The organism is Crossiella sp. CA198 (assembly GCF_052078295.1).
In the GTDB taxonomy this organism is placed as follows: Bacteria; Actinomycetota; Actinomycetes; order Mycobacteriales; family Pseudonocardiaceae; genus Crossiella.
Genome location: NZ_JBQJIM010000016.1, coordinates 1 through 229,541 on the forward strand (window position 1 = coordinate 1; position 229,541 = coordinate 229,541).

Below are 229,541 nucleotides of genomic sequence, written 5' to 3' on the forward strand. Positions count from 1 at the left end.
CGAGCGATCTCCAAACACCGCGCGAAAGGCGACATCGACCGCACCAACCATCGAGCAGAGATCACCGTGATCGTGCTGACAGCAGCAGGCTTGACAACAGACCCCAAACCCTAACTACGCGGCATTGCCGCTAACGCTGCGGAATGGTGCGGCCCGGCTTGTTCCCTGGGCCAGCCGCACCGTCACAGCTCCCCGGCGTACGGCAGTTCGTACACCGCGGGCGAGTCCATCCAGCGGCGCAGCGTCCAGGTCGCGCGGACATCGTCCTCGTTGTACTCCAGCAGCCGTTCCCGCTGGTCGGGCAGTGGTTCGCCACCGTCCATGCCGACCGCGTCCCGGTACCAGCGCATCGAGTTCTCGCCACCGGCCTCCGGGTCCCGCCAGCTGAATCCGGCCGCCGGGGCGATCATCTTCAGCCCCTTGCCCTTGGCGCACAGGAACTGGTCGCGCACGATGCCGAACAGGTCCACCCACTGCGGCGAGCCGATGAAGTCCTGCACGGTCTGCAGGGTCGGGATGTCCGGCTTCCCGGCGAAGCGCTCGGCCGAACCGAGCATCCACCGGTTCTCCGCGAGTTCGTTGTAGCAGTAGGCGCGGAAGCTCAGCCCGCGCGCGCTCGCCCGCAGCCGCACGTGCGTCAGGTAGGACCAGAACTCGCCGAAGGAGCGCGCCTCGTCCGCGCAGGGCAACGGATCCCAGGTGACGAAGGCCCGGTAACCCTGGGGTTCGCCGATGTCCGCGCCGGAGAGGTGACAGCCCCACATGTAGGCCCCGGCGTCGCCGAAGCTCTCCATGTCCACGTCCAGTTCCACATCGGCCCTCGGCACCAGCACCCGTTCCTCGCGGCGCACCAGCGAGGCCCCGCGCAGCCAGGCCCTGGCCAGCAGCACCGCGTCGCCGAAGGGCATGCCCACCATCTGCGCAGGCGCCTCGACCGTGGTCTCCCAGGCCGCCAGCTGGTCCACAGTGGACACTCCGATGCCGCGCAGGGACACCGCGTCCTCGCCACGCACCACCAGGCTGACGTCCCGGCGCTCGATCAGCGCGGCCTCGCAGGTCGGCCACCACGGGCAGCTGCGGCACTCCAGGATCCGGGACGGCCGGGCCAGCGCGTCCCGCTCACCGGCCGCCGCGGCCGCCACCGCGAGCCGGTCGGCGAAGCGGGCGTCGTACTCCTTGAGCGCGGTCCGGCCGTTCGGCCAGGTCGGCGCGTCCAGGTCGTGCCAGAGCACCACATCGGCGTCCAGGCCGATCACCCCGCCCATCGCCCGGCCGCGCGCGGCCAGCCCGGCGGCCTGCAGCAGCCGGTGCGCGTGCGCCAACCGGAGCTGGTCCCTGGGCTGCGGCCGGACCTTGCGGATCGGGTCGACCCGAGCGCTGCCCGGGTAGAGCTGGCCGAACGGCGTGGTGCGCGCCCCGGTGCCGGGGTCGGTGATCTTGTGCCGGACCACCAGCACCGGGATGTACCCACCGTTGCCGTCCCGGACCAGCAGGTCGATGCCGCCGCGCCGCCCGCCGGAGCGGTCTGAGGGCAGCAGGCCACCCCACACGAACCGGGCGCCGGCGCCCAGCACCGCGGTGGTGATCCGCTCCCGGTCGGCCGGGCCCTCACCAGCGGGCACCTCGGTCCACTCCGCGCCCACCTGCCGGGACAACCGGTCGGCCACCGCACGCCGGTGCGCGGCCGCGTCGCTCATCCGCTGCTCGGCCGCCGGATCCGGCGGCGCCTTGGGCGAGTTGACCATGGTCGGGTCGTGTTCGAGGTGCACGCGGCGCCGGCACCGGGTCACCACCCCGGCATCAAGTAGCACCGCAGACGTCACTCATGCAGGGTAAGTGGCCGGAGAGCGCTCCGTGTCGGCAACCCGGTTGATCTCGGCTGCTCGCGCGCCGGAACCGCCAAGAAACCCCCGAGCGGCCTAGGCTGAGCGGTATGGCCCGCATCCGGCGAGGACTGCCCAAGCTGACTCCCGCCCGTGCCAGGCACCTGATCGGCATCGGCAAGGTGGTGCTGCCACTGCTCGCGCCGGTCGCGCTCAAGGCCGCCGCGGCGGCCAGGGACGGCTACGACCGGATGCGCGCCCGCAAGCTGGGCATCCCGGTGGAGCACCTGTCCACCTACAGCGGCCGCGGTGGTGCGCTGCACGCCCGGATCGCCGGCATCGCCAACGCGCTGACCGAACTGCGGGTCAACGCCAGCGAGGAGATCGTGGCCTTCGCCAGGGACGGCGAGTCCCGGCTGGTCGAACTGGCCGCGGTGGTGCGGGCCGCCGAGCGGATGCCGACCCCTCGGCGCAAGGCCGCGCACCGCGCGGTGTCCACCGAACTCGACCGGATCGAGTCACACCTGCTGCACCACCTGGGCGTCTGATCAGGCGGTGGTCTGCCGGTACCGCAACGGCAGCTGGAACGGCCGCAGCAGCAGGGTGAAGGCGACCGCCGCGAGCACCGCCCCGGCCAGCGCGGACACCGAGAGCGCGGACAGCGCCAGGTTCAGCGGGATGAGGATCGCGGTGAACCAGAGCCCGCTGGTGCGCAGCTGCTGGGAGTAACCGGGCAGCAGCAGGGCCAGCACCAGCCCGACCGCGCCGGTCATCACCGTGGCCATGGCGAACGGGAACTCGAACGCGCTCCCCGCCCACAGCACCCCGGCCGTCAGCCAGGCCACCAGGGTGTGACCGAGCAGCACGTACCGAACCGAATCCAGTCCCCGCATGACATCCCCTCCCGGAAAGATCGTCAGTGACCATCCTGGCCTGGGATACCGACAGTCACCATGGGGCAAACCCCCGAGTCGACCCTGATGTCAGCTTCCGTAGTTCTACTCAGGGCAGCCGCACGAAGCCCTCGCGCACCAGCCAGTCCCTGGCCACCTCGGCCGGGTCCTTGCCGTCCACGTCGACCTCGGCGTTGAGCTTGAGCACCACCTCGTTGGTCAGCTTGGCCGCCACCGGCCGCAGCACCTCGGCGATCTGCGGGTGCGCGCCCGCGGTCTCCTTGCGCAGGGTGACCGAGGCGTTGTAGCGCGGGAAGAAGTTCCGGTCATCGGCCAGCACCACCAGGTCGAGGGCCAGCACCCGCCCGTCGGTGGTGAAGACCTCGCCGAAGTTGCAGGTCCCACTGTTGGCCACGGCCTGGTAGATCGGCCCGATGCCGAGCAGTTTGATGTTGCCCGGCGCAGGCTCGAACCCGTAGGTCTTCTGCACCCCCGGCATGCCGTCGTTGCGGCTGGCGAACTCGCTCTCCAGGCAGAAGGTGCCCTCCTGCGGCTTCTCCTTGATGAGTGTGGCCAGCTCGGACATGGTCCGGATGCCCAGCCGCTCGGCGTTCTTGCGACTCATCGCGAACGCGTAGGTGTTGTTCAGCGGCGCCATCAGGCTCCACACGATCCCGTTGCGCGCCAGGTCCTCCTTGCGCACCGCCTCGAACTGCGCGGCGTCGTCCGGGATCGGGTCCTCCTTGCCGAGGTAGCTGATCCACCCGGTGCCGGTGTACTCCCACATCAGGTCGACCTGCCCGGTCAGCAGCGCGTCCCGGCCGCTGTTGGACCCGGCGATGTTGGACAGGTCCCGCACCTTGGCCCCGGCCGCGCTCAGCGCGAACTCGGCCAGATAGGCCAGCACCAGCTGCTCACTGAAGTCCTTGGACCCCACGGTCAGCTCGACCCCGGCCAGCTCGGGCACCGGCTGAATCGATCCCGGTTTCACGTGAAGCGGCGGCGCCCCACCCGCCGAAAGCCCGCAACCCGCGAGCAGACTGCCGGTCATCAGCAGCGCGACTGTCCACAGTGGACGGTTCCTCATCGAAGTCCCTTCGGGCCGAGTCGCCGTTCGGCCAGGCCGCCCAGCCAGTCCACCAGCAGGGCCAATGCCGCCGCCAGCACCGCGCCGACCACCAGGATCGAGGTGCGGCGCAGCTTGTAGCCGGTGTCGATCATCGAGCCGAGGCCGCCGCCGTTGACGAACATGGCCAGCGTGGCCACGCCCACCGCGAGCACCAGCGCGGTGCGCATGCCGGCCAGCACGTGCGGGATGGCCAGCGGGAACTCGATCCGGCGGAGCACGGTGAAGGCGGACATGCCGATGCCACGGCCTGCCTCCACCAGGGTGCGGTCCACCTGTTGCAGGCCGACCAGGGTGTTGCGCAGCACCGGGAGCAGCGCGTAGAGCGCCATCGGCAGCACCGCGATCCAGAACCCGGTCTGGCCGGTGAGCAGGAAGAACAGCACCAGCACGCCGACCGCGGGGGCGGCCTGGCCGATGGTGGCCAGGCCCAGCACCAGCGGGGCGATGTGCCGGGCCCAGCGGCGGCTGACCAGCACGCCCAGTGGCACCCCTGCCAGCAGCACGATCACCGAGATGGCCGCGGTGAGCTGGAGGTGCTCCCAGGTCAGGGTGAGGATGTTGGCGAAGGTGATGTTGCGCTGCTCGATCGAGTCCAGTTCACCGGTGAAGGCCCACACCAGCACCGCGGCCACGATCAGCAGCACCGCGATCGGTTCGGCGAACAGCTGCAGGCGCTTGGCCTGGCGGACTGGCGAACTCACGCCGTCTCCAGCTCATCGCGCATCGCCCGCACCGCGGCCATCAGCGTGTCCATGGTGACCACGCCGATGTACTCACCGCGGGAGCCGGTCACCACGGCCAGCCCGTCGTCGTCGGTGAGCACCGCCTCCAGCGCGTCGTGCAGGGTGGAGGCCATCGCCACGGTGTCCTCCACCGCGCGCCCGGCCCGGTCAAGGGCGAAACCGGTGGTCAGGTCCGGTGGGGTCACCCAGCGCAGCGGACGGCGCCGGTTGTCCAGCACCAGGCCGACCGCGCCGCGTCGCCTGCCGAGCCGTTCGGCCAGCTCAGCCGCTGAATCACTGGCCCCGGCAGTGGGCACCTCGGACAGCTCCACCTCGCGCACCCGGCGCAGGGTGAGCTGTTTGAGCGAGGCGCCGGCGCCGACAAAACCGGCCACCGTGTCATCGGCCGGGTTGGCCAGGATGGCCTCCGGGGTGTCGTACTGCAGGATCCGGGACCGCTCGCCGAGCACCGCGATCCGGTCGCCGAGCTTGACCGCCTCGTCGAAGTCGTGCGTGACGAACACGATCGTCTTGCCCAGCTCCGCCTGCAGCCGGAGCAGCTCGTCCTGCAGGTTTCCCCTGGTGATCGGGTCCACCGCGCCGAAGGGCTCGTCCATCAGCAGCACCGGCGGGTCCGCGGCCAGCGCCCTGGCCACCCCGACCCGCTGCTGCTGCCCGCCGGAGAGCTGTCGCGGGTACCGGTCGGCGAACTCACCCGGGTCCAGCCCGACCAGGTCGAGCATTTCCTCGACCCGGTCCGCGACCCGTTTCTTCTCCCATTTCAGCAGGCCAGGCACCATGCCAACGTTCTGCGCCACGGTCAGGTGCGGGAACAGCCCGGCCTGCTGGATGGCGTAACCGATCCGCCGCCGCAGCTCGTCCGGGTCCAGCCCCAGCGCGTCCTGCCCGCCGATGGTGATCCGCCCGCTGGTCGGCTCGATCAGCCGGTTGATCATCTTCATGGTGGTGGTCTTGCCGCACCCGGAGGGCCCGACGAAGACCACCGTCTCCCCGGCCGGGATGGTCATCGACACCGACTCCACCGCCGCGGCCTTCTGCCCGGAATAACGCTTGGTGACCTCGGTCAGCTCGATCTCGACGCCGCTGACCTTGCTGTGTTCAGACACGGATCCCCCTGGAGGTGGTCAGCCGGCCGATGATCAGGAACACGCCGTCGAGCAGCAGCGCCAGCACGATGACGCCCAGTGTCCCGGCCACCGCCGAGTTGATCGCGTTCGCGCTGCCCACCCTGGTCAGCCCGCTGAAGATGAGGTTGCCCAGGCCGGGGCCCTTGGCGTAGGCGGCGATCGCGGCGATGCCCATCAGCAGCTGGGCGCTGACCCGCATGCCGGTGAGGATGGTCGGCCAGGCCAGCCGCAGCTCGACCAGGGTGAGCACCCGCCAGCGGGCCATCCCGATGCCGCGGGCCGCGTCCACCACCGCCGGGTCCACCCCGGACATGCCGACGATGGTGTTGCGCACGATCGGCAGCAGCGCGTACAGCACCAGCGCGGTCACCGTCGGCGCCACGCCAAGGCCCAGCACCGGGATCAGCAACCCGAGCAGCGCGAAGGACGGGATGGTGAGGATCGCGCTGGTCAGCGCGGTGGCGATGGCCGAGCCCAGCCGGCTGCGGTACACCGCCACCCCGAGCAGCACGCCGAGCGCGGTCGCGATCAGCGTGCACTGCACCACCACGCTCGCGTGCAGCGAGGAGTCCAGCAGCAGCGACTCCCAGCGCGAGGTGACGAACTCCCAGAAGCTCACGGCTTGCCGCTGACCGGGGTGTCGTCGTGGCCGTTGCCGTTGCCAGGGCTGACCTCCAGCTGGAAGTCATGGCCGTACTGCTCGGTGCCGCTGATCACCGCGGCCTCGACCACCTCGACGCCCTTGTTTTCCCGCCGGATCATCGGGTCCTGCCGCAGGTCCTTGGCCAGCGAGACGCACATCAGCACCATGACCACGGTAAAGGGCACCGCGGCGATGATGGTGAGTTGTTGCAGCCCGCTGAGCGCGTTCTGCCCGCCCACGGTGAGCATCACCGCGGCCACCGCGCCGGTCAGCGCGCCCCAGAAGATCACCACGGATTTCTTCGGCGCGATCGACCCGCGCTGGGACAGCGTGCCCATCACGATCGAGGCCGCGTCCGCGCCGGAGACGAAGAAGATCGCCACCAGCAGCATCACGATCACACTGGCCACCCCGGCCAGCGGGAACTGTTTGAGCACGCCGAAGAGCTGGGCTTCCTGCCCGGACGCGCCCGCCAGGTCGACCCCGTTGCGCTGCAGGTTGAGCGCGGTGCCGCCGAGCACGGAGAACCACACCAGGCTGACCAGGCTGGGCACCAGGATCACCCCGGTGATGAACTGCCGGATGGTGCGGCCGCGGCTGATCCGGGCCACGAACATGCCCACGAACGGCGTCCAGGAGATCCACCAGGCCCAGTAGAAGACCGTCCACCCGGTCAGCCAGGTGTTCATCGCGTCGCCGCCGGTGGCCGCGGTGCGCGCGGACATCTCGGCCAGGTCGGCGAAGTAGTGGCCGATCGAGGTGGGCACCAGGTTGAGGATCAGCACGGTCGGGCCGACCACGAACAGGAACAACGCCAGCACGCCTGCCAGCACCATGTTGATGTTGGACAGCCACTGGATGCCCTTGGCTACGCCGGAGACGGCCGAGGCGATGAACGCGATGGTCAGCACCACGATGATCACCACCAGCAGGGTGGTGCCCGCCTGGTCCAGCCAGCCCACCTCGCGCAGGCCGCGCCCGATCTGCAGCGCGCCAAGGCCGAGCGAGGTGGCCGAGCCGAACAGGGTGGCGAAGATGGCCAGGATGTCGATGGTCTTGCCCAGCGGCCCCTCGGCCTGGCGACGACCGAACAGCGGGGCGAACACCGCGCTGATCAGCTGACGCCTGCCGCGGCGGAAGCTGCCGTAGGCGATGGCCAGGCCGACCACCGCGTAGATCGCCCACGGGTGCACGGTCCAGTGGAACAGCGTGGTGGACATCGCGGTCTCGAGGGCTTCGTCGGTGGCCGGGCCAACCGTGCCCGGCGGCGGTTTGACGAAGTGCGCCAGCGGCTCGCTGACCCCGTAGAACATCAGGCCGATGCCCATGCCCGCGCTGAACATCATGGCCACCCAGGAGGAAGTCCGGAACTCCGGTTCCTCGCCGTCCTGGCCGAGCGGGATCTTGCCGTAGCGACTGGCCGCCAGCCACAGCGCGAACACCACAAAACCGGAGGCGGCCAGCACGAAGGCCCAGCCCGCGTTGGTGATGAGCCAGTTCAGCGCCGCCTTGGCCGCGTTGCCCAGGCCCTGGCTGTCGGCTACGCCCCAGGCGATGAAGGCCAGCGCGATGACCGCGGCGACCCCGAAGACCACCGGGTCGAGCCGGGCCGGACGTTCGGCGAGTGGTTCACCGGGAAGTTGGGTGGGTTGATCGGGGTTGGCTGGGGTACCACCAGTAGCAGCGGGACCCGAGGTGAGGTGGTCGTCAGTCGTCACGGTGTTCGGCGCCCGAGAGCGCCTCCTCCTTCACGAACGGGAACGGCTACCGATTCCTGCGTTTCACCGTTACCCGTTCGGAGTAACGCGGTAAACCTGTGCCGCATTCTGTAGCGAAGTAGTGACATTGCGCTGCGCCGTACGCTCTCCTGGTGCGCACAACCCTGGACCCGGTACGCGGAGCAGTCCGCGTACTCAGGGGTAGTGTGCTCGCGATCTGCAGTTCCGCGCTCAGCGGAGCCGCGCACGGCCTGGCAGGCGGTCAGGTCGACGACGGTGTGCTGACCGTGTTGCTCACCCTGATTGTGGCCGCCGCGGGCACCGCGCTGGCCGGTCGCCGCCGTGGCCTGCCCGGTATCCTGCTCGTCCTCGGCCTGGCCCAGTGCGTGCAGCATGTGCTCTTCGACCTCGCCGAACACGGCCACGCCGGACCCGGCCTCGCCGATCCGGCGCTGATGACCCTCGCACACGTCCTGGCCGCACTCGGCACGGCATTCCTGCTGGTCAACGCCGAATCCGCGTTGTTCGCGCTGTTCGCCGCCCTCGGGGTGGTGGCGCGCCGCCGACCGGTCCCGCTGCCCGTGTCCACCTCCCCCCGGCTCGCCATCCTCGGCGGTCCGGCTCCGCTCCTGCTCGAACTGCTGTTGAGCCGCCTCCGAACCCGGCGCGGACCGCCCGCGTTCTCCAGTTAAGGCAGCCCATCCTCCCCACAGCAGTGAAGAAATCAGGAGATATGTCGACTTCCCGACACCGCGCCCTGCTGCGCGCAGGCGCGATCGTGACCCTGACCTCGGCCGCGGCCCTGGTCACCGCGGGCCTGGCCTCGGCCCATGTCAGCGTCCAGCCCGGCGAGGCAGCCAAGGGCAGCTACACCAAGGTCGCCTTCCGGGTGCCCAACGAGTCCGCGACCGCGGGCACGGTGAAGCTTGAGGTCAACCTGCCCAAGGACTTCCCGCTCACCTCGGTGCGCACCAAGGCCGTGCCCGGCTGGAAAGCCTCGGTGACCAAGGTGAAGAACGGCGAGAAGGACGTGGTCAGCACCATCACCTGGCAGGCGGATCAGGGCGTGCGGATCAACCCGGACGAGTTCGCCGAGTTCGAGGTCTCCCTCGGCAAGCTGCCCACCAACACCGACCAGCTGCTGCTGCCCGCCACCCAGACCTACGACGACGGCAAGGTCGTGAAGTGGGACGCCCCGCCCGCGGCCAACGGCCAGGAGCCGGACCACCCGGCGCCCGTGCTCAAGCTGACCGCCGCCGCCGGTGACGCGCACGGCCACGGCGCAGGCGCCACGGCCAGCGCCGCGGCCAAGACCGACGGGCACAAGGACGCGGCCGCCGCGGGCACCGACACCGCGGCCCGCTGGCTCGGCGGCGCCGGCCTGGCCGTGGGCGCGCTCGGCCTCGGCTTCGGCGTGGGCGCGATCCTGCGGGGCAGGCGGTCGGCCGCATGAGGCGCCTGCTCGCCACCCTGGTGATCGCCGGGGCCGCCCTGCTCGGTTCGGCGGCCCCCGCCTTCGCGCACAACGTGCTCTCCGACAGCAACCCCAAGGCCAAGTCCCAGGTGGAGGCCGGTCCGGCGGAGGTGATGCTGAAGTTCGACCAGGAGGTGCAGGACGGCTTCAACACGATCACCGTGACCGGGCCGAACGGCACCCGCTGGGAGGGCGGCACGCCCAAGGTGTCCGGTTCGGTGGTCACCGCGGCGCTGCTGCCGCTGGGACCGGCCGGGGACTACACCATCGGGTACCGGATCCTGTCCGCGGACGGGCACCCGGTGACCGGCGCGGTCCCGTTCACCCTGACCAAGGCCGGTAACGGCACCCCGACCACGGCAACGCTGAGCCCGCAGGCCGAGGGCAGCGCCAACGCCCAGGCCGAGGGCTCGACCGGCACGCCGGTGTGGCTGTGGATCGTCGGCGCGGCCGTGCTGCTCATCGCCGGGGTGGCGGTAGCCCTGGTGCTGGCCAAACCTTCCAAGAAGGCATGACCACAAGCCGGACCACCATCCCGCTGCTCCTGGGCCTGGTGGCGACCGCGGCAGTCGGAACCACGATCGGTTCCCTGCTCACCGCGGCCGCCCCGGCGCCCGGGGTGCCAGCGCCGGGAGCGGTGGTCCGGCTGGGTCTGCCCGCGTTGCGGCTGGCCGTGGACGTGGGCGCGGTGGCCGCGGTCGGCCTGGCCATGCTGCCGTTGCTGCTGCGTGCCGGGCGGACCACCCGGACCCGGCCGGTGCTGGTCCGGGCCCACCGGATCGGCCTGGTGCTCGGCGCGGCCTGGGCGATGGCCGCGGTGCTGCTGCTCTGGGTGCAGGCCGCCGAACTCGCCCCGGCCGGACTCGGCCTGGACGGCGCCGCGCTGCTGGACTACGCGGCCACCGTCGGCGCCGGCCGGGCATTGCTGGTCGCCGCGGCCTGCGCACTGGGCTACACCGTGCTGCACGGCCTCGGCCTGCGCGCCGGCCCTCGGCCGCCTGCCGAGCTGCCGGTACTGGTGGCCATGCTCGGCCAGATCCCGCTCGCCCTCACCGGGCACTCCTCGGCCGCGGCCAACCACGAGCTGGCGCTGCTGTCGATGAGCGTGCACGTGATGGCCGCGGCGGGCTGGGTCGGCGGCCTGGGCGCGATGTTCTTCCTGGTCGTGCCGCATCGCGGCCTGCTGGCCGAGGCGCTGCCGCGGTTCGCCGCCATCGGCTCGGTCTGCCTGGGCGCGGTCGCGGTCAGCGGCGTGGTCAACGCCGTGGTCCAGCTCACCGGCCGCCCGGGGATCAGCTGGGCGGCCGCCCTGTTCGGCACCGGTTACGGCTGGGTGGTGCTGACCAAGACGGCCGCGCTGCTGGTGCTCGCCGGACTCGGCGGCTGGCTGCGGTTCCGGCTGATGCCCGCGATCATTCGCCACCGGGCGGCCCCGGTGACCCTGTGGATCTCGCTGGAACTGCTGGTGATGGCGCTGGCGATCGGCCTGGCCGCGGCCTTGGCCAGGGCCTCGCTCAGCTAGGTCATGTCCCGTGAATCCCGTGCGTGAGCGCCGGAGTCCAGGTCGTTCCTGGTGGTGCCGTCGGGGCGGCCGCGTACCGGTGTTGTACGTGGTCGTCCCGACGGTGCCGTCAGGGGCGGGCTGGGCCCGGCGATCGCGTGCGCGATCCACGGGACACGACCTAGGGCCGTTCAGTTCCAGCGCGGCGTCATTCCTGTTCGGTGAGCGCGGCGGCCCTGCGCTCCTGGCTGAGCTGTTCCAGCCTGGCCACCGCGGCGTTGCCCCGGCGCTGGAGTTCCTCATGGTCGATCCAGCCTGCCGCGTAGTGGCGGTAGTCCTGCGCGAGCATCACCAGCTCGGACAGGTAGTCGGCCGAACGCCGACGACTGGTCTCGGACAGCTCGGTCACCAACGGAAGCTGGCTGTCGACGACCTCATCCAACATCTCCGCGGCTCGCAGGGCCTTCCGGCCGCGCAGACGCGCCTTGCTTTTTGTGGAGAAGCTCAACACGTTTCTCCGCCCTTCGCGATCGCACCCAGCAAGAGTTCGCAGAACGAACATCGCTGCCACCCAGAGTGACCACACTGAGAGTCTTGACGTTCCGTTGACGTCCTTATGTCGTCCTAGAGAAGGATTGCGTTACCGATCGACTCATTCTGAAGGAGGATCGCGGCGAGCTGTATACCCCAGCAGGTGCCAGGTGACGCGGCCGTTCGGGTCAACGATGCGGGGTCCAGCGGGCCCGGGTGTCACCCGAACGGAAGGACTGCAGCCGTTTGGCCAGCTCCGTTCGGACATCCGGGTTACTGCGCAGGATCGAAAGGACGCCGGTGGTCAGCTTCAGCTCGCGCACTTGGCGTAGCACCGGGAAGCCTGGCCACTTCGTGACATCGAAGCCATAAGCCCTGGAGAGTTGCCGATACCGGTCACCCGTGTGCCGGAAGCGCAGCTTGCCAACGGCCAGCGGGGTCAGGTCCCACTCGCGCGGGCCGAAGCAGACCGAGTCCAGGTCGCACAGCAGCGGGCCGATCGGCGTGCTGATCACGTTGCCCACGTGCGCGTCGCCGTGGATGACGCCCTGCGGCAGGTGGTACTCCAGCGCCGCCAGCTCGGCTTCCAGCTCGGTGCACCGGTTGGCCAGGAACTCGCGGTCCTCCGGGTCCAGCTCCTCGGCATCGGCCAGCCGTCGCCGCACATCGCCCAGCGGTTCCCACCTGGCGAGATGGTCGGGTGGTGCGGGCAGGGCGTGCAATCGTTTGAGCAGCTGGGCCAGCTCCAGCCCGGTGGCCTGCCCGACCTCGGGCACCGCCTGCCAGAGCGTGGCCACGTGCCCGTTGACGTGTAGCGGCTGCGGCACGCCCGGCAGCAGGCGGACCGCGGGCACCTCGTGCTCGGCCAGCCAGCTCGCCGCGCGCACCACGTTGTCCGCCCGGTAGCGCAGCGAGGGCGACAGCACGATGCGCACCACCACCGGGTGCGCCAGCAGGTGGAACACCGCGTTGTTGACAAAACGGATCAGCCGCGCGCCGCCCGGGTCCAGCCCGGCGGCGTCGCAGATCTCCCCGAGGGCGGTCCGGAGCTTGGCACGGCTGTACCGTCCGTCCGCGTCGGGGCGAACCCGAACGTTCACGTCATGGTCGTTTCTGCGGGGATCCGGTACGAATCCGAAACTGACGGACCTCCTCGGCCAGGTCCTTGGCCTCGGCGATGTGCTTGTACCGCTCCGACTCCTGCTGGATGTCGATCATGCGGTCGGCCACCCGGACCGAGTTCACGCCCTCGCCCATGGAGTAGGCGACCCGGCCGACCCGCAGGCCCTCGCCGACATCGCCGGAGCGGATGTGGTTGGCCGCCAGCATGCTCAGCCCGAACACGTGCGTGCGCTTCATATCCGACTCGTAGCCCTGGGTGCACTTGACCAGCTCGGCCACTGCCAGCGGCGCGTGCTTGGCCCGGAAGTCGTCGTTGCCCGCCAGCGAGTGGTGCACCGAGCCGATCATCCCGTGCAGGTCGTTGACGGTGAAGAAGCGCACCCACTCCGGCGCGTGGTCGAAGTCGGCGCGGGCGAACTCGTCCTTGGTCCGGCCGACCATCTTCATCGCCTGCTCGCGCATGCCCATCATCGCGTAGGCCCAGGCTTCGTTGGCGCACAACACGGCCACCGTCAGCGCGGAGCCGGAATCCTGCGCGGCGAGCTGGCCCAGCTGGAACAGCTTGAGCGCGTCGTTGGGCTCGTCGTAGTGCAGGTAGACCCGGCCCATCCGGTACAGGATGTTGGCCACCAGGTCGTTTTTCTCGCACTGCTTGGCGTATTCCAGCGCCTTGCCGAAGTGGTTGCGCGCCGGGTCCAGCATGCCGGTGTCGAACGAGGTCCAGCCGGCCAGGCTGTGCAGATCGGCCAGGGCCAGCCGCAACCGGCGGCGCACCGGGTCGATCGCGTCCGCGCGCAACAGCTGTTCGGCCCAGGACAGCTGGGCGATCACCGCGTCCCGGCAGGTGCCGCCGCCGTACTGGTAGTCCAGTGCGCGCAATGCCTTGGTCGCGGCCTCGACCTGCATCACATCGGTCTTGCCGATCTTCTCCCTGGCCGGGGTCTGTGCCACGGAAGTGATCCACTGCCCGGGATCCCCGGGCATGCTCACCACCCCCATGGTCACCGAAGCGGCGTGCTGAAGGAACCTCCTCCGCTTCACCGACTCATCCTCCTCGGACAAGGGGTCGTCGGCGACGCCGACCACCCGGACTGCGGTGGCTCCGTCGTAGGCGAGGCCCATGTAGCCGCGCGGAACCTGGAGCCCGTCAGCGATCCGGGCAAGCACGTCATATGCCATGACCTGGCGGCCCTTGAGGATCTCCGACACCTCTGACTGTGACTGCCCGGTGCTGGCCGCGATCTGGCGCTGTGACACCCCCACTCGGCGAAGAAGCCGGTACACCGTGCTGATGTCCCGGGCTGCCAAGGCGTCCCGCATCTCCCGTTGCTCCCACGTGTCTGGAGTAACGAGCGGTGGCTGGGATCCGATGGTGTCCATTGCGCCCCCTTACGGTCCGCTGGGCGTCAACCGCAGAGTAAGGGCAGTTCCCGGCGGTGGTGAAGTCCCCATCGGTGAGGCTGATCGGCCCGACTGAACTTGGCCTACCGCTCACCGTGTCACTTACACCGATCGGCGCTGAAACTCCCCGTTCTGGTTCGACTCGGCCCAATCTTAGTTTCGGTAAGGGATCGAGCACGGAGGGAAGTCGGAACCGTGGCGTTGACCGAGTCACCCAGCGTTGCCGAAGGCGACGGAGCAGCCCCCATCGGGCAGCTCCCGGCGCCGTGGCAGAGCACGGGTGACCGGCGGTGGTGGCGAGTCAGCTGCCGCGACTCGGTGAACCGGCGTCAGTTCCTGACCGTGCTCGTTGACCGAGACAGGGTTCTCCTCGTCGGGCCTCCCGGCGAGACCGCAGTGCTGTCGGCTGGACAGGTTGGCCAGCTCAAGACAGCTCTGCGCGAGGCCGCCGACCAGGCGGGAAGGTGACGGTGACGTCAGGTGGACGAGATTCTGGGTCAGGTGCTGCGCAACGCGGTCTGGGAACGGCTCGACATGCTTACCGAGCTGGCCAACCGCGCTGACGCCCCGTCCCTGCTGTCCGTCGCGCGTTCCGAGCTGCCCAGGCTCACTGAGGGCTGGCGCGCGATGCTCGCTGCTCACGAACCCGATGACCGCGGCAACTGCCCCGAGTGTTCGACCCGCTGGCGCCAGCAGAAGGCACCGTGTTCGGTGTGGCGCGCGGCGTATGAACACCTCGTGGCCGGTGGCCTCGCTCCACGTCCGGCCAGGCATCTTCGTTCCGCGAAGGTGTCCTGACCCGGGACTGACGTCTCTCGCGGCCCTCGGGCTCTTCCCCGAACCGGGTCAGCCGCGGCAGCCGTCATGTGGCCGGTGGTCCGGGCCGGGCGAACCCCCGACCGCTCCGGGCCGGACCGCCGTGCCAGCTCCAAATTGAAAACTAAACAAAGACTTCCGCGGGCCGGTGCTGTAGCACTCCCCTCCCCCCGACCGGCACCGGTCCGCGGATTCCCAAGCCACCCCTCGGGTGGTCTGCCCCTCCCGCGCAGACCATCCGAGGGGTTTCGAATTTCCGGACTTTCGCTCTTTTGAGTGAAAGTTGTCAGGCCACCGCGCGAATTTTGAAGATCAGGAATGAACCGATCAACGTCAGCGCGGCGGAAACCACGAACAACGCGGGGTAGCCGCCGAACCCGGTGATGATCGGCGTGGCCAGCAGCGGGGCCAGCACCTGCGGCAGGCCGTGGGTGAGGTTGACGATGCCGAGGTCCTTGGCCCGGTCCTGCGCGGCCGGCAGCACCTCGGTGACCAGGGCGGTGGACACCGCGAGGTAGGCGCCGAAGGACGCGGCCAGGATCACCGAGCTGACCAGCATCATCGGCCAGTTCAGCAGCGGGACCAGGACGATCGAGGACACCGCGACCGCCAGCCCGGCCCAGAAGATGAACCTGCGCCGCCCGCCCCTGCGGTCGGACAGACCGCCGAAGTACACCGCGGCCGGCACCATGATCACCGCGTTCAGCACGTTGAGCAGCAACAGGTCCGCGTGCGAGTCCGGCCTGCGGATCGCGTCCTGCAGGATGTAGAGCGTGTAGAGGGTGGCCAGCACGAAGCCGAGGTTCATCAGCAGCCGGTTGAGCATCGCCCAGGCGAAGTCCGGGTGCCGCCGCGGCGAGACGTAGAACCCGCGCAGCATCTGCCCGAGCCCGCCGGCCGGCCGCTGCTCAGGGCGGAGCACCGCCTCGGTGGTGCGCAGCGCGAACGGGATCGCGCAGACCAGCAGCAGACCGGCCAGCGCGAAGTAGCCTGGCGTGGCCGGTTTGACCACGTTCACCAGCAGCACGCCGACCAGGGCGCCGACGGTCTGACCGAAGCCGACCCAGCCGCCGACCAGTCCGCGCTGAGACACCGGCACCCGGTCGGAGATCGAGGCCAGCAGCGCGGCGAGCATGCCGCCGAAGGCGATCTGCACCCCGCACCAGGCCACGATCATCAGTCCGGGGCCCTCGGCCAGGCCGAGCAGCGCCAGGCTGAGCGCGCCGAGCCCGGCCCCGGCCACCACCCACGGCCGCCGCCTGCCGAACCGGGAACCGGTCCGGTCGGAGGCGAAGCCGACCAGGATGGTGGTGACCATGCTGACCACCCCGCCGACCGCCGCGGTCAGCCCGAACAACGCCTGCTTGTCCGCGGGCGCGAACTCCTGGGCCTGCACCAGCAGCAGCACCTGCACCGGCCCGAAGTGAACCGCCCACACCCCGAGCACGGCCAGGGTGAGCGCGGCGATCCAGCCGCCGCGCACCCGCTCGACCGGTTCGGCCAACGCGTCCGGCACCGTCATCGTCATGCCGGCGACGCTAACGAGCCCGCCTCGGCACGGACAGCCATCTTCCGCTACCTGACAGTTCGAATCTTGAGAGTGAGCAGGCCGCCGAGCAGCGCGCACACCGCGGCCATCAGGAAGATCATCGAGTAGCCGGAGCCGTCCACGCCGGTGAGCAGCGGCGCGGCCATCACCGGCGCGATGAACTGGGGCAACGACTTGCTGATGTTGTTCACGCCCAGGTCCTTGGCCCGGTCGTCCGCGCTGGGCAGCACCTCGCTGGCGATGGCCAGGTCCACCGAGTTGGCCATGCCGAGGCCCGCGCCCAGCAGCACCGAGCTGAGCAGGAACAGCTCCCAGGTCGGGTTGACCACCAGCATCGCCGAGGACACCGCCATGATCACTCCGGCCAGCACCGCGAAGATCTTGCGCTTGCCGAGCCGGTCGGAGAGGTGGCCGAAGAACGCGGCCGAGCACAGGGTGCCGATCGTGGTGATGACCGAGACCGTCGCGGTGCCTGCCACCGGGTCCTCGTACTTGATCACGTCGGCGAGGTAGTACAGCGTGTAGAGGCTGGCCAGCACGAAGCTGATGGTGATCAGGAACTGGCTGGCGATGGCCCACATGAAATCCTGGTGCCTGCGCGGGGAGATCCACAGCGACCGCAGCACCGGACGGCGTCCCGGCGGCAGCACCGGATCCCGGTTGAGCAGCAGGAACGGCAGCACGGCCAGGATCTGCAGCACCGCGCAGAGCCCGTAGCCGGTGAGCGGGTCGGTGGTGATCGAGATGACCAGGCTGCCGACCAGCGAACCGCCGGCCTGGGCCAGCCCGACCAGTCCGCTGATCAGGCCGCGCTGGCTGCTGGGCACGTGGTCGGGCATGGCGGCGAGCAGTCCGCAGAAGATCGCGGCCGAGCCGAGCTGCACCAGGCACCAGCCCACCAGCAGGCCGGTGACCGTGTCCTGCTGGCTGAGCAACAGCATGCTGACCGTGGACACGGCAACGCCGCCGATGATCCACGGCTTGCGCGGGCCGAACCTGGAGGTGGTGCGGTCGGAGGCTAAGCCGAAGAGGATGTGCGCGACCATCAGCACCAGCGCGCCCACCCCGGTGATCAGCCCGAGGGTGTTCTCCTTGTCCTCCGGCGCGGCGTGCGCGGCCTGGATCGGCAGCAACAGCACGGTCGGTCCGAAGTAGACGATCCACATGCCGAGCGTGGCCGCGGTGAGCGAGCCGATCCAGGCCGGACCGACCCGGCGATCGGGTTCCAGCAATCGTTCCGGTGCGGTGATCGTCATGGGTGGCCCCCCGGTACTAGCTGCGCTGACCGGGGCACAGTAAGAGCCCACCAGGCTCGTGAACAGGCAGAACAACGAATCTGTAGTGCGATGGGCAGAATGGTTACCTGGTTGTCACGCCACGCCGCGGATCCGGCTCACCAGTAGTCCGCCGACCAGGGTCACCAGGGCCGCCAGCCCGTACAGGGCGGGGTAGCCACCCAGGTAGGCCAGCACGGGCGCGGCCACCGCCGGGGCCAGCACCTGCGGCAGCGCCGAGGCGATGTTGATCATGCCGAGGTCCTTGGCCCGGTCCTCCGCGGCCGGCAGCACCTCGGTGAGCAGGGCGAAGTCCACCGAGGTGTAGACACCGAAGCCCAGGCCAAGCACCACGGTGCCGACCAGCACCGCGGGCCACACCGGCCAGAGCACCAGCACCGCCAGCGCGGCGGCCATCACCACCGAGGCCGCGGTGACGAAGACCTTTCGTCGCCCCACCCGGTCCGACCACCGGCCTGCCAGCACCGTGGTGGCCACCATGCTCACCCCGTAGATCGAGGTCAGGATCAGCACGCCGGTGCTCGGATCGGGGTGCCGGACCGCGTCGGTGAGGAAGAACAGCAGGTAGAGGGTGCCGAAGGCGTTGCCGAGGTTGAGCAGGAACCGGGTCAGCCAGGCCCAGGCGAAGTCCGGGTGCGCCCGCGGCGAGACCCAGAACCCGGCCAGGGTTCGGCCCGGCCGAACTCTGCGTTCCGGCGCCACGCCGGGATCCCGGCTGCGCACGACGAACGGCAGCACCGCGGCGACGAGCAACGTCGCACATCCGAGGTAACCCCACTGGATCCCGCCGATCGCGGTGGCCAGCGCGGTGCCGCCGAGCACGCCCAGCATCTGGGCCAGGCCGACCCAGCCGCCGACCACGCCGCGCTGGTCCACCGGCACGTGGTCGGGCACCTCGGCGGTCAGCGCGGCCAGCGCCACGTTCACCGCGGCCTGCACCAGGCACCAGCCGATCGCCATGGTCAGCACGCTGTTCGCGCCGGCGAGCAGGACGAGCGCGGCGGCGCCTGCCAGCGCGCCGCCCACGGTCCACGGGTGCCGTCGCCCGAACCGCCCCCTGGTGCGGTCGGACAGTGCCCCGGCCAGTGGGTTGGCCACCACCGACACCGCCGCGCCCAGGCCGGTGACCAGCGCGAGCACGGTTTCCTTGTGGTCAGGCGAAAACAGCGCGGCCTGCTGGCCGAGCAGTAGGTTGAGCGGGCCGAAGAAGGCCGCCCACACCCCGACGTTGGCCAGGGTGAGCAGGCCGATCCAGCCGCCGCCGACCCGCCGCCGGGGCGCGAGCGTGGTCATCCCCGCTTCCCGAGCTGCTCCCGCAGCCAGTGGAAGGAGTCCTTGCGGGTGCGCTGCTGGGTGGCGAAGTCCACGTGCACCAGCCCGAACGGCTGGCCGTAGCCCTCGGCCCACTCGAAGTTGTCCAGCAGGCTCCACACGTAATAACCGCGCACGTCCACCCCGGCCTCGATGGCCTGGGACAGCGCGGCCAGGTGCCCGGTCAGGAAGTCGATCCGCGGCTGGTCGTGCACCTGCCCGTCGACCAGGTCCTCGGCGAAGCTCGCGCCGTTCTCGGTGATGTAGACCGGCGGCAAGGCCGCGCCGAACCGAGTCCGCAGTTGGACAAGCAGCTCGCGCAGCCCGTCCGGCACGATCGGCGAGCCCATCAGGGTGGCCGGGTGCTCGGGGATGTCGCCCAGGTCGAAGGGCAGCGGGTTGCCCTCGGAGGGGGTGCCGATCCGGGTGGGGTTGTAGTAGTTGACCCCGTAGAAGTCGAGCGGCTCACTGATGATCCGCAGGTCCTCGGCCGGGATCTCCAGGCCGGGCAGGTGTTCCGGCATGGTGCCGAGCAGGATCGGGTCGGCGAACAGGCCGTTGTGCAGGGCGTCGTAGGCGGCGGCCGCGGCCAGCGTCTCCGGGCGGTCGTCCGCGGCCCAGACCGGGGTGTGGTTGTTCGCGGTGCCGATCGAGTTGGCCCCGCCCGCCCGCAGCGCCCGCACCGCGAGCCCGTGCGCGAGCAGCTGGTGGTGCGCGGTGGGCAGCGCGTCGAAGAGCAGGGTCTGGCCGGGCGCGTGCTGGCCCATGCCGTAGCCCAGCAGAGTGATCATCGCGGGCTCGTTGAGCGGCACCCACATCGCGACCCGGTCGGCGAAGGCCTCGGCCAGCACCGCGGCGTAGTCGGCGAAGCGGGCGGCGATGTCCCGGTTGAGCCAGCCGCCCTCGTCCTCGAGCACCTGCGGGGTGTCCCAGTGGTAGAGCGTGGCCATCGGCGCGAGGCCGTGATCGCACAGGGTGTCGATCAGCCGGTCGTAGAAGCCGAGGCCCTCCCGGCTGAGCGTGCGCCCGTCCGGCTGGATCCGCGGCCAGGCGAAGGAGAACCGGTAGCTGTCCAGGCCCAGCTCGCGCATGAGCGCGATGTCCTCCGGGTAGCGGTGGTAGTGGTCGCAGGCCACCTCCCCGGTCTCACCCGACCGGGTCTTCCCTGCCGTCGCACTGAAGGTGTCCCAGGTGGAGGGCCCACGGCCGCCCGCGGTTACGGCACCCTCGATCTGGTACGCGGAGGTGGCAACCCCCCACACGAAGCCATCGGGAAAGGTCACCGAACCTCCTCAGGCTAATGTGAATCCGATTCGCATCTTAGGCGTGTCGCGGTTCACACGAAAGAGCAGCACAGTCGATCACGCCAGAATGGACGCCTGTCCGCCGCCGAATGCCCCAGGGAGCCGCCCGTGTCAGCAGATCTCACCCCGCTCCGGCGCCGCCCGGTCCAGCAGCGCAGCGCGCAGCGGGTCGAACGGATGCTGGACGCCTGCGCCGAACTGGTCGCCGAACTGGGCTACGACGGGGTCACCACCACCCTGATCGCCGAACGCGCGGGTGTCGCGGTCGGCTCGCTCTACCAGTTCTTCCCGGACAAGCGGGCCGTGGTGCAGGCGCTGACCATGCGCAACCTGGACCGCTTCCTCAGCAAGGTGCTCGAACGCCTGGCCGAGGTCGAGCTGGCGCACTGGTGGGATGTGGTCGACCGGGCCTTCGACGTCTACATCGCCATGCACCGCGAGGTGCCCGGCTTCCGCAAGGTGCACTTCGGCGACGCGGTGGACGTGCGGCTGCTCGATGACGGCAAGGACAACAACACGGTGATCGCCGACCGGCTGGCACAGCTGATCACCGAGCGGTTCGGGCTGCCGCTCAGTGAGGTCCAGCTGCCCATGGCGGTGGCCATCGAAGCCGCGGACGCGGTGCTGCACCTGGCTTTCCGGCACGACCCCGACGGCGACCCGAGGGTGGTCGCCGAGGCCAAGGCCCTGGTCCGGGACTACCTGGGCAGCCGGATCCGCTAACCGAAAGCCCGGCCCTCGCCGCGGTAGGTGGGCGCGCTCAGGCTGACCTGGTCGCCGTCGATCAGGTGGAACTCGGTGAAGCGCTCGGCCAGCTCGCCGGCCTTGGCGTGCCGGAACCAGACCCGGTCGCCGATGGCCAGCCCGTCGGCGGCCTTGCCGACCAACGGGGTCTGCACCTCGCCCGCACCCTCCATCGCGTTGAGCTTGAGGCCCCTGGGCAGATAGGGCACCGGCACCCGGTCCGGCCCCACCGGTCCGGAGGCGAGGTAGCCCCCGGCGAAGACGGTGGCGGTGTCCCTGGTCGGCCTGCGCACCACCGGCAGCGCGAACAACGCGGCCGGCCGCAGGTGCAGGTGCTCGTAGTTGTCGAACAGGGTGGGCGCGAGCAGACCGGAACCCGCGGTCAGCTCGGTGACCGCGTCCTCGGCCGCGGTCCGCTCCAGGCTGCCGGTGCCACCGCCGTTGACGAACTCCAGCTCGGCCACCGAACGCACCGCGGCCACCGCCAGCGCGCGCCGCTCGGCCAGCTCGGTCAGCGACCGCTTCTGCATCCAGCGCACCGCGAGCCCGCGCACCGGCCTGCCGATCGGCTTGTTCCCGAGTCCGGCCACCTGGGCCTCGTAGGACATGATCCCGACCAGCGCGAACCCCGGCCTGCGCACGACCTCCACCGCCAGTGAGCGGGCCTGCGCCGGGGTGTGCACCGGCGAGCGCCGGACCCCGACGTGCACCGCGCCGGCGAGCGGTCGCCAGGAGGCGTCCAGTTCCAGGCAGACCCGGATCTCCGGATGGCCGGGCCCGAGCACCTCGGTGATCAGGTCCAGGTGCGCGGGATCGTCGATCATCAGCGTGATCGCGGCCCGTGCCCCGTCGTCGGCGGCCAGCTTCTGCAGCGCGGCGCGGTCGACGGTCGGGTAACCGATGAGCAGATCGTCACTCACCCCAGCGCCGTGCAGCCACAGCGCCTCGTTGAGGGAGTAACACATGAGACCGGCGAAGCCCGGAGCGGCGAGCGCGAGCCTGAGCAGCTCACGCACCCGCACCGACTTGCTGGCCAGCCGGATCGGCCTGCCGTGCGCACGGCGGACCAGCTCGGCGGCATTGCTGTGGAACGCCGCGAGGTCGACCGCGGCCAGTGGCGGGTCGAGATGCGCGGTCGCGGCGTCGAAGCGGGACCTGGTCTGCGTGGCGAGCACACTGCAACGGTAAGCCGAAAACCTTGAAAGGTGAAACCTCTTCACGTACGTTCACCAACATCCGCCCCGAGGATTGCGGAGGGTAGCCTTGCCGCGACAGAGTGACACTGGCTCGTGGACCAACTGGGCCCGGACCGCCACCGCGCGGCCGGCCCGCACCGCCCGCCCCCGGGATGTGGAGGAAATCGCCGCCGCGGTGAAGGCCGCGGCCCGGGACGACCTCACGGTGCGCCCCCTGGGCAGCGGCCACTCGTTCAGTGCGGTCGGTTCACCCGAAGGTGGCCTGGCCCTGGACCTGTCCGACTGGCGCGGCGTGATCGCGGCCGATCACCAGACCGGCCTGGTCACCGTGCGCGCCGGCACCCCGCTGCACCAGCTCAACCACGAGCTGGACCAGCTCGGCCTGGCCATGACCAACCTGGGCGACATCGACCGGCAGACCGTGGCAGGCGCCATCTCCACCGGCACCCACGGCACCGGCGCGACCTTCGGCGGACTGGCCACCCAGGTCACGGCACTGGAACTGGTGCTGGCCGACGGTTCGCTGCTGCGTTGCTCGGCGGCGGAGAACCCGGCCGAGTTCAACGCGGCCAAGGTCGGCCTCGGCGCGCTGGGCGTGCTAACCACGGTGACCCTGCAGTGCGAACCGGCGTTCGCGCTGCAGGCCGCGGAGTACCCGGCTGGCCTGGACGAGACGATCGAGTGCTTCGACGAGCTGACCGCGGCCAACGACCACGCCGAGTTCCACTGGTTCGTGCACACCGACCGGGTCATGGTGAAGCGGAACAACCGCCTGCCGGTGGACGCGCCACGGGAACCGCTGCACCCAGTGCGCCGGTTCTTCGAGTACGAGGTGCTGGAGAACGCCGCGCTGGCCGCGGTCTGCCACACCGGCCGGGCGATCCCGAGCCTGGTCCGCCCGCTGAACCGGCTGTGCGCCAAGGTGCTGGGCGAGCGCAGCTACAGCGACGCCTCGCACCGGGTGTTCACCACGCCGCGCCGGGTCCGCTTCACCGAGACCGAGTACGCGATCCCCCGGGAGCACCTGCGCGAGGTGCTCACCGAACTCCGCGCCGCCTCCGAGCGCCTGGAGCACCCGGTGAACATCCCGGTCGAGGTCCGGGTGGCCGCCGCCGATGACATCTGGTTGTCCACCGCGACCGGCAGGCCGACCGCGTACCTGGCCATCCACCAGTTCCTCGGCATGCCCTACCGGCACTGGTTCGACACGTTCGAGCAGATCGCCTATGCGGCGGGTGGCCGTCCGCACTGGGGAAAGATGCACAGCCAGACGGAGGCCTCACTCCGCGGCCGTTATCCGCGTTTCGCCGACTTCCAGGCCGTGCGCGCTGCCCTTGACCCGCACGGCCGCTTCCGCAACCGGTACCTGGACCGGGTGCTCGGCACTACTAACTGACCGTGGTGGCCAGGATCCGGTCGTAGACCACCTCACGCAGCCACCGCACGGTGACCTCCTGCTCGATCGGGAAGTCCTGCGGCGGACGGCCGCGCAGGGTCAGCTCGACCGATCCCTGCTCCTGGGCTGTGGCCACCGACACACCGTAGTGACCGGCACGCATCAGGCAGTTCGCCAGGAAGTCATCGCCCTCGGCCACCGCCGACGGCACCACGACCGCCGTGTTGGTGAACCGGGAAAAGGGAACGACCGAGGTCAGCGCGGTGCGCCAGTGCCGGGACAACGCGATCGCGCCGACCAGGCGGACCGCGGGCGCAGGCACCATGCCCGCCAGTTCGGGCCAGACCCAGGTGGAGACGGTGGTCCGGTCGGTGACCGGCGGACACCCCAGCGCGAGCCGTTCGGCGTGCGCGTCGGTGATCAGCTCGGCGACCATGACCACCCGGCGGCCGAGCAGGGTCATCGGCGGCAGCATGACCCCGCCCCAGCCCAGCAGTTCGGCGGCCCGGGCGGCCAGGTGTTCCGGCGGAGCGGGTAACTCGACCGGGGCGATTGATCGGGCCGGAATGACAGGCAGTCCACCCTGGACTGTCGGCTGGCCCGTGGTGCGGCTCACGATCTTCGCCTCCCTGCGGCTTCGCCACCGTGGTTGCCCGCAGTGGCGTTCTTGGCGTTCCGGAGCTGGTTCGTTCGCTGACGCCTTAACTGATTTACCAGGTCAGGGCCCTACCGCAGGGAATGCCCATACCCAGTTGCGACCGGCGGCCGAAGTCAGTCGGTAACCGGTCGGTGCACGGTCAAGCACTTCAGCCCGGCAGTGCGGCCGTTCGTGTGAGACCGACACGCTCACCTCTCACCGCGCCCCAAAGCCCGCCAACCGCCCCCAAAGAAGGACCAGAGCCAACCCTGAAGAAATTTCGCCAAGAGTCACCGACAAATAGGCCACCACATGGCTGGCCACATAGGGCGACGGCAAAGGCGCACGGCAAGGGTGGTCGCAACGGGTGGTCCACAAGAGTGGTCCGAATGGCGACCCCGCTGGTTCAGCACCAGCCGCACCGTGGGGGTCCGGGGGCTCGGGCCCCCGGTGTAGATGTAAAAGAAGACCCCGGCGCAGCGCGCCGGGGTCTTCTTTTACGTGGGCGAGGAGGGAGTTGAACCCTCACGTCCTTTCGGACACACGGACCTGAACCGTGCGCGTCTGCCATTCCGCCACTCGCCCCTTTCAGGGGCTCCCTTTTGGGGTGCGGCGGAAGCCTAGCACGGTCAGGCGACTGGCTTACAACTCGGCCCCTCCCTTGCCCCCAGACCCGGATACGATCGGGGTGAGCGACCGGACACGGAGCCGAACCAGCTGCACCGCACGACCACGTTCGGTGCCCGGCGCTCACTGGACTGGACCGGAAGCGGAAGGGTGGGACATGAGCCTCGTGCAGCGCTTCGAGCGCAAGCTCGAAGGCCTTGTCGGCAATACTTTCGCGCGCGTGTTCGGTGGCAACGTAGTCCCCCAGGAGGTGGCGCAGGCCCTGCAACGAGAGGCCGAACGCAAGGTCAAGGAGCTTGCCGGCGGCCGCCTCCTCGCACCCAACCACTACACCGTGACACTCGGCCCAGCCGACCACGACCGGCTAGCCGGCGACGAGCAGCGGATCACCGATCTGCTCGCCGACTGTGTCGGAGAGCATCTGACCGAGCACGGGTGGGACACATACGGTGACGTCGTAGTCTCCTTGGAGCGCTCTGAGACGCTGCACACCGGACAGTTCCACACGAGCTCGTCAGTCGACCCAGACGCATCGCCGCGCCGACGGCCGGCACCACCTCGCACCGCAGGAGACCGACCCATGAGCCAGCCACCCGGCCAGTACCCCGAGGGAGACCGCTACGCCCAGCAGCAGCAGGGGCAGTACGGCTACGACCAGCAGCAGCAGCCTGGCTACGGTCAGCAGGGTTATGACCCGAACTACGCCCAGCAGCAGCAGCCTGGGTACGGGCAGCAGGGCTACGACCAGGGTTACGCCCAGCAGCCGCAGCAGCCTGGCTATGACCAGCAGGGCTACGCCCAGCAGCCGCAGCAGCCTGGCTACGGTCAGCAGGGTTACGACCAGGGCTACGCCCAGCAGCCCGGTTACGACCAGCAGGGCTATGGCCAGCAGCAGCCTGGCTACGGTCAGCAGGGTTACGACCAGGGCTACGCCCAGCAGCCCGGCTATGACCAGCAGGGTTACGGCCAGCAGCAGGGTTACGCCCAGCAGGGTTACGACCAGGGTTATGGCCAGCAGGGCTACGCCCAGCAGGGCGGCTACGCCGACCCGAACCAGCAGGGATACGCTCCGCCCGCCGTGCAGACGGGGCCGCGCACACTGACGGCGACCCTCCAGCTCGACGACGGCTCCAACCGGACCTATAGCCTCAAGCAGGGCAGCAACGTGATAGGCCGTGGCCAGGACGCCGATTTCCGCCTGCCGGACACCGGGGTCTCCCGCCGGCACCTGGAAATCACCTGGGACGGTCAGAACGCGATGCTGGCCGACCTGGGCTCGACCAACGGCACTACGGTCAACTCCAACCCGGCCCAGGCCTGGCAGCTCGCCGACGGCGACGCGATCAGGATCGGGCACTCGACGTTGGTGTTCCGGTCCCAGGGCTGACCAGGACGACATCGCAAGGCGGGAGCGGTCACAGCAGGTGCCAGAACTTGTGATGCAGCTGACCAGAGCAGGGTTTCTCGCCCTGCTCTGGTTGTTCGTGCTGGCTGCGCTCCGTGTCGTTCGCTCTGATCTCTACGCGGCCTCCGGGCTGCGGGTCGCCCTACCCGGTTCCCGACGGACCAGTGGGCGGCAGTTGCGGGGCAACAAGGCCGCCCGGCAACTCGTGGTGACCCATGGCGCGCTGGCGGGTACTCGCATCGCGCTGGACGGCCGCCCTATTCTCATCGGCCGTGCCGACGACTCCACTCTCGTACTCGACGACGACTACGCGTCGACGAGGCACGCCAGACTCTCTCTTCGAGGAACGGACTGGTACGTGGAGGATCTAGGCTCCACCAACGGCAGTTATCTAGACCGGGCGAAGGTCACGGCACCCACCCGGGTCCCGCTCGGCGTTCCGATCCGCATCGGTAAGACGGTGATCGAGCTGCGCTCATGACCCTCGTCCTTCGTTACGCGGCCCGCAGCGACCGGGGCCTGGTACGTGCCAACAACCAGGACTCCGTGTACGCCGGCCCACGACTGCTCGCGCTAGCCGACGGCATGGGCGGCCATGCCGCCGGTGAAGTCGCCAGCAAGGTGGTCATCGCCGCACTAGCCCCCCTCGACGACGACGAACCCGGGGAGGACCTGCTCAGTGATCTGCGCGGGTCGATGCTCGGCGGGAACTCGGCGATCGCCGAACTCGTCGCGAGCGACCCTGACCTGGAGGGGATGGGCACCACGCTGACCGCGGTGCTCTTCGCCGGCAACAGACTGGGTCTGGTGCACATCGGTGACTCGCGCGCCTATCTGGTCCGGGACGGCAACCTGTCCCAGATCACCCACGACGACACGTTCGTGCAGTCCCTGATCGACGAAGGCCGGATCACTCCGGACGAGGCGCTCACCCACCCGCAACGGTCGCTGCTGCTCAAGGCGCTGACCGGGCACGAGGTGGAACCGAGCCTGGCGATCAGGGAAGCCCGCAACGGCGATCGGTACATGCTGTGCTCGGACGGGCTCTCCGGGGTGGTGTCGGCGGAGACGCTGGCCGAGGCCCTGGCCATCCCCGACCCGAGGACCTGCGCCGACCGGCTGATCGAACTGGCGCTCAAGGGCGGCGGCCCGGACAACGTCACGGTGATCGTCGCCGATGTGGTGGACGTCGACTTCGGGGAGAACGCCCCGATCGTGGGCGGCGCCGCGGGTGACGGCAGTGCCGATCCGCCACCGCCGGACTCGCCTGCCTCCCGCGCGGGCGCGCTCAACCCAGGCTGGCAGCAACAACAGCAGCAACGGCCGGACCCGACCACCCCGCCGCCGGACCCGCCCAAGGGCAGGCGCTGGCTGCGGACCCTGGCGGTCGTGCTGCTGGTGCTGGTGTTCTTCGGCGCGGCCGGGTTCTTCACCCGGTACTGGGTGCTGCAGCAGTACTACGTCGGCGCGTCCGAGGACGGCCGGGTGGCGATCTTCCAGGGTGTGCAGGGCAATGTGCTGGGCATCAGGCTGCAGCGTGAGGTCGAGGGTTCCTGCGCGCCGAACTCGGTGAGCTGTGACCCGGAGCCGATCCTGGTCTCCGACCTGACCGCCTCCGGCAAGGAGATCATCGCCAACGGGATCACCGGGCTGGACGGGCTGGAGGGCGCGCGCAACGCGATCCGCAGGCTGCGCACCGCCCAGCTGATGCCGCCATGCCCGCCGACCACTGGCACGCCGGGCGGCACCGGTCAGCCGACGACCAGCACCAGCGCGCCGCCGACCACGGACCCGAACGCCCCCACGAGTTCGGACGTCATGCCGTTGCCCCCGCCGACGCCCAAGCCCGGGGTGGACTGCCGGACGGTGCGTTGATGGCTGAGTCGGCCGCGACGACCACCGGGCCACTGCCCGGCGGGCCGCCAGCTCAGCCGCCACCTCCTGCGACCAGGCGCGGCACCGAATTGATGCTGCTCGCCTTTGCCGCGGTGCTGGTCACCGGTGCGCTGATGCTGGTGGAGATCAACCAGGAGCAGGAGCTGACCAACGCCCTGCTCTACTACGGCGCGGCCTACCTCGGCCTGTTCGCGGTGGCGCACATCGCGGTGCGGATCTGGGCGCCCTACGCCGATCCGCTGATCCTGCCGTGCGTGGCGCTGCTCAACGGGCTTGGCCTGGTCATGATCCACCGGATCGACCTGGCCGAGGCCGAACGAGCCGAGCTGACCGGCCGGGTGTTCAGCGCGGACGTGCCCCGCCAGATCATGTGGACCACGATCGCGCTGGTGCTCTTCGTCGCGGTGCTGGTGCTGGTCAAGGACCACCGCACGCTGTCCAAGTACGGCTACACCGCGGGCCTGGCCGGACTGGTCGCGCTGGCGCTGCCGGGCATCCTGCCGAATGTCATCGCCCCGGAAATCAACGGTGCGAAGATCTGGCTACGTATACCTGGTGTGTTCTCCATCCAGCCCGGTGAGTTCGCCAAGATCCTGTTGATGGTGTTCTTCGCCGCCTTCCTGGTCTCCAAGCGGGACCTGTTCATGGCGGCTGGCCGCAAGGTGCTCGGGATGGAGCTGCCGCGCGCCCGCGACCTGATGCCGATGCTGTTCGCCTGGTTCGCCTCGCTCGGCGTGCTGGTGCTGGAGAAGGACCTCGGCACCTCGCTGCTGTTCTTCGGCATCGTGCTGGTGATGCTCTACGTGGCCACCGAGCGGGTCGCCTGGCTGGTGCTGGGCATGACCTTCTTCATTGGCGGCTGCCTGGTCGCCTACCAGATCTTCGACCACGTCCAGGTCCGGGTGACCACCTGGCTGGACCCGTTCGCGGACTTCTTCAACAAGGGCCGTCAGCTCGGCCAGGCGCTGTTCGGGCTGGGCACCGGCGGGATCGGCGGCACCGGCCTTGGCGCCGGACGGCCCGAGCTGGTGCCGCTGGCCAAGAGCGACTTCATCATCGCCGCGATCGGTGAGGAGCTGGGCTTCGTCGGCCTGGCCGCACTGCTGATGCTCTACACACTGCTGGTGATGCGCGGTATGCGCAGTGCGCTGGCGGTGCGCGACACCTTCGGCAAGCTGCTGGCCGGTGGCCTGTCCTTCGCGGTCGGCCTGCAGGTCTTCATCGTGGTCGGCGGCGTCACCAAGCTGATCCCGCTGACCGGCCTGACCGCCCCCTTCCTGTCCCTCGGCGGATCGTCGCTGGTGGCCAACTACGCCTTGGTCGCGCTGTTGCTGCGGATATCCGACGGCGCGCGCAGACCGGCCGTGGCGGCCAAACCAGTGGTGCCGCAGGCGCCGATCGCGGAGGCGCACACCGTGCTCGTGGAGCGGCCCTCATGAACGCACCACTGCGCCGGGTGGCGCTCGCCGTCATGGTCATGGTCCTGATGCTGCTGGCCAACGGCACCTACATCCAGGTGATCAAGGCCGACACCTACCGCAACGACCCGCGCAACAGCCGGGTGCTGCTGGAGGAGTATTCCCGGCAGCGCGGGCAGATCAGCGCGGCAGGCGGTCAGCTGATGGCCACCGTGGAGAACACCACCGGGCGGCTGAAGTACCTGCGCAAGTACACCGAGGGACCGGTGTACGCGCCGATCACCGGCTACTACTCCTCCAACTACGGCGCGACCGGGCTGGAGAAGGCGCAGGACTCGGTGCTCAACGGCTCCGACCCGCTGCTGTTCGGCCGCAGGCTCTCCGACCTGATCACCGGGCGGGACCCGCGTGGCGGCAGCGTGCAGACCACGATCGTGCCCAAGGTCCAGCAGTTCGCCTACAAGGCGATGTCGGACAAGAAGTTCAGCGGCGCCGTGGTGGCGATGGACCCGAAGACCGGCCGGATCCTGGCCATGGTCTCCACCCCGTCCTTCGACCCGAACGTGCTCTCCGCGCACGACACCGAGGCGCAGCAGAAGGCCTGGGGCGAGCTGACCAAGGACCCGAAGAAGCCGTCGATGAACCGGGCCGTTGGGGAGACCTACCCGCCCGGCTCGACCTTCAAAATGGTCACCGCCGCGGCCGCGCTGGAGAACGGGTTCACCAAGGACAGCCCGCTGACCGCGGCGCCCACGATCACCCTGCCTGGCACCAACAACCAGCTGGAGAACTTCAACGGCAACCGCTGCGGCGGCGGCGAGACCGCGCCGCTGATCGAGGCGCTGGCCCGCTCCTGCAACACCGCGTTCGTGGACCTGGCCATCCAGCTCGGCGAGACCAAGCTGCGCCAGCAGGCGGAGAAGTTCGGCATCGGCGAGCAGGGGCAGAAGATCCCGATCGGCGTGGCCGGCTCCTCCCTCGGCGACATCCCGGACAAGGCCGCGCTCGGCCAGAGCGGCATCGGCCAGCGCGATGTGCGGCTGACCCCGTTGCAGGACGCGGTGGTGGCGGCCACCATCGCCAACGGCGGGGTGCGGATGGAACCGCAGCTGGTCAGCCAGATCCTGCGCGATGTCACCGTGCTGCAGGAGAACGACCCGGTCCGCTCGGGCACCGCGATCTCCTCGGCGACCGCGGCCACGCTCAAGGAGATGATGATCCAGTCGGAGTCGCGGACCGCCGGTGGCGGCAAGATCTCCGGCGTCACCATCGCCTCCAAGACCGGCACCGCCGAGCACGGCGCCAACCCGAAGGCGAACAACCCGCACGCCTGGTACGCCGCCTTCGCCCCGGCCGAGGACCCGAAGATCGCGGTCGCGGTGATCGTGGAGAACGGTGGCGACCGCGGGCAGGACGCCACCGGCGGCACGGTGGCCGCGCCGATCGGCCGCGGCGTCATCGGCGCCTTCCTCGGAGGTGGCTGAGCATGCTCACCTCCGGCCAGTTGCTCGCCGACCGCTATCGCCTCGCCAGGCGGATCGCGGTCGGTGGCATGGGCGAGGTGTGGGAGGCCGCCGACACCAGGCTGGACCGGCGGGTCGCGATCAAGGTGCTCAAGCCGGAGCTGACCGGGGACGCGGAGTTCCTGCACCGCTTCCGCACCGAGGCCAGGATGACCGCCTCGCTGAACCACCCGAACATCGCCGCGGTGCACGACTACGGCGAGACGGCCGCCGTGCCCGACGGCCCGCAGGACACCGCTTACCTGGTGATGGAACTGGTCGAGGGCGATCCGCTGGCCGCGATCATCGCCGGGCAGGGCAGGCTCAACGCCGAGCGCACCATGGACGTGCTGGAGCAGGCCGGGCACGCGTTGCAGGCCGCGCACGAGCGCGGGCTGGTGCACCGCGACGTCAAACCCGGCAACATCCTGGTCACCCCGCACGGCAAGGTGAAGCTGACCGACTTCGGCATCGCCAAGGCCGCACACGCCGCGCCGGTCACCCGCTCCGGCATGGTGATGGGCACCGCGCACTACATCGCGCCGGAACAGGCACTGGGTTCGGAGGCGGAGCCGGCCAGCGATGTGTACTCGCTGGCCGTGGTCGGCTACGAGTGCCTGGCCGGGCATCGCCCGTTCCTGTCCGACAACTCGGTCACCGTGGCCATGATGCACATCAGGGATCTCGCCCCGCCGCTGCCGCCGGACGTGCCACCGGGTCCGCGGGCGCTGATCGAGGCGACCCTGATCAAGGACCCGCGACAGCGGTATCGCAGCGGCGGCGAGTTCGCGGTCGCGGTGGCCGCGGTGCGGGCCGGGCGCCCGTTGCCGGTGCCCTCCGGACTGACCATGCCGCAGGCGCCGGTCGGGGTTCCCCTCGGCCAGCCCCAGCTGGGTCCGGGCGGACCCATCACCCCCATGTCCGCGCCGGGGATCCCGGTGCTCGGCCACGGGACGGGGCAGTTCACCCCGGTCGGCATGGCCCGCCACCCGGGCCCGGCGCGCACCCGCCGGACCGGCCTGTGGCTGGTGATAGCGGTATTCGCGGTGGCGGCACTGGTTTTGGCAGCATGGGTCATCAGTGAGTTCATGCGCACTGCCAGCCAGGGGTCCGTGCAGGTGAATCCGGCTGAGTACGTGGGACGGGCGGCTTCGGAGGCGGCCGACCGGCTCACGAAATCCGGTCTGCACAGCGAGGTGTGGACCAAGGACGGCCAACGGCCAGCCGATCCGGCACGGTGCGTGGTCACCGAGGTGACTCCGGTTGGCCAGCTGTCCGCGGGGTCGGACGTGACCCTGCGCTGCACCCCGCACGAGGACGGTTGACGTGCGGCCGCAGCAGCTACATGACATGAATAGACCACCGTCGACGAGGAGCGGGACAAGGCACCGATGAGCACTCCGCGACTGCTCTCCAACCGCTATGAGCTGGGCGAAACGCTCGGCTATGGCGGTATGTCCGAGGTCCACAAGGGCCGGGACGTTCGTCTGGGTCGCGACGTGGCGGTCAAGGTGCTGCGCGCCGATCTCGCCCGCGACCCGCAGTTCCAGCTGCGCTTCCGCCGGGAAGCGCAGAACGCCGCCTCCTTGAACCATCCCGCGATCGTCGCCGTGTACGACACCGGCGAGACGCAGACCGAGTACGGCCCGCTGCCGTACATCGTGATGGAGTTCGTCGACGGCAAGACCCTGCGCGACATCGTCAAGACCGAGGGCCCGCTGCCCGCGCGCCGGGCCATGGAGGTCATGGCCGACGTCTGCGCGGCACTGGACTTCAGCCACCGGCACGGCATCGTGCACCGGGACGTGAAGCCGGCCAACGTGATGATCACCAAGTCCGGCGCCGTGAAGGTGATGGACTTCGGCATCGCCAGGGCCGTGCACGACGGCCAGGCCGCGGTCACCCAGACCGCGGCGGTGATAGGAACCGCGCAGTACCTCTCCCCTGAGCAGGCCCGCGGCGAGGCGGTGGACGCGCGCAGCGACGTCTACGCCACCGGCTGCGTGCTCTTCGAGTTGATGACCGGCGAGCCGCCGTTCACCGGTGACTCCCCGGTGGCCGTGGCCTACCAGCACGTGCGTGAGGACCCCAGGTCGCCCTCGCAGGTCAATCCGCAGGTGCCCGCGGTGCTGGACGCCATCGTGCTCAAGGCGATGAGCAAGAACCCGGCCAACCGCTACCAGTCCGCGGGCGAGATGCGCGGCGACCTGGTGCGGGTGCTCTCCGGGCAGCGGCCGCTGGCGCCGATGGTGATGTCGGAGGACGAGCGCACCTCGATCGTCGGCGGTGGCGGCGCCACCCAGGTGATCCAGGGCAAGCACCGGCCCGAGGCGCTGGCCGACGGTGACGACGATGAGGAGGAGCGCCGGGAGAAGCGGCGCAAGACCATCTTCGTCGCGGTGGCGGTCGCGCTCGGTGTGGCGCTGCTGATCCTGCTCGCCTTCCTGCTGGGCCCGCTGCTCAGCGGGAACTCCAACGGCGGCGGTGACACCGCGACGGTCCCGAAGGTCTTCGGCAAGACCGAGGTGCAGGCGCGGCAGGACATCGCCGCCGCCGGGTTCACCAAGACCCCGAATCTGCAGAAGGTCGTCTCCAAGCCGGAAGAGCTGAACCGGGTGGTCTCGGTCAACCCGGCCGAGGGCTCCGCGGTCAAGAAGGACGCGGAGATCACGCTGAACATCGGCAGCGGTCCGGAGGAGGTGACCGTTCCCGACCTCAAGGGCAAGACCCCGTCCGAGGCCGAGACGCTGCTCACCGCCGCCGGGCTCAAGCTCAGCGCGAACCCCACCGAGACCGCGGTCGATGACTCCAAGCAGGTCGGCAAGGTGCAGTCGCAGACGCCGTCGGCCAACAGCAAGGCGCCGAAGGACTCGCTGGTCAGCATCACCGTCGGCAAGGCGCAGGACCGGGTCACCGTGCAGAACGTGATCGGCCAGTCCAGCGCCGCCGCGCGCAACAACCTGGAGAGCCTCGGTCTGCGGGTGGAGACCAAGGAGGTCAGCTCCAACAAGCCGCAGGGCGAGGTGGTCGCGCAGACCCCGGCAGGCGGCACCTCGCTGCGGCCGGGCGGCACGGTGACGCTGAGCCTGTCCAAGAACGACCAGTTCACCATGCCCAACATCGAGGGCATGACCGAGAGCGAGGCCCGGTCGAAGCTGCAGGAGTTCGGCTGGACCGGCAGCTTCAGCAAGGTCGAGGTGAGCGGCAGCATCAGCGAGTTCGGCCGGATCATGGACTCCAAGCCGGTCGCCGGTGACCCGGTGTCGAAGACGCAGACCATCCAGATCCAGGTCGGCAAACTCGGCGGCGGCTCGCCGACCAGCACCACGCCCAGGGGCGGCGGCTGACCAGTAGCGACGACAACGGCCCGGCACCCCTTCGTGGGGGCCGGGCCGTTGTGTGTTCCGGCGGGGTGTCAGCGAGCGGCGGCGGCCACCTCGCGCATGCCCTGCTCCAGGGCGGCGACGGTGGGTTCGGGCACCGGGTGCCCGGCGATGGCCAGCCAGTTGGCCAGCATCCGGTGGCCGCTGTCGGTGAGCACCGACTCGGGGTGGAACTGCACGCCGTGGATGGGCAGCTCGCGGTGCCGCATGGCCATGACCACGCCGGACTCGGTCCGCCCCGTCACCTCGAACTCGGCGGGGATGGTCTCTTCCAGCACGGTCAGCGAGTGGTAGCGGGTGGCGGTGAACGGGTCGGGCAGCCCGGCGAGCACACCGGTGCCGGTGTGGTGCACCTGGCTGGTCTTGCCGTGCAGCAGCTCCGGCGCCCGGTCCACGGTCGCACCCCAGGCGACGCCCATGGCCTGGTGGCCGAGGCAAACGCCGAGCGCGGGCTTGGCCAGCTCGGCGCAGCGCCGGATGATCTCGATGGTCCGGCCTGCCCGCTCCGGGGTGCCCGGTCCAGGACTGAGCAGCACGCCGTCGGCCTGGTCGACCTCGGCCGGCTCCACCGAGTCGTTGCGCCGCACGACGCATTCGGCTCCGAGCTGGGCCAGGTACTGGACCAGGTTGTAGACGAAGCTGTCGTAGTTGTCGACCACCAGTACCCGCACCGGGCCAGCTTACGGCGCGCGTCGAACGGGATTCACTGCCCGGTGGTGACCTGGTTGAACGGCAGCATCGGTTCGATCCACGGGAACACCACGAACAACAGCAGTGCGACCACGCCGACGATCAGGACCGCTGCCAGCAGCAGTCGCAGCGGCAACGGCCCAGGCAGGTGCCGCCAGATCCAGCTGTACACGAGGCCAACCGTACCTTTCAGCCGGTCTGGAACTCGGCTGGCACGGCCTTGGGATCCTTCGGATCTTTCGGCTGGGTGCGGACCAGGACGCCGTGCACGATGAGTCGCTGCCGGGCGGAGAACCGCGGGTGGCAGGTGGTCAGGGTGATCAGCTTGGCCTGCTGGCCCTGCGGCACGGCGTTGCCTGCCCGCCACGGCACCGGCGCGATGACCTCGCCCTGCTCCGGCCGCACGATCTCCTGGCCGACGGTCTTGGCGTAGGGATCGTCCTTGCCGCCCTTGCCCTGCGGCGCGACTCCCTTGCACTTGGCGTCCGCGCCCTTGCCCTTGGCCCAGTCCTTGACCTCATCGGCCTTGGGCAGCATCCGGTAGACGAACCACTCGTTCTGGGTCTCCACCACGATCGCGTCGCAGGACTCCAGCAGGTCGATGTCGTTGAACGGCGCGCCCTTGCCCACCCGGTGCCCGGCAACGGCGAAGTTGCCCGGCTGACCGGGGTAGGCGGTGCCCTTGTAGTGACCGGGCCCGACCTCGAGGATCTTGTCCGAGGTCCCCTCCAGCACGGTGTAGGTCCAGTCCGGCCCGAACGCGGGCACGAAGACCTTGGCGAAGCCCTCCCCCTCGCCGACCTGGAACTGGTTGGTCCGCTGCGGTTCGTTGTTGTTGACCACGCTGGGGTTCTTCCACCGGTCGTCCATGGCGGCGGTCGCGTTGGCCTGCTTGCCCGCGGAGAGCCAGTCGGTCACGTAGACCTCGTAGACCACGAACAGCAGCACCACGAGTCCGGCCGTGATCAGCAGTTCGCCGAAGGTCCGCACCACGACCCGCCCCGGCTCACGCCGCTGCGCGGGCACCGCGGCCGCCTCGGGTTCCGGCTCCGGATCCGGGTCGGCGAGATCCGAGTAGTCCTCGTAGTCCTCGACCCGCGGGATGAGTTCGGTCTCCGGCTCGTCCAGCCGCGGCCGCGCGGGGATGCGCGGGATCGGCATGGTCAGCTCTTCCGGCGTGGGCGGCGGCGCCACGGCTCGCGGGAGTGCGGGCGGCGGGGCGTCCGGCCGGATCGGCGGGATGAGCTGGGTCTGTTCGGCGTCCGCAGGCGGCGGAGCAGGCGGACGGGCGCCACGCGGCGGCTCGGCCCGCGGCGGCTCGGCCCGGGGACGCATCGGCGGCCGGGGCGGCTCGTTCAGCCCCTCACCCGGCATCCGCGCCTCGTGCGGCGGGTACGGCGGCTCGCCCTGACCGCGGACGTCCGGCAGCGGCTCGAAGCGCGGCGGCTCACCTTGCGCGCGTGGGTCCCTGGGCGGCTGGAACTGGTGCGGCTCGTCCTGTCCGCGCGGGTCGTGCGGCGGCTCGAACCGTGCGGGCTCACCGTGCCCGCGCGGATCCTGCGGCGGCTCGAAGCGTGGCGGCTCGAACTGGCCCGGTGCGCCGGGCGCCTGCGGGGCCTCGAACCGCTCGCCAGCCAGCCGCGGGTCCGGGCGCGGCGGCTCGGCCGGGGGGCGGGGGTGGTCGGGCCGGGGCGGCTCGCCCTGGAAACGGGGTGCCATCGGGCGTCCTTCGGCTGGCGGGATCTCGCCGGGCTCCACCCACACCTGGGGCGGCTCAGGGCGGCGCGGCGCCGGGCGGGCTTCGGTACCCGGCTCCGACCACCACTGCTCCGGTCGCTGTTCCCGGGGCTGGCGGTGGTGGATTTCCTGGGTCGCCTCGGTGCCGTCCTCCGGCTGTGGCGTGCGGGGGCCGGTCATCGGGGCACCTCCTGTGCCTTGTCCAGTCGTAACGCCCCGCCATAGCCCGGCACTCGCACCACATCGGGTCGCTGGACCCGGTAGCCGAGGCCGTAGCTCTGGGCGTACTGCCGGAAGATTCGCACGCCTTCGGCGGCGTCCAAAGCGGAGTTCAGCTTGTCTGGGTCGCCGATGGCGCTGATCACATACGGCGGGGAGTAGGTGCGGCCGTGCAGCAGCAGCGTGTTGCCGATGCAGCGCACGGCCGAGGTGCTGACCAGGCGCTGGTCGGCCACGGCGAGCGCTTCCGCGCCCCCGGCCCACAGCGCGTTCAGTAGGCTTTGCAGATCCTTCTGGTGCACCACCAGCGCGTCCACCGGGACATCGGCCGGGTAGCGGCCGTCGGGGCCGCGGGGCGCGTCGCTGATGGTCACCACCAGGCCGGTGCCGCGCAGTGGGTTCAGGCCTGCCGGGTTGGCCAGGTTGGCCGCGGTGCCGCGGGCCTTGCCGACCCGCTCGTCCGAGCTGGCGGCGCCGCGTTCGAGGGCCTCCAGATCGGTGCGCAGCCTGCCGAGGGCGGCTTCGGCCTCATGCACCCGGCCTTCGGCGTCGCGGACCAGGCCGTGCAGCTCGGTGTTGCGGCCGCCGCGCAGGTCATGGCCGTCGGCCACGTTGTGGCTGACCGCGAAGATCAGGCCCGCGACCAGGCACATCACCGGCGCGGCCACCCGCCAGCCGTCGAGCCTCCGCACGCCTCGTGTCCTCTCCTACGCCGTCCGAGGGGTAAGCAAGGGTAAGTTGCCTCTCCTCCACACTCTTCGGCTACGTTAACGTGTTCGTCGGGCCGGAGTTTCGTTTTCGCTGTGCCGAACGCGCTCCGCGAACAGACACAGCCATCGGATCCAACGTCAGGCGAGGACAGAATGCCGAAGTCCAAGGTCCGCAAGAAGGACGTCTACACGCCGCCGGCGGACCGGCGCACGCCGGTCAAGCTGAAGGCCAAGGGGCCCTCACACCCGATCTACATCACGGTGATGCTGCTGGTGATGCTGCTCGGGCTGGCCTGGCTGGTCGTGTACTACCTCGCGGGTCAGGACATCCAGTTCATGGCCGACCTCGGCTCGTGGAACTTCGCGGTCGGCTTCGCGCTGATGATCACTGGTCTGCTGATGACCATGCGCTGGCGCTGACCTGCGCAAACACTGTGCGTATCGCGGCCCGGACGGGATCACACGTCCGGGCCGCACCCTGTTCACCACCCGTTTGGCGGAGGGTCACTGAACCACACGGATGTAAGTCATCCCCAGTGGGGACAACTCCTGTGGATAACTTTTTCCACAGGCACCCCATAGCCGGTCTGCGGCCACCGGGGCACACAACATGATGTGGTTGCGCCGCTGGGCGCAGCGGGGCTGACGGAACGCGCTCGAACGGGCAAGCTGGACTGGTGGAAGAGCAGATGCCCTGGTCAACGGGTCAGAGTCGACAACTTGCCTGGTCAGCGGACCCCGCGCTGGTGAGCGTCGGCTGGGTGCTGGCGGCCGGTGCGGCGGCGTGGCTGGTCTTCACCGCGGATCCGGCCGGACGGGTGATCGCGGCGATCACCGCGCTGGTCCTGGGCTTCGCCGCGTTGTTCGGCACCATCGCCCGGCCGAGGCTGGCCGCGGGCCCGATGGGGTTGTCCGTCCGTGGCCTGTTCCGGACCGAGGAATGGACCTGGGCCGAGGTCGGCACCAGGGTCCTGCACACCCAGCGGCTGGGCCGCCGGGTCGCGGTGCTGGAGATCGAGGTCAGCAAGGACGAGCTGGAGCGCCTGTTCGTGCTCGGCAGGCTGGACCTGGGCGCCGACCCCGAGGACGTGGCCGCGCAACTCGGCGAGCTGCGCGGCCCCGCCTAGTTCGGGTCGACCGGTCCGCACAGGATGCGCGCGCCCGGCGGATCGCACTCCTGCCGCGGCATCTCGTAGTACTGGAAGATCGCCAGCCCGATGACGGCCGCGGTGATCGCCACCAGGTTGATCGTCTGCCACAGCTTCCGGCTGGCCACCGGCACATAGATCAGCCCCGCCGCCACCAGCGCGCCGGTAACCAGGCCACCGGCGTGGCCGACCCAGGACACGTTGCCGATCACCAGGCCGAACACCACGTTGAGGCCGAAGACCATGAGCAGTGGTTGCAGGCTCTGCCGCTTCCGGATGAACACCACCACGACCGCGCCGAGCAGGCCGAAGATCGCGCCGGAGGCGCCGACCGCGCCCTCGGAGAAGAGGAACACGGCCACCGCGGAACCCACCGCGGAGAGCAGGTAGAGCAGCAGGAACCGGATCCGCCCGAACAGCGGCTCCAGCTCCTGGCCGAGCATCCACAGCGACAGCATGTTGACCGCGAGGTGCCACAGCGCCACGTGCAGGAACGCGCTGGTGATCAACCGCCACCACTGGTCACCGGCGACGGCGAGGTTCCACATCGCGCCGTTGTCATAGACCCAGGAGGCGGCGAGATTGTTGACGCTGCCCGCCTGGACCACGGTGATCGCGAACACGACGATGTTCAGCGCGATCAGCACCGGCATCACGATCGGGCGAACGTGCTCGTCCTCATTGCCGACCAGGTTCACCCCTCGGCGCTGGCTCTTCTTGCCCTCGGCCAGGCAGTCCGGGCACTGCTTGCCGACCGAGCCATCCGTCAGGCACCGGTAGCAGTACGGCTTCTCACAGCGGATGCAGCTCAGCCCGGTCGGCGTCTCCGGGTGCCGGGTGCAGCCGGGCAGCGTGTGCGGCTGGGTCATCGGCGCCGGCTCAGCGCTCGACCGAGACCGAGACGCGCTCGATGGTGATCTCCTTGATCGGCCGGTCCTGCCGGTCGGTCTCGGCCTGCGCGATGGTGTCGATCACCGAGCGGGAGGCCTGGTCGGCGACCTCGCCGAAGATGGTGTGCTTCATGTTCAGGTGCGGGGTCTTGCCCACGGTGACGAAGAACTGCGAGCCGTTCGTGCCGGGACCCGCGTTGGCCATGGCCAGCAGGTACGGGCGGTCGAAGCGCAGCTCGGAGTTGAACTCGTCGGCGAAGGTGTAGCCGGGGCCGCCGCGGCCGGTGCCGGTCGGGTCGCCGCCCTGGATCATGAATCCGGCGATGACCCGGTGGAACACCGAACCGTTGTAGAAGGGCCCGGACCGCTCTCCGGCGGCGTTCTCGGTGGTGTAAGGCTTGGAGCCGTCCGCCAGTCCGACGAAGTTCTTCACCGTCTTGGGTGCGTAGTCCGGGAACAGCTTGATCCGGACCTCGCCTTCGGAGGTGTGCAGGGTCGCGATCACGGTCGCCCCAACGAGCGATTCAGTGCTGTCAGCCACCGAACCATCGTGCCATCCACGGCGGGATCGTGTGAGAAGGGGCAGGATGGGGTAACGCGTTGACGAGGCTTTCGTCACGCTCGGGAGGCAGGCATGGACGAGGTACGGACCCTAGCCAGAGCCGGTGAGCAGGTCGGGCGCGCACTGGGCACCGGTATCCACGTGGTGCGCAAACGCGCTGAACGGGCAGGCGCCGACGGGCTCAAGGCCACCAAGCGGGCGAGCAGGCGAGCGGAGAAGAAGCTGGCCAAGCGTGGGCTCACTCCGCACCAGCTGGCCCAGAGCGTCGCGGGCACGGCCGAGGAATTCAGCCAGGAGATCGGCAAACGCGGTCGCCGGGCACGCAAGGAACTGGCCAAGGCCACCAAGCAGGCGCAGAAGGATCTGGGCCGTCGTGGCCGCAAGGCCAAGAAGCGCCTGGCCGACCGGCTGGACCCGAAACCGAAGCGCCGGAAGTGGCCCTTCGCCGTGCTGCTGCTCGGCGCCGCGGGCGCGGTGGCCGCGGTGCTGCTGGCCAGGCGGCCGCAGGAGGTCAAGCCGGTGGTCGAGGAGAACGAGGACAAGGGTGAGGAGCGCCCCGCGGGCAGCCCCTCCGACAACGGGCACCGGCCGGCGGCCGCGCGCCAGAAGTGAACCGAAGCGGTGGGGCCGGGCGAGACTCGCCCGGCCCCACCGTTGGTCACAGCTTCAGGTTGCCCGCCGTGACGGTGGCGATCCGCTTGGCCGCGATGGTGCGGTCCTGGTTCGTGGTGACCACGATCGCGTACTCGCCCTTGGCCACCGCGAACACCGCGCCGGTGTCGGTCTTCTTCGACCCGCCCTTCCACCCGCCGGGCAGATCGGCCGGTGACGAGCCTGCCACCGGCACCTGGGCGTCGACGAGCAGCTTGGCCACGTCGGCGGATCCGCTGTAGATCCACACCATGGCCTGCACCGACTTGTTGTCGGCCCGGTAGAAGAAGCAGGCCGGGTTCGGCTTGCCCTCGGAGATCCGGACCTTGCCGACCCCCTGGCCGTTGGCCGCCCGCACCTCCTCCTTGTCCAGGTACGGGCACGGGCCGTCGGCGGACGGCTCCGGCACCGGCGGTGGTTTCGCCGGCGCCGCCGAAGTGGGCTCCTGGACCGGGGCCCCGGAACTGGTCGGCGGAGTTGAGTCCGCCGGGGCGCCCCCACAGGCGGAGAGCACCGCGAGCGCGGGCAGCACGAGCAGCAGTGGTCGTCTCATAACGCGGCCCACCCTAGAGCCACTCGTGCCGCCACGTCAGCGCTTGAAGTCGATGATCACCAGGTGTCCCTGGTGCTTGACCGTGTAGCCGGCGTCCCGCTCCAGGCCGATCGAGACCTCCATGCTGCCGCCGTGCCCGGCCTCGTTCACCACCGCACCGCGCACCAGCGGCAGCGGGTAGTTGACCACCCGCTTGCCGATCACCTCGACATACGGTTCGGCCCCTGCCGGCGAGGGCAGGGCGAGCTTGAGGAACCGGTTGCCCCACAGCTCGGTGACCCGCAGGTCGCTCTGCCCCCAGTACGGCCGCTCCCCGTCCAGCTGCTGGAAAAGCACCGACCCCGGCGCCTTGGCGCCCACGAACTCGAAGACCACCCGGTCGAACCCGTCGTGCGAGCCCGCCCGGAACTTGACCCCAGGCGGCGCCGCCACGGCAGCCACCGCGACAGCCGGTGTGACCACCGCCACCACCGCGAACAACGACGTGACAACAACCGCCAACCGGCGGAGAACAGACATCGCTAAACACCCCTGTGAAGATCGTCAATCCCTGACGACTCCCAGACGCGAGATTCACCCACCAGGTTGCACACCGAAACCTCGAGAAACAAAGAAGGCGGCACCACGTTCGGTGCCGCCTAACAATGCGAGCGGGGGTCCGGGGGCAGAGCCCCCCGGGTGGGGTCTGGGGGCTTCGCCCCCAGTGTGATCACAAGACGATCCAGGCGAGCGTCCTCCGCGAGCAGGGATGACCCAATCGTCGGTGGAGACGAGGGGAATCGAACCCCTAACCCCTGCCTTGCAAAGGCAGTGCTCTGCCAATTGAGCTACGTCCCCGTGGGACAGTTGGCGAGGCCGCCGGTACCTGGACGGCCACGCCTAGTCCCTCGGTTCGTTCGACTCAGCCCTCGGTCGGAGCAGTGGCTTCACGCCACAGGTCCGCCTCAGCCTTCGCAGAACGGTTGCGCTTGACAAAGAAGAGCACGACGCCGGCAACAGCGGCAAGTGCCAGAAGCTTCTTCACGTACGTTCGCCTCCCAAAGCGGCACGCGGTTGGTGCCCGATACGGGTGCCCCTGAGGAGCAGCGGGCAGTGGGCCTAGGAGGATTTGAACCTCCGACCTCTTCATTATCAGTGAAGCGCTCTAACCAACTGAGCTATAGGCCCCCGTTGCGAGATGAACACTACCGGAAGGGGTGCCGCCCACCCAAATCGGGGGGCACCCCTCCCGGCAGTTCTACTCGCGTTCGGAGAGGGTGACCTCCACGCCGCCTGCCAGGTCGGCCGAGACGTTGTAGACGAACGCGCTGACCGTGGCCAGCGCGGTGAACAGCACGATGTTGACCACGCCCACAACCGCGGCGACGCCGAACACCCTGCCCGCGCTGATCAACGGCTCAGCGCCGCCGTCCGCGTTGGTCACCAGATCCTTGTAGGTGTTGTTCAGCGAGTCCCAGACGCCCATGCCCTGGAGCACGCCGTACAGCACACCGACCGCGACCAGCCACACGAAGAACAGCGCGACCGAGAGCACCAGCGCGAGCTTGAGCACCGACCACGGATCAACCCGCTTCACCTGCAGGGCGGCCCGGCGCGGGCCCCTGCCGGTGCGGCGGGCGCTGGGTGCGGCCACCGCGGGTCGCGGCGTGGTCGCCGCTGCGGAGAAGTTGACCGTTTCCCGGCCCAGCGCGCCCAGCCCGTTGTCGGGCTGGTGCACGCCCGCCGCGGTCCCGAACACCGTGGGTGCGTCGAGATCGGGCTGCGGCGGCGCGGAGTGCTCGACCGGAGCGGCTGGCCGGAACGCGGCCGTCGGCTGGTCGATCGAGTTCTCCTTGACGGGCTCGGGAGCGGGCGGTGCGCTCTGCTGGTTGGTCACGGTCACCCGTTGCCACGGCGGCGGAGCGGCCGATGCCTGCGCGAACTCCTCGGCCGGCGGTGCCGCGGGCGCGGGCTCGCCGGTGTTCCCCGACGCGCCCGCGGCACCGTCCGGTTGCTTCGGATCGGTGATCACGGTTGCCTCGTCAGCAGGCTTGTCAGCCTGCTGCCCGGGGGTGTCCGGTTGGTTCGGTGAAGTCATCAGCAGTCCTAACCGACGGTGGTGTCCGTCGAAGAGACGCGTTCAGGCGACTATTCGTTGCTCTGCTCGGTGTCGTTCTCGTTGGCGGAGCCGTTTTCCACCTCGGCGCCATCCTCCGGCGCCGAGCCGTCCTCCGGCTCAAGACCATTCTCCGGCTCGGCCTCCTGCTCGGCACTCCGGGCCACCGCCAGCAGCGTTGTGCCCTCACCGAGGTTCATCAACCGCACGCCCTTGGTCTGCCTGCCTGCCTTGCGGATCTCGGCTGCCGTGGTCCGGATCACACCACCCGTTGAGGTGATGGCGAAGATCTCGTCCTCCAGCTCTACCACGAGTGCGCCGACCAGGCGCCCGCGCCGGGAGTCGTGCTGGATGGTCAGCACGCCCTTGCCGCCGCGACCCTGCACCGGGTAGTCCTCGATCGGCGTCCGCTTGGCGTAGCCGCCGTCGGTGGCGACCAGCACGAACCGGTCCTCCTCCACCACGGCCATGGCCAGCAGCTCGTCCCCGGAGTTGAACCGCATGCCCAGCACACCGGAGGTGGCCCGGCCCATCGGCCGCAGCGCCTCGTCGGTGGCGTGGAAGCGGATGGACTGACCGCCCGCGGAGACCAGCAGCAGGTCCTGCTCTGCCGAGCAGAGCACCGCGCCGACCAGCTCGTCGTCCTCGCGCAGGTTGATGCCGATCAGGCCACCGCTGCGGTTGGAGTCGAAGTCGGCCAGCTTGCTCTTCTTGACCAGACCGTTCTTGGTGGCCAGCACCAGGTACGGCGCGACCTGGTAGTCCTTGATCTGGATCGCCTGGGCGATGTGCTCGTCCGGCTGGAAGGCCAGCAGGTTGGCCACGTGCTGCCCGCGCGCGTTGCGGTTGGCCTCGGGCAACTCGAAGGCCTTGGCCCGGTAGACCCGGCCCTGGTTGGTGAAGAACAGGATCCAGTCGTGGGTGGAGCAGACGAAGAAGTGCGCCACGATGTCGTCCTGCTTGAGCGCCGCGCCCTGCACGCCCTTGCCGCCGCGCTTCTGCGCCCGGTACAGGTCGGTCTTGGTGCGCTTGGCGTAGCCGGTACGGGTGATCGTGACCACCACGTCCTCGACCGCGATCAGGTCCTCAAGGGACATGTCGCCGTCGAAGGGGATGATCCGGGTGCGCCGGTCGTCGCCGTACTTCTCCACGATGGCCATCAGCTCATCGCGGATGATCCGCCGCTGCCGCTCCGGGTTGGCCAGAATGTCCTCGAGGTCGGCGATGGTCAGCTCGATCTCGCCGAGTTCGTCGACGATCTTCTGCCGTTCCAGCGCGGCCAGGCGGCGGAGCTGCATCTCCAGGATCGCGTTGGCCTGGATCTCGTCCACGTCGAGCAGCTCGATCAGCCCGGTGCGGGCGATGTCCACCGTCGCCGAGGAGCGGATCAGCGCGATCACCTGGTCGAGCATGTCCAGCGCCTTGACCAGTCCGCGCAGGATGTGCGCGCGTTCCTCGGCCTTGCGCAGCCGGTACTTGGTCCGGCGGACGATGACCTCGATCTGGTGTTTGACGTAGTACCGGATCATCTGGTCCAGCCGCAGCGTGCGCGGCACGCCGTCGACCAGGGCCAGCATGTTGACGCCGAAGGAGGTCTGCAGCTGGGTGTGCTTGTAGAGGTTGTTCAGCACCACCTTGGCCACGGCGTCCCGCTTGAGCGCGATCACGATCCGCATGCCGCTGCGGCTGTTGGACTCATCGGCGATGTCGGCGATCCCGGTGAGCTTGCCGTCCCGGACCAGGGTGGCGATGTTCTCCACCAGGTTGTCCGGGTTGACCTGGTACGGCAGCTCGGTCACCACGAGGATGGTGCGCCCCTTGGCGTCCTCCTCGACCTCGACCACCGAGCGCATCCGGACCGAGCCGCGGCCGGTGCGGTAGGCGTCCTCGATGCCCTGGGTGCCCAGGATCAGGCCCTTGGTCGGGAAGTCCGGCCCCTTGATCCGCATCATCATCGCGGCCAGCGTTTCCTCGTCGCCGGCCTCGAAGTTCTCCAGCGCCCAGACCACGCCCTCGGCCACCTCACGCAGGTTGTGCGTGGGGATGTTGGTGGCCATGCCCACCGCGATCCCCTGGCTGCCGTTGACCAGCAGGTTGGGGATGCGGGCCGGCAGAACCCGGGGTTCCTTGGTCTTGCCGTCGTAGTTGTCGGCGAAGTCGACGGTGTCTTCTTCGATGTCGGCCAGCATCTGCATGGCCAGGTTGGTCAGCCGGGCCTCGGTGTACCGCATGGCCGCGGCCGGGTCGTTGCCCGCCGAGCCGAAGTTGCCCTGGCCGTCCACCAGCGGGTTGCGCATCGACCACGGCTGGGCCAGGCGGACCAGCGCGTCGTAGATCGAGCTGTCGCCGTGCGGGTGGTAGTTGCCCATGACGTCGCCGACCACGCGTGAGCACTTGACGTAGCTGCGGTCGGGGCGCAGGCCGGTGTCGAACATCGAGTAGAGCACCCGGCGGTGCACCGGCTTGAGGCCGTCGCGCACGTCGGGCAGCGCCCGGCCGACGATCACGCTCATCGCGTAGTCGACGTAGGAACGCTGCATCTCCTGCTGGAGATCGACCGGTTCGACGCGGTCGCCCGTCGGCGGCAGGGTGTCGGTCACGACCAGAAATCCCTTCTAAACGGCGGGCAGGTGTTGTTGTGCTCGCCGAGATCAGACATCGAGGAAGCGAACGTCCTTGGCGTTGCGGGTGATGAATGCGCGCCGGGACTCGACGTCCTCGCCCATCAGCACGCTGAAGAGTTCGTCGGCGGTGGCCGCGTCGTCCAGGGTGACCTGGCGCAGCACCCGGTGGGCCGGGTCCATGGTGGTGTCCCACAGCTCGTCGGCGTTCATCTCGCCGAGACCCTTGTACCGCTGGATCGCGTCGTCCTTGGGCAGCTTGCGGCCGTTGGCGACACCGGCCTGGATCAGGCCGTCACGCTCGCGGTCGGAGTAGGCGAACTCAGGCTCGATCCGCGGCCACTTGATCTTGTAGAGCGGCGGCTGCGCGAGGTAGACGTGCCCGTGCTCGATCAGCGGCCGCATGAAGCGGAACAGCAGCGTGAGCAGCAGCGTGGTGATGTGCTGGCCGTCCACGTCGGCGTCGGCCATCAGCACGACCTTGTGGTAGCGCAGCCGGGCCAGGTCGAACTCGTCGTGGATGCCGGTGCCCAGCGCGGTGATCAGGCTCTGCACCTCGGTGTTCTTCAACACCTTGTCGATGCGTGCCTTCTCCACGTTGATGATCTTGCCCCGGATCGGCAGGATCGCCTGGAAGCGCGACTCCCTGCCTTCCTTGGCCGAGCCACCCGCCGAGTCGCCCTCGACGATGTAAAGCTCGCACTCCTCCGGGTTGTTGGAGCGGCAGTCCTTGAGCTTGCCCGGCAGGCCGCCGATCTCCAGCGCGCTCTTGCGCCGGACCAGCTCGCGCGCCTTGCGCGCGGCCGCGCGCGCCTGCGAGGAGGAGATGGCCTTGCTGATGATGATCTTGGCGTCGGCCGGGTTGGCGTCGAACCAGTCGGGCAGGTGTTCGTTGCAGGTCTTCTGCACGAACGACTTGGCCTCGGTGTTGCCGAGCTTGGTCTTGGTCTGCCCCTCGAACTGGGGCTCCTTGAGCTTGATCGAGACGATCGCGGCCAGGCCCTCGCGCACGTCCTCGCCGGAGAGGTTCGCGTCCTTCTCCTTGAGCAGCTTCTTCTCCCGCGCGTACTCGTTGATCACGCGGGTCAGCGCGGCGCGGAAGCCCTCCTCGTGGGTGCCGCCCTCGTGCGTGTTGATCGTGTTGGCGAAGGTGAAGACCGACTCGGAGTAGCCGGTGTTCCACTGCATCGCGACCTCGACCTCAAGGCCCTCCGCCTTGGCGCCGAAGGAGATGATCTTCTTGTGCACTGACTCGCGGGTGGCGTTGATGTGGGTGACGAAGTCCTCGAGGCCACCCGGGTAGCAGAAGGTCCGCTCCTTGATCGCGGCCTTGACCCCGTCGGCGTCGGCGACCTCGTCGGCCTCGCTGACCCGCTCGTCCCGCAGCGTGATGATCAGGCCCTTGTTGAGGAAGGCCATTTCCTGGAGCCGCCGGGAGACCGTCTCGGCGCTGTAGGTGGTGGTCTCGAAGATGTCCGGGTCGGCCCAGTAGGTGATGATCGTGCCGGTCTCGTCGGTGGGCTCGCCCTTGACCAGCGGGTGTGCAGGCGCGGACTTCTCATACCGCTGGTTCCAGACGAAACCGTCCCGGCGGATCTCCACGTCCAGCCGGGTGGCCAGCGCGTTCACCACGGACACGCCCACGCCGTGCAGACCGCCGGAGACCGCGTAGGAGTCGCCGCCGAACTTGCCACCGGCGTGCAGGGTGGTCAGCACGACCTCGACCGCGGGGCGCTTCTCCACCGGGTGCTCATCGACCGGGATGCCACGGCCGTCGTCGACCACCCGCACGCCGCCGTCGGCGAGCAGCACGACCTCCACCTTGGTGGCGTGCCCGGCCATCGCCTCGTCCACCGCGTTGTCCACGACCTCCCACACCAGATGGTGCAGGCCACGCTCACCGGTGGAGCCGATGTACATGCCGGGACGCTTGCGGACGGCCTCGAGGCCTTCGAGCACGGTGATGGACGACGCGCTGTACTCGTTGTTCGTATTGGCAGCCACAGGCCACTATCTCCTCAGCTTGACGGCGTGCGCTTGGGTGCGGAGCACAACCTCGTCAATCCTACCGGGCCACCCGGACAGGAATGACCCTAGGACACCCCTGAGACGGTCGCAGAGGACCGAAGAACAACTTGTTCGGGTCCGGAGCGCGGAGAATCACTGTCAAGGGTTCTGCGCGAAAACCAGCCGCGCCATGTCACCCATAGGTGTCGCGCGGGCCGCGACCGGACACGTGCCGGGGCCCGTAGCGCCAGCTCGGCGCGGCCGGACCCTGTACCCGCAGGCGTTTGACCACGTCTTTGCCCACCCCGGCGCGGATCTGGCTGAGCAGCTGACGCTGCAGCAGTTTGAGCTGGGTGGCCCAGGCGGTGGAGCTGGCCTGCACGGTCAGCTCGCCGTCCTTGAGCGCGATCGGGGTGGCGTGCTCGGCGACCTCGGCGCCGACCAGCTTGGCCCAGCTGCCGAAGACGGTGCCGCCGGAGAGCTTGTCGCTCCAGCCGCGGTCGCTGGCGATGCGGGCGGCCAGCGCACCCAGCGGCTGTGGGTCCCGGTTGTCCACACCCGGCCCGGACCAGCGGCGGCGGCGTTGCGCGTTGGCGCCGCCTGCCCGAGGGGCCTGGGCGGCCTTGGCCGCGTCCCGTTTGACCTTGTTGGCGGCGCGGGCCTCGGCCAGGGCCATCTTGGCCAGGTCGACCCCTCGCAGACCGTGTTCACCCTCCGCGTTGAATCCACCTGGAGAGGTGACGGAGGGTCGATCAGTACCCGGGTCAGGTGGTGGCAGATCCCCACGCGTGACGGAGTTATCCACATTATCCACAGGGTTGTCCCCAGGAGTGCGACGCGTCACACCCGGTTGACCTCTTGTCACCGGACACGCTGGACCTTCCCTTCACCCACCTCGTAGCGGGCGCCAGCCAGCTCGGTGGGCACGTCCTCGGCCACCGCGGCGGTGACCAGTACCTGCTCCGCGGCGGCGGCGACCTCGGCCAGCCGCTGCCGTCGCCGCCGGTCCAGCTCGGCGAACACGTCGTCGAGGATCAGCACCGGTTCGACGTCCTCCGCACGCAGCAGCTCGAAGGCCGCCAGGCGCAAGGCGAGCGCGAAGGACCAGGACTCGCCGTGGCTGGCATATCCCTTGGCGGGCGTGCTGCCCAGGATCAGCTCCAGCTCGTCCCGGTGCGGTCCGATGAGACTGACCCCTCGGTCGATCTCCTGGGTCCGCACCTTGGCGACCTCCTCCAGCAGCACCGCTTCCAAGGTCGCGATGTCCGCGGCTGGGCCGCCTGCCACACCGTATCCCGCCGGCAGGGTCGCACCCAGGCAACTGCGGTACTTCACCTCGGCGGGTCGCGATTCCGGGGCCACCCCGGCGTAGGCCGCGGACACCAGCGGCTGCAGGGCGGCGACCAGGTCCAGCCGCGCGGCCAGCAGCACCGCGCCGTGCCGGGCCAGGTGCCCGTCCCACACGTCCAGGGTGCGAATATCCCCACCCTTGCCCGCCCGGCGCGCCGCACCTGCGGTTTTCAGCAGGGCGCCGCGCTGCTTGAGCACTCGTTCATAATCCGCGCGCACTCCGGCGAACCGCGGCGCGCGCAGCACCAGCAGGTCGTCCAGGAACCGCCGCCGCTCGCCAGGGTCACCCCGGACCAGCGCCAGGTCCTCCGGCGCGAACAGCACGGTGCGCAGGATGCCGAGCACCTCCCTCGGCCTTGGCGCGGGCGCCCGGTTGATCCGGGCCCGGTTCGCCTTGCCGGGGGTGATCTCCAGCTCGACCAGCAGTTCCCGCCCGTGGTGCACCACCGCGGTGCGCACCACCGCCCGCGACGCGCCCTGGCGGACCAGTGGCACGTCGGTGGCCACCCGGTGCGAGGACAGGGTGGCCACGTAGCCGACCGCCTCGACCAGGTTGGTCTTGCCCTGGCCGTTCGGTCCGACCAGCACACTCGGACCGGGTTCGAAGACCAGGTCGGCGGACTCCCAGGAGCGGAAGTCGGCGACCTGGAGCGCTCGGACGTACAACGGTCAGTTTGTCGATCCGGCACCAGAGCTGGGACCGGCCTGGTGCACCGCGTGCCCGCCGAACTGGTTCCGCAGCGCGGCCACCGCGCGCATGGCGGGCGAGTCCTCCTGCCGAGAGGCGAACCTGGCGAACAACGCGGCGGAGATCACCGGCGCGGGCACCGCGTGGTTGATCGCCTCCTCGACGGTCCACCGGCCCTCGCCGGAGTCCTCGACATAACCCCGCAGGTCGTCCAGCTCCGGGTCCGAGTCCAGCGCCCGGACCAGCAGGTCCAGCAGCCAGGAGCGGACCACGGTGCCGCGCTGCCAGGCCTTGATCACCGCGGGCGCGTCGTCGACCACGGTGGAGGCGTCCAGCAGCTCGAAGCCCTCGGCGTAAGCCTGCATCAGGCCGTACTCGATGCCGTTGTGCACCATCTTGGCGAAGTGCCCGGCGCCGACCTTGCCCGCGTGCGCGAAGCCCTCCTCGCGCGGACCTTCCGGCCGCAGCGAGTCGAAGACCGGCATCGCCCGCTCGACGAAGGCCGACTCGCCGCCGACCATCAGGCCGTAGCCATTGTCCAGCCCCCACACCCCGCCGGAGACTCCGCAGTCCAGGTAGCCGATGCCGTTCTTCTCCAGCAGCGCGGCGTGCTTCTGGTCGTCGGTGAACCGGGAGTTGCCGCCCTCGATGATCAGGTCGCCCTCGGCCAGCAGATCGTTCAGCTCCTCCACGGTGGCCTGGGTGGGCGCACCGGCGGGAACCATGATCCACACGATCCGGGGAGCGGCCAGCCGCGACACCAGGTCGGCCAGCGACTCGCTGTCGCTGACCTCCTGGTTGCGGTCGTACCCGATCACCTCGTGGCCGGCGCGGCGCAGTCGCTCGCGCATGTTGAAGCCCATCTTGCCCAGGCCGACGAGTCCGAGCTGCACCACAGTTACGACCTTTCCTGACTACGAAGCGTTCGGGATGGAGCGGACTCAGCCGGGGAGCCGGACGGGCATCAGCAGGTAGATGTAGCCGGGCTCGACCTCGCCCTCGGCGTCCACCGGCTTGATCAGCGCGGGGCGGCTGGGCGTGGTGAAGGTCAGCTGCGCCCGGCTGGTGTGCATCGCACCGAGGCCGTCGAGCAGGTAGCCGGGGTTGAACGCGATGGTCAGCCCGTCACCGGTCAGCTCGACCGGCAGCTCCTCCTCCGCGCTGCCCTCGTCGTCGCCACCGGCGGACAGGCGCAGCGAGGACTCGGAGAACTCCAGCCGGACCTGGGTGCCGCGCTCGGCGACCAGGGACACCCGCTTGATCGCCTCGACCAGCGGGGCCACGTCGATGATCGCGGCCGCGGCGTGCTCGCTGGGCAGCAGCTGGCGGTACTTGGGGAACTCGGCGTCGAGCAGCCGGGTGGTGGTGCGCCGCCCGGAACCTGACAGACCGAGCAGGCCGTCGCTGTCGCCGAGGGAGAGTTCGATCTTGGAGCCGGAGCCGCCGAGGGTCTTGGCCGCGTCCGCCAGGGTCTTGGCCGGGACGAGCAGCGCGGTCGAGCCGACCTCGCCGCTGGGCTCCCAGGTGAACTCGCGCAGGGCGAGCCGGAAGCGGTCGGTGGCCACCAGGGTGACCTTCTCGTCCTCGATCTCCATCCGCACACCGGTGAGCATCGGCAGCGTGTCGTCCTTGCCAGCCGCGATGGCGACCTGGGCGACGGCCGGGCCGAAGCTGTCCGAGGGCAGGTGCCCGGCGAGCTGCGGCATGGCAGGCAGCTGCGGGTAGTCCTCCACCGGCATGGTGGGCAGGCTGAACTTGGCGCTGCCACAGGTGATCGTCACCCGGGCGCCGTCCACCGCGATCTCCACCGGGTGGTTGGGCAGCGCCCTGGTTATGTCGGCCAGCAGCTTGCCGGAGACCAGGGTGCGACCGGCCGCGGAGATGGTGGCCGGCACGCCGATCTGGGCCGAGACCTCGTAGTCGAAGCCGGAGACGGTCAACGTCTCCCCGTTGTCGCCGTCGGCTCCGCCCGCGTCCAGCAGCACTCCACCGAGCACCGGCACCGGAGGCCGGGAGGGCAGGCTGCGGGCGACCCAGGCGACGGCGTCGGCAAGGCCGTCCCGCTCGACGCGGATCTTCATGGCAGGTCCTTTCGGAAATTCGACGCGACCGTCATGGGCTCGGGCTGGGCTGGTCGTTCGCCGTCGGTCGTGGGCCACGGCGGCCCGGGGTTGGCGCAGCGACGCATCGAGGTCCGAGCGAGGCGGGCTCCACCGTAGAGGCTTCCGGGCCTGCTCGTCATCTCGGCCCGCCCTCGACCGCGAGCCGTCCATCCCCAACTTCGCGGCGCTTGTTCATCTTTTGATTTTTACTTCTTCGAAAGATCAAGACAGCAGTAGTAGTAAGGGCTGTGAGTTGTGTGGACAGAGTGAGTTTGCGCAGCTCAGGTGGTTTCTGAGGGTGTGGACTACGGCTGTGGGCAACTGGTGAGAAACCGGGGGTACCCGTGGACAACTCAGCTGTTGGCAAAGAGCATCCACATGATCTGCGAGCTGTCCACAAGGTTGTCCCCAGCTGTGGGTGCGTTCATACCCAACCTCTACACAGGCTGAGCGTGGTCCGGGTCTCCCTGGATGGGGGACAACTCGCCGAAACTTTCTCCAGAGTTGGTCCGATCGGGCGCTCCACACCGTCAGAAAAGTTCCGGACCCCAGCGCGGGGCCGACCGGTGTCCCGCCCTGGGTCGCCCGACTTTTCTCAGCTTGTGGGGCGCGCGGTGGGGCAACGCCGAGTTAGAAACATCGGCGTGCGGCGGCCATGCCAGGGCATCCCCGGAGTCATCGGCAGCGCGGGCGGGGCACACAAGAGAAGACGCCCGCCGGAGGGACTCTCCGACGGGCGTCTACGGCGTGCTGGGGGTCAGGCGCGGGCCCGCTGCTTGATCCGCGAGGTCAGCTCCTGGACCTGGTCGTAGATGCGGCGGCGCTCGGCCATCTCCTTGCGGATCTTCTTGTCCGCGTACATAACCGTGGTGTGGTCGCGGCCGCCGAAGGTCTGCCCGATCTTCGGCAGGGACAGGTCGGTCAGCTCGCGGCACAGGTACATGGCGATCTGCCGGGCCTGGGCCAGCGCCTTGGTCTTACCGGGGCCGCACAGGTCGTCGATGCTCACCGTGAAGTACTCCGCGGTGACCGCCATGATCGTGGGCGCGGTGATCTCCGGCGCCTGCGAGTCCGGGATCAGGTCGCGCAGCACGATCTCGGCCAGCGGCACGTCCACCGGCTGCCGGTTCAGCGAGGCGAACGCGGTGACCCTGATCAGCGCGCCCTCCAGCTCGCGGATGTTGCGCTCGATCCGGGCGGCGATGAACTCTAGCACCTCGGCGGGCGCGGCCAGCCGGTCCTGGGCGGCCTTCTTGCGCAGGATCGCGATCCGGGTCTCCAGCTCGGGCGGCTGGATGTCGGTGATCAGGCCCCACTCGAACCGCGTGCGCAGCCGGTCCTCCAGGGTCTCCAGCCGCTTGGGCGGCCGGTCCGAGGACACCACGATCTGCTTGTTCGCGTTGTGCAGGGTGTTGAAGGTGTGGAAGAACTCCTCCTGCGTGCCTTCCTTGCCCTCCAGGAACTGGATGTCGTCGACCAGGAGCACGTCGACGTCCCGGTAGCGGCGCTGGAAGGCGACCTTGCGGTCATCACGCAGTGAGTTGATGAAGTCGTTGGTGAACTCCTCGGTCGAGACATACCGCACCCGCATGCCCTGGAAGAGCCGCTGGGCGTAGTGCCCGACCGCGTGCAGCAGGTGGGTCTTGCCCAGACCGGACTCGCCCCAGATGAACAGCGGGTTGTACGCCCTGGCCGGCGCCTCGGCCACGGCCACTGCCGCGGCGTGCGCGAACCGGTTGGAGGCGCCGATGACGAAGGTGTCGAAGGTGTACTTCTCATTCAGCCTGGTCTGCGGGTTGCTCGGCGAGCGAGCGGGCTGACCGGCCGAATTACCGGAGTACTTGGGCCATATCTCGTGCACCGCGGCGAGCGCCTCGCGCTCCTCGTCCACCTCGTCCTCGGTGTCCCCGCCCTCGGTCAAGCCGGTGGGCAGCGAACCGAGTTGCGGCAACCCGGGGCCGGGAATCGGCGTGGTGGCCATCCCGTTGGGCAGCGGGGCCAGCGGCAGCGGGATCGCGGGCATCGTCGGCTGTTCCAGCGACGGGCCTGCGTGCGTTGGCGGGCTCACCGGCGGCGGGGCCACCGGTTTGGGCGGGGCGGGGCTCAATGGCGCGTTGTCCACCTTCACCGCGAGCGAGACGTCCCGGCCGAGATGGCGGGAGAGCGCGGCGGTGATCGGTTCGCGCAACGCGCGTTCGATGGCGTCCTTGGCAAAATCGCTCGGGGCGGCCAGCAGGGCCGTTCCGTCGAGCAGGCCGATCGGGCGGGTCACCCGCATCCAGGCTCGCTGCTGAGGAGACAGGGTGCCGGAGGACAACTCCTGCACCACACGCTCCCATACGAGTCCCAGCTCGGCGTGGGTGTCGGACACTTGCTCCGCTCCCCTCCCCTCGTGTCAGTGCCGCGCGGACACCAAACGTGAGATGTCCACAGAGTTGTCCACAACTGTGCACGAAGGCAGGACGGGCCGCACATGGACCCCCCTGTAACCGCGGAAGGGGCAACCTAACAACACTGGACACCGCCTGCAAGACCCGGATGGCGACTGCACTGGAGTGGGCGGCCTGCTTGCCCGTTGTGGTGGAACGGGGGGCGGATTTGAGATGACGGCGGGTGATAAGTACCCTCGAACGGTCTCCCGCGTACCGACGGGTGCGTTTGCCGTGCCTGTCATGGTCGTCTGATCTTGACGAACGCGACGGAGACAACCCTAGACCTGCTACACCCATGTACCGGGAGAACCGACCGTGAGCAAGCGCACCTTCCAGCCCAACAACCGTCGTCGCGCGAAGACCCACGGCTTCCGGCTGCGGATGCGCACCCGTGCCGGTCGCGCCATCCTGGCTGCTCGCCGCCGCAAGGGCCGCGACGAGCTGTCCGCCTGAGACACCCGCCGCCGTGCTCCCCGCGGCTGCCCGGCTCACCCGTAGCCAGGACTTCGGCCTGGTGGTACGCCGGGGCCGCCGCGTTGGGCGACCCCGGTTGGTGGTGCACGCGCAACTGTCGAACCCGCCCACCCCTGGCGAGTCCTGCTCGCCGCGGGTGGGTTTCGTCGTGAGTAAGGCCGTGGGCAATTCAGTCGTCCGGCACCGGGTCTCCCGCCGGCTCCGGCACCTGATGCGGGACCGGCTTGACCGGTTCCCGCCGGGCACCGCCCTCGTGGTGCGTGCCCTGCCCGACTCGGCCGAGGCCACCAGTGCCCAGCTCGGTGGCGATCTCGACTCGGCCTTCCGCAAGCTCGGTCTGCCCGTCCACGGTGGTGCGGCGTGAGCGCCGGGCGGGCCGGGCCGGTGGCCACCGTGTTGTTGTGGCCGGTCCGGTTCTATCGCCGGTTCATCTCCCCCGCTCTTCCCCCGACGTGCCGCTTCTACCCGAGCTGCAGCACCTACGCGGTGGAGGCGCTGACCACACACGGCGCCTTCCGCGGGTCGTGGCTCACCGTGCGCAGGCTGTTGCGCTGCGGACCCTGGCACCCTGGAGGCCTGGACCCCGTTCCGCCGCCCCGCGACCGTGCTTCGGAGCGGGCTTCGTGCAAATCCGCTGAGGAGTAGTTCGTGCTCGACTTCATCAACTACCCCGTGTCAGCCATCATGTGGTTCTGGCACAAGGTGCTCAGCTATGTCATCCCGGAGACCAGCGGGGTGAACTGGGCCCTGTCGGTGATGCTCCTCGTGTTCACCCTGCGCGGGCTGCTGTTCAAGCCGTTCGTCAAGCAGGTGCGCTCGATGCGCAAGATGGCGGAGTTCCAGCCCCAGCTCGCCAAGCTTCGCGAGAAGTACGGCAACGACAAGCAGCGCATGGCCCAGGAGATGCAGAAGCTCCAGGCCGAGGGCGGGTTCAACCCGCTGGGCGGCTGCCTGCCGATGCTGGTCCAGATGCCGGTGTTCCTCGGTCTGCTCAACGTGCTCCAGGGCTTCAAGCCCGGCGCCACGAGCAACTACATCTTCGGCCAGCCCGAGGTCAGCTCCTTCCTCGCCTCGAAGCTGTTCGGCGTGAACCTCTCCGCCGCGATCCGGATGAGCGGCGCGGACCTGGCCACCATCGGCACCGACCGCACCGCCCTGCTGCTGCTGGCGATCCCGCTCATGGTGCTGGCCTCGGCGCTGACCCACCTGACCGCGCGGCACTCGGTGGCCCGCCAGTCGGCGACCGCGGCGGCCAACCCGCAGTCGGCGATGATGAACAAGCTGATGCTGTACTTGTTCCCGCTCGCGGTGCTCGTCGGTGGCCCGTTCTTCCCGGTCGCGATGCTGCTCTACTGGCTGAGCAACAACACCTGGACCCTCGGTCAGCAGTACGTGGTGTACCACCGCATCGACCGCGAGGAAGACGAGAAGAAGGCCGCCGCCATCGAGAAGCGGCAGAACATCGGCCCCAAGCCCGGCCAGAAGCCGCAGCCCGGTCAGAAGCCGGTGCGCAAGCGCCCGGCCAACACCGCCCCGCCTGCCACCTCCTCGGCCGACAAGAACAAGGACACCTCCGCCTCAACCGGGTCGGAGAAGAGCACTGCCCCGCGCAACGGTTCGGACGCGGCCAAGTCCACGGACTCCGCCGCCCCCAAGCCCGGTGAGGTCCCCGGGATCATCCAGAGCCGGTCGACGGGCAAGAAGCAGACCCGCAAGCGCCGCTGAGGCGACTGCAATATGGAAGGAGACACCGTGTCGGAGACCTTGCAGGCGACCGAACAGGAAGCGGACGCCGCTACTCCGGACGCCGGTAACGACGAGAGCCTGCTGGTGCGCGAAGGCGACGTCGCGGGCGACTACCTGGAAAAGCTGCTCGACCTGCTCGACTACGACGGCGACATCGACCTGGACGTCGAAGCGGGCCGCGCGATCGTGAGCATCGACGGCGGCGAAGACCTGGAGAAGCTCGTCGGTCGCCGCGGTGAGGTCCTGGAATCCCTCCAGGAGCTGACCCGCCTCGCGGTCCAGCAGTCCACCGGCAGCCGCAGCCGCCTGATGCTCGACGTGGCCCAGTGGCGCGCCGACCGCCGCGCCGAGCTGAGCGAGCTGGGCAAGTCGACCGCGGAGAAGGTGCTGGAGACGACCAAGCCGATCCGCCTGCGCACCATGACCCCGTTCGAGCGGAAGGTCGTGCACGACGCGGTCGCCGCGGTCACCGGGGTGCACAGCGAGAGCGAGGGCGAGGAGCCGCACCGCCGCGTGGTGGTCTTCCCGACCAGCTGACCAAGCACACGCAGAACGCCCGGCCGGGGCTTCCTCGGCCGGGCGTTTTGTTTTGGGTGGGCGGGTTAGCGAGGTGGGGAGATCGACGGTTGGACAGCGGTGAGTGGGAGGCGCGGGTTGGTTGTGGGGATCCGGGGATGGGTGCGCGGCCGGGTGTGGCGGGAGCGAGTAGTGGTTCGTGGTCTTATTGGGCGTCTGGGTTTGGGTGGTCGTTTCACGTGAAACGGCGACTGAAGGGATGGGGAGTGGGCGTGGTTTCACGTGAAACGGTGCCGGTGCCGGAGCTGGCGGCGCGGGTGTTCGGGGATCGGCTTGAGCTGGCAGTGCGGTTCGCCGACCTGCTGATCGAGCACGGGGTGGAGCGGGGGCTGATCGGGCCTCGCGAGGTCGAACGGGTCTGGGATCGGCACATGCTCAACTCCGCCGTGGTGGCCGACCTGCTGCCGCCCTCGGTGTCCGTGGTCGACGTCGGCTCCGGGGCCGGGCTGCCCGGCCTGCCGATGGCGATCGCTCGGCCCGATGTGTCCATCACCCTGCTGGAGCCGATGGCTCGCCGGGTCGCCTGGCTGACCGAGGTGGTCGAGGAGCTGGACCTCGATGTCGAGGTGGTTCGGGGACGTGCTGAGGAGAAGGCCGTTCGGGAACAGCTCGCTGGTGCCGATGTAGTGACTGCACGCGCTGTCGCGCCGCTGGCGAAGCTGGCCGGGTGGTGTCTGCCGTTGGCTCGGCCCGAGGGGCAGCTGCTGGCGCTCAAGGGGTCGAGTGCGGCGGAGGAGCTTGAGCGGGACGAGCAGGCGGTGGCGGCGGTCGGGGGCGTGAACGGACGGATTGTGGTCTGCGGGGAAGGGGTTCTTGAGGTGCCGACGACGGTAGTTGTGGTCGATCGCGCTCCAGGGCGTGACGGGAAGCGCCGGAGAAGGAAGGATCGGGGATGAGGCCGGAGTCGCCCCAGTTTTCACATTCGGAGCGCGAAACGGCCCACGTTCCACGTGAAACACTCGCACCGGATTCGGTGACATCCCACGTGCCCGAGGAGATCCCCGTGTGGACCCCCATTGCCGAGGAAGCCGAGCGCGCTACTCGCGTGCTGCACCCCGACGCCCTGCAGTTGCCCCGCCCGGCCCGTCGCCGCGTGCTCACCGTGGCCAACCAGAAGGGCGGCGTCGGTAAGACCACCAGCACGGTGAACCTGGCCGCCGCACTCGCCCTGCACCACCTCAAGGTGCTGGTGATCGACCTCGACCCGCAGGGCAACGCGAGCACCGCCCTGGGCGTCGAGCATCGGTCCGGCACCCCCTCCATCTACGAGGTGCTGATCGGCGAGATCTCGCTCGCTGACGCGGCCGCGCCGAGCAACCAGACGGACAACCTGGTGTGCGTCCCGGCGACCATCGACCTGGCCGGCGCCGAGATCGAACTGGTCTCGATGGCCGCCCGGGAGTCCCGGCTCAAGGAAGCCCTCTCCCCCGAGGCGCTGGACTCCCTGCAGCCCGACTACGTCTTCATCGACTGCCCGCCCTCGCTCGGCCTGCTCACGCTGAACGCGATGGTGGCGGCGCAGGAGGTGCTCATCCCGATCCAGTGCGAGTACTACGCGCTGGAGGGGCTGAGCCAGCTGCTCGGCAACATCGAGCTGGTGCAGCAGCATCTGAACCCGGACCTGGACGTGTCCACCATCCTGCTCACCATGTACGACGGCCGCACCAAGCTGGCCGACCAGGTGACCACCGAGGTGCGCAACCACTTCCAGGAACGCGTCCTCAAGACCGTGATCCCTCGTAGCGTGAAGGTGTCCGAGGCGCCCGGCTTCGGGCAGACGATCATCACCTACGACCCGGGTTCGCGGGGCGCGATGAGCTACCTCGACGCAGCCAAGGAACTCGCCGTACGCGGCGCCGAGATGGGAACCACATGACAGAACGAAAGGGCGGGCTCGGCCGAGGTCTCGCCGCACTGATCCCCAGTGGCCCGCCGCCCGGCGCGGCGGGTGCCTCCTCCCCCGCCGCCACCGCGGTGGCGGCCAGGACCAAGGGTGAGGTGGAGCCGGAGACCTCGGTGGCCGGTGCGGTCTACCGCGAGGTGCCGACCGCGGCGATCAAGCCGAACCCGAAGCAGCCCCGGCACGTCTTCGACGAGGACGCGCTGTCCGAGCTGGAGCACTCGATCCGCGAGTTCGGGCTCATGCAGCCGGTCGTGGTGCGGGAGCTGGGCAAGGGTCAGTACGAACTCGTCATGGGTGAGCGGCGCCTGCGGGCGACGCAGCTGGCGGGGCTGGACCGGATCCCGGCCATCGTCCGGCAGACCGCCGATGAGGCGATGCTGCGGGACGCGTTGCTGGAGAACATCCACCGGGTGCAGCTCAACCCGTTGGAAGAGGCGGCCGCCTACCAGCAGCTGCTGGAGGAGTTCGAGGTCACCCACGAGGAGCTGGCCGGCCGGATCGGCCGCAGCCGCCCGGTGATCACCAACACCATCCGGCTGCTGAAGCTGCCCCTCCCCGTGCAGCGCCGGGTCGCCGCCGGTGTGCTCTCCGCCGGACACGCCCGCGCGCTGCTCGGCCTGGACGACCCTGGCCGCCAGGAGGACCTGGCCGCCAAGATCATCGCCGAGGGGTTGTCGGTCCGGGCGACCGAGGAGGCCGTGGTGCTCGCCAAGAGCGAGCAACCGGCCAAGGCCAAGCCCGCCGCGCGCAAGCCGATCCAGGCCCCCGGTCTGCAGGACCTGGCGGAGAAACTGTCCGACGCCTTCGACACCCGGGTCAAGGTTGAACTCGGCCGCCGCAAGGGCCGGATCGTGCTCGAATTCGGCTCTGTGGACGATCTTGAGCGCATCGTGGAGCTGATGGGACATAACGGGGCAAAACGGTCACAGCAGAGCGACTAGCCAGGGTATTGCCGACTTATGTCACGGTGACGTTTTCGGATGGAAACGCCAATCAGCTGCGGGCGAGCGCTCGCTCGACCAGGGTGCCGAACACCTCACCGAGCGAGCGCCCGGCGGCCTCCACCGCCATCGGCAGCAGTGAGGTCTCGGTGAGTCCCGGCGAGACATTCACTTCCAGGAAGTGCGCCGTGCCATCCGGCGTCACGATCGCGTCGGTCCGGGAGATGTCACGGAGGCCGAGCAACTGGTGCGCGGCCACCGCCAGCTCCCCCACCGTCCGCTGGGTCTCCGGCGAGAGCCGGGCCGGGGCGTGGAACGTGGTGAGTCCCGCGGTGTACCGGGCCGAGTAGTCGTACACGCCGTTCTCCGGCTGGATCTCCACCGCCGGCAGGGCCAGGGGCCCCTCGGCGGTGTCCACGACCGCCACGGCCACCTCAACGCCCGCAACGTAGGTCTCCGCGAGCACGGTGTCCCCGTAGGCCAGGCAGTCCACCATCGCGGCAGGCAGATCCGCGGCGTCCCGCACCACGGTCGCGCCCAGCGCGGAGCCGCCCTGGTCCGGCTTGAGCATCAGCGGCAGGCCGAGCCGGTCGACCAGCGCGTCCAGCACCGCCTGCGCGCCGAGCACCCGGAACGTGCTGTGCGGCAGCACCACCCAGTCCGGCGTGCTCAGCCCGGCCCTGGCCAGCTCGCCCTTGGCGGTCGGCTTGTCCCAGGCCCGGCGGCAGGCCCTCGGGTCGGTGCCCACGTAGGGCACACCGAGCATCTCCAGCACCGACTGCACCGCGCCGTTCTCGCCCTCGCCGCCGTGCAGCGCCACCACCGCGGCATCCGGCCGGTGCTGCCGCAGCCGCTCCAGCAGCGCGCCGTCGGCGTCCCACTCCTCCACGGTCAGCCCGGTCTCGCGCAGCGCGGCGGAGAGCCTGCGGCCCGACCGCAGCGAGACCTCCCGCTCATGGGACAGCCCACCGGCCAGTACCGCGACCCAACGATCAGACACTGCACAGCTCCTCGCCTGGAAAGTGCCGACGGTCCACTGTGATTGTCCACAGTGGACCGTCGGTGCGAACGTTGCGGGATAAGGCCGGTCAGGCCGTGTCCGGGGACGGCGACTGCGGGCCCGTCGGCTGGCGGCGGACCACCTGGCCGAAGGTGCTGATCAGCTCCAGCTCGCCCTCCAGCACGGTGGCCAGCCTGCGCACGCCCTCCCGGATCCGCTCCGGCGTCGGGTAGCAGAAGGACAGCCGCAACTGGCTGTTGCCGGTGCCGTCGCCGAAGAAGGCGGTGCCCGGCACGAAGGCCACCCGCTGGGTGACCGCGCGCGGCAGCATCGCCTTGGTGTCAATGCCTTCCGGCACGGTCAGCCACACGTAGAAGCCACCGTCCGGTTTGGTCCAGCGGCAGCCCGCTGGCAGGTGCGCCGCCAGCGCGCCGAGCATGGCGTCCCGGCGTTCCCGGTACACCTCGCGGTAGGTCTTGATCTGGCCCATCCAGTCGTGCTGGGCCAGGTAGCGGGACACCACGGCCTGGGTGAAGGTGGGCGGGCACAGCGTGGCCGATTCGGCGGCCAGCACCAGCTTCTCCCGCACCGCGTGCGGGGCCAGCGCCCAGCCGACCCGCAGGCCCGGCGCGAAGGTCTTGGAGAACGAGCCGAGGTAGACCACGTTCTCCGACTCCATCGAGCGCAGCGCCGGGTAGGTCTGGCCGTCGAAGCCGAGCATCCCGTACGGGTTGTCCTCGATCACCAGCACGCCGTGCCGGGCGCAGATCTCCAGCACCTCGGCCCGCCGGTGCACCGCCAGGGTCACGCCTGCCGGGTTGTGGAAGTTCGGGATCGTGTACAGGAACTTCACCCGCCGCCCGGCCGCGGCCAGCGCGCTCAGCGTGCGCTCCAGCTCCGCCGGGATCAGGCCCTCGTCGTCCAGCGGGACGTGCACGACCTCGGCCTGGTAGGCGGTGAAGGTGCCCAGCGCGCCCACATAGGACGGGGCCTCGGCCACCACCACGTCGCCGGGATCGCAGAAGATCCGGGTGACCATGTCCAGTCCGGACTGCGAGCCCACGGTGACCGTGACGTCGTCCGGGTGGGCCGAGATGCCCTCCAGGGCCATGATCTGGCAGATCTGCTCACGCAGTGCCGGGATGCCCTGGGCCGAGCCGTACTGCAGCGCGGTCTGGCCCTCGGTGGCCAGCAACTGCGCCACATCGGCGGAGAGCGTCTCCAGTGGCAGCGCGGCCAGGTAGGGCATGCCACCGGCCAGGGAGACCACCTCGGGCCTGCTGGCCACCGCGAACAGGGCCCTGATCTCCGATGCCGTCATGCCGGCCGTGCGCGCCGCGTAGCGCCGCAGGTGGGTGTCCAGGCTGCGCCCCGCTGCCGCCGCGGCCGGGACAGCGGACGGATTTTGCTGTTCGGGCTTGGGGGCAGGTAGGTTCATGGCGCGCTCCGGTATCGGCGATCGTCCGAGTCAGTCTAGGCCGCCGGCAGGAGCGATGGCGCCGAGTGTGATCCGGCCTCCCTGTCGAAGCCGGTGCGCTGCGCCTATGCTGGTTCACGGTGCCCGTGGTGCGCGGGCATGCCGTTCTTGCTGGGAGGTCAGGTGTCGCGACGCGTAGTCGGCGTCACGCTGGACAACCTCGACCACCTGTCCCGGCATTCCCGGGGCTGTGTGTTCTGGGAGCTGGCTCCGCATATGAAGGAGCAGTCGGAGGAGTTCGGCCAGACCGAGTTCGACAAGGAAGCCTGGATCTCCGCGGTCCTGCTGGAGTGGGGTTCCTGCGGCCGGATCATCTACGCCGACGGGGTGCCTGCCGGGCATGTGCTCTACGCCCCGCCCAGCGTGGTGCCCAGGGCCTCCACCTTCCCCACCTCACCGGCCAGCCCGGACGCGGTGCTGATCACCGCGTTGCAGGTGCTGCCCGAGTTCACCGGTGGCGGCCTGGGCCGGGTGCTGGTGCAGGCGGTGGCCAAGGATCTGACCCGGCGCGGGGTGAAGGCGATCGAGGCCTTCGGCGATGCCACCCCGGATGAGCCCAACTGCGTGCTGCCCGCGGACTTCCTGCTCAGCGTCGGGTTCAAGACCGTGCGCCCGCACCCGAAGTGGCCGCGGATGCGTCTTGAGCTGCGGACCGCGCTGACCTGGAAGGAAGACGTGGAGGCGGCGCTGGAGCGGCTGCTGGGCACGGTCTCCATCAGCGCCACCGCCACCAAGGAGCCGAGCTTCCGGCCCGTCTGAGACTCACGAGAAAGGCCCCCGACCGGGTTTCCGGGTCGGGGGCCTTTCTCGTTGGCTGGGTCAGGCCGTTTCGGCCTTGGACAGCTCGTACTTGAGCAGGTCGTCGAAGGTGAACGTGCCGGTGGGCTGGTCGTTCTTGCCCAGCAGGTACAGCCGCTTCACCGCGACCAGGATGCCCTCGGCCACCACGTCCCGGAACGCCGGGTCGAGCAGGCGGCGGCGGTCCTCCGGGTTGGTCAGGTAACCGGTCTCCACCCGGACCGCGGTGCAGCGGGTCAGCCGCAGCGAGTCCCAGGTCTTGGGGTGGGTGCCGCAGTCCAGCATGCCGGTGCGGGCGGTCAGCTCGCGCTGGATGAACCCGGCCAGGGCCTCACCGACGGTGGAGCTGGTGCCGTGGCCACTGCTGCCGAAGTGGAAGGTGGCCACGCCGCGGGCGTGCGGGGAGGCGTTCGCGTCCGAGTGCAGGGACAGGAACAGGTCCGCGTTGGCGTTGTTGGCGAACTGGGCGCGGTCGGACTCCGGCGGGCACACCTGCGGGCTCCTGGAGAGCAGGGCCTCCATGCCGGTGGCCACCATCCGGCCCTCCAGCCGCCTGGCCAGGTCCCACATCAGGTCGGCCTCGGCCACCCCGTCCACCACGATGCCCCGGTCGCCGCCACCGTGACCGGGGTCGATCACGATCCGCTTGCCGGACAGGCGCGGGCCGGACCGGTGCAGGTGTTCCTGTTCCCGCAGGAACACCGGACGTCCGCCGCGGACCTTCGGCGCGAGCTGGCGCAGCGCGCGCAGCGTGCCGGGTCCGCACATGCCGTCCACGGCCAGGCCGTAGTCGCGCTGGAAGTTGCGCAGCGCGTGCTCGGTCTGGTGGCCGAAGAGACCGTCCGCGCGGCCGGCGTTGAAGCCCAGCTCCAGCAGTCGCTGCTGCAGGGTGAGCACGTCGTCGCCGCTCATCGGCTGGGAGATCAGGTAGGCGAGGTTGCGGTCACCGAGCTGCCAGCGGGCATCGGTGAGCGCGCGGTAGGTGTTGGGGCCGACGATGCCGTCCGTGATCAGCCCGCGTTGCTGCTGGAAAGAGCGGACTGCGTGCTCGACCTCGCCATCGAAGTTCGTGGGCCTGGCGTGGCCGTTGGTGGCCGGTAGCAGGCCCAGCTTCACGAGAGTCGCCCGGATCTCGGCGACGGCTGGACCGTCATCACCCCGGCGGAGCAGCAGCATGCACCCCTCGCATGACTCGGGCGCCGGAAAATCATTTCGGCGCACAGTTAGAGACGTCCTATTGTGCCTTGCGGTCCGAGCAGCCACGTGCGGGGCTACTCCCAGCAGTCGTTCGGCCACCAAAAAGCACAACCCCGGATCTCGGATCCGTCGTCCTGGTGGCAGAACCACTCATCAGGATGACGAAGAACCGCGAACCGGGGTTGCACGATCCAGCAGGGGACTTTACGCCAGGTTCACCTGAACTGACTCATCGCACAGGTCAGGGCACGGGCGCGGGGTCCGGCATAGGACTTAGATCACGTCGCCGGGATGACGTCGACGAGGTCGTTGAGGATGGCCGCCTTCGGCTTGGCGCCCACGATGGTCTTCACCGGCTTGCCGCCCTGGAAGAGCATCATGGTCGGCACCGACATGATCTGGTAGTCCCGCGCGGTCGACGGGTTGGCGTCGATGTCGAGCTTGACGATGGTGATCTTGTCGGCGTGCTCGCCCGCGATCTCGTCGAGCACCGGGGCGACCATCTTGCACGGTCCACACCAGGTCGCCCAGAAGTCCACCAGCACTGGCTTCTCGCTCTGCAGGACGTCCTCGGCGAAAGTCGCGTCGGACACGACCTTGGTGTTGTTGCCCATCGTCACTCCTTGGTTGGGGGGCAGGTGAATCGGGTCTGCGGGGTGCTCAGTGGCTCGCGGCCGCCGTGACGGTCTCGGGTTCGGCCGCTTCCTGCCTGGCCAGCCAGCGCTCGGCGTCCATGGCCGCGGCACAGCCGGAGCCGGCGGCGGTGATCGCCTGGCGGTAGGTGTGGTCGACCAGGTCGCCCGCGGCGAACACGCCGTCCAGGTTGGTGGCGGTGCCGGGCGCGGCGACCTGCACGTAGCCCTCGTCGTCGGTGGTGATCTGGCCCTTGACCAGCGCCGAGCGCGGGTCGTGGCCGACCGCGACGAAGAAGCCGGTCAGCGGCAGTACGGTCTCCTCGCCGGTGACGGCGCTCTGCACCCGCACGCCGGTGACGGAGGTCTCCCCGAGCACCTCGGTGACCTTGGTGTCCAGCAGCCAGCGGATCTTCTCGTTGGCCTGGGCCCGCGCCAGCATGATCTTGGAGGCGCGGAACTCCTGCCGCCGGTGGATGATCGTCACCGACCGGGCGAACCTGGTCAGGAAGGTGGCCTCCTCCATCGCGGAGTCGCCACCGCCGATCACCGCGATGTCCTGGTCCCGGAAGAAGAATCCGTCGCAGGTGGCGCAGGAGGACACGCCGCGGCCGAGCAGGCGCTGCTCACCGGGCACGTCCAGGTAGCGGGCGGCCGCGCCCATGGCCAGCACCACGGCCTTGGCCTGGTAGGTGACCCCGTTCGCGGTGACCGTCTTGACCGGCCCGGACAGGTCGACGGCCTCGACGTCCTCGGCCCGCAGCTCGGCGCCGAAGCGCTCGGCCTGGGCGCGCATCTGCTCCATCAGGTCGGGACCCATGATCCCGTCCTTGAACCCCGGGTAGTTCTCCACCTCGGTGGTGGTCATCAGCGCGCCGCCGAACTGGGTGCCCTCGAAGATCAGGGGGTTGAGCTGCGCCCGCGCCGCGTAGGTGGCCGCGGTGTATCCAGCTGGACCGGAGCCCACCACGATCAGGTTTCGTACCTGCGATGACACCTGGGGACCTCCGTGCCCTGAGTCGACGTATGCCGGCTTCGTACCGGCACAACGCGATCCTAGGTGCGGCTGTTCCCAGGTGACTCCGACGTCACACCTGAACTACTTGCCGACCGTGATGTCCTTCAGCAGCGAGGGGCTCTCCGCCGAGCAGTCCGGGCCGACGACCAGGATCCTGGTCCGGCCGGGAACGGTGGTGAGCACCACCATCAGCACGCCCGGCTTGCCGTCCAGGGTGACCCGGCGACCGGCGATCGCGTCCTGGCCAGCCGGCACCTTGTGCGCGGCCAGGCAGGTCTTCCGCTTGGCCGGATCGCTCAGCGGGCCGAAGTCCTTGGCGCCGCCGACGCCAGGGGGCACCGACTTGCCGTCCAGGTCCGAACCCTTCAGCGCCAGCACCCCGTCATCCGGGGTGGATGGGCTGGTCACGCCGCTGGTGGGCTGGGCGGTGCCGACGGTGGGCTGCTGACCCGGCAGCGTGGCGAAGATCAGGCCGGTGGCCGCGGCCAGGCCGGCCACCGCGCCGATGCCCCAGCCGATGGTCTTGTTGCGTCTGCGGCGGGCGGAGGCAAGGTCGACCACCTGGGCCATGGGCTGCGGCTGCGGTGGCTGCTGGTGGAACTGTGGGGGTGCGGGCGGGGCCAGTGGGGCCGCGCCGGGGCGGGCGGCCATGGCCAGCCGCACCTCGTTCTCGATCGCCGCCTCGATCCGGCTCGCCACGTGCTCGGGCATGCGCAGCGGGGGCAGGGCGGCGAGTTCGGCCTGCGTCTCATCCAGCGCGGCCAGGATCTCCCGCGCCTGTGGGTCAGCTTCGATCCTGGGCCGCAGGTGCGCGGCCACAGCGGGGTCCAGGACCCCGGCGTGCAGATCGGCGATGAGATCAACAGACCACGGCGGGCCGTCCGGCACACCGGGCCGGCGCTCGTTGGTGGTCATCGTCCCTCCCGTGGACGCCGCGGTGCCATTGCTCCAGCGTCAGGTGAGACGTTCGCACTTGCATCGGGGTTCCGCAGGTGCCCGAGAAGTTTCGCCAGCTTCGCCCTACCGCGAGCACATCTGCTCTTCACGGTACCTTCGGCGATTCCCAGGATCTGCGCGGACTCGGCTACCGAGTATCCCTGCACATCCACCAGGATGATCGGCGCGCGTTGCTCCGCAGGCAGCTCGGCGAGGGCGTCCTGGACGGCCAGCGAGGTGACCCGCTCGTCCATCACGTCCCTGGGCGCCACCGGTTCGCGGTGCGGCTCCTCGGGCATCGGCACGGTCGGCCGGGCCTGGCGGCGCCTCACCCGGTCGAGGCATGCGTTCACCACGATCCGGTGCAACCAGGTGGACACCTGTGACTCGGCGCGGAAGGAGGCCGCGGCGCGGAAGGCGGAGATGAACGCCTCCTGCAGCGCGTCGGCCGCTTCCTCCGGATCACGCAATGTCCGCAGGGCCACCGCCCACATGCGATCCCGGTGACGCCGCACAAGTTCGGTGAACGCGTGTGGGTCGCCAGCAGCATGGGCCGCTATAAGGTCCCCGTCCGAGCTAGCCGCGGCTGTCACGCGGCAGAGAATAGCGTCAGCTCATCCGTGCCTATGACGGGCGTTCACCCGGCACGGACGAAGGTCAGTTCGGACAGCTCGGAGACGTTGCGGTCGCCGCTGCCACCCAGACCGGTGATCCACAGCAACACGAACTTCGTGGCGTCACCGGCTTCCAGGCTGATCTCGGTGTCGCCCTTCTGCAGGGTCCCGGTGCCCAGCACCGTGGTCTCGTCCAGATCGGCGCTGCCCGAGGGCGCGCTGCGCACCTCGATCTTGGTGCCGCCGCTGGGCGAGTCGATGACGACCTTGGCCAGCTTGGCCGCCTCGGCCAGGGTGATCATGATGCCCACGCCCGGCTTGCCCCTGGGGAACTGCTGGCGGTAGGTCATGGTCTTCCAGGTCGAGCGCGGATCGCCGTCGACCACTCGCTTGATCCGGTGCGGGTTGTCCGGCTCGCCCTGCACGTTGTAGACGTTCACGCTGGCCACGTCCACGGTGCCACCGGACTGGGGCTGCTCGCTGGTGGGCGTGCTCGGCTGGGTGCTGCTGGTCTGGCCCGGCGGCGGAGGCGTGGTGGGCGTGAGCGCCACGGTGGGGCCGGACCGGGTCTCCGGGGTGGAGAACATGCCGATCACCGACAGTCCGGCCCAGGCGAGGATGCCCGCGGTGGCCATGGTCAGCAGCGTCATGCCGACGGCGAGCTTGCGCCGCCTGCTCTTCTCGTCCCGCTTGTCGTCCTCATCGGTGGCCAGCGCCGGGTAGGACTCGGTGAGCGCGGCCTCCTGGGCACGCAGCGCGGCGGCCTCGGCCTCGGCGGCCGCGGTGTGCTCGAGCACCCGCAGGATGGCCGCGCCGGTGCGCAGGCCGCCGACGCTGGTGTCCTCCAGGCTGCGCACGGCGACCGTGGACAGCTCGTGCGGCACGGCCGGGTGCAGGGTCTGCGGGGAGACCACGGTGCCGTCCGGGCCGGTGGGCGCCGATGGCAGGCCGATGGGGCCGCCGTCCAGGGCCCAGCGGCAGGTCAGCATCAGGTACAGGGTGGCGCCGAGTCCGCGGACGTCCTCGCGGGCGGTCACCTCGGCCCTGGGGCCGGGGAAGGCCAGCCGCAGCTTGCCGTCCGGGGTGACCCGCAGCCGCTGCGGGTGGTCAACGCCCAGCACCAGGCCTGCGTGGTGCGCGGTCTCCACCGCGGCGGCCAGCGGCTCCAGCAGCCGGGAGGCGGTGCCCGAGGGCAGCGGGCCCTCGGTGATCAGGTCCAGCAGGTCGGTGCCCTGGGTCCACTCGGCCACCACGATGCCGAACACGCCGTCCCGCGGGTTGACCCCTTGGCCGGGCCAGAGCACGTCCAGGGTCCGGGAGACACCGGGGTGGGTGAAGCCAGCGGAATGGGTGGCGCGTTCCAGGGTGCGCCGGGCACGGGCGGCGGTGCGCTCGTCCGAGACGTCGCCGAGCAGCACGGTGAGAGCAACGTCACGTCCCAGCGCGTTGTCCCTGGCCCGCCAGAACTGGGCAGGGCCGCGCGGATCCTGGCCCGCCAGTGACAACAGGCGGTAGCGGCCGTCACCGAGCGTCGCACCCGGAACGAAGGCGGCAGCACCTACCGCGCCGCCGGCTGGATTCCCGTGCGGCGCCGTGTAATCCGGCGTCCCACTCACCGAGCTTTCTCCCGTTCCGCACGTCGTCTACGGTCGCGACCCCTGACCGCGTGCTGGTGCTCCCGGTCGAGGGTACGGGAAGCCGGGCGTCAACGGCGGCGCAAAAGTCGGGTGATCCGTGACATCGCCGGATTCAGTTCCGTCACCTTGAGTAGCATCATCGAGCCGAACGCGACGGCCAGTCCGAGGACGCTCCCGACAATCAGGACGATCCAGGCGATCAGCCGGGGCGAGGTGCCGATCGGGGCGAACTCCAGGGTCGCGGTGTGCACCAGGACCACGCTCAGCGCGCCCAGCAGCGAGCCCACCAGGGACAGGCCGAAGGTGCGGCCCAGCCGCCCGGACTCCAGCCTGCCGAGCCGGACCCGCAGCCAGATGTTGCCGGCCACCGCGCCCACCAGGAACGACATCGAGTTCACGAAGGCGAGGCCGAGCACCATGGTGTGCGGGTCGAGCACCTGCACGCACAGGATGGACAGGCCGATCTTCACCGCCACCGTGACCAGCTGCAGCATGGCCGGGGTGCGGGCGTCCTTCATCGCGTAGAACACCCGCAGCTGCATCATGGTGATCGCGTAGGGCACCAGCCCGAACGCGGAGACCGCCAGCGTGGTGCCGATCTGCTGGGCGCTGGAGAGGGTGTTGGCGCCGTAGAAGAACAGCGCGACGCCGAGCTGGCTGCCGAGCACGGTCATGCCGGCGCTCAGCGGCAGCAGCATGGTGGTCAGCAGGCGGCTGCCCAGGGACAGGTCGGCGACCACCCCGCGCACGTTGTTGTCCGCGGCCGCCTTGCTCATCCGCGGCATGATCGCGGTGAGCAGGGAGAAGCCGAGGATGCCGTAGGGCAGCTGGAAGAGCTGCCAGGCCAGGTTGTACGAGGTCATGCTGCCGGGCAGCGCGGCGGTGGCGATCCGGGTGACCACGATGACGCCGACCAGGCCGAGCACCACGTAGACCAGCATCCACAGCGCCAGGCCGCCGAACTCGGTGAGCCTGCGGTCCCAGCCCCAGCGCCACTTGAACCTGATCCCGGCCCGGCGCATCGCGGGCAGCACCACCAGCGACTGCACCACGATGCCCAGCGTGGTGCCGATGCCCAGCACCAGCAGTTTCGGGTCGCTCATGGCCAGCGGGTTGATCGTCGGGTCGCCAGGGACCAGCAGGTACACCCCGAGGGTGACCAGCACGACCAGGTTGTTGAACACCGGCGCCCAGGCGGGCAGGCCGAACACGCCGCGGGCGTTGAGGATCGCGGTGAACAGCGCGCCGAGGCCGAAGAAGAGGATCTCCGGCAGCAGCAGGAAGGCGAAGGCGGTGACCAGGTCCGGCCGGGCCTTGCTGGTGCTGCTGCCGTCGACGTAGATGGTGGTCAGCAGCGGGGCGGCCAGCACCATCACCACGGTGGCCACCAGCAGGATCACCGGCGCCATGGTCAGCAGGCGCTGGGTGTAGGCCTCGCCGCCGTCCTCGTCCTCCTTCTCCGCCCGCACCAGCAGCGGCACGATGATGCTGCTCAGCACGCCGCCCAGGAGCAGCTCGTAGACCTGCAGCGGGATGGTCATGCCGACCTGGTAGGAGTCGGTGATCACGCCGGAGCCGACCACCACCACGAGCACGATCCGGGACAGGAACCCGGTGATCCGGCTGGCCAGGGTGGCGATCGCCATCGAGCCGCTGGCCTTGGCCAGCGAGGGTTGGGCCTTGGCCGGAGCCGGCTTGTCCATCTGCCTCGTCTCGCTCACGCGGCGCGCTCCTGTTTGCCCGAGCGCAGGCGCCGGTACAGCCTGCGGGCCACCAGCAGCACCAGGGCCGCGCCAGCGGTGACCGTGATGCCGAGGGTGATCGTGCCGTACGCGGTGGAGATGAGGGTGATCCGGTTGGCCTCGCCGCCGCGGCCCAGCGGGCTGCCGTTGATCGTCTGCAGCAGGGCGTCCACGCTGAACTGGCCACCACGGGTGATCTCGGTGGGCACCCGGATCGGCAGGTTGCTGTTCGCGCCGATGGTCAGGTCGTTGACATCGCTGGTGCGCAGGCCCTGGGTGCTGCTGAAGGTCACCCTGACCTTGATCACCACCGGCAGCTTGTTGCTGATGGTCAGCGGCAGCGGACTGTCCGAGGAGGCCAGGTAGTACGGGCCGGGCGGGGTGACTATCCGCACCTGGGAGACCAGGTTCTCCAGCTGGTCGCCGACCAGCGAGCCTGCCGCGCCGCCAGCGGAGCTGTTGCCGCGCCAGGCGCCGGAGGCCGCCCGCACCATGCCCAGGTCCAGCGGGTCGATCAGCGCGGCCGGGGCGGTGCCCTTGACGCCGTCGCTGCTCATCGCCGCGAGCAGGTCCCTGGACCGGTCACGCATCGCGCGCAGCTCGCCGGTGGCGGTCGGGGAGATCTCCGCGCCGGTGGCCTCCACCGGGTAGGTCAGGCCCGCGGTGCGCCCGCCCGCCGCGGCGGCGGCCTGCTCGGTCAGCCCGCGCGGGGTGACCAGCCTGCCGCCGAGCAGCTGCTGCATGGACTGCAGGAACGCGGTCAGCTCGCCGACCGGGGCCTTCCACCGCCGGGGCGGGGCGACCACCAGCGAGCCGCCGGTCTTGCCCAGCGCGGTGGCCCGGTACAGCAGCGCGCCCATGCCGTTCTGCAGGTCCAGCGCGCCGTAGGTGGCCGCGCCGGAGGTGGGCGCGCGAGCGCCGCCGAGCGCGTTGTGCACCAGCGGGTCGATCGGCACCGCGGTGGAGCCCGCGGTCAGCGAGCCTGCCGGGGCGGCCAGTTTGACCGGGGCGGTCACCGTGCGGCCGTCCTGCAGCCCGCGCTGTTCCAGCAGCAGGTTGCGCCGGCCCAGGTCGGCCAGGGTGCGCTCGTCCAGCACCCCGCCCAGCGGCCACACCATGTCGCTGACGGTCTGCACCTGGAGCAGCTCGCCGACCGCCTTGCTCCGGCTCATCGCCTGTTCCTGCAGGTCGGTGAGCCCGGCCTTGGACAGGGCGACCAGATCGACGTCGGCGAAGGGCAGCGCGAGCACGCAGCGGCCGCGGGCGATGCCCTTGAGCCGCTCCAGCCACTTCTGCGCCGCGGTCGAGCCGGTGCCCTCCACGGTGGTCCGGCCACTGCGGATGCGGTAGACGCCGCCGGCGGTGTCGGCCATCGCGGCCACCGTCTGCACCAGGTCGGGGTCGATCACCAGGCACAGCGAGTTCGCCAGCGCCGAACCCGACGGCGCGGTCTGCTCCACCGCGGAGACCAGCTCGGAGAGCCTGCCGCCGGTGGTCAGCGAGCGGGCCAGGTCGTCGCTGGTCAGCACGGTGCTGCCGTCGCTGCTGGGCAGCCGCACCGGCTGGTCCACGATCGGCCAGAGCACCGTGGTCGCGGGTGCGTTGGGCGCGGGCGGCAACGAGGCTCCGCCGGGCACGCCGGTGACCGGCAGCAGGAAGCCGCGGGAGGCGATCCGGGCCCGCTTGCCGAAGTCCGGGGTGCCGTTGATGTTGAACAGCACCGGGTAGACGCCGGGCGCGGTGATCTGCAGGGTGCTCACCGCCACCTCGACCCTGACCTGCACGCTCTGTCCAGGGTCCAGGTCGCCCACGTTGGTGAACTTGGGTTCGGCCCGGTCGGTCGCCACCTCCCCCGCCAGCGCGTCGTTGATCTTGTCCTCGCTGGTCAGCGCGGCACCGGCCTGCAACCGGACGATCAGGTCGCTGAGCTTGCGGTCCCCGGTGTTGGTCAGCTTGCCGGAGGCCACGATCTTGTTGTCGCCGTCGGCGGTGACCACCCTCGGTTGCAGGGTGTCCAGCTCCAGGGTCGCTGGCGGGGCCGGCGACGGGCTGGTCGAGGCGGGCTGGGCCCGCACGTCATAGGTTTCCGCCCGCCCGGTGAGGGGCAGGGTCAGCACGGTGCACGCGGCGACCGCCGCGACCGTGAACAGCCTCTTCACGCCGGCTCCGAAGTCTCACTGGGCGCGCGCACGCGTTCGACCGCCTTGCGCACCAGGCGGCGTTCATCCACGTAGGCCAGCAGCCCATCCAGTTCACCCAGCGGCACCCACGCCACTTCGGTGACCTCCACGTCCTCGTCGGAAAGCTCTCCGCCCACCGCCTCCAGCAGGAAGTGGTGCACGGTCTTGTGCACTCGCCGGTCCCCGGCGACGAACCAGTAGTCGATCGCCCCGAGCACGGCCAGCACCCGGCCACGGATGCCGGTCTCCTCGGCGACCTCGCGAACGGCCGCTTCTTCGGCGGTCTCACCCTGCTCGATGTGGCCCTTGGGCAGCGACCACAACAGCCGTCCTTTTCGATCAAGTCTGCCAATGAGCGCAGCGTGTTCGCGCGCGGCATCCACAACCAGCCCGCCCGCGGACACCTCATCCACCGTACGCAGCCGTTTTCCCCGTTGGCGCCTGGTCCGTCTGCCCGATGCGGCGCCACCGGTGCTGCCGGAGGACGACGGGGGCATGGCGCCGATGGTAGTGCGACGTAGGGTGGCTCCTCGTGTCCAGCACCTCTGTACCGGCCCAGCCGAACCAGGTCGACCCCGCTCGCGGCGCGCAGCAGAATGCGGTCGTGGAACTCATGCGGATCGCCCCGGTCGCCGACGAACTCGCCCAGCGGTTCGCCGCCGCGGGTCACCGGCTGTACCTGGTCGGCGGCAGTGTCCGGGACGCGCTGCTGGGACGGCCGCTGACCGACCTGGACTTCACCACCGACGCGCGGCCGGAGCAGGTGCGCGCGCTGCTGACCGGGTGGGCGGAGGCGATCTGGGACACCGGCATCGCCTTCGGCACCCTGGGCGCGGTCAAGCACGGGGCCACGGTGGAGATCACCACCTTCCGCGCGGACAGCTACGACCGGGTCGGGCGCAACCCCGAGGTGGTCTTCGGCGAGACCATCGAGGCCGACCTGGTGCGCCGGGACTTCACCGTGAACGCGATGGCGGTCCAGCTGCCCGCGAAGACCTTCGTCGACCCGCACGACGGGGCCGCCGCGCTGGTGGCCCGGATGCTGGACACCCCTGCCACGCCGGAGGAGTCCTTCGCCGACGACCCGCTGCGGATGCTGCGGGCCTGCCGGTTCGTCGCCCAGCTCGGCTTCGAGGTGGCGCCGCGGGTGCTGACCGCGATGCGCGCGATGGCCGGTGAGATCCAGCGGATCACCGCCGAGCGGGTGCAGGCCGAGCTGTCCAAGCTGCTCTGCGGGGCGCAGCCGCGGCGCGGGCTGGAGCTGCTGGTGGACACCGGGCTGGCCGAGTTCGTGCTGCCGGAGGTGCCCGCGATGCGGCTGGCCATCGACGAGCACCACCAGCATAAGGACGTCTACCAGCACTCGCTGGTGGTGCTGGAGCAGGCGATCGCGCTGGAGGATCCGGACAACTCGCCGGACCTGGTGCTGCGGCTGGCCGCGCTGCTGCACGACATCGGCAAGCCGGACACCCGGCGGTTCGAGCCCGGCGGCGGGGTCAGCTTCCACCACCACGAGGTGGTCGGCGCGAAGATGGCGCGCAAGCGGCTGCGCGCGCTGAAATATTCCAAGGAGATCACCGAGGCGGTGGCCCAGCTGGTCTACCTGCACCTGCGCTTCCACGGCTACGGCAAGGGCGAGTGGACCGACTCCGCGGTGCGCCGCTACGTCACCGACGCGGGTCCGATGCTGAGCAGGCTGCACAAGCTGGTGCGCGCGGACTGCACCACCCGCAACAAGCGCAAGGCGGCCGCGCTGCAGCGCACCTACGACGACCTGGAAGTCCGGATCGACCGGATCGCGGCCGAGGAGGACCTGCGCCGGGTGCGGCCGGACCTGGACGGCAACGCGATCATGGAGCTGCTCGGGCTGCCGCCGGGTCCGCTGGTGGGCAAGGCGTGGACGTTCCTCAAGGAGCTGCGGCTGGATCGCGGTCCGCTGGCGCCCGAAGAGGCAGAGGCAGAGCTGCTCGCATGGGCAAAGGAACAGGGCTTGCAACCACCTGATCGGGGCTAGTTTCTGCCGGTTCAGTTGCCCTTTCGCTACGTTGGGTAGCGAAAGGGGGCACGGTGAAAATCTTGGGAAAAACCTTGTTCGGGCTGGTCACGGTAGGTGTGGTGGTAACGGGATGCAGTGCGCCACCACCCCGGGAAACAGTCACGGTGACGGCGACCCAGCCGCCGGTAAACCCGTCGCCAACCTCGGCGACTCGCGGTAAGACGGTGGCGGTGCCGAACGTGGTCGGCATGGTGCACCAGCAGGCGCAGGACACCATGCAAGCCGCTGGCCTGCGGAATCTCGCTGAGGAAGACGCCACCGGGCGTGGTCGGCTGCTGCTCAACGACCGGAACTGGAAGGTCGTGAGTCAGGAACCGGCCGCGGGCACGGTGGTGGCGCTGGACACGAGGATCCTGTTGAAGTCCAAGAAGGACGGTGACAGATAACGCGTTCAGCGGTTAGCGGGACGACAGGCCCGTCGGTCACCATGTGTGCTGGAGGGATCTCGTAACGCAGGGGCATGGGGGTGCGCCGTGTACAGGGTGTTGGTGAGTGCGGACGACCTGATAGTCGGGTTCGGGCTGCGGAGCATGGTGTCCGCGGGGGCGGACCTGACCTTGGTCGATGAGGGGGACCGGGCCGACGTGGTGCTGGCCGACCTGCCGGACCTGTCCGAGTGGCGGCTGACCAGACTGGCCAGGCTGACCACCAGGACGCCGGTGGTGGCGCTGCTCGGGGTGGCCAGGGTGCACCAGGCGATCGGCCTGTTGCGGCAGGGGTTCCAGGGGATTCTCTTCCACGAGACCTACACGCCGGAGAGCCTGGCCTCGGCAGCCCGTGCCGCGGCCGAGGGCAACCGGGTGCTGGACCCGCTGCTGGCGGTGCCCTCGCTGCCCGGTCCGCGTCAGCCCGGCTCGCGGCCGGTGGCCCCGGTCCGGCTGGCCTGCGCCTGACCACGGCGCTCGACCAGCAGGTAGCAGGCCGTCCCGATCAGGTAGACCACGACGACGCCGAGCATCACGCCGGTGGAGTGGCCGTCGGCGGGCACCAGCAAGGCAACGGTGCCCGCCGAGACCACCATGCTCACGTTGAACAAGGTGTCGTAGAGGGCGAAGACCCGGCCGCGGGTCTCATCGCCGATATCGCGCTGCGCGGCCGCGTCCACGCACAGCTTGACCACCTGGCCCGCGCCGATGATCAGGAACGAGGACAGCAGCAGCGCGGGCAGCGACAGGGTCAGGGTGAGCACCAGCTGGGTCAGCGCGGCCAGCACCAGCGAGCCGGTGATGGTGGCCCGGCGGCCGGCCTTGGCCACCAGCGGCGGGGTGATGAAGGCGGCGGCCAGGATGCTCGCGCCGCCGGCCAGCGCGATCACGCCGACCCCACCCATGCCCGAGGGCAGCCAGCCCACGTCGTGGAAGGAGTTGCGCAGCAGCAGCACGCCGAGCAGCACCAGCGCGCCGTAGGCCAGCCGGTGCGCGACCAGTGCGACGAACCCGGCGGCCACGCTGGTGGTGCGGGCGGCCGCCCTGGCGCCGTCGATCAGGCCGTGCGCGATCGCGACCAGCGCCCTGGACGGTTCGTTGACCTCGTCCGGGCCGAGCTGGCCGCGCCGGAAGCCGAGCATGATCAGCGCCGCGCCGATCGAGCCGAGCACCGCGATCGCGGTGACCGTGCCGGAACCCGCGTCCCCGGCGCCGAGCAGGGCGCGCAGGCCGATCGCGCTGCCCGCGCCGACCACGGCCATGCCCGCGCCCAGGGTGGCGGCCACCGCGTTCGCCTCGACCAGGTCCTCCTTGGGCACCAGGTGCGGCAGCGAGGCGGACAGACCGGCCAGCATGAACCGGCTCACGCCGAGGGTGAGCAGCGCGGCCACGTAGAGCGCGGGGCCGGTTAGTCCGCTCAGCACGGCCACCGCGGTGACCAGCACCAGCACCCCGCGGATCACGTTGGACAGCAACAACACCTGCCTGCGGTCCCAGCGGTCCAGCAGCGCGCCGGCGAACGGGCCGACCACCGAGTAGGGCAGGAAGATCACCGCGAACCCGGCGGCCGCGGCCAGTGGATCGGCCGCGCGCTCGGGGTTGAACAGCACCGCGCTGCCCAGTCCGGCCTGGAACACGCCATCGCCCCACTGCGCGGTGATCTTGACGCCGAGCAGGCGGAAGAACCCGGGATTGGTCAGGAGATGGCGCAGGCCGGCCCGTGCCTTGTGCGGGGTCTGGCCGCCACCGGCCACGCTGTCTTCGGCCGTCTGCACACACGCAGGGTACGGGGCCGGGTGCGCACCGCGTCACCCCGGACGGGCACCCCGGACTACCTGGTCTTGACCGCGCACGGTGCGGTGCGGCGAACGGCGCGGACGCGGGTGGGATCATGTGCGTCGTGTCTTCCGACGCCGAAGTCGAGCCGGGGTCCCTGCTCGTGGCCACCCCAGGGCTGCTCGACCCCAACTTCCGTCGCACAGTGGTCTACATCATCGACCACCGCGACGAGGGCACGCTCGGCGTCGTGCTGAACCGGCCGAGCGAGGTCGCCGTCCAGGACGTGTTACCTGGCTGGGCCGCGCACGCCAGCCGTCCGCCCGCGGTCTTCGTCGGTGGTCCGGTGGAGCAGAAGACCGCGCTGTGCCTGGCCAATCTCAAGGCGGGCGAGGACATCGACGCCATGGACGGGGTGATCGGCGTCCGTGGCCCGGTGGCCCTGGTCGACCTGGACTCCGACCCGGACGAGCTGGCGCCGCGGATGCGCGGGCTGCGCGTCTTCGCCGGGTACTCCGGCTGGAGCGAGGGGCAGCTGGAGGACGAGATCGAGCGCGGGGACTGGCTGGTGGTGCCCGCGCTGCCCGATGACGTGCTCACCCCGCCGCGGGTGGACCTGTGGGGCCGGGTGCTGCGCCGTCAAGGCATGCCGTTGTCGCTGCTGGCCACGCACCCGGTGGACATCAAGAGGAACTAGCCGCGCCCAGCTTCGAGCAGATCCCGCCGCAGCAGCCGCCGCAGCCCTTGGGCGCGGGCTCCGGGTCGGGCAGGGCGTCGGCCGCGCGGTGCCCGAGCATGCCACCGGCCGCGGTGATCAGCACCGCGCCCAGACCGCCCAGGATCAGCAGCGTCAGGTACAGCCCGGCCTCGGTCAGCGGCGCGGTGACCACGCCGGTCAGCGCCAGCAGCACGCCGGAGACCAGGGTCGGCAGTCCGGCCACCCGGTTGGCCAGCGCGAAGGCCTCGTCGCTGCGCATCGAGCGGGCGGTGCGCACGCCGACGTAGGCGTTGCGGGCCAGGGAGCCGCGCATGCCGCGCAGCCCGACCACGGCCAGCGCCACGCCGGCGATGACGAGCAGGAAGGTCACGCTGATTCGCGGCACGATGGCGATGACTGCGAGCTGCTGCACCCCTTGAGGGTAAGCGCCGTGAATCCGCGACTTGCTCGCTACCTTCTCGTCACCGTTGTGAGGTGTGCTGCACCCATGTCTGTACGTATCGGCGCCGCCGGTGTGCTCACCGGTGTTCTCGTGCTCGGCCTCGCCGGCCCCGCCATGGCGGAACCCGCAGGTCAGCGCGTTCGTCTTGTCTCCGAGCAGGTGCTCGGGAAGATCACTTTCCAGGGCACAACGGTCGGCGGTCTCTCCGGCATCGACTACGACCGGCGGACCGGGGAATGGGTGCTGATCTGCGATGACCGCTCCGACCGGCAGCCGGTCCGCTACTACACCGCGCGCCAGGGCAAGGACGGGTTTGAGCTGACCGGCACCAAGCCGCTGCTCCGCCCGGACGGCAGCACCTACCCGAAGCTGTCCGCGGACACCCCCGACCCGGAGGAGATCCGGTTCGACCCGCTCAGCCGCGACCTGTGGTGGACCAGCGAGGGCGACCGGCTGCCGCCGGTGCTCATCGACCCGGCCATCCGCCGGGCGCACCGGGACGGCTCCTACGCCGGCGCGCTGCCGCTGCCGGCCAACCTGCGGATGTCCGCGGGCGAGCAGGGCCCGCGGCGCAACGAGGTGCTCGAAGGGCTGACCTTCGCCGCGGGCGGCCACCTGGTCGTCTCCACCGTGGAGGGGCCGCTGATCCAGGACGGGCTCTCCCCCACCCCGGCCGCGGGCGCGCTGGGCCGGATCTCGGTGCAGCACCGGTCCGGGCGGCTGCTGTCCCAGTACGCCTACCCGATGGAGAAGGTCTTCGCCCAGCCGGTCCCGGCAGGCGCCTTCGCCAACAACGGTGTGGTGGCGATCCTGGCCGTGGACGAGCACGACCCGTTCCGGTACCTGGTGATGGAGCGCTCCTTCGTCACCGGGGTCGGCAACAAGGTGCGGATCTACGAGATCAACACCGCCGGGGCCACCGACGTCAAGAAGATCGACTCGTTGGCCGGGGCGAAGTTCCGGCCAGTGCGCAAGAAGCTCATCGCCGACCTGGGCAACCTCGGTCTGTCCACTGTGGACAACGTGGAGGGCATGACCTGGGGACCGCGGCTGCCCTCCGGTGAGCGCAGCCTGGTGCTGGTCAGCGATGACAACTTCTCCGCGACGCAGGTCAGCCAGCTGATCACACTCGCGGTGCGCTAACCTGGTAGGCGTGAGCACGGCCCACCTGCTTCTTAGCCAGCCGCGCTGACCGACTCTCCGGTCCGCGCGGCAACCCCTCATGCCCTCCCGGGCTGAGGGGTTTTTGGTTGTCAGGGGCAGGCAAACGCAGAGGACATGACATGAGCACGGACCAGGACGCCGTTCCGGCGCACCGTTACACCGCCGCCATGGCAGGCGAGATCGAGCGCCGCTGGCAGGAGCGCTGGGAGTCCAGCGGCACCTTCCACGCGCCGAACCCGGCCGGGTCGCTCGCGGGTGACGGCGAAGTGCCTGCGGACAAGCTGTTCGTGCAGGACATGTTCCCCTACCCGTCCGGGGCCGGGCTGCACGTCGGGCACCCGCTGGGCTTCATCGGCACCGACGTGTTCGCCCGCTACTACCGGATGACCGGGCGCAACGTGCTGCACACGATGGGCTTCGACGCCTTCGGCCTGCCCGCCGAGCAGTACGCGGTGCAGACCGGGCAGCACCCGCGCAAGACCACCGAGGAGAACATCAACACCTACCTGCGGCAGATTCGCAGGCTGGGGCTGGGCCACGACGAGCGGCGGCGGATCTCCACCATCGACCCCGGCTACTACCGGTGGACCCAGTGGATCTTCCTGAAGATCTACAACTCCTTCTACGACACCGCGCTGGGCAAGGCCACGCCGATCGCCGAGCTGGAGACCGAATACGCCCAGGGCAAGCGGTCCACCCCGGACGGCCGCGGCTGGTGCGAGCTGACCGTGGCCGAGCAGGCGAAGATCATCGACTCGCAGCGGCTGGCCTACCTGTCCGAGGCGCCGGTCAACTGGTGCCCTGGGCTGGGCACCGTGCTGGCCAACGAGGAGGTCACCGCGGACGGCCGCAGCGAACGCGGCAACTTCCCGGTGTTCCGCCGCAACCTGCGCCAGTGGATGATGCGGATCACCGCCTACGCCGACCGCCTGGTCGACGACCTGGACCGGCTGGACTGGCCGGAGAAGATCAAGTCCATGCAGCGCAACTGGATCGGGCGCTCGCACGGCGCCAGGGTCCGGTTCGCGGCCGGGGACAGCGCGATCGAGGTCTTCACCACCCGGCCGGACACCCTGTTCGGCGCCACCTACATGGTGCTGGCGCCCGAGCACCCGCTGGTCGACCAGATCGCTTCGGCGCAGTGGGCCGAAGACATCGACGCGCGCTGGACCTCCGGCGCGGCCACCCCCGGCGCGGCGATCGAGGCCTACCGGGCCGCGGCGGCCCGCAAGTCCGAGCTGGACCGGCAGGAGAACAAGGACAAGACCGGCGTGTTCACCGGCGCGTACGCGGTGAACCCGGTCAACGGCAAGCAGATCCCGGTGTTCATCGCCGACTACGTGCTGATGGGCTACGGCACCGGCGCGATCATGGCGGTGCCCGGCCAGGATTCCCGCGACTGGGACTTCGCCACCGCCTTCGGCCTGCCGATCATCCGCACCGTGCAGCCGGGCGAGGGGCACGAGGACGGGCCGTTCCTGGGCGATGGACCGGCGATCAACTCCGAGTTCCTGGACGGCCTGGCCGTCGGCGAGGCGAAGAAGACGATCATCGAGTGGCTGCAGGAGCGCGGCGCCGGTGAGGGCACCGTGCAGTACAAGCTGCGCGACTGGCTGTTCTCCCGGCAGCGCTACTGGGGCGAGCCGTTCCCGGTGGTCTACGACGAGGACGGCCGGGTGCACGCGCTGCCGGAGTCGATGCTGCCGGTGGAACTGCCCGAGGTCGACGACTACTCGCCGCGAACCTTCGAGCCCACCGACGCCAACTCCGAGCCCTCGCCGCCGCTGTCCCGCGCGACCGAGTGGACCACGGTCGAGCTGGACCTGGGCGACGGGCTGAAGAAGTACCGCCGGGACACCAACACCATGCCGAACTGGGCAGGTTCCTGCTGGTACCAGCTGCGCTACGTGGACCCGGACAACAGCGAGCGGTTCGTGGACCCGGCCAACGAGGCGTACTGGCTGGGCCCGCGCCCGGCCGAGCACGGCGCCACCGACCCTGGCGGCGTTGACCTGTACATCGGCGGCGTGGAGCACGCGGTGCTGCACCTGCTGTACTCCCGGTTCTGGCAGAAGGTGCTGTTCGACCTGGGCGAGGTCAGCTCGGACGAGCCCTACCGCAAGCTGTTCAACCAGGGCTACATCCAGGCCTACGCCTTCACCGACGCGCGCGGCAGCTACGTCAACGCGCACGAGGTGGAGGAGATCGACGGGAAGTTCTTCTGGCAGGGCCAGGAGGTCAACCGCGAGTACGGGAAAATGGGCAAGAGCCTGAAGAACGTGGTCACCCCGGACGAGATGTGCGACGGCTACGGGGCCGACACCTTCCGGCTGTACGAGATGTCCATGGGCCCGCTGGAGGTCTCCCGCCCCTGGGCGACCAAGGACGTGGTCGGCGCCCAGCGCTTCCTGCAGCGGCTGTGGCGCAACCTGGTGGAGGAGAGCACCGGCGAGCTGCGGGTCACCGATGACGCCCCGGACGAGACCGCGCTGCGGCTGCTGCACAAGACCATCGCCGGGGTCCGCGAGGACTACGCGGCCATGCGCTACAACACCGCCGCGGCCAAGCTGATCGAGCTGAACAACCACGTCACCAAGGCGTACTCGGCCGCGGCCGGCACCCCGCGCACACTGGCCGAACCGCTGGTGCTGATGCTGGCCCCGCTGTGCCCGCACCTGGCCGAGGAGCTGTGGTCCAGGCTGGGCGCGGACACCTCACTGGCGCACGGCCCGTTCCCGCAGGCCGAAGAGCGGTACCTGGTCGAGGACAGCATCGAGTACCCGGTGCAGGTCAACGGCAAGCTGCGGTCCAAGGTCGTGGTGGCCGCCTCGGCCGGTCAGGACGAGATCAAGGCCGCGGTGCTGGCCGATGAGAAGGTGGTGGCCCTGCTGGACGGCGGCGCACCGCGCAAGGTGATCGTGGTGCCCGGCAGGCTGGTCAACCTGGTCGTGTGATCGAGACTGGTCAGGAGGTCGGCTCTGGCAGGCCGACCTCCCGGCCCAGTTCGGCGATCATCGACTCGAACAGGGTCTCGGCGTTGTTGAGGGCGAACGGGAAGCGGCCGAAGACCTCCAGCGCCACGTGCCCGTAGAGCCGGACCCAGCACTGCAGGATCAGGTAGACCGTGGACAGGCCGAGCTGGTCAGCGGTCAGTTCGACGCCGGTCTCGGCCAGGGATTTCAGCAGGTCCTCGCGGTAGCCGCGCAGGTCGTCCACGAGTGCGGCAGGCACCTCGTTGGTGCCTGCGGCCAGTGACTCGTTCTCGGCCAGCATCTTGCCGGCCACGCCGAGGAAGACCTTGCCGAACTGGTCCTCGCCCAGGGTCTTGCGGCCGCCGCGGGAGCTGTTGTTGACCTCCACCTCGGGGGAGGCGAAGACCAGCGCGAACTCCTGCGGGTGGGCCAGCGCCCAGTGCCGGAAGGAGCGGAAGACGGTGAAGACCTTGCCGACCACGTTGCCCTCGGGCACCGCGGCGAGCTGCGGGCGCAGGTCCTCGGCCAGGTCCGCGCAGATGTCCTCGACCAGTTGACGGAGCAGGTCCTCGCGCGAGTCGTAGTAGCGGTAGAGGGCCGGTGCGGTGATGCCCAGCTCGCGCGCGATGGCGCGCAAGGTCACCGCGTCTCGGCCGTGCCCCACCAGCAGGCGACGGGCCGCCGCACGGATATCACGCTCGGTGTGAGCGCGCAGCCGTTCTCGGCGGGTGGCCTCCGTCATAGTTCACCCCTTCGGGTTGTAAACACCGTTCACTCTCGCCTATGGTCACCGACGGTAGGTGAACACCGTTTACTGACCTCGCGTTCAACAGGCACGGTAGCCGCTGGCTACGCCACCCGACCAGTTTTGCCGGAGGGCCGGAAATGTTCCTTTCCTGGGGATCGGTGGTGCATCGGCGCCGCTGGGTGGTGCTCGTCGCCGCCGCACTGCTGACCATTCTCGGCGGCGCGTGGGGCAGCGGCGTCTTCGACAAGCTCACCCAGGGTGGTTACGAGGACCCGACCAGCCAGGCGATCACCGCGGTCAAGACCGCGGACGCAGCGCTGGGGCGGCAGACCGGCGATGTGGTGGTGATCTACGAGGCCCCCAACGGCGGCTCGATCGACGATCCGGCGCTCGGCCAGAAGATCAACGACAAGCTCAAGGATCTGCCGAGTTCCGAGGTCAGCCGGGTGGTCTCCTACTGGATGATCCCGGACCCGGCCATGCGCGCGGCCTTCGCCGACACCGGGCACAAGCGCGGCCTCGCGGTGATCACGCTGACCGCGGGCGATGACTCGAACAAGATGCTGCGGGCCTACGAGAAGATCAAGGACAAGCTCGCCGTCGACGGCGTGACCAGCCAGATCGGTGGCTTCGCGCCCACCGGTGCCGCGATCAACACCAGCTCGCAGAACGACCTGATCACCGCCGAGCTGGTGGCGGTGCCGATCACCCTGCTGCTGCTCGTGCTGATCTTCGGCGGCCTGGTCGCCGCCGCGCTGCCGGTGCTGGTCGGCGGCCTGTCCATCCTCGGTTCGCTGGGCCTGCTCAACCTGCTGACCAGCTTCGTCGAGGTGAACACCTTCGCGGTGAACGTGGCCAGCCTGCTCGGCCTGGGCATGGCGATCGACTACGGGCTGTTCATGGTCGGCCGCTTCCGCGAGGAACTGGCCACCGGCCGCGAGCCCAAGGACGCGGTGCGCCGCACCGTGGCCACCGCAGGCCGCACGGTCGCCTTCTCGGCAACGCTGCTGGTCATCGCGCTGGCCGGACTGCTGCTGTTCCCGCAGGGCTTCCTCAAGTCGGTCAGCTACGGCGGCATGGCCGCGGTCGCCATCGCCGCACTGGTCTCGCTGACCCTGCTGCCCGCGCTGCTGGCCGTGCTCGGCCGCAAGGTCGACGCGCTCGCCCTGCCCTGGCGCAAGCGGGCCGCGACCAAGTCGGTGGAGGAGGAGGGCCGGGGCTGGCGCAAGCTGGGCCTGGCCGTGATGAAGCGCCCGCTGCTGTTCGCGGTGCCGATCATCGCGGGTCTGCTGCTGCTCGGCACGCCGTTCCTGTCGGCCAGCTTCGGCGAGGTCACCGAGAAGGTGCTGCCCGCTGGCAACCCGGCCAGGGTCACCGCGGAGACGCTGAACCGGGACTTCCCCTCGGTGAGCAAGGACGCGGCGCAGATCGTGTTGCAGGGCAAGGACGGCAAGGCCCCGGACCAGGCGGCGGTGCAGAAGTTCGTCGGCGAGGTCGGCAAGGTCTCCGGCGTCACCAACGTGGCGCCCTCGGGCGCGGGCAAGGACGTGGTCACGCTGACCGCGAAACTGCCCGGCGACGTGCTCAGCGACCAGGCAAAGAACGCGGTCAAGGAGATCCGGAACCTGACCCCGCCCACCGACACCAAGGTGCTGGTCGGCGGCATCAGCGCCCGGGTGCTGGACAGCCTCAACGCGATCACCGCCGGCCTGCCCTGGATGGTGCTGGTTATCGTCGGCGCCACCCTGGTGCTGATGTTCCTGGCCTTCGGCTCGGTGCTGCTGCCGATCAAGGCCGTGGTGATGAGCGCGCTCAGCCTCTCCGCCACCTTCGGCGTGCTGACCTGGGTCTTCCAGGACGGCCACGGCGCGGACCTGCTGAACGTGACCCCGGGTCCATTGGAAGCGGGCATCGTGGTGCTGATGGCGGCCGTGGTCTTCGGCCTGTCCACCGACTACGAGGTCTTCCTGATGTCCCGGATGGTCGAGGCCAAGAGCAAGGGCGCCAGCAACGAGGAGGCGGTGGCCACCGGCCTGGCCCGCACCGGCCGGGTGATCAGCTCGGCCGCGGTGCTGCTCATCGTGGTGACCGGCGCCTTCGCCTTCGCCGAGGTCACGATGATGCGCTTCGTCGGCGTCGGCATGATCCTGGCCCTGGCCCTGGACGCCACCGTGGTGCGGATGCTGCTGGTCCCGGCGGTGCTCAAGCTGATGGGCAACGCGGCCTGGTGGGCCCCTGGTCCGCTGCGCCGGTTGCAGCAGCGGGTGGGCATCCAGGAGAGCGACGACATCGAGGAGAACCCGAAGTCCCAGGCGCCGCAACCAGTGCGCTGACTTGTGATCGCGGCGCCCGGACACCTCTGTCCGGGCGCCGTCGCGTCTGATCAAGATTCACGTGAAACCAGCTCAGCGGAACAACGCGGCGCCCAGTGGCCGGTCCGGGCTGAAGCCGGGCAGCACCAGGAAGGTGCCGGACGCGGTCGCGGTGGCATAGCGCATCAGCGCGTCGCCCTCGTCCAGCCGGTGCTGGGTGGCCACGAAGGTGCGCAGTTCGCGCTGGAAGCAGACGAAGAGCAGGCCGCGGTCGGCCGGGCCGTCGTCGTAGCTGTAGGAACGGCGCAGCATCAGGCCGGAACCCGAGGTCAGCGGGTGTGCCCGGCGGACGTGCGAGTCGGCGGGCACCAGGTACTCGCCGTCGGCGGACTTCGCGGTCAGGTCGATCTCGGCCGCGGGCCCGCCGCCGGAGAGCGGTTCCGAGCTGTCCCGGCGCCGCCCGAACACCGCTTCCTGCCGCGGCACCGGCTGGGCCAGGAAGCCGGGGACGTCCAGGCGCAGGCGGCGGATGACCGCGATGGTCGCGCCGGAGTCGAGCCAGACCTCGCGGCGGAGTTCCTCATCCCCGCGCGGGACCACGATGCCGTCGGTGAAGCCGAAGATGTTGCGGGCCGCGCCGTCCGGGCGGGACTCGCCGCGGAAGGCGGTCTGCCGCCAGCGGGGGCGCAGGTCCAGGCCGCGCAGGAGTTCGGTGACCGCGAGTGAGACGACCAGCGGGTCGCCGGCGCAGACCTGGAGCATGAGGTCGCCGCCGCGGTGGCCGGGGCGGATCTGTTCGCGGGCGAACGCGGGTAGGTCGGTCGCGCCGGGCTGACCAGGGGCGATGGTGGCGATCACGCGCGGGCCGATGCCGACGGTGATGGTGAGGTCAGCGGGGGGCAGGCCCGCGAGGGCGCCGGGGACGGTGGCCAGGGCCGCCGGGGTGCTCGGGGCCGGGGGCAAGGGCGCTGGTGTGCCGGGGGCGTCGGCTGCTGTGGCGGGCGCGGGAGTGGGATTCGTCATCGCTGTGATGCGCTCGCCGAGGGTGCGCAGGAGTGCTCGCCAGTCCGCGCCGGGGGCGTCCCACACCGAGAAATCGCAGTGCCGCTGGGCGATCGCCGGGCTGGCCACGCCTGCCTGGTGCGGGCCATGCGTCCGCGGGCCACTCGCCGGGGTGGCCGGTGCGTCCGGGAGGTGGCAGCCGGCCAGCAGGCCGGTGGCGCCCAGGCCCAGGAGCAGGCCGCGGCGGGACAGCGGTGGCGTCACGGGGCGCATTGTGCCGGGGGGAAATGGCTACTCCGGGCTACTGGGCGGGAAAGTCGCCCGACCGTGGTCCCCCTTCGAGTGAGGCTTGCGGTGGAAGGGGGTTTCCGGGGCTTTGCTGGCCCTAGGATTCCGGCGCTGTGCGAGCCGTTTTCCTGCGTGCCGCCGGTCTGCTCGCGGTTATCGTGCTCGGCTCCGGATGTGCTTCGGGCACTGCCGGTCAAGGCCCGGTCCGCCCCGCCACCGACGGCCCGACCACTGTCCGGGTGCCCCGTGACGCGCCCACGATCCAGGCCGCGGTGGATGCCGCGCGCGAAGGTGATCTGGTCCTGGTCTCCCCCGGCGTTTACCGGGAGACGGTCCAGATCAAGCGGGCCAACCTGGTGCTGCGCGGGGCTGAGCGCAATGCGGTGATCATCGACGGCGAGGTGCGGCGGGCCAACGGGATCGTGGTCACCGCGCCGGGTGTCGCGGTGGAGAACCTGACCGTGCGCAACCACACCCTCAACGGGGTGCTGGTCACCGGCATGTCCGACACCGCGGGCGGGGTGGCCAGGGGCAGCACCGGGTACCGGCGGCTGGACACCTCGGTCTTCCCGCCGCTCAAGGGTTTCCGGATCTCCTACGTCACCGCGGGCAACAACGCGCTCTACGGCATCTACGCCTTCGACGCCCAGCACGGGATCATCGAGAACAACTACGCCTCGGGCAGCGCGGACTCCGGCATCTACGTCGGCCAGTGCAAGCCCTGCCACATCGTGGTGCGGGACAACGTGGCCGAGCGCAACGCGGTGGGCTACGAGGGCGCCAACGCCTCCACCGGGATGTACGTGCTGCGCAACCGGTTCGTGGCCAACCGGGTCGGGCTGACCAGCAACTCCGACTACCAGGAAGCCCTGGTGCCGCAGGAGAACGCGGTGATCATGGGCAACCTGATCGGCAACAACGCCGAACCCGCCTCGCCCGCGCAGGCCGACGGTGGCTTCGGGCTGGGCATCGGCATCGCCGGGGGCAGCCGGAACCTGGTGTCCCGCAACCGGATCGTCGGCAACCCGGCCGCCGGGCTGGTGCTGGCCTCCAGCGAGGACCTGCCGCCCAACGGCAACCGGATCGAGGGCAACGTGTTGTCCGCCAACGGGATCGACCTGGTCTACGCGGCCTCCGCCCGCGCGCCCGGCGCGGGGAACTGCCTGCGGGACAACCGGATCGGCGTCACCCTGCCCGCCAGGCTGGACACCGTGCTGGCCTGCCCGCAGCCGGAGACCGCCCGGCCAGGGGTGCCCGCGCCCCGGCTGCCCGCGCCGAGGGGCATCTCCTTCCGCGCGGTGGTCCAGCCACCGCACCTGCCCGACCTGCCCTCGGCCGCCACCGCACCGGGTGTGCCCGCCAGTGCCGAACTGCCGCCGGTCGACCTCGATCGGATCTCGGTGCCCGAGACCGCCTTCCTCGCCGACTGCTCTGGAGTTCGACTGTGAAACCCCGCCGGGTCCGGCTCATCGCCGCCATCATCGTCTTCGCGCTGCTCCTGGTCCCGCTGCTGGGTGTGCTGATGAGCTGTGCCCGTCCCGGTGAGGCCATGCCGCGCTCGCTCAGCGGCGCCGAGGCCGAACGGCTGGCCCTGGTGCGTTTCATCAACTACGAGTCGCGGACCTCCTCGGTGCGCGCGGCGGTGCCCAGCGCGGCAGGCGTGCTGGTGCTGGACGGGCGGGTCGACTTCGTCGAGCACATCGGTTACGCCGCGATGCGCACCGAGGGTCGCTCCGACGCCGCCTCGGCCGGACTGCTCCAGTGGAACCCGGAGGTGCTGGCCTTCCGCGCGGGCACCGGTCAGGTCGCGGCCGATCCGGTGCCCGGCAACGGCTGGCAGGTCCGGCCGGTCCAGCGCGCCGGCAACGACCTGGACACCGCGCTGAACCTGCTGGTCAACCTGGCCGCGGACCGGCCGGACAACGCTCAGCTGCTGCAGCAGAGCAGTGCCCGCTGGCTGCGTGCGGACAAGGTCGGCGACACCGCGGTGGATGTGTTCGAGGGGCCGCAGCAGCCGGGCAAGGAAGCCACCGGGCGGCTGCGCTACTGGGTGGGCGGGGACGGACGGCTACACCGGCTGGAGGCCCGGATCGGGACCAGCGAGCAGCCCGCGCTGATCGACTTCAGGCCCAATGCGGCGCCGATCACACCGATTCCGGCGATTCGGGCTTGAACCTGACGCGACGTCAGCTCCTACCGTCATCGACGTGAACGGGGAAACCAAGCGGTGGAGCGTCGGGGAACTGGCGCGGGCCACCAGACTGACCGTCCGCACGCTGCACCACTACGACCAGATCGGGCTGGTGCGGCCGAGCGAACGGACCTCGGCAGGCCACCGCCGGTACACCGCCGCTGATCTCCAGCGGCTGTACCGGGTGCGCGCGCTGCGTTCCTTCGGCCTCTCGCTGGAGGACGTGGGCGCCGCGCTGCAGGGGGCCGCCGCCGATCCCGAGGTGCTGCGCGAGGTGCTGCACACCCAGCTCGGCCAGCTCGACAACCAGGTTCGCGCCGCCCAGCGGCTGCGCGAGCAGGTGCGTTCGCTGCTGGAACGGCTGGACGGATCGGTCTCCCCGGACGCCGCGGAGTTCCTACAAGTGCTGGAGTCGATGACGATGATCGAGAACTACTACACCGAGGAGCAGCTCGACCAGCTGGCCCGCCGCCGGGAGGAGATCGGCGAGGAGACCATCAAGGAGGCCGAGAACGAATGGCCACGGCTGTTCGCCGAGATCGACGCCCTGATGGCCGAGGGCGCCGCGCCGACCGACGAGCGCGCGGTGCGCGTGGTCGGGCGGATGGACGAGCTGATCTTCGCCTTCCACGGCGGGGATGAGGGCATCAAGGCCGCGGTGGAGAAGATGTGGGCCGAGCAGGGCGAGCAGATGCGGGCGCAGCTGCGTGAGCAGCAGTGTGGCCCGTCCGCCGAGACGGCCGCGTTCCTGGACGCGGTGCGCGCGGCCAGGGGCTGAAGTTGTGCACCGATCCCCGGACAAGCTGTGGACAACTGGGGATCAGTTGTGGAGAAACCTGCTGGCAGGTTGCTCCTCGTGGGTGAAAATTGCCGCTCTGAGCTGCATGTTCTAGTTATCCACAGCTTGGTCGCGGCCAGTTTGTAACGCGGACTGAGTAGTCCTGCGGATTTACCAACGTGTGCCCAGGCCGCACCCTGTCGCACATGACCGCTCAACCGGTGTTGCGTGTGGCGCAGGAACTCCGCGAGATGGGCCTGCGGCTGCAGGCGCTGGAAACGGAGCTGCGCTCCGCGGTGCAGGCAAGCACGGGACAGGCGCCGCCCGTGCAGGCCGCCCCGCCGCCACCGGCTCCGACCAGGCAGTTCCCGGCTCCGGCCGGGCTGCCGCCGACGATCCAGGCCCCCATGCCGATGCCGGTCCCGATGGGGCCGCCGCCGGTGCCGATGGGCCTGCCGCCGGGCGCGATCCCGCCCTGGCAGCCCCCGCCACCACCCCCGCCGATGGACCCGGCCGCGCGGCAACGCCGCAACAGCCGGATCGTCACCTGGGTCGGTGGCGGCGTCACCCTGCTCGGCCTGGTGTTGTTCCTGGTCCTGGCCGCGCAGCGGGGCTACTTCGGGCCGGTGCCCAGGGTGGTCGGCGGTGCGCTGCTCGGGCTGGCGCTGGTCGGGCTCGCACTGCGGGCCTACACCCGGCCCGGCGGGCGGACCACCGGGTACGCGCTGGCGGCCACCGGCTTCGCCGCGCTCTACCTGGACATCGTCGCGGCCACCTCACTGCACGACTTCCTGCCCGCGCAGGGCGGACTCCTCGCCGGACTCGTGGTCACCGCGGCCGGGCTGTGGCTGGCGGTGCGCTGGGACGCCCAGCCGCTGGCCGTCGGCGTGGTGCTGGGCGCCGCGCTCAGCGCGCCGATGCTGACCATGGCCTTCACCCCGCTGCTGGTCGGTTTCCTGATGGTGCTCGCCCTGGCCGCCGCCCCGGTGCAGCTGATCCGGCAGTGGTCCGGACTGATCGCCGCGGCCACGCTGCCCGCGCTGCTCGGCTCGGTGGCCGCCAGCCTGCGTGCCATCCTCACCGCCGAGGAGCAGTACGCCACCATCGCGGTCGGCTTTGGCGCCGCGGTGCTGGCCATGCTGCTGGCCGCGGCCGCCGCCCGGCTGCGGCCCAGCGACCCGGTGCCGCTGGTGGTGCTGGCCTCGGCCGCGGTGCCGCCGCTGCTGTCCGCCGGCATCCTCAACCAGGTCGGCGCGACCAGGGCCGCCATCGGCTTCGCCCTGGTGGCCTTCGCCTTCGCCGCCGCGGGCAAGTGGCTGACCAGGCGGTTCGCCATCACCTCCGCCGCACTCGGATTGATCGGCATATTCCAAGCGATCATGACCTACGCCGAGGGCAACTCCCGCTCGCTCACCCTGCTCGGCTGCGCGCTGCTGCTGGCCGGACTGGCCTGGTGGCAACGCAGCAGGCTGCCGCTCTTCGGCGCCCTCGGCTACGCCTGGACCGGGCTGTTCGCCGCGCTGATCGGCACCATCCCGGTCAAGCTGCTCATCCGCGAACCGCTCGCGCCGGTCGAGGTGAGCACGCCGGTGGCCGGGCTGCTGCTGGCCGCGGTGGCGGTGGCGGTGCCGGTGGCCGCCTACCGCAGCGGGCTGCTGCGCGGTCCGGCGGAAAGCGCGGACCAGCGGCCACTGTGGCTGATCGCGGCGGTGATCGCGCTCTATGGCACGGCCACCGCGGTGCTCGGCACGGCGCTGCTCGCGCTGCCCGACCGGGACGGCTTCCTCACCGGGCACGTGCTGGTCACGCTCAGCTGGACCGCGGCCGCACTGGTGCTGCTGCTGCGCGGCATCCGCTCGGCGCACCTGCGGGTCACCGGGATGGTGCTGCTCGGCATCGCGCTGGCCAAGCTGTTCCTGTTCGATCTGGCCGCGCTGGACGGACTGGCCAGGGTGGCCGCGGTGCTCGGCGCCGGACTGGTGCTGCTGGTGGTCGGCACCCGGTACGCCCGGCTGGTGGCCGCGGTGAAGGAAGAGGGCGAGGTCGCGAGCTAGAACGGCACGCCGCAGCGGAGCAGGATGTTGGCGTACGGGCCTGGCCTCGCCGGTCCGCACGACCAGCTTCGCGCCGGAGACCCGGCGCTTGAACTCCTCGTGGTCCACCCGCTCCAGCTCGGGCAGCCGCTCGGCCATGGCCACCGCGCAGCTCGGGTTGGCCGCGCTCATCTCGCTGGCCACCAGCGCGCTCTCCACGACCAGCTCGCGCAGCAACCCGTCCAGCACGTCCAGGAAGGTCGGCACGCCGAAGGAGAAGGCCAGGTCGATCAGCTTGGGGCCGTCCGGGATGGGCAGGCCGCAGTCGGCGATCACCAGTTCGTCGGTGTGACCGAGCCGGGCCAGCGCGGCACTCAGCTCGGCGTGCAGGATGCCGCCGCGTTTCACGCGTGCACCTCGCCGCGGGTCGGGTAGGAGGGCTGCGCGCCGGGGCGGGTCACCGAGATCGCCGCCGCGTGCACCGCGAAGGTGGCCGCGGCCAGCAGTTCCTCCCCGGCGGAGAGCCGGGCGGCCAGCGCGCCGGCGAAGGCATCGCCCGCACCGGTGGTGTCCACCGGGCTGACCCGGGGCGCGGCCACCGTGGACACGCAGTCCGGGGTGGCCACCACCGCGCCGCGGCCGCCGAGGGTCACCACCACCGAACGCGGCCCGAGCGCGAGCAGCGCCTCGGCCAGCGCCGGACCGTCCGCGCTGGTGGTCTCCGCGCCGAGCAGCCAGCCTGCCTCGTGCTCGTTGACGATCAAGGGGTCCAGCGCGGCCAGTGCGTCCGCGGTGAGCGGGCCGGGCGGGGACAGGTTGAGCACCGTGCGCACCCCGGCGGCACGGGCCAGTTCGATGGCGCGCAACGCGGCGGGCATGGGCACTTCCAGGGACACCAGCACCACGGTGGAGATGGCGATCACCGAGGCGGCGCGGTCGATGTCCGCGGTGGTGAGGGTGCCGTTGGCGCCGGGTGAGACCACGATCGAGTTCTCCCCGTCCGGGGTGACCGTGATGTGCGCGATGCCGGTGGGCCGGTCGGGCGTGCGCACGTGTTCGGTGCGCACCCCCGCCGACCGCATCGACTCCAGCAACAGCTGGCCGTGCTCGTCATCGCCGACCGCGCCCAGGAAGGCCACCCCGGCGCCGAGCCGGGCAGCCGCGACCGCCTGGTTCGCGCCCTTGCCGCCGGGTGAGACCCGCAGGTCAGAGCCCAGCACGGTTTCACCGGCGGCAGGGCGCCGAGCCACCGTGGTCACCAGGTCCGCGTTGGCGGACCCGACCACCACGATGTCGGTGAGCGCGGTCAGCGATGTGATCACTTCTTGAACTCGGCCAGGTTGTCCTTGGTGATGACCTTGACCGGGACGGAGATCTTGGCCTCGGTCTTCTCGCCCTTGGCCGCCTTCACCGCCTGCTCGATGGCGAGCTTGCCCAGCTCGGCGGGCTGCTGCGCCACGCTCGCGGAGAGCTTGCCCGACTCGATGGCCGTGATCGCGTCCGCGGTGCCGTCGAAGCCGACGACCTTGACGTCCTTGCCCGCGCGGTCACCCAGTGCCTGCACCGCGCCAAGGGCCATGTCGTCGTTCTCGGCGAAGACGCCCTTGGTGCCTGCCTGCGCCTGCAGCAGGTCGGTGGTCACCGACATGCCCTTGGCCTTCTCGAACTCCGCGGTCTGGGTCGCGGCGACCTTGATCCCGGCGGCGTTCTTGATGTTGGTGGTGAAGCCCTGGCCGCGGTCGCGGCTGGCCGAGGTGCCGAGCACGCCCTGCAGGTGCAGCACGTCGCCGGCGCCGACCAGCTTGGCCAGGGTGTCCGCGGCGAGCTGGCCGCCCTGGACGTTGTCCGAGGCGATCGAGGCGGCCACGGTGGCGTTGTTGATCGTCCGGTCCACCGCGATGACCGGGATCTTGGCGTTCTCCGCGAGCTTGGCGGCCGGGGTCGCCTGGTCGGAGTCGACCGGGTTGATGATGATCGCCTTGACGCCCTGGCTGACGAAGTTCTGCACCTGGGAGAGCTGGGTGGCAGCGTCGTTCTGCGCGTCCTGGACGACCAGCTTCACCTTGGCGCCGTCCGCGGCCTTCTGGGCCGCGTCCCGCAGGGTGGTGAAGAAGGTGTTGGACAGCGTCGACAGGGTCACGCCGATCACGGTCTCGCCGGAACCGGAGTTGCCGGTGCCTGCGCCGCCGCCGCATGCCGCGGTGAACGCCAGGGTCGACGCCGCCAGGGTGGCGAACACGGCGCGGTTGAGCATCTTCATTCGGGGTTACCTTTCCTTGCCTACCGGGTGGGGGCCGGTGGAATCAAAGGGTGGTGCTCAGTTGTTCAGGAACTCGCGGACGTTCGCCTTGGTGACGACCCGGACCGGGATCTCGATGAGGTTCCGGACGGTCTGACCCTTGAGGTAGCGAACCGCCTGCTCAACCGCCTGACGGCCCAGTTCCCTCGGCTGCTGCGCCACAGTGGCGGCCATCTTGCCGCTGTCCACCGCGGCCAGCGCCTCGGGCGTGCCGTCGAAGCCGACGATCTGGAAGTCCTTGCCCGCGCGCTCGCCCAGTGCCTGCACCGCGCCAAGGGCCATGTCGTCGTTCTCGGCGAAGAGGCCCTTCACCCCGGACTTGGCGGTGACCATGTCGGTGGTCACCGACATGCCCTTGGCCCGGTCGAACTCGGCGGTCTTGGACAGCGCGATGCGGACACTGGAGCGCAGCGCCAGACCCTGCTGGAAGCCCTCCCCGCGGTCCCGGCTGGCCGAGGTGCCCAGCAGGCCCTGCAGGTGCAGCACCTCGCCGGGACCGGTGGCCTTGGCCAGCGCGGCGGCCGCCTCGACCCCGCCCTGCACGTTGTCCGAGGAGACCTCCGAGATCACCCGGCCACCGGTGACCGCGCGGTCCACCGCGACCAGCGGGATGCGCGCGTTCTCCGCCGCGATGGCCGCGGGCTTGGACTGCTCGGTGTCCACCGGGTTGAGCAGGATCGCCTTGACCCGCTGGCTCACCAGGCTCTGCACCTGGGTGAGCTGGGTGGTCGCGTCGTTGTTGGCGTCCATGTAGATGACCTTGACGCCCTGCTCCTTCTCGCCCTGCTGGACGCCCTCCTTGAGCTGGAGGAAGAAGGGGTTGGTCAGGGTGGAGGACGCGAAACCGATCACGATCTCCCCACCTGGGGCTGGGGTGTTCGCGTCACTGCTGGGATCGCAGGCGGCGATGAACACGAGTGCGGCGGCGGTCGCGGCGGCGAGGATGGCCCGCCTGGAGTGCCTCATTGCGGAGTGTCCCTTTCTGCTGGTCCTCATCGGTCAGCGACTGCGGCGGCGAAGGGTGTCAACCAGGACGGCCACGGCGATTACCACGCCGATCACGACCTGTTGCCAGAAAGGAGAAACCTGGACCAGGTTGAGCCCGTTGCGCAATACCGCGAGGACCAGAGCTCCGACGAAAGCGCCGCTGGCCCGCCCAACTCCGCCCGAAAGGGAGGCTCCGCCGATGACCACGGCGGCGATCGCGTCCAGCTCGTACCCCACAGCGGCCTGCGGCCCGGCGGAGCCGAGCCGGCCGGCCAGCAGAATGCCCGCGATGCCCGCGAACAGCCCGGACAGCGCGTAGATGATCAACTTGTTCTTGCGGACGTCGATGCCGGAGAGCATCGCCGCCTCCTCGTTGCCGCCGATCGCGTACATCGTGCGGCCCGGGTAGGTCCGGTTGAGGATGAAACTTGTGAGCGCCAGCACACCGAGCATCACCAGCAGCGGCACGGGCAGGAAGGCGCCGATGGTGGAGCCCAGGAAGGTCACCTCGTCCGGGGTGACCTTGGGCGCGCCCTGGGAGACCACCAGGGTCAGGCCGCGGGCCACGCTGAGCATGGCCAGGGTGGCGATGAAGGCGGGCAGCCTGCCGTAGCTGACCAGCACGCCGTTGATCAGGCCGGCCAGCGCGCCCACGCCCAGGCCGGCGATCAGCGCCAGCCAGCCGGGCAGACCGGTCTCGGCCGCGGTGTAGGCGGCCACGATGCCGGACAGGGCCGCCACGCTGCCGACCGAGAGGTCGACGCCGGCAGAGACGATCACGAAGGTCTGGCCGAAGGCGAGCACCGCGACCACCGCGGCCTGCACACCGACGTTGAGCAGGTTCTGCGCGGTCAGGAAGGTCGGGGTGAGCAGGCTCAGGGTGACTACGAGCAGCAGCAGGCCACCAAGCGCGCCGTTGTCCGACAGCAGCCGCCCGAGGTCGGGACCCTTCCGCCGCTGGGTGGTTCCGGTGGTGGTGGTCATGCCCGCTGCTCCCGTGTGCTGTCGACGGTGATCCCGCCGGTTTCGTCCTGGTCCTGCCGGTTCTGCGCTTCGAGCTGCTCAGCCTGCTCGGCCTCGTTCCAGGCCGCGCTGAAGCTGGGCACCCGCCGCCGGGCCGCCGGGTCGGAGACGGCCAGCGCCATCACCGAGTCCTGGGTGGCCTCGGCCGCGCTGAGTTCGCCTGCCACCCGGCCACCGGCCATCACCAGCACCCGGTCGCTCATCCCGATCACCTCGGGCAGGTCGCTGGAGATCAGCACCACCGCACGCCCGTTGGCGGTCATCTGGTTGATCAGCTCGTAGATCTCGACCTTGGCGCCCACGTCCACGCCGCGGGTCGGCTCGTCGAGCACGAGCACCTGCGGGTCGGCCAGCAGCCACTTGCCGATGGCGATCTTCTGCTGGTTGCCGCCGGAGAGTTCCTTGACGGTCTGGCCCAGCCCGGCGCAGCGCACCCGCAGCTTGCCGGAGATCTCCTCGGCCTTGCGCGCCTGCCCGCGCCGGTCGATCAGGCCGAGGTGGCTGGTCCCGCGCAGGGTCACCAGGCCGAGGTTCTCCCCGACACTGGAGGTCAGCACCAGGCCCTGGCCCTTGCGGTCCTCCGGCACCAGGCCCAGCCCGGCCCGCATGGTCGCCTGCACGTTGCCTGCCGGCAGTTGCCGTCCGGCCACCTCGACCCGGCCCGAGTCGTAGCCGTCCACGCCGAAGACCGCGCGGGCCACCTCGGTCCGGCCGGAGCCGACCAGGCCGGCGATGCCGAGCACCTCACCGGCCTTGACCTCGAAGGAGACATCGGCGAATGCGCCCTTGCGGCACAGCTTGTGCACCTTGAGCGCGACCGCACCGCCCTCTTCGGCCCGGCGCGGGTACTGCTCCTCGATGGTCCGCCCGACCATCAGCTGGACCATCTCGTCCTCGGTGGACCCGGCGGGCAGCACGCCCACGCTGCGCCCGTCCCGGAGCACGGTGATCCGGTCCGCGATCCGGCGGATCTCCTCCAGGTGGTGGGTGATGAACACCAGGCCGACGCCCTGCCGCCGGAGCTGGTCCATGATCTCCAGCAGCCGGTCGGTCTCGCTCTCGGTGAGCACCGCGGTGGGCTCGTCCAGCACCAGGATCCGGGCATCCTGATCCAGCGCGCGGGCGATCTCCACCATCTGCTGCTGGGCGATGCCCAGCTTGCTCAGCGGGGTGGCCGGGTCGACCTTGAGCCCGACCCGCTCCAGCAGCGGCACCGCGTCCCGGCGCATCCGCCGGTGGTCGATGACGCCGAAGCGGCGCGGCTGGCGGCCCAGGAACAGGTTCTCCGCCACCGAGAGCTGCCCGACCAGGGTCAGCTCCTGGTAGATCACGGCCAGGCCGAGCGAGCGGGCGTGCAGCGGCGAGGTGATCTTCACCTGCTCGCCGGCCAGGAACACCTTCCCTGCATCCGGCTTGTGCACCCCGGCGAGCACCTTGACCAGCGTGCTCTTGCCAGCCCCGTTCTCCCCGAGCAGGACGTGCACCTCGCCCGCGCGCACCTCGAGATCCACATCGGCCAGCGCGAGCGCGCCGGTGAACCGCTTGGTGACACCTTCGACGCGGAGCAGGACGCTCATGCAATTCCTCCGTGTTCGCCACACGAGCCGCGGGCGATCAACTTGGCCGACAGACTCACGTTCTTCGCGCGCTCGCCCGAGATGAGCCCGAGCAGTTCGCGCACTGCCGCGCTGCCCATCTCCTCGGTGGGCTGGGCGACCACGGTGATCGGCGGCTCGAACAGCGGGAACCAGGCCAGGTCGTCGTAGACGGCCAGGCCGACGTCGTGGGGCAGCCGCAGCCGCCGCCTGCGCAGCTCTTCGAGCGCGCCAAGGCCCATCAGGTTGTCCATCGCCACCAGCACGCTGGGCGCGTCCGGCAGGTCCAGCAGCTCACCGGCCGCGCGGGCGCCGCTGGCCCGGCGGAAGTCGCCGTGCGCGATCTGGGTGGCCTGCGCGGCCAGGCCCAGCTCGGCCAGTGCCGAAGTGAACGCGGCCAGCCGCTCCCGGCCGGTGCTGGTGTTCTCCGGCCCGGCGATCACGCCGATCCGCCGGTGCCCCAGGCTCAGCAGGTGCTTGGCCAGCTCGCGCAGCGCGGCCACGCCGTCGGCCCTGATCACCGGGGCGTCGCTGGCCGGCACCGCGCGGTCGAGCAGCACCAGCGGCACGCCGCTGTCGGTGATCTCGGCCAGCCATTCCGGATCGTCGCTGGCCGGGCACACCAGCAGGCCGTCGACCCGGCGGTCCAGCAGGGTGCGCACGTAGCGGCGCTGCTGCTCATCGCTCTCATCGGCGTTGCCGAAGACCACGCAGTAGCCGTGCTTGCGCGCCTCGTCCTCGACCGCCCTGGCGATCTCGCCGAAAAAGGGGTTCAGCAGATCGCTGATCACCAGCCCCAGGGTCTGGGTGCTGTGCATGCGCAGGGACCGGGCCAGCACGTTGGGCCGGTACCCCAGTTCCGCGACCGCGGTGAGCACGCGTTCGCGAGTGGCGTCAGTGGGCGCGGCATGGCCGTTCAGTACCCGGGACACCGTGGCGGTGGAGACGCCAGCACGTAGTGCGACGTCCTTCATGGTCGCCAACGACCCGATCCTCCAGACGTGGGTGGGGAAGTCCCCCGTCGTGTATCTGACTTACTACGTTCCGTTGTGTATTCGATTACATGCCAAGGTTATTCGATTACACAAGCCGCCGAAAGTTCTGTATCGCTTCAGTAGCCAACAGATCACGAAGGGTTAACCCGTGCGAGATGTAGGTATTCGCACGGATGTCTCGGCGGGTCCGTACCGGGCAGAGTGTGTGTCGTGGGAGCCGGAAGTGCGCCTCCCCCGCCACTCCCGCGGTGTGGCTGGCGGAGGCGCATCCAGGTCTTTTCCGTGCACAGGGTGCCTGCTCCGCCGTCGCGGGCAGCACGAGGGGGTGGACGGGAGAGAACAAGTCAGTGTCAGGGGCGGGTCGAGGGGGCCTGCCGGGGGACGACTGACAACAGAAGGGCCGCCATCTGGGGAGATGGCGGCCCTTCGGCTTGTGTCAGCTAGCCCAGGTCAGGCGCTGTCGGTGCGCCGGCGTCGCCGGTTGGCCAGCAGCATCAGCCCGGCGCCGCCGCCCAGGGCCAGCAGGCCCAGTGCGATCAGCCACCCGACGTCGGCGCCGGTGTCGGCCAGCTTGCCCTGGTCCGCCACCGGAGCGGGCCACGGACCGGGACCGGGCCCAGGACCGGGACCGGGTGCGGGTGCGGGCTTCGGCGCGAGCAGGCCCGCGTCGATGGTGAGGTTCTCCCGCTGGCCCGGTCCGAGGGCGACCGGCTTGGCGCAGCCGGTGGCCGGATCGGCGTCGGAGTCCTTCGCCGGATCCCCGGCCGCCGCCTTGGCCGGCAGGTAGCCGGCCAGTGCGGACGGCAGGCTCTTCAGCCCGAAGCAGACCGTGTAGCTGCCGTCCGGCACTCCCTCGACCAGGTACTTGCCGTCCTTGCCGGTGCTGGTCTCCTTGACGGTCTTGCCGTCCTTGTCGACCACCTTCACCGGCACGCCGGGCACCCCTGGCTCATCCGGGTCCTGCAGGCCGTTGCCGTTCTTGTCCACCCAGACGTAGTCGCCGAGCCGGTTCACCGGCGCCGCGATGCCCGCGTCCAGGGTCAGGTCCTCCGGCTTGTCCACACCGAGCGTCGTGGTCTTGGTGCACCACGTCGCCGGGTCGACATCGGAGTCGGTGTCGGCCGTGCCCGCGTTCTGCACGGTGACCTGGAAGTCGCCGTAGGGCGCGGGAAGCGACTTGCCGTCGAAGCACACCTGGTAGGTGCCATCCGGCAGCTTGCCGAAGAGGTACTTGCCCTGGGCATCGGTCTTGGTGGTCGCCAGCTGCTTGCCGCCGGCGTCCTTGAGCACCGCGGTCACCCCGGCCACCGGCTTCTCCCCGGCCTCCTGGATGCCGTTGCGGTTGGCGTCCACCCACACGTAGTCACCGAGCCGGTTCGGCACCCGGAGACCCGCGTCGACGGTGAGCACCTCGCGCTTGCCCACACTCAGCTCCACCGGGTTGGTGCAGCCGTCGGCGTTGGCATCGGAGTCCTTCGCGTCCGCCGAACCCGCGTCCTGCCTCGTGGTGAGGTAGCCCGCGTTGGCCGCAGGCAGGTTCTTCAGGTCGAAGCACACCTGGTACAGGCCGTTGGGCAGTCCCTCGAAGAGGTACTTGCCCTGCTCGTTCGTCTTCGTCGTGACCGTTTCGCCGTTGCGGTTGCTGACCTTCACCGGCACGCCGGGCACCGGGGATTCGCCCTGGTCCTGGACGCCGTTGCGGTTGGTGTCCACCCAGACGTAGTCGCCGAGGCGGTTCACCGGGGCCACCAGGCCCGCGTCCAGCGTCAGGTTCTCCCGCTTGCCGGTGCCCAGCCCGACCACCGGCGTGCACCCGGTGACCGGGTCCGCGTCGGAGTCCTTGCCGTCGTCACCGGAGTTCGCCGTGGTCAGCGTGTAGTCGCCGACGTTGGCCGGGAGCTTCTTGACGTCGAAGCACACCTGGTAGCTGCCATCGGGCAGATCGGTGAACAGGTACTTGCCCTGGGCGTCGGTCTTGGTGGTGGCCACCTCGGCCCCGCTGGCGGTCCGCAGCACCGCGGTCACCCCGGACACGGGGGTCTCGCCCGCGTCCTGGACGCCGTTCTTGTTCGCGTCGACCCAGACGTAGTCGCCGAGCCGGTTCACCGGGCGGATCAGCCCGGCGTCCAGGGTCAGGTTCTCCCGCTTGCCCGGTCCGAGGTCCACCGCTTCGGTGCACCCGGAGGCCGGATCGGCGTCGGAGTCCTGGCCGTCGTCACCGGCGTAGCGCTGGGTGACCTGGTAGTCGGCGAAGTCGCCGGGCAGGCCCTCGATGCCGAAGCAGACCGAGAACTTGCCGTCGGGCAGCTTGTCGAAGAGGTACTTGCCCTGCTCGTCGGTGGTGGTGCGACCCACCTCCGTGCCGCCGCCGTCCTTGACCACCACGGTCACCCCGGGCACCGGTAGTTCGCCGGCGTCCTGGAGACCGTCCTTGTTGCTGTCCACCCAGACGTAGTCACCCAGCTTGTTCGGCGGGTTGACCAGACCGGCGTCCAGGGTCAGGTTCTGCCGCTTGCCCGGACCCAGCTCGACCACCTCGGTGCAGCCGGTGACCGGGTCGGCGTCGGAGTCTTTCGCGTCATCTGCTCCGGTGTTGGCCTTGGTCGGCACGTAGTCACCGAGGTTGGCTGGCAGCTTGGTCAGGTCGAAGCAGACCTGGTAGACGCCGTCCTTCAGCTTGTCGAACAGGTACTGCCCGCTCGCGTTGGTCGTGGTGTTGCCGAGCACCGCGCCCGCACCGTCCTTGAGGATCACCGGCGCGCCGGCCACCGGGCTCTCCGGCGCGTCCTGGACGCCGTTCTTGTTCGCGTCGATCCAGACGTAGTCGCCGAGCCGGTTGCCCGGCCGGATACCCGCGTCCAGGGTCAGGTCCTCCCGTTTGCCCGGGCCGAGCGTGGTGCTCGCGGTGCAGCCGGTGGCCGGATCCGGGTCGGAGTCCTTGGCGTCCGCACCGCCGGCGTTCGGCCTGGTGAGCAGGTAGCCCTGGTACTCGGGCGCGAGGCCGGAAAGGTCGAAGCAGACCGAATAGGCGCCGTCGGGCAACGGGCTGATCAGGTACTTGCCGGTGGCGTCGGTGGTCGCGGTGCCGGCCGCGCTGCCGTCCGGCTTCTTCGCGGTCACCTTGACTCCTGGCACCGGCGGTTCACCGGTGTCCTGCACGCCGTTGCGGTTGGTGTCCACCCAGACCAGGTCACCCAGCTTGTTCGGCGGGGCGGCCGTGACACCGGCGTCGATGCTGTGGTCGTCCGCGCCCGCCGGGCCGACGGTGACGGTGGCCGCGCCGGTGGCCGGGTCGACGTTGGAGTCCACGGTCCGGCTGGACCCGGCCTCCTTGCCGGTCCAGTTCAGGGTGGCCGGTGGTGGCGCACCCGGCAGGCCCGAGGTGTCCGCGGCGGAGTAGTCGAACTTCACCGTGTAGCAGCTCTCCGGCTGCACCCCCTCGGCCGCGCCGAAGTAGTACTGGCCCTTGGCGTCGGTGGTCCTGGTGCCCAGCACCGTGGTGCTGCCGCAGGCCAGCAGGGTCGCCTTGACCCCGGGCAGCGCGGGCTCATCACCGTCCTGCACGCCGTCGGAGTCGGCGTCGAACCAGACCCGGTTGCCGATCTGCACCGGGGCCTGGTCGCAGAGCGCCTCCAGGTCGCCGAGGCCGTTGGCCTTGCCCCAGCCCTCGCTGGTCTCGTCCAGGACCTGGTAGGCGTTGGAGTGCTCCTCGTTCTGCATGGTGCCGTTGGTCCGGTCGAACCAGCCGATACCGCCGGAGCGGAAGTCCAGCGGGTCCATCACGGTCGCCGGCATCCGGCTCGCGCCGGGCACGATCGCCACCGCGCCCATCGCGGTCTCGGCGTGCCTGCGGAAGAACTCGCCGGGGTAGTACTCGACCACCGAGGCCGGCTCGTTGCCGTTGTCCGAACCGGTGTTGTTGTTCGGGCAGTTGGCCGCGGTGCCCTCCCAGGAGAAGCTGCCGCCTGCCTGCCTGCAGACCCGGTTGTAGTCACCGCCGATCACCGCGTTGTAGGTGGTGCCGCGGGCGCTGCCGTCCGGGGACGGGGTCTGCTGGCCGAGCTGGTCGCCGAAGCGGTCCCGGAAGCCGAGCACCAGGTCGCCGTCGGTCTCCACGCCGATGTCGGTCATCAGCGGCTGCGGGTAGGCCACGTTCTCCGACTCGCGGTCGAACTGGGCCTGCCGGTGGGTGATCCGGTTCAGGTCCCAGGTGTCCAGCCAGGGGTGCCAGGTGGTGCCGGAGTCGATGAAGGCCTCACCGCGCTGGAAGTCCAGCGTCTTGTTCACCACCGCGGCCCCGAAGGCGCCGCCGGTGAACGGGAACACCGCGGCCTTCACGTCGGCCAGCCGCTGGCTGGACCCGCCGGAGCAGACCCCGCCGACGTAGACCACGCCGTCCCTGGCGCCCAGTGCGCCGGGCCGCCAGTCCGCCGCACTGGCGCAGGCCGTCGCCGGGATGGCGTAGGAGCCCTTCGGCGCGCTCGCGGTGGCCGCGGTGGCGTCGTAGACGTAGAGCTTCTTGTCCGCCATGTTGACGACGTAGAGGTCCTTGCCGTCCTCGGAGATCTCCAGATCGCCCAGGCTCTCCTTGCCAGGCACGCCGAAGAACTTGCCGTCGAAGTCGGCGTTCATCGCGTGCGCGGTCGAGCCCGCGTTGGGCACCGTGGCGAACTGGCTGGTCGCGCCACCCACCGTGGTCACGTAGATCGCGCCTGCGCCGCCGGGGCCGTAGAGCCCGAGCCGCTTGGCGAAGGCGCCGGAGAACAACCGCTTGTCCGACTTGCGGTAGGCCATGCCGTAGACCGTGCCGGTCTGGCCCTGGTTGGCCAGCTGAGTGGGGGCCGGGGACTGCGCCCGCGCGGTGAAGGGGAAGCTCACCAGGGAGCGGGCGCCCGGGTTCTGCCCGACCAGCAGCGCGTCCCGTTCGCAGGCGGTGGCCAGCGTCGGGTTGGCCTGGCAGTAGTCGGCCGGGTTCCACACGCCCATGGTCAGGGCGACGTTCTTGCCCGCGGTGACGTCGACGAATTCGGTCAGCGAGGAAAGGCCCGTTCCGGCGGGTGCCGGCTTCAGGTAGGACTTGTCCGCGGGAATAGTCGCCTCAACGCGGTACTTGCCGCCGGTGACGCTTCCCAGTGCCACGGTCACCGCACCGTCGGCGCCGGTGTTCCCCGATGCCGAGCCGCCACTCGGATCGGTCACGGTCACCGGAATTCCGGCGACTCCCAGTTCCAGCGCAGGCTCATAAGTGCCATTGCCGTTGAGATCACGAACGACGCTCACGCGCAGGGTGCCATCGCCCGGACCCGCTGCCGCGGGTGCCGGGTGGACGAGGACAGCCGCGCTGGTCGCCGCAAGGGTGGCTGCTGCAACCAGCCCTATCGGTCTTCTCACGTCACGCTCCCGGGAATACGGTCACAGGAATTAGCTGAGTCGAAGATCGGCTCGCGCGCACGGTATTGCTCGGGAAGAGTGATGGGGGGTCACCAGCCAAGGTGAACTTTGCTCGCGGGGAAGCACTGAGCGCGGTCCGGTCCCCCGAATTCGCGTGGTTCTCGGGTTTTACCGACTACAGCCAGTAGGAGAAACGGGCTATCGTTAGGGGCGGGACACGATCTGGTCGCGAAATCCGGGTTCGGCCAGCGGATCGCGGCCAACGCGGAAAGCGATGGCTGTCGACTCGAACGAGAAAAGGGGTCAGGCGATGGTGTTGATCACCGATGCCAGGCTGGTCACCTTGCGTGATCCGCGTCACGGAGCCGGGAACCCCTACTTCTTCGGTATGGTCTAGACCATGTCGGGAACCCAGCTGGTCGGTGTCGGAGTCAGCCCAGGTCAGGCCGCTGGGCCGGTGGTCAGGGTGGCCGAGCCGCTGCCGGAGCCGTCGGCGAGCCCGGCGCCAGCGGACCCCGTGGCCGAGGCCGCGCGGATCAAACCGGCCGCGGACGCGGTGGTGGCCGAGCTGAACCGGCGGGCCGCCGCGGTGCAGGGCGAGTCCAGGGTGGTGCTGGAGACCACCGCCGCGATGGCCGCCGACCCGGCGCTGCTGGCCGAGGCGGAGAAGCTGGTGCGTGAGCGCGGCCTGCCCGCGCCGCGCGCGGTGTACGAGGCGGCCAACGGCTTCGCCACCATGCTCGCCGCGGCAGGTGGCTACCTGGCCGAACGGGCCAGGGACGTGCACGACGTGCGGGACCGGATCGTGGCCACCCTGCTGGACGTGCCGATGCCCGGCGTGCCCGCGCTGACCGGACCGAGCGTGCTGGTGGCCCGCGACCTGGCCCCGGCCGACACCGCGGGCCTGGACCCGGAGCTGGTGCTGGCCCTGGTCACCGAGGAGGGCGGCCCCACCAGCCACACCGCGATCCTGGCCCGCTCGCTGGGCATTCCCGCGGTGGTGGCCTGCCGCGGCGTGCTCGCGCTGGACCCGGCCGGGCTGGTCGTGGACGGCGGCACCGGCCTGGTCACCGCGCCGGGCGGGACGGTGGCCGCCCAGGCGGTGGCCCGCGCGCCCAAGGTCGAGTGGAACGGGGTCGGCAAGCTCGCCGACGGGCACCGGGTGAAGGTGCTGGCCAACGTCGGTTCGGCCGAGGACGCCAGGACCGCGGTGGCCACCGGCGCGGAGGGCGTCGGCCTGTTCCGCACCGAGTTCTGCTTCCTCTCCGCCACCGAGGAACCCACGGTGGCCGCCCAGCGCGAGGCCTACGCCGCGGTGCTCGCCCCGTTCCAGGGCAAGCCGGTCATCGTGCGCACCCTGGACGCGGGCGCGGACAAGCCGCTGCCCTTCCTCAACACCGTCGAGGAGCCCAACCCGGCACTGGGCGTGCGCGGTCTGCGCATCGCCAGGGAATCCGCCGGCGTGCTGGACCGGCAGCTGGAGGCCATCGTCGCGGCCGCCGCGGACACCGGGGCCGAGGTCTCGGTGATGGCGCCGATGGTGGCCACCGCCGAGGAGGCCGCCTGGTTCGCCGGGCGGGCCAGGGCCGCCGGGGTGACCAGGGCCGGGGTGATGATCGAGATCCCGGCCGCGGCACTGGCCGCGCGGGAGGTGCTGGACGCGGTCGACTTCGTCAGCCTTGGCACCAACGACCTGGCCCAGTACGTCTTCGCCGCCGACCGCATGCTCGGCGCGCTGGCCACCCTCAACGATCCCTGGCAGCCCGCCCTGCTCCGGCTGATCGCCCTGGTCGGCGAGGCCGCCACGGCCACCGGCAAACCGGCAGGGGTGTGCGGTGAGGCCGCCGCGGATCCGGACCTGGCCTGCGTGCTCACCGGGCTCGGCCTGACCAGCCTGTCCATGAACAACGCCGCGCTGACCCAGGTCGGGGCCAGGCTCGCCGGGGTCCGGCTGGACGCCTGCCAGCTGGCCGCGCGGGCCGCGCTGGCGGCCAAGGACCCGGCACACGCCCGGACCGCCGCGCACGCCGCCCTGCACTGAGCCGGATTCCGCGCGGGCCCGGGGGTCAGCGGCGGAAGAACCGGGACTTCCGGGCCGGGCGCTTGATCTCCACCGAGCCGAAGCGGACCGTGCCGGTGAGGATGAAGTGCGGGTCACCGGGGCGATCGCCGCCGCCGACCTTGTCGGTGACCGCGCCCGCGGTCATGGCCAGCGAGTCCACGTTCACCGTGGCCCCCTCGGGCAGGATGAGCGTGGTGCTGCCCAGCGCGTTGTGCAGTTCGATGGTCACCACCGGCTCGGCGATCACCGCCTCGGTGAAGTCGAGCAGGGTGTGGCCCGCGGTGCCGCGCAGCACCAGCCTGCCGGGCACGGTCCACCGGCCGCGGCGTTCCAGCGAGGACATCGCGTTGTGGCCCAGCACCAGCTCGCCGCGGGCCACCGACTCGTTGAGCACCATCCCCGGCACGTCGATGAGCACCGCGTTCAGCTCGCCGCGGGTGCGCGCGGTCAGCGCGCGGTCGGAGCGGGTGGTGAACTCGGCCAGGCTGATCCGGCCCTGGCCGGTGGCCCGCTCCAGGAGTTGCACCACGTGCATCCGCTCGGCGTCGGAGACCAGCAGGTGGCGGTGCTCCAGCTCTCCGGCCACCCTCACTCCTCGACGTCCAGGCCGTGTTCGATCGCGTAGCGGGCCAGCTCCACCCGGTTGTGCAGCTGGAGTTTGCGCAGCGTGGACTGCACGTGGTTCTCCACCGTGCGGTGCGAGATGACCAGCCTGGTGGCTATCTGCCGGGCGGTCAGACCCTTCGCCACCAGCCGCAGCACCTCGGTCTCCCGGTCGGTGAGCTGCGGCGCGGCCGGTCCGCCGTCGGGCGTGGTGGCCATCCGCCGGTACTCGCCGAGCACCAGCCCGGCCAGGCCGGGGGTGAACACCGCGTCCCCCGCGGCGGTCCGGCGCACCGCGTCGATCAGCTCCTCCGCCGAGGCCGACTTCACCAGGTAGCCGGAGGCCCCCGCCTTGACCGCCTCCAGCACGTCGTCGTGCTCGCCGCTGGCCGAGAGCACCAGCACCTTGGTCTCGCGCAGTTCGGCGGTGATCAGCCCGGCCGCCTGCACGCCGGAGGTCTCACCCATGTTCAGGTCCATCAGCACCACATCCGGGCGCACCGCCCGCGCGATGCGCACCGCGGCGTCCCCGTCGCCCGCGGTCGCCAGCACCTCGAACCCGCGTTCGGCCAGGTCGCGCGCCACCCCGTCGCGCCAGATCGGATGGTCGTCGACGACCATCACCGTCACCTTCGGCTCACTCATCGCCGTCCCCCCTTTGTCGTCTGCCTCGGCACTCGGACCTCCCACTCGGTGCCCTCCCCGGCCCCGGTGTGCAGGGCGAGCGTGCCATGCAGGTCCTGCACCCGCCCCCGGATCGATTGCGCGATGCCCATTCGTCCCTCCGCCTCGGCCGCGGTGATCCGGCCGTCCGGAATGCCCGGCCCGTCGTCCCGGATGCTCACCACGACCTCCTCGCCCAGGTCCTCCACCAGCACCCAGGCCCGTGCTTTGACCCCGGCATGTTCGTCCACATTGGACAGTGCTTCCCTGGTCAGCGCGCACAGCTCGGCCGCGGTGTGCGCGGGCAGCAGCACCTGGGTGGCCGGCGCGGAGACCTGGAACCGCGGCGTGGCCAGCAGCTGGAGCTGCGGGCGCAGATCCACCTCACCGTCCACAGTGGACTCAGGCGGCTGGCTGGAGACCAGCGCGCGCAACGCTATTTCCTGCTCACCGGCCAGTTCGGCCAGTTCCGCGGTCTCCCCGCCCAGCTCCCGGCCGCGGCGGCGCACCCTGGCCAGCACCTGGAGCACCCCGTCGTGGATGGACCTGGCCAGCCGCTCCCGCTCCCTGGTCGCCGCCTCCGCCTGCAGCGCCCGGTGCAGCTGTTCGGCCGAACGCCGGGCCACCGAAGAGGCCAGTCCGAGCACAAAGCCGACCCCGACCAGCAGCACGGTGTCCCTGGCGATGTCGGTGTCGAAACGGGCCCGGATCAGCCAGCTCATCCCGGACACGATGGCCCCGGCCAGCATGCCAGGACCACGCCCGTGCAGCACCGCCATGGCCACCACGCACCCCGGCGCCCACACCGTGACCACGGTCGGCGCCGAGGAGAGCATGTAGGTCCGGTCGTGCACGAACCAGCAGGCCAGCATCAGCCCGGCGGTGAGCACCACATCGGCCACCACCACCGAGGTCCGGCGGCCGCTCTCCCGGGAGTAGCAGTAGACGGTGACCGCGGTCCAGGCCGCCATCACGCCGAAGACCACCCAGCCGAGCCACTCCCGCTCGTACTGCGCGCGGTGTACCAACACCCCGCCCAGCGCGAACAGCAGCGTGACCACGCGCAACCACACGAGTGCGCGCCACAGCGGCATGACCGTCTCTCCCACGGATGACATCCTGCCTCACCAACCGCATACCAATCCCCCCGCTTGGACGCAGTCCCACGCCGGTATCTGTGCCACCCTTGAGCGGGGGTGACGGTCGGCAGGGGGCCGGCTACGCATCGCCACGGGTTTCTGGTGTCCGCACCATGGGGGAGGCCGTCTTGCGTGACTGGCCACTGTGGACACTGCGTGGACCGGCGCTGGTGTACTGGCTGGTGATCGACGGTTTCGCAGTGTCCGCCGCGGTTCTGCTCACCGTGCTGGGGCATGCCCCGCGCACGGAGGATCTACCCAGGTTCATCGTGCTGGTGCTGACCGCCGCCCTGGTGGTCATCGGCACCAGCGTGGTCGGCGCGTTGCGGGTGGAACCCCAGCGCAGCCCCTGGGCCGTGCACGTGTCCTACCTGCTCGCCGGGGTGTTCGCGCTGCCAGGCAACCTGCTGGTGGTGCTGATGCTGGGGCCCGCGCTGCACGGCGCGCTCAGTCCCCGGCACCGGCCGCACCAGTGGTTCTTCACCACCTCGGCCACCGTGCTGGCCACCATGGCCGCCCGGACCGTGGTCGGCTGGTCCGAACCGCGCACCGACCTGTTCGCGATGGTCGCCGCCGGTGCCACCCTGCTGGTGGTGCGGGCGCTGATCGTGGCCATCGGCCTGCGGCTGCGCAATCCGTCGGCCCGGCCGGAACAGGTGGTCGGGCAGCTGCTGGACGTCACCGTGGGCGTGGTCGCGGTCTGCCTCGGCGGCCTGATGGCCATGGCCATGACCGACGACCCGCTGCGGGTGCTGCTGGCCGCGCCGCCGTTGCTGCTGCTGGAGGGCGCGGCCCAGTTGCCACAGTGGCAACGCTCGGCCCAGCGGGACGCCAAAACCGGCCTGGCCAACTCGATGCACTGGGACCGGCTGGCCCGCGACGCCCTGGACCGGGCCCGCAACCGCAAGGCCGCCGCCGCCCTGCTGCTGCTCGACCTGGACCACTTCAAACGGGTCAACGACCGGGTCGGCCACCTGGCAGGGGACGCGGCGCTGGCCGCGGTGGGCAGGCTGCTGCTGGGCAGCGTCCGGCACGGCGAACTCGTCGGCCGCTTCGGCGGCGAGGAGTTCGTGGTGCTGCTCCCCGACACCACCCCCGGCGAGGCGGAACAGACCGCGCAACGGGTGCGGGCCGGCGTGGCCCAGCTGCGGGTGCCCACCACCGCCACCGACGGCCGCGACCACGAGCTGTCCGGGCTGACCGTGAGCATCGGCGTGGCCACCTCACCGCGCTACGGCTACGTGCTGCCGGACCTGATGGTGGCCGCCGACTCCGCGCTGCTGGCCGCGAAAAGCTCCGGCCGCAACCTGGTCACGGTCGCCTAGACCGCGATCCCGTACTGGTGGATCAGGTGCCGGAGGGTGCGCTCGACCTGCTCGTCGCCGAGCGCGACATCGCAGAACACCGCCGCCGCCAGTTCGCTGTAGGTCGTGCCGTAGAGCGCGCTGCCCAGCCGGGGTTCGGCCCACCGCACCGGCCCGACGTCATCCCGCCGGGCCAGGTCGACCCGCCGCAGGTTCGCCCAGGTCTCCAGCAGCCGCACCGCACCGCTGTTGTACCGCGCGGCGTAGACCACCCAGTCGGTGTCCGAGGTGGCGGTGTTGGCGTACATGCCCAGGCTCACGTGCCAGCGCGGTCCCCTGGTGTGCAGGCCCTGGTTGTGGTCGCCGGGGTTGCTCTCGAACCCTGGCAGGTACTTGCCGACCAGGAAGACCGTCGCGGCCCCGGAATCGCTGCGGATGCCGGGGAAGGAGTAGTGACCGTCGTTGAACCGCACGGCCGAGTGCCCGTGCACCGCGTCGGCCACGAAGTGCGCGGGCCGGTTGAGCGGCCTGCCGTGGTTGCCCGCTCCGCTGTGGTCGGTGAGCTGGGGCACGGGTGCGCCGTCCCGTAACGGCATCGGCCCTACCCCAGGGCTGCCGAGGTCGTGCAGCCCGTCGGCGCGGAAGTGGCAGCGCAGGCCGGGCAGGCCCGCGATCAGATCCTCACCGGTCAGTGACACCGGCGGCAGGGACACCGGTGGCGGCACCTCGCGCAGGCCGATCCGGGCCGACCCGCCGGGCGTGCTGGTGTTGAGCGCCAACGGCACGGTGGCAGGCGGCAGTCCCTCGTAGCGACCCTGCCAGACCGGCCCGTCCGTGCCGACCAGCGCGAACAGCCCCCGCGCCTGGTGCTGGGTGAACGAGCGCTCGATCGTGCACCAGCCGTCGGTGGCGCCGGAGTTCGGCAGCCCGGCGTTGGGCTCCAGCGCCACCAGCCGGACCCCGACCGTGCCCTTGTCGATGGTGCCGACCTGGCAGTCCCGGATGACCAGCTGGGTCGGCCCGCCGATGTGGTGCCCGACGCTGGCCCAGAAGTAGCTGTCCCGGGGCGGCCGCTCGGGCCGCTCCATGTCGATGGTCCAGTTGTCGAAGGTGCCGTGGGTCTGGAACAGCCGCACCACCGACTCGGGGTTCTCCTGCGCGTCGGTGCAGAACACGTCGCGGTAGGCCAGCGTGGACCGGTTCGCCTTCAGCGCCGTGCGGCCCCAGTGCTTCAGCGCCAGGTAGTGCGCCCGCCCGATCTGGAAGTAGCTGTAGATCGCGGTGTCGGTCTGGAACTCGAACCGGCATCCGGTCAGGTCCACCGGGTAGTTCGCGTCCACCTGGAAGCAGCTCAGCCCCTGCGCGCCCGCGACCACCACGAGGTCGGTGAACGAGCAGCCGATGGCCAGGCCGAGGCCGATCACCTGGCCATAGTGGTCGGGCAGGTGACCGGGGCTGCCGCTGTGCAGGGTCAGCCGCTCGACCGAGTTCCCCACGATGCTGTTCAACGCGTCCAGCACCGGCGCCACCGTGCCGTACCCGAGCAGGTTGCTCGCCGAGCCGTGCTCGGTGAAGTGCACGGCCGCCCACGGCAGCTGCAGATCGGGCAGCCCGGCCGGGTTCTTCGCCGGCGGGCTGGTCATCGGCAGGAAGCAGCCGAATCCCGAGGCGGGCCCGTTGCGCCAGGTCAGGTCGGTGACCGGGCCGGCGGCGGTCTGCTGGTCCGGCAGGTCGAGGTACTGGGCGGTGGTGCACATCCGCAGCGCGCCGAAGGTGAGGTCACCTGGGATGCCGAGCCCGATGTCCTGGGTGTTGTCCTTGATCTCCGTCGAGGCGTTGTCCTGGACCCGCACCATGCCGAGGTGGAACGAGGCGCACCAGTTGACACCGAAGGTCAGCCCCGGCTGCCCGGGGCGGTCCGCGGCAGGCCAGTTGTGGTTGATCAGCCGCAGGTCCGGGCTGACCCGCCGCCGGTTCACCCAGGCCCGCACCATGCCCTGACCGGCGCGCATGTCCAGCTCCAGCGAATACCGCAGCACCGGGTCGTCCTGGTCGAACGGGATCCGGATCTCCCGGCGCAGTCCGTCGCCGGTGACGAAGACGAACAGCACCGAGACCCCGTCGGGCTGGGTGTCGATGCGCGCGTAAAACGGTGCAGGCCGGTTGAACTCGTCCAGCAGCCCGAACAGTTGCTGCCGCGTCCACGGCAGCGCGTTGTTGCGCACCAGGAAATCCAGGCTAAGCACCGAGGTGCCGCCCCAGAACCGGCGGTCGGGCGGGCCGAAGGTGAACGGGGAGCAGGGCAGCGTGAGCAGCGCCGGGTCCGTGGTCCCGGTGCGGAAACCCCAGTGCTGCCCGGGAGTGGTGACCGTCGGATCCTCGAAGCGCCCGTGCAGGTCCGGCCAGTGCTCGTCGCTGACCGGCCGCCCGAACGGCGCCCGCGGCATGCCGATGATCAGCGCCGGGAACGCCTGCGCGGTCCGCAGCATGGTGTCGGCCGCGTGCTCCCCGGCCAGCCGGATGTGCGGGCGGTCGAGCATGATCGGGCGCCGCAGCAGGTAGTCGCCAGGGCGCAGCCGCAGCGTGCCGCCCGCGGCCAGCTCGGGTGAGTCGACGGCCTGCTGGAGGATCGCCGACCAGTCCGGGTCGGGTCCGTGCGCGCCGGGGTCGATCGTGACGGTCGCCATGGCCGGACGGTATGCGCCGTCAGCCATTGACCAGCGAGATCACGCCCTGCTGGGCGGCCGGAACTGCCCGGACGGGCGCCTAGGCGGGCTCGTCGCCCTTGCCGCCTGCCACCGCGTCGGCCCGGTTGGTCGGGTCCACCGACTCCGGATCCGGATCGTCCTCGTTGACCAGCGAGCGGATCGCCGAGTTCAGCACCGCCAGCACCGGCACGCCCAGCAGCGCGCCGGGGATCCCGGCCAGCGACAGGCCACCCATGATCACCAGGATCACCGCGAGCGGGTGCAGGGAGACCGCCTTGCCCAGCAGCAGTGGCTGCAGCACGTGGCTTTCCAGCTGCATCACCGCGATCACGATGATCAGCACCACCAGCGCCTCGATCGGGCCGTTGGCCACCAGGGCCACCAGCACCGCCACCGAACCGGCGATCAGCGAACCGATGATCGGCACGAACGCGGCCAGGAAGACCAGCGCGGCCAGCGGCACCGCCAGCGGCACGCCCACGATGGCCAGGCCGATGCCGATGCCCACCGCGTCCACGACGGCCACCACCACGGTCGCCCGCACGTAACTGACCAGCGAGGCGAACCCGCGGCGGCCCGCCACGTCCACCCGCTTGCGGGCCCGGATCGGCACACCCCTGGTGAGGAAGCTCCAGATGTTGCTGCCGTCGTGCAGGAAGAAGATCAGCGTGAACAACAGCAGCAGGAAGCCGGTGAGCAGCTCGCCGACACCGACCGCGGTGGTCACCGTGGTGTTCACCGCGTTGGTGGCGATGGTGGAGACGTTGCTCTTGAGCATCTCCACGAACCGGCTCACGTACTGGTCCAGGTCCTGCGGGGTCAGCTGCAACGGGCCGTGCACCAGCCAGTCCCGGATCTGGTCGATACCGACCACGACCTTGGCCTGCAGCTCGGGCACACCGTTGACGAAGGCCGCGACCACCGAGACCAGCACGCCGACCACCAGCAGCAGCCCGCCGACCAGGACGATCGTGGTGGCCGCCCAGCCCGGCACCTTCCAGGCCACCAGGTGCTTGACCGCGGGCGCCATCAGCGCGGCCAGCAGCAGCGCGATGCCCACCGGGATCACCAGGCTGGCGAAGTAGCCGATCAGGAACACCAGCACGGCCAGCGCGCCGCAGAGGGTGAGGAAGCGCCAGGACAGCGCGGCTCCCACCCGGAGTCCGTAGGGGACCTGCTCGACAACCTCACGCCGGATCGGAGTCGGCGGCACCCCTCTGCTGCTGCTCACGTCGATCACGGTAGCCGTGACCGAGTCGTCATGGGGCGAACCGCGCGGACCGTCCTCCGGTCTATTGCCCATCCGGCCCCGTGCGGGTGAGATCGACAGCAATGGACCCGTATCCCAAGCCCTCGGACTTCACCGAGGTCGAGCGCGCGGTCTGCCGCGCCTTCGCGGTCGGTCGGCAGCTGGTCCTCCCACTGGCGGGAAGTCCGGACACCCGGGTGCGGGCCAGTCTGCTGGCCGGGCTGCTCACCGGGCTCTACCGGCTGCGACCCGCCGGGGTGCCCGCGCTGCGGCTCACCGGGGCGAGCATCACCGGCCGCCTCGACCTGGAGGCGCTGGACATCCGCACCCTGATCGAGCTGACCCGGTGCAGCTTCGACACCACGCCCGACCTGCGGATGGCCCAGCTGATCGGGCTGCGCCTGCCTGGCTGCCGGCTGCCCGGCCTCAAGGGCCGCAACCTGCAGATCGACAGCGACCTGGTGCTGGAGGCCGGCTTCACCGCCACCGGCTGCGTCGACCTCACCGACGCCACCGTGCGCGGCACCCTGCGGCTGGCAGGCGCGGTGCTGCGCAGCCCGCAGGACCACGCGCTGCTCGGCGCCCGGCTGCGGATCAGCGGTTCGCTGCAGGCCACCTCGCTGCGGGCCACCGGCGAGGTGCGGCTGCGCGGGGCCACGGTCAGCGGCAACGTGCACCTGGGCGGCGCGCACCTGAGCAACCCGGGCGCGGACGCGCTGGAGGGCTCCGGGCTGGTCGTCTCCGGCAACCTGTTCTGCGACGGCGACGGCGGCCGGTTCACCGCCAGCGGCCGGGTGGTGCTCTCCGGCGCCCGGATCGGCGGCGACGCGGTGTTCACCGGCGCCCGGCTGCAGGCCGAGGACTCCGCGGACTCGCCGATGCCGATCCTGCCGCACGGCCAGGCGCACGACGCCGCCTCGCTGGTCGCCGACCGGATCACGGTGGACGGCAACGTGCAGCTCGACGACGGCTTCACCTCGCTGGGCTCGGTGCGGCTGCCCAACGCCAGCATCGGTGGCTACCTGCGCATGGTCGGCGCCACCCTCGGACCGGAGTCCGCGCTGGCCGAACTGGAGAAGGAACACGAGAAGCAGCCGGTGCAGCGGTTCCCGGTGGCCCTGTTCGCCGACGGCATCGAGGTGCGCGGCGACCTGGAGGCCAGGGGCAAGGCGGTCCGGCTGCCCGACGGCCGGTTCGAGCGGCAGGGCGGCATGCGTGCCTACGGGCAGGTCCGGCTGGTCGACGCACACGTGCACGGCAGCGCCAGCCTGTCCGGGGTGACGCTGCACGGGCCCGGCATCGACGTGCTCTTCGCCGACCGGCTGCGCGTTGGCGGCACTCTGTTCCTGCGCGATCTGGCCGCCCGCGGCTCGGTGCGGCTGCAGAACGCCGCCATCGGCTCCACCCTGGACTGCTCCGGCGCCAAGCTGGTCGACCCGCGCCGCCGCAACGACGGCTCCATCAAACCCTCGCTGGACGCCCGGGTGGCCACCGTCGGCAAGGACCTGCTCTGCAGCTGGGGCATGGTGGCCGAGGGCGGCGTGCGGATCCGGCTGGTCGAGGTGGGCAAGATGGTCACCTTCACCGGCTCCGAACTGGGCGCCAGTGATGACGGCATCGCGCTCAACGCCTATGGCCTGACCGCGCAGCAGCTCGTGGTGCGCTTCGGCCGCAAGCCGCTGGGCCGGGTGATCCTGAGCCGGGCCAAGGTGGTCACGGTCACCGACGGAGAGCTGCTGTGGCAGGCCACCGGCGGGCTCGACCTGGAGGACTTCTCCTACCAGGGCATCGCCGCCGACCCGGACGTCGACGTGCGCACCCGGCTGACCTGGCTGCGCACGGTGGCCCCGGACTACGCGCCCGGACCCTACGAGCAGCTGGCCAACGTCTACCGGGACGGCGGGCACGAGGAACGCGCGGAACGGGTGCTGCTGGAGAAGCAGCGGCACCGCTACACCGAGCTGGGCGTGGCCGGGCGGTTGTGGGGGCTGCTGCAGGAGGTCACCGTGGGCTACGGCTACCGGCCGTGGCTGGCGCTGGTGTGGCTGCTGGTGTTCTGGGCGGCAGGCGGCATCTGGTTCAACGAGATGTACAGCGCTGCCCCCGGCCCGCACCAGTATCCGATCGAGCGCCTGGACTCCGACCAGAACCCGGTGTGGAACCCCTGGCTGCTCGCCGCGGACATGTTGCTGCCGATCGTCACCCTCGGCCAGGACAACATGTGGCGGATCACCGGCGCCTCGCAGTGGATATCCGTGGTGCTCACCGCGGTCGGCTGGATTCTCGCCTCCACCGCGGCGGCCGGCGCGACCCGCGTGTTGAAGCGAAACTGAATCAGCTTTAGCCAATTAACTCGATAGAGGGTATTCGGCCGCAGAGTTTGCGGACGGGGTTCTTGATCTGACATGTTCTGCGTTGTCCAGCTCAAGATTCTCCAGACGGAGGCGTGCACGTGCCGGGTACGGACCAGAATGTCGCGGGGGGTGGCCGAGTGCGTCGGCTGCTGTCCCGGGCGCTCGTGGTCTCCGGTGGCACGCTGATCGGCTGGCTGATCGCGGCTGGTTCGGCCAACGCCGCGGACCTGGTCCCGGTCGAGCCGGTGACCGACCCGGTGCAGAGCGTCACGCAGGCTCTCGCCACCTCCACTGATCAGGCCACCGGCCTGGTCGGCGAGGTCAGGCACGCCGCGGACGAGGGCGTTCGCAGGGCGATCAGCGAGGCAACCTCGGTGATCAGCCAGCCCGCGCGGCAGGTCAAGGTCGATAGCCCCATCGAAGACGCGATGCACAACGTGGCCAAGCTGTTCGAGCAGGCCCCGGTGCTCAGCGAGGTGGCCGAGGCGGTCACCACCGGTTCCGGGCCGTCCTCCCGGATGTATGCCAGGGACGCCGCCTATTTCGAGGGCGCCCCCGCCGCCGACGCCGAATCCCGTGTGGTGCAGGCGGCGACGGCCCCGGCGGCGAGTCAGCCCGATCGCCACCCCGTTCCGCCTGCGCCTTCCACGGCGCCGGTGCAGCAGCCAGGCCAGGTCGAGGACGCGCCCCGGCAACAGCCGCAGCCCGTCCAGCCTGGCCTTCCACTCCTCCCGCTGGTTCCGTTGCCGATGCCGGTGCCGACCAGCAACCCCGGTTCCTGCTCGTGCGGACACGACGGAACCGACGCGGCCATGGTCGCGCTCGGCGGCTACCTGCCGATGCACTCTCTGATGGACACCACGCGTGGCCAGCTGGCGGACTCCGCCGCGGCCGACTGCGTGCTCGCCGGGCAGGCCAAGCAGCCCGGCATCACCCCCGACTGACCACCCCGGCGCGGTAAGCGACCTCTGTCTTGAGGTCGGCGTGCTGCCGGGGCTTTTCTCTCGGCGCTCCGCTCGCCGTTCTCGCAGGTCGCAGAAATCGCGCCATTCCGGTGCACGTCGATTTTATTCGGCGTGCCGGAAATACCCCCATAGACCCGGGTGGCCGATTGCCCCGACGTGAATTCACGTCCGGCCATCCGACCCCATTCCCCCTCCCGCCAGGGGGAACAACAAAAGGAGATCCACAATGCACATCTGGGCGAAGCGCGGTCTGAAGACCGTACTCGTCACCGGTGGGCTGCTCGCCCTCGGCACTGGCGTCGCCAGCGCCGGCGAGCACCCCGACGGCGAATCCACTCCCCTGGGCGCCTCGGTCAGCATCCCGGTTCACTTCGACAACAACGCCGTTGGCACCGCGCTGGGTGAGGTTGACCTCCCGCCGCTGCACAACGAAGCGCTGACCGTCGACACCCGCAAGATCATCCCGAACCTGCCCTTCGGTGGCGCTGCCACCGAGGCCGGCAAGTCGGTGAAGCTGCCCCAGCTCGGCGGCAAGGGCAAGACCGCGACCAAGGCCGACGACGCCCCCAAGCTGGGCGAAGCCGACCTGCTGCGGGCGAACCAGATCCACGCTGACGCCGTCGTGCCGGTGATCATCGAGGGCAACGCGATCGCCGCCACCGGCGACGCGGACGTCGAGAACGTCAGCGAGTACAGCTACAGCAAGCCCGAGGTCGTCGTCACCAACGGCGACAGCGGCAGCATCGCGGGCAACGTGGTCGACGTCGACGGTGTCGCGCCGATTCTGGTGTCGGGCAACGCGGTCGCCGCGGCGGGCCACGCCGAGGCGCAGAGCGTGTCCATGCTGGAAGCCCAGTCCGGCGGCGACGTCGAGACCTCGGGCAAGGACTCCTCGCTCTCCGGCAACGCGGTTGTGGTCCCGGCGGCCGTTCCGGTCCAGCTGACCGGCAACGCCATCTCCGGCGCCGCGGGTGTCGCCGACACCCACAACGAGTCCTCGATCGCCGCCGACGCCGGTGGCAACGTCGACTCCGACGGTGAGGGCTCCACCCTCGGCGGCAACATCGGCCACGGCCAGATCGCGCTGCCGGTCGAGGGCAACAACAACGCCCTCGTGGTCTTCCCGGTCGGCAACTCCAACGCGACCGGCGCCACCACCGCGGACGCCATCGCGGGCGGGGACAGCGTCACCTCCGGCTACGACAGCGGCATCGGTGGCAACCTGATCACGCCGAACGTCTCCGGCCCGGTCACGGTCGCCGGCAACGCCCTCGCCTGGGGCGGCCTGGCCGACTCGGTCTCCGAGTCCACCAGCACCGCGCAGACCGGCGGCCTGCTGATGACCAACGGTGACGAGAGCACCGGCGGTGGCAACATCGTCGACGCCGCGATCGCCGAGCCCGTCCAGGTGCTGGGCAACTCCGGTGGCTGGGTGTCCAACACGGACTCGCAGCACACCCAGGTGACCGAGTCCATCGCCGGTGGGGACGCCTTCACCAACGGCGACAACGGCATGGTCGCCGGCATCATCGGCTCCGCGCCGCTGACCCTGCCCGCCGAGGTCTCGGGTGTGGCCGGTGGCTGGATCGCCAACGCCGACGCCGCCACCAACACCGACACGACCACCGACGCCGGTGGCATGATCGGCACCCGCGGCAATGACTCGCTGGTCGCCGGTGACGGCGTCCAGATCCCGGTGGCCGTTCCGGCCAACGTCGAGGGCATGACCGCGGGCTGGATCGTCAACGGCACCGCGCAGTCCACCAGCACCACGGACAACGAGGCCGGCGGCGACAACACCGCGACCGACGACGACGCGCTGGGCAGCGGCAACGCCGTGTCCACGCCGGTCTCCGGCCCGGTTGCCCTGACCGGCAACACGCTGGGCTGGATCGTCCGCGGTGAGTCGTGGAGCGAGTACACCGCCGACGTCGTCTCCGGTGGGGACGTGACCGGCAACGGCACCGACGGTGGCCTTTCCGGCAACGTCGTGCAGACCCCGGTGGCACTGCCCGTCCAGGGCCAGGGCCTCTCCGGCGGCTGGATCGTCGTGTCCGAGGCCGAGTCGGAGAACACCGTGTCCTCCGTGGCCGGTGGCGACTCGACCTCCGAGGGCTCGCACGGCGTGCTGACCGGCAACCTGGTCACCCCCGCGGTGGCCGGACCGGTCCAGGCCGAGGGCATCGGCGGCGGCTGGCTGGTCAACTCCAGCGGCGCCGCGGAGAACACCACCGACGTGGTGGCCGGTGGCGACAACACCACCGCCGGTGACATGGGCGGCCTGGCCGGCCTGGTCGCGACCGCTCCGGTGGCCGTGCCCACCAACGTCGGTGGCATCGGCGCGGGCTGGATGGTGCTGGCCGACGGCGCCGAGTCCTCCGCCGTGACCTCTGAGGCCGGTGGCGACACCGAGACCAGCGGCATCAAGGGCACCGGGACCGGGACCGTCGCGAACGTGCCGGTCGCCGCTGTGCTCGAAGCCTCGGGTGACTCGGTGAACTGGATCGGCACCACCTCCGGTGTGGCCGACAACAGCATCTCCTCCGAAGCCGGTGGCGACACCGTGACCGACGGTGTGAGCAGCTTCCTCGGCGGCGACATCGTCACCGCTCCGCTCAGCCCGGTCGTCGGGGCCAACGGCCTCGCCGCCTCGCTGAACGGCACCGCCGACGCCGTGTCCGCCTCCGCGGTGGAGACCGAGTCCGGTGGCGAGCTGGCCACCGCCGGTGACGGTGGCTCGGTGGCAGGCAGCATCGTGAACGTGCCCGTCGGTGCGGCTGCCCAGCCGTTCGGCGACTCGGTCGCGGCGCTGGCCGTGGCCGACTCGCTGGCCGACAGCACGGTGGACAGCACCGTCGGCGGCCAGGGCACCACCTCGGGCTCCGAGGGTGGCAGCCTCTCCGGCTTCAACCTCTTCGCCCCGATCGGCGCCATCGCGCAGGTCTACGACATCCCGGCCGAGATCGTCGGCCAGGCCACCACCAACGCTTCTGAGGCCACCAGCATGGAGGTCGGCGGTGCCCCCGCCGAGCTGCAGATCCCGGTGACCGACATGGAGCTGGGCAAGAACCTGCCCGGCGTGACGGACGTGCCCTTCGGGTTCTCCGGCGCCAAGGGCCGCACCGCGGCTCCGGTCAACGGGCCGCTGGGCGTCTCCGGTGGCAAGTTCGGCCTGCCGAGCCTGCTCGACGGTGGCCTGATCCCGGCTCTGCCGACCCTGCCGAAGGTCTCGGTGCCCACCCTCCCGGGTGTGCCCGCGGTCCCCGGCGCCGGTCGCTCGGCTGACCTGCCGGGTGTGGGCGGCCTGCTGCCCACCCTGCCCGCACTGCCCAAGGTGGGCGTTCCGGCCATGCCGAAGCTGCCCTCCGCCTGATCAAAGGTCCAGGGCCTCTTCCAATTAGTGGGTGCAGGGAGGCCGTAGACCGGTAACACAACTCGGGTAGGCCCGGGACGCAGCCAGCGTCCCGGGCCTACCTTTGTCTTATGCGGATCGTGTCCCTGCTGCCCGCGGCCACCGACATCCTCGCCGTGCTCGGCAAGGTCCCGGAGCTGGTCGGCCGCACGCACGAATGCGACTGGCCCGCCGGGATCGCCGCGGTGCCGGTGGTCACCAGCAGCGCGATCGAGGCGGATCGGATGAGCAGCCGGGAGATCTCCGCCGCGGTCGGCGGGCAGCACCGGGGTTCCTCGCTGTACGGCCTGGACACCGCCCGCTTCGCCGAGCTGGCCCCCGATCTGGTGCTCACCCAGGACCTGTGCGAGGTCTGCGCGTTGTCCTACCGCCGGGTGGCCGCCGAACTGCGGGTGCTGGACACCGGCACCAGGGTGCTCAGCCTGGAACCACGCACCCTGGCCGAGGTGCTCGGCTGCATCCGCCTGGTCGGCGCGGAACTCGGCGTCAGCGCACTGGCCGAGACGCGGGTGGCCGAGCTGACCGACCGGCTGGACGCGGTGCGCGCGGCGGTGGCCGGGCGGCGCAGGCCCCGGGTGGCCGCGATCGAATGGCTGGATCCGCTGTGGCCAGCCGGGCACTGGGTGCCCGAGCAGATCAGCGCCGCCGGTGGCCTGCCGCTGCTGGCCACGGCAGGCGAGCACACCCGCGCGATGACCTGGGACACCCTGATCGCCGCCCGCCCGGACGTGATTCTGCTGCTGCCGTGCGGATTTCCGCCGACCCGGACCATGGCCGAGCTGCCGCTGCTCACCGACAATCCACAGTGGACACACGTGGGTGCGGGCGAGGTGTGGGTGCTGGACGGTCCTGCCTACTTCAACCGGCCGGGCCCCAGGGTGGTGCGCGGCGCGGAGGTGCTCGCCCAGGTGCTGCACGGGATTCCGGCCGGCGAGCCGGTGACCGCGGCGGAGGCCCGGCGGATCAGCTGACCGGCCCGCACAACGCGGTCTCGGCCACCGCCAGCACCCGGCCGAAATCGGCCATCCCGGCCGGTCGCCCGGTGGCCAGCGTGGTCACCGCGCCGCCGAGCCCGCCGTCCGGCCGCACCAGCACCCCGGACAGCCCGGAGAAGCCGTGCATCTCACCGCCGTGACCCACGTAATGCCCGCAGGAGAGCGGAAACCGCTCCAGCCCGAGCCCGTACTCCGGCGCGGTCGGCCCGCCCGGCACCATCCTGGTCAGCTCCGCCTGCACCGAGGGCGGCAGCAGTTCGCCGCCGAGCACCGCGCGGAAATAGCGGTTCAGCTCGGCCGGGGTGGACACCACCGATCCGGACGCGCCCATGTAGGAACTGTCCAGTTCGGTGACGTCGGCGAGTTTCCCATCCACCGCCAGGTAACCGCGCGGGTGCGGCCCGCGCAGCGCGATCTCGTGCGGGCGCGGGAAGTAGGTCCGGCGCAGCCCGAGCGGCCGGATCACCTGCGCGGTGGCCACCTCCGCCCACGGCTGCCCGGTGACCCGCTCGATCACCTGACCCAGCAACAGATAACCGGTGTTGACGTAGGCCCAGCCCGCACCGGGCCGGAAGAGCTGCGGCCGGTCCAGCGCGTGCCCGATCAGCACCCTCGGGTCGTGCCAGTGGAACCGCCGGGCCAGGAAGTCCGCGCCACTGGGCAGCGCCGGTCCGTAGTCCGGCAGCCCACTGGTGTGCTGCAGCAGCTGGCGGACCCGGATGTCCCGCCGTCCGCCGCCGTCGTCCCCGCGCAGCACGCCCGGCAGGTAGTGCTCCACCCGCTCGTCCAGCCCGATCCGCCCGGCCGCGACCAGCCGCAGCACCGTCAGCGCGAGGAAGGACTTCCCGATCGACCCGGCCCGCAGCTCACCCGGCCACGGGACCGGCGCGCCGGAACGCCGATCGCCGACCCCGCCCCGGTACAGCCGCTCTCGATCACCCGTGCTGACCGCGGTCAGCACCCCTGGCAGCCCACCGGCCACGATCCGGTCCACTCCGCGCTGCACCGCCGACCCCGCGGCCGCGGGCAGCGCGAGCCCGGTGAGCAGCGCCGCGACCACCGGTAACACCAGCCATTTCCGCATGCCTGCCACCGTGCCAGCGATCCGCTGGCCGGTCAGGAGCGGCAGAACCCGTGCGGTGGTGGGCTTTCCCCCACTGCTGACAGGATCGGCGCATGCAGCAGGTCATGATCGTCACCGGCGCGTCCGGCGGCATCGGCGCGGCCACCGCCCGGCTCGCGGCGCAACGCGGCTTCCGGGTGGTGCTCGCCGCCCGCTCGGCCGGGCCGCTGGCGCGACTCGCCGCCGAACTGGACGGCCTCGCCGTGCCCTGCGATGTCGCGCAGTGGCCGCAGGTGCGGGAGCTGGTGGCCCGGACCGTGCACCGGTTCGGGCGGCTGGACGTGGTCTTCGCCAACGCCGGGTACAGCGTGTCCACCAGCTTCCGCACCGAGGCGGGCGCCCCGCCGGAGCAGTGGCGGGACATGGTGCTGACCAACGTCTACGGCGCCGCGCTCACCGCCAAGGCCGCCCTGCCGGAACTGCTGCGCGCCAACGGCCACCTGGTGCTCACCGGCTCCGCCGCAGGCCGCGGCATCCGGCCCGGCAACCTGTACTCGGCCACCAAATGGGCGGTCACCGGCCTGGCGCAGAACATCCGGGCCGAATGCGTGGGCAGCGGCGTGCGGGTCAGCCTGCTCCAGCCCGGCCTGGTCGACACCGGCGGTATCCCGCCGGAACGCGCCACCGAACCCAAGCTGACCCCGCACGACGTTGCCCGCGCGGTGCTCTACGCGGTCGAACAGCCGTCACACGTCAACGTGGACGAGATCGTCCTGCGCCCGGCCTAGCGGATCGGCGGCCGGTAGTTGCGGGCGTAGCTGCTGGTCAGGTCGAGGTTGCGCAGTGCCTCCTCGACCATCGGCAGCGTCTCGGCGCCCGGTTTCGCCCGCAGCACGGCGGACTGGACCTCGATCCGCTGGGCCAGCAGATCGGTGCGCCGCTTGGCGGTCTGGCCAACGCAGATCGCCAGCGGGTCCAGGGTGGTCACCCCGGTGCCCGCGGCGTTGCAGTGCTCGCCGTCCAGCACCGCCTGGCCCGCCTGCCAGGACGCGGCCGGGTTCCTGCCCGCCCGCAGGTCCAGCGAGGCCCGGTAGTAGGCCGCGGCGAGCTGACCGGGATCCATCGGCAGCCCGGCCGGGCCGAACAGCATCGAGCGCAGTGAGTCGTCCGAGCGCACCGCGCGCGGGAACCCGGTCTCGGTGTAGGCGCGCAGCAGCCGCAGGTTGTCCTGCAGCTCCAGCGCCCTGGGCAGCTCGTTGTGGTTGAGCTTGGTCCTGACCACCTCGAAGTAGTTGGCCCGCCGCTCGTTGAACAGCTCGATGGCCTGCCGCTCACCCGCGCCCTCAGTCCGCCACACCGTCACCGGGGTGAAGGTGGTCGAGGGCACGTAGCTCTCCAGGTGCTGCGGCTGGGCGCAGTTGTCCGGGGTCCGCAGGTCGACAACCTCATCCCGCTCCCAGCTGCACAGCGTGACCACGCCCCTGGCGTGCAGCTTGCGCGCCAGCACCGGGCCGAGCCCGGCGACCCGCACCCACTCCTGCACCTCCACGTGCAGTGGGGCGGAGCGGTTCATGTGCCGGACCGGGACGTCCCAGCAGTGCCTGGCGTGCGTCTCCGGGTCGACCTCGCACACCCGGCGGATGGAGCTGCCGGTGTGCTGGTTGGTGAAGGGCTCCAGCACCGGCAACGTCCAACAGGAGTGCGTGTACTTGAACTTCTCCCAGTCCAGGTACATGCCCGCGGTCAGCGTCTTGGGCAGATCCCGGCCGGTGGCGATGAACCGCGCCGAGGTGCCCTGGCCGCCGCCCTGGCACCGGGTGGTCTGCTCGGGCACGTTGTGCAGGTACCGGGTGCCGTCACCCGCGGTCCAGCCCATCCGGTCGACGTCGATGTCCTGCCAGTTCGGCGCGAACAGGGCGAACGGCCGGTGCACCACGTCCTGCACCTGCGGATCGGCCTCCAGCGCGCGCAGGTCGTTGAGCAGTCCGGTGGTCAGCTCCTGGTTGCGCCGCACCAGGTTCGCGAACAGGGTGTTGGTCGCCGGACCGGCGCCCGGTTTCGGCTTGCTGAACTCCTGGGCGGTGGCCAGGATCCCGCGCCCCTGCTCGGCGATGACCCGCGCGTTGGCGCTCATCCCGCCGGGGCCGATCTCCTGCTTGGCGTAACCGGGGTTCTGCAGCGCGGTCAGCGTGTACGCCCGCGCGGCCTCGGCCCACAGGTCCGCGTTCGCCACCGGCTTCTCGGTCGGCGCGATCGGGTGGTCGTAGTAGGCGGCCCGCTTGGCCAGGTAGCTGATCGCCCCGGTCGCGCCGTTGGCCGCAAGCGCGGTGGCCACGTCGTCGCCACCCGGTCCGGCGTAGGCGAAGTTCGGGCCGCGCGCGGTGTTGCTCGCGGTGAAGCCGAAGCGGTCCACCGCGGTGATGTAGCTGCCGTCCCCGCTGTTGTAGGACGGGATCGGGGCTTGCTTCTTGGCCGCGTAGTCCACGTAGGTGTAGGCGGTGGACAGGAACGGCTCGCCGGCGATCTCGGACAGCCGCTTGTTGAGCTGCTCGTTGAACTGCTGGGACCTCGAAGCCAGCGCGAGCAGCTGGTCGTGGATGGCCTCCAGCTTGTCGTGCTGGCGCCGCAGCAGGTCCACCACGGTGCCGAAGCCGCGCATCATGTCCTGGTAGATGGTGTTCAGCGCCTTGTCGATGCGGTCGAACCGCTCGTTCATCCGGTCGCTGATCAGCTTCAGGTTGTCGTTGGTCTGCTTGAACCCGGCGTGGATCTCCTTGAGCACCAGCTCGGCCAGGGTCTGCTCCACCGACGGTCCGCTGCCGCCGCCGAAGAGCCCGCCGAAGATCTGCACCGCGGCCATGATGATGCCCACCGCCGCGCCCGCGATCGCGCCGAAGGCGCCCAGCGTGCTGCCGATGGCGGTGCTGGTGGCCAGGGTGGATGCGGCGGTGATCAGCGTGCTGACCGCGGTGGCCACCTGGTAGGCGGCCGAGACGAAGGTGGCCAGGTACTGGGCGACCTTCTTGTCCGCCATGCCGACCAGCCCGACCACCACGTCGAGCGCGCCCTTGACCTGGTCGATGGTGTCGCGGCGCTTCTTGTCCAGCTCGAAGGCCCTGGCGATCTCGGCCTCGCTCGCGCCGGAGTTCGGCCGGTCGGCCACCCCGGCCTTGCGCAGCAGCTCCTCCAGCGTGCCGCCCAGTTCGGTGGGCTTGCCGTTGGCCTCGTTCAGCTTGGTCCGCAGACCGATGAACTGCGCCGAGACCTCGGTCATCAGCTCCTTGGCGCCCAGCTTGGCCGCGGCCACCAGCTTGTCGACGTCGACCAGGTCCTTGAGCTTGGCGACCTGTTTGAGGTCGGCCAGCGTCCACTTGGGGTCGACGCCCCTTGGCTGCTCCGCGGTCGGCCTGCCGAACTCGCCCTTCCAGGCATCAGCGACGGCCTGGTCGGTAGCCGCCCGCGCCCGCACCACCGACCACAGCTTGCTCTGCGCGTGCCCGTAGGCGGTGTCCACCGCGAACAGCTGCTGCGCCCCGGACAACCGCCGGGTCACATCCAGCGCCGTCACCTCCGGCGCCAGATCCCGCACCGCCAGCGCGGCGAGCAACTGCCCCAGCTGCGGCCCACTGGCTTCCACCCCCGGCGCGCCGTGGACCAGCTGGATCAGCTTGCCGAGCACCTCGGCGGTGGAGCGGCGCGCGTCCACGCTGGAGAACCCGGCGGTGACCACCTTCTCCACCCCGTCCACGTGCGCGGCCACCGCGTCAGCGCCCGCGGACGCGCCCTGGGGACTGGCCCGCCAGTCCATCAGCTCGGCGGTCAGCACCACCCGCTTGTCGTACTCGACCCCGGGGTCCTTGACTCGCACCGCCGCCCCGAACAGCGCATCGGTGAGCTGTTGCTCGTTCACCGGCACCGGCTCGGCGGCCAGCGCGGGCCGCACCTGCCCAGCCAGCAGGCTGGTGGTCACCGCGAGCGCGATGGCGCCCCGGATCCCCCACTGTCTTGATCTACCCATGGTGCGGAGCGTAGGTACGCGGCCCTGCTCAGCACTCTGCTCGCCGTATTCAACAGAGGTTGAATACGGTCTGTCCAGGCACTTTGCCGCCGGTGGGTCAGCCCTGGGCCAGGTCGGTGAAGCGGCTGTAGTGCAGCTGGTGCGCGACCACGATGGTGGCGGTCGGGCCCGCCCGGTGCTTGGCGATGATCAGGTCGGCCTCGCCTGCCCGCGGGTCGTCGCGTTCCCAGGCGTCCGGGCGGTGGATCAGCATGACCATGTCCGCGTCCTGCTCCAGCGAGCCGGACTCGCGGAGGTCGGAGAGCATCGGGCGCTTGTCCGTGCGCTGTTCCGGGCCACGGTTGAGCTGGCTCATCGCCACCAGCGGCACCTGCAGCTCCTTGGCCAGCAGCTTGAGGTTCCGGGAGAACTCCGAGACCTCCTGCTGGCGGGACTCGACCTTCTTGCCCGAGGTCATCAGCTGCATGTAGTCCAGCACGATCAGCTTGAGGTCGTGCCGCTGCTTGAGCCGCCGCGCCTTGGCCCTGATCTCCATCATGGTCATGTTCGGCGAGTCGTCGATGAACAGCGGGGCCTCGCTGATCTCGCTCATCCGCCGGGCCAGCCGGGTCCAGTCGTCATCGGTCATCCGGCCACCGCGCATGTCGGCCAGCCGGATCCGGGCCTCGGCCGAGAGCATGCGCATGACGATCTCGGTCTTGCTCATTTCCAGCGAGAAGATGACGCTGGACATGCCGTGCTTGATCGAGCAGGAGCGGGCGAAGTCCAGGCCAAGGGTGGACTTGCCGACGCCGGGCCGGGCCGCGACGATGATCATCTGGCCCGGGTGCAGGCCGTTGGTCAGCTGGTCCAGGTCGATGAAGCCGGTGGGCACGCCGAGCGCGCTGCCGCCCCGGCTGGCGATCGCGTCGATCTCGTCCATGGTCGGCTGGAGCAGTTCCTCCAGCGCCGTGTAGTCCTCGGTGGTGCGCCGCTCGGTGACCTCGTAGATGGCCGCCTGCGCCCGGTCGACCACCTCGGTGACATCCGAGCCCTCGGCGCCGTGGTGACCGAGCTGGACGATCTTGGTGCCGGCCTCGATCAGCCGCCGCAGCACCGCCTTCTCCGCCACGATCTCGGCGTAGTAGCCGGCGTTGGCCGCGGTGGGCACGGTGGCGATGAGGGTGTGCATGTACGGCGCGCCGCCGACCCGCAGCAGTTCGCCGCGGCGCTCCAGCTCGGCCGAGACGGTGATCGCGTCGGCCGGTTCGCCGCGGGTGTAGAGGTCGAGGATGCACTCGTAGACCGACTGGTGCGCCGGGCGGTAGAAGTCACCGGGCCGCACCACCTCGACCACGTCGGCGATGGCGTCCTTGGACAGCAGCATGCCGCCGAGCACGGACTGTTCGGCCGCGAGGTCCTGCGGGGGTTGACGGTCGAAGCCACCGGAGGAGTCGCCGCCCCGGAAATCACGGTCGTCCACCACGGCCACGGTCGTGCACCTCCACCAAGCTCGGAACCCACCAGGATTCTGCTCGCGACCCCTGACAGATCAGGACTGATCTCTCGTCACCGAGGGCGCGCAGTGGCGACGCTAGGTCCCCCGTCTGGAGCAGGCAAACCAGCCTGTGGATCAACTTGTGGGCAGCCTGGGGATGGTTGCCCGCGACTGGACACAGGTCCCCTGTGCCCTGTGGACAACTTGGGGAGAACCTGCGAGGAAAAATCTAAGCGCGCTGGTCAGAGCCTGTGTGCGCGATGTGGAAAAACTAACCTGAAACTGGTTCGGCGTGTCGCCTGTGACCGTGCCGACGGCGTGTCGCGGGCCGGGCGTCACAACTCCAGATTTGTGCTGTGACGCTGAGACAAACGAGCACAGGCGCCGCCCGTATGGAGTAGCCCCGTCCGGGCGGCGCCTGTGCTCGTAGTCGAGCAGAGCGTGCTCAGCCCGCGGCAACCACGAGGTTGACGCTGGCGATGACCTCGGGGTGCAGGCGCACCGCGACGGTGTGCTTGCCCGTGGTCTTGATGTGGCCGGAGGTCTCGACGGAACGCTTGTCGAGCACCGGGCCACCGGCGGACTTGATCGCGGCAACGATGTCCGCGGTGGTCACCGAGCCGAAGAGCTTGCCGCCACCAGCCGCGGCGCGGCCGGCCAGCTGCACGGCGCCAAGGCCGTCGAGCTTGGCCTTGACCTCCTTGGCGTGGTCCAGGTCGCGGATCTTGCGACCCTCCTGGGCCCGGCGGATGGTCTGCACCTGCTTCTCCGCACCCTTGCTGGCCACGATGGCCAGGCCGCGGGGCAGCAGGAAGTTGCGGCCGTAGCCGTCCTTCACCTCGACGATGTCACCAGGACCACCGAGGCCGGTCACGTCAGCGGTGAGAATGAGCTTCATCGCCAACTCCTCTCTAATGGTCTCTGGGTCAGCGAGCGGTCGAGGTGTAGGGCAGCAGCGCCATCTCACGCGAGTTCTTCACCGCGATGGCGACGTCCCGCTGGTGCTGGGAGCAGTTGCCGGTCACCCGGCGGGCACGGATCTTGCCGCGGTCGGAAATGAACTTCCGGAGCAGCGCGGTGTCCTTGTAGTCGATCAGGTGCGCGGTCTTGTCCTTGCAGAACGCGCAGACCTTCTTCTTCGGCTTGCGCACAGGCGGCTTAGCCATGTGTCGTCCTCCTGGAGCTGGACGTGGTCGTGTTCGGAGTCTCTTGGGATGCGGTGCAGGAGCGCTGGCGAGGCAACCGGATCAGAACGGCGGCTCGTCGTTGAAGCCGCCACCGCCACCGGAGCTGGCCGCCGGGGGCGCGGAGCCCCACGGGTCGTCGGCAGGCGCACTGCCGCCGCCGCCGGACGCGCCGTACCCACCGCCGCCGCCACCCTGGCCGCCGCCACCGCGACTGGCGCGGTTGACCTTGGCCGTGGCGTAACGCAGCGAGGGGCCGATCTCGTCGACCTCCAGCTCGATGACGGTGCGCTTCTCGCCTTCCTTCGTGTCGAAGGAGCGCTGACGCAGGCGTCCCTGGGCGACCACGCGCATACCGCGGGTCAGGGACTCGGCGGCGTTCTCCGCCGCCTGGCGCCAGATGCTGCACCGCAGGAACAGCGCTTCGCCGTCCTTCCACTCACCGCTGGCGCGGTCGAGTGTGCGCGGCGTGGAGGCGATGGTGAAGCTCGCCACGGCCGCACCGGACTGGGTGAAGCGCAGTTCCGGATCGGCGGTCAGGTTTCCGACCACCGTGATTACCGTCTCACCAGCCATGATTCGCGTACTCCCGCGTCAGGACTTGGGGCCCTTGGACGCCTTGGCAGCAGCCTTCGCGGCGGCCTTGGCGAACTTGGCGGGGTCGCGGCGCAGAACCTTGGTACGCAGGACGGTGTCCTGCAGGTTCAGCTGGCGGTCGAGCTCCTTGACCGCGTCCGGCGAGCTGTTGATGTCGATGACCGTGTAAATCCCCTCGGGGGACTTGTTGATCTCGAACGACAACCGGCGCTTGCCCCAGACATCGACCTTCTCCACGTTCCCGCCCGAAGTGCGGATGACGTTGAGGAAAGTGTCCAGCGTGGGAGCGACGGTGCGCTCATCCACGTTGGGGTCCAGGATGACCATCAGTTCATAGTGACGCACGTAGACCTCACCTCCTGTGGACTAAATCGGCCACGGACTTTCCGTGGCAGGAGGGTCGTCGCGTCAGCAACCCGAGCAGGCTAACAGCCCAGTGCCGGTTGCTCCCAATCGGTGATCAGGCGGTACGCCGAAGTACCCAGGTACGGACCAGCCCAGCGGTCACCATGGACAGCGCGAGCACCGCGAGCAGCACCGGAGCCGCCACCCGCCCCGCGCCGTCGGTCGGCAGCGCGCGGGCCTGACCCGCCGAGGCCACCCCGTCGCCGCCCTCGGGTAGCCCGTAGGCGCCCGCGGAGCCGGGCGAGGCCTGGCCGTAGCGGTCGCCGGGGGCCAGCGCGCCCAGTCCGCCGGGCACGGCCGCTGGCAGCCCGGAGTAGTCGTAGAGCGGCACCCGGCCGTAGTCGTAGAGGCCGCCGCCCTCCAGCCGTGGCAGCTGGAAGTCCGGGATCGGCGTGCCGGTGCCCGGGGTGCCGGGTGCCGGGGTGCCGGGAGTGGACGTGCCGGGCGGCGGCGTGCCAGGCGGCGGGGTGCCGGGGCCGGGCTGACCGGGGTTGGTGGTACCGGGCGGCGGCTTGGGCGCCGGCGATCCGCCGGGCAGGTTCTTGGCGCCCTCCTGGATCGGCGCGGCCACCGCGTTCACCGTCTTGACCGTCACTCCGCAACCGGCGCTGAGCACCTGCTGCACGCCCTTGACCACCTCGCCGAGGATCGGCCCGAGCAGCGGGATCCGGCGCAGCGCGTCAAGGACACTGCCGGCGATCTGCCCGCCGGTGATGAACCCGCCCTTGCCGTCGGGCACCGCGCCGATCGGGATCGGCGGCAGCGCGCGCACCGCCTTGTCCACCGCGCCGGCCAGTGGCGGCCCGAGCAGCGGCACCCGCCGGACCACCTCGACCACCGGCGCGGCCACCGCACCCGCGCTGAGCTGGATGGGCTGGCCGGGTTTGCCCTGGACAGTCGCCCCGCAGTCGCCGATCAGGATCGGTTCAGCAGCCAGGGCTGAGCCAGCTAGTCCGACCATGCTCACCATGGCGAGCAGCACCGATGCCACGGAAAGCCGTGCGAGTCGAGCGAGCATGCCCATCCCTCCGGTGCGTACCGGTCGGTAACGTCCCCTAGGTGCAACGACGTTAAGTCGCCAAGGTGACGGTTGCCACCCCAAACCATGACGGAATGGCACACAACCTCTACTCGGGGAGTGGCCGTCGGATCCGCCGACTACGCTCTCCGGCATGCGCATCGGGGCACACGTCGCCGACGACAACCCGCTCGGCTCGGCGCAGGACCGCGGCGCCGAGGTCGTCCAGTTCTTCCTGTCCAACCCGCAGAGCTGGGAGTCACCCAAGCCGCACCCGCAGGCCGAGGCCTTGCGGGAGGCCGGGATCTCGGTCTTCGTGCACTCGCCATACGTGATCAACGTGGCCTCGCTGAACAACCGGATCCGCATCCCCTCGCGTAAGTCGGTGGTGCAGCAGGCCGAGGCGGCCAAGGCCAGCGGCGCGCTGGGCCTGGTGGTGCACGGCGGGCACGTCACCAAGGGCGATGACCCGGCCGACGGCATCGCGAACTGGCGCAAGCTGTTCGAGCGGCAGGCCGAGGCAGGCGGGTTCGCGGTGCCAGTGCTGATCGAGAACACCGCGGGCGGGGACAACGCGATGGCCCGCCGCTTCGACATGCTGTCCCGGCTCTGGGACGCCGTCGGCGAGTTCGGCGCCGGGTTCTGCCTGGACACCTGCCACGCGCATGCCGCTGGCGAGGACCTGGCCGGCATCGTGGAGCGGGTCAAGTCGATCACCGGCCGGATCGACCTGGTGCACCTGAACAACTCCAGGGACGAGTTCGGCTCCTCCCGGGACCGGCACGCCAACATCGGCACCGGCACGATCGAGCCGGGGGTGCTGGCCGCGGTGGTCAACGCCGCCCAGGCCCCGGTCGTGGTCGAGACCCCAGGTGACGGGCAGGCAGGCGACATCGCCTACCTGCGTTCCCAGCTACCCGCGTGATCCGCTTCGGCAGGACCGCGCTCGCCGCGCTGGTCCTGCTGTGCGGACTGCTGCTGATCGGCGGCTACGCGAACAAGGCACGCTGCGCGGGCCCCGAGTTCGACCAGTGGGGCCGCAGCGCGCCGGACTACGCCAACCGGCACGGCGACCTCTGCTACTCCGACATCCAGCACCTGTGGCTGGGCCGGGAGGTCGACCGGCACGTCTTCCCCTACCTCGGCGGCGGCCTCGGCGAGGACGGCCAGCTCATCGGCGGTTCGGTGGAGTACCCGGTGCTCAGCGGCCTGCTGATCTGGGCCGGAGCGATCTTCGCCAACAACGACGCGGACTTCCTGCGCTACTCCAGCCTGCTGCTGGCCCCCTTCGGCCTGCTGGTGGCCTGGCTGCTGGGCGGGCTGGCCCGCTGGCGCGCGCTGATCTGGGCGCTGGCCCCCGGCCTGGTGCTGCACGCCTTCCACAACTGGGACCTGCCCGCGGTGGCCTGCGCGGTCGGCGCGGTGTACGCGGTGCACCGCGGCTGGGGCCGGGAGGGCGCGAGCAGGCCGCTGGTGGAGCGGGCGATGGTGGCGGGCGTGCTGCTCGGCCTGGGCGCCGCGCTGAAGCTGTACCCGGGATTCTTCGCCCTGCCACTGGCCCTGTACGTGCTCACCGGCGGGGCGCACGGCCGCTGGCTGCCCAGCGGGAAGCGCTGGGACATCGCCGGCGCGGTCCGGGTGCTGCTGTCCACCGTGGTCACCGTGGTGCTGGTGAACCTGCCGTTCGCGGTGCTGGGCTACGAGGGCTGGCGGGCCTCCTTCGTCTTCCAGCAGGAGCGCAAGGTCGACATCACCACCAACTCGATCTGGTTCTGGGCCTTCCGCCCGGAGTCAGACCCGTCCAACCTGGACTTTCAGGCGCTGGTGGGCTGGCTGTCGCCGACCCTGATCGGCCTGGCCTTCGTACTGGCCTGCCTGGTCGGCTGGCTGCGCTGGAGCGGCACCGGCGAGTACCCGTGGGTCGGCGTGTCCGGCGCGATGCTGTGCGGATTCCTGTTGCTGCACAAGGTGCACTCCCCGCAATACACGCTGTGGCTGCTGCCCTTCTTCGTGCTGCTCGCGGTGCGCTGGGGCTGGGTGCTGGCCTACGCCGTCGCCGATCTGGCGCTGGGCATCGGGGTGTTCCTCTGGTACCACGCGATCGAGTTCGGCCTGCCCATGTCGATCTACGACAGCCTGCCGGCGCAGGCGGTGATGATCGGGGTCTGGGGCAAGGTCGCGCTGCTGCTCGCGTTGTTCCTGATCCTGCCGTCCACCCCGGTCACCTTCGCGCCGGAATCAGGTGAACGGCGGATGGTCACGCTCTCATCGCGCTGATTGGGTCTGCCCATGGCGTTCAGCGGAAAGCGCTTCCTCGTGACCACGGCCGTGCTGGCCCTGCTGGTCTCCGGCAGCCCGGCCACGGCCGCGCCCGGTCCCGGCTGGGTCGGCACCTGGGCCGCGGCGCCCTCCTCGGCGGTGCCCGGCTCGGACCAGGGCTATGCCAACCACTCGATGCGCAACATCGTGCACACCAGCATCGGCGGCAGCCAGGCGCGGGTGCGGCTGTCCAATGCCTTCGGCACCGCACCGGTGCTCTTCGGCCGGGTCACCCTGGCGCTGGCCGCCGGCCCGGACACGCCGGCCGCGGTACCCGGCAGCATGCGCGTGCTGACCTTCGGCGGCGCCACCTCGGTGACCGCGCCTGCCGGGGCCGACCTGGTCAGCGATCCGGTCGCGCTGACCGTGCCCGCCGACGGCGACCTGTTGGTCACCACCTTCACCCCGGAGCCCTCCGGCCCGGTCACCCACCACTCGATGGCGATGCAGCACTCCTACTTCAGCCGGGACGGCGACCACGCCGCGGCCGAGTCCGGGGCCGCCTTCACCGAGCAGACCGGCAGCTGGCACTACGTCAGCGCGGTGGACGTGCGCGGCACCGCGGCCCGCGGCAGCGTGGTGGCACTGGGCGATTCGATCACCGACGGCTGGAACGCCGGCATGAACACCAACCTGCGCTGGCCGGATCAGCTCGCGGACCGGCTGAACTCCCGGTTCGGCGTGCTCAACGCCGGGATCAGCGGTAACAGGGTGCTGCTGGACGGCGGCCCGCTCGGGGTGAACGCGCAGTCCAGGCTGGACCGCGATGTGCTCGCCGCGGCCGGGGTGCGCACGGTGATCGTCTTCCAGGGGATCAACGACATCCTGCAGGAACCCCGGCAGCGGGACGCCCGCAAGATCATCGAGGGGCTGAAGCAGATCGCGCAGCGGGCCAACGCCCGCGGGCTGCGGGTGCTCGGCGGCACCATCGCGCCGATCAAGGGCATCTGGGGCTTCACCGAGGAGCTGGACGCGCCGCGCCAGGAGGTCAACCGGTTCCTGCGCAACAACCCGTACTTCGACGGCCTGGTCGATTTCGACGCGGCCCTGCGCGACGGGCCGGACCCGCTGCGGATGGCCCCGGCCTACGACTCGGGCGACCACCTGCACCCCAACGCCGCCGGGTTCCGCGCGATGGCCGCCGCGGTGCCGCTCTCAGCACTGTGAACCGGAATCAGAGGATCGGCGGATGGTCCCGCTCCCAGCGCGCTGATTAGGTCGGACGCGTCCCCCTCGACGTGGCTGCAGGAGGCTCGCGAATGGCGTCCAACGGTAAGCGCTGGCTGGTTGCGTTCAGTGTGGTGGCGTTGCTGGCCTCGGGTGGTCAGGCCGTCGGGGAACCCTCGGCCGCGCCACCGGGTAACTGGGTGGGCACCTGGGCGGCCTCGCCCTCGGCCGCGCTGCCCAACACCGAGTCCGGCTACCCGAACTACTCGATCCGCAACATCGTGCACACCAGCATCGGCGGCGCCCAGGTCCGGGTCCGGCTGTCCAACGCCTTCGGCCGCGCGCCGGTGCTGTTCGGGCAGGTCACGGTGGCGCTGGCGGCCGGGGCGGACACGCCGGCCGCGGTGCCGGGCACGATGCGCACGCTGACCTTCGGCGGCGAGCGGGAGATCACCGCGCCGCCCTACGCCGACGTGCTCAGCGATCCGGTCGCGCTGAACGTGCCAGCCGATGCCAACCTGCTGGTCACCACGTTCACCCCGAACCCCTCCGGCCCGGTCACCTACCACTCGCTGACCATGCAGAACTCCTACTTCACCCGCAACGGCAACCACGCCGGGGCCGAGTCCGGGGCGGCCTTCACCGAGCAGACCCGGCAGTGGCACTACGTCTCCGGCGTGGACGTGCGGGCGCCGGGCGTGCGCGGCAGCGTGGTCACCCTCGGCGACTCGATCACCGACGGCGCGAACTCCACCTGGGGCGCCAACCTGCGCTGGCCGGACCAGCTCGCCGACCGGATGAAGGCCGGTCCGGCGCACCTGCGGCTGGGCGTGCTCAACGCGGGCATCAGCGGCAACCGGCTGCTGCTGGACGGCGGCAGCGCCGGGGTGAACGCGCTGGCCCGGCTGGACCGGGACGTGCTGGCCGCCACCGGCGCCCGCACGGTGATCGTCTACGAGGGCATCAACGACATCCAGCAGACCCCGCACCAGACTGATCCGAACCGGATCATCGCCGCGCTCAAGCAGATCGCGCAGCGCAGCAAGGACCGTGGGCTGCGCGTGCTGGGCGCCACCATCACCCCGTTCAAGGGCTGGCACTCCTACAGCGAGCAGCTGGAGGCCACCCGGCAGGCGGTCAACCGCTACATCCGCACCAGCACCGACTTCGACGGCCTGATCGACTTCGACGCGACCATCCGCGATCCGCAGGACCCGCAGCGGATCAAGCCCGAGTACGACCAGGGCGACCACCTGCACCCCGGCGACGCCGGGTTCAAGGCGATGGCCGCCGCGGTCAGCCTGTCAGCGCTGTAGCCGCGGCCTCGGCCTGCTCGCGCTGCTTCTTCGCGGCGCGGGCAGGCCCGAGCACGAAGACGTCCGGTGCCCCGTCCAGCGGACCGCCCGCCGGATCGTCCACCCCGAAGGCACGCACCCGGTCCCGCTCCGGCCGGTAGATCTCGCGCAGGATCAGCACGCACAGCAGCACCACGAAGACATCCCGGATGACCACCGCGCCCAGGAACCAGTCCTGCGGCAGGCCCTTGTTGTCCGGGCCGAGGTAGAAGTACATCCGCGGCGCCCAGACCAGCGCGTCCACCACCATCCAGGCCAGCAGCAGCCGCCAGCGCGGCAGCGCCAGCACGGCCAGCGGCACCAGCCACAGCGAGTACTGCGGACTCCACACCTTGTTGGTCAGCAGGAAGGCCGCCACCACCAGGAAGGCCAGCTGGGCCACCCGCGGCCTGCGCGGCGCGGACAGTGCCACCCAGCCGATCCCCGCGCAGCACAACAGGAACAGCACCGCGGTGACCGTGTTCAGCACGGTCGGCGAGGCCCCGGCCGGCAGTGGGCCGTCAAAACCGCTCCAGCCGGTGAAGTACTGGATGACGTTGTAGATGCTGTCCGGGTCGACCCCGCGTTCGGAGTTGAGCCGGAAGAACTCCCGCCAGCCGTCCGGGTAGAGGAAGTAGATCGGCGCGTTCACCGCGGCCCAGGCCAGCGCCGCGGTCCAGGTGGTCCGCCACCAGTGCCCCATCCGCCCGGATCTCAGGCACAGCACCAGCAACGGCCCGAGGAAGAACAACGGATACAGCTTCGCCGCCGCGCCCAGCCCCAGCAACACCCCGGCCAGCCCCGGCCGGTTGCGCGCCCAGGCCAGCAGCGCCACCGCGGCGAAGGCGGTGGCCAGGGTGTCGAAGTTGGTGAAGGCGTGCACCACGACCAGCAGTGAGACCGCCGCGATGGCCGCGTCCCACGGCCGCCGCCCGGTGAGCTTGAAGGTCGCCCAGATGGTCACCAGCCAGGCCAGCGCCAGCCACAGCGAGCTGAAGTTGAAGTAGACGATGACCGCCATCGCGTTGGGCAGCCAGCCACTGTTGGCGATGGCCACCCAGCCGTGCGCGAGCTGGGCGTTGAACCACTGGAACAACCCGCTGAGCACGGGGTACTCCATGTACCGGATCTGCCCGTCCGGCGTCCCGTTGTCGTCCTTCCAGGAGGTCTTGTACGGGAACAGGCCCTTGTCCAGCCGCTCCGCGGTGTAGAGCGGAACCGTGTCGGAGTAGCACATCGCCACGTACTGCCGGGAATCCCGCCAGTCCAGCTGCACCACACCCTGGTCGTCCACGTACTCCTGCACACACGGCGCCTTGGCCGTGTACCCCAGCGCCAGGGTCAGGGTGGCCAGCAGCAACACCACCCGCAACGGCGTCCAGAACCAGTGCCGCCCCACCACCGCATGCCGCCCCAGCAACCCGCCGACCGGCCTGCTGGCCTGCCGCGCGATCGGCTCGGACCAGGTCGCGACCTCCCGCTCCCGCGGTGTCAGCGACTCGGTGTCCGCGATCCGCTTGGACGCGGGCGGCGCCTGGCTCCAGTCGCCATCGGTGGCCTGCGGCTCGGGCCGCTCCGGTGCATGGGACACCTTGCGGATGCTACGGGGAAGCGCGGAACGAAGAAGGCGGGGAGGTGAACTGCCACCTCCCCGCCTTGATCAGTTGCCGTTGCCGCCACCTCCGCGGCCGCCGCGTGGCTCGCCACCCGGCGGTGGATCCTCTTCGGAGGTCTTGGTCGGTTTGCCGGTGCCGGTCGGGGTCGGCTTGCAGCTCGGGAAGGGCCAGCCACCGCAGGTCGGGGTCGGCCTGGTGTTGGTCGGCTTGGTGTTGGTCGGTTCCTCGCTGCTGGTCGGCGGGACCGAGCTGGACGAGGTGGCGCTCGTCGAGGAGGCGGTGGTGCTGCTCGGCGGCGCCTCGAACTGACCGATCGGGTTGGCCTTGGCGAAGTTCTCGGACTTGGTGCCGTTGAGATAGGTGTCCATGAACTCCTTCCAGACCGCGCCCGGCTCGTCCTTGCCGTACATGTCCTTCGGGCCCACGAGCTTGCCGGTCTGGGAGTTCCAGCGGCCCTTGAGGATCTCGTTGTAGTCGGTGCCGACCCAGACCGCGGTGGAGATCGACGGGGTGTAGCCCACCATCCAGGCACGGGAGTTGTGGCTGCTGCCCTTCTCCTTCTCGTACTGGTGGGTGCCGGTCTTGGCCGCCGAGGGCCTGCCGTTGTCCAGCGGCAGCCTCGAATACCCGGCGACCGGCTTGAGCGCCTCGGTCACGTTGCGTGCGATGTCGGTGTTGCGCTGCTTGTCGGACTGGTCGAAGGCGGGCTTGGCGGGCTCGCTGAACTCGTGCAGGGTTTTGCCCGCGGCGTCGACCACCTTGGCTACGAAGTGCTGCTCGTTCTTCATGCCGTCGTTGGCGAAGGTCGCATACGCCGCGGACATGTCCATGGTCCGGACCTCCTGGCTGCCCAGCGCGATACCCGCGGGCGGCGCAGCACCGTTGCCGAGACCGAGGCTCGGCTTGCCGTTGATCTCGGCCGGGATCCCGGCCTCCTGCGCGGCGGTGGCCACCGACTTGGTGCCCACCTTCAGTGCGAGGTCGACGAAGGCGGTGTTGACCGAGAACTCGGTCATCTGCCGGATCGAGCACATGGTGCACTCGTACCCGCGGCTGGCGTTGGACACGGTGTAGCCGGGGGAACCCCTACCCGCGGCGAAGGTGCGCGGCGAACTGCTGTCGAAGGTCGAGCCGAGACCGATGTCCTTCTCCAGCGCCGCGGCCACCACGAACGCCTTGAACGAGGAGCCGGGCGGCTGAGCGGACTTGGCGTAGTCGGTGCCCTTGCCGTCCTTGCTGCCGTAGTAGGCCAGCACGCCGCCGGTCTTCGGGTCGGTGGCCACCAGGGCCGAGCGCAGGTTGTCCGGCTGGCCGTTGGCGAAGACCACCTTCTGCACGGCGGCCTCGGCGGCCTCCTGCGCCTTCTTGTCGATGGTCGTGGTGATCGTGTAGCCGTACTTCTGGGCTGCGGTCATGCTGATCTTCTTGCGTTCCAGCTCGGTTTCGATCTGCTGCTGGATCAGGGCCTTCGGGCCGGACGCGCCACCACGCGCCTTGATCGCTTCCGCCCGGTTGCGCAGCTGGCCGGGCTGGTCGCCGTCCTCCGGGAACTGCATCTGGTCGCGGGCGGGCTTCTTGATCTTGTCGTTCTCGACCATCTTGTCCAGCACGTCGTTCCAGCGCTTGACCGACTTCTCCCGGTTGATCGCCGGGTCCCACTCGTACGGGCGCTGGATGACCGCGGCCAGGAGCGCCGCCTCTTCCGGACGGTTGATCTCCTTGGCGCTCTTGTTGAAGTACGCCTTGGCCGCCGCTTCGATGCCCTCGGCGCCACGGCCGAAGGAGATCACGTTGAGGTAGTTGGTCAGGATGTCCGGCTTCGAGTACTGGGCGTCCATTTTCGCCGACTTCACCAGCTCGGTGAACTTACGGGTCAGCGTGGGCGCGTCGTCGCCGGTGGAGATCTTGATGTACTGCTGGGTGATGCCGGAGCCACCGCCGGTGCCGCCGGTGAGGTTGTTGAACACCGCGCGCAGGATGCCGATCGGGTCGAAGCCCGGGTTCTCGTAGAAGTTCTTGTCCTCGGTGGAGAGCACCGCTTCCTTGATGACCTGCGGGATCTCGTCGAACTTCAGCTGGACCCGCTCGCCGCCCTTCGGCACCACCTTGGCCAGTTCGCTGCCGTCGGCGTAGTTGATCGTGACCACCTGGTTGTGGCCCTTGAAGACCTCTTCCGGGGTGAGCACCGTGACGAACTGATAGGCCACGATGAAGGCCACCACCGGCGCCAGGATGGCCAGGCCGGCGAGCACGTAACTGGTGCGGCGAACGCGGCGCCAGATCTTCTTCTTGCGCAGTTTGCGTTCCTCCTCCGGATCCGGTGCGTCGGCGTCGATGACGTGGCTGTCGTCATAGTCCGGGTCGCCGGGGAGGGGCTCGCGGTGAGTGAGCAGCTCGGGCTCACGCGGGTACGGGTCGTCCTCCACCGGCGGGAACAGGTCGGTGGGCGCCTCGCCCGGGTGCTGCTGGCGCGGCGGCAGGCCACCGGGACCGCCGGGGCCGCCGTTGAACGGCGGGCGCTGGCCGGGTGGGCCGGGCGGACGACCACCGGGCATCGGCGCGCCGCCGGGCGGGGTGTTCGGACCGCCGTGACCCATCGGGGCGCCGCCAGGGGGCGTGTTCGGACCGCCGTAGGGCATCGGGCCGCCGCGGGGCGGGGTATTCGGGCCACCGGGACCGCCTGGTCCTCCGGGCATCGGGGGGCGGCCGCCCTGCGGGGGCATCGGCGGACGCGGGCCGCCGGGAGGCCCGCCCTGCGGCCCACCCGGGGGCGGCCCCTGGCGGGGGCCCGGCGGCGGAGTGTCGTCTTCGTCCCAGCTGGGCACCCACTGACCGGTGTGCTCACCGGTCTGCTCAGGTCCACTCGGCCGGCCGTCACGCCGTCGGTCGTCGCGCTCGTTCACGAAAAGGCCCTTCCACCGCCGTCGCACGGTGCGACGTCGTTTGGCGGTCGTTCGTCAGTACGTACCAGCGACATGAGCCGGATCACTCCGCGGCGGTCTTCCTTTGGGAGCTGCCGCTGCGCAGTCCATCCGTCCCCAGGACGTATGACTGCACCAGGTGGTTCCAGCTGCAGGTGCGGCACACCTCGACTACGTAGACGCTGAACTCCTCGAAGAGGGTTGCCATCCTGGCGAGTTCTTCAGCTGTGCGGGCCGAACCCGCAGCGTGCTTCAGCTCGTCGCCGTAGACCCAGGACACCAGCGTCAGGGGTTCCTTGCGGCACACAGGGCAGGTCACCGTGCTCGGTTCACCGTGGAACTTCGCCGCTCGGAGCAGGTATGGACTGGCGTCGCACACCTCCATGACCCCAGACCGGCCGGAGTAGACCTCGGCGAGCAGCGCACGGCGCTGCAACGCGTAGTCCACCACCTGCCGCTGGGTTCGCACCCCATCAGACTACGTGGCTGGCACAAGGCCCCGGTGAGCCGTTCAGGGCAGTGCTGCCGGGTCGTTGTTCATCTCACGCCCGGAAGCTGGTGGTGTCGATGTATCGGCCCGATATAGTCCGACTGCCTGTCAATCGCGTCACAACCACGTCCGGAAGGGGTGCCAGATGCTGGAGCTGGCGATCCTCGGCATCCTGCACCGGGCCCCGATGCACGGCTACGAACTGCGGAAACAACTGGGCTGCCTGCTCTGCGGGCATCGCCCGGCGTTCTCCTTCGGCTCGCTCTACCCCACCCTGCGGCGGTTGCAGCGAGCCGGATTGATCGCCGAGGACGGTGGCGAGCCCAGTGCCTCCGCCGGCCGGGCCCGGCGGGTGTACGGACTGAGCGCGGCCGGCCGGGAGCACTTCGCCGGCCTGCTCGCCGAGGTCAACCCGCAGCATTGGGAGGACGACTGCTTCGGCGTCCGGCTGGCCTTCTTCTCCCGCACGCCGCCGGAGGCGCGGCTGCGGATCCTGGCCGGCAGGCGGCGCTGCGTGGCGGAACGGCAGGAGCGGATCAGGTCCACCCTGGACCGATCCTGCGAGCACGTCGACCACTACACCCGGCAGTTGCAGCGACTCGGCCTGGACGGCGCCGAGCGCGAGGTGCGGTGGCTGGACGAGTTGATCGAGGCGGAACACCGCCAGCGATGAGGACGACTTTGAAGGAGGACCCGGCCATGTCCGGAGACCGCCGCAGTGTGCGGGTGGCCATCGTCGGCGTCGGGAACTGCGCCGCGTCCCTGGTGCAGGGCGTGCAGTACTACCGCGACGCCGACCCCGACAGCCGGGTGCCCGGCCTGATGCACGTGCAGTTCGGCGACTACCACGTCCGCGACATCGAGTTCGTGGCCGCGTTCGACGTGGACGCCAAGAAGGTCGGCATGGACCTGTCCGAGGCGATCCTGGCCAGCGAGAACAACACCGTCAAGATCTGCGACGTGCCGCCGCTGGGCGTCAGCGTGCAGCGCGGGCACACCCTGGACGGCCTCGGCCGGTACTACCGGGAGACCATCCAGGAGTCCGACGAGCAGCCGGTGGACGTCGCGCGGGCCTTACGCGAGGCCGAGGTGGACGTGCTGGTCTCCTACCTGCCGGTGGGTTCGGAGGCGGCCGACCGCTTCTACGCCCAGGCCGCCATCGACGCGGGCGTCGGCTTCGTCAACGCGCTGCCGGTGTTCATCGCCAGCGACCCGGTGTGGGCGGAGAAGTTCCGCGCCGCCGGTGTGCCGATCGTGGGCGACGACATCAAATCCCAGGTCGGCGCCACCATCACGCACCGCGTGCTGGCCAGGCTGTTCGAGGACCGCGGGGTGGTGCTGGATCGCACCATGCAGCTCAACGTGGGCGGCAACATGGACTTCATGAACATGCTGGAGCGCGACCGCCTGGAGTCCAAGAAGGTCTCCAAGACCCAGGCCGTCACCTCCCAGGTCGACCACGATCTCGGCGCCCGCAACGTGCACATCGGCCCGTCGGACTACGTGGCCTGGCTGGACGACCGCAAGTGGGCCTACGTCCGCCTGGAAGGCCGCGCCTTCGGCGACGTGCCGCTGAACCTGGAGTACAAGCTGGAGGTCTGGGACTCGCCCAACTCCGCGGGCGTGATCATCGACGCGGTCCGCGCCGCCAAGATCGCCCTGGACCGCGGCATCGGCGGCCCGGTGCTGTCCGCTTCTTCCTACTTCATGAAGTCCCCGCCGGAGCAGTACGACGACTCGGTGGCGCGGGACAAGGTCGAGCAGTTCATCCGCGGCGAGGACTGATCCCGCGGGCCGCGGGCGGTGTCAGGTGCACCGGCCGCGGCCCGACTGGCCGAGGCAGCAGCGATCCCAGTCGAATGCTTGAGCCTTCGCGTTCTCCAGGAATGTGCGGGCGGGCGCGTAGGTGCCACGCAACCACCGGCCGAGCACGAGCGCGGCGACATGAGCCGCCCCTGCCTGTTTCAGGCAGACACTCGCGGACTGGATTCGCGCGCCGGTCGTCCAAGTGTCGTCGACGAGCAGTATCCGCCGACCGGCGAGGTCGTCGGCGCAGCCGAACCGGCTTGGCGTCACTGCTCGGCTGCCGGGCTGCTCTGCATTGGCTTTCAACGGAGTGCCGAGTCGGGCGCGGGTTCGTCCGACCCTGGTGCTCAGCATGGCGTTGAGCGGATGATCGGTCCGTCCTTGAGTGCTTGGCACGGCGACAACCAGATCGAAGCTGGGCACTCCGGCCGCGGTCTCCAGGCAGCGCTCGTGCTCGTGCAGGAACTGCGCGAGCACGGCCGAGAGGTTCTGCTGAAGTTGACGGCGAACGGCAGCCGAGGGCGAGTTCTTGTAATTCCGGAGTTCATCAGCGAACTGGTCGCTGTCCATGGCAAGAGCCACCGGCACAACGACATCGGCCAGCAGCCCGCCGTACTGTTTCTGATGGAGGTAGCAGGGATGGCAGCGTGACCAGCCGTCCACGCAGCTCCAACAGACCGAACAGACGCCTGGACCTGCTGTCGGCACCGGAACCAGATAGTTGCTGTACTGCTCGGTGACGCGAAAAAGCGGACCCATCGGCTCAAAGGTGAATCAGATCAGGAAGTTCTGTGGTGAGTTCATCGAGCACCTTGAGAACATGTTCCGGATTCTCCAGCACCGTGGTGTTAGGCCGCTCCGCCATGGCTTGCCCCCAGCTAGTTCCGCGTACGACCTCGGGGGTCAGGAAGACATGACGCCCATGTTCCAACGCCACTCGGGCCTGAATCCGAGTGCCGCTGTGCTCGCCTGCCTCGACTACCACGGTCGCCACCGCATAGCCGCTCATTACCGTATTGCGCATCGGGAAGTGGTGTTTCGCTGGCGCAGAGTCTGGCCAGAACTGGGACAGAACCGCACCGGTCCGGCCGATCTCCTGCTGCAGTTCCGCATTCTCCGCAGGGTAGTTTCGTCGAAGGCCGGTCCCGATAACCGCAACTGTTCGTGCGCCAGCATCCAGAACAGCCCGGTGCACAGCGGTGTCCACACCTGAGGCAAGTCCACTGAGGACAGTCCATCCAGCCTGAGCCAGAGCTGTCGCGAGCCCTCGTGCTCTATGTAGGCCGTGTTGACTCGCGGCACGGCTACCTACGACCGCGACCGAGCGCTCGTCCTGTAGATCAAGACTGCCCCGATAGATGAGGAAGGGGGGGCGCTGGTGTACCAGCATCAGTCGTACCGGATATTGCTCATCGAGCACTGTGATCAGCCGCATGCCCTCGCTCGACCAGGACTCGATCTCCTGCTCGATCCCGGCAAGTTCGGCTTCTAGGTCTCGATCGACATGATCGAGAGTTGGCTGAGCCGGAGTGAGTAGATAGTCGATTACCTTGAGGGCGGAGCCTGCTTCTTCGATCGCCACGGTGATCTCAGGCCAGGGGCGACTGCTGCCGCGCAAGGCAAGCAGAAGTGCCGCCTGTTCTCGCCGGTCCATCACGGCACCATCCTATCGAACGGACGTTCGAAACTCTAAGGGTTTGGTGTCACCCGATGCGGCAGTTTAGGGGCTGGTCGGGCTGATCATCGTCATGCCCGCAGCCGTGCTGCGATGCATCTCCGGTAGTGCGGCGGCGGCCCCGGCCAGTCCGATGGTCCGGGTGATCAGCCGGTCCGGCCGCAGCTTCCCGCTGCTGACCAGGGCCATCATCTCCGGGTAGGCGTGCGCGGCCATGCCGTGGCTGCCCAGCAGGGCCAGTTCGTGCGCGATCACCCGGCCCATCGGCAGCGGGGTCGCGGCGCCGGGCAGCAGGCCGACCTGGACGTGTCTGCCGCGGCGGCGCAGGCCGTTGATCGAGTTGGTCGCGGTGGCCGGGTGGCCGAGGGCGTCCAGGGACAGGTGCGCGCCGCCGCCGGTCAGGGTGCGCACGGCCTCGGCGGTGTCCACGCCGGCGCCGTTGATCACTGCCGTGGCGCCGAGTTCGGTGGCCAGGGACAGGGCTTCGTCGTTGAGGTCGATGGCGATCACCTGGGCGCCCGCGGCGGCGGCGATCAGCACCGCGGACAGGCCGACGCCGCCGCAGCCGTGCACGGCCACCCACTCGCCCGCGCGGGCGCCGCCGATGTCGCGGACCGCGCGGAAGGAGGTGGCGAACCGGCAGCCGAGGGCGGCGGCGGTGTCATAGGCCATGGCCTCGGGCAGGGCGACCAGGTTCACGTCGGCCTGCTGGATCCGCACGGCCTCGGCGTAGGAGCCCCAGTGGGTGAAGCCGGGCTGGGTTTGTGCGGAGCAGACCTGCTGGTCACCGGCCTGGCAGGACGGGCAGGAGCCGCAGGCGCTGATGAAGGGCACGGTCACCCGGTCGCCGGGCCGCCAGCGGCGCACCTCCGCGCCGACCTCGCGCACCACCCCGGCCAGCTCGTGCCCTGGCACGTGCGGGAACGTGCTGATGTCCGCGTCGTGGCCCATCCAGCCGTGCCAGTCGCTGCGGCACAACCCGGTGGACTCCACCGCGATCACCGCATCGGCCGGGCCGGGCACCGGGTCGGGCAACTGCTCGACGGTCACCGGACCGCCGAAGGACTCGTAGACCACCGCGCGCACGGGCGAAACATAACCCGGCTCTGCACAATGCGACTGTGGGTATTCGAGAGGTCGATGAGTTCGGGCGGCGGTTGCGGGCCGAGTTGCCCGCCGCGACCAGGCTGGACCCGCAGACCCGCGCCGCCTACGGCTCGGACGCCTCCCTCTACCGGGTGCTGCCGACCGCGGTGCTCGAACCCCGCGACCTGGACGAACTGGGCGCCGCGCTGGCCATCGCGCGCGAGCACGGCGTGCCGGTCACCAGCCGGGGCGGCGGGACCTCGGTGGCGGGCAACGCGATCGGCACCGGGCTGGTCGTCGACTTCTCCCGGCACCTCAACCGGGTGCTGGCCATCGACCCGGACGCGCGCACCGCGACCGTGCAGCCGGGGGTGGTGCTGGACGAGTTGCGCAGGCAGGCCGCCGGGCACGGGCTGACCTTCGGGCCGGATCCGTCCACCCAGTCCCGCTGCACGCTCGGCGGCATGATCGGCAACAACGCCTGCGGCCCGCACTCGGTGGCCTGGGGCACCACCGCCGAGGTGGTGCACCGGCTGGACCTGCTGCTCGCCGACGGCCGGGCGCTGACCGCCGGGCCGGGCGGCAGCGCGGACGCGGAGCTGGACCGGCGGCTGATCACGTTGCGGGACAAGCACTTGCCCGAACTCCGGCTGGAGCTGGGCCGGTTCCGCAGGCAGGTCTCCGGGTACAACCTGGCGGAGTTGTTGCCGGAGAAGGGTTTCCATCTCGCGCGGGCGCTGGTCGGGTCGGAGGGCACCTGCGCGGTGCTGACCGGCGCGACCGTGGCGCTCACCCCGCTGCCCGCGGCGAAGGTGTTGCTGGTGCTGGGTTTCGCCGATGTCTACACCGCGGCGGACCAGGCCCCGCTGCTGGCCGCAGCCGGTGCGCTGACCGTGGAGGGGATGGACGAGCAGCTCATCGCCGCACTCGGCAACGGGCCGGGAAGTGTTGCGGCGAAAGAACTCCCGCCCGGCCGGGCCTGGCTGTACTGCGAGGTCGCCGGGGCGGATCAGGCCGGGGCGGCCGCGCGGGCGGCGGAGCTGGCCGGGCTGGTCGAGGCCAGTGCGCTGGTGGTCACCGACGCGTCGCGGACCGCGGCGCTGTGGCGGATCCGCAAGGACGGCGCCGGGATCGCGACCCGGATGGCCGACGGCGGTGAGGCCTGGCCTGGCTGGGAGGACTCCGCGGTGCCGCCGGAACGCCTCGGCGGCTACCTGCGTGAACTGCACGCCCTGCTCGGCGCGCACGGCTATCGCGGCATCGCCTACGGCCACTTCGGCGAGGGCTGCCTGCATCTGCGCTGCGACTGGGATCTGCTGACGCCGCACGGGGTTTCCCGCTACCGGGAATTCATCGAGGCCGCCGCCGACCTGGTGGTCGCGCACGGCGGCACCAGCTCTGGCGAACACGGCGACGGCCGGGCCCGCTCCGCACTGCTGGCCCGCACCTACTCACCCGCGCTGCTGGCCGCCTTCGCCGGGTTCAAGCGGATCTTCGACCCGGACGGCCTGCTCAACCCGGGTGTGCTGGTCGCCCCGCGCCCACTGGACGCGGACCTGCGGCCCGGCCACGACCGGATCGACCTGCCCGTCGTGCACGCCCTGCACGCCGACAACGGCTCCTTCGCCGCCGCGGTGCGCCGCTGCGTCGGGGTGGGCAGCTGCCGTCAGGCCAGCGGCGCGATGTGCCCGTCGTACCAGGTCACCGGGGATGAACTGCATTCCACCAGGGGCCGGGCCAGGGTGCTCGGGGAAATGCTGCGCGGTGAACTGCTCGATCCGGACGCCACCGCGGTGCACGCCGCACTGGACCTGTGCCTGTCCTGCAAGGCCTGCAAGCAGGAATGCCCGGTGCAGGTGGACATGGCCACCTACAAGGCCGAGTTCCTGCACCACCACTACCGGCGGAAACTGCGTCCGCGCGCGCACTACACGCTGGGCTGGCTGCCGCTGCTGGCCCGGCTGGCTCGCCCGGCGCCCGGTCTGGCCAACGCGCTCACCGCCCGCCCGGCCGCGCGCAGACTGGCCGGCCTCGAACCCCGTCGCGACCCGGTTTCCTTCGCCCGCACCAGTTTCCGCTCCTGGTGGCGGCGGCGCGGCGGACCCCGTGGCGCCGGCACCCCGGTGCTGCTGTGGCCGGACACCTTCACCAACTTCATCCAGCCGGAGATCGGCATCGCCGCGGTCGAGGTGCTGGAGGCGCTGGGCTACCGGGTGGAACTGCCGCCCGGGCCGGTCTGCTGCGGGCTGACCTGGCATTCCACCGGTCAGCTGGACATGGCCCGCCGGGTGCTGCGCCGCTCGGTCCGCGCGCTGGCGGGAGACCGGCTGGTCATCGGGCTGGAACCGTCCTGCACCGTGCTGCTGCGCGAGGATGCCGCCGAGCTGGTGCCCGAGGCGGCCGGACTGGGCACCCGGGTGCGCACCCTGGCCGAGCTGGTCGCCGCGCACGAGGGCGACTGGCCGTTCGCGCGGTTGGACGCCAAGGCGATCCGGCAGCCGCACTGCCACCAGCAGGCCACCTTCGGCGACGCCGCCGAGCGGGAAGTGTTGTCCCGGCTGGGGATCGAGGTCGACGAAGTGGACGCGGGCTGCTGCGGACTGGCCGGGAACTTCGGTTTCGAGCCGGGGCACTGGGACGTCGCGCAGGCCTGTGCGGAACGCCAGCTCTACCCCAGGATCAGGGCCGCGCCGGCCAGCACGATGGTGCTGGCCGACGGGTTCTCCTGTCGAACCCAGGCCGGTCAGGGCACTGAGGTCACCGCGGAGCACACTGCGAGCGTGCTGCGCCGTGCACTCAGCCCTCCGGCATCTTCGAGGAGTGGTGGTTGATGATCACCCAGTGCCCGTTCCGCTTCTCGTAGACGAAGGTGTAGCGGGCGTCGGTGGTGCTGCCGTTGGCGAAGGTGAACCGGTAGGTGCCGGTGTCCACCGCCGAGTGCGGGCCCTGGATGGTGATGATGCTCTGCAGGATGCGCCCGCGCGGCTTGTTCTCCAGGAAGTGGTTGAAGTAGTCCACGATTCCGGCGCGGTCGGTGCGCACCCGGTTGGACAGAGTGGGCAGCAGAACAGCGCCGTGTCCGTAGCGGTTGGCCACGATCTGGCTATTCCCGGTGGCGATTGCGGCGTCCCAGGCGGTGAACTGCGCGGCAATCTCCTGCTTGCTGGGCAGATCCCGGACACTCGCGGCCGATAAGGTCGCCGCACCGTCTGTCCCGGTCGCGCTTGCCGCGGCGCCACCGCCGAGGACAAGCCCGATGACCAGCGTGGATGCCGCGAGAACCCGAATTCGTCCGTGTTGAGCCTTGAGCACGAGAGTTCCTCCTCGTTGACGGCCGAGCGGCCAGACTCTGCGCCTGTTCCAGCTGTTTCGCGAGGGCCTTCGCAAGAAATCCAATGCGGATGTGACGCACGTTACTTAGGCTGCCTAATGATCTTTGTTAGGGTGACTAAGTGCCTACTCGGTATATCAAGATCGATTCATTGGCGCGGGAACTCTGCCCGCTGGTGTTCCGGCTCTACTACGTGGTGCGCCGGGAAACTCCGCAGCACCAGCTCACCCTCACTCAGGCATCCGTGCTGGCCACGCTGGCCGCCGACGGGGCGGCCCGGATGAGTGTGCTGGCCGAGCGGGAGGGCGTCCGGCTGCCGTCGATGACCGATGTCATCACCCGGCTGGAGCGACTGGGGCTGGCCAGCCGCGCGCCGGATCCGGCGGACCGCAGGGCGGTGCTGGCCGAGGCGACCGAGGACGGCACCCGGCTGATCGCCGAGCTGGTGCGGGCGCGCGAGGAGTTCCTCGGCCGCCGGCTGGCCGGGCTCGCCGCGGCCGATCAGGCCGCCATCGCCGCCGCCCTGCCCGCGTTGCGCCGGCTGCTGGCAGTCAGCTGAACTTGCGGCGGCGGCAAGCACTCCAGTGGGCGTTCACTGTATGCGGATCATGGCTGGTTAATCACTCACGGTGATGGTCTGCTCGGCGTATTTCACCGTTTTGCCCGCTAGCCAGGTTGCAAGCTGACAACAGAGCGTGGTTGTTTGTCTTCTGTTCACTTTCAGGTCTTCCCTGGCTCGCTTGACGGCCCTACGGTCACGCCGTTCCCAGACTGACGTCGTGGAGGTACGTGTGTCTCAAGGAGAGCAGGGTCGCCGTCTGCTGCCGCTGCTGCCCAACCATGCGGTTGGGCGCTCGTCGGTGACCTGCGAGTACCGATGTGGCAACGCGTGTGCGCACGAAGAACCGAACAACTCGGAGAATGAGTACTTCGGCGACATGGCCCGCAAGGCGATGTCCCGGCGGGGCATGTTGCGTGCGGGCGCCGTGCTGGCCATCGCGGGAGCGGGCGCCACCACGCTTGCCGGCACCGCGGCCGCCGACGTCAGGCTGGACCTGGGCGCAGGCCCGGTGGACGTCGATGTGGACCTCGACCTCGGCTTCGGCGGCGGCCGCCGCACCGCGGGGGTGAACTTCGAGCCGGTCGCGCCCAACCGCGAGGACAAGATCGTCGTCCCCAAGGGCTACACCAGCGAGGTGCTGATCCGCTGGGGCGACCCGGTGCTGCCCGGCGCGCCCAAGTGGGACTTCGAGAAGCAGACCGCGGCCGCCCAGGCCACGCAGTTCGGTTTCAACAACGACTACTGCGGCCTGGTGCCGATCCCCGGCTGCGACGACAGGTGGCTCATGGTGAACAACCACGAGTACACCGCCGAGGAGTTCATGTTCCGCGGCTGGAACAAGGACAACCCGACCCGCGAGCAGGTGGAGATCGCCTGGGCCGCGCACGGCCAGTCCGTGGTGCTGGTCGAGCGCAACCGCCGCACCGGGCGGCTGGAAGCCAAGGTGGACAAGCAGTACAACCGCCGGATCACGCTGACCACGCCGTTCGAGGTGCGTGGCCCGGCCGCTGGCTCGCAGTACCTCAAGACCTCGGTTGACCCGACCGGCACCGTGGTGCTGGGCACCCAGAACAACTGCGCGGGCGGGCTCACCCCGTGGGGCACGATCCTGTCCGGCGAGGAGAACGTCAACCAGTACTTCGCCAACGCGGACAAGGTCACCGACCCGGTGGTCGCCGCGAGACTGGCCCGCTACGGCTTCCCGAAGGGCACCAGCACCCGCAAGTGGGAGCGCTTTGACAAGCGCTTCGACCTGGCGCAGGAGCCCAACGAGGCCAACCGGTTCGGCTACATCGTGGAGATCGACCCGTTCGAGCCGGACCAGCCGCCGATCAAGCACACCGCGCTCGGCCGGTTCAAGCACGAGGGCGCCAACGTGATCGTGGCCCGCGACGGCCGCGTGGTCGCCTACATGGGCGATGACGAGCGCTTCGACTACATGTACAAGTTCGTCACCGACGGGAAGATGAAACACGGGCACAGCAAGCGCGCCCGCGAGCACAACAAGCGGCTGCTCGACTCGGGCACGCTCTACGTGGCCCGCTTCACCGGCGACAGCCCGGCCGCGGAGATCGACGGCTCCGGCAAGCTGCCCAGCGACGGTGAGTTCGACGGCACCGGCGAGTGGATCCCGCTGGCGCACAACAACAAGTCCTTCGTGCCCGGCTTCACCGCCGAGGAGGTCTACGTCTTCACCCGGCTGGCCGCGGACAAGGTCGGCGCGACCAAGATGGACCGGCCAGAGGATGTCGAGCCGAACCTGCGCAACCGCCGGATCTATGCCGCGCTGACCAACAACACCGACCGCGGCAAGGCTGGCAAGGAAGGCGCCACCGAGGTCGCGCCGCGCCTGGGCAACAAGAACGGCCAGGTGATCGAGATCGAGGAGCGGTTCTCCGACAACACCGCGACCCGGTTCAAGTGGAACCTGCTGCTGGTGTGCGGCGACCCGAAGGCCGCCGACACCTACTTCGGCGGGTACGACAAGACCAAGGTCAGCCCGATCTCCTGCCCGGACAACGTGGCCTTCGACGGCTACGGCAACCTGTGGATCTCCACCGACGGCAACGCGCTGGGCTCCAACGACGGCCTGTTCGCCACCCCGCTGGCGGGCAGGGAACGCGGGCACGTCCGCCAGTTCCTGACCGTGCCGATCGGCGCGGAGACCTGCGGTCCGATCATCGAGGAGCGGTTCGTGCTGGTCTCGGTGCAGCACCCGGGTGAGGTGGACGGCGCCACCGTGGAGAAGCCAGCCTCGCACTGGCCGGACGGCGGCACCAGCCAGCCGCGGCCGTCCGTGGTCGCGGTCTACAAGACCAACGGCGGCCGCATCGGCAGCTGATCCACCCCGCTGCTCAGCGGTGCTCGTTGCCTCTCCGCAAGGCGAGCACGAGCACCGCTGACATCAGCATCGCCGCCCCGACCAGCCACAACCCGGTGCGCTGACTGCCGGTGGCATCGGCCAGCGCGCCGGTGAGGTAGGGCGCGACGAACCCGGACAGGTTGCCCAGCGAGTTGATCAACCCGATCGCCCCGGCCGCCGCGGCGCCGGAGAGGAACGTGGTGGGCAGCGCCCAGAAGGTGGGCATCGCGGCCAGCACACCGCAGGCGCACACGGTCACCGCGATCATCGCGGCCAGTGGATTGCCCAGGTAGAGCGCGATCGGGATGGCCAGTCCGCCCAGCAGCGCGGGCAGCGCCACGTGCCAGGTGCGTTCCCTGGTCCGGTCGCCGTGCCTGCCCCACCAGATCATCACCGCCGCGCCGATGGCGTAGGGCACCGCGTTGATCAGTCCGCGCTCCACCACGGTGTAGGCGGTGCCGAACTGGGCCTCGAAGCCCTTGATGATGGTGGGCAGGAAGAAGCCGAGCGCGTAGAGCCCGTAGACGATGCCGAAGTAGACCAGCGCCAGGGCCAGGATCCGCGGTGAGGTGAGCGCCTTGCGCAGGGTCCAGCCGTGCTTGGCCTCGGTGGCCTGCTCCTCCGCGGCGAGTTCCGCGGTCAGCCAGGCCCGCTCCTCGTCGGAGAGCCATTTCGCGTCGGCCGGCCGGTCGGTGAGGAAGAACCAGGTCACCCCGGCCAGCAGGATCGCCGGGATGCCCTCGGCCAGGAACATGAACCGCCAGCCGGACAGCCCGAACACGCCGTCCCCGTAGCTGATCAGCAGGCTGGACACGGTGGCGCCGATCGCGCTGGAGACCGCCACCGCGGCCATGAACTGCGCGACCACCCTCGCCCGCTGGTAGGCCGGGAACCAGTAGGTCAGGTACAGGATGATGCCGGGGAAGAACCCGGCCTCGGCCACCCCGAGCAGGAACCGCAGCACGGACAGCGTGGTCGCGTTGGGCACGAAGGCCATCGCGGTCGCGATGATCCCCCAGCTGATCATGATCCGGGCAATCCACCGCCGCGCCCCGAACCGGTGCAGGGCCAGGTTGCTGGGCACCTCCAGCAGCAGGTATCCCACGAAGAATATGCCGGAGGCGAAGCCGAACGCCTTCTGGTCCATGCCCAGCTCGGCGGTCAGCCCGTTGGGCCCGGCAAACCCGATGTTGACCCGGTCCAGGTAGTTGATGAAGTACAGCAACCCCAGGAACGGGACCAACCGCCAGGTGACCTTGCGCATGACCCGGTCCCGCAACGCGACGGTGTCCATCCCGGGTTCCTAACCCCTCGACCGGCTACGGTCAACTCCATGACCTCCCGCCCCCGCGCCCTGGTGACCGGCGCCTCCCGCGGCATCGGCAAGGCCATCGCCCAGGCCCTGGCCCCCACCCACGACCTGCTGCTGGGTGGCCGGGACGCCGCCGCGCTGTCCGAACTGGCCACCGAACTCGGCAACGCCCTGCCCTGGCCGCTGGACCTGGCCGACTCCGACGCGCTCACCGCGGCCACCGCGGAGATCGACCGGCTGGACCTGCTGGTGCACAGCGCGGGCATGGCCGAACTGGGCGCCGTGGCCGACACCCCGGCCAAGGTCTGGCGGGAGACCTACGAGATCAACGTGGTCGCGGTGGCCGAGCTGACCAGGGTGCTGCTACCCGCCCTGCGCCGGGCCCGCGGCACCGTGGTGCTGATCAACTCCGGCGCCGGCCTGCGCGCCAACCCCGGCTGGGGCGCCTACGCCGCCAGCAAATTCGCCCTCCGCGCGCTGGGCGACGCGCTGCGCGCCGAGGAGGAGCCGCACGGCGTCCGGGTGACCTCGGTGCACCCGGGCCGCACCGCCACCGACATGCAGCGCGGCATCCGCTCCGCCGAGGGCGGCGACTTCCAGCCGGAGGCCTACCTGCGGCCGGAATCGGTGGCCAGCGCCGTGCTCATGGCCGCGACCGCGAGCCCGGACGCCCACCTCACCGAGATCGTCATCCGCCCGGCGGCCCGCTAGCTGATCCGCTCCGCGATCCGGCGCACCCCGGCCTGCGCCTTCCCCCGGTCCACCCTGGTCGGCTCGTGCCCGCTGACCACCTGCTCACCGGCCACCCACACCTCGGTCACCTGACTCGCCGCCGCGGACCACACCAGGTTCGACAGCAGCTGCACGTCCGGCGCCCAGGTGCCCAGCGGGAAGGCCGGGCTGTCCACGTCCACGTGCACCACATCGGCCCAGCGCCCGGCCTCCAGCGCGCCGATATCGGTGCGGCCGATGGCCGCCGCGCCCTCGCGGGTGGCCATCAGCAGGGCCTGCGGGGCGGTCAGCGCGGCCGCGTCACCCGAGTCCAGGCGGGCGAACAGGGCGGCCTGGCGGGCCTCGTCCCAGATGTCCAGGTCGTCGTTGCTGGCCGGGCCGTCGGTGCCAAGGCCGACCCGCAGGCCGCCCGCGCGCATGTCCAGCAGGCGGGCGGTGCCGGAGGCGAGTTTGGCGTTGGAGTTGGGGCAGTGCGCGACCGCGACGTCGTGCCGCTGGAAGATGTCCAGGTCGGTGTCGGACAGGTGCACGGCGTGCGCGGCCAGCACCCGGCCGCCGAGGGCGCCGATCTTCTCCAGCAGCTGGGGCACCGAGCCGTGTTCGGCGCGCACCGCGATGTCCTCCTGCAGGCCCTCGGCCACGTGGATGTGCATCAGCGCGCCGCCATCGCGGGAGAGCTGGGCGACCTCGGCGATGATCTCCGGGGTCAGCGTGTACGCCGAATGCGGGCCGTAACCCAGCTCGACCCGGTCGGCCGGACCGAAGCGCAGGCCGTCGGCGTCGATCCAGCGGGTGGTGTGATCGGTCAGCTCCTGCCAGCTGCCCAGCCGCTCCAGGCCGGGGGCGTTGATGATGCCAGGGGTGAGTAGCACCCTGGCGCCGGTGTCCAGCACCGCCTCGACGATGTGCTCGCCGTGGAAGAACATCTCCACACTGGTGGTCACGCCTGCCCGCAACATCTCGATCGAGCCGAGCAGCATGCCGTCGTAGGAGTCCCTCGGGATCAGCCGGCCCTCGGCAGGCCAGATCGCCTCGGTCAGCCAGCGCATCAGCGGCAGGTCACCGCCCAGTCCGCGCAGCGGCATCATCGGGGTGTGCGCGTGCGTGTTGATCAGGCCAGGGAGCAGGATGCCGGTCAGCTCCCGGACCTGGGCGCCCTCGGGCAGCGGGGGCGCGTCCGCGATCGGTCCACAGTGGACGATCCGGCCTGCCGCGTCGATGTCGACGACGGCGTCCCGCAGCACCGAGCAGGCGGTGTCACAGGGCAGGACTACGGGGGCCTTCAGGCGCATCGGCACGGGCATGCACGGATCCTGCCAAATCCGGCTCGGCCGGTGGCGTGGGCCTGGGGTGGTCCAGCACACAGCGCAGCCCGGCGAACAGGTCGTGCCAGGCCCGCTGATCGCGGCGGAACACCGGGGCCAGCAGCAACAGGGTGAACGCGGCCAGCCCGCCGAGGCCGATCAGGATCAGCATCTCCTGCTCCGGCAGGCCGAACCGGGCGGCCAGGTCGAACTCCTCCTGCAGCCGGATCAGCACCACCGCGGCGGTGGCGGCCAGTCCGGTCAGCACCAGCAGCACACCGGCCGGGCCGAAGACCTCGCGCAGCACCAGCCTGCCCAGGGTGGCCGGACTGCCGTCGGCCTTGCGCACCCGGAACTTCAGCAGCCTGCCCGCGGGCGTATACCCCTTGTCCAGCAACGGCGACACGATCCGCGCCAGCAGGTAGCAGACCGGCAGCAGGAAGCCGGCGTCGTAGCCGGTGAACGCGCGCAGCACCAGCGCGGCGAGCCCGATGATGATCATGTCCAGGCCGTAGCCGACCACCTGGCGCGGCAGGCTGGCCGAGTCGGCCAGTGCCCTGGTCTCGGCCGCGGGCAGCAGCTTCGGCACGATCAGCGCGGCCGGGGCGATCAGCCCGCCGAGCGCGGCGCCGAGGGTGTTGGCCATCAGGTCGTCGATGTCGAAAAGCCGGTACGGGCAGGGGTAGATGCCGAAGTTGCCGGTGACCTGGGTGATCTCGATCAGCAGCGAGGCGCCGAACCCGATCGCCAGCACCCACCGCCGCCGCAGCCCGTGCACCCGGCGCAACAGCACACCCAGCGGCACGAACAGCGCGATGTTGAACACGAAGCTGAGCATCGACTTGGAGGTCAGCCCGGCCAGGAAACCGGACCGGTTGTGCTTGGCCAGCTCGGTCTGGATGTCGCCGATGAACTGGAACGGCGTGAACTGGGTGCTCTGCCTGCCGGTGCACACGCTGTCGATCGGCGGGAACGGCATGAACACCAGCGCCAGCAGCACCAGCCCGTACAACAGCGTCGCGTACAGCACGAACGACCGGCGCGGGTCGACCCGGCCGAACCGGACGTAGTGGAAGGCCACCACCGGTATCAGCAGCGCGAGGCCGATGATCAGGAAGTAGAACAGGCCGGTCTGGATGTTCTGCACGTACAGCTGAGGCACAGCGGAATTCTGTGGCCTGGCGCGATGATCCAGATCGGCTTATCGGCCAGAACCACTCGTACTTCCGGATGCCTCACCCAGTAGGGGTCAGGCGACGAACGTCGTCAGGGTCCTCGATCCGCTCGTGCCGGATCGGCTCCACCGGCCGCCGCCGCACCCGCACCGCCCTGGTGCCGGAGATCCGCTCCGGCCAGCCGAGCTGGTCGCGGCGGAACATCGGCGACACCAGCGCGCCGTAGGCCAGCACCAGGCCGAGCACCGCGCACAGCGCCAGCGCGGTGAGCACCCGCAGGTTGTCCGACCAGTCACCGGTGAGCACCGGCGCGATCAGCACGAAACACCACAGTCCCGGCAGTTCCAGCGCCTCCCGCCCGGCCACCCGGAACAACCCGGCGGGCGAGCCGTCACCGCGGCGCACCCGGTAGCCGAGCAGGTAGCCACCCGGCGTCCAGCCGCCGGTCAGCCACGGCACCACCACGCGGGTCAGCAGCACCGGGGCCAGCGCGACCAGCGCGCCGCCGCCGGTGGTCAGGAAGAACATGCCGCTGAGCAGCAGGTCCACCGCGAGCGCGGCCAGCTTGCGCGGCACCCCGACGGTGTCCGGGAAGACCGGCACGGCGGGCGCCAGCTTCGGCAGCAGGATCACCAGCGGCGCCAGCGCGAAACCGAGCAGCGTGCCGCCGGTGTTGGCGATCAGGTCGTCCACGTCGAAGAGCCGGTAGGCACACGGGTACAGGCCCCAGTTACCGGTGAGCTGGGTCAGCTCGAAAGCCATCGACACGCCGAACCCGGCCGCCGCGGTGGTGCCAAGGCCCTTGCCGAAGGCCCGGCGCAGGAACACACCCAGCGGCGCGAACAGCGCGATGTTGAAGGCGAAGCTGAGCATGGACTTGGCGGTCAGCCCGGCCAGCAGCCCGGAGCGGCCGTGCTTGGCCAGCTCGGCCTGGATGTCGCTGATGAACTGGAACGGGGTGAACTGGGTGGTCTGCTGCACTCCGGTGCACACCTTGACCGGGTCAGGGAAAGGCAGGAACACCAGCGAGATCGCGATCGCGGCATAGGCCAGGAAGGCGTAGAGCACCAGCGCCCGGCGCGGCTCCAGCCTGCCGTAGCGGCGGTAGTGCACCGCGGCCATCGGCAACAGCAGCGCGAAACCGATGCCCAGGAACAGCAACAGGCCGGTGCGGACGGAGCCGAGGTAGGTCGCGATCACCCGGTCAATGCTCGGGAAAACCGCGCCCCGCCCCATCGACCGCGCAGCCCGGAACGCTCGGCCGAAGAGCCTGTCCCTGGCGGTCCCGGATCGGCCGGATGGCCGAGGGGTCAGACCGAATCGAGCCGTTTCCGCAGCGCGGCGAGGCGGCCACCTGGCGGGGCTGGCGGCTGGGAGAACTTGGCCGGACCGCCGACCCGGGCCCGTTGCACCGCCCCGGTGTCCACCCGGAAGGCGGGCCGCCCGCCACTGGGCCGCTGCCGGGAGCGCAGCCAGGCCAGCCGGTGCTGGGCCTCGCTGTGGTGGTCGGTGATGGTGACCTCGGCGGCGTCGAAGGAGTGCAGCACCGCGCGGTTGAGTTCCAGGGTGGCCCGGTCCCGCCACAGCGTGCGCTCGGAGCCGGTGTCCAGCCCCAGCCGCTCGGCGACCTCGCCGGCCATCGCGTACGCGCCCTCGTCGGCCAGCGCCCTGGTGCCGATCTCCGCGCCGACGAAGAAGGAGTTGAACGGCGCGGCCGGGTAGCTGATGCCGCCGATGGACAGCCGCATGTTGCTGATCACCGGCACCGCGTGCCAGCGCAGGCCCAGCTCGCCGAACCAGGCCAGCTCGGGATGGGTCAGCGGCACCTCCAGCACCGCCTCCCTTGGCACCGTGAACAGCTTCGCGCCCTCATCCGCGGTCTCCACCACCAGCGGCAGCAGGTCGAACCGGCCCGGCCGGGCCGGGGTCCGGTAGCCGAGCGCGCGCATCGAGTCGGTGAACTCGGCATAGCGCGGATCGCCGGTGATCACGCCATCCTCGCCGCGGTGCCCGGCGTAGCGGACCAGCTGCTCGTTCCAGATGCACGGACCAGGCCGGTCCGGGGTGTCCGGCGCGAACACGGTGACCAGCGGGCGGATCGCGCCCTCGTTGGTGGCCTGGCGCAGGTGGTCGAAGCATTCCGCGGCCACCGCGGCCGGCCTGCGCACTCCGCGCAGATCGCGCACCTTCAGCCGCCGCCAGGGCATGCCGCTGGTGCACCAGCCGGAATCCCGCAGGGCCACCCTGGCGCCGTAGGCCAGCTCCGCCGCGGTGTGCCGGTAGGTGCCGCTCTTGCCGACCTCCGCGCGGACCTCGGCCAGGCGCTGGCTCAGCGGTCCGGCGCCGGAGTGCGAGTCATGGAACATGCGGAGGAACTCCTCCGCGGCCATGAGATCGACCTGGGCGGCCGGGGGGCTCGCCGCCGCCGGCGCGAAGCTGATCACCTGGGTGTCGACTACGGTCACGGGTCGGTAACGTAGTTCGTGAACCCGGTCACGCGTCACTGCCGTACGGGGCATGAAGTGCGGCAGCTTTGCTCACCCGATCCAGTGGTCAATTCACCGAGAGTGGCGATCTTGACCACGGACCGTCAGCTGCGCTCGAAGATCACATCGCGGATGACCCGGCCCTCTTCGTGTGCCCGCTGCTCGAACTTGGTCACCGGCCGCCAGTCCGGCCGCGGCGCCCAGCCACCCGGCTCGTCGGCGAACCGGTTGCGCAGCAACGGGGTCGCCCGGCAGGCGGCCATCATCTCCACCGAGTACTGCGCCCAGTCGGTGGCCAGGTGCAGGGTGCCGCCCGGCTTGATCCGGGAGGCGGCCAGCGCGACGAACGCCGGCTGCACCAGGCGCCGCTTGTGGTGCTTCTTCTTCGGCCACGGGTCCGGGAAGAAGATCCGCACCCCGTGCAGCGAGTCGGCCGGGATGTTCTGCCGCAGCAGGGTGACCGCGTCCCCGCGCAGCAGCCGCAGGTTGGTCAGGCCGAGCTTCTCCACCCGCAGCAGCAGCTGGGCCAGGCCGGGCTTGTAGACCTCGGCGGCGACGTAGTTCAGCTCGGGCGCGGCCGCGGTGAGCTGCGCGGTGGTCTCGCCCATGCCGGAACCGATCTCCAGCAGCACCGGGGCCTCGCGGCCGAACCAGGCGTCGAAGTCGACCGGGTCCGCGCCCAGCTCGTCGACCTCGCGCCCCAGCGTCGGCCAGTACTGCTCGTAGGCGCGCTGCTGTCCTGGGCTGAGCCGGGCGGTGCGCTGCACGAAGCTCACCACGGTGCGCCAGTGCGCAGGCCGGACGGGGTCCTGCCCAGTCGAAGTCATCATTCCCTCACGCCGCGGTCCTGCGATTACGGCCCCGACTCTGCCAAATGGCAGTGCCGGGGCCGCAGTCGGGTCCAGCGGGCTACCAGCCCTCGATCTCCGTCAGCCGGGCGGCGAGTCCGGCGAGTCCGGCCACGGCCACCGCGGGCCGGGGGTCGTTCTCGTGCGCCGGGTGCACATCGAGCCAGCCCAGGTGCGCGTCGGTCAGCGTCACCGTGGTCGGCAACCCGGTCGAGGTGCCAGGGTCCGACGGCACGTACTCCCAGTAACCGTCTTCACCATCACCCACCCAGGGGACGTAGAACCACCCGGGACGGTTGGCCAGCAGCTCGTGCACACCGTCCTCGACGGCGAATCCGGCCTGCCGGTGCACCAGGTCGCCGCGGTGCAGGGCGCGCAGCCACCACGGGGCCTGCACCGTGTTGCCGCCGTGCGAGGCCGCCCGGAACAGGTGCAGCACCTGGCGCTCCGGCGCCCGCTCCACCCAGGACCGGCGGGCCTGCGCGGGGGTGGTCGCGGCGGCGGCGTAACCCATGCGTTCGATCGCCTGGGACCATTCCAGTGCCGCGGTGGGCTCAACCCTGAGCCCGGAGAGTCGTGCTGGCGGGCGCCGCTTGATCTGGTCCCCGCGCTGGTTCGGCAGTCTCGACAACGCTGTCGATGCGCTCACCGTCGGTGAGTCGAGCATCGGTTCGGTCATGATCACCTCCGACCTCTGTGAGGTCTCACCCCCATCTGATCGGTGTTCTGGCCTGCTGTCATGTCGAAGTGCGCTGTTTCACGGCGCGTTAACGCAATGCATACGCCGCGCAACCTCGGCGACATCCCCGTACTGTGACGTAGACAACATCCGGTCCCTGCCCTTGGGGTGTTCCGTGGCTGAGCGCTTGCGCGAATCGGTGGACATCAGCGGTGGAGTGGTGGTCGGCGTGGACGGTTCGGCGTCCTCGCTGCGGGCCCTGCGAGTGGCGGTGGACGAGGCGTGCCTGCGGGGGTTGCCGCTGCACGTGGTGCGGGCCTGGACACTGCGCACCGCACCCCGGCCGCCGGACTGCCCTGCCGGTTCGGTGGCCAGCGTGACCGAGTACTCGGAGTGGCTGCGCAAGCAGACCGCGGAGCTGGTCGAGGCGCACATCGGCAAGCGCGAGGACTGCCGGATCGAGGTGCATGTGGTGCACTCGCCCTCGCCGCAGGGGCTGATCGCCGCGTCCAACGGCGCCGATCTGCTGGTGGTCGGCCATCGCGGCCGGGGCGGGTTCGCCGGACTGGTGCTGGGCTCGGTGGCCGACCAGGTGGTCCGGCACGCCCGCTGCTCGGTGCTGGTGGTCCGGCCCAACGTCTGAGGACCAGCGCCGTCTAGAAAAAAGAGTGGAGCCCCGGCGACCCCCCGAAGGTCGCCGGGACCCCACTGCCGACTTCGCGGGCCCCGAACCCGCAGCCATCGGTTGCTTCCCTGTGAAGTCCTCGTCCTGGAGGACGCCACTGGGTATACCCGGGTTGCGTTGTTTCCGAAAATTTCTTTCCGCTAGCCCGGGGAGTCCGTGCGCAGCTCGTGCAGCACCAGTCCGTGGCTGGCCGCCAGCTCGCCCACCTGCTCCGCGCTGGCGCCGCTGACGGTGAGCGATCCTACCCACTCGTTGCCCAGTTCCCTGCGCACCGCGAACCCGGCCCCGGCGAGCACCCGAGCCAGCTCCTCGCACTGTGGGCTGCGCACCAGCACCACCGGACCTCGTTGGCGCACAAGGAGTTCCGGATGTGTCAGGCCCTCGGCGGCACCGTTGTCGGACCGGGTCGCCTCGGGCGCGTGCTCGGGCTGGGCCCCGGCCAGCCTGCGCAGGACCCGCCCGAATCGGCAGGTGGTATGCGCGGTGGTCCTGGTCCCGCATGGTTCGGTCGCGGTGACCGTCTCGATCATTGCCGGGGCTCCTGGGGGTGAGATCGCCTCCCTGGCCAACAATGACCGGAAAGAGTGGTTTTTCGCGTCCTCCGTTGGTCGGGACTTGGCGTCATACCGTGGATGGACCCCTACGGTTCGACCATGGGCTACAACGACGCGCCAGCAGGCTGGTGGCGGGAGTTCATCGCCGCCACCCCGCCGCACACCGGCAAACTCGCCGTCACCCGCAAGGACGGCTCCCCGCACGTCTCGCCGATCTGGGTCGACCTGGACGGTGACGACCTGGTGTTCACCACCCACGCGCCCTCGATCAAGGGCAAGTCGATCGCGCGCGACGGCCGGGTGTCGATCTGCTTCGACAACGAGCGCCCGCCGTTCGACTTCGTGACCGTCACCGGCACCGCGACCACCACCGACGACCCGGAGACCGTCCGGTACTGGGCGGGCAGGCTGGGCGCGCGGTACATGGGCGCGGACCGGGCCGAGGAGTTCGCCACACGCAACGGTGGCGAGGGTGAGCTGCTGGTCCGGGTGAAGATCGACAAAGTGGTGGCCAAGACCGACGTGGCCGACTGAGTCCCAGTTTATGAACCACGGTTCACAAACTTTGTGAACCGTGGTTCACTAATGCCGTGGCAAGACCGAGAACGATCACCGACCAGCGGCTGCTGGACGCTGTCGGCGTGGTGCTTGGCCGCTCCGGCCCCGCCTTCACCATCGCTGACGTGGCGAAACAGGCTGGCGTGGCCACCGGCACGGTGATGCAGCGCTTCGGCAGCAAACACGGGCTGCTGCTCGCGCTGAGCCGGGCGCACCGCGGCACGCAGACCGAGGCCATGCGCGCGGCCGCCGCGGCGGCGGACAGTCCGCGGGCCGCGGTGCTGGCGGCCGCCGTGGTGGGCTACCAGCTGCTGGACAACGCCGGGCAGGCGGCCAACAACCTGGCCCAGCTCGGCGTCGACCTGGCCGATCCGGAGCTGCGCGAGGAACTCGCCCGCGGGTACGCCGCGGTCAACGAGGAGCTGCGGGTGCTGCTGACCGCCGCCGCGCTGCCAGGGGCGCCGCCACCGGAACAGGCCGCGCGCATCCTCGGCGCACTGGCCGCAGGCACCGCCGTGCACTGGTCGGTCCGGCCACAGGGACGTCTGGTGGACCGGGTCCTGGCGGACCTGGACGCCGTGCTCGCGGGCTGGTCCCGGCCCGCGCTGGGAGAGGAGTCGGAATGAGCAAAGCGTTGGTGGACAAGGTAGTTCTCGTCACCGGGGGAACCAGAGGGGCGGGTCGCGGGATCTCGGTGGAACTGGGCGCGCTGGGCGCCACGGTCTATGTCACCGGACGCAGCAGCCGGGCCACCGGGCCCTCGCCGATGGGGCGGGCCGAGACCATCGAGGACACCGCCGAACTGGTCACCGCGGCGGGCGGCACCGGCATCCCGGTGCGCTGCGACCACACCCAGGAGTCCGATGTGGACAGTCTGGTGGCACGCATCCGCGCGGCGCACGGACGGCTGGACGTGCTGGTGAACGACGTCTGGGGCGGCGACGGCTTCTCCGAGCACAAACCGGTCTGGGAACACGATCTGGGCAAGGGCCTTGCCATGCTGCGCAACGGCCTGGACACCCACCTGATCGCCCTGCACAAGGCGCTGCCGCTGCTCATCGCCCAGCCCGGCGGACTGCTGGTGGAGATCACCGACGGCGATGAGATGTTCAACCAGCGCTACCGCGAGGCGGTCTACTACGACCTGGTCAAGGCGGCCATCCTGCGGCTGGGCAAGGTTTTGCACCAGGAGCTGACCCCGCACGGCGGCACCTCGGTCGCGCTCACCCCCGGCTTCCTGCGCTCCGAGGAGGTGCTCGACCACTTCGGCGTCACCGAGGCCAGCTGGCGCGAGGCTCTCGCCAAGGACCGCCACTTCGGCATCTCCGAGACGCCGCACTACCTCGGCCGCGCGGTCGCCGCACTGGCCGCCGACCCGGACCGGGCGCGCTGGGGCGGCCAGTCGCTGTCCTCCTGGCAACTGGCCAAGGCCTACGGCTTCACCGACGTCGACGGGTCCCGCCCGGACTGCGGCAGCTACTTCGCCGACAACGTCTTCACCGAATCCCCGCTGAACCGGGACCCGGCCGAGTATCGCTGAGCTAGGCGTCGCCGGGGCGGGCCAGTCCGGTCTCGTAGGCCAGGACCACGGCCTGCACCCGGTCGCGCAGGTCCAGTTTGGACAGGATCCGGCCGACGTGGGTCTTCACCGTCGCCTCGGACAGGAACAGCGTCTTGGCGATCTCCGCGTTGGACAGGCCCTTGGACACCAGCACCAGCACCTCGCGCTCCCGCTCGGTGAGCGTGTCCAGCACGGTGGCATCGCGCAGCTGACCCGACTCCGGCGAACCGAGGAAGCGCTCCAGCAGCCGCCGGGTGACACTCGGCGAGACCACCGCGTCGCCGTTGGCCACCGCGCGCAACGCCGAGACCAGGTCGGCGGGCGGGGTGTCCTTGAGCAGGAAGCCGCTGGCCCCGCCGCGCAGCGCGGCGAGCACGTACTCGTCCAGGTCGAAGGTGGTCATCACCAGCACCTTGGCGGTGCCGTCGGTGCTGATCCGCTTGGTCGCCTCGACCCCGTCCAGCACCGGCATCCGCACGTCCATCAGGACTACGTCCGGGCGCAGTTCGGCCGCCTTGCGGACCGCCTCGCTGCCGTCCGCGGCCTCGCCGACCACCTCGATGTCGGCCTGGGCGTCGAGGACCATGCGGAACCCGATGCGCATCAGTTCCTGGTCGTCCACCAGCATCACGCGGATCACGGTGGCGAGCTTAGAGGGCACCGGTGCTCACGACCCGGCGGCGCGGTTGGTCAGCGGCAGCCGGGCGAAGACCTGCCAGCCGCCGTTGGGCCGCGGCCCGGCCTCCAGCTCACCGCCGAACACGCTGGCCCGCTCCTGCATGCCGATCAGCCCGTTGCCGCCGGAGACCAGCTCCGGGCCGGGACTGCCGGGTGAGCTGCTGCCGCTGTCGAGCACCTGCACCTGCACCGCGTCCGCACCGCGGTAGACCCGCACGATGGCGCGGACCCCGGCGCCACCGTGCTTGATCGTGTTGGTCAGCGACTCCTGCACGATCCGGTACACGCCCAGTCCGATGCCGGCGGGCAGCTCGTCCAGGTCGCCGCGCAGCTCCAGCTGCACCGGCAGGCCCACCGCACGCACCTTCGCCACCAGCTCCTCGACCTGGCCCGCGCTGGGCTGCGGGGTCAGCTCCGGATCGTGCTCGTCGGTGGTGCGCAGCACGCCGAGCAGCCTGCGCAGCTCGTTGAGCGCCTGCCTGCCGGTGGCCGAGATGGTCTTGAGCGAACGCTCGGCCAGCTCCGGTTTCTCCTTGATCATGTAGGAGGCGCCGTCGGCCTGGACCACCATCACGCTCACCGCGTGCGCCACCACATCGTGCAACTCGCGGGCGATCCGGGTGCGCTCCTGGGCCACCGCGATCTTGGCCTGCTGATCCCGTTCCAGTTCCAGCAGCAGCAATCGCTGCACCGCCTCCTCGTTCAGCGCCCGCCGGGCCGCGACGATCTCGCCGAGCAGCCAGGCGAAGGAGGGGGCGGCGAACCAGCTGAACACCGACCAGGCAGGCGGGCCAGGCTCCGGGAAACGCAGCAGGATGGCGAAGTTGACCAGCATGATGGCCAGGGCGAAGCTGCAGGCCGCGGTGCGGTTGCTGTAGACAGCCAGGGTGTAGAGCATGATCGGGATGCCGAACTCGCCGATCCGGTAGTCCATGTCCACCGGATGCGTGAAGATCCGCAGCACCTCGGCGAAGACGATCAGTCCGCCAGCCACCATCGGCTGACGACGGCGCACGATCAGCGGCACCGTGAGCAGCGCGCCGACCGAGTAGAAGTTCGCGTCGGTGACATCCCACTTCGGGTTCTTGGACGCCATGTCCAGGATGGTCAGCACGAGGACCAGCGCGGTGTCGCCCACCATCGGGTGGGACCGCAGCCACAGGCTCAGTCTCCGCACCCGACGAGCCTAAACACCGGTCCGGGCAGCTGCGTCGTACCGGAGGCGTACATTTCCTCCCCCTTGTGGATTACCCGTGATCACCCGGTGCGGCCGGGCTGCGTGCGACGATGCACCGGTGAACCCGGGGCCACTGTCCGCAGCCGTCGCCCAGCTCTGCCAGCGGCTGACCCCGCAGGTCGGCTCGCGCACCGCGGCCGGATTCGCCGAGGTGCTGCGCAGGCTGGGCGCCCCGTTGCAGGTCGCGGTCGCCGGCCGGATCAAGTCGGGTAAGTCCACGCTGGTCAACGCGCTGATCGGGCGGCGGGTGGCGCCCACCGACATCGGCGAGTGCACCCGGCTGGTCACCCGCTTCCACTACGGCACGGTGGACCGGGTCGAGGTGGTCTTCACCGACGGCCGCAAACAGGTGCTGCCCTTCGACGCCGACGGCATGATCCCGGCCAGCCTTGGCGTGGACCTGGACACCGTCTCGCACCTGGAGGCCTACCTCACCAGCGCGGTGCTGCGGGACCTCACCGTGATCGACACCCCCGGCCTCGGCTCGCTGGACGCGGCCTCGGTCGCCCGCACCGAGTCCGAGCTGCTCGGCGAACCGGGCAAGGGCGCGGACGCGCTGGACGAGGTCTCCCGCAACGCGGTGGTCGGCGCGGAGGCCGTGCTCTACGTGGTCACCCAGACCGTGCGCTCGGACGACCGGGCCGCGCTGGCCGCCTTCACCGCGGCCACCGCCAGCCGCGAGGCGGGCCCGGTGAACGCGATCGCGGTGCTGAACAAGGCCGACACCATCGTGCCGGAAACGGTGGCAGGCTCCGGCGGCGATCTCTGGAAAGCGGCCACGCTGCTCGCCGCGCACCAGGCCGAGACGCTCAAACCCAGGGTCGCCGACGTGCTGCCGATGATCGGCCTGCTCGCCGAGACCGCCGAGACCGGCGGTTTCACCACCACCGACGCCGACGCGCTCAAACAACTCGCCGCCCTGGACGAGACCACCAGATCCACCATGCTGCTCTCCGCCGACCTGTTCCTCAGCTGGGACGCCCCGGTGCCAGCCGCGACCAGGGAACACCTGCTCACCCGGCTGGACCTGCACGGCATCGGCGCCGCCCTGGACCTGCTCGCCGCCGACCCCGGACTGACCGCTGGCAACCTGCGCCGCGGCCTGCTGGAGGCCTCCGGCCTGGCCGCGGTCCTGGCCAAACTGGATCTGGTGTTCAAGGCCCGCGCCGACGGCATCAAGGCCGCCGCCGCACTGGCCTCGGTCACCGCACTGGCCCGCGCCTCCGGCGACCCCGGCGAACGCCAGCGGGTGCACGACGCGATCGAGGTCCTGCTGGCCAAACCCGAAGCCCACCAGCTCCGCCTGCTGGAAGCCCTGACCCTGGTCACCTCCGGCCAGGTCGCCATGCCCGAGGACCTGGCCGAGGAGGTCCTGCGGGTCGGCGGCTCGGCCAAGGTGGACGAACAACTCGGCCTGCCCGGCCGCCCCCGCCCGGAACTACTGGCCTACGCCCTGGAACGAGCGGGCTGGTGGCGGGCCTTCGCCTCCTTCGGGGCGACTCCGGCGCAAAGCCGGGTGGCACACGTGGTGCACCGCGCGTACTTCCTGATCTGGCAACAGCTCGGCGGCGGATCCAGATGAGGCCGCTCAGAGCGTGCTGAGCAGTGGCGCCCAGACGGCGTCGGCGAAGCGGGGCACCGTCTTCTTGAACGTGGTCAGGAACTCCGTGATCGACAGCTCCGGGTTGCGGCACGCGGCGATCTGCTCGTGCAGGCAGAGCAGGGTCGACGCCGGGTAGAGGCAGAACTGGTCCAGCAGGAAGTCATCCGGGTGGATGGCGCGGATGTCGTAGCGATCGAGGGCCGGGGCGGGGAAGTCCCTCAGATTGGCCGTCACGATCAGCGCGGCATGGGCTTTCACCGCCGCGGCGAGCACATGCCGATCCTTCGGGTCGTTCGGCATGACTGGGGTGAGCGTCTCGTATCCGGCCACCAGCGCATCGGGAAACGCCGCCCGCATCTGCCGCACCCGCCAACTCGCCCTGGCCGGGAGCACCCCGACCCGAGGCAGGTTGCGCTCGACCTCGGCGAGCACCTCCGCCGACCACAGCGGCCGGTAGGTGCCCGCCTCGGCCAGGCGCAGCAGCGTGTCCGCGAGCTTGATCGGCAACAGCACGCAGGCGTCGAGCAGGACGGGAAAGCTCACCGGCCCAGTCTGGCGCGACTGGGCTGAATGGCCTAACGGGTCCGGATGAACTCCTCGGCCGTGCGGTCGCTGCCGTCCTCGTTGGCGGTACGGGTCATCTCGTCCAGGGTGGCGCGCCGCCGTTCGCGGGAACGTTCCTGGTAGTCGAGCACGTCGGCGAGCAGCACCCGGCGGTGCCTGCCGCGCAGGTGGAACGGGATCTCGCCGTCGGTGAGCAGCCGCACCAGGGTCGGCCGGGAGATGTCCAGCAGGTCGGCTGCTTCCTGGGTGGTCATCTGCGTGTTGTGCGGCGCGATCGTCACCGCGAGTCCCTGCGACATGGCGGTGACGACACCGCGCAGGACCCGGTACACCTCGGCGGGCAGCGGCAACTGTGCCCCGTCCGGTCCGGTGAGACTGGCCGTGCCCTCGCTCAATGCGGTCACCAGGCTGGTCAGCGCCGGATCGTCCTTGTCCGGAGGTAGTACCGTCTGTGCGTCCAGGATCGTGGTCATGTGCCCTCCCTTCCGAGGTCGCCAACCGAGGCTATCCGAAAAAAACGAAAATCACCACTTGCTCAGGCGGGCGCCGAGGACCCGGCCGCCGCCACAGGGGGACCTACGGGATGACGACTGCCGAGGGTGGAACCGAACCGGTGGACGCCGCGTCGGAAGAGGTCATGTTCGACCCCGCAGGCGGAGAGCGGAAGAAGCTGATCCAGCTCTGCCTCTACGCGCTCGACCGGGCTCGCAGCGCCGGTGTCGCCGAACGGATCGTGGACGGGCTGGCCGGGGTCGGGGTCATGCCGGTCCGGCCGGACGGGCAGCGCTTCGACCCGGCCGTGCACGAGGCGGGCGGCACCGAACCCACCGACGATCCGGCGCTGGCCGGGCTGGTGGCCGAGACCGAGGTGGTCGGCTTCCTCGACCACGGGCAGCAGGTGCGGCCGCCGATCGTGACCGTCTACACGTTGCGTGAGGGGACCGGGTGAGCACGCCGGTGACCTCGGGGGTGCCGTTGCCCAAGCTGGTCCGGCACACCGTCGGGCGGCTGGTCGAGCTGCTCAAGGACGCCGATCCGGACGCGGCGCGGTGGGTGGCCGCGGTGCGCGACGGACGGCCCTCGGTGCCCTCTGTGGTGGTGGTCGGTGAGACCAACCGGGGGAAGAGTTCGCTGGTCAACGCGTTGCTGTCGGCGGAGAACCTGTCGCCGGTGGACGCGCACGTGGCCACCGCCAACTACCTGGTCTTCGCCCACGGCGAGGACTGGGCCGCGCAGGCCTGTTACCCGGGACAGGTGCAGCCGGTGTCCTTCCCAGTGGAGCAGTTGCACCGCTGGGTGACCGCCTCCGGGGAGCTGCCCGAAGGCCAACTGCCGCCCCGGTTCGTCCGGGTGCAGGCGCCGATCCCGCTGCTCAGCCGCCTGACCGTGATCGACACCCCTGGCGTCGGCGGGCTGGACTCGATGCACGGCGAACTGGCCGCCGAGGCCGCAGCCAACGCCACCGCGCTGCTGTTCGTGGTGGACGCCTCCGCGCCGCTGACCAGCGGCGAGCTGACCTTCCTCGCCCAGGCCGGGGAGCGGGTGGAGACCGTGCTGTTCGCGCTCACCAAGACCGACCAGTACCGGGGCTGGCGGCAGGTGCTGGAGGCCAACCGGGCGCTGCTCGCCGAGCACGCGCCGCGCTTCGCCGACGCCGTCTTCCACCCGGTCTCGGCGCGGATGTTCGGCCTGGCCAAGGGCGCGCCCACGCCGGAGACCGGGGCGCTGCTGCGCGAGCAGTCCGGGATCGCGCCGTTGCAGACCGGGCTGCAGGAGCTGGTCGCCGCGCACGCGGCCATGCTCGCCGAGGCCAACACGCTGCGCGCCGCGGCCACCGCGCTGGCCGGGCAGGCCGTGCAGCTCAGTGCCGAACAGCGTGCCCTGAGCACCGGCGAGGCCGAGGCCGAATCGCTGCGGGCGCGCAAGGACGAGCTGGTCGCGCTGCGCCGCTCGGCCACCAGGGGCTGGCAGGTCAAGCTGCGCGGGGAGACCCAGCGGGCCCGGCTGGAGAGTTCGCACGAGGTCGCCAGGCAGATGCGCGATGTGCAGTCCTGGTTCCGCCGGGCCATCGACGCGGCCAACCGGGACGGCCTGCAACGGCTGCCGCAGGAGCTGGACGCGGCCCTGCAACTGGTCTCCGGCCGGTTGAGCCAGGCACTGGCCACCCGGCTGGACGCGCTGGCCCAGGCGGTGCTCGCGGAACTGTTCGCGCCGGACGAGCTGGAGGTCATCCGGGCCCAGTTCGCCCGTGCAGGGGCGCCGCCGGTGCTGTTGCGCAGCCCGGACCGGCGGCCGCCCAACGCCGAGGACAAGCTGCTGGTGTTCATGGGCGTCTCCGGCGGCCTCGGCCTTGGCAAGGCAGCCGCGCTGCCGCTGGCCGGGCTGGGCATCGCCGCCTCCAGCGCGCTGGTGCTGCCGGTGACCATCGTGCTCGGCCTCGGCGCCGGCTGGTGGCTGGCCCGCACCCGCAAGCAGAGCGCGGACAAGACCTACCTCAAGCAGTGGCTCACCGAGGTGGTCGCGGACGCCCGCTCCACCATGGAGCAGCTGGTCTCCGAACAGCTCATCGAGGCCGAACAGCAGCTGTCGCTGGCCATGGACGAGGCGCTGGGCAAGCGGATCGGCGCGATCGAGGACGAGTTGCGCGAGGTGGACAAGGCACTGCGGATGGACACCGCCGAGCGCAACCGGCAACTCCAGGTGGTCGGCAAGCGGCTGGCCGAGGTGAAGGCCGGGCGGGCCCAGGCGGAGATGCTGCTGGGCAGGATCCGCGAGCAGCGGAACAACGCGGCGGGCCGGGATCAGCCCGAGGCGCGTTGACAGGTTGTCACCATTTCGATCGGTTGCCGACTTGGCGATGGAACCGAACGGGCCTACCGTAAGTCCAAGTGGCAAGAAACGCCCAGCTTGCCCGCACCCCGGGTAGTACGAGGGGGATCAGGTGTACATCGAGGAGACCGGCGCCGGCGACGGTGACATCAAGGTGACCATTGACGGTGCGGAGCACACCGTCGAGGCCGTCAGCGACAGCAACCACGACGGCATCGACGACACCGCGGTGGTCGAGACCGACGACGGCTACCTCAGCTTCACCGACACCAACGGTGACGGGACCGCCGACGTCATGCGCACCCTGGACGAGAAGGGCGCGGTGGTCAGCACCTCGCGCTTCGACTCGGCCAGCGGCGAGTGGGTCACCGAGGGGCAGCGCTCCAGCGCGGGCCCGCAGACCGCGGTGGGCACCGGGTCCGGGCTGATCGTGCACACCGCCGACGGCGAGCAGCACCTGCAGGGCGAGCTGACCGACACCGACGGCGACGGCAAGGGCGACACCCTGGTGGTCACCGACGCCGACGGCGACACCGTGGTCTTCGCCGACATCGACGGCGACGGCGACGCGGACGTGGCCACCGAGATCACCGGCAGCGGCCAGGTGATCGTGAGCGAGCACCGCGGCAACGGCGAGTGGGTCGTGGTGCACGACGAGAACCTCGGCCAGGCCATGGGCAGCGAGCCCGCCCGGCTCTCCGACGCCGACTGGGAGGTCGAGACCGCCACCGGCTCCTCCGGCGCCCAGGGCAACTTCCACGTGGACCCGGTCACCGGCGAGTGGGTCGACTCCACCGGCAACGGCACCGGGATCGGCGGCGCGCAGCAGCCCCGCTGGACCTAGTTCATCGCCCGTACGTGCCAGAGCAGCCCCATCCGGAATCCGGGTGGGGTTGATCTCTTTGTGGGACACGCCACCGGAGAGCGCTTGCTGGCCGGGCGCGCGCTGGAAATGTCACCCGTTCATCTCCGCGCCACAAGTGGCTGAATCGATCCCCTTATCGGTCCTGTGAGCGAGGCGACACTCCGGGTGTCGGCAGCGCCTGGTGGGTACCGCTAGCCTCAAACCAATCCCTTTTCACGCCACGCCCGGCGCCCCCGGGCGTAGCGACGCTTTCTTCGCTCAGGCAGGAGACGCCATGACCGCACTGACCATCCCCGGTCTCGATCAGGCACCCACGACGCACGCGCGCCTGCTTTCCTGGGTGCGTGAGGTCGCGGAACTGACCGCGCCGGACGAGGTCGTCTGGGTCGACGGGTCGCCCGAGGAAGCTGAGCGCCTGAACCAGAAACTGGTCGACGCAGGCACCTTTGTGCGACTCCAGAACAAACCGAACTCGTTCTGGTGTGCCTCTGACCCCAATGACGTGGCCAGGGTTGAAGAGCGGACCTACATCTGTTCTGTTGACGAGGCCGACGCCGGCCCGACCAACAACTGGATGAATCCGGTCGAGATGAAGTCCATCATGACCGAGCTGTACCGCGGTTGCATGCGCGGCCGCACCATGTACGTCATTCCGTTCTGCATGGGCCCGCTCACCGCGGAAAAGCCCATGCTGGGCGTGGAAATCACCGACTCCGAATACGTCGTGGTGTCCATGGGTGTCATGACCCGCATGGGCAGCAAGGCACTGGCGGTCTTCGGCGACGACGCCGACTACGTGCCCTGCCTGCACTCGGTCGGCGCGCCGCTGGAGCCCGGCCAGGCCGACGTCCCGTGGCCCTGCAACGACACCAAGTACATCACCCACTTCCCGGAGACCCGCGAGATCCAGAGCTTCGGCTCCGGCTACGGCGGCAACGCGTTGCTGGGCAAGAAGTGCTACTCGCTGCGCATCGCCTCCACCATCGCGCGCGAGGAGGGCTGGCTGGCCGAGCACATGCTCATCCTCAAGCTCACCTCGCCCGAGCAGAAGGTGCACTACATCGCCGCGGCCTTCCCCTCGGCCTGTGGCAAGACCAACCTGGCCATGCTGGAGCCGACCATCCCGGGCTGGAAGGTCGAGACCCTGGGCGATGACATCGCCTGGATGCGCTTCGGTGAGGACGGCAGGCTGTACGCGGTGAACCCGGAGGCCGGTTTCTTCGGCGTCGCGCCGGGCACCAACTGGAAGACCAACCCGAACGCCATGCGCACCATCGAGCGCGGCAACTCGGTGTTCACCAACGTCGCCCTCACCGATGACGGCGACATCTGGTGGGAGGGCATGGAGAACGAGCCCGCGCACGCCACCTCCTGGAAGAAGCAGGACTGGACGCCAGCCGACGGCGAGGCCGGGGTGCTCAGCTCGCACGCGAACTCCCGGTACTGCACGCCGATGTCGCAGTGCCCGGTGCTCGCCCCGGAGTGGGACGACCCCAACGGCGTGCCGATCTCGGCGATCTTCTTCGGTGGCCGCCGGGCAGGCACCATCCCGCTGGTCAACGAGGCGCGGGACTGGCAGCACGGCGTGTTCATGGGCGCCACCCTCTCCAGCGAGAAGACCGCGGCCGCCGCTGGCAAGGTCGGCGAGGTCCGCCGCGACCCGATGGCCATGCTGCCCTTCATCGGCTACCACGCCGGTGACTACTTCGCGCACTGGATCTCCGTCGGCAAGAACGCCGACTCGGTCAAGCTGCCGAAGATCTTCTACGTCAACTGGTTCCGCCGGGGCGAGGACAAGCGCTTCCTGTGGCCCGGATTCGGCGAGAACGGCCGCATCCTGAAGTGGGCCATCGAGCGCATCGAGGGCAAGGCCGCCGCGGTGGAGACCCCGATCGGCCACGTGCCGACCGCGGCCGACCTGGACCTGTCCGGACTGGACGCGCCGCTGGCCGACATCGAGGCCGCGCTGGCCGTCGATGTGGCCGAGTGGCGGGCCGAACTGCCGCTGATCGAGGAGTGGTTCACTCAGATCGGTGACAAGCTGCCCAGCTCGCTGCGTGACGAGCTGGAGGCGCTCAAGCAGCGTCTTGGCTGATCAGAGTCACGCAGCTGTGCTCGGGGCCCGGTGGCCAGCGTTGTCCGCCGGGCCCCGAGCCAGGTTTGTGTGACCCTGTGGCAAGGGACACAGTGAGGTGCATGTCCGAACGTCCTGGTCCCGCCACCCGCACCCGCCGGGTGTGTGCCGCGCTGCGTGCCCTGCGCAAGAGCAATCGCCTTACCCTGCACCAGGTCGCGATCGCCCTCGGCGTCTCGGTGACCAAGGTGCAGCGGATGGAGACCGGGCGGCGCGGACTGCAGGCGGACGATGTCACCGCCCTGCTCACCCTGTACCAGGTGCCCGCCGAGGAACGCGCGGAGCTGCTCGCGCTGGTGCGCCCGCCCGCCTCGCCGGGCTGGTGGCAGTCCCCCGGCTCGCGGCTGCCCGCCGACCTGCGGCAGCTGATCGGCCTGGAGGACGAGGCCGCGGTGGTGCGTGATTTCGAGCTGGCCATGGTGCCCGCCCTGTTGCAGACCGCCGAGTACGCCCGCTCCGCGCTCGGCGGCATGGACCACCGGCTGCACGAGCCCGATCTGGGCCGCCAGGTCGCGGCCACCATGACCAGGCAGATGGTGCTGGCCCGGCCGGTGCCGCCGAGCCTGCACTGCGTGGTGGAGGAGAGCGCGCTGCACCGGCCGATCGGCGGGCCGGGCGTGCTGGCCCGCCAGCTGCAGGCGCTGTGCCTGCTGGCCGAGCGGCCCAACGTCACGCTGCGGGTGCTCCCGCTCAGCCGGGGCGCGCACCCTGGCCTGCGCGGCTCGATGACCATCCTGGAGTTCGCCGACGCGCCGCCGCTGGTGCGGGTGCCACTGGCTGGCACGCACACCTTCCTGCAGCACGCGCCCGAGGTGGAGCGGGCGCGGGAGGCCTGGCAGGTGCTGGAACACCTGGCCCTGCCGCCCGCGGAGTCCGCGCACCTGCTCGGCGGCTACGCCGGCGAACTGGCCTGCGCGAGCTAGCCGATGGCCGGGAACGGTTGCCGGGGGGTGGCCGCCGCCGTCGTCGGGTCGGGCAGCGGGTTGCCCGCGCAGGTGCTGCCGTTGGCAGGCAGCGCACCGGTGCTCAGGTAGGCGCTGACCCTGGCGTCCACGCAGGCGTTGCCGCGCAGGTACATCCAGTGGTCACCCTCATCGGCGACCACCAGCAGCGGCGAGCCCTTGGGCAGCACCCGCTGGGCCCGCTGGGCGCCCTCAAGGGTGGTCTGCGGGTCACGCACCGAGTTCACCAGCAGCATCGGCGGCAGGCCGCGGCCGGTGATCGTGGGCAGGCGCAGTTCCGGGCGCTGCCAGGACATGCACTGCTGGATGATCTTGTGCCAGCCCATCAGCGGGTACTTGCGGCCCAGCCGCTCGGAGTCGGCGATGGTCCCGGCCCTGCCACCGCGGTAGGGCGTGTCGTTGCAGATGATGGACAGCGCGGTGCCGGTCTGGGCGGCCGGGTCCGGCTTGAGCAGATCATCGGCGAAGCGCTGGGTGGCCGCGGACTCCGCCACCGGGGCGCCCTCGCTGAGCCGCTTGAGCAGGGCCAGGCTCTCGGCGAGGCCGGGGAAGGTCTCCTTCTGCCCGAGCGCGCCGATGATCAGCACGTCCAGGCTCGCGCCGTTGTGCTTGTTCCCGTTCAGCTCAACGGGTTTCGCGGCCAGCCGGGCCCGTACGGTCTCGTAGTTCGCGCCCGCCTCGGCCGCGGTGGCGCCCCAGCCGTAGCGGTCGTGGTGCCGGGCCAGCCAGGGCAGGAAATCGGTGCGGAACCGGCGTTCCATGCCGCGGGCCTGGTCGTTGATCAGGTCCTGCCAGGTCGAGGTGAGATCGGCGACCGAGTCCAGCACGAACCGGCCCACCCGGTGCGGGAAGTAGGTGGCGTAGAACGGGCCGAGCCAGGCGCCGCCGGACAGCCCGTAGTAGTTGATCTTGCGTTCGCCCAGCAGGTGGCGCAGCAGGTCCAGGTCGTGCGCGGTCTGCTCGGTGTTGACGAACTTGCCCAGCTCGCTGTTCTGACAGGCGCGGGCGATGTCCACATTGACCTGTAGCAACGTGTTCAGGTTGGCCGGGCTGCGATCGCGCCAGTCCGGCAGCAGCGGGGGCGGGACGGGATCACAGCTGACCTGGCTGCTGCCGCCGGTGCCGCGCACGTCGATGCCGTACACGTCGTGCCCGGCCAGCACCGCGCGCTGCCCGGTGGCCAGGAAGTCCAGCGGGAAGGCCCGTCCGGCCTGGCCGGGGCCGCCGGGGTTGGTGAACAGCACGCCCTGCCGGGCGCCGGTGGCGCGCAGCCGGGTGATCGCCACGCTGATGTCCTTGCCGTCCCTGGGACGGCGCCAGTTCATCGGTGCGGTGTAGCGCGCGCATTCCAGCGCGGTCCCGCCCGGCGGCAGGCCGGGCGGCGGATTGACCTGGTCGAAGCAGGGTTTCCAGTCCAGCCGCTGGGTGAGGTAGCGGCTCGGCGTGGACTCGGTGGCGAAGGCGGCCGCCGGGGCGGCCAGCAACAGGGCGGCCACGGCCAGCACTGTGCCCGTGCGTCTTGCGGACATGTGGTTTCCCCCTCAGGAAAGGCACCCGCGGCCGAGGAGTTCCCCACCGCGGTCGCTCAAGGTCACGCTAAGGAAAAAAGGTGGAGCGCGCAGTGAACCTGGACCACACTCAGGGCGTCTTCAGGGGAGTACGTAAGGGAAAAACCGGCGACAACCAGGGAGGTGTGCCGTGGCCGGACTGGCGATGCTCGTGCTTGCCGTGGCCGCCGTGGTGATGGTCCTGCTGGCACAGCGGGAAGAGCGGCCGGGGGCGGAACTGGACGCGCGTACCCACGAGCATCTGCCCAGTAGGTCAGGCCGGTAGTTCGGCCTGACCGCCGATGCCGCGGACGGTCTTGGAGACCGGCTTGTTCGTCTCGGCGAAACAGGTGCCGACGGTGTAGCCCTCCGACCAGTCCCGTTCGGCGGGCACCCGCCAGCTGGTGGCCACATCCGGCCGGCCGTCCAGGGCCAGCAGGTAGTCGATGACGACCTGTTTGCAGTGCTTGTCCATGCTCGCGTGCAACTGCTCGGCCGAGGGCATCTTGTCGGTGCTCTTGCCCAGGTTCTTCACCGCGGGCAGCGCCTCACCCACGTGCGGCTGGTTACAGGGCACGCCCACCAGCGTCTCCGCCTTCGACGGTGAGCCCGCCGTGCACAGCTGGTAGGCCCAGAAGTCCTTCTGCAGCGCGCCTTTGAGCGAGCCGGTGCGGCTGACCGGGGCGCCGTCCGGGCCGACCTCGACCACGGTGCAGATCACGTAGTGCTGGCCCTTGGCCCACAGCGCCTTGTCCGGCCAGATCGCGGCCACCCGCAGCCTGCTGGCCGGGGCTGCCTCGCTGCCCATGTACTCGGCGAGCTTCTCGGTGCACCGCGGGATCGAGTTGGCCAGCAGCGTGGCATCGTCCGGGTAGGCCTTGGGCAGGTGCTGCGGCAGCGTTTCCAGCCAGGTGACCTCGGCGTCGTGCGAGCGGGTGCAGGCGACCTTGCCCAGCACCTTGGAGTCGAAGCACTCGCCGACCCCTGGCAGCTTCTCCTCCGGCGGCGCGGTCAGCACCCCGCTGGGCCGGGCCGGGGCGCTCTGGCCGGTGCTCGCCGTGGTCGGCTCGCCGGGCACGGTGGCCGTGCCCGCGGTGCAACTCGTGGTCAGCAACGCGGACAGCGCGAGCAAGATCGCCGCTTTCCGCATGCGTGGCTCCCCTCGCTGACCGTGATCGTCCGACTACCGTTGCGCACCCCTGGTGCGCGGATGGTCACGATTAGGGCACTTCGAACACAGGGTTTTCCTGCTGCCCGATGACGACCATCACCACACATGCCTAACATCCGCGACACATCCGCGCCCGCCAAGGTCACCGTAGCGGTGGCAGGCCCGCGGGGGAGGACAACGGAGGAGTTCGATGCCGTCTGGTTCGTCACCACCCGTACCCGCGCGCCCGAGTGGGCTGCGCTGGAACTGGTGGAACCTGCTACTCGTGGTGCCACTGCTGATGCTGGTCACCCCACTGATCAACTTCGATGAGCCCCGGGTGCTCGGCCTCCCGTTCTTCTACTGGTCGCAGTTCGCCTTCGTGCCGCTCGGCGTCATCTGCGTCGGACTGGTCTACCTCAAGACCAGGGACGAGCCGGTGGTCACCACCGCGCCGGACCGCCTCGACGTGGACAAGCTGGATGAGGGGGACAAGGCGTGAACAACATCCAGTGGACCGAGCTGATCGTCTTCGCCGTGCTGTTCCTGCTGGTGACGGTGCTCGGTTTCGTGGCGTCCAAGTGGAAGGCCGGTGACACCCTCGACCACCTGGACGAGTGGGGCCTCGGCGGGCGCAAGTTCGGCTCGTGGATCACCTGGTTCCTGGTCGGCGGCGACCTCTACACCGCCTACACCTTCGTCGCCGTGCCCGCGCTGATCTTCGGCGCCGGCGCCATGGGCTTCTTCGCGCTGCCCTACACGGTGATCCTCTACCCGCTGGTGTTCCTGCCGCTGCTGCGCATGTGGTCGGTCTCCAGGGTGCACGGCTACGTGACCCCGGCCGACTTCGTCCGCGGCCGCTACGGCTCGCGCATCCTGGCGCTGCTGATCGCCATCACCGGCATCGTCGCGACCATGCCCTACATCGCGTTGCAGCTGGTCGGGCTGGAAGCGGTGCTGCGCACCATGGGCCTCAACGGCAGTGGCTTCCTCGGCCACCTGCCGCTGTTCGTCGGCTTCCTGATCCTGGCGGTCTACACCTACCAGTCCGGTCTGCGGGCGCCGGCGCTGATCGCCTTCGTCAAGGACACGCTGATCTACATCGTGATCCTGGTGGCGGTCATCTACCTGCCTGCCAAGCTGGGCGGCTGGACCACCATCTTCGACCGCTCGGCCGAGATCCTGTCCCAGCCGGGCGCCAACGGCGCGCCCAAGGGCTCGATCCTGCTCAACGCCAACAACCAGCTCCAGTACGCCACGCTGGCGCTGGGCTCGGCGCTGGCGCTGTTCCTCTACCCGCACTCGCTGACCGGCATCCTGGCCTCCAAGGGCCGCAACGTGATCAAGAAGAACATGGTCGCGCTGCCGGCGTACTCGCTGCTGCTGGGCCTGCTGGCACTGCTCGGCTACGTGGCGCTCACCGCGGGCACCAAGCCGATCATGAACAACGCCACCGGCCGGCCGGACACCAACACCATCGTGCCGGTGCTCTTCGACACCCAGTTCCCGAGCTGGTTCGCCGGCGTCGCCTTCGCCGCGATCGGCATTGGCGCGCTGGTCCCGGCCGCGATCATGTCCATCGCCGCGGCCAACCTGTGGACCCGCAACATCTACAAGGAGTTCCTGAAGAAGGACGCCTCACCCAAGCAGGAGGCGCAGCAGGCCAAGCTGGCCTCGCTGGTGGTCAAGTTCGGCGCGGTCGCCTTCATCGTCTTCGTCGACCCGGCGTACTCGATCGACCTGCAGCTGATCGGCGGAGTGATCATCCTGCAGACGCTGCCCGCGGTGGCGATCGCGCTCTACACCCGCTGGTTCCACCGCTGGGGCCTGGTCGCGGGCTGGATCGCCGGTATGGGCTACGGCCTCTACCTGCTGTACCTGATCCCGAACCCGGCCGCGGGCCGCGCGCACTTCGGTGGTTCCGCGCTGACCCTGGACAAGCTGTCCCTGCTCGGCTGGGAGCCCTTCGCCGGGTCCAAGACCCAGATCTACGTCGGGTTCATCGCCCTGGTGGTGAACCTGGTGGTCGCGATCATCGGCACGCTGATCGCCCGGCAGCTCAAGGCGTTCAACGGCACCGACGAGACCAAGGGCGAGGACTATCACGCCGACGACGGCGACCCCTCGCTCAAGGCGGTCGCCTCGCACTGACGCGGGAACGCGAGGTTCCCCGGTCCGCCCGGTCCGGGGAACCTCGCTCGCCAGAGCCGTTCGTCGATCTCGCACAGCAGCGACCCGGCCACCCCGGCGGCCAGCTCCGGCGCCCCGGCCACCTGCCGAGTCCCGGCCGGACCGGGTCCGCCGCGCAGCACCAGCGGTGATTCCACCCTGGCCCGCCGCCACAGCGCGCCCAGCCGCTCCCCGGTCAGCTCGGCCACCGAACCGTGCCCGGCCACCACGTCCCACAGCGGCCGCCGCCTGCCCAGTTCCCCGGCCAGCCAGCGCTCCTGACCGGCGCCCAGCAGCGAACCGGTCTGCCGGTACTGCTGGGTGTCCACCAGCCGCAACGCCAGCAACCGGCCCCAGCGCAGGCTGCGGTAGATCGGCATCCGTCCGCCGTCGGGCCGGGAGGCCGCGCGCAGTGGCTGGTGCTCGTAGTAGGCGCGGCAGGCCGCCACCCACTCCCCGGACAGCTCACCCGGCCCCCAGGTGCAGACCTGCGGCGCACTGGCCCTGGCCAGCTGCGCGGCCGGGGTGAGCCGGGCCATCGCCCGCTCCCGCTGCTCCCGCACCGGGCCCGAGGGCCGGTGCTCGCCGAGGCAGAGCACCAGATCGGCTGCCGAGGGCAGGGCGTCGCCGCTGGTCACGGCCAGCCGCAGGGGTTCCAGCGCGACCGGGTGCGGGGTGGTCCTGGTGCGGCCGGTCAGCGAGAGGTGCCTGCCGTGGCGGAACCGGAAGTAGTACTCGGTGCTCGGTTCGAGGTCCTCGACCTCCACGTGCACGCTGTGCCCCCACTCGGGCAGCGCGTCGGCGACCCCCTCGCGCAGCACCCGGGCGCCTGCCGGATCGGCGCTGAGCTGCCACGGCACGGACAGCGGCAGCTCGGGCACGCCGGTCAGCCGGGTCCAGAGCACCACCGAGTCCGGTTCGGGGTCACCGGAGGCCACACCGAGGGTGAACGGGTCCTGTCGCACCTTGAGCAGGTAATCAGTCAGGTAAGTCCGGTGCATGGCGGCAAGGTGCCATTGGAGTGAATCTAGTGTTTGAATCGAGGCGTGGATCGAGCCGTACTGACTGACACCGTCCGCGCTCGGTGGGACAACGATGTCCTGACGAGCCTGTCCGAACTGGTCTCCGTGCCGGCCATCTCGCCGGCCTTCGACCCCGACTGGGCGCGTAACGGCCACCTGGAGGCCGCGGTCGAGCACGTCCGCCGCTGGCTGGTGGCCCGCGACCTGCCCGGCGCCACCGTGGACGTGGTGCGGCTGGAGGGCCGGACCCCGGTGCTGCTGCTCGACCTGCCGGCCCAGCCCGGCGCCGAGGAAGCCGGCACCGCGCTGCTCTACGGCCACCTGGACAAGCAGCCCCCGGTGGGCGGCTGGTCCGAGGGCCTCGGCCCGTGGACGCCGGTGCTGCGTGACGGTCGCCTCTACGGCCGGGGCTCGGCCGATGACGGCTACGCCGGCTACGCCGCGGTCACCGCGATCGAGGGTCTGCTGGCCGCCGGTGGCAGGCACGGCCGCTGCGTGGTGCTGCTGGAGACCGGCGAGGAGTCCGGCAGCCCGGACCTGCCCGCCTACCTGGAGCACCTGAGCGCCCGCCTGGGCGCGGTCACGCTGGTGGTCTGCCTGGACTCCGGCGCCGCCGACTACGAGCGGATGTGGCTGACCACCTCGCTGCGCGGGCTGGTGCAGACCCAGCTCACCGTGCGGGTGCTGGAGTCCGGCCAGCACTCCGGCTCGGCCAGCGGCGTGGTGCCCAGCTCCTTCCGGGTCATCCGGCAGCTGCTGGACCGTCTGGAGGACTCGGCGACCGGTCAGGTCCGGCTGCCCGAGCTGCACGTGGCGATCCCGGACGAGCGGGTGCTGGAGGCCAAGGAGGCCCTCGCGGTCTTCCCCGGCTTCCTGCTGACCCTGTTCCCGCTGATGCCGGGTATGCGGCCGGTGTCGACCGACGAGCTGGAACTGGCGCTGAACCGCACCTGGCGGCCGACGCTGTCGATCATCGGCGCGGACGGCCTGCCGGTGCCGGATGACGCGGGCAACGTGCTGCGCCCGCACACCACGCTCATGCTGGGCTTCCGGCTGCCCCCGACCGCCGACTCCGACGCCGCGCTGGCCGCGGTGCGCCGGGCGCTGACCACCGAGGTGCCCTACGGCGCCCAGGTCGAACTCGGCAAGGTCGAGGCGGCCAACGGCTGGAACGCGCCGAGCCTGCGGCCGTGGCTGCGGGAGGCGCTGGACACCGCGGGCGAGCAGGTGTTCGGCGCCGGCTGGAAGGCCACCGGCGAGGGCGGGTCCATCCCGTTCATGGGCCTGCTGCACGAGGCGTACCCGGCGGCGCAGTTCGTGGTCACCGGCGCGCTGGGCGCGGACAGCAACGCGCACGTGCCGGATGAGTCCCTGCACCTGGACTACGCCCGGCGGATCACCGAGGCGATCTCCTACGTGCTGGACGCGCACGCCCGCTCCGGCGAGTGAACGAGTCCAGGGCCGCCTGGAAACTCAGGCGGCCCTGGCCTGCCGGATCCCGATCAGCACCCCCAGCAGCACCACGGCCATCCCGGCCACGCCCAGCAGTGGCGGGGTCCTGCCGCTGGCCAGGAACACATAGACCAGGCCGGAGATGGTCTCGAACACGATCAGCTGGCCGGCCACCGACACCGGCAGCCTGCTCGATGCCTGGTTCCACAGCAGGGTGCCGCCCCAGCTCACCAGCACGCCGAGCACCAGGCTGCCCAGCAGCAGGTACCACAGCGAGTCCGCGCCGATGCCCCGGCCAACCGCGTCCCCGGTGACCAGCAGCAGCGGCGCGGCCAGCACGGAGAGCCCGAGCGTGGCGATGCCGATCAGCGTGGACCAGTCCGCCGAGCCGACCTGCGGGTTGGTGCGCAGGAAGTGCGCGTTGGCCACCCCGAACCAGGTCCACATGGCCAGTGCCAGCACCGCGCAGCCCACCCCGAGCAGCTGCGCGCCCAGCGAGCGGCCGCCAAGGCCGGACCAGTCGATCTCGCTGAGGTTCACCGCGACCAGCCCGGCCAGGATCACCCCGACCGGCAGCGCCAGCCTGCGGAAGGGGAACTCGCGGCGGCGCAGGTTGCCGTAGACGGCCACGGTCACCGGCAGGGTGCCGATGATCACCGCCACCACCGGCGCCCCGACCAGCGCGATGCCCTGGACCAGCAGGAAGTAGTAGCCGACGTTGCCGGTCACGGCGAAGAGCAGGCAGGAGCGCCACACCGGCCAGGAATGCCCGCGCAGCCGGGTGCCGGTGAACACGATCAGCGCCACCGACAGCAGGCCGTAACAGACGTAGCGGCCCAGGGTGACCGCCACCGGCGAGAACTCCGGCAACAGCACCGGCACCAGGAAGGCCAGCCCCCAGATGAGGTTGGCGCCGATGCCCAGACCGATCCCGGCCAGGCCCGCGCCGCGCACGGCGGTCTGCTGACTCATGTTCTCCCCCTGTTTCCGGTGCGCCGCCGATCAAACACGGACGGCCAGGGTGTCCGCATCACTGATCACCCGTCCGGCCGCGGCCAGCGCCCGGCGCAACCGCAGCGGCAACGCGGTCATGTGCCGGTGGGTGGCCGCGTCGTAGCACTCCGGCTCCGCCGTCAACCCGGCCAGCCTGCGCTCGATCAGCTCCTCGGTCAGCGCCGCCGGGTCCAGGCCGTCACTGGCCAGCACGAAGCCCCACGGGATGCCGTAGGCGGGCACGGCCAGGCTGTAGGGCAGCACGTGCCGGAACACCGAGCCCAGGGTGCTGGCCACGCTGGCGAAGAACTCCGGATCCAGGAAGTTCGCCGGCCCGGCCTGGGTGACGAACACCCCGTCCGGACCGAGTTTCGCCTTGACCTGGCGATAGAACTCGCGGGTGAACAGGGCCGGGGTTGGCGAGCCCTCGACCGCGTCCGGCAGATCGGCCAGCACCAGGTCGAAGCCGCCCGGCTGCTGTTCGAGCAGGCCGCGCGGATCGCCGAACTCCAGGTGACAGCGTGGATCCAGCTGCGCGCCGCGGTGCATATGCGGCAGGTGCGTCAGCGAGTGCCGGTGCAGTTCCGGGTCGATGTCCAGCTGCACCACCGAGGTCAGCTCCGGCATCGCGCACAGCCGGTGCAGCACCCCGCCGTTGGCCCCGCCAAGGCAGAGCACCCGGCGGGTGTGCGGCAGCAGGCAGTAGCCGGGCAGCAGCAACGCCTCGTGGTAGGCCGCCTCATCCGCCTCGGTGGACTGCACCCTGCCCTCGATCACCATCGCCCGGCCGTAGCCGCCCAGCTCGACGATCTCGAAGGCCTGCCGGGCGGTGCGCCCGGTCGAAAGGACCGAGCGCACCGCGTGCACGTGACATTCAGCAGGACCGATGTACTCCTCGATCTGCTTGTCCCACAACGGTTTCATCGGGCAGTCGCGGTGATGAGGGCATAGCCGAGCTTGCCTGCCTTGGTCACCGCGTTCTCGTAGTCGGCCAGCCGCACGCTGGTCTCGAAGTACTCCGCCGAGGTCAGCGCGATGATCTCCGACTTCAGCTCGTGCCGGACGACCACCGAGCGGTCCTGCCAGTCCCGGAAGGTGGGCGTGAGGTCCCGCGCCACGTCCACCTCGAACCCGGCCCCGGACAAGGCTTCCCGGTACTCCGGCACCGTGTTCACCGTGGGACAGGCCCATTCCACGGTGAGCTGCCGCCACTCCTGCTCGGTCAGCTCCCCGGTACGCACCCGTTCCATGAACGCCAGCCGCCCACCGGGCCGCAGCAACTCGTGGCAGCGGGCGAACAACCGCGCCGGATCGAAGTGGCAGAACGCGCCCGTGCCGTAGATCCCGTCGAAGGGCTGGGCGAACTCGTGCCGGTAGACATCCCCGTGTGCCAGCGAGACCCGGTCCGCCAGCCCCGCCTCGGTCAGCCGCCGCGCCGCCTTGCGCAACGGGCTGGCCGCCACGTCGATGCCGGTGATCCGCCAGCCGAACTCACCGGCCAGGAAGGCGGCCACCGGTGCGGTGCCGCAGCCGATGTCCAGCACCGCCGAATCCGCGGGCAGGTCCATCGCGGCGGCCAGCGCGCGCAGTTCGGACGCGCTGTTGTCGCTGAACTGCCCGATGTACTCACCCGGCCCGTACACCCTGGGATACACCAGGTCGTGCACCAGGTTGTTGCCGGCCATGTCCTGGTCGTACAGCTCCGCGACCAGGGTGAAGTCCTCCGGCGCCGCTCTCGTCACAGCCTCTCCACAAGCAGCTCGATGGGGGCGGCCGAATCCGTGACCGGGACGCTCAGCGCGGTCCGGACGTTCTTCGGCAGCAGGAACATGTGGTGGTGGGTCTGCCCGTCGTAGAGCCGGGTCGGCGTAGGGCAGGTGCGGGCCAGCCGCTGGTCCAGCTCGGCCGGGCTCAGCGCCAGCGGATCCACCGAGCTGACCGCGCCGATGCCGGTCAGCCACACCGTGCCGTAGGACTGCGGGTAGCTGAGGTAGCCGTGCGCCTGCCCGAAGACCTGCTGGATCACCTGGAAGATCCGGGCCGCGAACTCCGCCGAGACCGGGCCGACCGACCCGCACCAGGACACGTACAGCCCGCGCCCGCTCAGCCGGGAGCGCACCAGCCGGATCGCCTCGGTGGCGAACAGCCTGCTCGCCGGGCTGCCGGGCAGGGGTTCGCTGAGGTCGTTGACGATCAGGTCGAACGGCTCGCCGCCGCCTGCCAGGTAGTCCAGCGCGTCGGCCACCACCAGCCGGTATCGCGGGTCGGTGCGAAAGCTCGTGCCCACCGCGGGCAGGTGCTCGCGGGCGATGTCGACCACGGTGGTGTCGATCTCCACCTGCACGACCTCGCCGACGCCGGGGTAGTTCAGCAGCTCGCGCACGATCCCGCCCGGACCGGCGCCGATGCACAGCACCCTGGCCGCCCGGCCGTCCAGCAGCTGCATGGCCGGGTGCACCATGGACTCGCTGTAGATGTACTCGTCCGCGGCCACGTGCTGGATCCGCCCGTCCAGGAACAGCCCGCGCCCGTAGGCCTGGGTCTCCAGCACCTCGATCCGCTGGAACTCGCTGTCGAGGACCACGACCTCCTCGGTCACCCGGTGGCAGTGCCGCTCACCAGGGGCGATCTCCTCGACGGTCCAGCGCTCAGCCACGCTCGGCAGTCCGGATCAGCGTGTGCGAGCCGTCCGGGTGCACCAGCACCTCACCCGGCTCGTCCTGGCCGAGGAACTGGGTGATCATCGAGTAGCAGTAGCTGCCCGCGTTGGCGAAGACCAGCACGTCCTCGGTGGCCAGCGGCGGCAGCGGCGCGCCCTTGGCCAGGAAGTCCCGGGAGTAGGTGGTGGAGCCGACCACGTCGGCGGGACGGTCCGCGGGCGGCTCGCCCGACCGGCCCAGCACACTCACCTCGTGGAACTCGCCGTAGAACAGCGAACGGGGGATCAGCGTGGCGCTGGAGTCGACGCAGACCAGGGACCGGTCCGGCCGGTTCTTCACATCCAGCACGCTGGTGCAGAACACCGCGGTGTCGCCGAAAAGCGCGCGACCGGGCTCCAGGATCAGTTTGATAGGGCGACATCGCTTCTGTGAATAGCTCGTGAACATCTTGCTGATCGCTTCGTCGTATTTGGCGTAGTCGAACTCCTCGATTCCGTCCTCGGTCACCGGGAAACCGCCGCCGAGGTCGACGTAGGTCAGGTCAGGGAAGAAATCGGACAGTTCGAGGGTACGAGCCACGCCCTGCATCATCGTTTCCAGGGAAACAATGTTGGTGCCGAGGTAGACGTGCGTGCCGGTGATGGTGAGCCGGTACTTGTCCGCGATCTTGGCGGCCACCTCCAGCTCGTTCTCCAGCAGCCCGATGCGGCTCTCCGCGCCGATGAAGACGTTGCCGAGGGAGTTCTCGTCGATGTTGAGCCGGATGCCGCAGCTGGTGCCCGGCGCGATCGAGCCGTACAGCTCAAGCTGGCCGAGCGAGTCCAGGTTCACCGCGACGCCCAGTCCGGAGATCAGCTCCAGGTCGGAGCGGCGGACGCCGGTCGAGGTGTAGATGATCTCCGAGGGGGCGAACCCGCAGTCCATGGCGAGCTTGAGGTGCCGCGCCGAGTTGACGAAGATCCCCATTCCGAGCCCGTGCAGCAGCTTGAGCAGCTCCGGGTTGTTGTTGGCCATCGAGGCGAAATGGACAGCCTTGTCCGGATAGGCCAGGCCGGTGAAGCGTTCGGCATTTCGCCTGATCAAGGACTCGTCGTAGAGGTAACACGGGGTGCCGTACTGGCTGACGGCAGCAGAGATCGATTTCTCGTCCATGGCAGGCTGCGGCCCTTTCGATAGTGAGGCTGCGTCGAGATATCGGCGGATTATTTGTCTAGCAGCGCCGAGTTGCCTGGGTCAATGCACGATTGGGCAGCCTCTGAGATCTGGCGAATTGACTATTCGGGGAATAGAACAACCCGCTTGGAGGAGTGCTCAACCAGTAAGCCGTAACGTCGTTAGCCCAGGCAGCGCAGCCCGCATAGTCATGGACCCGTAACCCTCAACCTGCTGTGCTACCGGCCATCAGGATGGCAGGATGCGCAGAACTTGCCCGGAAACTGACTACGAGGAGTGACACCGTGGCCCGTCGACCCAGACACCAGGTGCTCGCCCTGCTGCCGGCGGCAGCCCTGCTGCTCGCCGCGTCCGCGTGCGGCGGCGGTGGCGGCAGCACGGCCAATGGTGTGCCGCTTGTCGAGGCTGGAAAGATCAAGACCTGCACCCACCTGCCGTACGAGCCCTTCCAGTTCAAGGAGGGCAACAACGTCGTCGGGTTCGACGTGGACCTGGTGGATCTGGTCGCCAAGGACCTCGGCGTGAAGCAGGAGATCGTGGACGGCCCGTTCGACACGATCGCCTCCGGCCAGGACCTCAACATCAACAAGTGTGATGTGGCCGCGGCCGGCATGACCATCACGGACACCCGCAAGCAGAACTTCGACTTCTCCAGCCCGTACTTCCTGGCCACCCAGGCGCTGCTGGTCAAGAAGGGCTCCGGGATCACCAGCCTGGACTCGCTCAAGGGCAAGAAGCTGGGTGTGCAGGCCGACACCACCGGCAAGGTCTACGCGGAGAAGAACGCCGCGCCCGCCGGTGTGCAGCTGGTGACCTTCGAGGACCTCGGCCTGCTGCTGGAGTCGGTGAAGAACGGCTCGGTCGCCGCGGGCATCAACGACGACTTCGTGCTCAAGGACTACGCGCGCAAGACCCCCGACGTCGAGATGACCACGGCGTTCAACACCAACGAGAACTACGGCATCGGCGTCCGCAAGGGCAATGACGCGCTGCTGAAGAAGGTCAACGAGGTGCTGGCCAAGGCCAAGAGCGACGGCACCTACGCGAACCTCTATGAGAAGTGGTTCAAGGAGAAGCCGAAGCAGGGCTGACCCGACCGTCCGGGGCCGGTGCGTGATCCGCACCGGCCCTGTCTGTTTGCCAGGAGCTTGTGAATGTCAGGAAAGACCGGCCTCAGCCGGAGACAGCGCGCCCGGTTGTTCCGGGGCATCCAGTACGCCCTGCTCGTCGTCGTGCTCGCGGTGGTGGCCTTCTTCGCCAACTGGGAGAAGATCGTCACCTCGTTCTTCGACTTCGAGGTCGCGGCCCAGCTGTTCCCGAACATCATCGTCATCGCGCTGAAGAACACCATCGTCTACACCGCCCTGGGCTTTGCCTTCGGCATTGTCTTCGGTGTCGTGCTCGCGCTGATGCGGCTGTCCTCGGTTGGCCCCTACCGCTGGATCGCCACCCTCTACATCGAGTTCTTCCGCGGACTGCCCGCGCTGCTGGTCTTCCTCGCGGTCGGCTACGGCATCCCCACCGCCTTCCCCGGCACCCTGATCGACCGCATGGTGACCATCACGCTGGCGCTGGGCATCGTGGCCTCGGCCTACATGGCCGAGACCATCCGCGCCGGTATCAAGGCGGTGCCCAAGGGCCAGGTGGAGGCGGCCCGCTCGCTGGGCATGTCCCCGGCCCGCACGCTGATCACCGTGGTCATCCCGCAGGCGTTCCGGATCATCCTGCCGCCGCTGACCAACGAGCTGATCATGCTGGTCAAGGACTCCTCGCTGGTGTTCTTCATCGGATCCACGCTGGAGCAGCAGGAACTCGCCCAGTTCGGCCGTCAGGCGCTGAGCCAGTACAAGCTCATGACACCGTTCGTGGTCGCCGGCCTGTGCTACCTGATCATCACCATCCCGCTGTCGATCCTGCAGCAGCGGCTGGAGCGCAAGGCCAACACCACCGCGAAGGGAGGTCAGTGATGACCGGCGAACCAATGGTCGTGGTCACGGGGCTACACAAGAGCTTCGGGCCGCTGGAGGTGCTCAAGGGCATCGACCTCTCGGTGGCCCGCGGCGAGGTCGTGTGCGTGATCGGCCCGTCCGGCTCCGGCAAATCCACCCTGCTGCGCTGTGTGAACCTGCTGGAGCAGCCCACCTCCGGCCAGGTGGTGGTCAACGGGGTCGAACTGACCGACGACGACTGCGATCTGGACGGCGCCCGGATCAAGATCGGCATGGTCTTCCAGTCGTTCAACCTGTTCTCGCACCTGAGCGTGCTGGACAACCTCACCGTGGCCCAGCGCAAGGTGCTCAAGCGCGGCAAGGCCGAGGCCGAGCGGATCGCCCGGGAGAACCTGGAGCGGGTCGGGCTCTCGGAGAAGGTGCACGCGATGCCCGCCCAGCTCTCCGGCGGTCAGCAGCAGCGGGTGGCCATCGCCCGCGCGCTGTCGATGAACCCGGAGCTGATGCTCTTCGACGAGCCCACCTCCGCGCTGGACCCGGAACTGGTCGGCGATGTGCTCGGCGTGATGCGCCAGCTCGCCGATGAGGGCATGACCATGCTGGTGGTCACGCACGAGATGCAGTTCGCCCGCGAGGTGGCCGACCGGGTGCTGTTCATGGACGACGGCAACGTGGTCGAGGAGGGCCCGGCCGAGCAGGTCATCGGCAACCCCCGGCAGGAACGCACCCAGACCTTCCTGGCCAGGGTGCTGGATCCAACGCATCAGGGCCGCAGCGAGGCCTGACCCAGCACGACGGCGCGGCCGTCATACTGTCTACAGTGGACAGTATGACGGCCGCTTCGCCGTGTGTGGATGAACCTGTGGAATCTGTGGACAAGTGATCATGCGGGCCTGTGGATGGAGATACCGATGACCGATCTTGCGCTGGCCGTCGACGTGGGCGGCACCAAGATCGCCGCCGGTCTGGTGGACGGCTCCGGCATGTTGCTGCGCACCGCCCGCCGTCCCACCCCGGCGCACGACCGCGAGGCGGCCTGGGGCGCGGTCACCGAGGTGATCGAGGAAGCGCTTGCCGGGCCTGATGGTGCCGCGGTGCGCGGGATCGGGGTTGGCTGCGCGGGCCCGGTGGACACCACGCGCGGCACGGTCAGTCCGATCAACATCAGTGGCTGGCAGGACTTCCCGCTGCGGGACCGGATCGGCGCGCTGCTGCCCGGCCTGCCGGTGGCACTGGCCGTGGACGGCGCCTGCACCGCACTGGGCGAGCACTGGGCCGGGGCCGGCCAGGGCACGGACTTCATGCTGGGCATGGTCGTCTCCACCGGGGTCGGCGGCGGCCTGGTGCTGGGCGGCAAGCCGTTCGGCGGGCGCACCGGCAACGCGGGCCACATCGGGCACGTGGTGGTCGAGCCGGACGGCTACCCCTGCACCTGCGGCGGACGCGGCTGCGTGGAGACGGTGGCCGGGGGCCCGCACCTGTCCCGCTGGGCCCGCGAGCAGGGCTGGACCGGCCAGGACACGGTCACGCTGGCCGCGGACGCGCGCGCGGGCAATGCGCTGGCGCTGGCCGCCTTCGAACGCGGCGGGCACGCGGTCGGCCTGGCCATCGCCGCCGCGGCCGCGGTCTGCGATCTGGACCTGGTGGTCATCGGCGGTGGGGTGGCCGCGGTCGGGCCGCTGCTGTTCGACCCGATCCGCCGCTGCCTGGACACCCACGCAGGCCTGTCCTTCCTGGCCGGGCTGCGGGTGGTCCCGGCCACTCTGGGCGGGGACGCGGGACTGGTCGGCGCGGCCAGGCTGGTCAGCGGCTAGGCGCTGACCTCGTTGCCGCGCTGCGTCTCCTCGGCCTGCGAGGGCCGCCAGCCGTTGCCCTGCACCAGGTTGCCGAAACCCATCCACACCAGGTTCATCAGCCGCCCGGACATCGCCTTCGGCGTCTCTTGTGGATGGTCCAGCCACCAGTCGGCCAGCGATTCGCCGGCGCCGACCAGTCCGGCGGCCAGGGGTTCGGTCTGGCCCTCGGCGAAGGCGCCGAAGCCCTGCGCCCGCGCCGCGTGCTCCAGCAGCAGCCCGATCACCGAGATCGCCCGCCTGCGGCCCGCGGTCAGCTCGGCCGCGAACGGCTCCCCCTGGGTGCCTGCCTGCCGGTGCAGCACCCGCCAGGAGTCCCGGTTGTCCGCGACGAAGGCGAAAAAGCCCTGGATGCCGCGCCAGAGTTGCTCGCGCGGCGGCAGGCTCTCGTCCACCACCCCGGCGATCGCCTCCACCAGCCTGGTCGCCTCCCGCTGGATGCAGGCGGCGAACAGTTCCTCCTTGGCGCCAAGGTAGGCGTAGATCATCGGCTTGGAGATCCCGGCCACCTCGGAGATCTCGTCCATGGACGCGGCGTGATACCCGCGCTGGGAGAACACCGCCACCGCGGCGTCCAGGATCTGACGTTCCCGGACCGCTCGTGGCAGTCGTTTCGCGCGCGCGGGTCGGTCGCCGTTGGACTCAGCCCGGTTCTCGGTCATTGGCACCCCCGTTGACGTGACAGGAAGGGTACTCTTGTCAGGGAACCTACTCGAAAGTAGAGTTACTCCTCAGTAGGTAAGCGGGAGGTTTTGATGACGAACAGCGATCCGATCGCCGCCCTTGCCGAGGTCGATCCGAAGAAGATCAGCAAGGAGGAGTTCGTCTCGCTCCTCTCCGCCGCCTCCGAGGTGGCCAGCAGCGGGGAGGTCGTCGATCTCAGCGCGATGGACCCGCAGACCTTCGCCCGGCTCATCTCCCGGGCGTCCAAGGACCAGATCGAGGCCGTGATGGCCCGCCCCGAGCTGCGCGTGCGGGTGCTGGACGAGGTGTTCCGCCGGATGGAGGCGCACTTCAAGGCGGAGAAGGCGGGTACAGCCAAGGCGGTCGTGCACTGGCGGATCCAGACCGGCGAGGACTACGAGCGCTACGAGACGGTCATCGCCGAGGGCGCCTGTTCGGTGAACAAGGAGAACAAGGCCGAGCCCAGGGTGACCGTGACGCTGTCCCCTGCGGAGTTCCTCAAACTCGCCTCCGGCAACGGCTCCGCCCCGGTGATGTTCATGACCGGCAAGATCAAGGTGAAGGGCGACCTGGGGTTCGCGGCCGGCCTGTCCAACCTGTTCAGCATCCCCAAGGCGTGAGGGAGTAGCACCGGTGACCTTCTCACTGGAACTGAACGAGGAGCAGCGGGACCTCCGTGACTGGGTGCACGGGTTCGCCGCGGACTCGGTTCGGCCAGCCGCCGCCGAATGGGATGAGCGGGAGGAGACGCCCTGGCCGCTGATCCAGGAGGCGGCCAAGATCGGGCTGTACAACTTCGAGTCGCTGGCCACCTTCTACGCCGACCCCACCGGGCTCTCCCTGCCGATCGTGCTGGAGGAGCTGTTCTGGGGCGACGCGGGCATCGGCCTGGCGATCTTCGGCACCAACCTGGCGGTCGCCGGGATCTTCGCCGCCGGCACGCCGGAGCAGTTCGTGGAGTGGGTCCCGCAGTGCTTCGGCGAGGTGGACGACCCCAAGGTGGCCGCGTTCTGCTCCTCCGAGCCGGAGGCGGGCTCGGACGTCTCGGCCATGCGCACCCGCGCGGTCTATGACGAAGCCAAGGATGAGTGGGTGCTCAACGGCCAGAAGGCCTGGGCCACCAACGGCGGCATCGCCAACGTGCACGTGGTGCAGGCCGTGGTGGACAAGGAACTGGGCTCCCGCGGCCAGGCGGCCTTCATCGTGCCGCCCGGCACCAAGGGCCTGGTGGCCACCAAGAAGATCAAGAAGCACGGCCTGCGCGCCTCGCACACCGCCGATGTGTTCCTGGACGACGTCCGGGTGCCCGGCAGCTGCCTGCTCGGCGGCAAGGACAAGCTGGACGAGAAGCTGGCCAGGGCCAGGGAGGGTAAGAAGGGCGGCGCCCAGGCCGCGATGAAGACCTTCGAGCTGACCCGGCCGCCGGTGGGCGCGATGGCCATCGGCATCGCCAGGGCGGCGTACGAGTACGCGCTGGACTACGCCAAGCAGCGGATCACCTTCGGCCGCCCGATCATCGAGAACCAGTCCATCGCCTTCACCCTTGCCGATATGAAGATGGAGATCGACGCGGCCCGGCTGCTGGTCTGGCGGGCGGCCTGGATGGGGCGCAACGAGGCCAAGTTCGAGGCGGCCGAGGGCTCGATGTCCAAGCTGAAGGCCGGTGAGGTCGCGGTCTGGGCGACCGAGCGGGCGATCCAGATCCTGGGCGGCAACGGCTACACCCGCGAGCACCCGGTGGAGCGCTGGCACCGGGACAGCAAGATCTTCACCATCTTCGAGGGCACCAGCGAGATCCAGCGCCTGGTGATCGCCCGGCAGATCTCGGGCATGCACATCCGCTAGACCCCGGCCCGGGAGGACGTGGCCCCCTCCCAGGTCGAACCACGAAGCCCGGCTTCCCGGCAGGAGCCGGGCTTCGTGTTGTGTTCGGTCCCGGTGCGCTCAGTCGCTGTGCAGGGAGGCCATGAACGGGCAGCCGACCAGGCGGCGCAGTTCCAGGGACAGCTCGTGCTGGGTGGTCACCGACTTGGAGAAGGCCAGCCGCACGTCGTGGTCGCCGTCGGCCGCCTCCACCCGCAGCCGCAGCCCGAGCCGGTCCAGCCCCAGCGGCCGCACGTGCCCGCCGCGCAACTGCTCCGGGATGTGCCGGGCGAGCAGGTCCACCACATCCCGGTGGGACAGCTCCAGGTGCCGCAGCCAGTCGTCCTCCATCAGGCAGAACGGGTCCGGCTCGGCCTTGGTGTACTCCTGCGGGGTCAGCGAGCAGGTGCCCTCGGCGTCGGCCAGCACCAGCGAGGCAGGCACGAGACGCAACATGGTCGCCCCGTGCCCGACGTCGAGCAGCCGGGGATCCGGCCTGGTCACGGCTACCGACAGCGCCTCGGCGCGGGCCCCGCGCTCGTCCAGCGCCTGCAGGAAGCCGGTGATCCAGAGCAGTCCGCGCACCGGCTCACGCAGTCGCACCGGCGCCGGGTCGGTCAGCTCGACCATGGCGGTCAGCTCCCCGTGCGGGGCCTGCCAGGCCAGCCCGACCAGCTCGTGGTCCTCATCGAGCAGCAGCGAGGTCGACCCGTCCGCGTGCACGTGGTGCAGCAATGGCTCCACCCGCGGCGTCTCCCCCTCCACCGCGGGCATCAGCACTGCCTTGCCGCCTCGGACACCCATCGTCCTGGCCCGCTCTGCGGCCCCAGGCATCGGCGGGCGACGACTCTTGGTCTCCACGGATCACCTCCAACTTAGGCAAGGCTAACTTGAGTTCGGGTTGGAGGAAAGTCAACCGACCGAGCGACCTCGATCTCTATCCTTGGCCGGTGCAGCCCATCCCGCCCGCCGTGGTCGCCCAACCGGTGACCGACCGTCCCGCGATCGAGGACCCCCGCGCCGCGGCCATCCAGACCTATCTGCGCAACCTGCTCATCACGCCGGCGCTGGCGCTCATGCTCGCCGGGGCGGTGTGGCTGCTGTTCACCGCGCTTGACCTCGACACCGGGGCCCTGCGGGTCGTGCTGGGTCTCCTGCTGCTGCTACTGGGGCTGCTGATCCAGCACGGCCCGGTGCTGCGCCGGAGTCGGGACCTCATGCGGGCGGAGCACTGGCGTCCGGTCCCGGTCACTGTGCTCGACAGGACTGCCAGCCACTTCCTGGTGGAGGCCGACGGCGTGTGCCTGCGCTTCCCCGAGGTGCGGGGCGGGATCGCGCATCGGGTGGCGCAGCGCACCGGCAGGCTCTGGCTGGTCGGCCCCTCGCCCGCCGGGGCCGTGGTGGCCATGCTGGACGGGTTCGGGGCACCGCTGTCCGGTCGCCGGGTCGGGCGCCCGGCCAACCTGATGCCGCCAGCGGAGGAGTCCTTCGGCAGTGCGGGCGTCGCGGGTGACGATCCGCTGGTCGCCGCGTGGGCCGAGGTGTCCAGCCGGGCGGTCCGATACCGGGTCTGGCCCCATCTGGGCGCGTTCGCCCTGGTCGCGCTGATCTTCCTCGACGCCTGGCTGTCCCAGGGAGCAGAGACGATCTTCGGCGTAGTCGGCCTGGTCGCCCTGGCTGTCTTCTTCCCCATTCAGCTGCGCGGCCACTACGCGGCCAAGCGCCGCTACCAGCCGTGGACCAGGCTGCCGGAACTGCTGCAGGCGGGCCCGTGGCAGGCGGTCGGCATCTCATTGGCCCCGTGGCAGCCCGGCCGGGGCGGGCACGCCGATGCGCATGGTGTCGTCCGCCTGGCCGACGGCACCGACCTGCCCATCCAGCTGCCGGAGGCCAACCTGGACCTCATCGGCAACATCCAGCAGGTCCAGGGCCTGTGGATCGCCGGCGACCCGGAGCCCGGCAAGCTGTTCGCGGTGGGCTACCCGGGCTTCCCGATCCTCGGCCTGGCCACCTTCAGCCAGGGAATGCGGCCGGTCTAGGCGCCGACCTGGATGCCCTCGGCCTCGGCCCAGGCCGCCACGTCCTCCTTGCGCAGCGCCGTGGCCAGCAGGTCCGGGAACAGGTCCGGAGTGCAGGCGAAGGCGGGCGCGCCCAGTGCGGAGAGCTGGGCGGCCAGTTCGTGGTCGTAGGCGGGTTTGCCGCTGTCGGACAGCGCCAGCAGCACCACCACGGTCACCCCGCTGGCCACCAGATCCCGGACCCGGCGTTGCAGTTCGCCGGCCACCCCGCCCTCGAACAGGTCGCTGATCAGCACCAGCACCGTGTCGGCCGGGCGGCGGATGTGCTGCTGGGCGTAGGCCATCGCCCGGTTGATGTCGGTGCCGCCGCCGAGCTGGGTGGCGAAGAGCAGGTCCACCGGGTCGTCGAGTTCCTCGGTCAGGTCGGCGATCTCGGTGTCGAAGACGACCAGCCGGGTGTGCACCGCGCGCAGCGAGGCCAGGGTGGCGCCGAAGACCGCGGAGTAGACCACCGACTCGGCCATCGAGCCGGACTGGTCGACCAGCAGCAGCACGTCCTTGAGCGCTGAACTGCGGCTGCGCCGCTGGGCGCCGATGAGCTGGTCCACCACCACGGTGCGCTGGGCGGGCTGGTAGTTGCGCAGGTTGGCCCGGATGGTGGCGTTCCAGTCCACATCGGACAGTCGCGGCCTGCGGGTGCGCCTTGACCGGTCGATGGCGCCGGTGACCGCGGCGATCAGCCGTTCGGCCAGCCGCTGCTCGATCTGCTCGACCACCTTGCGCACCACCAGCCGCGCGGTTTCCCTGGTGCGCGCCGGAATCGCCCTGGACAGCGACACCAGGGTGCCGACCAGCCGGACGTCGGGCTCCACAGTGGACAGCAGTTCCGGTTCCAGCAGCAGCTTGGTCAGCCCGAGCCGCTCCACCGCGTCCCGCTGCATCACCTGCACCACCGAGGCCGGGAAGTAGGTGCGCACATCACCCAGCCAGCGGTGCAGCACCGGCGCGCTGGAGCTGAGCCCGCCGCTGCGCTTGCCCTCGCTCTCCCCTGGGATGCCCTGCCCGCCACCGCCGTAGAGCGCGGTCAGCGCCGCGTCCCGGCGCCGGTCGTCGGCGTCCAGCTCGCCCAGCTCGTTGGCGGCCGGGCCCAGCAGCAGCCGCCAGCGGCGCAGTCGTTCCGCCTCGCTCATCGGGTGCCCGCCCTCCGGTACAGCTCACGCACGAATCCGGTCAGCCGTTCGGCCAGTCCGGGGTCCCAGTCGGTGTCGGCCACCGCGGTCCGGCCCGCGCCCGCGGCGATCCGCTCGGCCAGGGTGCGGCGTTCCGGGCCGCTGAAGGTGCCCACCGCGCGCCGCAGCAGCGGCAGCGCGTCCGCGAAAGCCTCTCCGTCCAGTCCGGACAGCCAGCCGTCCACCAGGCCCAGCAGCCGGGTATCCGCGGCCAGCAACGCGGCCGAGCCGTGCAGGAAGCCGGCCACGAACGCGGCCGCGGCGCCCGGGACACCGCGCAGCGAGACCGCGCGGTGCAGCCGGGCCGCCACCGCCTCGGTGTCCAGTCGCCCGGACTCCCACAGCAACCGGCAGGCCCGCCCGGTGGGCAGCCCGTGCCCGGCCTTGGCCGGATCATGCGCGCCCAGCTCGACCAGCCGCCGCAACGCCTCCCACCAGGCCGCCGCGTGTTCCTCGTCCGCGGCCAGCCGCACTGCCTCATGTGCTCCATCCACAATGGACAGTGCGTGGGCCGCGGTCTCCTCGTCGATGTTCAGGCAGGCCATCGGCAGTCCGACCGCGCCGCGGGCGAGCAGTCCGTGCAACGCGGTGCGCAGCAGTCCGGGATCGGTGTCCCGGACCGAGCCGTAGCGGACCGTGCGGGCCAGCGCGGGCAGTGCGGTCAGCAGCTCGATCGCGTCGGTGGCCGCCGCGGCGCACCGGTCCAGCCCGGCCCGCGCGGCCAGCACCGCCGAGGGCAGCTCCGCGCCCACCGCGACGTCGAGCACCTGGGCCGCCTCGGCCACGCTGGACAGCCGCGCGGACTCGGTGACCAGCACCTGCGTTGCCGCCGCCTCGACCGTGGTGCCGTGCCGGGCCGCCGCGGCCAGCGCCACCGCCAGACCCGGGTCCCAGCGCAGCGTCCAGCCCTCGGTGAAGGTGCCCAGCCCGCCGGTCTCCTCCGGCTCGCCCCAGTGCACCTCCAGCACCCGCAACCGCCGCAACAGCTTCGAGCGTTCCCGATCGATGCCCTTGCGCAGGTCCAGCCGCAGGTTCCGCTCGGCCGCCTCCGGTGGCAGCCGCAGCCGCCGCTGCAACCGGGCCACGTCCGCGGCCAGTGGCGAGCGCGGCACCTTGTCCCCGACCGCGCCCAGCTCCTCGCCAACCACCAGGCGTTCCCGCACCAGTTTCAGCCCGGTGTCGTCCCCGCCGCAGAGCACCGCCAGGGTCGCCTCGGTGACCTCGGTCAGCCCGGCCGAGGGCCGCCCGCGGATCGCGGCCAGGGTCTCGGCCAGCCGCACCGCCTCCACCGCGCCTGCCGTGGAGGCGGGCAAACCCTGATCCCGCAACACCTGCGCGGTCCGGGCCAGCCAGCGCGGCAGCACATCCCCGGCCGGGGCCCGCTCCCACAGGTGCGCGTACCAGCCCGGCGAGTCCACCCCGGCCCCGTAGCCGGAGGTCGCGGCCAGCCGCCCGTGGCTCCACGGCACCCAGCTCCCGGCCACCTTCAGCCTCGGCTGCCCGCGCAGCAGCGCCGCGTCCCCGGTGGCGGCCGGAAGCTGGCGCAGCGCGGGCACGTGCCAGGCCCCGCAGACCACCGCGATCGGCCCGTCGGTGTCCTTGAGCGCCTTGCGCAGGTTCTGCCGCATGGCCGCCTCCCGCCGCAGCGTGTGCTCGTCCACCGTGTCGGCGAACTCCTCGCGCAGCGCGCCCATCGCCTCGGCCACCGCCTCGGCCAGGCCCAGCGGATCCGCGGCGGAATGCTCGACCACGTCCTCCCACCAGCGCTCCGGATCATCGAACCCGGCCGCCTCGGCCAGCACCGCCAGCGGATCGACCAGCACCTTCTTCTCGACCGGCTCCTCGGGCGGATTCACCGCCCTGGCCAGCGACATCGCCGCGGGCAGGTCGAAGAAGCGCACCGTGGCGCCGTGTTCGGCGCCCCAGCTCAGCGCCTGCCACTCGGGGGAGAAGCGGGCGAACGGCCAGAACGAGGCACTGGCCGGATCGGCCTCGTCGTGCAGCAGCAACGCCACCGGCGGCGTCAGCTCCGGCACGTGCGCCAGCAGCGCGTCCCCCTCCGGCGGCCCCTCGATGAGGATCACCTTGGGGGACAGGGTCTCCAGCGCCGCGCGCACCATCCGCGCCGAGCCGGGGCCGTGGTGCCGGATGCCGAGCAGGGTGACCCGCTCGGGCAGGGACTGGGTTCGGGCCATCAGACGCCGAGTTCCCGGCAGGCGCGGTAGAGGTCCCGCCACTCCTGACGTTCCTTGACCACGGCCTCCAGGTACTCCTGCCACGCGGCCGCGTCCGAGACCCGGTCCTTGACCACCGCGCCGAGCAGTCCGGCGGCCAGCTCGTCCGCGCCGATGGTCCCGTCGCCGAAGTGCGCGGCCAGCGCCATCCCGCTGGTCACCACCGAGATCGCCTCGGCGGTGGACAGGCTGCCGCTGGGCTTCTTCAGCTGGGTGCGGCCGTCCGCGGTGCCGCCGTTGCGCAGCTCGCGGAAGATCCGCACCACCCGGCGCACCTCGGCCAGCGAGGGCGGCTCGGCTGGCAGCTGCAGGGCGCGACCCAGCTGGGCCGAGCGCTGCGCGACGATCTCCACCTCGGCGTCCTCGGTGGCGGGCGGCGGCAGCACCACGGTGTTGAACCGCCGGGCCAGCGCGGCCGACATCTGGTTGACCCCGCGGTCCCGGTCGTTGGCGGTGGCGATGACGGTGAACCCGGCGATGGCCTGCACCTGCATGTTCAGCTCCGGCACCGGCAGCGCCTTCTCGCTGAGCACGGTGATCAGCGAGTCCTGCACCTCCGAGGGCATCCGGGTCAGCTCCTCGATCCGGGCCACCGCCCCGGTGCGCATCGCGCGCAGCACCGGCGAGGGCACCAGCGCGGCCTCGCTCGGGCCCTCGGCGATCAGCCGGGCGTAGTTCCAGCCGTAGCGCAGCGAGTCCTCGCCGGTGCCCGCGGTGCCCTGCACCACCAGCGTGGAATCACCGCTGACCGCGGCCGCCAGGTGCTCGGACAGCCAGGACTTGGCCGTGCCCGGCACACCGAGCAGCAGCAGCGCCCGGTCGGTGACCAGGGTGCCCACCGCGACCTCCACCAGCCGCCGGTTGCCGATGTACTTGGGCGTGATCACCGTGCCGTCCGGCAGCCTGCCGCCGAGCACGTAACGCACCACCGCCTGCGGGGACATCCGCCAGCGCGGCGGGCGCGGGCGGTCGTCCGCGGCGGCGACCGCGGCCAGTTCGGCGGCGTACTGCTCTTCGGCGCTGGGGCGGAGTGCGCCGCCGGTCTCGGTCGTCACGCCGGGTCCTTCCGATCGTCGAGCGCACGGAACAGTTCGGTGCGCAGTTCCAGTACTGAGTGTTCGGCGCCGTGTTCGGGCCAGCGCTGGCTGATCCGCGGCCACAGCTCGGTCAGCACGCCCAGATCGCCGCGGCGCATGAGCAGCTCGGGCGGGTAGCCGGGACGCCAGCGGCGGTCGCTCATCTCGGCGTAGCGGGCCAGCACCGCGCGGGTGGTCTCGGCGGGCCACGGGCCGGGCAGCCCGGAGCAGGCGTGGTCGAGCACGTCGTAGTTCCACCGGCCGACCAGCCCGGTCAGCGCCCGCGCGGCCAGGTCGGTGGGCAGCTCGCTGAGGATGTCCAGCAGATCGGCCTGGGAGAGCACCTTGGCCACCGCGGGCAGCCAGCGCAGCGGATCGGCCGAGCGCGGCAGTGCGGCGGCGATCCCCTTGAGCAGCATCGGCGCCCACGGCGAGGCGCGCAGCAGTCGTTCCGCGCCTGCCCCGAGCAGTTCGGTGAACAGCTCCGGCGGCACCCCGCTGGCCGCGCCGAGCAGCCGTCCGCTGACCCCGCTCTCCAACGTGCCTTCCCGCAACAGGTCCCGCACCTCGGCCGGATCCGGCTCCGCGCCGTAGGGGCCGTCCTCGCGTACGGTCAGCTCGTCCCGCCACACGTGCAGTCCGGTCCGCAGCCGGGCAGCGGATCGCTGGGACAGCGCGGATCCGGGCAGCAGCCGGAGCAGCCGGACCGCCTCGTTGTGCACCGCGCCCGCCCGGTCGTCCAGCGCGGACTCCAGCAGCGGCTCGTCATCGGCGCTGAGCCCGTCGGCCAGCGCGGTGATCAGCAGCCGCCGGTCCCCGGCCCGCCACAGCCCGGACCAGCCCGCCGTGATCAGCCGCCGCACCCCGGCCGGATCGGACAGCCGAGCCCAGCGCAGCCCGGCTTTGCGTTGCGGCAACGGCAGATCGAGCAGGTCGTTGAGGTCCTCCAGGCGGTCCGGCGTCTCCGGGGTGCCCGCGGCCCAGGACCAGGACGGCCGCATCCCGGCCAGCCAGCGACCACGGCCGCCGAGCACCTCGACGATCTCCGGCCGGCAGCCGGTGCGCGCGGTGCCCGCGGCCAGCAGATCCGGCAGCGCCCGCGGCGGCGCGATCTTGCCGGCCCTGGCCACCGCCAGGCACCACTCGGTGAGCAGGTGGGCGTCCTCCCAGGCCAGGATCTGGCTCAACAGCGCGGCAGTGCGGTCCGAGGCCGCCGGTTTGCTCTCCTGCGGCGCGGGCGCGAGCAGTTCGATGCCGCCGCTGCGCGGTTGCGCCGCGCCATGCCGGGCCAGCCCGAACGCGGCGCAGTCGGCCAGCAGCTCCTGACTGTCCACAGTGGACCGGGTGGCGCCGACCAGCAGCCGCTGCACGGTCTCCAGCCACGCGCTCACGTCAGCACCACCGGCGCCTCGCCCGGCGCGGCGACCGCGCCCAGGGTCAGCGTCCACCCGTTCCACAGGCACACCGCGTCGAAGGGCCCGCCGCCGTGCAGGGCCAGCGCCCGGTCCACCGCGCTGTCCTGGCGCACCGGCAGCCACCGGCCCTCGGCGTCCACCAGCCCGTGCTCGTTGCCGGCCACGCCGAGCCGGACCCGTTGGCAGCCCAGCGGATGCCGCCGCTGCCACGGATCGGCCACCAGCGCGGGCTCCAGCCCGGCCAGCGCCGAGGTCCAGTCCGCTGGCAGCTCGATCGCCCCGGCCGCACGCACTTCCCCCATGTCCCCCACCGACATCCGCCGCGGCAGGCCCGCCGGGTACGGGTACAGCGTGCCCTCGAACTCCCCGCCCAGCGGCAGCGCGGGCATGATCCCCGGCCCGCCGAGCACGCCGTGCCGCTGCACGGTCACCCACTCCCGCCGCTGCCGCGCCCAGGCCCACTGCCGCACGGTGCGGATCCGCCCGTCGTCGGAATCCCGCAGCAGCAACGTCACCCAGTGATCGGTCCAGCCCTCGCCCGCGCGGACCTCCTCCTCGCGCACGGTGAAACCCAGCCGTCGCCGCACCACCCCGGCCAGCTCCGCGGGCGGATCCGGCGCGATGGTGGCCAGCAGGTGCAGCCCGCCGATCCGGTCCGTGGCGATCTCGGCCCAGTGCCGCCCGCCCGCGCGCACCACCGCGGACAGCTCGGTGATCGACTCGGCCAGTCCGGGCGCCTTGGCGTCCACCATCCGGGCCGCCGACACCCGCCACCACTCCGGCTCCCGCGAGGGCAGCCCGGCGATCCCGCCCGCGGCCAGATCGGCCAGCCACTCGCGCAACCCGGTCACCCCGGCCTGCACCGCGGCCGCCCGCTTGGCCGCGGTCCGCGCACTGGCCGCGGCCCGCCGCGTCAGCGCCTCGGCCGAGCTGTCCGGCTCGACCGGCGCGGTGCGGGCCTCCCGTTTGGCCAGCCACTCCCCGGCCCACTGCGGCGGCACGCCTGCGGCCACCTTGTCCTGGGCGTGCAGCAGCTGCAGGGCCAGCGCGTGCTTGCACGGGAACTTCCGGGACGGGCAGGAGCACCTGGGCGTGCGGTCGCCCAGGTCGACACACACCTGGTACGGCGTCTTGCCGCTGCCCCGGCACAACCCCCAGAGCAGCGACTCGTCCCGGCCCAGCCCGTCCCAGCCGGCCAGGGCGGTCAGCTTGGCCGCGCTGGCCGCGACCTGCTGGTCGGGCGCCAGCGCCAGCACCGCGTCGACATCCACGGCCCGAACCCTAGGGCCCCGCACTGACAGTCTGTCCCCCTCCGCACACGCAGCGGAGGGGGACGGAACTGGTAATGCGGGTCAGGTCCAGTCGGGGCCGCGGCGGGCCCAGGACCAGGCGTAGCGCGGGTCCTCGCAGTCCTGCGCGGCCTCGCCCAGCTCCAGCGGCCGGAAGGTGTCCACCATGACCGCGGTCTCGTCGAAGTAGTCCGCCCCAAGGGACGCCTCAACGGCCCCCGGCTGCGGTCCATGAGTGCAGCCGGAAGGGTGCAGCGACATGGATCCGATGCCGATCCCGGAGCCCTTGCGCGCCTCGTAGTCGCCGCCGACGTAGAACATCAGCTCGTCGGAGTCCACATTCGCGTGGTTGTAGGGCACCGGCACCGCGAGCGGGTGGTAGTCGACCTTGCGCGGGCAGAACGAGCAGACCACGAAGTTCGGGCCCTCGAAGGTCTGGTGCACCGGCGGCGGCTGGTGCACCCGGCCGGTGATCGGCTCGAAATCGCGCACGTTGAACGCCCACGGGTACAGGCACCCGTCCCAGCCGACCACGTCGAAGGGGTGGTTGGCGTAGGTGAACCTGGTCAGCCCCGACCGGTGCCGGACCAGCACCTCCACGTCGGTGCCCTCGACCAGCAGCGGCTCGGTCGGCCCACGCTGATCCCGCTCGCAGTAGGGCGCGTGCTCCAGGAACTGGCCCTTGCTGGACAGGTAGCGCTTGGGCGGCCCGATGTGCCCGGTGGCCTCCAGCACCAGCAGCCGGAGCTGCTCAGTGCCGGTGGGCACCACCCGGTAGGTGCAGGAGGTCGGGATGACCACGTAGTCGCCGTCGGCGACCGCGAGCGGCCCGTAGATGGTCTCGATCACCGCGGCGCCGGTCTGCACGTAGAGCAGCTCGTCGCCGAAGGCGTTGCGGTAGAGCGGGCTGGCCGTGGTCGGCGCGGTGAAGCAGATCGCGACGTCGGCGTTGCCGAAGAGCAACCGCCGCCCGGTGACCGCGTCCACCTCGGCAGGCGCGTCCCACGTCAGGTCCTGGGTGCGGAAGTGCCGTGGCTTGAGCGGCTGGTTGGCCGTGGTCGTGCCCCGCCATTCGGCCACGACCTCGGCGTTCACGATCGCGGTCGGCAGATGCCGGTGGTAGAGCAGGGCCGAGTCGGAGGAGAAACCCTCCACGCCCATCAGCTCTTCGGCGTACAGCTTGCCGTCCGGATCGCGGAACTGGGTGTGGCGCTTTTGGGGGATCGAACCCACCGCGCGGTAGTAAGGCATTGCTCCCTCCGGGTGTTCGGAGACCGGACATTTTTGTTCGGTTCCGTGGACACCACTAGCGTGTCAGCCGTGTCAAGCGTCGCTGAGCTCCGTGCGCCCGGTCCGCGCGGTACACCGCCCCTGCTCGCAAGGCTGGTCGATGACGCGGCGTTGTTCCCGCCGGGCAACGCCCCGATGGCGGACGCGCTGCGCAATCACCTGCAGGCCAGAACCGAATCCTGGTCCGGTGTGGTCGGCCTTTTCCTGTGCAACGCCTCCCGGCTGCCCGAGCTGATCACCGAGCTGATCAAGATCAAACCGGTCAAGCCGGTGGGTCTGTCACTGGTGATCGACACCGGCCTGAGCGCCGTGCCCAAGGCCATCTCCATCGTCGAGTCCCGCACCGAACTGCTCGCCCTGCGCATGGTCGAGATGCCCGCGCCGTCGGAGGTCGACGACGTGTGGCTGGAACGCGTCTCGGAGTTCGTGCCCGAGGACGTCATCCGGGTCATCGAGCCACGCCGCCCGAGCCAGAACACCGAGGCCGGGACCAGCAGCGAATGGCTGGACAGCGTGCGCCGGGTGGCCGAGCACGGCAGCTGGCCCAAGCTGCGCTGCGGCGGCCAGACCCCGGAGGCGTTCCCGAGCATCGAGGAGGTCGCCGACTTCCTCAGCGTGGCCAGCACCACCGGTGTGCCGTTCAAGGCCACCGCCGGGCTGCACAACGCGCTGCGGCACCGGGACGAGGAGACCGGGTTCAACCACCACGGTTTCCTGAACCTGCTGGTCGCCACCGCCCGCACGCTCTCCGGCAAGGACGCCCGCGAGGCGCTGGCCAGCGACGATCCCGAGGCACTCGCCGAGGAGGCCAAGGCGCTGCCGGAGGCCGCCGCGCACGCCGTGCGCGGTGTGTTCGCCTCCTACGGCTCCTGCTCGCTCACCGAACCGGTGGAGGACCTGGAAGGGCTGGGCCTGTTGTGAGCTGGATCAAGGACCCGGCCTTCACGGCCCAGTCGCCGTTCGGCCCGCAGACCCTGCCCTACGGCGTGATCGACGCGGGCTCCGGCCCGATGGTGGCGGTGCGGGTGGGCGAGCACGCGCTGCCGCTGCGCGCACTGGACCTGGGCGCCCGGCTGAGCCCACTGGTGGCCGGGGAGTCCCTGGACGACCTGCTGGCCGCCGGAGCGCCGCTGTGGAGCGAACTGCGCGCCCGGCTGACCGAACTGGTCGGGCTGCCAGGCACGCCGACCGGCGCCGACCTGCTGCCGCTGAGCGCGGTCCGCTCGCTGCTGCCCTTCCGGGTCGGCGACTACGTGGACTTCTACTCCTCGCGGCACCACGCGGAGAACGTTGGCCGGATGTTCCGCCCCGACGGCGACCCACTGCTGCCCAACTGGACCCATCTGCCGGTCGGCTACCACGGCCGCGCAGGCACCGTGGTGGTCTCCGGCACCGACGTGGTCCGCCCGCACGGCCAGAGCCGCCCGCCAGGCGCCGACGCGCCCGGTTTCGGCCCGAGCAAGCGGCTGGACATCGAGGCCGAGGTCGGCTTCGTCTGCGGCGGACCGGTCGCCTCCCGGGTGTCCACCTCGGCCGCGGCCGAGCACCTCTTCGGCGTGGTGCTGCTCAACGACTGGTCCGCCAGGGACATCCAGGCCTGGGAGTACGTGCCGCTGGGCCCGTTCCTCGGCAAGTCCTTCCTGACCTCGATCTCGGCCTGGATCACCCCGCTGGAGGCGTTCAGCAACGCCCGCCTGCCCACCCCGTCCGCGCCGCACCCGCTGCTGGACTACCTGGTCGAGGACCAGCACTGGGGCCTGGACCTGCGCATCCAGGTGACCTGGAACGGTTCGCTGGTCGCCGAGCCGCCCTTCGCCGAGATGTCCTGGTCCGCGGCCCAGCAGCTGGCGCACATGACGGTCAACGGCGCCACCGTGCGCCCCGGCGATCTGTTCGGTTCCGGCACGGTCTCCGGGGCGGACAAGCGCCAGCGCGGTAGCTTCCTGGAACTGTCCTGGGGCGGCAAGGAACCGGTCACCCTGGCCGACGGCACCGAGCGGACCTTCCTGGCCGACGGCGACACGGTGGTGCTGACCGCCACCGCGCCAGGGCCCGGCGGTTCGCTGGTGGGCCTGAGCGAGGTCGCCGGAACCGTGGTGAGCGGAGAGTAGGGAGCGGTATGGGAGCGGTGCCCGGAGCGGCCAGGGAGAGTTCCCTCACCCTGGAACGCGGGCTCGCCCTGCTCCAGGCGGTGGCCGACGCGGACACCGAGGCCCCCAGCATCAGCGACCTGGCCACCGCCATCGGCGCGAGCCGAGCAGCCATCTACCGCCTGCTCGGCCCGCTCCAGGCCCGCGGCCTGGTCCGCCGCGAGGGCTCCCGGGTCCGCCTCGGCCTCGGCGTGCTGCAACTGGCAGGCCGGGTGCTGCCGCAGCTGCGCTTCGCCGCCCTGCCCGCCCTGCGCGGCCTGGCCGAGAAGATCGGCGCCACCGCCCACCTCACCGTCGTGCACGGCAACGAGGCCCAGGCAGTGGCGGTGGTCGAACCCTCCTGGACCGCCTACCACGTCGCCTACCGGGTAGGCACCCGTCACCCGGTCCAGCGCGGCGCCGCCGGCCGCGCCATCAACCTGCCAGCCGACGGCCCCGAGTGGGTGGCCAGCTCCGGCGAACTCCAGGCGGGCGCACACGGCGTCGCCGCCCCGGTCCGCGGCGTCCCCGGCCTGCAGGCCAGCGTCGGCGTGGTCTCCTTCGAACCACTCAAGGCCGACGAGGTGGGCCCGCACGTGGTGGCCGCCGCGGCCGCAGTGGCCGTCGCCCTGCGCTGACCCCGCCCCCTGGTGTAGACTTGCCGCAGAGCTGGTCGGTCCGCGGACGCGGCCAGAAGTGAGCCGGGGAACGAGCCTGACGGAGATCAGGACCCCCGGCTTCGCGCTATCTGGGGTCAAGTTCGGTCACCTCGATCGGGTGCGCCGCATTGATGATCTCCCACGGTTTCAGCTCGCCGTGCCGCGTGGCCGCCACGTAGGACGAGGCGACAAAATCCGCGAGCCAGAGCAGGGCGAGGTCCTTGCCCGCATGGTCCACCCGCAGCTGCGCGGTGAGCCGATGCGTCTTGCGCAGCCGATCAGCGGTCCGCCGGTCGAACCGGTCACCACCCGCCCGGCTCTCCAGCACCACGTGATCCACCCGTTCCACGTGCTGCAGCCGGGGCAGCAACTCGCACAGCAACCGGGCCCGCGCCTTCTCCTGGCCCGAGTCGGTGGTGGCGGTGGTGGCCATGATCGCCCCGAGCACCGGGGCTTCCGCGATGGCCTGCGCGATCATCACCCGCCGGTCCTGGCTCTCCTTGCGGAAGTGCAGCGGCAACTTCTCGCTGGCCTGCAGCGCGGTCAGGGTGGTCGTGATCGCGGCATGTTCCTCGCTGCTGCTCAGAACTGCGGCGACGACATAGAGCCGCCGACCGTCGGGCAGACGGGCGGCGGCTTCGTCGACGTGGGCGGTGCGCACCCGGCCACGTTAGCGGTCGGTGATCAGAACGTTATTTTCAGGTTATCGTGGCAAACGGCGGACCTCGAAGTGGAAGCAGCCGAACTCCACCGCCCGCACGTGAATGAACGCGATCTCCGGATCCCCGAACATCTCCCCCAGTACGCACTCCGCGACTTCGCCGGGCTGCGCCAGTCGCCCACCCAGAATCCGCCCATTCCGGCGATAAGCCCGGTAAACCCGCGACGCCCCCCGGTGTGCCTCCGGGAACCCCTGATCCACCGGCCCACCGCAGTCCGCGGCGTGGATGAAAACCGGCCCCGACTCCAGGTAGGGCCCAGGATCGGCCCCGGTCTCGGCCACCCACTCACGCAACGGCGCATACGACACCAGCGCAATTTCCTCGCCTGCCTTGGCCCGGCCAAGACAACACCGCAGCGGACTGCCGCCCTCTTCATCGACAAGAAGTTCGGCGCCTTCCTGGGCGCGCAACGTCGCCAAAGTCTTAGGCGGAATAGCCAAGATCTCGAATCCCATACCGCCAGCCTCGCCGTCCTGCCCGGCGAAGTCCGGCGGAAATCAGCCGCCGAAGACGGCCTGCCCGGCAGCCAGCAACGCGAACACGGTGAACACCCCGCCCGCGACCCGCTGGATCAGATGGGTGGGCAGCCGGTGCCGTACCTTCCGGCCGACCAGCACCGCGATCGCGGCCACCGTCACCAGCGCCAGGAAGGCGCCAAGGCCGACCTCAAGCGGTGCGGCGTAGCGGGCGGTCAGGGCGGCGATGGCCAGCTGGGAGGCATCGCCCCACTCGGCCGCGAACAGCACGCCGAAGGAGGTCAGCGTCGCCCGCCAGGCCGGGACCTCCTGTTCACCGGCGCCCGCCGCGTCGTCCTCGCCCTGCTCGACCTTGCGGAAACCCTCGCGCAGCAGCATGAACGCGCCGATGCCGAACATCAGCGCGACCACCGCGGCGACCAGTTGCGGAGGCAGCAGGGTCAGCGCGCTGCCGAAGGCGACCGCGATCACGCACTGCACCGCGAAGGCGGCGGTGACTCCGATGAACACCGGCCAGGCCCGGTACCTGGTGGTCAGCACCAGGGTGGCGATCAGCGTTTTGTCCGGCAGCTCGACCGGTAGCACCAGCGCGAACGCGGCGCCCAGTGCGAGCAGGGAGAACGTCATCTGCCTGGGTCCCTCTCCGTGGATGCGACCCAGACGGAGGCAGGATGACTCCGACCGGGCATGGTCAACCCGGCCGGAGGTCTCGTTCGCCCACGGACACCGTGGGTGAGGGACCGGAACGCCGCAATGGGCGTTCAGTATGTCGATCACCTCGCCGAACCACCGCCGGCGAACCGGCGGCGACTGCGGGAACTACTCCCCTCAGGCAAGGCGATCCTAACCCGGCGATCCGGGCGAAGCGAGTTACCGCGCGGGGTGAGGCCGGTCACCGGGACCTTGGTCCTGCCACCGGGGGACCCTCGGCCGGGCGAGAGAGGACTCCGGTACCTGCTGCTCAGGCCGGGGCCGGGGCAGGCTGAAAGCCGTGGAGGTCCTCGATATCGCGCGGTGGCAGTTCGGCATCACCACCGTCTACCACTTCCTGATGGTGCCCCTGACCATCGGCCTGTCGCTGCTGGTGGCAGGCATGCAGACGGCCTGGCACCGCACCGGCAACCCCAAGTACCTGGCGATGACCAAGTTCTGGGGCAAGCTGATGCTGATCAACTTCGCCATGGGCGTGGTGACCGGCATCGTGCAGGAGTTCCAGTTCGGCATGTCCTGGAGCGAGTACTCCCGGTTCGTCGGCGACGTCTTCGGCTCGCTGCTGGCGATCGAGGGTCTGGTCGCCTTCTTCGTCGAGTCGACCTTCCTCGGCCTGTGGATCTTCGGCTGGTCCCGGCTGCCCAAGCGGGTGCACCTGGCCTGCATCTGGGCCGCCTCGCTGGCCACGGTCGCCTCGGCCTACTTCATCCTGTCCGCGAACTCCTGGATGCAGCACCCGGTCGGCGCCATCCTCGGCCCCAACGGCCGCCCGCAGCTGCGCTCGATCGGCGACCTGCTGACCAACTCCACCGTGCTGGCCGCCTTCCCGCACACCATGTTCGGCGCGCTCGCGGTGGCCGCCGCGCTGCTGGTCGGCGTCTCGGTCTGGCACCTGGCCCGGCGCAAGGGCACTGAAACCCCGGTGTGGCGGGCCTCGGTGAAGCTGGGCGGCTGGGTCGGCGTGATCGCCTTCGCCGGGGTCGCGCTGACCGGCGACCTGCAGTCTAAGCTGATGTTCGAGCAGCAGCCGATGAAGATGGCCGCGGCCGAAGCCCTGTGCCACACCGAGAAACCAGCCGGGTTCTCCATCTTCGCGGTCGGCGATGTGACCAGGCCGGACTGCGAGAGCGTCAAGAGCATCACCGTGCCCGCGCTGCTGTCCTTCCTGGCCAACAGCGATCTCAACTCCGAGGTCAAGGGCATCGAGGACCTGGTCAAGATCTACAAACAGAAGTACGGCGAGAACTACCCCAACGACCCGCGGATGGGTTCCTTCGCCGGCCAGCCGATCGAGTACGTGCCCAACCTGCCGGTGACCTACTGGGGCTTCCGGCTGATGATCGGCTTCGGCGCGCTGGCCGCGCTCGCCTCGGCCGCCGCGCTGTGGCTGACCCGCAAGGGGCGCCTGCCCAAGGGCCGCTGGTTCGTCTGGGCCGCGCTCGGCGGGATCGCCACCCCGTTCCTGGCCAACAGCTTCGGCTGGATCTTCACCGAGATGGGCCGCCAGCCGTTCGTGGTGGTGCCCAACCCCAGCGGGGTGGACGGGGTGTGGATGTACACCGCGCAGGCGGTCTCCGCGATCAGCACGACCGAGGCGCTGATCTCGCTGATCTCCTTGACCACGCTCTACGGCGTGCTCGCCGTGGTCGAGTTCTTCCTGCTCCGCCGCTACGCGATGGCGGGCGTCGCCGGGGTGATGCCCCCCAAACCCGAGGAACCGGACGAGGGCGAGAAAAAGAAGTCCGACGACGTCCTGGCCTTCGCCTACTAGGAGTCCACAGTGGAACTCGCCACCATCTGGTTCGTGCTCATCGCCCTGCTGTGGTTCGGCTATCTGTTCCTGGAGGGCTTCGACTTCGGCGTCGGCATGCTGCTGCACGTGCTCGGCCGGAACGACACCGAGCGCCGGGTCATGGTCAACACGATCGGCCCGGTATGGGACGGCAACGAGGTGTGGATGATCGTCGCGGTCGGCGCGACCTTCGCCGCCTTCCCGTCCTGGTACGCCTCACTGCTCTCCGGCGCGTTCCTGCCGGTGCTGGTGATCCTGCTGGCGCTGATCGGGCGCGGAGTGGCCTTCGAGTACCGCGGCAAGGTGGACAGCGCGCGCTGGCGGCGCAACTGGGACCGGGTGATCCTGCTCGGCTCCTGGCTGCCGCCGCTGGGCTGGGGCCTGGTGCTCACCGCGACCGTGGTCGGCCTGCCGATCAACGCCCGCGGTGACCTGGTCGGCGGCCCGATCGCCTTGCTGCGCTGGGAAACCCTGCTCGGCGCGCTCGCGGTGGCCGGGTTCAGCCTGGTGCACGGCGCGGTGTTCACCGCCTTGAAGACCGAAGGCGAGATCCGGGACCGCGCCCGCAGGCTGGCCCTGTGGGCAGGCCCGTTCGCGCTGCTGCCACTGGCCGGTCTGCTCGGGTTTTCCTTGCTGGGCGGGGCGATCGTGCTCGCCCTTGGCGCGCTCGCGCTGTGGCGGCTGAGCCTTGGCCGGGAGGGTCAGGCGTTCGCGCTGCTCGGCGGACTGGCCGCGGCCGCGATCGCGACCTTGTTCGGCTCGCTGTACCCGGATGTCCTTCCGTCCACATTGGACAGCGCGTTCTCGCTCACCGTGGCCAACGCCTCGGCCAGCCCGTACCCGCTGACCGTGATGACCTGGGTGGCCGGCTTCGGCACCCCGGCGGTGCTGGCCTACCAGGCCTGGACCTACTGGGTGTTCCGGCAGCGGATCGGCACCCGGCACATCCCGGCGGTGCACACGCCATGAGGAACCGCGGCCCGCTGGGCGCCCTGCCCACACTGTCCCGTTCGACCCGCCGCGCCCTGGCGGTGATCGCGGTGCTGGCCGCCCTCACCGCCTCGGCGCTGGTCGCCCAGGCCTGGGGACTGGCCACCGCGCTCGCCGGAATCGTGGCAGGCCGGTTCGAGCTGGCCACCCCGGTCACCGTGCTGGCCATCGCGGTCGCCGCCAGGGCGATCCTGGCCTGGGGCACTGAAACCGTCGCGGCCCGCGCCGCCGCGGGCGCGAAGGAGGAGCTGCGCACCGCGCTGCTCACGCACGCGCTGCGGCTGGGCCCGGAGTGGATCGCCGACCCGGAACGCTCCGGCGGCGGCCCGGCCGCGCTGACCGCACTGGCCACCAAGGGCCTGGACGCCCTGGACGACTACTTCACCCGCTACCTGCCCGCACTGGTCACCGTCGCGGTGGCGCCACCGCTGGTCGGCGCCGCGATCCTGTGCACTGACTGGCCGTCGGCGCTGGTCATCGCGGTGACCGTGCCGCTGCTGCCGCTGTTCGCGATCCTCATCGGCGGCTACACCGCGGAGGTGGCGGCCAAGGCCGCGGACGCCACGCTGCGGCTGTCCAGCCACGCCGCCGAACTGGTCCGCGCGCTGCCGGTGCTGACCGCGTTCCGCCGGGCGCAGGCCCAGACCGAGGCGATCCGCCGGGTCGGCGAGGCGCACCGCACGGCGGTCGGCAAGACGTTGCGGATCGCCTTCACCTCGGCGCTGGCGCTGGAACTGCTGGCCACGCTGTCGGTGGCGCTGGTCGCGGTGCTCATCGGCACCCGGCTGGCCGCGGGCGGGCTGACCCTGGAGGTCGGCCTGCTGGTGCTGATCCTCGCCCCCGAGTGCTACCAGGCCATTCGCGCGGTCGGCGCCGCGCACCACGCCAGCGAGGACGGCATGGAGGTCGTCCGCAGGGTGGCCAAGATCCTGGCCGAGCCGACGCCCAAGTCCGGCAGCGCCCCGGTCCACCGAGGCCGGGTGTTCGTGGCCGACCTGCACGTCCGCCGCCGCGACCGGGACGCCCCCGACGGCCTGTCCTTCTCGGTGGCTCCCGGCGAACTGGTCCACCTGCACAGCCCCAGCGGCACCGGCAAGTCCACCGCACTGGCCGTGCTGCTGGGCTTCCGCGACCCGGATCAGGGCAAGATCACCGTCGACGGCGTTGATCTGTCCGAAGTGGACAGAGAAGGCTGGCGGCGCCAGATCGGCTGGGTCCCGCAACGCCCCCAGTTCGCCGCCGCCACGGTCACCGCCGAACTGACCGAGTCGGTCCAGGACCTGCCCGGCGAACCACCCCGCATCGCCGAACTGCTCGACCTCACCCACCAGCTCGGCATCGACCACCTGCTGCACCGTCCCCCGGCCGAACTTTCCGCGGGCGAACGCCAGCGCCTGGCCGTGGCCCGAGCCCTGCTCCGGCTGCGCCGCGGCGCCTGGCTGCTGCTGCTCGACGAACCCACCGCGCACCTCGACCCGGCCAGCGCCACCGCGGTGCACAACGCGGTCGAGCAGGCCAAGGCCGCGGGCGCCGCGGTCGTCCTGATCTCGCACACCACCCCCGAACCCACCGCCGGGACACCCCTCGGCGGTGTCGAGGTGACGCGGGTGGCATCCCACCCTCACCGCCCGCGTCACCGTCCACTGTGGACACTGCTGTCCCGCCGCTCGCTACTGGGCGCCCTGCTCGGCGCGACCGCGCTGGCCAGCGGCATCGCCCTCACCGCCACCTCGGCCTGGCTGATCGCCAAGGCATCCACCCAGCCCCCCATGCTGACCCTGCTGGTCGCGGTGGTCGGCGTGCGCACCTTCGGCCTGGGCCGCGCCCTGCTGCGTTACCTGGAACGCCTGGTCACCCACGATGCCGCCTTCCGCACCGCCAACACGTTGCGCACCAGCCTGTGGCGCGACCTGGTCGCCCAGGGTCCACTGCCCCGCACCGACGGCCTGCAGCGCCTGGTCACCGACACCGACACGGTCCGCGACCTCATTCCCAGAGTCCTCATCCCCCCGGTGGTGGCGGCCGTGGTGGCCACCGTCGCCATCACCATCCAAACCCTCATCCTGCCCACCGCGGGCCTCACCCTGGCCCTGGCAGTCCTCGCCGCCGCCACCCTCGCCCCCCTGCTCGCGGTACTCGCCGACAACCAGGCCACCCGCAACCTGTCCCAGGGCAGAAGAACCCTCGCCAACTCCATCCTCACCCTGCTGACCGCGGCCCCGGACCTACTGGCCACCAACGCAGCCCACCCCCGCCACCGCGCAGTCACCCAAGCCGACCGCACCCTGGCCACCCAATCTCGCCGCCAGGCCCTGGCCAACGGCCTGGCCCTGGCCCTGCTCACCCTGTGCACCGGCACCGCGACCACCCTGGCCATCCACCAGGCCGCCGAAGCAGTAGCCGCCGGAACCCTCAACCCCCTGCTCGCCCCCGTCCTGGCCCTACTGCCCCTGGCCCTGACCGAAACCCTGTCCCTGCTCCCCCCGGCCGCCCAGCAACTCCGCCCCCTCCGCACTGCCTACACCAACCTGACCAGCCAATCCGTCCCCACTACCGCCCGCACCGCCGCTGCCGCCCGCGCGCACGCGCCCGCTCCCACCGCGGCTCCCGCTCGCACCTCTGCCCCGCCGCTCGCCCCAGCCCAAGCCCGCGCTTCCGCCCACACCTCCACCCCGAAGCCCGCGCCCGTCCCCGCCCCAGCCCCAGCCCCAGCCCCAGCCTCGGCCTCGGCCTCGGCCCTCGCCCCAGCCCCAGCCCTCACCCGCGCGCGCGAGGGGGTCCCCCCAATTCCAGACTGCCCCACCCCACCCCCACCCACCTCGCCAAACCCCCGCGAAGATCGCGACCTATCCACAATCCCGACCTATCCACAGCCCCCCGAAATCCGCCTTGACCACATCGACGTCCGCTGGCCGGGCACCCCCACCCTCACCCTGCGCGACCTCACCCTGCACATCCCGCCCGGCGCCCACACCGCCATCGTCGGCCCCTCCGGCGCGGGCAAGTCCACCCTGCTCGCCGTCCTGCTCGGCTTCCTCCACCCCGACCAGGGCCACGCCACCATCCCCGACACCGCCGCCTGGTCCCCGCAGGACCCGCAACTGGTCTCCACCACCGTCCGGGAGAACCTCCTGCTCGGCGACCCGCACGCCACCGACGACGAGCTTCGCGCCGCGCTGCGCACCGTCGCCCTTGAGGACTGGCAGCACCGTCTGGACACCCAGGTCGGGGCCGGTGGGGCCGCGGTGTCCGGTGGCGAGGCGCAACGGCTCGGCCTGGCCCGCGCGCTGCTCTACGCCCGCGGGACCGGCGTGCTGTTGATGGACGAGCCGACCGCGCATCTCGACGAACCCACCGCGCGGCGGGTGCTGGCCGCGATCCGGGCCGAGTTGCCGGGCAGCACGCTGGTGCACGTCACCCACCGGGCGGCGGAGGCGGCGGGGGCGGACCTGGTTGTGCGGGTCGGGGCATGATTCTGGTCATGGATCCCTCGCTCGCCGCTCGTGCGCTGGCCGCTTCGACCGAGATCACCTCGGCGGCGTTGTCCGGGGACGACCCGGACGCGGTGCTGCCGCTGGTGGTGCGGCGGGTGGCGGAGCTGGCCGAGGCGGATCTCGGGCTGGTCATGGTGCGCAACGAGGACGGCGGGCTGACCGTGGAGGCCGCGCACGGGCAGAGCGCGGAGGACCCGGTCGGCGCTGTGCTGTCGCCACGCTCGGCGGCGGCGCGGGTGGCGCGCAGCGGAGTGCCGGTGGTGGTGGACGACCTCAACCAGGATCCGCGGACCGCGCCGTTCGTGCCCAGGGCGTTGCGCGGGTACGGGCCGTTCGCGGTGGCGCCCTTCGGCACCAGGGAGCAGCGGCTCGGCGCACTGGCGGTGTACCGGCGCAAGGGGGCCAAGCCGTTCGCCCAGTCCACTGTGGACGTCGTGAACTCCTTCGCGGTGCAGGCGGGGCTGGCGCTGGTGCTGGCGGAGGGATCCACCGCGCGGCAACGGATCGCGGTCTACCAGGAGCGGGAGCGGATCGCCAGGGACCTGCACGACGTGATCGTGCAACGCCTCTACGCGGCAGGCGTGCAGCTGGAACTGCTGGGGCGCAGGCTGGCCGGTCGCCTGGACGAGGCGGACGCGCACCGGATCGCGGACACCGTGGACGAGCTGGACAAGACCATCGCCGAGGTCAGGGCCACCGTGCGCACCCTGCGCTCGGCCGATCCGGACGGCGCGGACCGGGCCCCTGACCTGGTCGACTCGGTGCGCGCGGAGATCGCCATCGCGGGTGAACTCCTTGGCGTGCAACCCAAACTCCAGATCAACGGCGATCTCACCGAGGTGCCCACCGCGGTGGCCGACCACGCGCGGGCCGCGTTGCGCGAGGCACTGTCCAATGTGGTCCGGCATTCGGGCGCGCGTTCGGTGTGGGTGCGGGTGAACCGGGATGTGGACGGGCTGCGGTTGCAGGTCGCCGACGACGGTTGCGGCATTCCGCGCGGGGTCACCCGGCGCGGGCTGCGGCACATCGAGGAGCGGGCGGCCGCGGCGGGCGGGCGGTGCCGGGTGGCGTCCTCGCCGCGCAGCGGGACCACGGTGAGCTGGGAAGTCCCGCTGCCCTGACCGCTGACTCCGGTGCCGCGGCTCCGCTCGACTGGGGACCAAGCGGAGCCGCGGCTGGAACGTCAACGGGCCCGAGGGTCCCCCCTCGTAACTTGTCCCCCCTGCGGTGAAGCCAGTCGACGACGTTCACCGCCGTCGAAATCAAGCCCCCCTGTCTTCACCCCCGTTGAAGCCCGCTCAGGTAATCACAGGTTGCCAACCGATGTCAACAGTAGTGAAGATGACCCCCGTTGTTTCTCCACCCATGTGAAAGTACCCTGCTCAGGGTGGGTACTGGGGAACACGATGGCGGTGGGCCGCCGCCCTTCGCCGAGGCGTTGAACCTGCTGTTCGACAAGCGCAGGCGAGCCGACGGCCGGATGTTCAGCAACGAGGACATCGCGGCCGCGATTCGCGCGAACGGCGGCGCCATCACGCAGAGCTACATCTGGATGCTGCGCAACGGTCAGCGAGACGATCCCAAGGCCAGTCACCTCCGGGCCCTGGCCACCGCCTTCGACGTGCCTGCCGGCTACTTCCTGGACGCGCCGGTGCACGAGCGGGTCCGGGCCGAACTCGACGGCCGCGTCGCCGGGACCGGGGCCTCCGACGCGCTGCTGGACCGGGTGCGCGAACTGTCCCCGCTGCACCAGCACCTGATCATGGTGATGATCGAGCAGGTCGGCGAGCTGGAGAAACGGGAGACGGATCGGTGACCACCGAGCAACAGGACACCCTGGCCCGGCCCTGGGCGGCCCGGATCGCCACCGAGGTGCTGGCACCCTGGGTCTGGGTCTTGGCCCTGCCGCTGCTGGTCGCCTGGCCCGCCACTGGGCACCGGCTCGGCCCGACCCTGCTGTGGGGCCTGGTGGTCGGGGTCACCGGCTCGGTGATCCCGATGCTGGTGATCCTGCGCGGCGCCAGCGCCGGCCGCTACGACACCCACCACGTGCACAACCTGGAAGGCCGCACCGTTCCGCTGCTGCTCTGCCTGGCCTCGTTGTGCACCGGCTGGCTGATCCTCTTCCTCGGCCAGGCCCCGCACCAGCTGATCTCCCTGGCCGCGGCCATGTTCGTCGCGCTGCTCGCCTGCGCGGCGATCACCCTGGGCGCGCGCTGGAAGATCTCACTGCACGCCGCGGTCGCCGCGGGCGCGGTGGTGATGCTGGTGCTCAGCTACGGCCCCTGGCTCTGGCCGGTCACCCTGCTCGCGGCCTGGGTGATGTGGTCGCGGGTCGCCCTGCGGGACCACACCACCGGCCAGGTGCTCGTCGGCGCCGCCGTGGGCATCCTGGCCGGTGGTGGTGGTTACCTGGGACTGGAACTACTGCTGACCTAGAAGGTGAAGGCCATCGCCGGATCGGCCAGCAGCGCGCCGACATCGGCCAGGAATTGCGAACCCTGCTGCCCGTCGACCACCCGGTGGTCGAAGCTCAGCGCGAGCTGGCACACCTTGCGCGGCACCACCTGCCCGTCCACCACCCACGGCATGTCCCTGATCGCGCCAAGGGCCAGGATCGCGGACTCGCCGGGGTTGATGATCGGGGTGCCGGTGTCGATGCCGAACACGCCGATGTTGGTGATGGTGAAGGTGCCGTTCTGCATGTCCGCTGGCGTGGTCTTGCCGTCGCGGGCGGTCGCGGTGAGCTGTTCCAGCGCGATCCCCAGCTCCCGCAACGACATCGCGTCCGCGTCCCGCACCTTCGGCACCACCAGGCCACGCGGGGTCGCCGCGGCGATGCCCAGGTGCGCGTAGGACTTGTAGACGATTTCGTTCGCCGCCGCGTCCCAGCTCGCGTTCACATCCGGGGTCCGCTTGATCGCCAGGCACACCGCGCGCGCCGCGAAGGCCAGCGGGGTGATCTTGACGTCGCGGAACTCCGGATGGTTCTTGAGCCTGGCCCGCAGTTCCATCATCGGCGTGACGTCGATGGTGAGGAACTCGGTGACGTGCGGGGCGGTGAACGCGCTGTCCACCATGGCCTGCGCGGTCGCCTTGCGCACCCCGCGCACCGCCACCCGGCGTTCCCTGGTGGCCGGGTCGTACCCCGGAACCTCCACAGTGGACACATCGGAACCGTTGCGGGCGGCCGATTCCACGTCCTCGCGGGTGATCACGCCGTCCCGGCCGGAGCCGTTGAGCGCGTGCAGGTCCACGCCGAGTTCCTTGGCCAGCTTGCGCACCGGCGGCTTGGCCAGCGGCACGTAACCACCGGCGGCCACCGGCTCCGGGACCACCGGCGCGGCCACGGGTTCCTGCGCCACGACCGGTTCCGGCGCGGCCACCGGCGCGGATCCCTTGCGGGCCCGGCGTTTGGCCGAGCCGGTGCGCGGGCCGTAGCCGACCAGGGTGGCGATCCGCCCGCCCGGCATCTCCTCGCCGATCTTGCCGTCGGAGGCAGGCGGCTCGGCCGCGGGCGCGCCGCCGGGGTCGACGTCCACGGTGATGATCGGCACCCCGACCTCCACCGTCTCCCCTGGCTGGGCGTGCAGCTGGGTGACCACCCCGGCGAACGGGCAGGGCAGCTCGACCGCGGCCTTGGCGGTCTCGATCTCCACGATGATCTGGTTGACGGTGACCGTGTCGCCCGGCTTGACGTGCCAGGTCAGGATCTCCGCCTCGGTCAGTCCCTCACCGGTGTCGGGCAGGGGAAACTGCTTGAACTGCGGCATTGTGTCCCCTCACCAGCCCAGCGAGCGTTCGACGGCGTGCAGCACCCGGTCCAGGTCCGGCAGGAAGTCGTCCTCCAGCTTGGAGGCCGGGTACGGGGTGTCGAAGCCGGTGACCCGCAGGATCGGCGCCTCCAGCGAGTAGAAGCACTCCTCCTGCACCCGGGTGGTGATCTCGGAGGTGATGGATGCCTCTGACGGCGCCTCGCTGACCAGCACCAGCCGACCGGTGCGGCGCACCGACTCGAACACCGGGCCCAGGTCCAGCGGGGACAGCGCGCGCAGGTCGATGACCTCCAGTTCGAGGCCCTCCTCGGCAGCCGCGGCCGCGGCGTCCAGGCAGGTCTTCACGGTCGGGCCGTAGGCCGCGACGGTGACGCTGGATCCCTTGCGCAGCACCCGGGAGGCGAACAGCGGACCCGGGGTCACCGTGGTGTCCAGCTCGGCCTTCTCGTGGTAGCGCTGCTTGGGCTCGAAGAACAGCACCGGGTCATCGCAGCGGATGGCCTGCTGGATCATCCAGTAGGCGTCCACCGGGTTGGCGCAGGCCACCACCTTCAGGCCCGCGGTGTGCGCGAAGTAGGACTCCGGCGACTCCGAGTGGTGCTCCACCGCGCCGATCCCGCCGCCGAAGGGCACCCGCACCACCACCGGGATCTTGAGCTGTCCGCGCGAGCGGTAGTGCAGCTTGGCCAGCTGGGAGACGATCTGGTCGAAGCCGGGGAAGATGAACCCGTCGAACTGGATCTCGCACACCGGCCGGTAGCCGCGCAGGGCCAGGCCGATCGCGGTGCCGATGATCCCGGACTCGGCCAGCGGAGTGTCGATCACCCGCTGCTCGCCGAAGTCCTTCTGCAGGCCGTCGGTGACCCGGAAGACGCCGCCGAGCTTGCCGACGTCCTCACCCATCACCAGCACCTTCGGATCGGCCTCCATCGCCGCGCGCAACCCCAGGTTGAGCGCCTTGCCGATGGTGACCTTCTGCGTCCTGGGCGCCGTGGTCTCGGTGTCGCGGTCCATGGTCGGCGCGGCCATCAGCGCTCACCCCCGGCGGTCGTGGCGAAACCGTCCAGGTAGGACAGGTAGTCGGCGCGCTGCTTGTCCAGCTGCGCGGTCTGCTCGCTGTAAACGTGCTCGAACATCTGCGCGGGCGCCGGATCGGGCATGTTCACGCAGGTCTCGCGCAGCTGGGCGGCGAGTTCGTCCGCCTCGGCCTGCACCGCGTCGAAGAACTCGGCATCGGCCCACTGCTGGTGCACCAGGTAGACCTTGACCCGCTCGATCGGGTCCTTCAGCTTCCACATCTCCAGCTCGTCGGCCAGCCGGTAGCGGGTCGGATCGTCGGAGGTGGTGTGCGCGTCCATCCGGTAGGTGAACGCCTCGATCAGCACCGGGCCGTTGCCGCTGCGGCACTCCTCCAGCGCCCACCGGGTCACCGCGAGCGAGGCCAGCACGTCGTTGCCGTCCACCCGGATGCCCTTGAAGCCGTACCCGCTGGCCCGCCGGTACAGCGGCACCCTGGTCTGGCGCTCCAGCGGCTCGGAGATGGCCCACTGGTTGTTCTGGCAGAAGAAGACCACCGGCGCGTCGTAGACCGCGGACCACACCATGGCCTCGTGCACATCGCCCTGGCTGGTCGCGCCGTCACCGAAGAACACCATGGTGGCCTCGCCGTCGGAATCGCCGACCACGCCGTCGAACTTCTGGCCCATCGCGTAACCGGTGGCGTTGAGGCACTGGTTGCCGATCACGATGGTGTACAGGTGGAACCGCTTCTCCAGCGGGTTCCACCCGCCGTGGTCGGTGCCCCGGAAGATGCTCAGGATCTGTGCCGGGTCGATGCCCCGGCACCAGGCCACCCCGTGCTCGCGATAGCTGGGGAAGGCCATGTCGGTGGGCCGCATCGCCCGCCCGGCGCCGATCTGCGCGGCCTCCTGACCCAGCAGCGGCACCCAGATGCCCAGCTGGCCCTGCCGCTGCAGCGCGTTGGCCTCCCGGTCGGCCCGGCGGACCAGCACCATGTCCCGGTACAGGCCGCGCAGCTCCTCGGGGCTGATGTCGATGTCGAAATCGGGGTGGTGCACCCGCTCGCCCTCCGGCGTGAGCAGTTGCACCAGGTCCGCGCCACCCGCGTCGGTTTCCCGCAGGCCCGCGATGACCTGCTCCGCGGTCGGCCGGGCGGCGGTGGCGGCGGGGACTCCGGGATGGGGCGCATCCGGTTCACCCGCACGGGGTTGCGTCCAGTACTCCGGCGACGACATGCGTCCTCTCCTCGTCTGCAAGGGCCGGCCGACCGCTTGTGGCGGTCGGGCGCGACGGCGCCGACCATTGCCGCCGCCATCTGGTTGAGATGGCACGTGATCAACCGTCGGCGTTGACGGTCACTCACTTCATCCTGACATGCGCTCACCCGTTCCAGTGACGCCAACCACACGCCGGTGGTCCCGGTGACAGGTTGATCAAGAACCCAGTGCGACCGACCACCCACCCTGGGCAACATCCGACGATCCCCCTACCTTGCTCAGGGGTGTCGGCTGACTCGGCGGGAGAACACATGACCCAGCTCCGTCCACGGACACGGGGCAGAACCACCCTGTCCTGCCTGGTGCTATTGGGGATACTAAGCCCGTTGTGCGCCTGCGCGACCGATCAACCCACCCCACCTCCCGGCGCGCCGCAGCAGCGCACCCTGGTGATCTACGCCGGCCGCACCGAGCAGCAGATCGGCCCGATCCTGGGTCAGATGGCGCAGGCCATCGGGGTGAAACTGGACGTCCGCTACGGCGACACCAGCAAGCTCTCCGACCAGCTGGTGACCGAACGCCAGGACAGCCCGGCCGACCTGTTCATCTCCCAGGACGCGGGCACGCTCGGCCTGCTGGAGAGCAAGGACCTGCTGGCCGAACTGCCCGACAGTCTCCGGCAGTCGGTGCCGGGCGCCTTCCGCTCGGTCAGCGGCCACTGGGTGGGCACCTCGGCCAGGGCCAGGGTGATCGCCTTCGACCCGAAGCAGGTCGGCCAGACAGACATCCCGCGCGGCACCGAGGACCTGATCCAGCGGCGCTGGCGGGGCAAGATCGGCTTCGTCCCCGGCAACGCCTCCTGGCTCTCCTTCGTCACCGCGCTGCGGGTGCTGCGCGGCGAGGACGGCGCGCGGTCCTGGCTGCGGGGGTTCAAGGCCAACAACCCGCGCCGCTACGAGACCCACCCGCAGTTGCTGGACGCGGTGGACAGCGGCGAGATCCCGCTGGGCCTGATCAACCACTACTACTGGTTCGAGAAGTCGGCCAGGGTCGGGGTGGACAGGATGCGCGCCCAGCTGCACCATGTCAGCGGCAGCGATCCGGCCGCGCTGGTCAACATCGCCGGGGTCGGCGCGCTGCGTGGGGACGATGTGCCGCTGGCGCACAAGGCGGTGGAGTACCTGCTCTCCGCGCCTGCCCAGCAGTTCTTCGCCGACCACCTCGCCGAGTACCCGGTGCGCGCCGGGATCAGCTCGACCAAGCACCGGCTGCCACCGCTGGCCGAGATCAAGGGCCCCGACCTGAACCTGAACCGGCTGGTCAGCGTGCAGGACTCGCGGACGCTGCTGGCCGAGGTCGGGCTGGGCTGACCTCAGCCCAGCCAGCTCAGCAGGGTGGCCGCGTCCCGCTGGAACATCGCCGGATCGTCGTCCACCACGAACTCCAGCAGCGCGTGCCGGGCCACTCCGTCCGCGGCCAGTTCTGCCAGCACTGGCTGCCACAGGTCCGGCCGGGCGTCCAGCGGCAGCCGCTCGTCGTAGCCGTCCGCGCCCCAGGAGAAGACGTGCGCCGCGGCCACCGAGGGCAGCAGCGCACGCACCTCGGTCAGGCACTCCGCGACCTCCGGCAGCTCGCGTGGCTGCCAGTAGGGGACCAGGTTCTCCTGACCCGCCTCGGCGAACAGCTTCACCGCCGAGTCCAGCGTCTTGGTCAGCGTGTGCACGTGGAACTCCACCGCCACCCGGATGCCCTCGCCCGCGGCCAGTCCGGCACAGCGCACCAGCTCACGCACCACCCGCGCCCGGTGCTCGGCATCGGAATCCGCCGGCGCCCGCTTGCCAGCCCAGACCCGGATGGTGGGCGCGCCCAGCGCCACCGCGGTGCGCAACACCTCGTCGAAGGCGGCTGGCTCGCTGTCCCCGGCGTCGAAGTAGGAGGCGTAACCCTCCACGGTCAGCCCGGCCGCGGTGGTGGCCGCGCCGACCTGCCGGGCCACCGCGAGCGCACCGGCGGGCACGTGCACGTCCCCGGCCCAGCTGATCGCGGCCAACCCGGCCGCGGCGGTCAGCTCGACCACCTCGGTCGCGGCCAGCCGCCGAAAGGTCACCGACACCACACCCGGAACGATCACAAGCCCTCCCTGGACAGAACCACCAGCACTGACGCTAACGATAACCGTTATCATTCACAACCATGGCCGCCAGGATTCCCGTCACCGTGCTGTCCGGATTTCTCGGCAGCGGCAAGACCACGCTGCTCAACCACGTGCTGGCCAACCGGGCAGGCCTGCGGGTCGCGGTCGTGGTCAACGACATGAGCGAGATCAACATCGACGCCCGCCTGGTCGCCGAACACGCCCGGCTGGACCGCACCCAGGAGCGCCTGGTCGAGCTGACCAACGGCTGCATCTGCTGCACCCTGCGCGCCGACCTGCTCGACACCGTGGGCGAACTGGCCCGCGACGGCCGCTTCGACCACATCCTGATCGAGTCCACCGGCATCTCCGAGCCGATGCCGGTGGCCGCCACCTTCGAGTGGACCTTCCCGGATGACACCAGCCTGGCCGAGCACGCCCGGCTGGACACCATGGTCACCGTGGTCGACGCGTCCACCTTCCTGACCGAACTGCGTGCAGGCGAAGCGCTGGCGGAGCGGAACATCGCCGCCACCGAAGACGACGAACGCGGCATCGCCGACCTGCTGATCGACCAGGTCGAGTTCGCCGACACCCTGGTGGTCAACAAGACCGACCTGGTCACCCCGGCCGACCTCGGCCTGCTGGAGGACCTGCTGACCAAGCTCAACCCCGGCGCCCGCCGCCTGCGCACCCGGCACGGCGTGCTCGACCCCGCCGAGATCCTCAACACCGGCAGACACAACCCGGACACCGCCGCCCAGCATCCCGGCTGGGCCCAGGAACTCTCCGGCACCCACCTGCCGGAAACCGAGGAGTATGGCATCAGCAGCACCACCTTCCGGGCCACCCGCCCGTTCCACCCGGCCCGCCTCGCCGACGCCCTGGCCGACTGGACGGGTCTGTTGCGCAGCAAGGGTTTCTGCTGGCTCGCCACCCGCCCGGAGATCATGGCCCTGTGGTCCCAGGCAGGCCCCAACCTGACCATCGACCCGGCCGCGCTGTGGTCGGCCACCGACGGCCCGCGCGGCCAGGAGATCGTCTTCATCGGTCAGCACCTACGCCCCGACGAGCCCTACCTGCGTCTGGACCCGGCCCTGCTCACCGACGCGGAACTCACCGCAGGCCCCGATGCCTGGCGCGCCCTCCCTGACCCGTTGCCGCAGTGGCAGATCGAGCACCTGCACGATCACTGACAACCACACGACCGCCGGTGCACGAATCGCGCGGGCAGCCGCACCGTGCGCGGCGCCCGGTCCGGCTCGGCGATCCGGGCCAGCAGCATCCGCACCGCCGTCCGCCCGATCTCGGTGATCGGCTGCGCCATCGTGGTCAGCGGCGGATCCACCAGATCCGCCCACTCCACCTCGTCATAACCCACCAGCGCCAGGTCCCGCCCGGCCCGCAACCCCAGCTCACCCAGCGTGCGCAGCACCCCGACCAGCATCGCGTTGTTCCCGGTGATCACCCCGGTCGGCGGCTCCGGCAACGCCAGCAACCGCCGCAAGGCCACCGCGGCCTGCGCCATCGCCGACTCCCCGGAGACCACCAGCGCCTCATCCACTCCCAGCCCCGCCCGGCCAAGGCCGAGCCGGTAACCGTGCACCCGCTCACTGGTCGTGGTCAGCCCGGCCGCCCCGCTGACCAGCCCGATCCGCCGGTGACCGAGTTCGGCCAGGTGCGCCACCAGTGCCGCGGTCGCGCCCGCGTTCTCCGGGCCGACCTGGTCCAGCAGCCCGTGGCTGGGCAGCCGGTCGATCAGCACCACCGGCGTGCCGAGCTGGCGTAACTCCGGCAGCAAGGTGCCGGAAGCGCCAGCCGACGGGGTGAGCAGCAGCCCGTCCACCCGCCGCGAGCGCAACGCCCGCACCGCCGCCTGCTCGGCCGAGGGCTCGTCGTGGGTGTCGATCAACAGCAGCGTGAACCCGGCCGCACTGGCCTCGCTCTCCACCGCCTGGATCAGCTCGGCGAAGTACGGGTTGGCCACCAGCGAGATCGCCACCCCCAGCGTGCGGGTACCCCCGGTGACCAGCGAACGAGCGATCGCGTTGCCGGTGTAACCGGTCTGCGCGACCGCGTCCAGCACCCGGCCGCGGGTGTCCTCGGCGACCTGCCTGGTCCCGTTCACCACGTGTGACACCGTCGTGATCGACACGCCCGCCAGCTCGGCGACATCCCGCATGGTGACCATCCGACCCACCTCCCGCAAGCGCTTGCGCAAACGCTTGCCGCCAGTGAACCCGCTCACTAGCGTTGCGCGCCACACGCTTGTTGGAGGCAGCCATGGGACGACGAGGTCCTCAGTTGGTCGCACTGCTCGCCACCGGCGCCATCGCCCTGGCCGGCACCGCCTGTTCCAGCCAGAAGGCCACCGACGGCCGGGGCAACGACGACGGCAAGATCAAGATCGGGCTGGTCACCAAGACCGACAGCAACCCGTTCTTCGTCGCCCTGCGCGAGGCCGCCAAGGCCCAGGCAGGCAAGGACGGCGCGGAACTGATCGCACTGGCCGGGAAGTTCGACGGCGACAACGAGGGCCAGGTCGCCGCGCTGGAGAACCTGGTCCAGCAGGGCGTGGACACCATCCTGGTCACGCCCAGCAACTCCACCGGCATCCTCGGCGCGATCAAGAAAGCGCGGGAGAAGGGCATCCTGGTGATCGCCCTGGACACCGAGACCAACCCCAAGGACGCCGTCGACGCCACCTTCGCCACCGACAACCTCGAAGCCGGGAAACTGCAGGGCCAGTACGTCAAAGCCGCGCTCGGCGACCGCGTCCCGCAGCTGCTGATGCTCGACGGCAGCCCCGGCGGCACCGTGGACGAACAGCGGCACAACGGCTTCCTGCAGGGCATCGGCCTGACCGAGTCGGACCCGAAGGTGCTCGGCAAGGAGTCCACCAACGGCGACCAGAACAAGGCCCAGCAGGCGATGGAGAACCTGCTCCAGCGCGCCGCCGCGGTCAACGCGGTCTACACGATCAACGAGCCCGCCGCCCGCGGTGGCTTTGCCGCGTTGCAGGCCAAGGGCTTGGCGGACAAGGTCGTGGTCGGCTCGGTCGACGGTGGTTGCCAGGGCGTGCGCGATGTCAAGGACGGCAAGTACGCGCTGACCGTGATGCAGTTCCCCAAGAAGATGGCCGAGGACGGCGTCAAGGCCGGGGTGGAGTTCACCAAGAGCGGCAAGAAGCCGAGCGGGTTCACCAACACCGGGGTCACCGTGATCGCGGACAAGCCGGTGCCGGGCATCGAGGCCAAGGACACCGCCTGGGGCCTGCAGAACTGCTGGGGCTGAGGATGAAGGCCCTGGTACTGCGCACCCCCGCGGTCGGCCCGGCGCTCGCGCTGCTGGCCGCGGTGCTGATCTTCTCGCTGACCACCGACACCTTCGCCACCGCGGACAACCTGTCCCTGGTCGTGCAGCAGTCCCTGGTCATCGGCACCCTCGCGCTCGGTCAGACCCTGGTCATCCTCACCAGCGGCATCGACCTGGCCAACGCGGCCATCGCGGTGCTCGGCACCCTGTTGATGGCCCAGCTGGTGCTCGACGGCACCTCGGCCCCACTGGCACTGCTGATCGGCATCGTGGTGGCCATCGGCATCGCCGCGATCACCGGCGGCGTGGTCACCGGGATCAGCCTGCCGCCGTTCATCGTGACCCTGGGCATGCTCACCATCGTCACCGCCGCGGCCCGCATCTACGCAGGCGGCCAGAGCTACCCGGTCACCGACGAGCTGCTCACCTTCCTCGGCACCCGGCAGTACCTGTTCGGGTACATCGAGGTCACCGTCGGCATGGGCTTGGCGCTGGTGATGTACCTGATCGCCTGGTACGCGCTGACCCGCACCGCCTGGGGCAGGCACGTCTACGCCGTCGGCAACGACATCGAGGCCGCTCGCCTGTCCGGCATCAAGGTCCGCCGCACCGTGCTCAGCGTCTACCTGGTCGCCGGGCTGGTCTACGGCATCGCCGCCTGGCAGGCGCTGGGCCGGGTGCCCAACGCGGACCCGAACGCCTTCCAGACCGGCAACCTGGACTCGATCACCGCGGTGGTGCTCGGCGGCACCAGCCTGTTCGGCGGCCGCGGCAGCGTGCTCGGCACCCTGGTCGGCGCGCTGATCGTGGCGGTGCTGCGCTCCGGGCTCACCCAGGCCGGCATCGACAGCCTCTACCAGGACGTCGCCACCGGCGTGCTGGTCATCGTCGCGGTCGCGGTGGACCGCTTCTCCAGGGGGAGGCAGGCGTGACTCCGGTGCTGCAGGCCCGTGGCCTGGTCAAACGCTATGGCAAGGTGACCGCGATCAACGGCGCCGACTTCGACCTGGAGCCCGGCGAGGTGCTGGCCGTGGTCGGCGACAACGGCGCGGGCAAGTCCAGTCTGATCAAGGCGCTCTCCGGGGCGCTGATCCCGGACGAGGGCGAGATCCGCATCGACGGCGAGCCGGTCCGGCTCTCCGGACCGCTGGACGCGCGCGGGCACGGCATCGAGACCGTCTACCAGAACCTGGCCCTGGCCCCGGCCCAGGACATCGCCAGCAACCTGTTCCTCGGCCGGGAACGTCGCCGCGCCGGTGTGCTCGGCTCGGTGTTCCGGCTGCTGGACACCAAGGGCATGCGGGCCGAGGCGGCCAGGGTGCTCGGCGAACTGGGCATCGGCATCTCCTCGATGACCCAGGCCGTGGAGACCCTCTCCGGCGGGCAGCGGCAGGGCGTGGCGGTGGCCCGCGCGGCCGCGTTCGGCAACCGCGTGGTGATCATGGACGAGCCCACCGCCGCCCTCGGCGTGGCCGAATCGGGCAAGGTGCTGGAACTGATCAACCGGATCCGCGAGCGCGGCCTGCCGGTGGTGCTGATCAGCCACAACATGCCGCACGTGTTCGACATCGCCGACCGCGTGCACGTGCACCGGCTGGGTAAGCGGGTGGCCCTGGTGTCCCCGCGCGAACGCACCATGAACGAGGTGGTCGGCCTGATCACCGGCGCGCTGCGCATCGACGAGAACGGGCAGCTGGCCGAGGTCGCGCACGCGGTGACCACCGGGCTGCGGACGGGGGAGACCGGCAGGTGATCGCGGATTTCAGCGAGCTGGTGGCCAGGGCGGAGCGGCTCGCCGCGGCCGGGCGGCGTCAGCTGCTCGGCATCGCGGGCGCACCCGGCGCGGGCAAGTCCACCCTGGCCCAGCGGCTGGCCGAAGCCCTGCCCGGCAAGGCGGTGCTGGTCGGCATGGACGGCTTCCACCTGGCCCAGCGCGAACTGGACCGGCTGGGCCGGGCCGAGCGCAAGGGCGCCCCGGACACCTTCGACGGCCACGGCTACCTCGACCTGCTGACCCGGCTGCGCGCCAACGGCCCGGACACCCCTGGCGCGGTCACCGTGTACGCGCCGGAGTTCCGCCGGGAGATCGAGGAGCCGGTGGCCTGCGCGGTCCCGGTCTGCCCGGACACCCCGCTGGTGATCACCGAGGGCAATTACCTGCTGCTGACCGAGCAGCCCTGGTCCGGGGTGCGCGCGGCGCTGGACGAGACCTGGTTCCTGGCCCCGGCCGAGGACCTGCGGCTGTCCCGGCTGATCGCCCGGCACCGCGCCTTCGGCCGCAGCG

The 229,541-nt window shown here is 70.5% G+C and carries 201 protein-coding genes, 3 tRNA genes and 2 pseudogenes (1 of these 206 running past the window's edge); 91 read left to right on the forward strand and 115 right to left on the reverse strand.

Features of this window, described 5'->3' with window-relative positions:
- Positions 1–182: 182 nt before the first annotated feature.
- Complete coding sequence (locus tag ACTOWY_RS25905) at positions 183–1,823, reverse strand: TM0106 family RecB-like putative nuclease (protein ID WP_441312272.1); 1,641 nt, start codon at positions 1,821–1,823, stop codon at positions 183–185.
- Positions 1,824–1,933: 110 nt separating this feature from the next.
- On the opposite strand from ACTOWY_RS25905, the gene ACTOWY_RS25910 reads away from it, so the two are divergent.
- A complete protein-coding gene (locus tag ACTOWY_RS25910) occupies positions 1,934–2,371 on the forward strand; it encodes a DUF6474 family protein (RefSeq protein WP_441312273.1) in 438 nt (145 codons plus the stop codon).
- Here the strand turns inward: ACTOWY_RS25910 and ACTOWY_RS25915 are convergent, their stop codons facing one another.
- The 6 genes from ACTOWY_RS25915 to ACTOWY_RS25940 form a co-directional block, all read right to left on the reverse strand.
- Complete coding sequence (locus ACTOWY_RS25915; protein WP_247765928.1) at positions 2,372–2,716, reverse strand: hypothetical protein; 345 nt, start codon at positions 2,714–2,716, stop codon at positions 2,372–2,374. It lies immediately after the preceding gene.
- Positions 2,717–2,825: 109 nt separating this feature from the next.
- Positions 2,826–3,803 (reverse strand): glycine betaine ABC transporter substrate-binding protein, encoded by a 978-nt coding sequence (locus tag ACTOWY_RS25920; protein WP_441312274.1) that lies wholly within the window; start codon positions 3,801–3,803, stop codon positions 2,826–2,828.
- Positions 3,800–4,546, reverse strand: coding sequence for an ABC transporter permease (locus ACTOWY_RS25925; RefSeq protein ID WP_441312275.1), 747 nt, complete (start codon positions 4,544–4,546; stop codon positions 3,800–3,802). Before ACTOWY_RS25925 ends, ACTOWY_RS25920 begins: the two co-directional genes overlap by 4 nt.
- Positions 4,543–5,694, reverse strand: a complete 1,152-nt coding sequence (locus tag ACTOWY_RS25930; RefSeq protein WP_441312276.1) for an ABC transporter ATP-binding protein — start codon at positions 5,692–5,694, stop codon at positions 4,543–4,545. Before ACTOWY_RS25930 ends, ACTOWY_RS25925 begins: the two co-directional genes overlap by 4 nt.
- On the reverse strand, positions 5,687–6,334 hold the full coding sequence (locus ACTOWY_RS25935) for an ABC transporter permease (protein WP_441312277.1): 648 nt from the start codon (positions 6,332–6,334) through the stop codon (positions 5,687–5,689). The genes ACTOWY_RS25930 and ACTOWY_RS25935 overlap by 8 nt, the downstream gene beginning before the upstream one ends.
- On the reverse strand, positions 6,331–8,076 hold the full coding sequence (locus ACTOWY_RS25940; protein ID WP_441312278.1) for a BCCT family transporter: 1,746 nt from the start codon (positions 8,074–8,076) through the stop codon (positions 6,331–6,333). Before ACTOWY_RS25940 ends, ACTOWY_RS25935 begins: the two co-directional genes overlap by 4 nt.
- Positions 8,077–8,228: 152 nt before the next feature.
- Between ACTOWY_RS25940 and ACTOWY_RS25945 the strand changes: the two genes are divergently transcribed.
- From ACTOWY_RS25945 to ACTOWY_RS25960, 4 genes are read left to right on the forward strand one after another with little or no spacing between them, the layout of a single operon-like run.
- Complete coding sequence (locus tag ACTOWY_RS25945; RefSeq protein ID WP_441312279.1) at positions 8,229–8,768, forward strand: hypothetical protein; 540 nt, start codon at positions 8,229–8,231, stop codon at positions 8,766–8,768.
- A 41-nt stretch (positions 8,769–8,809) separates the two neighbouring features.
- Positions 8,810–9,529, forward strand: coding sequence for a YcnI family copper-binding membrane protein (locus ACTOWY_RS25950; RefSeq protein ID WP_441312280.1), 720 nt, complete (start codon positions 8,810–8,812; stop codon positions 9,527–9,529).
- Positions 9,526–10,065, forward strand: a complete 540-nt coding sequence (locus ACTOWY_RS25955; RefSeq protein WP_441312281.1) for a copper resistance CopC family protein — start codon at positions 9,526–9,528, stop codon at positions 10,063–10,065. Before ACTOWY_RS25950 ends, ACTOWY_RS25955 begins: the two co-directional genes overlap by 4 nt.
- Positions 10,062–11,072 carry a copper resistance D family protein gene (locus ACTOWY_RS25960; RefSeq protein WP_441312282.1) on the forward strand — a complete coding sequence of 337 codons (1,011 nt, stop codon included), beginning with the start codon at positions 10,062–10,064 and terminating at the stop codon, positions 11,070–11,072. Before ACTOWY_RS25955 ends, ACTOWY_RS25960 begins: the two co-directional genes overlap by 4 nt.
- A gap of 187 nt (positions 11,073–11,259) precedes the next feature.
- Here the strand turns inward: ACTOWY_RS25960 and ACTOWY_RS25965 are convergent, their stop codons facing one another.
- The 3 genes from ACTOWY_RS25965 to ACTOWY_RS25975 form a co-directional block, all read right to left on the reverse strand.
- Positions 11,260–11,460 (reverse strand): hypothetical protein, encoded by a 201-nt coding sequence (locus tag ACTOWY_RS25965; protein WP_247765919.1) that lies wholly within the window; start codon positions 11,458–11,460, stop codon positions 11,260–11,262.
- A 310-nt stretch (positions 11,461–11,770) separates the two neighbouring features.
- Entirely contained in the window at positions 11,771–12,682 is a 912-nt protein-coding gene (locus ACTOWY_RS25970; protein ID WP_247765918.1) for a phosphotransferase, read from the reverse strand.
- A 1-nt stretch (position 12,683) separates the two neighbouring features.
- Positions 12,684–14,084 carry a helix-turn-helix domain-containing protein gene (locus tag ACTOWY_RS25975; protein WP_441312283.1) on the reverse strand — a complete coding sequence of 467 codons (1,401 nt, stop codon included), beginning with the start codon at positions 14,082–14,084 and terminating at the stop codon, positions 12,684–12,686.
- Between the two features lie 501 nt (positions 14,085–14,585).
- On the opposite strand from ACTOWY_RS25975, the gene ACTOWY_RS25980 reads away from it, so the two are divergent.
- Positions 14,586–14,903, forward strand: a complete 318-nt coding sequence (locus ACTOWY_RS25980; RefSeq protein ID WP_185001051.1) for a hypothetical protein — start codon at positions 14,586–14,588, stop codon at positions 14,901–14,903.
- Positions 14,904–15,207: 304 nt separating this feature from the next.
- Here ACTOWY_RS25980 and ACTOWY_RS25985 read toward each other — a convergent pair whose 3' ends face one another.
- The 4 genes from ACTOWY_RS25985 to ACTOWY_RS26000 all read right to left on the reverse strand — a co-directional run bounded on the left by ACTOWY_RS25985 (position 15,208) and on the right by ACTOWY_RS26000 (position 20,359).
- Entirely contained in the window at positions 15,208–16,449 is a 1,242-nt protein-coding gene (locus ACTOWY_RS25985) for an MFS transporter (protein ID WP_441312284.1), read from the reverse strand.
- A gap of 47 nt (positions 16,450–16,496) precedes the next feature.
- A complete protein-coding gene (locus ACTOWY_RS25990; RefSeq protein ID WP_441312285.1) occupies positions 16,497–17,726 on the reverse strand; it encodes an MFS transporter in 1,230 nt (409 codons plus the stop codon).
- Between the two features lie 114 nt (positions 17,727–17,840).
- Complete coding sequence (locus ACTOWY_RS25995; RefSeq protein WP_441312286.1) at positions 17,841–19,058, reverse strand: MFS transporter; 1,218 nt, start codon at positions 19,056–19,058, stop codon at positions 17,841–17,843.
- Positions 19,055–20,359 (reverse strand): GH1 family beta-glucosidase, encoded by a 1,305-nt coding sequence (locus ACTOWY_RS26000; protein WP_441312287.1) that lies wholly within the window; start codon positions 20,357–20,359, stop codon positions 19,055–19,057. The genes ACTOWY_RS25995 and ACTOWY_RS26000 overlap by 4 nt, the downstream gene beginning before the upstream one ends.
- A gap of 129 nt (positions 20,360–20,488) precedes the next feature.
- Between ACTOWY_RS26000 and ACTOWY_RS26005 the strand changes: the two genes are divergently transcribed.
- Positions 20,489–21,103: a TetR family transcriptional regulator gene (locus ACTOWY_RS26005; RefSeq protein WP_247765912.1), complete on the forward strand. Its 615-nt coding sequence runs from the start codon at positions 20,489–20,491 to the stop codon at positions 21,101–21,103.
- Here the strand turns inward: ACTOWY_RS26005 and ACTOWY_RS26010 are convergent.
- Complete coding sequence (locus ACTOWY_RS26010; RefSeq protein WP_441312288.1) at positions 21,100–22,299, reverse strand: amino acid deaminase/aldolase; 1,200 nt, start codon at positions 22,297–22,299, stop codon at positions 21,100–21,102. The genes ACTOWY_RS26005 and ACTOWY_RS26010 overlap by 4 nt on opposite strands.
- Positions 22,300–22,387: 88 nt before the next feature.
- On the opposite strand from ACTOWY_RS26010, the gene ACTOWY_RS26015 reads away from it, so the two are divergent.
- On the forward strand, positions 22,388–23,716 hold the full coding sequence (locus ACTOWY_RS26015; protein WP_441312289.1) for a D-arabinono-1,4-lactone oxidase: 1,329 nt from the start codon (positions 22,388–22,390) through the stop codon (positions 23,714–23,716).
- Here the strand turns inward: ACTOWY_RS26015 and ACTOWY_RS26020 are convergent.
- Positions 23,709–24,332: a hypothetical protein gene (locus ACTOWY_RS26020; RefSeq protein WP_441312290.1), complete on the reverse strand. Its 624-nt coding sequence runs from the start codon at positions 24,330–24,332 to the stop codon at positions 23,709–23,711. The two genes, ACTOWY_RS26015 and ACTOWY_RS26020, sit on opposite strands and share 8 nt — an antisense overlap.
- Positions 24,333–24,855: 523 nt before the next feature.
- A tRNA-Leu gene (locus tag ACTOWY_RS26025) sits at positions 24,856–24,938 on the reverse strand.
- A gap of 199 nt (positions 24,939–25,137) precedes the next feature.
- Here ACTOWY_RS26025 and ACTOWY_RS26030 point away from each other — a divergent pair.
- From ACTOWY_RS26030 to pknB, 7 genes are all read left to right on the forward strand, one after another.
- Complete coding sequence (locus ACTOWY_RS26030; RefSeq protein ID WP_441312291.1) at positions 25,138–26,367, forward strand: DUF3662 and FHA domain-containing protein; 1,230 nt, start codon at positions 25,138–25,140, stop codon at positions 26,365–26,367.
- 37 nt (positions 26,368–26,404) lie between these two features.
- Positions 26,405–26,866: an FHA domain-containing protein FhaB/FipA gene (locus ACTOWY_RS26035; protein ID WP_185001042.1), complete on the forward strand. Its 462-nt coding sequence runs from the start codon at positions 26,405–26,407 to the stop codon at positions 26,864–26,866.
- Positions 26,863–28,260, forward strand: coding sequence for a PP2C family protein-serine/threonine phosphatase (locus ACTOWY_RS26040; RefSeq protein ID WP_441312292.1), 1,398 nt, complete (start codon positions 26,863–26,865; stop codon positions 28,258–28,260). Before ACTOWY_RS26035 ends, ACTOWY_RS26040 begins: the two co-directional genes overlap by 4 nt.
- A complete protein-coding gene (locus ACTOWY_RS26045) occupies positions 28,260–29,720 on the forward strand; it encodes an FtsW/RodA/SpoVE family cell cycle protein (RefSeq protein ID WP_441312293.1) in 1,461 nt (486 codons plus the stop codon). The genes ACTOWY_RS26040 and ACTOWY_RS26045 overlap by 1 nt, the downstream gene beginning before the upstream one ends.
- On the forward strand, positions 29,717–31,183 hold the full coding sequence (locus ACTOWY_RS26050; RefSeq protein WP_441312294.1) for a peptidoglycan D,D-transpeptidase FtsI family protein: 1,467 nt from the start codon (positions 29,717–29,719) through the stop codon (positions 31,181–31,183). The genes ACTOWY_RS26045 and ACTOWY_RS26050 overlap by 4 nt, the downstream gene beginning before the upstream one ends.
- A gap of 2 nt (positions 31,184–31,185) precedes the next feature.
- Positions 31,186–32,526 carry a serine/threonine-protein kinase gene (locus tag ACTOWY_RS26055; protein WP_441312295.1) on the forward strand — a complete coding sequence of 447 codons (1,341 nt, stop codon included), beginning with the start codon at positions 31,186–31,188 and terminating at the stop codon, positions 32,524–32,526.
- 66 nt (positions 32,527–32,592) lie between these two features.
- Entirely contained in the window at positions 32,593–34,548 is a 1,956-nt protein-coding gene (gene pknB, locus ACTOWY_RS26060) for a Stk1 family PASTA domain-containing Ser/Thr kinase (RefSeq protein ID WP_441312296.1), read from the forward strand.
- A 68-nt stretch (positions 34,549–34,616) separates the two neighbouring features.
- Here pknB and ACTOWY_RS26065 read toward each other — a convergent pair whose 3' ends face one another.
- Genes ACTOWY_RS26065 through ACTOWY_RS26080 form a run of 4 tightly spaced genes read right to left on the reverse strand, consistent with a single transcriptional unit; the run spans position 34,617 to position 37,922 of the window.
- A complete protein-coding gene (locus tag ACTOWY_RS26065) occupies positions 34,617–35,255 on the reverse strand; it encodes an aminodeoxychorismate/anthranilate synthase component II (protein ID WP_441312297.1) in 639 nt (212 codons plus the stop codon).
- A 32-nt stretch (positions 35,256–35,287) separates the two neighbouring features.
- Entirely contained in the window at positions 35,288–35,446 is a 159-nt protein-coding gene (locus ACTOWY_RS26070) for a hypothetical protein (protein ID WP_185001035.1), read from the reverse strand.
- A 17-nt stretch (positions 35,447–35,463) separates the two neighbouring features.
- Positions 35,464–37,191, reverse strand: coding sequence for a class E sortase (locus ACTOWY_RS26075; protein WP_441312298.1), 1,728 nt, complete (start codon positions 37,189–37,191; stop codon positions 35,464–35,466).
- The gene (locus ACTOWY_RS26080; protein WP_221489782.1) at positions 37,188–37,922 is read right to left on the reverse strand and encodes a DUF881 domain-containing protein; all 735 of its coding nucleotides are present in this window, start codon (positions 37,920–37,922) and stop codon (positions 37,188–37,190) included. The genes ACTOWY_RS26075 and ACTOWY_RS26080 overlap by 4 nt, the downstream gene beginning before the upstream one ends.
- Before the next feature lie 171 nt (positions 37,923–38,093).
- On the opposite strand from ACTOWY_RS26080, the gene crgA reads away from it, so the two are divergent.
- Together crgA and ACTOWY_RS26090 are read left to right on the forward strand one after the other, a co-directional pair.
- Complete coding sequence (crgA, locus tag ACTOWY_RS26085) at positions 38,094–38,360, forward strand: cell division protein CrgA (protein ID WP_185001034.1); 267 nt, start codon at positions 38,094–38,096, stop codon at positions 38,358–38,360.
- A 326-nt stretch (positions 38,361–38,686) separates the two neighbouring features.
- Complete coding sequence (locus tag ACTOWY_RS26090; RefSeq protein WP_441312299.1) at positions 38,687–39,067, forward strand: PH domain-containing protein; 381 nt, start codon at positions 38,687–38,689, stop codon at positions 39,065–39,067.
- Here ACTOWY_RS26090 and ACTOWY_RS26095 read toward each other — a convergent pair.
- Together ACTOWY_RS26095 and ACTOWY_RS26100 are read right to left on the reverse strand one after the other, a co-directional pair.
- Positions 39,064–39,957 carry a rhomboid family intramembrane serine protease gene (locus tag ACTOWY_RS26095; RefSeq protein WP_441312300.1) on the reverse strand — a complete coding sequence of 298 codons (894 nt, stop codon included), beginning with the start codon at positions 39,955–39,957 and terminating at the stop codon, positions 39,064–39,066. The genes ACTOWY_RS26090 and ACTOWY_RS26095 overlap by 4 nt on opposite strands.
- Before the next feature lie 10 nt (positions 39,958–39,967).
- On the reverse strand, positions 39,968–40,519 hold the full coding sequence (locus ACTOWY_RS26100; protein ID WP_185001031.1) for a peptidylprolyl isomerase: 552 nt from the start codon (positions 40,517–40,519) through the stop codon (positions 39,968–39,970).
- Positions 40,520–40,612: 93 nt separating this feature from the next.
- Between ACTOWY_RS26100 and ACTOWY_RS26105 the strand changes: the two genes are divergently transcribed.
- Positions 40,613–41,152, forward strand: a complete 540-nt coding sequence (locus tag ACTOWY_RS26105) for a hypothetical protein (RefSeq protein ID WP_441312301.1) — start codon at positions 40,613–40,615, stop codon at positions 41,150–41,152.
- A gap of 46 nt (positions 41,153–41,198) precedes the next feature.
- Here ACTOWY_RS26105 and ACTOWY_RS26110 read toward each other — a convergent pair whose 3' ends face one another.
- The 13 genes and pseudogenes from ACTOWY_RS26110 to dnaA form a co-directional block, all read right to left on the reverse strand.
- Entirely contained in the window at positions 41,199–41,744 is a 546-nt protein-coding gene (locus ACTOWY_RS26110) for a DUF2020 domain-containing protein (RefSeq protein WP_441312302.1), read from the reverse strand.
- A gap of 36 nt (positions 41,745–41,780) precedes the next feature.
- Positions 41,781–42,263, reverse strand: a complete 483-nt coding sequence (locus ACTOWY_RS26115) for an AMIN-like domain-containing (lipo)protein (protein ID WP_441312303.1) — start codon at positions 42,261–42,263, stop codon at positions 41,781–41,783.
- Positions 42,264–42,508: 245 nt separating this feature from the next.
- A tRNA-Ala gene (locus ACTOWY_RS26120) sits at positions 42,509–42,581 on the reverse strand.
- A gap of 70 nt (positions 42,582–42,651) precedes the next feature.
- Positions 42,652–42,768: pseudogene (locus ACTOWY_RS26125) on the reverse strand (DLW-39 family protein); the annotation flags it as partial.
- 69 nt (positions 42,769–42,837) lie between these two features.
- Positions 42,838–42,911, reverse strand: a tRNA-Ile gene (locus ACTOWY_RS26130).
- Positions 42,912–42,981: 70 nt separating this feature from the next.
- On the reverse strand, positions 42,982–43,821 hold the full coding sequence (locus ACTOWY_RS26135; RefSeq protein WP_441312304.1) for a DUF3566 domain-containing protein: 840 nt from the start codon (positions 43,819–43,821) through the stop codon (positions 42,982–42,984).
- 50 nt (positions 43,822–43,871) lie between these two features.
- The gene (gyrA, locus tag ACTOWY_RS26140; protein WP_441312305.1) at positions 43,872–46,439 is read right to left on the reverse strand and encodes a DNA gyrase subunit A; all 2,568 of its coding nucleotides are present in this window, start codon (positions 46,437–46,439) and stop codon (positions 43,872–43,874) included.
- 51 nt (positions 46,440–46,490) lie between these two features.
- Complete coding sequence (gene gyrB, locus ACTOWY_RS26145) at positions 46,491–48,464, reverse strand: DNA topoisomerase (ATP-hydrolyzing) subunit B (RefSeq protein ID WP_441312306.1); 1,974 nt, start codon at positions 48,462–48,464, stop codon at positions 46,491–46,493.
- Between the two features lie 196 nt (positions 48,465–48,660).
- Entirely contained in the window at positions 48,661–49,167 is a 507-nt protein-coding gene (locus ACTOWY_RS26150) for a DciA family protein (RefSeq protein ID WP_441312459.1), read from the reverse strand.
- A gap of 161 nt (positions 49,168–49,328) precedes the next feature.
- Positions 49,329–50,483 (reverse strand): DNA replication/repair protein RecF, encoded by a 1,155-nt coding sequence (gene recF, locus ACTOWY_RS26155; RefSeq protein WP_441312307.1) that lies wholly within the window; start codon positions 50,481–50,483, stop codon positions 49,329–49,331.
- Positions 50,484–50,486: 3 nt separating this feature from the next.
- Complete coding sequence (gnd, locus tag ACTOWY_RS26160; RefSeq protein WP_441312308.1) at positions 50,487–51,401, reverse strand: phosphogluconate dehydrogenase (NAD(+)-dependent, decarboxylating); 915 nt, start codon at positions 51,399–51,401, stop codon at positions 50,487–50,489.
- Positions 51,402–51,446: 45 nt separating this feature from the next.
- Positions 51,447–52,586, reverse strand: a complete 1,140-nt coding sequence (gene dnaN, locus ACTOWY_RS26165; protein WP_185001021.1) for a DNA polymerase III subunit beta — start codon at positions 52,584–52,586, stop codon at positions 51,447–51,449.
- A 778-nt stretch (positions 52,587–53,364) separates the two neighbouring features.
- The gene (gene dnaA, locus ACTOWY_RS26170; protein ID WP_441312309.1) at positions 53,365–54,978 is read right to left on the reverse strand and encodes a chromosomal replication initiator protein DnaA; all 1,614 of its coding nucleotides are present in this window, start codon (positions 54,976–54,978) and stop codon (positions 53,365–53,367) included.
- Positions 54,979–55,354: 376 nt separating this feature from the next.
- Between dnaA and rpmH the strand changes: the two genes are divergently transcribed.
- From rpmH to ACTOWY_RS26210, 8 genes are all read left to right on the forward strand, one after another.
- A complete protein-coding gene (gene rpmH, locus ACTOWY_RS26175; protein ID WP_088287484.1) occupies positions 55,355–55,492 on the forward strand; it encodes a 50S ribosomal protein L34 in 138 nt (45 codons plus the stop codon).
- Between the two features lie 13 nt (positions 55,493–55,505).
- Positions 55,506–55,877 (forward strand): ribonuclease P protein component, encoded by a 372-nt coding sequence (gene rnpA / locus ACTOWY_RS26180; protein WP_441312310.1) that lies wholly within the window; start codon positions 55,506–55,508, stop codon positions 55,875–55,877.
- Positions 55,874–56,158 (forward strand): membrane protein insertion efficiency factor YidD, encoded by a 285-nt coding sequence (gene yidD, locus ACTOWY_RS26185; RefSeq protein WP_247765887.1) that lies wholly within the window; start codon positions 55,874–55,876, stop codon positions 56,156–56,158. The genes rnpA and yidD overlap by 4 nt, the downstream gene beginning before the upstream one ends.
- Positions 56,159–56,161: 3 nt before the next feature.
- The gene (yidC, locus tag ACTOWY_RS26190) at positions 56,162–57,238 is read left to right on the forward strand and encodes a membrane protein insertase YidC (RefSeq protein WP_441312311.1); all 1,077 of its coding nucleotides are present in this window, start codon (positions 56,162–56,164) and stop codon (positions 57,236–57,238) included.
- Between the two features lie 27 nt (positions 57,239–57,265).
- Positions 57,266–57,796, forward strand: coding sequence for a Jag family protein (locus ACTOWY_RS26195; protein WP_247765885.1), 531 nt, complete (start codon positions 57,266–57,268; stop codon positions 57,794–57,796).
- Between the two features lie 245 nt (positions 57,797–58,041).
- Positions 58,042–58,731, forward strand: a complete 690-nt coding sequence (gene rsmG / locus ACTOWY_RS26200; RefSeq protein ID WP_441312460.1) for a 16S rRNA (guanine(527)-N(7))-methyltransferase RsmG — start codon at positions 58,042–58,044, stop codon at positions 58,729–58,731.
- A complete protein-coding gene (locus ACTOWY_RS26205; protein ID WP_247765883.1) occupies positions 58,728–59,711 on the forward strand; it encodes a ParA family protein in 984 nt (327 codons plus the stop codon). Before rsmG ends, ACTOWY_RS26205 begins: the two co-directional genes overlap by 4 nt.
- Positions 59,708–60,679, forward strand: coding sequence for a ParB/RepB/Spo0J family partition protein (locus tag ACTOWY_RS26210; protein WP_247765882.1), 972 nt, complete (start codon positions 59,708–59,710; stop codon positions 60,677–60,679). Before ACTOWY_RS26205 ends, ACTOWY_RS26210 begins: the two co-directional genes overlap by 4 nt.
- Positions 60,680–60,731: 52 nt before the next feature.
- Here the strand turns inward: ACTOWY_RS26210 and ACTOWY_RS26215 are convergent, their stop codons facing one another.
- A complete protein-coding gene (locus ACTOWY_RS26215; RefSeq protein ID WP_441312312.1) occupies positions 60,732–61,679 on the reverse strand; it encodes a D-alanine--D-alanine ligase family protein in 948 nt (315 codons plus the stop codon).
- Positions 61,680–61,767: 88 nt separating this feature from the next.
- The gene (locus ACTOWY_RS26220; RefSeq protein WP_441312313.1) at positions 61,768–63,117 is read right to left on the reverse strand and encodes an aminotransferase-like domain-containing protein; all 1,350 of its coding nucleotides are present in this window, start codon (positions 63,115–63,117) and stop codon (positions 61,768–61,770) included.
- 162 nt (positions 63,118–63,279) lie between these two features.
- Between ACTOWY_RS26220 and ACTOWY_RS26225 the strand changes: the two genes are divergently transcribed.
- Positions 63,280–63,915, forward strand: coding sequence for a GNAT family N-acetyltransferase (locus tag ACTOWY_RS26225; RefSeq protein WP_247765879.1), 636 nt, complete (start codon positions 63,280–63,282; stop codon positions 63,913–63,915).
- 60 nt (positions 63,916–63,975) lie between these two features.
- On the opposite strand, the gene ACTOWY_RS26230 is transcribed toward ACTOWY_RS26225, so the two are convergent.
- From ACTOWY_RS26230 to ACTOWY_RS26270, 9 genes are all read right to left on the reverse strand, one after another.
- Positions 63,976–65,130 (reverse strand): N-acetylmuramoyl-L-alanine amidase, encoded by a 1,155-nt coding sequence (locus ACTOWY_RS26230; RefSeq protein WP_441312314.1) that lies wholly within the window; start codon positions 65,128–65,130, stop codon positions 63,976–63,978.
- 299 nt (positions 65,131–65,429) lie between these two features.
- A complete protein-coding gene (gene trxA / locus ACTOWY_RS26235; RefSeq protein WP_441312315.1) occupies positions 65,430–65,765 on the reverse strand; it encodes a thioredoxin in 336 nt (111 codons plus the stop codon).
- A 46-nt stretch (positions 65,766–65,811) separates the two neighbouring features.
- Positions 65,812–66,780, reverse strand: a complete 969-nt coding sequence (gene trxB / locus ACTOWY_RS26240; protein ID WP_441312316.1) for a thioredoxin-disulfide reductase — start codon at positions 66,778–66,780, stop codon at positions 65,812–65,814.
- A gap of 102 nt (positions 66,781–66,882) precedes the next feature.
- Positions 66,883–67,716: a hypothetical protein gene (locus tag ACTOWY_RS26245; protein WP_441312317.1), complete on the reverse strand. Its 834-nt coding sequence runs from the start codon at positions 67,714–67,716 to the stop codon at positions 66,883–66,885.
- Positions 67,713–68,330: an RNA polymerase sigma factor SigM gene (sigM, locus tag ACTOWY_RS26250; RefSeq protein ID WP_441312318.1), complete on the reverse strand. Its 618-nt coding sequence runs from the start codon at positions 68,328–68,330 to the stop codon at positions 67,713–67,715. The genes ACTOWY_RS26245 and sigM overlap by 4 nt, the downstream gene beginning before the upstream one ends.
- 44 nt (positions 68,331–68,374) lie before the next feature.
- Positions 68,375–69,967: a protein kinase family protein gene (locus ACTOWY_RS26255; protein ID WP_441312319.1), complete on the reverse strand. Its 1,593-nt coding sequence runs from the start codon at positions 69,965–69,967 to the stop codon at positions 68,375–68,377.
- Positions 69,968–70,056: 89 nt separating this feature from the next.
- On the reverse strand, positions 70,057–71,709 hold the full coding sequence (murJ, locus tag ACTOWY_RS26260; RefSeq protein WP_441312320.1) for a murein biosynthesis integral membrane protein MurJ: 1,653 nt from the start codon (positions 71,707–71,709) through the stop codon (positions 70,057–70,059).
- Positions 71,706–73,889, reverse strand: a complete 2,184-nt coding sequence (locus tag ACTOWY_RS26265; RefSeq protein ID WP_441312321.1) for a DUF6049 family protein — start codon at positions 73,887–73,889, stop codon at positions 71,706–71,708. Before ACTOWY_RS26265 ends, murJ begins: the two co-directional genes overlap by 4 nt.
- Positions 73,886–74,407: an NUDIX hydrolase gene (locus ACTOWY_RS26270; protein WP_441312322.1), complete on the reverse strand. Its 522-nt coding sequence runs from the start codon at positions 74,405–74,407 to the stop codon at positions 73,886–73,888. The genes ACTOWY_RS26265 and ACTOWY_RS26270 overlap by 4 nt, the downstream gene beginning before the upstream one ends.
- Positions 74,408–74,442: 35 nt before the next feature.
- On the opposite strand from ACTOWY_RS26270, the gene ACTOWY_RS26275 reads away from it, so the two are divergent.
- From ACTOWY_RS26275 to ACTOWY_RS26285, 3 genes are all read left to right on the forward strand, one after another.
- Entirely contained in the window at positions 74,443–75,924 is a 1,482-nt protein-coding gene (locus tag ACTOWY_RS26275) for a CCA tRNA nucleotidyltransferase (RefSeq protein WP_441312323.1), read from the forward strand.
- Positions 75,925–75,977: 53 nt separating this feature from the next.
- Positions 75,978–76,352 (forward strand): PASTA domain-containing protein, encoded by a 375-nt coding sequence (locus ACTOWY_RS26280; RefSeq protein WP_441312324.1) that lies wholly within the window; start codon positions 75,978–75,980, stop codon positions 76,350–76,352.
- Positions 76,353–76,454: 102 nt separating this feature from the next.
- On the forward strand, positions 76,455–76,859 hold the full coding sequence (locus ACTOWY_RS26285; protein WP_441312325.1) for a hypothetical protein: 405 nt from the start codon (positions 76,455–76,457) through the stop codon (positions 76,857–76,859).
- On the opposite strand, the gene ACTOWY_RS26290 is transcribed toward ACTOWY_RS26285, so the two are convergent.
- Positions 76,811–78,166 carry an MFS transporter gene (locus tag ACTOWY_RS26290; RefSeq protein ID WP_441312326.1) on the reverse strand — a complete coding sequence of 452 codons (1,356 nt, stop codon included), beginning with the start codon at positions 78,164–78,166 and terminating at the stop codon, positions 76,811–76,813. The genes ACTOWY_RS26285 and ACTOWY_RS26290 overlap by 49 nt on opposite strands.
- A 116-nt stretch (positions 78,167–78,282) precedes the next feature.
- Here ACTOWY_RS26290 and ACTOWY_RS26295 point away from each other — a divergent pair, with 116 nt between their 5' ends.
- On the forward strand, positions 78,283–78,864 hold the full coding sequence (locus ACTOWY_RS26295) for a YqgE/AlgH family protein (protein ID WP_185001001.1): 582 nt from the start codon (positions 78,283–78,285) through the stop codon (positions 78,862–78,864).
- Here the strand turns inward: ACTOWY_RS26295 and ACTOWY_RS26300 are convergent.
- Positions 78,851–79,297 (reverse strand): SdpI family protein, encoded by a 447-nt coding sequence (locus ACTOWY_RS26300; RefSeq protein ID WP_441312327.1) that lies wholly within the window; start codon positions 79,295–79,297, stop codon positions 78,851–78,853. The genes ACTOWY_RS26295 and ACTOWY_RS26300 overlap by 14 nt on opposite strands.
- A 75-nt stretch (positions 79,298–79,372) precedes the next feature.
- On the opposite strand from ACTOWY_RS26300, the gene ACTOWY_RS26305 reads away from it, so the two are divergent.
- Together ACTOWY_RS26305 and leuS are read left to right on the forward strand one after the other, a co-directional pair.
- Positions 79,373–80,470 (forward strand): esterase-like activity of phytase family protein, encoded by a 1,098-nt coding sequence (locus ACTOWY_RS26305; protein WP_441312328.1) that lies wholly within the window; start codon positions 79,373–79,375, stop codon positions 80,468–80,470.
- Positions 80,471–80,610: 140 nt separating this feature from the next.
- A complete protein-coding gene (gene leuS, locus ACTOWY_RS26310) occupies positions 80,611–83,445 on the forward strand; it encodes a leucine--tRNA ligase (RefSeq protein ID WP_441312329.1) in 2,835 nt (944 codons plus the stop codon).
- 10 nt (positions 83,446–83,455) lie between these two features.
- Here the strand turns inward: leuS and ACTOWY_RS26315 are convergent, their stop codons facing one another.
- Positions 83,456–84,205: a TetR/AcrR family transcriptional regulator gene (locus ACTOWY_RS26315; protein ID WP_441312330.1), complete on the reverse strand. Its 750-nt coding sequence runs from the start codon at positions 84,203–84,205 to the stop codon at positions 83,456–83,458.
- Positions 84,206–84,372: 167 nt separating this feature from the next.
- Between ACTOWY_RS26315 and ACTOWY_RS26320 the strand changes: the two genes are divergently transcribed.
- Positions 84,373–86,544, forward strand: a complete 2,172-nt coding sequence (locus tag ACTOWY_RS26320) for an MMPL family transporter (RefSeq protein ID WP_441312331.1) — start codon at positions 84,373–84,375, stop codon at positions 86,542–86,544.
- A 72-nt stretch (positions 86,545–86,616) separates the two neighbouring features.
- Here ACTOWY_RS26320 and ACTOWY_RS26325 read toward each other — a convergent pair whose 3' ends face one another.
- Positions 86,617–87,798, reverse strand: coding sequence for a Dyp-type peroxidase (locus ACTOWY_RS26325; RefSeq protein WP_441312332.1), 1,182 nt, complete (start codon positions 87,796–87,798; stop codon positions 86,617–86,619).
- Between the two features lie 128 nt (positions 87,799–87,926).
- Here ACTOWY_RS26325 and ACTOWY_RS26330 point away from each other — a divergent pair, with 128 nt between their 5' ends.
- From ACTOWY_RS26330 to ACTOWY_RS26345, 4 genes are all read left to right on the forward strand, one after another.
- Positions 87,927–89,261: a right-handed parallel beta-helix repeat-containing protein gene (locus ACTOWY_RS26330; protein WP_441312333.1), complete on the forward strand. Its 1,335-nt coding sequence runs from the start codon at positions 87,927–87,929 to the stop codon at positions 89,259–89,261.
- Positions 89,258–89,986 (forward strand): hypothetical protein, encoded by a 729-nt coding sequence (locus ACTOWY_RS26335; RefSeq protein WP_441312334.1) that lies wholly within the window; start codon positions 89,258–89,260, stop codon positions 89,984–89,986. The genes ACTOWY_RS26330 and ACTOWY_RS26335 overlap by 4 nt, the downstream gene beginning before the upstream one ends.
- A gap of 34 nt (positions 89,987–90,020) precedes the next feature.
- Positions 90,021–90,782 (forward strand): MerR family transcriptional regulator, encoded by a 762-nt coding sequence (locus ACTOWY_RS26340; protein WP_441312335.1) that lies wholly within the window; start codon positions 90,021–90,023, stop codon positions 90,780–90,782.
- A gap of 206 nt (positions 90,783–90,988) precedes the next feature.
- Positions 90,989–92,836, forward strand: a complete 1,848-nt coding sequence (locus tag ACTOWY_RS26345; RefSeq protein WP_441312336.1) for a DUF2339 domain-containing protein — start codon at positions 90,989–90,991, stop codon at positions 92,834–92,836.
- 96 nt (positions 92,837–92,932) lie between these two features.
- On the opposite strand, the pseudogene rbsD reads toward ACTOWY_RS26345, so the two are convergent.
- From rbsD to ACTOWY_RS26385, 8 genes and pseudogenes are all read right to left on the reverse strand, one after another.
- Positions 92,933–93,223, reverse strand: a pseudogene (rbsD, locus tag ACTOWY_RS26350) (D-ribose pyranase); the annotation flags it as partial.
- Positions 93,220–94,137: a ribokinase gene (gene rbsK / locus ACTOWY_RS26355; RefSeq protein ID WP_441312337.1), complete on the reverse strand. Its 918-nt coding sequence runs from the start codon at positions 94,135–94,137 to the stop codon at positions 93,220–93,222. The gene rbsK and the pseudogene rbsD, both read right to left, overlap by 4 nt.
- Positions 94,134–95,075, reverse strand: coding sequence for a substrate-binding domain-containing protein (locus tag ACTOWY_RS26360; protein WP_441312338.1), 942 nt, complete (start codon positions 95,073–95,075; stop codon positions 94,134–94,136). Before ACTOWY_RS26360 ends, rbsK begins: the two co-directional genes overlap by 4 nt.
- A gap of 57 nt (positions 95,076–95,132) precedes the next feature.
- Complete coding sequence (locus ACTOWY_RS26365) at positions 95,133–96,080, reverse strand: substrate-binding domain-containing protein (RefSeq protein ID WP_441312339.1); 948 nt, start codon at positions 96,078–96,080, stop codon at positions 95,133–95,135.
- A gap of 33 nt (positions 96,081–96,113) precedes the next feature.
- Complete coding sequence (locus tag ACTOWY_RS26370) at positions 96,114–97,085, reverse strand: ABC transporter permease (RefSeq protein WP_441312340.1); 972 nt, start codon at positions 97,083–97,085, stop codon at positions 96,114–96,116.
- Positions 97,082–98,701: a sugar ABC transporter ATP-binding protein gene (locus ACTOWY_RS26375; RefSeq protein WP_441312341.1), complete on the reverse strand. Its 1,620-nt coding sequence runs from the start codon at positions 98,699–98,701 to the stop codon at positions 97,082–97,084. The genes ACTOWY_RS26370 and ACTOWY_RS26375 overlap by 4 nt, the downstream gene beginning before the upstream one ends.
- Positions 98,698–99,693 carry a LacI family DNA-binding transcriptional regulator gene (locus tag ACTOWY_RS26380; RefSeq protein WP_441312461.1) on the reverse strand — a complete coding sequence of 332 codons (996 nt, stop codon included), beginning with the start codon at positions 99,691–99,693 and terminating at the stop codon, positions 98,698–98,700. Before ACTOWY_RS26380 ends, ACTOWY_RS26375 begins: the two co-directional genes overlap by 4 nt.
- 471 nt (positions 99,694–100,164) lie before the next feature.
- Positions 100,165–104,994 carry an SdrD B-like domain-containing protein gene (locus tag ACTOWY_RS26385; protein WP_441312342.1) on the reverse strand — a complete coding sequence of 1,610 codons (4,830 nt, stop codon included), beginning with the start codon at positions 104,992–104,994 and terminating at the stop codon, positions 100,165–100,167.
- A 511-nt stretch (positions 104,995–105,505) separates the two neighbouring features.
- Between ACTOWY_RS26385 and ptsP the strand changes: the two genes are divergently transcribed.
- Positions 105,506–107,146 carry a phosphoenolpyruvate--protein phosphotransferase gene (ptsP, locus tag ACTOWY_RS26390; RefSeq protein ID WP_441312343.1) on the forward strand — a complete coding sequence of 547 codons (1,641 nt, stop codon included), beginning with the start codon at positions 105,506–105,508 and terminating at the stop codon, positions 107,144–107,146.
- 25 nt (positions 107,147–107,171) lie between these two features.
- On the opposite strand, the gene ACTOWY_RS26395 is transcribed toward ptsP, so the two are convergent.
- The 3 genes from ACTOWY_RS26395 to macS are packed head-to-tail and all read right to left on the reverse strand — an operon-like array spanning position 107,172 to position 109,551.
- Positions 107,172–107,753: a DUF1707 SHOCT-like domain-containing protein gene (locus ACTOWY_RS26395; RefSeq protein WP_441312344.1), complete on the reverse strand. Its 582-nt coding sequence runs from the start codon at positions 107,751–107,753 to the stop codon at positions 107,172–107,174.
- Between the two features lie 2 nt (positions 107,754–107,755).
- On the reverse strand, positions 107,756–108,415 hold the full coding sequence (locus ACTOWY_RS26400) for a response regulator (protein ID WP_247755047.1): 660 nt from the start codon (positions 108,413–108,415) through the stop codon (positions 107,756–107,758).
- Entirely contained in the window at positions 108,412–109,551 is a 1,140-nt protein-coding gene (gene macS, locus ACTOWY_RS26405; RefSeq protein WP_441312345.1) for a MacS family sensor histidine kinase, read from the reverse strand. The genes ACTOWY_RS26400 and macS overlap by 4 nt, the downstream gene beginning before the upstream one ends.
- A gap of 149 nt (positions 109,552–109,700) precedes the next feature.
- On the opposite strand from macS, the gene ACTOWY_RS26410 reads away from it, so the two are divergent.
- A complete protein-coding gene (locus ACTOWY_RS26410; RefSeq protein WP_441312346.1) occupies positions 109,701–110,897 on the forward strand; it encodes a GGDEF domain-containing protein in 1,197 nt (398 codons plus the stop codon).
- On the opposite strand, the gene ACTOWY_RS26415 is transcribed toward ACTOWY_RS26410, so the two are convergent.
- Both ACTOWY_RS26415 and ACTOWY_RS26420 read right to left on the reverse strand, forming a co-directional pair.
- Complete coding sequence (locus tag ACTOWY_RS26415) at positions 110,894–113,563, reverse strand: hypothetical protein (protein ID WP_441312347.1); 2,670 nt, start codon at positions 113,561–113,563, stop codon at positions 110,894–110,896. The genes ACTOWY_RS26410 and ACTOWY_RS26415 overlap by 4 nt on opposite strands.
- Before the next feature lie 79 nt (positions 113,564–113,642).
- A complete protein-coding gene (locus ACTOWY_RS26420; protein WP_441312348.1) occupies positions 113,643–114,815 on the reverse strand; it encodes an AI-2E family transporter in 1,173 nt (390 codons plus the stop codon).
- A gap of 101 nt (positions 114,816–114,916) precedes the next feature.
- Here ACTOWY_RS26420 and ACTOWY_RS26425 point away from each other — a divergent pair, with 101 nt between their 5' ends.
- The 4 genes from ACTOWY_RS26425 to ACTOWY_RS26440 all read left to right on the forward strand — a co-directional run bounded on the left by ACTOWY_RS26425 (position 114,917) and on the right by ACTOWY_RS26440 (position 122,535).
- On the forward strand, positions 114,917–117,166 hold the full coding sequence (locus ACTOWY_RS26425; protein ID WP_441312349.1) for a hypothetical protein: 2,250 nt from the start codon (positions 114,917–114,919) through the stop codon (positions 117,164–117,166).
- 158 nt (positions 117,167–117,324) lie between these two features.
- The gene (locus ACTOWY_RS26430; RefSeq protein WP_441312350.1) at positions 117,325–118,131 is read left to right on the forward strand and encodes a hypothetical protein; all 807 of its coding nucleotides are present in this window, start codon (positions 117,325–117,327) and stop codon (positions 118,129–118,131) included.
- A 247-nt stretch (positions 118,132–118,378) separates the two neighbouring features.
- On the forward strand, positions 118,379–121,525 hold the full coding sequence (locus ACTOWY_RS26435) for a hypothetical protein (protein WP_441312351.1): 3,147 nt from the start codon (positions 118,379–118,381) through the stop codon (positions 121,523–121,525).
- A gap of 110 nt (positions 121,526–121,635) precedes the next feature.
- The gene (locus tag ACTOWY_RS26440; protein ID WP_441312352.1) at positions 121,636–122,535 is read left to right on the forward strand and encodes a cobalamin-binding protein; all 900 of its coding nucleotides are present in this window, start codon (positions 121,636–121,638) and stop codon (positions 122,533–122,535) included.
- Here ACTOWY_RS26440 and ACTOWY_RS26445 read toward each other — a convergent pair.
- Entirely contained in the window at positions 122,528–123,643 is a 1,116-nt protein-coding gene (locus ACTOWY_RS26445) for a serine hydrolase domain-containing protein (protein WP_441312353.1), read from the reverse strand. The two genes, ACTOWY_RS26440 and ACTOWY_RS26445, sit on opposite strands and share 8 nt — an antisense overlap.
- A gap of 92 nt (positions 123,644–123,735) precedes the next feature.
- Between ACTOWY_RS26445 and ACTOWY_RS26450 the strand changes: the two genes are divergently transcribed.
- Complete coding sequence (locus tag ACTOWY_RS26450; RefSeq protein ID WP_441312354.1) at positions 123,736–124,410, forward strand: SDR family oxidoreductase; 675 nt, start codon at positions 123,736–123,738, stop codon at positions 124,408–124,410.
- Here the strand turns inward: ACTOWY_RS26450 and ACTOWY_RS26455 are convergent.
- From ACTOWY_RS26455 to ACTOWY_RS26485, 7 genes are all read right to left on the reverse strand, one after another.
- On the reverse strand, positions 124,407–127,640 hold the full coding sequence (locus ACTOWY_RS26455; protein WP_441312355.1) for a hypothetical protein: 3,234 nt from the start codon (positions 127,638–127,640) through the stop codon (positions 124,407–124,409). The two genes, ACTOWY_RS26450 and ACTOWY_RS26455, sit on opposite strands and share 4 nt — an antisense overlap.
- Positions 127,641–127,737: 97 nt before the next feature.
- Entirely contained in the window at positions 127,738–129,111 is a 1,374-nt protein-coding gene (gene dnaB, locus ACTOWY_RS26460) for a replicative DNA helicase (RefSeq protein WP_441312356.1), read from the reverse strand.
- A gap of 451 nt (positions 129,112–129,562) precedes the next feature.
- On the reverse strand, positions 129,563–130,015 hold the full coding sequence (gene rplI / locus ACTOWY_RS26465) for a 50S ribosomal protein L9 (RefSeq protein WP_441312357.1): 453 nt from the start codon (positions 130,013–130,015) through the stop codon (positions 129,563–129,565).
- 28 nt (positions 130,016–130,043) lie between these two features.
- Positions 130,044–130,283: a 30S ribosomal protein S18 gene (gene rpsR / locus ACTOWY_RS26470; protein ID WP_086781836.1), complete on the reverse strand. Its 240-nt coding sequence runs from the start codon at positions 130,281–130,283 to the stop codon at positions 130,044–130,046.
- An 81-nt stretch (positions 130,284–130,364) separates the two neighbouring features.
- The gene (locus tag ACTOWY_RS26475; RefSeq protein ID WP_441312358.1) at positions 130,365–130,877 is read right to left on the reverse strand and encodes a single-stranded DNA-binding protein; all 513 of its coding nucleotides are present in this window, start codon (positions 130,875–130,877) and stop codon (positions 130,365–130,367) included.
- A gap of 18 nt (positions 130,878–130,895) precedes the next feature.
- Entirely contained in the window at positions 130,896–131,243 is a 348-nt protein-coding gene (rpsF, locus tag ACTOWY_RS26480; RefSeq protein WP_185000969.1) for a 30S ribosomal protein S6, read from the reverse strand.
- Between the two features lie 115 nt (positions 131,244–131,358).
- Entirely contained in the window at positions 131,359–132,321 is a 963-nt protein-coding gene (locus ACTOWY_RS26485; RefSeq protein ID WP_441312359.1) for a hypothetical protein, read from the reverse strand.
- A 154-nt stretch (positions 132,322–132,475) separates the two neighbouring features.
- Here ACTOWY_RS26485 and ACTOWY_RS26490 point away from each other — a divergent pair, with 154 nt between their 5' ends.
- From ACTOWY_RS26490 to ACTOWY_RS26505, 4 genes are all read left to right on the forward strand, one after another.
- A complete protein-coding gene (locus tag ACTOWY_RS26490) occupies positions 132,476–133,246 on the forward strand; it encodes a deoxyribonuclease IV (RefSeq protein ID WP_441312360.1) in 771 nt (256 codons plus the stop codon).
- On the forward strand, positions 133,243–134,598 hold the full coding sequence (locus tag ACTOWY_RS26495) for a hypothetical protein (protein WP_441312361.1): 1,356 nt from the start codon (positions 133,243–133,245) through the stop codon (positions 134,596–134,598). The genes ACTOWY_RS26490 and ACTOWY_RS26495 overlap by 4 nt, the downstream gene beginning before the upstream one ends.
- A 12-nt stretch (positions 134,599–134,610) precedes the next feature.
- Entirely contained in the window at positions 134,611–135,807 is a 1,197-nt protein-coding gene (locus tag ACTOWY_RS26500; protein WP_441312362.1) for an SGNH/GDSL hydrolase family protein, read from the forward strand.
- A 92-nt stretch (positions 135,808–135,899) separates the two neighbouring features.
- Positions 135,900–137,123: an SGNH/GDSL hydrolase family protein gene (locus tag ACTOWY_RS26505; RefSeq protein ID WP_441312363.1), complete on the forward strand. Its 1,224-nt coding sequence runs from the start codon at positions 135,900–135,902 to the stop codon at positions 137,121–137,123.
- On the opposite strand, the gene ACTOWY_RS26510 is transcribed toward ACTOWY_RS26505, so the two are convergent.
- The 3 genes from ACTOWY_RS26510 to ACTOWY_RS26520 form a co-directional block, all read right to left on the reverse strand.
- A complete protein-coding gene (locus ACTOWY_RS26510) occupies positions 137,104–138,654 on the reverse strand; it encodes a glycosyltransferase family 87 protein (protein ID WP_441312462.1) in 1,551 nt (516 codons plus the stop codon). The genes ACTOWY_RS26505 and ACTOWY_RS26510 overlap by 20 nt on opposite strands.
- Before the next feature lie 147 nt (positions 138,655–138,801).
- The gene (locus tag ACTOWY_RS26515; RefSeq protein ID WP_441312364.1) at positions 138,802–141,396 is read right to left on the reverse strand and encodes a transglycosylase domain-containing protein; all 2,595 of its coding nucleotides are present in this window, start codon (positions 141,394–141,396) and stop codon (positions 138,802–138,804) included.
- Positions 141,397–141,742: 346 nt separating this feature from the next.
- Positions 141,743–142,147 (reverse strand): DUF5318 domain-containing protein, encoded by a 405-nt coding sequence (locus tag ACTOWY_RS26520; protein WP_247755071.1) that lies wholly within the window; start codon positions 142,145–142,147, stop codon positions 141,743–141,745.
- A 166-nt stretch (positions 142,148–142,313) separates the two neighbouring features.
- Between ACTOWY_RS26520 and ACTOWY_RS26525 the strand changes: the two genes are divergently transcribed.
- Positions 142,314–142,841, forward strand: a complete 528-nt coding sequence (locus tag ACTOWY_RS26525) for a PadR family transcriptional regulator (protein ID WP_247755072.1) — start codon at positions 142,314–142,316, stop codon at positions 142,839–142,841.
- Positions 142,842–142,867: 26 nt separating this feature from the next.
- Positions 142,868–143,953, forward strand: coding sequence for an inositol-3-phosphate synthase (locus tag ACTOWY_RS26530; protein WP_185000960.1), 1,086 nt, complete (start codon positions 142,868–142,870; stop codon positions 143,951–143,953).
- Positions 143,954–143,974: 21 nt separating this feature from the next.
- Here ACTOWY_RS26530 and ACTOWY_RS26535 read toward each other — a convergent pair whose 3' ends face one another.
- The 3 genes from ACTOWY_RS26535 to ACTOWY_RS26545 form a co-directional block, all read right to left on the reverse strand.
- Complete coding sequence (locus tag ACTOWY_RS26535; protein WP_441312365.1) at positions 143,975–144,733, reverse strand: ComF family protein; 759 nt, start codon at positions 144,731–144,733, stop codon at positions 143,975–143,977.
- Between the two features lie 4 nt (positions 144,734–144,737).
- Positions 144,738–145,628: a DNA-processing protein DprA gene (locus ACTOWY_RS26540; RefSeq protein ID WP_441312463.1), complete on the reverse strand. Its 891-nt coding sequence runs from the start codon at positions 145,626–145,628 to the stop codon at positions 144,738–144,740.
- Positions 145,629–145,694: 66 nt separating this feature from the next.
- Positions 145,695–146,735: a zinc-dependent alcohol dehydrogenase family protein gene (locus ACTOWY_RS26545; RefSeq protein ID WP_441312366.1), complete on the reverse strand. Its 1,041-nt coding sequence runs from the start codon at positions 146,733–146,735 to the stop codon at positions 145,695–145,697.
- A gap of 35 nt (positions 146,736–146,770) precedes the next feature.
- Between ACTOWY_RS26545 and ACTOWY_RS26550 the strand changes: the two genes are divergently transcribed.
- Complete coding sequence (locus ACTOWY_RS26550) at positions 146,771–149,566, forward strand: FAD-binding and (Fe-S)-binding domain-containing protein (protein WP_441312367.1); 2,796 nt, start codon at positions 146,771–146,773, stop codon at positions 149,564–149,566.
- Here the strand turns inward: ACTOWY_RS26550 and ACTOWY_RS26555 are convergent.
- Positions 149,532–150,047, reverse strand: a complete 516-nt coding sequence (locus ACTOWY_RS26555) for an SgcJ/EcaC family oxidoreductase (RefSeq protein ID WP_441312368.1) — start codon at positions 150,045–150,047, stop codon at positions 149,532–149,534. The two genes, ACTOWY_RS26550 and ACTOWY_RS26555, sit on opposite strands and share 35 nt — an antisense overlap.
- A 140-nt stretch (positions 150,048–150,187) precedes the next feature.
- On the opposite strand from ACTOWY_RS26555, the gene ACTOWY_RS26560 reads away from it, so the two are divergent.
- On the forward strand, positions 150,188–150,625 hold the full coding sequence (locus ACTOWY_RS26560; protein WP_441312369.1) for a MarR family winged helix-turn-helix transcriptional regulator: 438 nt from the start codon (positions 150,188–150,190) through the stop codon (positions 150,623–150,625).
- A 220-nt stretch (positions 150,626–150,845) separates the two neighbouring features.
- A complete protein-coding gene (locus tag ACTOWY_RS26565) occupies positions 150,846–152,969 on the forward strand; it encodes a PhoX family protein (protein WP_441312370.1) in 2,124 nt (707 codons plus the stop codon).
- Between the two features lie 13 nt (positions 152,970–152,982).
- On the opposite strand, the gene ACTOWY_RS26570 is transcribed toward ACTOWY_RS26565, so the two are convergent.
- On the reverse strand, positions 152,983–154,284 hold the full coding sequence (locus tag ACTOWY_RS26570; RefSeq protein ID WP_441312371.1) for an MFS transporter: 1,302 nt from the start codon (positions 154,282–154,284) through the stop codon (positions 152,983–152,985).
- 39 nt (positions 154,285–154,323) lie between these two features.
- Here ACTOWY_RS26570 and ACTOWY_RS26575 point away from each other — a divergent pair, with 39 nt between their 5' ends.
- Positions 154,324–155,013 (forward strand): SDR family oxidoreductase, encoded by a 690-nt coding sequence (locus tag ACTOWY_RS26575; protein WP_441312372.1) that lies wholly within the window; start codon positions 154,324–154,326, stop codon positions 155,011–155,013.
- Here ACTOWY_RS26575 and ACTOWY_RS26580 read toward each other — a convergent pair.
- From ACTOWY_RS26580 to ACTOWY_RS26605, 6 genes are all read right to left on the reverse strand, one after another.
- Positions 155,010–156,332, reverse strand: coding sequence for an amidohydrolase family protein (locus tag ACTOWY_RS26580; RefSeq protein ID WP_441312464.1), 1,323 nt, complete (start codon positions 156,330–156,332; stop codon positions 155,010–155,012). The genes ACTOWY_RS26575 and ACTOWY_RS26580 overlap by 4 nt on opposite strands.
- Positions 156,292–157,500, reverse strand: a complete 1,209-nt coding sequence (locus ACTOWY_RS26585; protein ID WP_441312373.1) for a VanZ family protein — start codon at positions 157,498–157,500, stop codon at positions 156,292–156,294. The genes ACTOWY_RS26580 and ACTOWY_RS26585 overlap by 41 nt, the downstream gene beginning before the upstream one ends.
- A gap of 73 nt (positions 157,501–157,573) precedes the next feature.
- Positions 157,574–158,713: a VanZ family protein gene (locus tag ACTOWY_RS26590; RefSeq protein WP_441312374.1), complete on the reverse strand. Its 1,140-nt coding sequence runs from the start codon at positions 158,711–158,713 to the stop codon at positions 157,574–157,576.
- 110 nt (positions 158,714–158,823) lie between these two features.
- Positions 158,824–159,978, reverse strand: a complete 1,155-nt coding sequence (locus tag ACTOWY_RS26595; RefSeq protein ID WP_441312375.1) for a nitric oxide synthase oxygenase — start codon at positions 159,976–159,978, stop codon at positions 158,824–158,826.
- Positions 159,979–160,103: 125 nt separating this feature from the next.
- Positions 160,104–160,829, reverse strand: a complete 726-nt coding sequence (gene trmB / locus ACTOWY_RS26600) for a tRNA (guanosine(46)-N7)-methyltransferase TrmB (RefSeq protein WP_441312376.1) — start codon at positions 160,827–160,829, stop codon at positions 160,104–160,106.
- Between the two features lie 79 nt (positions 160,830–160,908).
- Entirely contained in the window at positions 160,909–161,526 is a 618-nt protein-coding gene (locus tag ACTOWY_RS26605) for a hypothetical protein (RefSeq protein WP_441312377.1), read from the reverse strand.
- 175 nt (positions 161,527–161,701) lie between these two features.
- Between ACTOWY_RS26605 and ACTOWY_RS26610 the strand changes: the two genes are divergently transcribed.
- The gene (locus tag ACTOWY_RS26610; RefSeq protein ID WP_441312378.1) at positions 161,702–162,169 is read left to right on the forward strand and encodes a universal stress protein; all 468 of its coding nucleotides are present in this window, start codon (positions 161,702–161,704) and stop codon (positions 162,167–162,169) included.
- A gap of 182 nt (positions 162,170–162,351) precedes the next feature.
- On the opposite strand, the gene ACTOWY_RS26615 is transcribed toward ACTOWY_RS26610, so the two are convergent.
- Complete coding sequence (locus ACTOWY_RS26615) at positions 162,352–162,741, reverse strand: hypothetical protein (protein WP_441312379.1); 390 nt, start codon at positions 162,739–162,741, stop codon at positions 162,352–162,354.
- 123 nt (positions 162,742–162,864) lie between these two features.
- Here ACTOWY_RS26615 and ACTOWY_RS26620 point away from each other — a divergent pair, with 123 nt between their 5' ends.
- From ACTOWY_RS26620 to ACTOWY_RS26630, 3 genes are read left to right on the forward strand one after another with little or no spacing between them, the layout of a single operon-like run.
- Positions 162,865–163,299, forward strand: a complete 435-nt coding sequence (locus ACTOWY_RS26620; protein WP_441312380.1) for a PPOX class F420-dependent oxidoreductase — start codon at positions 162,865–162,867, stop codon at positions 163,297–163,299.
- Positions 163,300–163,355: 56 nt separating this feature from the next.
- A complete protein-coding gene (locus ACTOWY_RS26625; RefSeq protein ID WP_441312381.1) occupies positions 163,356–163,949 on the forward strand; it encodes a TetR/AcrR family transcriptional regulator in 594 nt (197 codons plus the stop codon).
- Entirely contained in the window at positions 163,946–164,863 is a 918-nt protein-coding gene (locus ACTOWY_RS26630; protein ID WP_441312382.1) for an SDR family oxidoreductase, read from the forward strand. Before ACTOWY_RS26625 ends, ACTOWY_RS26630 begins: the two co-directional genes overlap by 4 nt.
- 1 nt (position 164,864) lies before the next feature.
- Here the strand turns inward: ACTOWY_RS26630 and ACTOWY_RS26635 are convergent, their stop codons facing one another.
- On the reverse strand, positions 164,865–165,524 hold the full coding sequence (locus ACTOWY_RS26635; RefSeq protein ID WP_247755092.1) for a response regulator: 660 nt from the start codon (positions 165,522–165,524) through the stop codon (positions 164,865–164,867).
- 27 nt (positions 165,525–165,551) lie between these two features.
- On the reverse strand, positions 165,552–166,739 hold the full coding sequence (locus tag ACTOWY_RS26640; protein ID WP_441312383.1) for a sensor histidine kinase: 1,188 nt from the start codon (positions 166,737–166,739) through the stop codon (positions 165,552–165,554).
- Between the two features lie 118 nt (positions 166,740–166,857).
- Here ACTOWY_RS26640 and ACTOWY_RS26645 point away from each other — a divergent pair, with 118 nt between their 5' ends.
- Positions 166,858–168,381, forward strand: coding sequence for a dynamin family protein (locus ACTOWY_RS26645; RefSeq protein WP_441312384.1), 1,524 nt, complete (start codon positions 166,858–166,860; stop codon positions 168,379–168,381).
- Positions 168,382–168,387: 6 nt separating this feature from the next.
- Here ACTOWY_RS26645 and ACTOWY_RS26650 read toward each other — a convergent pair whose 3' ends face one another.
- Positions 168,388–168,945 carry a PIN domain-containing protein gene (locus ACTOWY_RS26650; RefSeq protein WP_441312385.1) on the reverse strand — a complete coding sequence of 186 codons (558 nt, stop codon included), beginning with the start codon at positions 168,943–168,945 and terminating at the stop codon, positions 168,388–168,390.
- Positions 168,946–168,977: 32 nt separating this feature from the next.
- Positions 168,978–169,439 carry a helix-turn-helix domain-containing protein gene (locus ACTOWY_RS26655; RefSeq protein WP_441312386.1) on the reverse strand — a complete coding sequence of 154 codons (462 nt, stop codon included), beginning with the start codon at positions 169,437–169,439 and terminating at the stop codon, positions 168,978–168,980.
- Between the two features lie 110 nt (positions 169,440–169,549).
- On the opposite strand from ACTOWY_RS26655, the gene ACTOWY_RS26660 reads away from it, so the two are divergent.
- The 5 genes from ACTOWY_RS26660 (at position 169,550) to ACTOWY_RS26680 (ending at position 175,717) form a co-directional block, all read left to right on the forward strand.
- A complete protein-coding gene (locus ACTOWY_RS26660; protein ID WP_441312387.1) occupies positions 169,550–169,915 on the forward strand; it encodes a nucleotide exchange factor GrpE in 366 nt (121 codons plus the stop codon).
- Positions 169,912–171,786 carry a dynamin family protein gene (locus tag ACTOWY_RS26665; protein ID WP_441312388.1) on the forward strand — a complete coding sequence of 625 codons (1,875 nt, stop codon included), beginning with the start codon at positions 169,912–169,914 and terminating at the stop codon, positions 171,784–171,786. The genes ACTOWY_RS26660 and ACTOWY_RS26665 overlap by 4 nt, the downstream gene beginning before the upstream one ends.
- 121 nt (positions 171,787–171,907) lie before the next feature.
- Positions 171,908–172,639 carry a hypothetical protein gene (locus ACTOWY_RS26670; RefSeq protein WP_441312389.1) on the forward strand — a complete coding sequence of 244 codons (732 nt, stop codon included), beginning with the start codon at positions 171,908–171,910 and terminating at the stop codon, positions 172,637–172,639.
- 295 nt (positions 172,640–172,934) lie between these two features.
- Positions 172,935–174,755: a phosphoenolpyruvate carboxykinase (GTP) gene (locus ACTOWY_RS26675; RefSeq protein WP_441312390.1), complete on the forward strand. Its 1,821-nt coding sequence runs from the start codon at positions 172,935–172,937 to the stop codon at positions 174,753–174,755.
- A gap of 101 nt (positions 174,756–174,856) precedes the next feature.
- Positions 174,857–175,717 (forward strand): helix-turn-helix domain-containing protein, encoded by an 861-nt coding sequence (locus ACTOWY_RS26680; RefSeq protein ID WP_441312391.1) that lies wholly within the window; start codon positions 174,857–174,859, stop codon positions 175,715–175,717.
- On the opposite strand, the gene ACTOWY_RS26685 is transcribed toward ACTOWY_RS26680, so the two are convergent.
- Positions 175,714–177,285 carry an alpha/beta hydrolase gene (locus ACTOWY_RS26685; RefSeq protein ID WP_441312392.1) on the reverse strand — a complete coding sequence of 524 codons (1,572 nt, stop codon included), beginning with the start codon at positions 177,283–177,285 and terminating at the stop codon, positions 175,714–175,716. The genes ACTOWY_RS26680 and ACTOWY_RS26685 overlap by 4 nt on opposite strands.
- Before the next feature lie 169 nt (positions 177,286–177,454).
- Between ACTOWY_RS26685 and ACTOWY_RS26690 the strand changes: the two genes are divergently transcribed.
- Complete coding sequence (locus tag ACTOWY_RS26690) at positions 177,455–177,589, forward strand: hypothetical protein (protein WP_441312393.1); 135 nt, start codon at positions 177,455–177,457, stop codon at positions 177,587–177,589.
- On the opposite strand, the gene ACTOWY_RS26695 is transcribed toward ACTOWY_RS26690, so the two are convergent.
- Positions 177,578–178,453 carry a septum formation family protein gene (locus ACTOWY_RS26695; protein WP_441312394.1) on the reverse strand — a complete coding sequence of 292 codons (876 nt, stop codon included), beginning with the start codon at positions 178,451–178,453 and terminating at the stop codon, positions 177,578–177,580. The two genes, ACTOWY_RS26690 and ACTOWY_RS26695, sit on opposite strands and share 12 nt — an antisense overlap.
- A 211-nt stretch (positions 178,454–178,664) precedes the next feature.
- Here ACTOWY_RS26695 and ACTOWY_RS26700 point away from each other — a divergent pair, with 211 nt between their 5' ends.
- Positions 178,665–178,955: a DUF3311 domain-containing protein gene (locus ACTOWY_RS26700; RefSeq protein WP_247755103.1), complete on the forward strand. Its 291-nt coding sequence runs from the start codon at positions 178,665–178,667 to the stop codon at positions 178,953–178,955.
- Positions 178,952–180,604 carry a monocarboxylate uptake permease MctP gene (gene mctP / locus ACTOWY_RS26705; protein ID WP_441312395.1) on the forward strand — a complete coding sequence of 551 codons (1,653 nt, stop codon included), beginning with the start codon at positions 178,952–178,954 and terminating at the stop codon, positions 180,602–180,604. The genes ACTOWY_RS26700 and mctP overlap by 4 nt, the downstream gene beginning before the upstream one ends.
- Here mctP and ACTOWY_RS26710 read toward each other — a convergent pair.
- A complete protein-coding gene (locus ACTOWY_RS26710; protein ID WP_441312396.1) occupies positions 180,556–181,623 on the reverse strand; it encodes an alkaline phosphatase D family protein in 1,068 nt (355 codons plus the stop codon). The two genes, mctP and ACTOWY_RS26710, sit on opposite strands and share 49 nt — an antisense overlap.
- A gap of 45 nt (positions 181,624–181,668) precedes the next feature.
- On the opposite strand from ACTOWY_RS26710, the gene ACTOWY_RS26715 reads away from it, so the two are divergent.
- A complete protein-coding gene (locus ACTOWY_RS26715) occupies positions 181,669–183,093 on the forward strand; it encodes a M20/M25/M40 family metallo-hydrolase (protein WP_441312397.1) in 1,425 nt (474 codons plus the stop codon).
- Positions 183,094–183,117: 24 nt separating this feature from the next.
- Here the strand turns inward: ACTOWY_RS26715 and ACTOWY_RS26720 are convergent, their stop codons facing one another.
- From ACTOWY_RS26720 to ACTOWY_RS26740, 5 genes are read right to left on the reverse strand one after another with little or no spacing between them, the layout of a single operon-like run.
- Positions 183,118–184,068 (reverse strand): DMT family transporter, encoded by a 951-nt coding sequence (locus ACTOWY_RS26720; RefSeq protein ID WP_441312398.1) that lies wholly within the window; start codon positions 184,066–184,068, stop codon positions 183,118–183,120.
- Between the two features lie 30 nt (positions 184,069–184,098).
- Positions 184,099–185,013 carry a hypothetical protein gene (locus ACTOWY_RS26725; RefSeq protein WP_441312399.1) on the reverse strand — a complete coding sequence of 305 codons (915 nt, stop codon included), beginning with the start codon at positions 185,011–185,013 and terminating at the stop codon, positions 184,099–184,101.
- Positions 185,010–185,831, reverse strand: a complete 822-nt coding sequence (locus ACTOWY_RS26730) for an SAM-dependent methyltransferase (RefSeq protein ID WP_441312400.1) — start codon at positions 185,829–185,831, stop codon at positions 185,010–185,012. Before ACTOWY_RS26730 ends, ACTOWY_RS26725 begins: the two co-directional genes overlap by 4 nt.
- A complete protein-coding gene (locus tag ACTOWY_RS26735) occupies positions 185,828–186,745 on the reverse strand; it encodes a hypothetical protein (protein WP_441312401.1) in 918 nt (305 codons plus the stop codon). The genes ACTOWY_RS26730 and ACTOWY_RS26735 overlap by 4 nt, the downstream gene beginning before the upstream one ends.
- Positions 186,738–187,901: a diaminopimelate decarboxylase family protein gene (locus tag ACTOWY_RS26740; RefSeq protein ID WP_441312402.1), complete on the reverse strand. Its 1,164-nt coding sequence runs from the start codon at positions 187,899–187,901 to the stop codon at positions 186,738–186,740. The genes ACTOWY_RS26735 and ACTOWY_RS26740 overlap by 8 nt, the downstream gene beginning before the upstream one ends.
- Positions 187,902–188,206: 305 nt before the next feature.
- On the opposite strand from ACTOWY_RS26740, the gene ACTOWY_RS26745 reads away from it, so the two are divergent.
- The 4 genes from ACTOWY_RS26745 (at position 188,207) to ACTOWY_RS26760 (ending at position 191,685) form a co-directional block, all read left to right on the forward strand.
- Positions 188,207–189,013: a transporter substrate-binding domain-containing protein gene (locus ACTOWY_RS26745; RefSeq protein ID WP_441312403.1), complete on the forward strand. Its 807-nt coding sequence runs from the start codon at positions 188,207–188,209 to the stop codon at positions 189,011–189,013.
- A 63-nt stretch (positions 189,014–189,076) separates the two neighbouring features.
- Positions 189,077–189,889, forward strand: a complete 813-nt coding sequence (locus tag ACTOWY_RS26750; protein WP_247755113.1) for an amino acid ABC transporter permease — start codon at positions 189,077–189,079, stop codon at positions 189,887–189,889.
- Entirely contained in the window at positions 189,889–190,656 is a 768-nt protein-coding gene (locus ACTOWY_RS26755; protein ID WP_441312404.1) for an amino acid ABC transporter ATP-binding protein, read from the forward strand. Before ACTOWY_RS26750 ends, ACTOWY_RS26755 begins: the two co-directional genes overlap by 1 nt.
- Positions 190,657–190,782: 126 nt before the next feature.
- A complete protein-coding gene (locus ACTOWY_RS26760; protein ID WP_441312405.1) occupies positions 190,783–191,685 on the forward strand; it encodes an ROK family protein in 903 nt (300 codons plus the stop codon).
- Here ACTOWY_RS26760 and ACTOWY_RS26765 read toward each other — a convergent pair.
- Positions 191,682–192,386, reverse strand: a complete 705-nt coding sequence (locus ACTOWY_RS26765) for a TetR/AcrR family transcriptional regulator (protein ID WP_441312406.1) — start codon at positions 192,384–192,386, stop codon at positions 191,682–191,684. The genes ACTOWY_RS26760 and ACTOWY_RS26765 overlap by 4 nt on opposite strands.
- Positions 192,387–192,479: 93 nt before the next feature.
- Between ACTOWY_RS26765 and ACTOWY_RS26770 the strand changes: the two genes are divergently transcribed.
- Positions 192,480–193,028: an SCP2 sterol-binding domain-containing protein gene (locus ACTOWY_RS26770; RefSeq protein ID WP_441312407.1), complete on the forward strand. Its 549-nt coding sequence runs from the start codon at positions 192,480–192,482 to the stop codon at positions 193,026–193,028.
- 13 nt (positions 193,029–193,041) lie between these two features.
- Complete coding sequence (locus ACTOWY_RS26775; protein ID WP_185000922.1) at positions 193,042–194,253, forward strand: acyl-CoA dehydrogenase family protein; 1,212 nt, start codon at positions 193,042–193,044, stop codon at positions 194,251–194,253.
- Positions 194,254–194,352: 99 nt separating this feature from the next.
- Here ACTOWY_RS26775 and ACTOWY_RS26780 read toward each other — a convergent pair whose 3' ends face one another.
- On the reverse strand, positions 194,353–195,105 hold the full coding sequence (locus ACTOWY_RS26780) for a DUF2470 domain-containing protein (RefSeq protein WP_247755118.1): 753 nt from the start codon (positions 195,103–195,105) through the stop codon (positions 194,353–194,355).
- A 116-nt stretch (positions 195,106–195,221) separates the two neighbouring features.
- Between ACTOWY_RS26780 and ACTOWY_RS26785 the strand changes: the two genes are divergently transcribed.
- Positions 195,222–196,310, forward strand: a complete 1,089-nt coding sequence (locus tag ACTOWY_RS26785; RefSeq protein WP_441312408.1) for a hypothetical protein — start codon at positions 195,222–195,224, stop codon at positions 196,308–196,310.
- Here the strand turns inward: ACTOWY_RS26785 and ACTOWY_RS26790 are convergent.
- The 6 genes from ACTOWY_RS26790 to ACTOWY_RS26815 form a co-directional block, all read right to left on the reverse strand.
- A complete protein-coding gene (locus ACTOWY_RS26790) occupies positions 196,307–197,479 on the reverse strand; it encodes a VWA domain-containing protein (RefSeq protein WP_441312409.1) in 1,173 nt (390 codons plus the stop codon). The two genes, ACTOWY_RS26785 and ACTOWY_RS26790, sit on opposite strands and share 4 nt — an antisense overlap.
- Positions 197,476–199,713: a DUF5682 family protein gene (locus ACTOWY_RS26795; protein ID WP_441312410.1), complete on the reverse strand. Its 2,238-nt coding sequence runs from the start codon at positions 199,711–199,713 to the stop codon at positions 197,476–197,478. Before ACTOWY_RS26795 ends, ACTOWY_RS26790 begins: the two co-directional genes overlap by 4 nt.
- Positions 199,713–200,807 carry an ATP-binding protein gene (locus ACTOWY_RS26800; RefSeq protein WP_441312411.1) on the reverse strand — a complete coding sequence of 365 codons (1,095 nt, stop codon included), beginning with the start codon at positions 200,805–200,807 and terminating at the stop codon, positions 199,713–199,715. Before ACTOWY_RS26800 ends, ACTOWY_RS26795 begins: the two co-directional genes overlap by 1 nt.
- Complete coding sequence (locus ACTOWY_RS26805; protein ID WP_441312412.1) at positions 200,804–202,219, reverse strand: DUF5691 domain-containing protein; 1,416 nt, start codon at positions 202,217–202,219, stop codon at positions 200,804–200,806. Before ACTOWY_RS26805 ends, ACTOWY_RS26800 begins: the two co-directional genes overlap by 4 nt.
- Positions 202,216–203,514 (reverse strand): SWIM zinc finger family protein, encoded by a 1,299-nt coding sequence (locus ACTOWY_RS26810; protein ID WP_441312413.1) that lies wholly within the window; start codon positions 203,512–203,514, stop codon positions 202,216–202,218. Before ACTOWY_RS26810 ends, ACTOWY_RS26805 begins: the two co-directional genes overlap by 4 nt.
- Positions 203,515–203,595: 81 nt before the next feature.
- Complete coding sequence (locus tag ACTOWY_RS26815) at positions 203,596–204,783, reverse strand: homogentisate 1,2-dioxygenase (protein WP_441312415.1); 1,188 nt, start codon at positions 204,781–204,783, stop codon at positions 203,596–203,598.
- A gap of 69 nt (positions 204,784–204,852) precedes the next feature.
- Here ACTOWY_RS26815 and ACTOWY_RS26820 point away from each other — a divergent pair, with 69 nt between their 5' ends.
- From ACTOWY_RS26820 to ACTOWY_RS26830, 3 genes are read left to right on the forward strand one after another with little or no spacing between them, the layout of a single operon-like run.
- On the forward strand, positions 204,853–205,743 hold the full coding sequence (locus ACTOWY_RS26820; RefSeq protein ID WP_441312416.1) for a hypothetical protein: 891 nt from the start codon (positions 204,853–204,855) through the stop codon (positions 205,741–205,743).
- Positions 205,740–206,933, forward strand: coding sequence for a fumarylacetoacetase (fahA, locus tag ACTOWY_RS26825; protein ID WP_441312417.1), 1,194 nt, complete (start codon positions 205,740–205,742; stop codon positions 206,931–206,933). Before ACTOWY_RS26820 ends, fahA begins: the two co-directional genes overlap by 4 nt.
- An 8-nt stretch (positions 206,934–206,941) precedes the next feature.
- Complete coding sequence (locus ACTOWY_RS26830; RefSeq protein ID WP_247755127.1) at positions 206,942–207,589, forward strand: IclR family transcriptional regulator; 648 nt, start codon at positions 206,942–206,944, stop codon at positions 207,587–207,589.
- Between the two features lie 106 nt (positions 207,590–207,695).
- Here the strand turns inward: ACTOWY_RS26830 and ACTOWY_RS26835 are convergent, their stop codons facing one another.
- The 3 genes from ACTOWY_RS26835 to ACTOWY_RS26845 are packed head-to-tail and all read right to left on the reverse strand — an operon-like array spanning position 207,696 to position 209,435.
- Positions 207,696–208,271: a hypothetical protein gene (locus ACTOWY_RS26835; RefSeq protein ID WP_441312418.1), complete on the reverse strand. Its 576-nt coding sequence runs from the start codon at positions 208,269–208,271 to the stop codon at positions 207,696–207,698.
- Between the two features lie 42 nt (positions 208,272–208,313).
- Positions 208,314–208,787 (reverse strand): DUF1203 domain-containing protein, encoded by a 474-nt coding sequence (locus ACTOWY_RS26840; protein ID WP_441312419.1) that lies wholly within the window; start codon positions 208,785–208,787, stop codon positions 208,314–208,316.
- A 42-nt stretch (positions 208,788–208,829) separates the two neighbouring features.
- The gene (locus ACTOWY_RS26845) at positions 208,830–209,435 is read right to left on the reverse strand and encodes a TMEM165/GDT1 family protein (protein WP_247755130.1); all 606 of its coding nucleotides are present in this window, start codon (positions 209,433–209,435) and stop codon (positions 208,830–208,832) included.
- A 364-nt stretch (positions 209,436–209,799) separates the two neighbouring features.
- Between ACTOWY_RS26845 and ACTOWY_RS26850 the strand changes: the two genes are divergently transcribed.
- From ACTOWY_RS26850 to ACTOWY_RS26875, 6 genes are all read left to right on the forward strand, one after another.
- Positions 209,800–211,290: a cytochrome ubiquinol oxidase subunit I gene (locus ACTOWY_RS26850; RefSeq protein WP_441312420.1), complete on the forward strand. Its 1,491-nt coding sequence runs from the start codon at positions 209,800–209,802 to the stop codon at positions 211,288–211,290.
- Positions 211,291–211,299: 9 nt separating this feature from the next.
- Entirely contained in the window at positions 211,300–212,280 is a 981-nt protein-coding gene (gene cydB / locus ACTOWY_RS26855) for a cytochrome d ubiquinol oxidase subunit II (RefSeq protein WP_441312421.1), read from the forward strand.
- A complete protein-coding gene (gene cydD / locus ACTOWY_RS26860) occupies positions 212,277–215,774 on the forward strand; it encodes a thiol reductant ABC exporter subunit CydD (protein WP_441312422.1) in 3,498 nt (1,165 codons plus the stop codon). Before cydB ends, cydD begins: the two co-directional genes overlap by 4 nt.
- An 8-nt stretch (positions 215,775–215,782) precedes the next feature.
- Positions 215,783–216,916 carry a histidine kinase gene (locus ACTOWY_RS26865; RefSeq protein ID WP_441312423.1) on the forward strand — a complete coding sequence of 378 codons (1,134 nt, stop codon included), beginning with the start codon at positions 215,783–215,785 and terminating at the stop codon, positions 216,914–216,916.
- Positions 216,917–217,182: 266 nt separating this feature from the next.
- The gene (locus tag ACTOWY_RS26870) at positions 217,183–217,611 is read left to right on the forward strand and encodes an XRE family transcriptional regulator (RefSeq protein ID WP_441312424.1); all 429 of its coding nucleotides are present in this window, start codon (positions 217,183–217,185) and stop codon (positions 217,609–217,611) included.
- The gene (locus ACTOWY_RS26875; RefSeq protein WP_441312425.1) at positions 217,608–218,234 is read left to right on the forward strand and encodes a phosphatase PAP2 family protein; all 627 of its coding nucleotides are present in this window, start codon (positions 217,608–217,610) and stop codon (positions 218,232–218,234) included. Before ACTOWY_RS26870 ends, ACTOWY_RS26875 begins: the two co-directional genes overlap by 4 nt.
- Here ACTOWY_RS26875 and ACTOWY_RS26880 read toward each other — a convergent pair.
- The 3 genes from ACTOWY_RS26880 to pdhA are packed head-to-tail and all read right to left on the reverse strand — an operon-like array spanning position 218,231 to position 221,826.
- Positions 218,231–219,568, reverse strand: a complete 1,338-nt coding sequence (locus ACTOWY_RS26880; RefSeq protein WP_441312426.1) for a dihydrolipoamide acetyltransferase family protein — start codon at positions 219,566–219,568, stop codon at positions 218,231–218,233. The genes ACTOWY_RS26875 and ACTOWY_RS26880 overlap by 4 nt on opposite strands.
- Before the next feature lie 9 nt (positions 219,569–219,577).
- Positions 219,578–220,600 (reverse strand): alpha-ketoacid dehydrogenase subunit beta, encoded by a 1,023-nt coding sequence (locus tag ACTOWY_RS26885; protein WP_441312427.1) that lies wholly within the window; start codon positions 220,598–220,600, stop codon positions 219,578–219,580.
- Entirely contained in the window at positions 220,600–221,826 is a 1,227-nt protein-coding gene (gene pdhA / locus ACTOWY_RS26890; RefSeq protein WP_441312428.1) for a pyruvate dehydrogenase (acetyl-transferring) E1 component subunit alpha, read from the reverse strand. The genes ACTOWY_RS26885 and pdhA overlap by 1 nt, the downstream gene beginning before the upstream one ends.
- A 368-nt stretch (positions 221,827–222,194) precedes the next feature.
- Here pdhA and ACTOWY_RS26895 point away from each other — a divergent pair, with 368 nt between their 5' ends.
- Complete coding sequence (locus ACTOWY_RS26895) at positions 222,195–223,178, forward strand: ABC transporter substrate-binding protein (RefSeq protein ID WP_441312429.1); 984 nt, start codon at positions 222,195–222,197, stop codon at positions 223,176–223,178.
- A 2-nt stretch (positions 223,179–223,180) separates the two neighbouring features.
- On the opposite strand, the gene ACTOWY_RS26900 is transcribed toward ACTOWY_RS26895, so the two are convergent.
- Entirely contained in the window at positions 223,181–223,939 is a 759-nt protein-coding gene (locus tag ACTOWY_RS26900) for a sugar phosphate isomerase/epimerase family protein (protein WP_441312430.1), read from the reverse strand.
- A 62-nt stretch (positions 223,940–224,001) separates the two neighbouring features.
- Here ACTOWY_RS26900 and ACTOWY_RS26905 point away from each other — a divergent pair, with 62 nt between their 5' ends.
- A complete protein-coding gene (locus ACTOWY_RS26905; RefSeq protein WP_441312431.1) occupies positions 224,002–225,138 on the forward strand; it encodes a GTP-binding protein in 1,137 nt (378 codons plus the stop codon).
- On the opposite strand, the gene ACTOWY_RS26910 is transcribed toward ACTOWY_RS26905, so the two are convergent.
- The gene (locus tag ACTOWY_RS26910) at positions 225,132–226,133 is read right to left on the reverse strand and encodes a LacI family DNA-binding transcriptional regulator (RefSeq protein WP_441312432.1); all 1,002 of its coding nucleotides are present in this window, start codon (positions 226,131–226,133) and stop codon (positions 225,132–225,134) included. The genes ACTOWY_RS26905 and ACTOWY_RS26910 overlap by 7 nt on opposite strands.
- 92 nt (positions 226,134–226,225) lie before the next feature.
- On the opposite strand from ACTOWY_RS26910, the gene ACTOWY_RS26915 reads away from it, so the two are divergent.
- The 4 genes in view from ACTOWY_RS26915 to ACTOWY_RS26930 are tightly spaced (at most 2 nt apart) and all read left to right on the forward strand, a layout consistent with a single transcriptional unit that may run on beyond the window.
- Positions 226,226–227,236, forward strand: coding sequence for a substrate-binding domain-containing protein (locus ACTOWY_RS26915; RefSeq protein ID WP_441312433.1), 1,011 nt, complete (start codon positions 226,226–226,228; stop codon positions 227,234–227,236).
- 2 nt (positions 227,237–227,238) lie between these two features.
- Positions 227,239–228,189, forward strand: coding sequence for an ABC transporter permease (locus ACTOWY_RS26920; protein WP_441312434.1), 951 nt, complete (start codon positions 227,239–227,241; stop codon positions 228,187–228,189).
- Entirely contained in the window at positions 228,186–229,010 is an 825-nt protein-coding gene (locus ACTOWY_RS26925) for an ATP-binding cassette domain-containing protein (protein ID WP_441312435.1), read from the forward strand. Before ACTOWY_RS26920 ends, ACTOWY_RS26925 begins: the two co-directional genes overlap by 4 nt.
- On the forward strand, positions 229,010–229,541 hold the 5' portion of the coding sequence (locus tag ACTOWY_RS26930; protein WP_441312465.1) for a nucleoside/nucleotide kinase family protein. Its footprint extends 131 nt past the window's final position; only the first 532 of its 663 coding nucleotides appear in the window; its start codon is at positions 229,010–229,012; its stop codon lies beyond the right edge, outside the window. The genes ACTOWY_RS26925 and ACTOWY_RS26930 overlap by 1 nt, the downstream gene beginning before the upstream one ends.

Excerpts from the sequence above, each read along its gene's own strand:
- ACTOWY_RS25910 (WP_441312273.1), top strand. The coding sequence starts at position 1,934 with ATGGCCCGCATCCGGCGAGGACTGCCCAAGCTGACTCCCGCCCGTGCC.
- ACTOWY_RS25915 (WP_247765928.1), bottom strand. The coding sequence starts at position 2,716 with ATGCGGGGACTGGATTCGGTTCGGTACGTGCTGCTCGGTCACACCCTG.
- ACTOWY_RS25920 (WP_441312274.1), bottom strand. The coding sequence starts at position 3,803 with ATGAGGAACCGTCCACTGTGGACAGTCGCGCTGCTGATGACCGGCAGT.
- ACTOWY_RS25950 (WP_441312280.1), top strand. The coding sequence starts at position 8,810 with ATGTCGACTTCCCGACACCGCGCCCTGCTGCGCGCAGGCGCGATCGTG.
- ACTOWY_RS25955 (WP_441312281.1), top strand. The coding sequence starts at position 9,526 with ATGAGGCGCCTGCTCGCCACCCTGGTGATCGCCGGGGCCGCCCTGCTC.
- ACTOWY_RS25960 (WP_441312282.1), top strand. The coding sequence starts at position 10,062 with ATGACCACAAGCCGGACCACCATCCCGCTGCTCCTGGGCCTGGTGGCG.
- ACTOWY_RS25975 (WP_441312283.1), bottom strand. The coding sequence starts at position 14,084 with ATGGACACCATCGGATCCCAGCCACCGCTCGTTACTCCAGACACGTGG.
- ACTOWY_RS25985 (WP_441312284.1), bottom strand. The coding sequence starts at position 16,449 with ATGACGATGACGGTGCCGGACGCGTTGGCCGAACCGGTCGAGCGGGTG.
- ACTOWY_RS25990 (WP_441312285.1), bottom strand. The coding sequence starts at position 17,726 with ATGACGATCACCGCACCGGAACGATTGCTGGAACCCGATCGCCGGGTC.
- ACTOWY_RS25995 (WP_441312286.1), bottom strand. The coding sequence starts at position 19,058 with ATGACCACGCTCGCGCCCCGGCGGCGGGTCGGCGGCGGCTGGATCGGC.
- ACTOWY_RS26030 (WP_441312291.1), top strand. The coding sequence starts at position 25,138 with ATGAGCCTCGTGCAGCGCTTCGAGCGCAAGCTCGAAGGCCTTGTCGGC.
- ACTOWY_RS26040 (WP_441312292.1), top strand. The coding sequence starts at position 26,863 with ATGACCCTCGTCCTTCGTTACGCGGCCCGCAGCGACCGGGGCCTGGTA.
- ACTOWY_RS26045 (WP_441312293.1), top strand. The coding sequence starts at position 28,260 with ATGGCTGAGTCGGCCGCGACGACCACCGGGCCACTGCCCGGCGGGCCG.
- ACTOWY_RS26050 (WP_441312294.1), top strand. The coding sequence starts at position 29,717 with ATGAACGCACCACTGCGCCGGGTGGCGCTCGCCGTCATGGTCATGGTC.
- ACTOWY_RS26055 (WP_441312295.1), top strand. The coding sequence starts at position 31,186 with ATGCTCACCTCCGGCCAGTTGCTCGCCGACCGCTATCGCCTCGCCAGG.
- pknB (WP_441312296.1), top strand. The coding sequence starts at position 32,593 with ATGAGCACTCCGCGACTGCTCTCCAACCGCTATGAGCTGGGCGAAACG.
- ACTOWY_RS26075 (WP_441312298.1), bottom strand. The coding sequence starts at position 37,191 with ATGACCGGCCCCCGCACGCCACAGCCGGAGGACGGCACCGAGGCGACC.
- crgA (WP_185001034.1), top strand. The coding sequence starts at position 38,094 with ATGCCGAAGTCCAAGGTCCGCAAGAAGGACGTCTACACGCCGCCGGCG.
- ACTOWY_RS26095 (WP_441312300.1), bottom strand. The coding sequence starts at position 39,957 with ATGACCCAGCCGCACACGCTGCCCGGCTGCACCCGGCACCCGGAGACG.
- ACTOWY_RS26105 (WP_441312301.1), top strand. The coding sequence starts at position 40,613 with ATGGACGAGGTACGGACCCTAGCCAGAGCCGGTGAGCAGGTCGGGCGC.
- ACTOWY_RS26110 (WP_441312302.1), bottom strand. The coding sequence starts at position 41,744 with ATGAGACGACCACTGCTGCTCGTGCTGCCCGCGCTCGCGGTGCTCTCC.
- ACTOWY_RS26115 (WP_441312303.1), bottom strand. The coding sequence starts at position 42,263 with ATGTCTGTTCTCCGCCGGTTGGCGGTTGTTGTCACGTCGTTGTTCGCG.
- ACTOWY_RS26135 (WP_441312304.1), bottom strand. The coding sequence starts at position 43,821 with ATGACTTCACCGAACCAACCGGACACCCCCGGGCAGCAGGCTGACAAG.
- dnaN (WP_185001021.1), bottom strand. The coding sequence starts at position 52,586 with ATGAAGATCCGCGTCGAGCGGGACGGCCTTGCCGACGCCGTCGCCTGG.
- ACTOWY_RS26205 (WP_247765883.1), top strand. The coding sequence starts at position 58,728 with ATGAGGCCGGAGTCGCCCCAGTTTTCACATTCGGAGCGCGAAACGGCC.
- ACTOWY_RS26210 (WP_247765882.1), top strand. The coding sequence starts at position 59,708 with ATGACAGAACGAAAGGGCGGGCTCGGCCGAGGTCTCGCCGCACTGATC.
- ACTOWY_RS26220 (WP_441312313.1), bottom strand. The coding sequence starts at position 63,117 with ATGAACCTACCTGCCCCCAAGCCCGAACAGCAAAATCCGTCCGCTGTC.
- ACTOWY_RS26230 (WP_441312314.1), bottom strand. The coding sequence starts at position 65,130 with ATGCTGCTGCTCCGCCGGGGTGATGACGGTCCAGCCGTCGCCGAGATC.
- trxA (WP_441312315.1), bottom strand. The coding sequence starts at position 65,765 with ATGGGCAACAACACCAAGGTCGTGTCCGACGCGACTTTCGCCGAGGAC.
- ACTOWY_RS26245 (WP_441312317.1), bottom strand. The coding sequence starts at position 67,716 with ATGACCACCAACGAGCGCCGGCCCGGTGTGCCGGACGGCCCGCCGTGG.
- ACTOWY_RS26270 (WP_441312322.1), bottom strand. The coding sequence starts at position 74,407 with ATGCCCCCGTCGTCCTCCGGCAGCACCGGTGGCGCCGCATCGGGCAGA.
- ACTOWY_RS26295 (WP_185001001.1), top strand. The coding sequence starts at position 78,283 with ATGTGCGTCGTGTCTTCCGACGCCGAAGTCGAGCCGGGGTCCCTGCTC.
- ACTOWY_RS26305 (WP_441312328.1), top strand. The coding sequence starts at position 79,373 with ATGTCTGTACGTATCGGCGCCGCCGGTGTGCTCACCGGTGTTCTCGTG.
- leuS (WP_441312329.1), top strand. The coding sequence starts at position 80,611 with ATGAGCACGGACCAGGACGCCGTTCCGGCGCACCGTTACACCGCCGCC.
- ACTOWY_RS26315 (WP_441312330.1), bottom strand. The coding sequence starts at position 84,205 with ATGACGGAGGCCACCCGCCGAGAACGGCTGCGCGCTCACACCGAGCGT.
- ACTOWY_RS26325 (WP_441312332.1), bottom strand. The coding sequence starts at position 87,798 with ATGCGCCCCGTGACGCCACCGCTGTCCCGCCGCGGCCTGCTCCTGGGC.
- ACTOWY_RS26345 (WP_441312336.1), top strand. The coding sequence starts at position 90,989 with ATGACCGCTCAACCGGTGTTGCGTGTGGCGCAGGAACTCCGCGAGATG.
- ACTOWY_RS26360 (WP_441312338.1), bottom strand. The coding sequence starts at position 95,075 with ATGAAGATGCTCAACCGCGCCGTGTTCGCCACCCTGGCGGCGTCGACC.
- ACTOWY_RS26365 (WP_441312339.1), bottom strand. The coding sequence starts at position 96,080 with ATGAGGCACTCCAGGCGGGCCATCCTCGCCGCCGCGACCGCCGCCGCA.
- ACTOWY_RS26370 (WP_441312340.1), bottom strand. The coding sequence starts at position 97,085 with ATGACCACCACCACCGGAACCACCCAGCGGCGGAAGGGTCCCGACCTC.
- ACTOWY_RS26375 (WP_441312341.1), bottom strand. The coding sequence starts at position 98,701 with ATGAGCGTCCTGCTCCGCGTCGAAGGTGTCACCAAGCGGTTCACCGGC.
- ACTOWY_RS26380 (WP_441312461.1), bottom strand. The coding sequence starts at position 99,693 with ATGAAGGACGTCGCACTACGTGCTGGCGTCTCCACCGCCACGGTGTCC.
- ptsP (WP_441312343.1), top strand. The coding sequence starts at position 105,506 with ATGTCGGGAACCCAGCTGGTCGGTGTCGGAGTCAGCCCAGGTCAGGCC.
- ACTOWY_RS26400 (WP_247755047.1), bottom strand. The coding sequence starts at position 108,415 with ATGAGTGAGCCGAAGGTGACGGTGATGGTCGTCGACGACCATCCGATC.
- macS (WP_441312345.1), bottom strand. The coding sequence starts at position 109,551 with ATGTCATCCGTGGGAGAGACGGTCATGCCGCTGTGGCGCGCACTCGTG.
- ACTOWY_RS26415 (WP_441312347.1), bottom strand. The coding sequence starts at position 113,563 with ATGGCGACCGTCACGATCGACCCCGGCGCGCACGGACCCGACCCGGAC.
- ACTOWY_RS26425 (WP_441312349.1), top strand. The coding sequence starts at position 114,917 with ATGGACCCGTATCCCAAGCCCTCGGACTTCACCGAGGTCGAGCGCGCG.
- ACTOWY_RS26435 (WP_441312351.1), top strand. The coding sequence starts at position 118,379 with ATGCACATCTGGGCGAAGCGCGGTCTGAAGACCGTACTCGTCACCGGT.
- ACTOWY_RS26440 (WP_441312352.1), top strand. The coding sequence starts at position 121,636 with ATGCGGATCGTGTCCCTGCTGCCCGCGGCCACCGACATCCTCGCCGTG.
- ACTOWY_RS26445 (WP_441312353.1), bottom strand. The coding sequence starts at position 123,643 with ATGCGGAAATGGCTGGTGTTACCGGTGGTCGCGGCGCTGCTCACCGGG.
- ACTOWY_RS26450 (WP_441312354.1), top strand. The coding sequence starts at position 123,736 with ATGCAGCAGGTCATGATCGTCACCGGCGCGTCCGGCGGCATCGGCGCG.
- ACTOWY_RS26455 (WP_441312355.1), bottom strand. The coding sequence starts at position 127,640 with ATGGGTAGATCAAGACAGTGGGGGATCCGGGGCGCCATCGCGCTCGCG.
- rplI (WP_441312357.1), bottom strand. The coding sequence starts at position 130,015 with ATGAAGCTCATTCTCACCGCTGACGTGACCGGCCTCGGTGGTCCTGGT.
- rpsR (WP_086781836.1), bottom strand. The coding sequence starts at position 130,283 with ATGGCTAAGCCGCCTGTGCGCAAGCCGAAGAAGAAGGTCTGCGCGTTC.
- ACTOWY_RS26475 (WP_441312358.1), bottom strand. The coding sequence starts at position 130,877 with ATGGCTGGTGAGACGGTAATCACGGTGGTCGGAAACCTGACCGCCGAT.
- ACTOWY_RS26485 (WP_441312359.1), bottom strand. The coding sequence starts at position 132,321 with ATGCTCGCTCGACTCGCACGGCTTTCCGTGGCATCGGTGCTGCTCGCC.
- ACTOWY_RS26490 (WP_441312360.1), top strand. The coding sequence starts at position 132,476 with ATGCGCATCGGGGCACACGTCGCCGACGACAACCCGCTCGGCTCGGCG.
- ACTOWY_RS26500 (WP_441312362.1), top strand. The coding sequence starts at position 134,611 with ATGGCGTTCAGCGGAAAGCGCTTCCTCGTGACCACGGCCGTGCTGGCC.
- ACTOWY_RS26505 (WP_441312363.1), top strand. The coding sequence starts at position 135,900 with ATGGCGTCCAACGGTAAGCGCTGGCTGGTTGCGTTCAGTGTGGTGGCG.
- ACTOWY_RS26515 (WP_441312364.1), bottom strand. The coding sequence starts at position 141,396 with ATGCCCTACGGCGGTCCGAACACGCCCCCTGGCGGCGCCCCGATGGGT.
- ACTOWY_RS26525 (WP_247755072.1), top strand. The coding sequence starts at position 142,314 with ATGCTGGAGCTGGCGATCCTCGGCATCCTGCACCGGGCCCCGATGCAC.
- ACTOWY_RS26530 (WP_185000960.1), top strand. The coding sequence starts at position 142,868 with ATGTCCGGAGACCGCCGCAGTGTGCGGGTGGCCATCGTCGGCGTCGGG.
- ACTOWY_RS26535 (WP_441312365.1), bottom strand. The coding sequence starts at position 144,733 with ATGGGTCCGCTTTTTCGCGTCACCGAGCAGTACAGCAACTATCTGGTT.
- ACTOWY_RS26540 (WP_441312463.1), bottom strand. The coding sequence starts at position 145,628 with ATGGACCGGCGAGAACAGGCGGCACTTCTGCTTGCCTTGCGCGGCAGC.
- ACTOWY_RS26570 (WP_441312371.1), bottom strand. The coding sequence starts at position 154,284 with ATGGACACCGTCGCGTTGCGGGACCGGGTCATGCGCAAGGTCACCTGG.
- ACTOWY_RS26575 (WP_441312372.1), top strand. The coding sequence starts at position 154,324 with ATGACCTCCCGCCCCCGCGCCCTGGTGACCGGCGCCTCCCGCGGCATC.
- trmB (WP_441312376.1), bottom strand. The coding sequence starts at position 160,829 with ATGATGACTTCGACTGGGCAGGACCCCGTCCGGCCTGCGCACTGGCGC.
- ACTOWY_RS26605 (WP_441312377.1), bottom strand. The coding sequence starts at position 161,526 with ATGACCGAACCGATGCTCGACTCACCGACGGTGAGCGCATCGACAGCG.
- ACTOWY_RS26615 (WP_441312379.1), bottom strand. The coding sequence starts at position 162,741 with ATGATCGAGACGGTCACCGCGACCGAACCATGCGGGACCAGGACCACC.
- ACTOWY_RS26620 (WP_441312380.1), top strand. The coding sequence starts at position 162,865 with ATGGGCTACAACGACGCGCCAGCAGGCTGGTGGCGGGAGTTCATCGCC.
- ACTOWY_RS26630 (WP_441312382.1), top strand. The coding sequence starts at position 163,946 with ATGAGCAAAGCGTTGGTGGACAAGGTAGTTCTCGTCACCGGGGGAACC.
- ACTOWY_RS26655 (WP_441312386.1), bottom strand. The coding sequence starts at position 169,439 with ATGACCACGATCCTGGACGCACAGACGGTACTACCTCCGGACAAGGAC.
- ACTOWY_RS26660 (WP_441312387.1), top strand. The coding sequence starts at position 169,550 with ATGACGACTGCCGAGGGTGGAACCGAACCGGTGGACGCCGCGTCGGAA.
- ACTOWY_RS26675 (WP_441312390.1), top strand. The coding sequence starts at position 172,935 with ATGACCGCACTGACCATCCCCGGTCTCGATCAGGCACCCACGACGCAC.
- ACTOWY_RS26680 (WP_441312391.1), top strand. The coding sequence starts at position 174,857 with ATGTCCGAACGTCCTGGTCCCGCCACCCGCACCCGCCGGGTGTGTGCC.
- ACTOWY_RS26685 (WP_441312392.1), bottom strand. The coding sequence starts at position 177,285 with ATGTCCGCAAGACGCACGGGCACAGTGCTGGCCGTGGCCGCCCTGTTG.
- ACTOWY_RS26695 (WP_441312394.1), bottom strand. The coding sequence starts at position 178,453 with ATGCGGAAAGCGGCGATCTTGCTCGCGCTGTCCGCGTTGCTGACCACG.
- ACTOWY_RS26700 (WP_247755103.1), top strand. The coding sequence starts at position 178,665 with ATGCCGTCTGGTTCGTCACCACCCGTACCCGCGCGCCCGAGTGGGCTG.
- ACTOWY_RS26710 (WP_441312396.1), bottom strand. The coding sequence starts at position 181,623 with ATGCACCGGACTTACCTGACTGATTACCTGCTCAAGGTGCGACAGGAC.
- ACTOWY_RS26720 (WP_441312398.1), bottom strand. The coding sequence starts at position 184,068 with ATGAGTCAGCAGACCGCCGTGCGCGGCGCGGGCCTGGCCGGGATCGGT.
- ACTOWY_RS26725 (WP_441312399.1), bottom strand. The coding sequence starts at position 185,013 with ATGAAACCGTTGTGGGACAAGCAGATCGAGGAGTACATCGGTCCTGCT.
- ACTOWY_RS26740 (WP_441312402.1), bottom strand. The coding sequence starts at position 187,901 with ATGGACGAGAAATCGATCTCTGCTGCCGTCAGCCAGTACGGCACCCCG.
- ACTOWY_RS26750 (WP_247755113.1), top strand. The coding sequence starts at position 189,077 with ATGTCAGGAAAGACCGGCCTCAGCCGGAGACAGCGCGCCCGGTTGTTC.
- ACTOWY_RS26755 (WP_441312404.1), top strand. The coding sequence starts at position 189,889 with ATGACCGGCGAACCAATGGTCGTGGTCACGGGGCTACACAAGAGCTTC.
- ACTOWY_RS26760 (WP_441312405.1), top strand. The coding sequence starts at position 190,783 with ATGACCGATCTTGCGCTGGCCGTCGACGTGGGCGGCACCAAGATCGCC.
- ACTOWY_RS26765 (WP_441312406.1), bottom strand. The coding sequence starts at position 192,386 with ATGACCGAGAACCGGGCTGAGTCCAACGGCGACCGACCCGCGCGCGCG.
- ACTOWY_RS26770 (WP_441312407.1), top strand. The coding sequence starts at position 192,480 with ATGACGAACAGCGATCCGATCGCCGCCCTTGCCGAGGTCGATCCGAAG.
- ACTOWY_RS26780 (WP_247755118.1), bottom strand. The coding sequence starts at position 195,105 with ATGCCTGGGGCCGCAGAGCGGGCCAGGACGATGGGTGTCCGAGGCGGC.
- ACTOWY_RS26790 (WP_441312409.1), bottom strand. The coding sequence starts at position 197,479 with ATGAGCGAGGCGGAACGACTGCGCCGCTGGCGGCTGCTGCTGGGCCCG.
- ACTOWY_RS26795 (WP_441312410.1), bottom strand. The coding sequence starts at position 199,713 with ATGGCCCGAACCCAGTCCCTGCCCGAGCGGGTCACCCTGCTCGGCATC.
- ACTOWY_RS26815 (WP_441312415.1), bottom strand. The coding sequence starts at position 204,783 with ATGCCTTACTACCGCGCGGTGGGTTCGATCCCCCAAAAGCGCCACACC.
- ACTOWY_RS26830 (WP_247755127.1), top strand. The coding sequence starts at position 206,942 with ATGGGAGCGGTGCCCGGAGCGGCCAGGGAGAGTTCCCTCACCCTGGAA.
- ACTOWY_RS26840 (WP_441312419.1), bottom strand. The coding sequence starts at position 208,787 with ATGGGATTCGAGATCTTGGCTATTCCGCCTAAGACTTTGGCGACGTTG.
- ACTOWY_RS26845 (WP_247755130.1), bottom strand. The coding sequence starts at position 209,435 with ATGACGTTCTCCCTGCTCGCACTGGGCGCCGCGTTCGCGCTGGTGCTA.
- cydD (WP_441312422.1), top strand. The coding sequence starts at position 212,277 with ATGAGGAACCGCGGCCCGCTGGGCGCCCTGCCCACACTGTCCCGTTCG.
- ACTOWY_RS26865 (WP_441312423.1), top strand. The coding sequence starts at position 215,783 with ATGGATCCCTCGCTCGCCGCTCGTGCGCTGGCCGCTTCGACCGAGATC.
- ACTOWY_RS26880 (WP_441312426.1), bottom strand. The coding sequence starts at position 219,568 with ATGCCGCAGTTCAAGCAGTTTCCCCTGCCCGACACCGGTGAGGGACTG.
- ACTOWY_RS26885 (WP_441312427.1), bottom strand. The coding sequence starts at position 220,600 with ATGGCCGCGCCGACCATGGACCGCGACACCGAGACCACGGCGCCCAGG.
- pdhA (WP_441312428.1), bottom strand. The coding sequence starts at position 221,826 with ATGTCGTCGCCGGAGTACTGGACGCAACCCCGTGCGGGTGAACCGGAT.
- ACTOWY_RS26905 (WP_441312431.1), top strand. The coding sequence starts at position 224,002 with ATGGCCGCCAGGATTCCCGTCACCGTGCTGTCCGGATTTCTCGGCAGC.
- ACTOWY_RS26910 (WP_441312432.1), bottom strand. The coding sequence starts at position 226,133 with ATGGTCACCATGCGGGATGTCGCCGAGCTGGCGGGCGTGTCGATCACG.
- ACTOWY_RS26915 (WP_441312433.1), top strand. The coding sequence starts at position 226,226 with ATGGGACGACGAGGTCCTCAGTTGGTCGCACTGCTCGCCACCGGCGCC.
- ACTOWY_RS26920 (WP_441312434.1), top strand. The coding sequence starts at position 227,239 with ATGAAGGCCCTGGTACTGCGCACCCCCGCGGTCGGCCCGGCGCTCGCG.